Origin of the sequence: Cohnella thailandensis, from assembly GCF_014212135.1 — a bacterium.
Lineage (GTDB): Bacteria > Bacillota > Bacilli > Paenibacillales > Paenibacillaceae > Cohnella > Cohnella thailandensis.
In genome coordinates, this window is record NZ_JACJVQ010000014.1 from 1 (window position 1) to 230686 (window position 230686).

Below are 230686 nucleotides of genomic sequence, written 5' to 3' on the forward strand. Positions count from 1 at the left end.
GGGACTGCCGGATGTGAGAAAAAGGTAGTTTGAATGCGCACATCAGCATGGAAGAGTGTCGCTTGGCGGAAGAAGGTAACCAGACTGCCTACATGAGCGCAGGGGACTGGCGAATGTGAGAAGAAGGCAGTTTGAATGCGCCTATGATCAAACAACTAACAAACAAGTCAAGTCCCCCACTGGCTTCTAGAGGGGGGACTTGAATATCGATCAATAAGGATTCTTCTTCGAATTAAGAATCTCCGCCAGGAAGGTCAAGGTCAGGCCTTGGCCCCAGCCCTGGATGCGCTTGTCCGGGACGCCGCGGTAGCCGTCGGCGTTCTGCATGACGGCCGTGCCGGCGGAGACGCCGGTGACGGTGCCGTCCTCGGTGATGCGCGCGAGGATGCCGTCGATCGCCTTCTGCGAGTACTTGTTGTACAGGCGGCCCTTCGCGAGGACAGCGGTGGCGATGCCGGCGGAGCCGGACGTCTCGAGCGGCGAAGAAGGATCGTTCAGGATCGTGTGCCACAGGCCGGACTCCGGATCCTGCAGGCGGACGATCGAGCTGAGCTGGTCGCGCAGCGAGCACTCGATGATCATGAAGTTCGGCAGGTCGACCGGAACGAGGTCGAGCGCGCGGGTCATGGTCAGCGCGGCCCAAGAGTTGCCGCGGCACCAGTGGACGCCGGACATGTGGTTGCCGGCGATGTTGTCCCAACCGTGGTAATACAGGTTGTTCACCGGATCCTGCAGCACGTTCTCGTGGCCGTGGTACTGGCGCAAGCCGTCTTCAAAGTAATCCTTCCGTCCGAGCAGCGTGCCGATGCGAAGCAGGAAGTAGCCCGCCATGAACATCGTATCGACCCACGCTTGCTCCGGGAAGTTGTACGTCTCGGAGTTGACCGTGTGCTGGAAGATGCCGTCGCCGAAGCGAACCGCTTCGTGAGTCAGGTACTCGGCCATCTCCTTGGCCGTGTCCATATATTTTTCTTCCTTGTAGACTTCGTACAGAGTGAGCAAGGAGTGACCGATCGAAACCCCGTTAACCGACAGCTTAGGCAAGCCGTCCTCCATATTCTCGTCTACCCACGCTTTTACCTTTTCCAAATACTCGATCTTGCCCGTCGCCGCATAAGCCTCGCAAACCCCGTAGAACGCGACGCCGCCCGGCCAGTCCCAGCTGAAGTCCATGCGGAACGTGCGATCCACGACTCTATCGATGACTTTCTTAATCTCATTCTCGTCAAAAACCAATGCCGGCATATCGTCTGCCCCTTCCGGAATGTCTAGATTGTTGATTTGGTCCCTGTTTTCCATAAGCGTTATTTCAACCCGCTAGTCGCGATGCCTTCCACGATATAACGTTGGAAGAGGAAGAAGATGATGAACACCGGAAGCAAGCTCAGGATGGACATCGCGAACATGCCGCCCCAGTTGTTCAGGGATTCGCCGTCGAGGAACAGCTTCAGCGCCAGCGATACCGGGTACAGGTCCGGCTTGTTTAAGTACAGAAGCGGGTGGTAGAAGTCTTCCCAAGTCCAGTAGAAGGAGAAGATCGCCGCGGTCACGAGAGCCGGTACGCACAGAGGCAGGATGACCTTGAAGAAAATGCCGTACTTGGAGCAGCCGTCGATCTTCGCCGCCTCGTCCAGGTCGAGCGGAACGGTGCGGATGAACTGCATGATCAGGAAGATGAAGAACGGTACGCCGAAGAACTGCGGAACGATGATCGGCTTGAACGAAGACAGCCAGCCGAAGTCGGAGAACATGATGTATTGCGGGATGATCGTGACGTCGCGCGGCAGCATCATCGTCATCATCATGGCGCCGAACCAGAACGCGCGGCCGAAGAAGCTGATCCGGGTGAACGCGTAAGCGACGAGGCCGGAGCTGGCGACCGCTCCGATCGTGGAGAGGATCGCGATGATGAACGAGTTCTTGAAGAAATTCGCGAACGTGTTGCCGGCGAAGCCCGCCCAACCCGTCTTATAGTTCTCCCAAGCGATGCGGCTCGGGATGAGGCTATTGGCGGTAGTGAACACTTCCTGGCTGGGCTTGAAGGAGCTGACGAACAGCCAGATGAGTGGGTACAGCATCACGAGAGCGATACCGCCGATGAGGATATGGTAAACGAGGTTGCTCCAGCGTCTCTGAATCGCCATTTTAGTGGCCTCCTTTGTTCTCGTAATGGACCCAGTACTTCGAGGTTTGGAACAGGATCAAGGTCATGATGCCGATCACGATCAGCATGACCCATGCCATCGCGGACGCGTAGCCCATCTCGTAGTATTCGAACGCGCGCTTGTACAGGTTCAGCGAGTAGAGCAGCGTCGAATCCAGCGGACCGCCTTCGCCGCGGGAGATGATGTAGGCCGGCGTGAACGTCATGAACGAGGAGATCGTCTGGTTGATCAGGTTGAACAGGATGATCGGGCTGAGCATCGGGATCGTGATTTTGAAGAACTGGCGTACCTTGCCCGCGCCGTCGACGCCGGACGCCTCGTACATCTCCTTAGGGATGTTCTTCAGGCCCGCGAGGAAGATCAGCATCGAGGAACCGAACTGCCATACCGCCAAAGCGATGAGCGTCCAGATGGCCGTCTCCGGCGTTCCGATCCAGGACTTCGTGGACTCGATGCCGATCAGGCCGAGCGCCGAGTTGATGATGCCTTGGTCGCCGAACACTTGGGTCCAGAGAATCGAGACCGCGACGCTTCCGCCGATGAGCGACGGCAGGTAGTAAGCGGAACGGTAGAAGCCGACGCCCTTGATCGAGCGGTTGAGCAGCATCGCGACCCCGAGGGCGAACGCGAGGCGCAGAGGCACGCTGGCGAATACGTAAGTGAAGGTAACCCGAACGGATTTCCAGTACTTGTCGTCATCCGTGAACATGCGCGTGAAGTTGTCGAAGCCGATAAAGTTCGGTTTGGTCAGCATGTTATAGTCCGTGAACGAGTAGTAGAGGGAGGAGGCCATAGGGAACAAGATAAAGACCAGGAAGCCCAAAATAAACGGGGCGGAGAAAATATAACCGACAATATGGTCATTGTGGCGAAGCTTCTGCTTCATGACTTCAACTCCCTTGTATGAACGCGTTTTCTTTATGCTTTAATTATGCAATTTCAAGCGAACCTTCTGAAGGCAAAAAACCGTGGTTTTTGTTCAATTAGCCGACTTGAGGGTGCGGGTTGACGCGGATTTTTAAGGGGAAGCGAAACGCGGTTCGGGGGAAAAGGAGCACCTGATATCGAAAGGAGTAGTAACGCGGGCGGATAGGGATCGGTTATCGGAGGGGAGCCGGAATTGCGAGACTGCATGGGCGAGCGACGCGGCGAGAGCGGTCGAATCGGGATGGAGCGGCGCCCGCGCAACGAAAAGCCGCCCCGCGAGCATCGATCTGACGATCGAGGCGCGGGACGGCTTGGTTGACTCGAATATTCGCGTTAGTTTAAAGCTTACTTGCTCAGGATCTTGGTCGCTTGCTCGCGGAACTTCTTGGCCGCGTCTTCGACGGAGATCTTCTTGTACATGATCTGCTCGGCCGTTTCCTTCAGCAGCTTGTCGACTTCCGTCGCGCCGGCAGGGTTCGGAGGATCCATCTGCGTGCTGTTCTCTTCCGCCCATGCGACGTACTCGAACACCTTCGTTTGCTCAGGCGACAGGGAGTCCTTCAGAGCGTCCTTGACGGCGGAGGATACCGGCACGCCGCGTTCGCCCATGATGATCTTGTTCGCGTCGACGTTGTTCACCCAGAAGTCGATGAACTTGGCCGCTTCTTCCTTGACCTTGGAGTTCTCCGCGATCGAGAAGAACATGGAAGGCTTGAGGAACAGCGCGCCGTTCTGGTTCCAGCCCGGTACCGGCAGGATTTCGAGCGGACGGTTGGCGACTTGGGAGGACAGGATATATTGGTTCGACCAGTTCCACGTGCTGACCGCGTTGCCGAGCTCGAGCTCGCCGTCTTCCGGCGTTCCCTTCTTCTGAGCCAGCTTGTCGAGGGAGAGCAGGTAGCCGCTTTGGTACCAGTTGTTGTACATGTTGTAGAAATCGACGAAGTACTTGTCGTCGGTATAGCCGAGGCCCTTGCCGTCGGCCGCGTACATGTGCTGGCCTTGGCTTCTCAGGTAGAACGGGAAGAAGACGTCGTGGCGAAGGTCGCCGGCCAGCAGCTTGCCTTGGGACTTCAGCTTGTCGCCGAGAGCGGTGAAGTCGTCCCAAGTCCATTCTTGAGTCGGCATCGTCGCGCCGGCTTTCTCTACCATCGCTTTGTCGACCATGGCGAGGAGCGCGTTGTTGCCGAGGTTGAACGCGTACAGCTTGTCGTTCACCTTGCCGCCCGCGATCGCCGTTTCGCTGATGTTCGTCGTGTCGATCGCCTTGCTGTCGATGTACGAAGTCAGGTCGGCGATCTGGCCTTGGGTCGCGTATTGATTCAGGTAAGAGATATCCATCTGAATGACGTCGGGAAGGTTCTTCGCCGCCGCTTGCGGAGCGAGCTTCTTCCAGTAGTCGTCGAAGCTGGCGTATTCCGGCTCGATGGTGACGTTCGGATGCAGGGACTCGTACAATTCGATAACTTTAAGCGTATAATCGTGACGGGATTGGCCGCCCCACCAAGCGACGCGCAGAGTAACCGGTTCGTCGTTGCCCGTAGAGGCGGAGGCGGTTGCCGAGCTGGTGCCGGAAGCCGACGGGCTTGCGCTTGCATCGGAGCCGCTGTTGCCGTTATTGCTGTTTCCGCAGGCAGCGAGACCAAGAACCAGGGAACTCGCCAGCAGCGTAGTTAACGCTTTCTTCATTTCTTTTTCCTCCCCGTTTTGCATGTGCTTCGTCGTTATTTGTAACTGCTTACATTGTCTATTATCATGATTTCGACAGGAGAGGGTAAGGCAAAAATCCGATATGATTGTTCAAAAAGCAGAGTTCTCGGTTCCTTTCATATACTCCGACGGCGTGCAGCCGAACTGTTTTTTGAACACTTGGCTGAAATATTGCGGGTTGTCCCCGAAGCCGAGACGTTCGGCCAGCTCGAAGATCTTGATGTCGGGCTGCGCGGAGATGAGCTGGGTCGCGAGCTTCATTCGGGCTTTCATGACGTAGTTCGAGAATTTCTCCCCGGTCTCCTTCTTGAACAGCTTGCCGAGGTAGTCGGCGTTCATGTAGAGCATCTCGCCGGCCACGAAGTTGAGGGACAGATCGGGATTGCCGAGCTGATCGTCGATGATGTCGATGACCTTGCGGACGATGCTCGTATGCTTCACGACGTTCTGCTCGTAGTACCTCTCCGCGATCTCCCGGACCGTCGCCGACAGAAAATCCTGCATCGCCTGCAGGGTGTTCATCTCCAGAAGGAGCGGAAGCTTCTTGTAATTTTCGTTGATCCTTTGGGGATCGTCCAACCGGATCAAGGAGATAAACTGCTGGATCGCGTAGGTTTTGACCATGCCGATGTCGAGCTGCGCGCTCTTAAGAGGAGCAAATAGCTCGCTTAAAACCTCTTCGGCTTCCTGCAGGTGCCCGGAACGGACCGGGATCAGGATTCTCTCCTCGTCGAACTCGTAATCGTCCAGCGGCTGAGGAGACGGCGCCAGAATGTCTTTGGCGGTGATGATGCCCCCCTCGCCAAGATAGAAACGATAGTTCAGGCACTGCAGCGTCTCCTGATAAAGCGCCCTGGCGCGGATCATCTCGCCCAGGCTGCTGACGGCGATCGTCACGTCGTGCTTGTAGTATTGAAGGAAGGTGAGCCGGATGTCGGCGAGCTGCTCTTGTAGCGCTTCGGCGTCGCCCGGCTCTTCGATCAGGATAAGCACGTGATTGCCGATCGTCGTGCTGAGAAGCGTGGACTCGAGAATGTCCTCCGCGATGTTCTTGATAGCGAACAGATACTCGAACTCCGCGGGTCCCTCCAATTGGAAAAGCAGCAGCTGAACCGGACGGTCGAAGTCGTATTCGAATAAGCTGCGGTAGTAGTTCAGGTCTTGCGCGCCGTACGTTTTGTTCGTGACGAACTCCTTAAGCACCTGATCCTTGACGTGAGGGACCATCCTCTGGAACCGCTGCTTCATGTTCGCGATAAAAGCCTGCTGGTCCGAAGCGGCGTCCAGCTCGGCCACGATCTCGTCCAGCGCGGCGGCGATCTTGTTCTCGTTGGTCGGCTTCAGCAGGTAATGCTTCACGCCGTACTGCATGGCTTTGTTCGCGTATTCGAATTCGCTGAAGCCGGACAGGATAATAAAACGAATATGCGGATGCGATGCGTACGTCTTGGCGACCAGCCCGAGCCCGTCCAGGCCCGGCATGCGAATGTCCGTAATGACGATGTCCGGGGATTCAAGGACGATACGTTCGTAGGCGGCAATTCCGTTCTGCGCGGTGCCGATGAGCTCGGTGCGATGCCGCGGCCAGTCGACCATGCTCGATATGCCGTCCAGGATAATCCTCTCGTCGTCGACGAGCAGCGTTCTATACATGCCTTATCCCTCCAGTTCCTTCGGTATTCGGACGATGACCCGCGTGCCGTGACCGGGCCTGCTCTCGACCTGCACGCCATAGCTGTCGCCGAAACTCAGTTTGATCCGGTCGTCGATGTTGAGCAAGCCGATGCCCTTGCCGTTCGTTTGAAGCTCTCCGCTTCTCAGCTTGGCCAGCGTATCGGCCGGCATGCCGGGTCCGTCGTCCTCGACGGTCAGGTTCAGGCCGCTCTCCGTCTCATAGGAACGGATCGTAATCGTGCATACGCCGATAGACGGCTCCAAAGCATATTGTATCGCATTCTCGACAAGCGGCTGAAGAGTGAGCTTCGGAATGCTTAAGCTTCGGTAGCGCTCCGGAATCTCGAGAGAGAACGCCAGGCGCTCCTCGAAGCGGAATTTCTGGATCGTAATGTAGCTTTGCACGATTTCGATCTCGTCCGCCAGGGTGAGGATCGGGTCGCGTACGCTGACGGAATTGCGCAGCAGCATGCCGAGCGCTTCGACCATCTGCGAGATCTGGGTCTGCTTGTTCATCTTCGCGATCCAGTTGATCGATTCAAGCGTGTTATATAGAAAATGCGGGTTGATCTGAGCCTGGAGCGCCTTGAACTGGGTCTCCTTGATCAGCAGCTGGTTCGAGTAATTTTCGGTGATCAGGATGTTGATTCTCTCCACCATCAGGCGGAAGGTTCGCTGCAGCAGCCCGATCTCGTCCATGGTGACGTTGGCGTCGTCCGTCGCCGAGAGATTCGCTTCGACGAAATTCCCTTTCTCGGCGAGCTTCATCCGTCCGATCAGTTCTTCGATCGGACGCGTCAGGCTGCGGGCGAACCGGATTCCCCACAGAATCGCGATGGCGAAGATGCCTATGAATACGTAAACCACGATTTTCTTAATCAGAAGGATTCGCTCGAAAATCTGGTTGTACGGAGTCAGGTTCAGATAAGTCCATCCGCTCGAGGCCGAACGGTTATGCGAGATAAACATCGTTTCGTCGTTGATCTTCTGCGTGAAATAGCCCGTCCGGCTCGTCAGCTTGCCCGAGAGCTCGGTCGGGTTGAGCGAAGGCTTGCGCGGATAGATCACGTCCGTTCCGGATAGAATGTAAAGCTCTCCGTCCCCGACGGCCAGCTTGTGAACGATGGAATCGAGATCGATCCGGATGATCAGCGTTCCCAGGTAATCGAGATCGAATTTGGTATTCGAATAAGAGCGAATATCGCGCGCCAGGATAAGGGCGGAATCCTGCGCGTCCGGGTAGAACCAGACGACGCCGCCCCCGGCATCCCCGGCCCGCTGCATGATCCGGGCGCGTTTGCCGGAATCGATCGAGGCGGGATTGCCCGAATTCGTCTCGGCTCCCCGCGAGTCGATCAGTTGAATGGAACGCATGTAAGGCTCCGTTCCGCTGTAGCCGATCAGAAGATCGACCAGATCCTGGCGAAGGACGAGATCGTCGTAATCCGACGCGCTGCTGCGCAGCCGGCTAAGCACGTTCTGGAGCTGAACGTCCGCCACGATGTTGAAGGACGACTGCTCGATCTGCTTCAGCTGCGATTCGATCGCGGCCGAGCTTAGGTTCAGCACCTGCGAGGATTTGGAGTGAAGCTGCTTATCGTACTCCGAGAACGCGTACTGTTGGGCGATCAGGATGAAGGCGAAGGCGAAGATGACGATAAGCGCGATGACGATAGACAGCTTGTTTCTTATCTTCATATGACGGAACTTGCCTAACCACTTCTCCATGCTCACATCTCCAATATCGACGTTCGAAACGAATGGTCAAAACCGCTAAGATACTGAAAAGTATGTCACTTAGGTGGAAACGCTGTCAATGGAGAGGGGTGGAAGGCAGGAGCGAGCTTCAACATCGATCAAGTCAGGTTGACAATTATTTTTTGCTTGCCTAAAATTATTTTGTAAATATAACGTTCGATTCATCGCTCTTTTGCCAACAATAGAACCCAACCGCAGGATCGGATAATGGAATAATCCCATAAGGAGATCATTTAATGATTATCATTAAGCATGTAGACGAGTTTTTTGAAATGATGAAGCCGATGATCAGGCTGATTTCATCCGCTCTCGGGGCTAATTGCGAGGTCGTCCTGCACGACATGCGCAAGCCCGAGCACTCTATCGTGGGGATCGAGAACGGACATATCACCGGGCGAAAGGTGGGAGACTCCAGCACGAATCTGGGGCTGGAAGTCATTCGCAAACCGGAAGAGGAAGGCGATCTGCTTAATTATCTAACCTCCTCCAAAGACGGCAAGGTGCTTAAATCTTCTTCGCTTTATTTTTACGACGAGCAAGGCAAAGCGATTTCCTCCGTATGCATCAACTACAATATTACCGACTTCATGATGGCGGCGAACGTTCTTAACGAGTTCATCCGAACGGCCAAGAAGGTCGACGAGACGTTTACCGGCGACATCAACGACGTCATCGAGGGCTTGCTCGAGGAGGCCGTCGAGAAGGTCGGCAAGCCCGTGCCTTTCATGCAGAAGGAAGACAAGCTTAAGCTCCTTAAATATTTGGACGATAAGGGCGTATTCACGGTCAAACGTTCCATGGAACGGGTGGCCATGTTCTTGGATATTTCGAAATTCACCGTCTACAACTATTTGGAGGAAATTCGCGTAAAATCCAATTAATATTGATTTATTTTGGTTCAATCAATTTTTTTGTGTAATAAATATCAAATCATTTTTCAATGTTTACAATTAATTTAGAAGTATTTCATAGATGTCAACAATGTTTACAACCATAAATGTAACAAGAAGGTCGACTTCCGAAGTCGACCTTTCTTTGTTTTTATCAGTCTTTTCCAATGAAAACGATTCCCATTTCATGTAAACGCATTAATTATACGATGAAGTAAATATTTAAAAAAATTTTTTAATAGATTGACAAATATTTTTATGGATTATAAAATTATTTTGTAATTATCGGGTCAGAAAATATAACATCTAGATCTAGCTAAAAGGAGTGGGAATCTAATTTGTCTCGAATCGAGCAGAAGTTAATGGAGATGGGAATCGTACTGCCGGGCCCTATCGAGCCGAAATTCTCGTACGTGCCCGCCAAGACATTCGGGAATTTCGTTTACACCTCCGGTCAAGATTGCCGAATCAACGGGGTTCTGATGTACGAAGGCAAGGTAGGAGCGGAAGTTACTCTCGAGCAAGGACGCGAGGCGGCAAGGCAAACCGGGATCAATCTGCTGACGGTTCTAAAGCATCATCTCGGAGATCTGGACCGTATTAAGCAATTCGTGAAAGTGCTGGGCTGGGTCAATTCCGCAGAAGGGTTCTCGAATCAGCCCTTGGTCATTAACGGCTGCTCCGATTTCTTCGAGGAAGTCTTCGGAGAGAAAGGCAAGCATGCGCGTTCGGCGGTCTCGGCCAACGAACTGCCGTTTAATACGCCTGTCGAGATCGAAATCATCGTAGAAATCGAAGATTGACGATCGATTCTTGAGAGGGGGAATGTCTCCCAATAGCGGACGAGCTTGCTTGCAGTGTGAGGATTAGCTTTTTCGATCAAACCAAGGAGGGCACTTTAGATGAAGACAAAGAAAATCAAAGGTTTAGCATTCCTGCTCATCGTATCGCTTTTCGTATTTCTGGCAGCTTGCGGCAACTCGAACGGGAATGAAGGCTCCGGCGCCTCGCCGAGCGGCAGCGCTGCCGCGGACTCGGGAGACAAGCTTAAGCTTGGAGTCGTCGTTATCGATTTGACGAACTCCTTCTATGTAAGAATGAAGCAAGCCGGCGACGTGGCGGCAAAGGACTACGGCGTCGAAGCGGTCTGGCAGAGCGCGGACAGCTCGTTGGAGAAGCAAATCTCGATCGTCGAGAACTTCATCCAGCAGGGCGTCGATGCGATTCTGATCGATCCGATCGACGCGAACGGAATCGTTCCCGCGATCACGAAAGCGAAGGAAGCGGGCATCCCGGTCATCACGATGGGCAATAAGGTCGAAGGCGACTGGAACTACAACACGCTGTATCCGGACTACGAGAACATGGGCGCCGTAGCCCGCGCCATAGGCACCAAGCTGGGAGGAGAAGGCCAAGTCGCCTTGCTTACCGGAACGGCGGGGAACTACGTGTCCGATACTCGCGAGAAGGGCTTCACCGACGTCATGAAGGCGGAATTCCCGAATATCGAGATCGTGGGCGTGCAGCCGACAAACTTCGATTCGGCGGAAGCTCAACGCGTAACGGAAACTTGGCTGAACAACTATCCGGATCTGAACGCCATCGCCTTCATCAACGATCCGCTTGGCCTGTCCGCGATCTCGGCTGCCGAAGCGAAGGGCAAGAAGCTTTATTACGGCGGATATGACGGGGATGCGGAAATGTCGACGTTCCTGAACGACGGCTCGATGCTGATAGACGTTCTGACAGGAGCTGAGCGCGTGGGCTATTGGAACGTTGCCGCGGGCGCGCGTATCGCCAAGGGAGCGAAGTTCCCGACGGACCTGTTCATGCCGACGCACTTCGTATCCAGCGACGCTGTCGGACAAGAGCTGAAGGGGAACGGCTTCGACTACGAGTACATGACTCCGGAAGCGGCGGCGGAATTCTCCAAGAACTATACCGAAGAGATGGGACCGGATCAACCGGATGGAAGGATTAGTGGACAAGAATGACATCGGCGGGGACAAGCGTGAAGCAGCAACGATGGATGACCGGTCTTCTTAGAGACCGTTCTGGCAGAATTAATCTCACGCTGGTCGGAACCAATCTCCTGTTTATCCTCGGATTCGGTTTTATGCTGGATCACTTTCTGGCTTGGGGCAACTTCATCAACATGGGGCATCAAATGGCGATTACCGCGCTTATCGCTTTCGCGATGACGGCCGTCATTCTGACTAAAGGAATCGACCTATCGGTCGGTTCCGCCCTTGCTTTATCCGGCATTGTCGGCGCTCAAGCTTATGAAAGCGGCGTCCCTCCGATCCTTGCCTTGCTTATCGTCGTGTTGACGGGAGCGGCCGTTGGGGCGCTGAACGGGGTGTTGGTCACGACCTTCAAGATCAGCCCGTTTATCGCGACATTCGGAACGATGGCCATGTGCAAGGGGGCGGCGCTCAGCCTCTCCGATTCGAAGAGCATCCAGGTGACCGACCCGGTTATGACATGGCTGGGCTCCAAGTCGTTCGGATCGATTCCGGTGTCCATTTTTATCGTGTTTCTACTGCTGGCGATTTGGTGGGTGACTCTGAATCGAACCGTTCTCGGCCGTTATATCTATGCGACCGGGGGCAACGACGAGACGACTCGCGCGTCGGCGATCAGCAGCAGGAAGATTCAGTTCCTCGCGTATCTCCTGTCGGGAGCGTCAGCGGGTCTGGCGGCCATCCTTCTGATCGGCAGAGTGCAATCCGCTCAGCCGCTGGCCGGGAACAACCTGCAGTTCGACGTCATTACGGCCGTCGTCATTGGCGGTACCCTGCTCAGCGGTGGCGTCGGCAGCGTGATGGGCACTTTCTTAGGAGCCATTCTGGTAACGATTATCCGTACGGGCTTGTCCTTCTACGGTGCGAGTCAAGAAATTATCTATATGGTTACTGGCGGAATGATATTGCTCTCGGTCATTCTCTACCAGCCTAATATTCTTAAGAGTCTGAAGGTGTCCTTCCGGAAGTCTGCGGGAGTTTCACCCCCCGATTCTCGGACCGTCCCGATCGGCGGAGCCGCAACGGATTCGCGCGGGCGGCATACGCTTCGCCTTAACGGCATCGGCAAGCTGTACTCCGGCGTTCGCGCCTTGCAAAACGTGTCGTTCCATATTTCGTCGGGCGAGGTCGTTGCGCTCGTCGGGGAGAACGGAGCGGGCAAGTCGACCTTGGTCAAGATCATGACCGGCGTCATTACCCCGGAAGAAGGTACGCTCGAGCTTGACGGCAAGGAGATCCAGCTGCGTTCGCCGAAAGCCGCGAGAGAGGCGGGAATCGGGGTTATTCACCAGCATTACAGCTTGATTCCCGAGCTGTCCGTCTATGAGAACCTGTTTATCGGCCGGGAAGAAACGACGGGCGGCGTGCTGAACAAGTCAGAGATGAAGCGCGTCGCCAGGGAACTGCTTGACGAGTTCGAGATCCCTCTTCAGCCGGAGAGCAAGATCAGCACGCTGACGGTCGGCCAGATGCAACTGATCGAGGTGCTGAAGGCAACTTTGGGTAACCCGTGGCTTATAATCATGGACGAGCCGACGTCTTCCCTATCCAAGAGCGAAAGCGAGAAACTGTACGAGCTGATCGGCAAGCTTACCGCCAAAGGAGTGGCGATCTTCTTCATCTCGCACAAGATGGAGGAGCTGTACAAGCTCTGCAGCCGCGCGATCGTCATGCGGGACGGACAGCATGTCGGCGACGCAAGCTTGCCGGAGACCGGGGAGCAGGAGATCATCGCGATGATGGTCGGCCGCAACATCGACAGCATCTTCCCTTATCAAGAAGCGATCCCGAAGCAAATCGCGATCGAATTGGATGGCATTGGCGACGGAGAGAGGCTGAAGGACGCCACCTTGCGGGTGCGGGAAGGCGAGATCGTCGTGCTGGCCGGTCTGATGGGAGCGGGACGGAGCGAAGTCTTGAACGCTTTGTTCGGCATCACGAAGCTTCGCCAAGGATCGATCCGCGTCTTCGGGCAGAAGATCGAAAGGCCGAATCCCAAGAAGATGGCTGCCCTCGGACTCGCATACGTGCCGGAAGATCGGCATAAATCGGGCTTCGTTCCGATGTTCTCGGTACGCTATAACATGTCGCTGGCCTGGCTTCGGATGCAGAACCGGTTCGGCTTCGTTCCCCTGAAGGAAGAGAAGCAGTTGACCGACGACTTGATCCGCAAGCTTAACGTCCGCCCGGCGGATCCGAACAAGCATACGATCAACCTGTCGGGAGGCAACCAGCAGAAGGTCGTGCTCGGCAAGTGGCTCGCGGTCAATCCGAAGATTCTGCTTCTTGACGATCCGACCCGAGGAGTGGACGTCGGAGCGAAGTCGGAAATCCACCAGTTGATTGCCGGATTGAAAGCGCAAGGCGTGGCGATCCTTATCGTCTCGTCGGAGCTTCCTGAAGCGCTCGGCGTGGCGGATCGGATCGTCGTGATGCACGAAGGGCGTTCGGTGGCGGAGCTTGCGCACGGCGCTTCGGAGAAGGAAGTCATGCACTACGCTTTGGGCATGCATCTGTCTGCACGTTAACGGAGTACCGTGAAGAATGATTCCGTTCCTAAATAGAAGGGAGAACGCTCAAATGCAAAGATTAAAAATGGCCGTTGTCGGCGCAGGGGTTATGGGACAAACGCATGCCCGGACGATCGCGGAATGCGATTCCGCTGAGCTGGTTGCAATCGTGGACGTGAACGCGACGCTTGGGGCTCAGGTGGCGAACCAATTCGGAGCGAAATATATTTCCAGCATAGAGGAAGCGATGGAGGACGGCTCGATCGACGCGTTTACCGTAGCTCTCCCCGATCGGCTCCATGTTGACGCCGCTTCGAAGCTTCTATCCGGAGGCAAGGCCGTCCTTCTGGAGAAGCCGATGGCCGATACGTTGGAGGGCGCCAGGAAAATAGCGGAAGCGGCCAAGCAGGGCAACGCGCGATTGATGGTCGCCCAATTGCTCCGGTTCGACCCGCGTTACGCGACGGCCGCCGCCCGGGTTCGAAGCGGAGAGATCGGCGACGTCGTTCACGTGAACGCGAAGCGCTTCTCCTATCAGGACGTCGGCATTCGCATGAAGGGCTCGAGCTCGGTCATGTTCTATCTCGGGGTTCACGACGTCGACGCCATGCAATGGGTCACCGGCAAAAAGGTGAAGAGCGTGTTCGCGCGCGCCGTCTCGAAGATCATGCCTTTGAACGGAGTGAACTCCGAAGACGCGATCTTCGCGACGTGCCTGTACGAAGACGGCTCGATCGGCAATCTGAGCGTCTCCTGGGGCATTCCGTCCTATGCTCCTTCGGGCATCAACGCGGGACTTGAAATCGTCGGCACGAAGGGGATCATCAAGGTCGATACGGCCGATCACGGCATCAGCGTCATGAACAGCGACAAGATCGAGCTGCCGGACGCGCTTCATTGGCCGGAGGTGCACGGCCTAATCACGGGCGATTTGAAAGACGAGGTGCTGCACTTCGTAAGGGCGGTACGCGACAACAAGCCGTTCGTTATCTCGGTGGAGGAAGCGATGCAGGCGGTCGCCGTGAACGACGCGATCCTTAAGTCGGTGGAGACCGGCGGCATCGTCGAAGTCGAAGCGCTGTAACGCAAAGCCAGTGGACCCAAGGGAGGCTAACATCATGATCTACCCTATGCTTATCGATGGAGAATGGTATACCGGCAGCGAGAGCGCGCTTAAGGACGTCATCAACCCGGCTACGGGAGAGGTGCTCGGTCAGATCCCGCTCGGAACGAGGGAGGATGCGGGCAGGGCGGTCGAAGCTGCTCATCGCGCTTCCAAGCAGCTCGCGAGGATGACCGTCTTCGAGCGGGCGGAGCTGTGCGTTCGGATCGCCGATGCGGTCGAACGCAACCAGGAGAAGCTCGCCCGGCTGCTGGCGATGGAGAACGGGAAGACTTACTCGGACGCGTTAGGCGAAGTGAAGGGGGCGGTCGCGGGCAGTTTCCGCGAAGCCGCCGAACAGATCAAGTGGATGAACGACGCGATCATCCCGCTGCGGGACCGGAACATGAGGTCTTACACGTATCGCAAGCCTAGAGGCGTGTACGGCATTATCTCGCCGTGGAACTTCCCGCTAGGCAATCCTTCCGTTTATTATCTGGCTCCGGGACTGGCGGCGGGGAACGCGCTCGTCTGGGTGCCTGCCCTGACGAGCGCGGCGGTCGCGAGCGAGTTCATGCGCGTGCTGGAGGAAGCGGAGCTGCCGAAGGGCGCCTTGAACCTGGTGATCGGGGAAGGTCCGGTCGTCGGAGACGCCGTCGTCGTCCACGAGAGGACGAATGCGATCGGATTCACCGGAAGCACCCCGACCGGCAACACGATCGCGGCCCGGGCGAAAGGCAAGCCATGCCTGCTCGAGCTGGGCGGCAACGGCCCTACGATCGTGCTGGAGGACGCCGATCTCGATCTGGCGGCCGCGGCGCTCGTGCGCGCGAGCTTCGCCAATGCGGGCCAAGTGTGCACGTCCACCGAACGCGTGCTGGTTCACGACGGCATCGCGGACCGTCTCGTGAGCAAGATCGCCGAATTGACGGCAGAGGTGAAGCTTGGCGATCCGTTCGACGGCGCCACGACGATGGGCCCTGTCCATACGAGCCAAGTGGCGGATAAGGTGCTCAGCCAGACGAAAGACGCCATCGCCAAGGGCGCAAAGCTGATCGCCGGAGGCAAGGCTCAGGAAGGACGGCCGACCGGGCAGTATATCGAGCCGACCATCCTGGACCACGTGACGGTCGACGCCGACATCAACGTCGAAGAGACGTTCGGTCCGGTTCTTCCGATCCTGCGGTTCAATGACGAATCCGAGCTGCCGGCCTTGATCGCCTCGAGCCCGTTCCGTCTGGCCGCCGCCATCTTCAGCAAGAACATCGACAAGGCGATGATGATGGCCGAACAGATGGACTTCGGCTACATCAACATCAATGAAGGCAGCAATTATTGGGATACGATGATTCCGGCGGGAGGCGCTTCCGGAAGCGCCAGCGGAGTCGGGCGCAGCGGAGGCAAGTGGTCGATCGAAGAGATGACCGAATTGCGTACCGTCAACGTCCGCTTCTCGGGAGTATAAAGCGATGAAGAAGGCCAAAACAACCCAAGTGAGTCTCGCGCGGCTGCTCGATCTCGCTCCTCTGCTTTTGCTGATCGTGTTCCTCGTCGTATTCGGACTGATGGACAGCCGTATCGTGTCGGGCGCGAACCTGCTTCAGACGCTCGTGACCGCAGCGCCGATCGCGATCATGGGCATCGGAGCGATGATCGTGCTCATCTCGGGCGGTATCGACCTGTCCGCAGGTTATGGAGTAAGTCTATGCGCCGTCGTGGCGGGAGTCGTTCTCCGGGATTCCGGATCTCTGATCGTATCGGTCCTGGCTACTCTCCTCGTCGGCGCGCTGGTCGGAGTGTTCAACGGATTTTTCGTCGGCAAGCTTAAGTTGCAATCGTTTATCGTTACGCTGGGCTCCATGTCGGTTATCCAAGGGGTAACCTTGACGCTGGTGACGGGCGGAGTCATTCTGGTCACGGATCCGACTCTGAAGACGATCGGGATCAAAAGCACGTTCGGGATTCCGAACATTCTGATGATCGCCGTCGTTCTCGTCGTTCTGGCTTCCTTCCTGATCAAGCGGACGACGTTCGGGCTGCGCACGTACGGGATCGGAAGCAGCGAGGAATCGACCCGCATGTCCGGAGTGCCGATCGTCCGGCAGCAATATTTGATTTATATCTTCAGCGGAGTATGCACGGCGCTTGCGGCCCTGATGCTTATCTCCCGGGTTTCGATCGTTTCGCCGAACATCGGCGGCACCACGCTGCTTATGGATGCCATAACGGCTACGGTCATCGGAGGAACGAGTATCTTCGGCGGCAAAGGCTCCATAGCCGGCACTCTGGTCGGGGCGCTGATCATCAGCCTCATCTCGCAGGCGATGTCGACGTTCGGCGTCAGCGCGTCGAGCCTGGACTTCTTTAAGGGCTTGATTATCGTGCTTGCTCTTATCCTCGATATGGTAATTCGGGAATCCAAGGTGGTACTGAACAAACGCCGGTTGACGGCATAATTCAACTCGCAAGGTCGGGAAAGGCGTGGACATCTTATGAGCACTATGGAACCGAGCGGCCTTGCCGACCGCTTCGAGGAAGAGGAACTGCTTCGAATCGTCCGGGATTTGGTGAGAATCCGCACCGAGAATCCCCCGGGCGGCGAAGAAGCCGCCGCTTTGTACATTCAGAGGATTCTGAAAAAGGAAGGCATCGAGGCCCGGCTTCAGTCGGTAGCCCCGGGCCGGGCCAACGTAACGGCGGTTCTGGAAGGGATTAGGCCGGGGCCGACGCTTCTCTATAACGGCCATCTTGATGTCGTGCCGGCGGGCAACGCTTGGACCAAAGAGCCTTTCGAGGCGCTTATCCAGAACGGGAGATTATATGGAAGAGGGGCGTCCGACATGAAGTCGGGCGTTTCCGCCATGCTGTACGCCGCGATTCTGCTGAAGCGGATGGGCTGCCCGTTCGACGGCAAGCTGATTTTGTTCTTCAATGCGGACGAAGAAGTGAGCAACAAGGGCATGCTTCGCATGATGGAAGATCCGCTGAAAGCCGATTTTGCGGTCGTGAGCGAGCCCAGCGATCTCGATATCTGCGTTTGTCACAAGGGAGATGCCCGTATTCGCGTAACGACGACCGGCACGGCCGGCCATACGGCCGTCGTTCAGAACCCGGACAACGCGATTACGAAGATGATCCGGCTGGTTCAATCGCTGGAACGGCTGGGAAGCCGAATTCGGGAGCGCAAGCACGAGCTGTTGGGCACCGCATCGCTTACCGTCGCCCAATTTAACGGGGGCAGCGCGCCGAATATGGTTCCGTCCCGCGCGGTTATCGAGGTGGACCGGCGAATCGTCCCCGGAGAGAATCGGGAAGACGTTCTGGGCGAGATCGAGTCGGCGCTGTCAGACTCGGCGAATCAGGAAGACTTCGACTACGAGAGCGAGCTCTATTTGTACCTTCCTCCCCACGATATTCCGGTCCAGCATCGGCTGACGCAGACGGCTCTCCGCATCGCGAGCGAAACGACCGGCAAGGAGAAGCGAGCGAAGCCGTTCGCGGCGACGGCGGAATGCCCGTTTTTCTCCCAACGTCTCGGAATTCCGACGCTTATTCTCGGCCCGGGAAGCTTGCTTGAGGCTCATACGGCGGACGAATCGGTCGAAGTTTCGGAGATTGCGGATGCTACCAAAATATTCGTTCGGCTTGCGCTCGAGCTGCTTCGATCGGAGGAGGGAATAGCGTGAGCATTCATATGATGACGGGACTAAAGTGCGTTCGATGCGGCTCGGAGCATCCGCTATGCCCGATTTATTCCTGTCCGGCTTGCGGGGGCATTCTTGACGTTGTCTACGATTACGAGCGCATCGAGAGCAAGTGGCGCCGGGGAGAAGTCGAGGAAGACGATCTCCTCCCCTTGCCGGCGTCGGAGCGGGTGACGATCGGAGAAGGGAACACGCCGCTCGTCAAAGCGGATCGGCTGGCTCGCAGGCTCGGTCTTGAAACGCTTTATCTAAAATGCGAATTCGCCAACCCGACCGGTTCATTTAAGGACAGGCCGGTATCCATGGGCGTCTCGATGGGAGTCCGGTTTGGACAGAAGCGGATCATCGTCGCCTCGAGCGGCAACGGAGCCGCGGCGACTTCTGCTTATTCGGCGAGAGCCGGTCTTCAGGCCGTCGTCCTCGTTCCGGAGTCTACTCCCGCCGAGAAGGTGAAGCAGTCGCTCGCTTACGGAGCCAAGGTGATCCGGGTCGGGGGGCCTTACAGCAACTCGTTCGCATTGGCCAAGGAGGTCGGCGAGAAGTACGGCATGTTTAACGTGACTTCGACCTTCATTAATCCATATACGATGGAAGGCGATAAAAGCGTAGCCTTCGAGATGCATCGCCAATTGAACGGACGCGTTCCCGGTCTCGTCTACGTTCCGATCGGGGCAGGTCCGCTCCTCGTCGGCATTCATAAAGGATATGAAGAGCTGAAGAAGCTTGGGAGAGCATCCGCCGTGCCCCGAATGGCGGGCATTCAGGCCGAGGGCTGCAGTCCGATCGCGCGAGCTTTCCTTGAGAACCGATCCGAGGTGGAGTCCGATCCGAATCCCTCGACGATCGCAGGCGGCATAAGCGACGGGCTACATGGGTACGCGCAAGACGGCACGTACGTGTTGGAATGCATCCGTCGTTCAGGAGGCTACTCCGATTACGTGAACGACGACGCGATTCGGGAAGCGCAAGGGTGGCTGGCTCGGGACGAAGGCTTGTTCGTCGAGCCCTCGTCCGCGGTATGCATCGCGGAGCTGAAGCGCAGCCTGGAATCTGGTCGGGTATCGGCGTCAGAGACGGTAACGGCCATTCTGACGGGGCACGGGTTAAAGGATATGCAGCGGGTCGAGACGGGTGGCGAGGCTCCGCTTATTCCGAAAAGGGCGGAGTCTCTCGTTGATCTTTTGGAACAGGACTCGCGAGAATAGCCCCCCGGAAGTCATAAACGGAGCTTCCTTGGGCGGCGGTTCGCCGATTGCGCGTACCGACCGCCTTTTTGCCGCGCGCAGGCAGGTCGGCTCCTATTCCATTTTGAACGGAGAAAGGGGTTTCCCGTTGAACAACATCTCTTTAAAAGCCAAGCTGAGGTTGATTTTATATTTGCCTATCGTTCTATTCATCGGTACGACCTTGTATTTGTTATCGCAAAATATCGCCAACATCGATCGATTAAAAAATTCGTTGTACGAATCGTCTTACAAAATCACCTATCAACTGCTTACCGCCGAGCGCGACATGTATCAGGCGAACGCGAATTATCAGCGTCTGCAAGGCGGTTCGCTCGATGCGACGACCCGTTCCCGGGTATCCACGGATCTGGGCAACAAGATCAGTTCCGTGGAGAGCCGTACCGCCAGCCTTCTCGAGCTGATCAAGAAGAACCGGTTGGAAAATCTGGCGGATGCCCGTTCCGGAGAAACCGTTATCGAGATGTACGACTCTCTCGTTCGCAGCTTCGGCGAATGGTCTGCCCTGGCTCAAGGCAACGTACGTTCGGGATCCGGCGCGAACGGTTCCGCGGGAGCCTCATCCTCCGATCAGTCCTTATTCGATCAGGCGAGCTTGAACCTGAATTCCATGCGCACGCTGATCGAACAGTTTGCCATTCAGGAGATACAGGCCGTAGAGAATGAGAAGTCGAAAGCCATCTGGACGAGCGCGATCCTGCTCGCGGCCGAGGTGGCGATCCTGTTGGCTATCGGAATCGTTCTTACGGAGCGGATTCGCAGGACGATCAAGCGCGTTCTGGCTAAGCTCAAACAGGTGGCGGCAGGCGATCTTCAATATGCGCCCGCGGCGAAGTACGACAAGGACGAGCTCGGGCAGATCATCGAATCCACGGACCGGATGACGCTTAGGCTGCGCGAGCTGATCGGCGATATTACGGATCATTCCAGTACCGTATCGGAGTCGGCGGAAAGCTTATCCGCAAGCGCGAAAGAAGCGGCGGACGGTTCGGAGCACGTCGCCCGCGCGATCCAGGATGTCACCTCGCAGGCGGACACCCAGACGAGCATCGTGGAGGAGTCGGGCCGGGCGATGGCCGAGACGGCGATCGGCATTCAGCGCATAGCGGAGAATACGAGCGCCATAGCGGAATCCTCCCAGACGACTTCGGAACGAATCGATCGGGGAAGCGTTCGCGTCCGGCAGATGAACGATCAGCTGGGAGAAATCCTCGCCTCCGTTCACGAGCTTTCCCGCGTCGTCTCCTCCCTTCAGCTTAAATCGGAGCAGATCGGCAAGATCACCTCGGAGATCGGCGGGATCGCAAGCCGCACCAATATTTTGTCCCTTAACGCAACGATAGAGGCGGCAAGGGCCGGCGAAGGAGGCAGAGGCTTCGCGGTCGTCGCCGGAGAAATTCGAGCCCTTGCGGCCGGGTCGCTGGAATCGGCCGAAGCGATTCATTCTCTCATCCGGGAGACGCAGGAGGAGATCGTCAACGCTTCGACCTCCATGACGAATACGCTGGAACAAACGGACAAAGGCTCCCGGCTTATGAACGAGGTCGATAACGATTTCCAGGCTATCCGCAAGTCCGTCGAGCAAGTCTCCCAGCAGGTTCACGAAGCTTCGGCCGTTACCGAGCAGATCGCGGCGAGCTCCGAGCAGGTGGCCGCGGGCATGGATCAGACGGCCGCGGCGGCCCGAGAAGTTGCCGTTCAGGCGCAGTCCGTGGCCGCCGCGACGGAAGAGCAAGCGGCTCTGGCCGATAGCATTCGCGGCGCGACGGAACGACTTCAAGAGGTGGCGGAACGCCTCAATCGGCAAATCTCGCTGTTCAAACTTTAATTTCCCTAGGAAGCCGCTTTCGACCGGAAGCGGACGTTCCGTAAGGAGCTCATCTATGATATCTCAACTGGTGCAAGAACTATCCGAACATAAAATCGTCGCTATCCTGCGCGGCATTCGGAAGGAGGACGGGGATGCGACGGCGCACGCTTGAGGAAGGCGGCATCGTCTTCCTGGAAGTAACCCTGAATACGGATGGAGCCCTGAATATGATTTCTCGGTTTCGCGAGACCGGCGGAATTCATCTGGACAATATCCGCAACGTGCTCGATGCCGGAGCGGCGGCTGTCGGTCTCGGCGGCAACCTGGTGGACAAGGAGCGGATTCGGCAGGGCGACTTCGATTGGTTGACGCGCAGGGCGCAAGCTTTCCGGGAGAAAATCGGGGAGACGCCATGACGGATCGTATTAGACCCGCCGAAGTCGTCACCTTGGGGGAGAGCATGGTTCTTTTGCAGCCTCTTAACGAAGGGCCTCTGGCGTACGCTCCCCTGTTCGCCCGGTCTGTAGCGGGAGCCGAGTCCAACGTCGCGATCGGATTGTCGCGTCTCGGGCTTCGCGTTCGCTGGATCAGCCGACTCGGAGCCGATCCGTTCGGCGATCTGATCGTTTCGACTTTGGCGGGAGAAGGGGTTGACATCTCTTTTGCGACCCGAGATGAGACATCTCCGACGGCCGTTTATTTTAAAGAGTTCAAAGGTTACGGGGATCCGAACGTTTACTATTACCGGAGACACTCTGCCGCGAGCGGGTTGAAGCCCGAGCATATCGAAGATCGCTGGTTGGCCGATGCCCGGCATCTGCACGTAACCGGGATTACGCCGGCGTTGTCCAGGGGAGCGGCCGAGACGGTACGCGAGGTTATGCGGCGTGCGAGGGAAAAGGGAATGACGGTTTCGTTCGATCCCAATCTGCGCCGGAAGCTATGGAGCGAAGAGGAGGCGCGGGAAACCCTGCTGTCTCTCATTCCGCTCTGCGACGTGTTTATGCCAGGAATCGAGGAAGCCGAGTTTCTTGCGGGAGATAGGAGCGTCGAAGAATGCGGGAGCTATTTTCTCGGAATGGGTCCGCGGACCGTCGTCCTGAAACTGGGTGCGGACGGGGCGATCGGTTTCGACGCATCGTCTACGGTCAGAGCGGAGCCTTGCCGAGTCAGCCGGGTCGTCGACACGGTCGGAGCGGGAGATGCATTCGCGGCCGGGTTCCTGTCGTCCTGGCTGCCAGAAGGCTCGTCTGCTTTGTCATCCTCGCTAGCGAAGGGCAATCGAATGGGGGCTCTCGCCACTCAGTTCCGAGGCGATTGGGAAGGGCTGCCGAAGCTCAAGGAGCTCGAGCGACTGCTAGCCGGACAGAGGGAGACTACACGCTAATTATAGAGGGCCGATCCATAAGATGGCCTCGTTCGAGGTTGGGCTGTTTATATTGGAAATATCGGTTCACCGGATGTGCCCGCCGCGAACCCAAATGGGAGGCTGTCTGCTTTTGAGACAGCCTCTTTCTTAGTTGACAAGGGTTTAAAGCCGCCAGATATAGTTTACATAATTCCGCTTCACCGCCGGCCATCCGCGCGAGTTAGCTGGATAGTCTGTACAATTTCTCTTCCCTCAGAGCCGCTTACGGAGCCAATCGACACCCGTTAACCGTTGAGACGACGAAAAATCGCATATAAAAGCGCCGTTACAGGGGCTTTTTGGGTAAATATAGGAAAGGGAGGCTTTCAGCGCATTAGAGGCACTTGCTTTAGGGCCGATGAACGCCGTCACCATCGGCTAAGCCGGTGGTGACGGCACTTGAGGCTGAGATGCCGAGCTTATCGGGTCTCCATGTAGAGTCCGCCGCTTCTGCTGACTTACCTTATATACATCGCCAATGGCCAGAGCCCGATCCTGCGGATCTCCTCCACGACGAGTCCCGCGATTCGGATGGCGCCTTGCTCCTGGAAGTGCGTATTGTCCTCGATGCCGCCGGGGAAGTTGGCGAACTCGCCGCGGGCTCCCCACATGAAGAGCTGCTTCGAATCCTCGGGGCCAAGCTCCTCGAGAAGCGTCTTGGTGCGGGCGGCGAGGTCGATTAGCGGCGTTCCCGTCTCCTCGGCCAGCTCGCGAACGGCGTCCAGGTAGCTGCCGTGAGTATTCTGGAGCGTGCCGTCCTCGGCGAAGAAGCGGCGGTGGACGGAGGTTACCAGCACGGGGTGAGCCCCGCGTTCCCTGGCTCCGTCGATGTAGCGGCGAAGATATTCCTTATAAGTAGTCGAAGGCTCGGTATGCCTCTCCTCGTCAGGCTTCTGGTCGTTATGGCCGAATTGGATGAACAGGAAATCGTTCGGCTTGATCTCGTTCCAGATGACGTCAAGCCGGCCTTCTTCGATGAAGCTCTTCGAGCTTCGGCCCGAGGCCGCCTCGTTCGCGATGATGACGTCGTGCTTGAGCATCGAGGCCAGCATCTGTCCCCAGCCGGCATAGGGATACCCGTCCTCCGGCTGATCGGTGACGGTCGAATCCCCGGCCAAGAACAGGCTGAGCGCGTGAGGCGCCGCGTTTATCTCCAGGGCGTTGATCCTCGGAGCTTGTCCGGAGAATTGCAGGCGAATGTAGCCGCCGCGAGCCCGCACGGAGACCGTCTCCCGAACGAATTGTCCCGGAGAAGTTCGGAGCCCGTTTATGAGAAGCCTTCCTGGGGAAGCTTTAACAGTGGTGTGAGAAGGAAGGATCCAATCGCCGATCAGCAGGCTGAGCTGATAGCTGCCGTCGGGCACGTCGACGCGAAATTCCGCTTCCGCCGGAATGCACAAATCTTGCTTTAAGGGTTCCGGTTCGCGCCGATCCCTTGCGGCGACCGCGGACCCTTCGGCGAAGCCGAAGCCCGCGGACGGGTTGTATACGGTTGCGGGAGTCACCTTGGCGTAGCCTTCCGCGGCATCGCCCAGGCCGAAATCGAACCTCCACGAGGTAGAGGACATAGCGGGAGCACCTCCGATTGACGATTTTACCTTCCTTTAAGAATAGCTCGTTAACCCGTCTCCCGTACAGATAAATAACCGAGGTTCTTGTTGAAAAATCAGGCGGGACAAGGATTTTCGCGAATTATGTCGAATGGCGAGACGGTTATTGTCGTCCCGGTTGGGCCAAACTTTAAGGAAGGACTTGGCGAAGCTTAAGAAAAGCCCTATACCATGCGGACGAGCGCTGTGATAATATATGGAATGGGTTTGTCATGCAAATGTAAAAACAATGTTTGTCGAATGTAAAAAAGGCAAGTCGAAAACAAAGCAGGCAAGGCATCTTTATATTTGGGAAAGAAGGGCTATTGGTGTTCCGAAAAAAAGACATTTTCTTTAAGACCCTCGAGGAGCTGGCGGACCTGATCCAAGAGACGGTCGACAGATTCGCTGCCGCTGTAAACAGCGATCTGAACGATGTGACAGAATTCGCCAAAGAGATGAAGGTGTACGAGCACAAGGGAGATCAACTCGCGCATATGATCTTTACGGAATTGAATAAAACGTTCATCACCCCGATCGAACGGGAGGATATCCTAGAGCTCACCAAGCTTCTGGACGACGTGTTGGACGGTATCGAGGCATGCGCTTCCCGTTTCGATATGTACCACATCTCCAAACCCGACGCGATCATCCGCAAATTCGGCGACGTTCTCCGGCGTTCGGCCCTGGAGATCAAAGCCGCGATCTACCTGCTCACCCAGAAGAAGCTGCTTGCCATGCAAACCCACTGCGTCAAGCTGAACGAGCTGGAGAACGAAGGGGACGACCTGATGCGCGAAGGCATCAAGAACCTGTTCCAGAACGTGAAGGATCCGATCGAGCTCATCAAGTTCAAGGACATGTACGAGCGTCTCGAGGAAACGACCGACGCGTGCGAAGACGTCGCAAATACCTTGCAATCCATTATCATGCGCAACTCTTAATCGCGCGGAATAGGAAAGAGACGATACACGCATGGATCACATGACACTGATGGTTGCCTTAATCGTAGTCCTGGCGCTCGCCTTCGACTTTATCAACGGATTCCACGATACGGCCAATGCCATTGCCAGTTCCGTATCCACCCGGGCCCTGACGCCGAGAATGGCGATCATTCTAGCGGCGACGATGAACTTCGTGGGCGCCCTGATGTTCACCGGAGTAGCCAAGACGATCGGCGGCAAAGTAACCGACCCTTTCAAGCTCGAGCACGGCCTTACGGTCATATGCGCTACCCTGGTCGGAGCGATTATCTGGAACCTTATCACCTGGTGGCTGGGAATTCCGTCCTCCTCCTCCCACGCCCTGATCGGCGCTCTCGCCGGGGCGGCGATCGCTTCGGAAGGATGGGACGGCATCAACTACGGCGGCTTCTCCACCATACTTATCGGCCTTATCGCATCTCCGATAATCGCCTTCATTCTAGGCTATATCGTGATGTTCATACTTAAGCACCTGTTCGCCAACTCCAATCCGCGCTACGTGAACCGCATGTTCCGGACGGGCCAGATCATGACCGCCGCCCTGCAGGCGTTCACCCACGGAACGAACGACGCCCAGAAGGCGATGGGGATCATCACGATGGCGCTTGTCGCCGGAGAATTCCAGGATCATCTGGACGTGCCGCTCTGGGCCAAGATCGCGGCGGCGACGGCCATGGCTCTGGGAACCTCGATGGGCGGCTGGAAAATCATCAAGACGATGGGCACGAAGATCTTCAAGATCGAGCCGATCAACGGCTTCGCGGCCGACCTCAGCGGCGCGGCTGTCATCTTCTCGGCGACGCTGACCCATCTTCCCGTCAGCACGACCCACGCCATCACGTCCGCGATTCTCGGCGTCGGTTCCGCGAAGCGGTTCTCCAGCGTCCGCTGGAATACGGCGGGACGGATCGTCGTCTCCTGGATCGTCACCATCCCGATCTCCGCGGTTCTTGCGGCGATCCTGTACTGGATCTTCAGTATTTTTCAATAAATAGCAGGTCTTTCGCCTCTCACCATTTGACATCGGAACTTCTACAATAGGAATGAAGATAGTGGACGATGCCCGCATCGTCCGTACGAAGTTTGGGGGACCGTTATGCTGACATCTATCGGGCAAGCCAAGTCGTGCGCCGTCCTATTCGCAGAATTCAAGCAGACACGACCGGATCGCCGGGGAGTAAAGTTGATTTTCTCGGGCATCGGCGACCGGGATGTCTATAATATAACGGCACCGTTCCCGGACGACGGGGAGCTGGTCATCGCCGGCCGGGTGGAGGATCGTTCCAGCGAGCGTTCCCAGGTCATGTTCTTCGTGGAACGCGACGGACAATGGGTGCCTCGCCAGAACGCTCCCGTGTTCGAGCTGCAGGATCCGTTCTTTTCCTTTATTCATGGCGAGCTTATTTTCGGCGGGGTCGAGGTTTACTTCGATGGGGACGATCCCCATTATGTCACGTCTTGGAGAACCGTCTTCTATCGCGGATACCGGATTGCCGATCTGGAACCTTTCGCGAAGGGACCTCTGACGATGAAGGACGTCCGGCTGGTCGAGCTCGCCAGCGGCCGAATCGGAGTGTTCACCCGGCCGATGCCGGTTGGCGACGCGAGAGCGATGATCGGCTACACCGAGATCGGGGCGCTGGAAGAACTGACGGAAGAGCGAATGGAGAAAGCCGACGTCATTCCGGACCAGTTCCTGAAGGTGGAATGGGGAGGCGGCAACGAAGCTCACCTGCTGCCTAACGGCATCATCGGCGTGCTGGGCCATATCGCCCGCATGGACGACGGCAACATCCGCCATTACTACCCGATGGCGTTCGGCTTCGATCCGGAGAAACGGGAGGCGACGCCTCTCAAGATTATCGCCTCCCGCGACATGTTCCCGGACGGCCCGGCCAAGCGCCTGGATCTGGAGGATGTGCTCTTCAGCGGAGGAATCGTCCGGAACGGAGACGGCACGGCGACTCTCTATTCGGGAGTGAGCGACGCGGAAGCTCACCGCATCGTTATCGACGACCCTTTCCTTGAATACGAATCGCTCTAGAACGAAACGGCCTTGGATCCCGGTTTTCGCGGGAATGAGGCTGTTTTTTTTTGCTTTGCTTGCCAAGAGGGGGGAGACCTGACCAGCACCCCTTCGTCCCGGCTCACATAAACTACCTTGTACGATAAGACGAGCTGGAGGTACAAATGTGGAGCACACGAGCGAGCATATCCAATGGCATCCCTCCAAAATCGCCAGGCAGGATCGCCATCGGTTGAACGCCCATCGAAGCTGCGTGCTGTGGCTTACCGGATTGTCCGGATCGGGCAAATCTACCTTAGCCTACGAAACGGAGCGCAGGCTCCACGGAATGAAGATTCGAAGTTACGTGCTGGACGGCGACAACCTTCGCCATGGTCTGAACGGCGATTTGGGCTTCTCCGCCGAGCATCGCAAGGAGAACATCCGCCGGACGTCCGAGGTTGCCAGGCTGCTGGTAGACGCGGGAATCATTACGATAATCGCGTTGATTTCGCCTTATCGGGCCGACCGCGAGCTGGCCCGCAGTCTCTTCGGCGAAGGCGAGTTCATCGAGGCTTACGTGGACTGCCCCTTGCAGGTATGCGAGCAGCGGGATCCGAAAGGCTTATATAAGAAAGCGAGGGCGGGAATCATCCCCGGCTTCACCGGAATCTCAGCCCCCTATGAGGCTCCTCTGCACCCGGAGATCGTCATTCCGTCCGCCCGGCAGTCTCTCGCCGAGTCCGTCGATCAAATCATCGATTGCCTATTATCCCTTCGCATGTTTCCTAGCGGCATGACCCGTTAATCGTGACGCCGGCCCATGAACGCGGGACATCCGGCCGCATAATATGGTTATAAACCTACTCGCCAAGGAGAAAACGTCGTGGTTCTTGCGTTTGTCCTGAATGCTTCGAATGCGGCCGAAGCCGAAATGACAAGGTCGAATTTGGCTCGATATGCTCCCGAATGGGAGGTGGAGCTCATTCAACGCATGCCCGCCAAAGCCATGAATGAGCTTCTGGAGCCTTACGATCAGCCGTTCTTCCTTACTTTGCAGGCGGGCGACCGGCTTCGGCCCCCGTTCGTTGCCGAACTGGCGGACCGGCTCGCCGGTCTGCCCGCGAATGCGGCGGGACTTATCTATTATCGGGAACAAGGAAGCCCCCTTCACGAGAGCCCGATCCCGGAGCCGCCGCCTCATCCATTGGTTTGGAGAACGGATGCGGTTAAGCTTGGCGGGGAACCGTATTTGGCCGAGAGGGAGCTGCTGCCGTTCGAAGCATATGTACTTCATGACAAGATGTTCCGGCTTGGCGCCGGCTGGAATTGGCCGGTTGCCGGCAGCTCGATGTGGGAGCCCAGCCGAACTCGCAAGCCCGCTTGGCAGAGAGTCGAAGAGGAGTGGGAATGGGTATGCCCCACTCTCGAGGCGGGGAGAGGCCCTGCCGGTTCTCCCGGGCCAATCGAGCTTCTAAAGCCTCTTGAGTCGCCGCTTATCACGATCGTCATCTGTTCGTACAACAATGCCGAATACTTACTGTGGGCCATACGCAGCGTATGCTCCCAAACCGCGGACGTCTGGCAGCTGATCGTCGTGGACGATGCCTCTACGGACGACACTTGGACCAAGCTCCAAGCGCTTCCGCAATCTTCAAGAATCGCGTTGATCCGCAACCCGGTCAACAAGGGCAAGTCGCATTCCTTAAACGCCGCTTTGGAGGCATGCGGGACGCCTTGGCTGCTCGAGCTGGACGCGGACGATTGGCTGCCTCCCGACTGCTTGCAGAAGCTGCTTCCCTCTATTCGGAGCGCATCCCCGGATACGGCTTGCTTGTATGGGGACCACTGCCGCTGGACGGAGAGACCGCGCAAGGAGCTCGTGTATAACGGCCGGCATCCGGCTCTGGCAAGCTGGAATCCGGAATCCCTGTTGGAGGAGGCCGCCCCCCTAGCCCCTCGTTGTTACCGGACGGAGGCGTTGAGGAGGCTAGGAGGTTGGGCCGTTACGGCTCTCTACGACGGTCGTTTATACGAGGATTTCGAGATTCTCCTTCGATTGGCGAAGAGCTTCCGCGTCCGCCATGTTCCGGAGATGCTGTATCATCGACGAATCCGGTCCTCCAGCATAACGCGCCGAAATTCCGATAAATACGCGGCCTGGAAAAGGTGGATGCTGCGAAAGGCGTCCGTCGCGGGGACGGAAGAAGCTCCGGGATGAGTCCGGGTTCCGGGGCGGGCGCGCGAACAGGCTTAAGCGGCCAACACGCGAACGAACTGAACGCTATCGGCAATGACGGTTACGGTCATGGACGGACCGTAATAATAGGTATCGGAAGTCTGAAGAGTAAAATAGCATTCTTCCACTTCTTGCAGCTCGCCGATATAAACCTGATTGGCCAGAAAAACTTCTACCGTTCGTCCGATGTAACCTTCCAGCGCCTCATAGTAATTCATGTAAATTTCCCCCCTTAGCGTTGAAACGTGCCGCAGCCGTTTCATTAGATAACGGATTCGATGCTGTAAGCAGGGATCAGCAGGACATCGCCGTTGCTCTCCAGCAGTTGAACGTAGTCTTCGCCGACGTAGAGCAAGGTGCCGGTCTCCGTGCCGGCTGCCGTCGTGACGGTCACCGTCGTATTCAGGCGGCCTTCGAACGGTTCCAGGGGGCTGCAGGTCGGCGGTACAACCGATTGCCTGGTCAGCAAGTAATTCGTCACGTTCCCGTTCCCGCCGTATTCGATCAAAGTAAATCCGGCATCGATCATGCTTGCGACGACCGGCGCGGGGCGGGCTCCGACCACCAGGCCGGGAAAGGCGATATTGCTGTCGATCACGTGGATATAACTGGCGCGGGTCGAATAAGAAATCCCGGCCACTATGCTAACGATATCTGCCATCTCCTAGTCCTCCTTCGTTTAGTTGGCTTTGCGGCGAGCGAGCGGCCGCTTCAACTTGCGGAATCGGTTAACGGGCAACGAAGCCGATGATTTGACAGATGGAATAGTAGACGAGCGGCGTTCCTTCCGTCGTGCCTCCCCGTTCCGAACGAAGGGCGAAAGTGCCTCTTCCGACCGATTCGAGAACGCCCATCCGGTTCGGAGGCTCTCCGCCTCCGCCCGCGCCGCCGGACGTTATGACTTCGATCTCTCTGCCGATGTGATCCGACAATTGCTCGCGCATCTCGCGGCAGTTATCGTAATCGTGATCGTGATTGTGATTGTGATTGTGATCGTGTTCGTGATCGTCCTTATCTACATGAACGTTGACGACGGGAGCGGGAGTCGTTACGTTGACGACGGGAGCGGTGGCATCCACGTGAACGGTCGGAGGCGGCGGCGTTACGTTAACGGTCGGCGGGGGCGTGGAGACGTTGACGACGGGAGCGGTAGAGTCGACGTGCACCGACGGGGCGGAATGCCTGCGGATCGGTTTGCGTACCCGTTTTTTAAGCCTTCTGACAACGCGTTTTTTCTTCTTTCTCTTGCAGCTGGTCGCATGCTCGCCGCAATCGTCCGGACAGACGACGCGGATCGTTTTTTTGACGACGCAACGCTTCTTGACAACGCAACGCTTCTTGGTCATTGTCATGGTACACCTCCATAGATGTCTCGCTCTTACTCCAAACTATAGTACTCACCTATGGGTAACCTCGTCCTAGACAGTTACCTAAAAATGGCAATCTAATTGTTCAACCTTTCTGCACGAAACTCCGCACGGCTCGTTCGAAGGCGTCCGTGCTCCGTTCCCACGTCCACTTCTTCGCCTCTTCCTCTCCGGCCGCGGCCAGCTTCCTGCGCAGCTCGGGATTCTCGATTAAGCGAATGATATCCTGAGCAAGCCGGTTCTCGTACCGGTAGGACATCAGCCCGTTCTCTTCGTGCCGGCAATAATCGCTGTTGCCCCCGGCGTAAGTCGTGACGAGCGCCGCCCCGCATTTCATCGCCTCCAAGCCGGGGATAGAGGCCGTGTCGTAGGTCGACGAATTGACGAAAATATCCGTCTCGTTGTAGTGATAGCACAATTCTTTATCGTTGCCCGGGGTCAAATAGCGGAACGGGTGGCTTGCCTTGATGGCCTGAAGGCTTGGCGAATTCGCGAATTCGTGCGGCGGCGTGAACAGATTGATCTGCACGTTAGGGTATCGGGATTTGACCTGCAGCAGCTGATGGATTAAATAGGGCTGCTCCCGGTGCCAAGCCTGGCCTCCTTCCGTCCGGCGAAGGATGGCCGAGATCTGCAGAGGTCCCTCCGGCTTGCGAATGCGCATGTTGTAGAAGGCCGAACTGACCCCGACGGGCACGATATGGGCCTGGACTCCGTGATTCAGCCGAATGAGCTGCTGCTGCCAGTTCGATAGGACAAGCAGGTTCTTGGTGACGTGATACGTGGGAAAAGTAACATGGTTCTCGGGCAGGAAGGTAGGCTCGTAGCAGAGGCTGAGCCGGATGTGAGTCCCTTTGCCGTTCTGGCTGGCTTGCTCGGCTCCCGGAATAAGAGTGAAGTAGTTCGAAATAATGACATCGCCCTGCGGATAGTCGTGTTCTTGAATAAGGTACCTCGAGTCGGTCCGTACGATCCTCGCGTTCACGGGGTAATCCACGACTCCCGCCTGCGGCATCAGCACGGTAACCTCATGGCCTCTAGCGGCCATTCCGTTGACCATCTCGGCCAGCATGCGCTGCGCTCCGCCGATGCAGAGCGTGATGATCGGAAAAGTAATTCTCAGCTTCTCCCGCCGAACGATCTCGTCGAGCTTGCGGCGGTAAGTCTGCTGCACTTTGTGAATCTCCTTTGCGATGAAGGGTTCGAACTTCTTGGTGCCCATCTCCTCGTGAACGCGATAGTGGACAAGCGGCTCGTCCAAGTAGTAGAAATCGTGCTTCTGCAGAACGCGCATCCACAGGTCGTAGTCCTGCGTATACTTCAAGGCTTCGTTAAAGAGGCCGACTTCTTGGAACACGCTCATCTCCAGCATGACCGTACACCCGTTGATGAAACAGCCCCTCTGCATGGTCTTGACGAACTGCAGCTTATTCGGATAGCTGATGCCGATTTTCCCGCCGATCCGGTTATGATTCGAATCCATGGAGTAATATGCGCCGTAGCTGACCGTCGCGCCGTTCTTCCGCATAAAGGCGACTTGCTTCGCCACCTTCTCCCGGTCATATACGTCATCCGAGCTCAGCCATGTAAAATAATGCCCGGAAGCGTGCGCGATACCGGCGTTCAGCGCGCTTCCGGTTCCTCCGTTCGGTTTCTCCAGATAGACGATTCGCCCGAAATACGGACGGATCTTCTCCGCGTGGCGCGTCGATCCGTCATTGACGACGATGACTTCGACATTCGGATAGCTTTGGTTAAGCGCGCTCTCGATGGCATGCTGCACGTAAGCGCAGTTGTAAAACGGGATCACGATCGACACCAAGGGCAAGCCGCTCACGTGCGCTTCTCCTTTCCTGATTTCCGGACTATTTGGTTGAGATATATGGTTTCGAGCGCTTCGCCGATCCGCGTCTCGAAGTGCCGGGAGGTCATCGACGAGGCGCGCCGCAGGCCGGAAGCGATGAGTTTGTCGGACAACAGCCCGTCGTCCAGCAGGGCGCAGATCCCCTCGGCCAACGCCCGGGGGTTCTTGGGCTGCGTTATATAGGCATTCTCCATATGCTCGCAATAATCCAGCACGCCTCCCGAATTCGTCGTCACGACCGGCGTGCCGCAGGCCATCGCTTCCAAGGGGGGCAGGGAGAAGGCTTCGAACCAGGAGGAGGACACGAACACGTCGGCGTCGCGGTACAAGTCGGCCATCTCCCGCTCGCTCTTGGGGAAAAAAATCCGGTGCGGGATATCCGGAAGAGGAAGAGCGCGCTCGGGACAAATCAGATGAACGATAAACGGGCCGGACCATTCGTTCTTGATAATGTTCATGCACTGCTGAAAATCGCGGAAGCCTTTGAATTCATATCCGACATCGGGGTTGCGGGCGATGTACAGAATGACTTGAGGCTTCTCCCCCTTCCGCCGCTTGGGATTGGAACCCGAAGCGTTAAAGACGGCCGGATCGATTCCCAATGAGACGATTTCGCTTCTTCGGCCGGCATGCTCGTATATTCGATCGTCCAGCCAGCGGGAGATGCTGACGACGGGAACATCCTGCCGGTACGTCCATAAGGCGAGCTCTCGCTCGGGGGACCATAAGGGCTCGAAGCCCAGGCTGATGCGCACGCATCGGTCCGGCCACGCTTCGAAGGCGGGCCGGAACGTCGTATAGTAATTCGGCAGCACCAGGTCTCCGTAAGGAATCGTCGACTTCGTCAAAGCCGGAACGACGGTCAGCTTGCAGGGAAGCTCATAATGAACGGAGCTTCCCTCGGGCAAGACGATTTCGACGTCATGACCGCGAACGGTCATCGCCCTGGCGATATCGACCAATGCCTTGCATCCCCCGCCTTTATGCAAGTCCGCGGCCGGAATCACGACCTTCATACCATCTTCCCCCCTTTCCAGTGGAAAAGCTTAGTTATTTTATTGAGCGGAAACGGCGGACGTTCCTCCGGAGAGGACAAACGGGCTTGCGAAGCCCGCCGCAAAAATAGGTGATTGGCAGATGCTGCTCCCAAGCTTCGGTAATAAGATGGAGAACGATGATTTTGGGAGGAAGCCGATAATGACCGAATGGAACCAAGCGGATCCGTTGCCCCCGTTTCTCGTCACGTCCGTACCGAAGAGCGGAACCCACCTGATGCATCAGATCCTCACCGGAATGCCCGGTATCCGGCATGAGATCGCGAATTCGGAAGCCAAGTTTTTTATCGATCACCATACGACGAACATGGAGCTTTTCAAGGATCATATGTACCGGCTGGGCCAAATAAAGCCGAATCAATTCGGGCTTGGCCATGTTTTCTACTCGGAGACGTACGCCGGCATGATCGATCGCCTGCGGCTCAAGCATATCTTCGTGTACCGCGATCCGAGGGACGTGCTGGTGTCGCTTGCCTACTTTATCCCCAGCAAGTGGAACGAGCATCCGTTATTCGATTTGTTCCGGAACGAGATTACCGATACCAAAGGCCGAATGCTTGTCCTGCTGGAAGGAGTCGGCGAGCGCTGGCACGATTACGACGCCTGGAACCGGCCTTTCTATCATTGGATTCGCGACCGGAACACGCTGCCCGTGTCCTTCGAAGAACTAATGAGCTCCGAGAAATCGCGCAAAGAGGCGCTTCTATCCGTCGTCCGGTACCTATGGGATGGGCTAAAGCCGCCGGCGCCCCATTCCCGGATGGTCGAATTAATGGAAGCGAATATCGCGCCGACGGAGTCCCGTACGTTCCGGAGCGGGCGGATCGGGTCCTGGCGCGACGAATTCGACGAAGAGGTGACCCGCAAGTTCAAGGAGATAGCCGGGGGACTCTTGATCGACTTCGGCTATGAGAAGAACAACGATTGGACGTAACCGAGAGAAGAGAAAAACCATCCGGATGACCGCGGTCGTACAGAACGGTTTTTCTCCTATGCCGCTGCTAGACTAGGGCCGTACCGGACATGACGATCGGCCCCACGATCTCCGCATTGTTCAATAGAGGAAGAGAGCTCTCCGCCTCGACGGTGATCGAGTATCCGTAATAGCCTTGAGGGACGTTGACGTCGACCATATGGAAGGTGGTCGTGCCTTGTTCCAGAACGGCAACCGTCGATACTCTGGCGGAGTAGATGACGCCCGTCCCGCGGAAGATGCGGAACAAGAGAACCGGCGTGCCCAGAACGTTTCTCCATCCTACGGTTGCGGTAAGCGCGACGTCGGTATTCGGTTGAATGACGGCCAGTCCGAATGAAGCGAGCGTGATCGCCGCCGGCGAGGCCGGCACCGGCCTAACGACTCCGCCGCTGGCCGAAGTAGGAATGCTGCTGTTGAAATCCGTTATCATTACCAATCGGAACCCCTCCTTTCTTATGAGACAAGGTAGCATATGAGAGCGGGAGAGGCCGTGATTGGAGGAATTCCCCTGCCCCGAATAAACAGATGGTTGTCCCTTGGCGGAATGCCTAATTTATGCGTTCTTTAAGGGCGGTCCAAGAGCATGCGCGTGTATGGAATATAATGTAAACATCCGTAGAAAGGACGTGGTCAGCTTCATGTCTAGCGACAAACGGGTGCTTGTTACCGGTGCCGCGGGCTTTATCGGCAGCCACTTGGTTCATCGGCTCGTTCAAGACGGCTTCGGCGTTCGCGCTTTCGTCCGCTACAACTCCGCGGACTCCCGCGGGTTCCTCGACACGCTCCCCGCCGACGTTCAATCCGAGATCGAAGTCGTGAAGGGAGACCTGCGCGATCCTCATGCCGTCTACAACGCCGTCAAGAACACCGAAGCCGTCTATCATCTCGGCGCGCTTATCGCCATTCCCTATTCGTACCGGCATCCGACCGATGTCGTGCAGACGAACGCCATCGGGACGCTTCACGTGGCGCAAGCCGTATTGGAGCTGAACATTCCCCGGTTGATCCATACTTCGACCAGCGAAGTGTACGGCAGCGCCCGGTACGTTCCGATGGACGAGAGCCATCCGCTGCAGGGCCAGTCGCCTTATTCGGCAAGCAAGATCGCCGCGGACAAAATCGTGGAGAGCTTCCATTGCTCGTACGGACTGCCCGCCGTGACCGTTCGTCCGTTCAACGCTTACGGACCTCGCCAATCGATGCGCGCGGTCATTCCTACCATTATCAATCAAGCGCTGCACCGGTCCGAGATCGTGCTGGGCAACCTGACCGCTACGCGCGACTTCACGTTCGTGGAGGATACCGCGCGCGCCTTCATCCGCGCGGCGGGCAGCGAGGAGGCGATCGGGCAAGTCGTCAACGCCGGATCGGGCTTCGAGATTTCGATCGGAGAGCTGGCCGATACGATCAAGCGCCTGATCGGGCGGGACGTTCCGGTCCGCGTTGACGACGAACGCGTGCGGCCCGAGAAGAGCGAAGTGGATCGGCTGTTCTCGGACAGCGGCAAAGCCTCGAGGATGATCGGCTGGAAGCCTGCCGTATCCCTGGAGGAAGGACTGGCCAGAACGATCGAGTGGATCCGGGGCCATAAGGAATTGTACAGACCCGACGAATATGTCGTGTAACGAGGTGATCTACTAGCAAGCGAAAGGTGCGTGAAGTCGTTGGAAGCCGTAGTGATGACGGGCGGCAAAGGGATGCGAATGGCTCCTTATACGAAAGTGCTGCCCAAAGGACTGTTGCCGGTCGGCGAGCGGCCGATTCTCGAAATTATCGTCAAGCAGCTCCGATATTACGGATTCACCTCCATTACGATGGCCTGCGGCTATTTGGCTCCGCTGATCCAGACTTACTTCGCCGACGGCAGCCGCATGGGCGTTGCCATTCGTTACGAGGTGGAGAACGAACCGCTCGGCACGGCCGGACCGCTGCGAAGCCTTACCCATATCGCCGAGCCTTTCCTGTTGATCAACTGCGACGTGCTTACGACCCTGGATTTCCGGAGGTTTCGGGAATTCCATCTGGAAGGGGACAGCCTCCTGACGATCGCCTCGCAGAATAAGGCCGTCCCTATCGAGCTGGGCGTCATGGAGACGGAGGCCGAGTACGTGACGGGCTTCGTCGAGAAGCCGGCCCACTCCGCCCACGTAAGCATGGGCATCTATATGATGAGTCCGGATATCCTCCGGTACATTCCCGGCAATCGGGCATTCGATATCCCCGACGTCATTCAATCGCTGTTAAAGGCCAACCAGAAGATCCGGCATTACGAGAACAGCAGCTTCTGGCTCGACATCGGGCGCCCCAGCGACTATACGCGGGCCAACGAGGAATTTCAGCGCCTTAGGCCGATCCTGCTGCCGGACGACCCCGGATGACCGAAGCTCCGCTCGTTCTCGTAACGGGAGTGTCCGGCTTCGTGGGCAAGCATATGGCCGCTTATTTATTGGGGCTCGGCGCCCGCGTCGTCGGAATCGGCCGCAGGGCCGACTCCCCGCTCGCCCATCCGCTATTCCGGTACGGCCGCTGCGACCTCTTGAACCCCGAGGACGTTCGCCGGCTGCTGGAGCGGAATCCTGCGGATTATATCGTCCATCTGGCGGGGGAGAACGACGTCGGCTCGTCCTTCCTTCATCCCGTCACCGTCATGCAAGCCAACGCCATCGGAACGATGAATTTGCTGGAAGCGGCGCGCGTCGTCCGACCGGACGCGTTAAAGGCGTTCCTGGCCGTAGGCACCGCGTACGAATACAAGAGCAGCGCTTCGCCCATCAGGGAGAACAGCCGGATCGGGCCGAGGAGTCCATACGCTTGGAGCAAGCTGGTCATGACTTCCGTCGTGCAGATGTACGGGCAGCTATTCGACATGCCCGCGATCGTCGCGCGGACGTTTAATCTCATCGGACCCGGCGGGTCCGCGGGTGTCTGCGGGCAGCTCGTCCGGCAGGTCGTACGGATGGAACGGGGGCTGCTGCCGCCCAAGCTGACGATCGGCAACGCCGCGTCGAGAAGGGACTTCCTCGATGTCCGGGATGCCGTCAAGGCATACGGGGCTTTGCTCGGCATGCCCGCCATCCGGCCCGGGAGCGTCTATAACCTGTGCAGCGGCAGAGCCCGTTCCATCGCCGATATCGTGGCGTTGCTGAAGAAGCATGCCTCGATTCCTTTGGAGGTCGTCACGGATCAAGCACTCTTCCGCCAAGGAGAAGCTTCCGTCATGCGGGGAGATAATTCGAAGCTGCGACGGGATACCGGCTGGAGTCCCGGCATTCCGTTCGAGCAGTCTATCGTGGACGCCTTGAACGAGCAGCGCAGCCTGCGCGAGGAGGGAACCGACGAATGAAAATCATGACCGTTCTGGGCACGCGGCCCGAGATCATCCGGCTCAGCCTGATTATCCCGAAGCTGGACCGGTTCGCCGACTCGCACGTCCTGGTGCATTCCGGCCAGAATTACGACCGCAACCTTAGCGACATCTTCTTCGAGCAGATGGGAATTCGCAAGCCCGACGTTCATATCCGCCTGCACGCCCGCACGTTCGGGCAGCAGCTCGCCCAGATGTTCGCCCAAGTCGAGGAAGCGATCCTTCGGGAGAAGCCGGATCGGCTGCTGGTCCTCGGGGATACGAACAGCGCGCTGTGCGCGTTGATCGGAGAACGCATGGGCATCCCGGTCTATCACATGGAGGCCGGCAACCGTTGCTACGATCGGGCCGTTCCCGAGGAAATCAACCGCAGGGCCATTGACTCCGTCTCCTCCTGCAACATGCCCTACACGCCGGGCTCCCGGGAGAACCTGCTGCGCGAAGGCATGGATCCGCAGCGGGTGTGGATGACGGGGAACCCGATCTATGAGGTGCTGGAGCATTACAAGAAGCAAACGATGCAGAGCCGCATTCTGGATGAGCTCGAATTGCAAGAACAGAACTACGTGCTGGTGACCGCCCACCGGGCGGAGAACGTGGATAACGAACGGCGCCTTCGCCAGATTGTCCAAGGGCTTCACCTTGTCGCCGACCGGCTTCAGCAGCGAGTGATCTGCAGCATTCATCCCCGCACGAAGGACCGCCTCGGCCAATACGGCGTCACGCTGGCTCATCCGCTCGTGGAGTATCGGGAGCCGTTCGGCTTCTTCGACTTCGTGAAGCTGCAGCGCCACGCTTCCTGCGTCATTACCGACAGCGGAACCGTTCAGGAGGAGAGCTGCATCATGGGCGTTCCGGCCGTCACGATCCGGCAGAGCACGGAGCGGCCGGAGACGCTTGCCTGCGGCAGCAATCTGCTGTCGGGCCTGGAACCGGAGAGAATCGCGGCAAGCGTAAGCCTGATGCTTGGCAATCGGGGAGGCTGGGTATGTCCCGAGGGATATCTGGATTCGTTCGTGTCGACCAAGGTCGTCAATCTGGTGCTGGGAGGGCAAAGCTTTGTTTCATGACCAAACGATTCTCATTACCGGCGGGACCGGCTCGTGGGGACAGGAGCTGACGCGCAAGCTTCTCGAGTCCAAGCCGAAGCAGATCCGGATCTTCTCCCGCAACGAGTTCACTCAGGTGCAGATGCAGCGGGTCTTCCCTAACCACGAATCGCTCAAATTCATAATAGGCGACGTGCGGGATGAGCTGGCCGTCGACGCCGCTTGCCGCAACGTCGATTACGTGTTCCACTTGGCGGCGCTGAAGCACGTGCCGATCTGCGAATCGCAGCCGGAGGAAGCGCTCAAGACAAACGTGCAGGGAACGGAGAACGTCATTCGCGCCAGCATCCGGCATCGCGTGAAGAAAGTCATTGACGTGTCTACCGACAAAGCCGTGGATCCGATCAACTTCTACGGGATGACGAAGGCGTTCGGCGAGAAGCTCGTGCTGCGCGCCAACGACCTGAGCGATACGACGAGATTCGTCTGCATCCGGGGCGGCAACGTGCTGGGAACGAACGGAAGCGTGGTGCCTTTCTTCAAGAGCTGCGTTCTTCGCGGAGACGACCTGCCGATCACGTCCAAAGAGATGACGCGCTTCTTCCTGACGATATCGGAAGCGATCGACCTGCTGCTGAGCGCGGCGCGCGTCGCCATCGGCGGAGAGACGTTCGTGATGCAGATGAACGCGTGCCGCATCGTCGACGTGGCCAACGTGCTGATCAAGCGGCTGGCCAAGAAGGAGATTAAGCTTAAGGAAGTCGGCATCCGTCCCGGCGAGAAGCTGCACGAGGTTCTGGTCTCCGCTCACGAGAGTCCTTACACCTACCGCTATAGCGAGCAATATTTCGTTATTCTCCCATCGCATGCGTCCACGGAGCTGAATGACCGCTACTCCCATCTGCCGAAGACCGAGAGCGTCGAGTACGCATCCAACGATAAGCTGATGACCGACTCCGAGATCGAGGCCATGCTGGAAAAAGGAGGCTTCCTCTGTTGAAGCTGCTGATCATAGGCGGCGGAGGGATGGCCGGGCACATGCTGCGTCAATATATGGAGCTGCGAACGGATTGGGAGATTTGGACGACGGTTCGAGCCGGGGCGGCGGAGTCTGCCGCCGGCGGGACCGGCGTCCGCCAGCTGTCTCTGGATGCGAGGGACAGCGCGGCGTTGGAGCGGATCTTGACCGACATCGCGCCGGACGTCGTCGTCAACGCGGCAGGCCTGTTAAACGACAACGCGGCTAACAGAAGGGTGGACGCGATCGTCGTCAACAGCCTGCTTCCCCACTCGTTGGCGCAGCTTGGCGATCGGCTCGGCTTCCGGCTGATCCATATCAGCACGGATTGCGTATTCTCGGGCAAGCGGGGGGATTACGCGGAGAGCGATCCGTCCGATGGATGGACGGTCTATGCCATGACCAAAAGCTTGGGCGAGGTCGCCTACGCGCCGCATCTGACGATCCGAACCTCCATCATCGGCCCCGAGCTTAAGGACGACGGCATCGGCCTGTTCCATTGGTTCATGCGGCAGCGCGGCGAGATCGAGGGCTACAGCCGGGTGTTCTGGAACGGAGTCACGACGCTGGAGCTGGCCAAGGCCGTCGAATGGTGCGCGCTTCGTCCGGCCGTATCCGGTCTGGTCCATCTGGCCGCGCCCGGCAAAATATCCAAATTCGAGCTGCTGAAGCTCCTGCAAACCGCGTTCGCCAAGGAGGACGTGACGATTCGCGCCTCCGATGTATTCCATTCGGATAAGAGCCTGGTCTCCACCCGGTCGGACTTCCTTTATTCCGTCCCGACTTATCCTCTTATGCTGCGGGAGCTTAAGGAATGGATGGATTCCCGTTCGCCCGGAACCTATTCGTATAGCTAGGGAAAAGAGAACCCCGCCGCCTCTCCGGTCGAAGCCGGGAGGAACGGGGTTCTCTTCTCGCATGCGCTATCTGCGCCGTTTGGCGGAGGAGCGTCTTCTCCTGCGGCCGGAGCCGGTACGACGGGCCCCGTACCGGGAGGAGCCGCGGCGACGGCGGCGTCTCCGGCGCGGGCGGTACGGCGCGCCGGACGAAACGTCGTCGTCGTTAGAGCTCCCCTTCTTGCCCATGAACAGCTTGAGGAGCGGTGCCATCTGCTGAACGGTGCTCATGAATTTCTGCACCTTGCCCATATTGGAGATGAGTCCTTCGATTCCGCCCATCCGTTCGACAATGTTCTTGAGTTCGTTGATGTTGAAATTGCCCAGCAGGCCGCCGGCCTTGGCGGGAGCCGCGGCGGCGGGCGCCCCCGGGGGGATGACCTGCACCGGGCTGAACGCGGGGCTCGGCGGACCGGCAAGCTCGCTCGGGCTCGGGGAACCGACGAGCGCATTCGATGAGGCCGTCTCTCCGCCAAGGCCCGGAAACCCGCCCCCGGGACCGGCGCCAGGCCCGATTCCGCTCAGAGGCGAGTTCATCCAGCTGCGCACGGGCGGCTCTCTTCTTGATTGATCCATACCTTCGCCTTCCTCCTTCCGAATAAGGAGTCGGGCAATCGCTGCCTTCGACTCGATCCTCTTCGGACGCCATTGCAGACGTTTTGCTATAGGGTATGCGCGGAGGGGCGCTCGCGTATGGACGTTCGCCCGGTCGTCCTCCGAATTCAACCCTCTGCCGCGTGACCACTGTAAAGTTTGAAAAATCAAGAGAAACGAAGTACAATACAGGGGAATGAGCAATTTCGATATTGGCAAAGGTGGCCTAGCTATGCAGTTGAAGAAACTGAACGATAAATCCATCGACCAGCTCTTCGAAGCGATCCTGACCTTGAAGGATGTCGAGGAATGCTACGTCTTCTTCGACGATCTGTGCACGGTCAACGAGATTCAATCGCTGTCGCAGCGATTGGAAGTAGCTCGAATGCTGGGCAAGGGCAATACGTACAATCAGATTGAATCCGAGACGGGGGCGAGCACGGCGACGATCTCCCGCGTCAAGCGCTGCCTGAATTACGGCAACGACGGTTATAAACTCGCGCTTGAGAGACTCGGCCGGTTCGGAGCCGATATCGCGCCGGACAAGGGTTAACGCAAAGCGGTCTCATCTTCATTCACGATTCGATAAAGCTCCCCGCGGGGAGCTTTATTTAGTTATCCGCCTATTAATCTATTGCATAGGAATAAAAGCCTACGTTATGCTAGGAACGAATTGGAAGATGTCCCCAAGGGGGAGAGAAGATGGGTTTCTGGCAGTCGGTGCGATTCCGAATCGTATTCGGGTTTATTCTTATCATAGCTCCGCTCGTTCTGTTTCTTTTCTACAACAATCTGTACGCCATGGAGGTCGTCCGGGGCCAAATCTCCTCCCATTACAACAAGCTGCTGATGGCCAACGTCCAAGAGAACGACAAAATCCTGGAGGAATACAAGAGGTACCTCATCCGTCTGGAGCGCAACTCGGACATTCCGCTGCTTCAATCCCTGAAGCCTCTTGACAGCGATTACAATCTGGCGAAGATCCGGCTGAACAACCAATTCGTCCTGGACTCCGGCGGAATCTATTACAGCATGGATACGCTCTTCATCTATATTCGCGGCAACGACGACCTGTTCTTCGCCACCTCGGACAACACGAACAACACCGAGAAGCAAGAGATCCTGATGAAGTGGAGCCGGGAAAATCTGATGTCCTCCAAGCTGATCGATCCCGCCCTGGCGGAATCCAGCCGGTGGAGCTCGGTCGAGCTCGACGGGATGAACTATCTGCTGAGCACCTACGACCTGGGCTTGAACGTGTACGCGGGGGTATTGGTCCGGACTCCGTCCTTGCTCCGCGTTCTGGAGAACTTCTCCGTCGGCCCCGAGGGAGGGGCTTTCCTGATGAATTCGAAGGGCAACCTGCTCGCCGACAGCCCGTCGCCGCTCATTAAGGAACGGGAATTCCGGGACAAGATCGCGCAGACCTCCGGAACGTACGGGGAGATCCGCCAAGGCGGCAAGTCCTACCTGGTGCTGTCGCGGCCGTCGGCGAGGGCGGACGTCAACTACGTCATCGTCATGCCGGAGTCGTCTCTGCTGCAGAATCTGCCCTCCTTCCAGAAAATCCTCTACTACTGGATTCCTCTCATGGTGGCGGTGCTGCTGACCTTCTATTTGATTTTCCTGCAGAGGATTATCTTTAAGCCGCTCGTCAGCCTCATCCGAGGCATGCGCAAGCTGGGACAAGGCCGCTTCGACATCCGGTTGCCCGCCAACGCGAGCAACAATACGGAATTCGCCTTCCTGTCCCGCACGTTCAACCAGATGGCCGAGCAGATCGAGTCGCTGAAGATCGACGTTTACGAGGAGCAGCTGCGCGTGCAGCGGGCGGAGTACAAGCACCTGCAAATTCAGATCAATCCGCACTTCTATATGAACAGCTTAAACATTATTTATAATCTCGCGGCGCTGAAGGACTACAAGACGGTCCAGAAGCTGTCCCTTCATCTGGCCGACTACTTCCGGTTCCTCATGCAGAGCAACCGGACGGTCGTTCCGCTCGAGGAGGAGATCAAGCATATCCGGCATTATCTCGAGATTCAGAAGCTCCGTTACGTGAACAAGCTCGATTACGAGCTGGCTATCGACGCGAGGCATCAGGCCTGCCCGATCGCGCCGCTCATGATTCAGCCGTTCGTCGAGAACAGCGTGATCCACGGCTTCAACAAGCGGCCGCAGAACGGAACGCTGTTCAGGATCCGAATCGCGTCGCGCGAGGACGAGGAAGAGCCGGGCCGTTACGTCGTCCTGACGATAGAGGACAACGGCTCGGGCTTCCCGCGGGAGATGCTGGACGATCTGGAGAGCGGCCGTTACGTGTCGGAAGGCGGGGACCAGCATCTCGGCATCTGGAACATTCTTCGGCGATTCAAGATGCTCTACGGCGATAACGGGGGAATCCGGTTCTACAACCTGCCGGAAGGAGGAGCCGGGGTCGAGGTTCGGCTCCCGACGGACGCGCCGATTCGGCTGGATAACGAATAGGAGATTAGAGACATGGAGGAGGGAACGAAGCATGCTGACCATGCTCGTGGTGGACGACGAGATATATGCGCTCAAGGGGATCACGCAAGGAATCGACTGGTCGGATCTGCCGATCGGAACGATTCTGGAGGCGGAGAACGTAGACGAAGCGAAGAGATGCCTGAAGGAGCAGGCGGTCGATCTGGTGATCTCGGATATCGAGATGCCCGGGGCGAACGGCATCGAGCTGCTGAAGCATATTCGCGAAATGTCGCCGAATACTCTCACGATCTTCCTGACCGGGCACGCCCGGTTCGAGTACGCGCAGGAGGCGCTGCAGAACGGATGCTTCGACTACGTGCTCAAGCCGGTCGATCACGACGTGCTGAAGGAGATCGCGCGCCGGGGCGTGGCCGAGATCGTGCGGAGGAAGGAGCAGGCGAAGTTCGAGGATACGCTGGAATCGTACCGCCGGCAATGGGCGAGCCAGCTTCCGATTCTCGTCGAGCGCTTCTGGCAGGACGTGCTGGCCGGGCGCATCTCGATGACGAAGGAGCGCCTGGACCGCGAGCTCGCGCTTTACGGAATTCCGCTCGCGGCCGATCAGGAGCTGCTTCCGATCCTGCTGAGCATCGAGCACTGGGAGATGGAGATGGACGCCCGGGACGAGAGCATCATGGAATACGCCGTCCGGAAGGCGGCGGCGGAGATTCTCCTGGGCGAGCGGATGCAGGGGGCCGTGCTGCAGGATCGAGGCGACTTGAATCTGGTCCTCCTGTACATCGGAGCCGAAGACGGCGGGCTGGATCGGGAGGAGCTTCTCGCCCGCTGCCGGCGTTACGTGCAGGCCTGCCAGGACTACTTCCACTGCCGGGCGAGCTGCTATGTCGGGGAGAACGTGCCGATCGGCGGGCTGGCGGCCGCGCTGGAGAAGCTGTCCCAGCTCGAGCGGGCGAACCTCTCGGAGAGCCAATCCGTCATCGACATCGGCCGGAGAGGGACGGAGGCGGCCGCGGGGGCGGGAGCGGGAGCCGGGCCGACGATGCCGTCCTTCGTGGAGTGGGGCTTGCTGCTCGACCGGGGAGAGGTCGGCGAACTGGCCAAGGAGCTGGAGACGACGATGCAGCGATTCCAAAGCGAAGGGGCGAGCCGGGAGCATCTGGAGCTGTTCTACTTCGGCTTCGCGCACCTGCTGCTGCAAGCCTCTTCGCGCAAGGGGATGTCGATCTACGACGCCGTTACGGCGCAGGAGCTGGCGGAAGGCCAGACGGTCCGGAGCTGGGCGGCGATGCAGGCTTGGGCGCTTAAGCTGACGAACAAGCTCGGCGCGGCCTATCCCGACGGCGGCCGGGACACGTCGGCGATTATCGCCAAGGTCCATTCCTACATCCAAGAAAATCTGCATCAGGATCTGAGCCGCGACGACATCGCCCATTCCGTCTATCGGAATCCGGCGTACCTGTCGAGGCTTTTCCGCAAGGAGACGGGCCTCTCGCTCACCGATTACATCGCCCAGGTGAAGATCGAGAGGGCGAAGAAGCTGCTGACGGACACGAACGACAAGATCAGCAACATCGCGGAAGGGCTCGGCTACATGCACTTCTCCTACTTCGCGAAGCTGTTCCGCAAGGCGACCGGGCTGACTCCCCAGGAGTATCGTAAGAAGCATCAGACCATTTAGGGAAAACGTTTTATAAAAAGTCACCAAAGTGCTATGTCGGTCATCCCAGTAGATAGATGGGCCGCCTCAAGCCGCCGTACAATGAGATCACAAGCTAACCTTAGAGACAAAGGATTGTGATGGAGATGGAACAGGCGACCCAGGCGGCGATCCCCAGGGAGAAGCCGAAGAAGGCCAAGCAGGAGAAAACCCTGAACCAGAGCTATTGGTCCAAGTACGGCATTTTCTACCTGATGATGGCTCCGGCGCTTATCGTGCTTATTATCAATAACTATATCCCGATGGTTGGCGGTCTGATCGCCTTCAAGAACATGACGTACTCGTCCCCGAGCTTCTTCCAGAACTTCGCGGACAGCCCGTGGGTGGGCTGGGACAATTTCAAGTTCCTATTCCAGACGAGCGATGCCTGGCTGATCACGAGAAACACGCTTCTGTACAACGTCGTCTTCATCGTGATGAACCTGATCTTCGGCGTCGGCTTCGCCCTCCTGTTCAACTCGCTGCGAAGCAAGCGGCTGGCGAAGTTCCACCAGACGACGATGTTCCTGCCTTACTTCCTGTCGATGATCATCATGGCGTACCTGGTGTACGCGTTCCTGAATCCGGAGATCGGAATCGTCAACAAGGTCATCTTCCCTTGGTTCGGCTGGGAGCCGATCGATTGGTACACGGAGCCGAAGTGGTGGCCGGTCATCCTGCCGCTTATCAACATCTGGCGGAACGTCGGGTACTACGCGGTCATCTACCTGGCGGCGATCATCGGCATCGACCACGAATATTACGAGGCCGCCACGATCGACGGAGCCAGCAAGTGGAGACAGATCTGGAGCATCACGATCCCTCTTATCCGTCCCGTCATTATCACGATGACTCTTCTGCAGATCGGCCGGATTTTCTACGCGGACTTCGGCTTGTTCTTCCAAGTGACCCGCAACGCCGGGGCGCTGTACGACACGACGCTCGTTATCGATACTTACGTCTACCAAGGCTTCATGGTCATGGGGGATATCGGAATGTCCTCGGCCGCAGGGCTCTACCAAGCCGTCATAGGCTTCGTGCTGGTGCTGGCATCTAACCTCGTTGTCCGTCGAGTCAGCCGAGACGACGCCCTGTTCTAGACCAACCGAAGGAGGCCACATTCCATGACCACAACGACATTGAAGAGAAAGCGCGCCAAGGCTTTCTCGGTGAGCGAAGTATCCCGAGGCTCCAACCTCGCGATCAATATATTCTTCTGGTTCTACACTCTGCTCTGCGTTATCCCGCTGCTCCTGATCCTGGCGGTATCCTTCTCGGACGAACAGAGGGTTCAGCTTAACGGCTACAAGCTGTGGCCGGAGAAATTCAGCCTGGGGGCGTACGACTTCCTCGTCAAGGATTGGAAGCCGATCGTCGAATCGTACGGGGTGTCGCTCTTCGTGACCATCGTCGGCACGCTCGTCGCCCTCACGATCATGACGCTGTACGCGTATCCGATCTCCCGCCGGGACTTCAAGCATCGCGGAATCTTCACCTTCATCATGTTCTTCACGATTCTGTTCAACAGCGGACTCGTTCCCTTCTATCTGACGTATAAGCAAGGGCTTCACCTGCAAGACACGATGCTCGTCCTGATGATGCCGTTCTTCGTTCAAGCTTTCTTCGTTCTGTTGATCCGCACGTTCTTCCAGAACTCGATCCCGCCGGCCCTGATGGAATCGGCGAAGATCGACGGGGCGGGCGAGCTGAGGACGTTCTTCCAGATCGTTCTTCCGCTCTCGCTTCCGGTGCTGGCCTCTGTCGGCCTTCTCTGTACGATGAACCTGTGGAACGACTGGTTCAACAGCCTGCTGTTCATCACGCCGGACGGCCCGATGAGCATTCAGTTCCGGATGTACCGGGCGCTGCTCGACATCCAGTACCTGAGCTCGAACTCGCAGGCCTACTCGGCCATCATGCAGGCGAACCCGAACTTCCAGATGCCGAGCGAGACCGCGCGGATGGCGATGGCCGTCATCGGGATCGGACCGATCATCTTCGTCTACCCGTTCTTCCAGCGGTACTTCATTACGGGACTTACGGTCGGCGCCGTCAAGGGTTGATCGAATGGGAACAGGCTTCTACCGGTTACCGGCCGGTTGAGCATATAGTTATTCATTTTAGAAAAGGGAGGCAACACCACCATGCTCCAAACGAGCACAAAGATTAAGAAGTCATTCGCGTTATCGCTGACGGCAGTAACGGCCTTATCGCTTATCCTTGCTGGCTGCGGCGGCAATAACAACAACGAAGAGGCATCCTCCTCGCCGTCCGCGTCTCCGTCCGAGAGCGCATCCGCTCCGGCATCCGAGAGCGCTTCGCCTTCCCCGTCGGAATCGGCCGCGGCTCCGGAGCTCAAGGAGTACAAGCTGAGCTTCTTCCTTCCGGGAACTCCTCCCAAGGACGAAGTGAAGGTCGAAACCGAAATCAACAAGTACCTTAAGGAGAAGATCAACGCCACCCTGGACATCAACTTCGTCGACTGGGGACAATGGGATAACAAGATGAACCTGGCGATCGCTTCCCGCGACCCGATGGACATCATCTTCACGGCCTCCTGGAACGGCCACTCCGCCAACGTGGCGAAGGGCGCCTTCCTGCCGCTGAACGACGCGAGCGGCAAGTACGGCAACCTGCTGGAGCAGTACGGCCAAGACATTCTGTCCAGCCTGCCGGAAGCGTTCCTGAAGGGCGCGAAGATCAACGGCTTCAACTACGGCATTCCCGCGAACAAGGAGTTGGCCGAGCAAGGCGGGATCGTCTACCGTAAGGACGTCGCTGACGAGCTGGGCCTGACGGACAAGATCAACGCGGTCAAGACGATCGCGGACCTCGAGCCGATCCTGGCCGAAGTCAAGGCGAAGAAGCCGGACATGATTCCGATCTTCATGCGCGACGGCGAGAACTTCAACGCTCACTACTTCGCGAAGTACGATTACCTGGGCGACACGACGATCGACGGCGTTATCATGAAGGACGGCACGGATACGGTCGTCAAGTCCCGTTACGACCAGCCTCGTTACCTGGAGACGCTGAAGATCACCCGCGAATTCTTCGAGAAGGGCTATATCAATAAAGATGCGGCTACGACGCAGCTGGGCGTGAACGACGCGCTGAAGAAGGGCAACGTGTTCATGGTTCCTTCCCCGCTGAAGCCGGGCAAGGATGCCGAGCTTGCTTCCGCGACGGGTCTGTCCGGCAAGCTGGCTCAAGTCGCCATGACGGAACGCACGGTCGCGACGAGCGACACCGCCGGTTCGATGCTGGGCATTTCCACGACCTCCGGCGATCCGGCCCGCGCGATGATGCTCATCAACCTGCTGCACTCCGACAAGTACCTGAACAACCTGATCAACTTCGGCATCGAAGGCGATCACTATTCCCGCAACGGAGAGATCATCTCCCTGACGGACAATACGCCTAACTACAGCATCGGCGCCGCTTGGATGCTCGGCAACCAAATGATCAACTACGTCTGGGATACCGAAGCTCCGGACAAGTGGGACCAATTCAAGAAGTTCAACGAAGGCGCGCACAACTCTCCGGCTCTCGGCTTCACGTTCAACGCCGAGCCGGTGAAGTCGCAAGCTTCCGTCATGAACAACACCCGCCGCCAGTACGATCCGGGCCTGGACACGGGCTCCGTCGATCCGGCCAAGGCAGAAGAGTACTTCAAGAAGCTGAAGTCCAACGGCCTCGATGACGTCATCGCCGAGAAGCAAAAGCAGCTGGATGCGTTCCTCGCATCCAATAAGTAAAGGGAAGTGTGAGAACCGCCGGGCGCAGGTGCGCTTGGCGGTTCTTTTGTTCGCGGCCGATGAATCCTAATTCCTTCCAGCGCGTATAGTTTTTTTGAGGTGATCCGCATGAAAAAGTGGATTAAAAAGCGGTATGAGGATTTCTCTTTGGAAGCTGCTTTTGAAGTGACTTTGGAAGTCGCAGCGAGAGTCATTAAGACGATCCTTACTAAGTGAGAATACTTCTGTATTCGCGGGTCGCCGGGTTTGGGGAGGGAGCAGGCGCCGTTACGGCTAGGTCGCCTCTCCCTCTTGCTCAGGTTGCGCCGCATCTCCTATCTGCTCAGTGGATTCGCTCCTCTATGGGTGGCAGGCTGCACGGCTTTCCTTTTTTACATAGGCTATGTCTCTTCTCCCCTTCGCTCAGGGAAGTTAAAGATTTGATTAGGTCGGTTGGGTCACGTTGACATTGGGTTGGCGTTTCGATAGCATGAATGTATTAGCGTGAATCGGAGCGGATTGGGAGCGCAGGCGCGGAGGGGGAACGATCGTGAAACCGGGCATTCTGGTCATCAGCCACGGGTCGAGGGAAGAGATGTGGGTGACCTCGGTGGAAGAGACCGTCGCCGCCGTCAGGGAAGCTTTGAGTCCCGTTATCGTGGAGTCCGCGTATCTTGAATTGGTGGAAGGCCGCCTTATCCAAGACGGAATCGATAGGCTCGAGGCGGCGGGGGTGACGCACATTCTGGCGATCCCTCTGTTCGTGTCGGCCGGAAGCACGCATGTCGACGAGATCGGCTGGGCTCTCGGAGCGTACGAGGAGCCTCGCCGCCCTACGGATCTGGAACGGATGCGAGTGCGCGCGAAGCTTGCCTATGGGAAGCCGATCGCGGACGATCCGGAGATCGCGGACGTGCTCCGGGACCGGGTTGCCGCGTCGATGGCGGGAGATGGGCGTCGGGCGGACGAGATCTCGCTGCTGCTCATCGGCCATGGCAGCGAGGACGCTTGGTTCTACGAGGAATGGCATCGCGGGCTGGAAGGGCTGGCTGCTCTAATGAAGGAACGCGGCGGCTATGCGGATGCCAAGGTGGCGACGCTCCGGCCGGATGAGGTCGCGGGCCGTGTGAGTGAGCTTCGGGAGAGCAACCCCGGGAGCTTCGTCGCGGCGGTTCCGGTCATGATCAGCGAAGGGTATTTTACCTCGGCGGTCATTCCGCGCAGGCTGGAGGGGCTCGGCTGCGGCTACGCGGAGAGCTCGCTTCTTCCGCATCCCAAGCTGCAGGAATGGATACGAAGGCAGGCCGCGCAGTGGCTGCAAGAGTTGTTGGCGAAGGGCGAAGAGGGGGAGCAAGTTGGAGAAAATTAGAGCTCGGTTGATCTATAACCCGACATCCGGACGGGAGGAGATGCGGCGTCGGCTTCCATGGGTGCTTCAACGGTTGGAGCAAGGGGGAATCGAGACGTCCTGCCACGCCACGGAAGGCAAGGGAGATGCGGCTCATGCGGCGGCGGCGGCGGTGGAGCGGGGCTACGACCTGATCATCGCGGCCGGGGGAGACGGCACGCTGAACGAAGTCGTGAACGGCATGTCCAGGCACGAGAACAGGCCGATGCTCGGCGTCATGCCGATGGGAACGACGAACGACTTCGCCCGGGCGCACGGCATTCCGAGACGCTGGCAGGAAGCGGTCGACCTGATCGTCCGCCGGTATACGCGTCCAGTCGACGTTGGCTACGCGAGCAATGACAAATACTTCATTAATATCGCGGGCGGAGGCTTCCTCACCGATCTGTCGTACGAGGTGCCGAGCAAGCTGAAGACGATGATCGGCCAGCTCGCTTATTACGTCAAGGGCTTCGAGAAGGTCGTGAACGTCCATCCGACCAAGCTGAATATCACGGCCGAGGGCGTCGGGGATTTCGAGGACGAGTACATGCTCTTCCTCGTGGCGAATAGCCAGTCGGTAGGAGGCTTCGAGAAGCTGGCGCCGCAGGCGAACACGAACGACGGCCTGTTCGATGTCGTGCTGATGAGAAAATGCAACCTGGCGGAGATGATCCGGATCGCCACTCTCGCCATGAGAGGCGAGCATCTGAACGATTCTCATATCGTGCATTTTCAGACGTCGAAGCTGACCGTCACGACGGAGGACCGCGTGCAGCTGAACTTGGACGGCGAACTGGGCGGCGCCCTTCCGATCGAGCTGTCGGTGCTGAAGGGGCATCTGTCGGTTATCGTGGACGAGACGGGGATGACTTCTTATAAGTAAGAAGCGCGGAGAACTGGGAAAGAGCTTGAACAGCAATAGGCTAGGGCAAGGAAGGTTATGAGCTAGAGTAATGAAGGGCAAAGGGAAGAAATAGAAGAGCAGTTCAAGAAAATGGGGCGGGGGCGACGACGGCGAACGGAGGCTGTCGGATCGTCCTTCTGCGCTTTATGGAGCGGGGTAGGAATTGATGCAATCACGGAGAGGCTCTTCCGGTAAGCGGAATGCGGGACGGCAAGGCTCGAACGGGCGCGGGAAGGTTGGTGCCGAGAAGACTGTACGTGAAAAAGGCGGTCGCTTCGGCGGGGGACAATCGGGAGCGGGCGCGAGTAAGAGCGTAGAGGGATCCGGTGCGAGAAAGAGTATTGCGGGAGTCCCCGTCGAAGTAGGGCAGCAGGTGACGCTCGAGATTGTTGGGCTCACTCATGAGGGCGAAGGGGTTGGCCGGGTGGAAGGCTATACCCTTTTCGTGCGTGGGGCTCTTCCTGGTGACCGCGCTCAAGCGGAGGTCGTCAGCATCGGCAAATCGTTCGGCCGCGCTCGCATGACGGAGTTGCTCTCGCCAAGCGCCGACCGGATTGCCGCTCCATGCCCGATCTACGACTCGTGCGGCGGCTGCCAGCTCCAGCATTGGAGCTACGAGGCTCAACTGAGGTGGAAGCAGCAACATGTGATGGACAACCTGGCTCGGATCGGGAAGCTTCCGGTTGTTGCGGCTGGTTCCGTTAACTCTGATTCGCCTGCGTCGGAAGAATCGAATGAACGGCCTCCCGTTATCGTGCATCCCGTCATCGGCATGGAAGAGCCTTGGCGTTACCGCAACAAGGCGCAGGTTCCGATCGGTTTCGATTCGGAAGGCGGGCTTGTCGGCGGCTTCTTCGAGCAAGGCACCCATGACATCGTCGACATGGACGCCTGCCTCATCCAGCAAGAGCAAAACGAAGAGACCGTGCAGCTCGTGAAGCGCATTGCCCGGTCGCTTGGCTACAGCGCCTACGACCGCGAGACCGGGCGCGGCCTGCTGCGCCACGTCGTCGTCCGCCACGCGGAAGCGACCGGCGAGCGCATGGTCGTCCTCGTGACGAACGGCAAGGATTTGCCCCACGCGGACGAGCTCGTGGGGCTGATAAGGGACGGCGTTCCCGGCGTCAAAAGCATCTGCCAGAACGTAAACACGGACCGCTCGCCGGTCATCTTCGGCGAGGAAACCCGCGTCTTATGGGGGAGCGACGTCATCTACGACGATATCGGGGACATCCGCTTCGCCATCTCGGCTCGCTCCTTCTTCCAGGTCAACCCCGTGCAGACGGAGCGCTTATATCGCTCCGCCGTCAACTACGCCGCCCTCACCGGCGAGGAAACGGTGATCGACGCTTATTGCGGCATCGGAACGATCACCCTGTTCCTCACGAAGCACGCTCGCCGCGTCTATGGCGTCGAGATCGTTCCTGAGGCGATCGAGGATGCTAAGCGGAATGCGGCATTGAACGGAATTAAGAATGCTGAGTTTGAGGTTGGCGATGCAGGAGTTGTTATGCCTCGCTGGCAAGCCCAAGGAGTGTCTCCCGACGTTATTGTGGTGGATCCTCCTCGCAAGGGTTGCGATCCGGTGTTGCTGGAGACGATGCTCCAGCTTCGCCCGGAGAGGATCGTTTATGTGTCGTGTAATCCGAGCACCCTCGCGAGAGACTTGAGGGTGCTAGAGGATGGGGGCTACCGGGCGGTTGAAGTTCAGCCGGTGGATATGTTTCCTCATACGGGGCATGTGGAGTGCGTGGCCTTACTGGTTCGTGAATGAATCCCATAGAAACGACGAAAACCCTTGGTACACAAGGGTTTTTATCATCTTACTATGAAATTGTAATGACCAGGATACCCTTGGGATTTGCTATTGACCACGGATTGACCACATGGAAATCATGCTCTTTTGGTAGCTTTCGATTTCTTCATTATTCGCTCGAAATGGTCGACAGCTTCCTGTTGCATATCGATAGTAGCATGGGCGTAAACGTTGAGGGTCATTGCTGCGTTTGTATGTCCTAGGCGATCAGCGACAACCTTAACATTCTGCCCCATCCGCAACATAAGCGTTGCATGTGTATGTCTAGTATCATGGAATCGTATGATGGTACCCCAGCCAGCTTCATCATTCTTCTAAAGTGGCCTGTCAGACTCCGTGGATTGACTGGTTGTCCGTCTTCCCTGGCAATAACCAGATCAAAATCATCTTTGTAACTTTCTCCAAGAGCCAATCTGTGCTTGTTTTGTTCAATGCGATGTTTGTTAATCTCGCTAACGACAGATTCAGGAAGGGAGATCATCCGAATGGAGGATCGAGTTTTTGGAGTAAGGAAAGTGAAGCTTCCCTTAGCCCAATATAGGGACTGGCGAATGCTTAATTTTCCGTTCTCAAGATCACAATCTTTCCATCGAATCCCAAGGATTTAGCCTCTTCTCATTCCAGTAAACAGAGCTAATAGGTTTACTTGGAATGACTCCCATGGACGCAAGTAGTATTTTTGTTTCTACAGGTGGTTATACCACTTCAGCAAGATCGGTTGCACAACAGAATGGTGTGAAGCTATTAGATCTTGGAGAATTTACACAATTAGTATACACTTGGTATGAGAAGGTACCTATTGAGGCTCAACAACTAATCCCTTTGCAAAAGATTTATGTGCAATTAAATTAGTGATAAGAATTTACTTTCAGAAGCTACATGGTTTCTATATAAGGTACACTGTATGGAAGAGGTTATATGTCATGGCGATTTCTTCAAGGACCAGAAAAATGCTTTGGGGTAGAGCTGCAAACAGATGTGCAATCTGCAAGCTTGAAGTAGTAATGGATGAAACTGGAAATGATGATGAGTCTGTTGTTGGAGACGAGTGCCATATCGTTGCAAGAGAAGTGGAAGGTCCCAGGGGGTTATCCCCTTTAACACAAGAACAACGTGATAGGTATAATAACCTTATATTACTTTGTAAAATTCATCATAAACAGATAGACGATCAACCCAATCATTTTTCAGTTGAACGACTTCATGAAATTAAGACCGAACATGAGCAGTGGGTCAGAGGCTCACTTCAAATCGATGCAGAAAAACAACGTGATGATGAGCTTACTCTGACCATCATAGATAAATGGAGTGAGCTAGCTCAGATTGATGATTGGCTTTCATGGACTTCTTGGATTATGGGAAGCGGACAACCCCATATGGGTAAAGAAGTTGATGCTAAATTAAAAGAGCTGGTGGAATACCTTTTTTCACGAATATATCCACAGAGATACCCTGAAATAAGGCAGGCTTTAGAGAATTTCAGGTTAGTGCTCTCTGATTTTTTACGTGTGTTTCATAAACATAGTATAGTGCTTGGTGGCGACTCTTACACAACAGAGAAGTTCTATCGACATGCTCGTGGGTATGCAGAAGAACGTAAAAAGCTTGAATGGGAGTTTGATTTTCATGTAGACTTGGTTCAAGATTTACTTCTAGAGCTAACCAGAGCGGCGAATTACATATGTGATATGGTACGGGCCTATGTAATGCCATCATACAGGTTACATGACGGACTACTCATTGTTGAGTCAGGTCCTCATATGGACTTTACATTTCACAGGTACAGAACTGAGTACCGTGACGAACAAAGGACAGCTATCCCATACCCTGGGTTAACAGAGTTTCTAACGATTAGGAGTTTGAGGGATCATAAGTTTGGTGCAGGAGTGTCGATCGAAGATCCGTTGTTTATTGAAAGACAACGGGAGTTAAACAATTTTTGAACCTTAGACTACAATATTACTGAAAGTTTTAGGGGTGATCAAAGTGCTTGAACAATTCATAAGGCAAACAGTGGCATTGTTGAAATATTCAGATGTAAGACTTCGCCTTGTAGAGACTCGACAGGTGAGTTTTAATGATGAAGAAGAGGGGACAACAGTCTATATAAGTGGTTCTGATCATTTCGGTGGATCCAGACTCGAAGATAGTACAATTGTTCAAATAATGCTATTCTTTGGAATACTTGATGCAAAAGTTGATCTAAATTTCCCAATGCTTGAAGGAAAAAATTTTACGGAAAAATATCGTTCATTGCCTCTTAATACAGACGAAAAAATTATATTTAGCCAAGCTTATAGGATAATGAGAATATTAAGGAACAATGCCATTCACTCCATGTCTTCAACGAAGATCGAAAATGAGGTTATTATTAGTGACGGCAGAGATAAAATGGAGATAACTAAAACAGGGTATGAAATATTATACTCCTTAATATATCAATTGAGCGTTTGCTCAAGTAGCAATAAGAATATGTTCAATGGATTAATTAGGAGTTATTATGATGATCTCATTCATGAAATACGTCTCCTGGAGGATAAAGAACAAGCAGGGGGCTTAGTTAGCTTCTCAAATGGCATTCGATTAAAAAGGTTTGTTAGGTACGAGGTAATGAACGCTGAATATTTTGTTCAAGATAGTGAATTGATTCTTAAAAAACTATATGTATTGCCCGAGGAATTTTATAATTGGTGCGGTATAGATTATCAAATTGAGTTTAATGGAAGTAGATATTTAGTGCCTATCGAAGATATGCTAGATCGTTCAAAAGTTAAGATAGCAAAGTTAGAAGATTGGATAATTTAATTACGTTAGTGAATGATAGATTTTTTTGATAGTGAGTTCCAAAGATCTTACCTATCATTCCACCGAATACTTTTCCATTCTTACACTAAATACGAAAAGTGATTAGTGTCCGAAAACCCGCATCATTGCAGGTCTTCGGACACTTTCTTTTTTGATAAAAGTGACCAAAATTTGTACTATAATTTCTATGATCATCAATGATTCACTACTGTATAAACAGTGGAGCAAAAACGTGCTACTATGCATTTTTATTACCTGCCGTTTATGTTAGTCAACTGCTTTGGGAAAGGGTGTGTTTTTTTCTTATGGGAGGAAAAAGTAGGTATTTGGCGAAATATGTAAGGAACAAAAATGTGCGGAGGTAATGTTTATGGCAGCAATAAATTATATAGTTGATTGGGCATCTGAATCTAATTGGAAGAAACACTTAATAAATAAGATTTTTTTAAATGACTCTGATGACTTTGAAGATGAGACTCTTCTTAAAGAGATTATTGATCTGATTACCTCAAAAGAGGACGTGGAGTTGAAATTATTAAAACAAACCCAAGAGGAAAATGATCTGCGCCTTGTTATTAATGAAATAAAAAGACCTGTGAATATTAACGCATTATCTAGCGATACTGCTTTTAAACTTGGGGGGAAACTAAATGTTTTTTACGGAGAAAATGGTTCTGGAAAGTCTTCTTATGTGAGAGTGTTTCGTAAGTTAGCAAAGAACTATCATACATCCTCAAAGGATATTAGGTTATTACCTAATGTCTATTTAGTTGGGTCTCAAGGTAAGGGTACAACGCTAAAACAATCTATAGATGTATCCTATACCTGTAACGGTGCCATTAATCCGATCAATGAAGTTGATATTAATGAAGAACACTCTCACTTAATGCAAATGAATGTTTTTGATAGCGATTCTGTAGTGCCATTGTTGAACAGTAATTTGACCTTTTCTGTTCTTCCGCAAGGTTTTAAGTATTTTAATAAAATTGTTGCGATTTTAGACTCTTTAAGAACAAAAATGGATTCTAAGATTGCTAGTGTACGTACAGATCAGGGGAATATTTTCAGAGATTCGTCTTTTGAAATCATTAGGTCTGAAATAAAATATATAATTCAGAATGAAAAGCGATTTGACAAACTTAAGGAATTCATTAGTAAGACATATCCATTTAATGAGACCATGGAAACTGAAATAACCCAATTAGATTTTAAGATTAAGGAATCAGAAGGTAGTAACGTTAGTGATAAACTAAAAATACTTCGTTCACAAAAAGCAAAGCTAGAGAGTTTAGTTTCAGGAATCTCAAAATTATCGAATAAACTAAGTGGTGAGAATATAGAATTTGTTAATCAATTAATAGATGAATATGCTGGTAAGGTTCGAGAGGAAAGAAAGCAAAATGAGGATTTTTCCAAGGGCGTATCCTATTTAGAACACGTTAATGAAGAATGGTACTCAATAATCCGTAATACTAAAGAGTATTATCAGGCCCTTAAAAAAGACGGCCCAAAGGTTGGCGAATGCTGCGTATTATGCAGTCAAGAATTAACGCAAAGTGAAGTTGAAATTATAAACAGTAGTATTGTACATGTTTGTTCTGAACTACACTCGGAGAAAGCAAAACTTATAGAACATTTGGATAGGAATAAAATTACCGATGTTATTGATTTTAAGAAGGAAGACGAAGAAATATTTGAAAAGGAAATATTAGTTGAAAAGATTAGGGCAATAATTAGCTTATTACATACAAATATAGAATTATTTAATGAAAGCATTAGTAGTCGCAGGAGTCTTGGTCTGGATACAATGGTAGATTTTACCGATGTTACCAAGGAAATTGAAGCTGAATATCTCGATCTTGGCGAGAGAATCCAGTCCCTAAGCAAATCAACTAATGAGATGCAAGAACTATTAAAAACATATAAAACAAAAAAACAGAATTTGGTCAAGGCAAAGCTAATTAATGATTCACTCAGTATGTTCGAAAAATATTACTCGCTTGAAGACTACATACAAACTCTTGCATCCATTAAATCGGGGTTCGCTACAACAGCGATTACAAGAAAAGCAAAGGAAGCCTTCTCATCAATTGTAGAACAAACATATACAACAACCTTTAACAATTTTTGTGACGAGTTGAAAGTGAAAAAAGTAGATATCAAGCTTACACCTCAACGTGGACAGACGCATCGAAGTAAATATGTAATTAATGAGGGATACAAAGTAACAGATATTATGAGCGAAGGCGAACAAAAAGCAATTGCAATGGCTGAATTTGCAACAGATTTAACTATTAGACGGAACTTCAATACTGTTTTATTCGATGATCCTGTTACTTCACTTGATTATAAACGGTCTGAGCTTTTTGCAAGACTTATATATAATTTGTCTAAGGAGCGCCAAGTAATAGTATTTACTCATAATATTATGTTCTATTATTATTTATACAATGAATGTGCAACTGACAAGGATAAAGAAAACAAGTTCTTTATAGTTGATGAGTTTGACAAGGATAATAAAGGAATTGTATCAGAATCATTTAGTGGCAGGCTCGAGAATCTGAGTGAGGTAACAAAAAAAATAAAACAATATCATCAAAAAATAAATAGTAAATCATGTACTGGAGATGAATTGGAGGAATGTTTAAAGGCATCCTATTCTAATATTCGAACATGGTGCGAATTGATTGTCGAAGAGGGCTTTTTTAAAGATTTAATAAAACGATATGAACCTAATATCAGGTTCACAGTAATAAACAAAATAAACACTGAGTTTGTTGGTGAGTTAGAAACTGTAGCCAGCCTATTTGATAAAGCATGTAGATGGATGCTAGGACATAGTCAACCAACAGAGACACAGAATTCAAAAGCTACAAGACAAGATTTTAATGTCGATTATGAATATATTATTTCAATTACAGATAGGTTTAAAACAAAATAAAAGGTTGACTATCCAGAATACTTTAGGATTTATTAGTCTGGTAACAGCTTCTGTGGGTCTGTCAATAATTCTGTGTAAACTCATTTATAGAGAAATCTCCCCCGAGGGGGAGATCGGCCCTCATGGCAGGTGCTGGCCGATGCGCTCCGGAAAGAAAACGGAGAGCTGCAGCAACATTTGGCACCAGTTTTGGACACGGCCTGTCCATTTGCGAGTGACGTCCATCGTGACGAGATACAGCATCTTTAATAGTGCTTCGTCTGTTGAGAAGATGCTTTTTCCCTTGGTTACTTTGCGTAACTGACGATGGTAGCTTTCGATCATATTCGTGGTGTAGATGAGCTTGCGGATCTCCGGCGGATACTTGAAGAACGTCGCAAGTTCGTCCCAGTTGGAGCGCCAGGAGCGAATGATGAGAGGATACTTGGCTCCCCAAATCTCTTCGAAACGGTCTAGCTCCACAAGCGCCATCTCTTCCGTCGTGGCTTTGTAAATGGGCTTCAGATCCGCCGTCACCTTCTTGAGATCCTTATAAGACACGTAGCGCGTCGAATTGCGGATTTGGTGGATGATGCACTTCTGGATCTCGGTCTTCGGATAGCATGCAGAGATCGCTTGGGAGAAGCCTGTCAGGTTGTCGACACAGGTGATGAGGATGTCTTGAACGCCGCGGTTCTTGAGATCGTTCAGCACGCTCAGCCAGAACTTCGCAGACTCGTTCTCACCAATCCACATGCCCAGTACGTCCTTGTTGCCGTCTAGATCGATGCCGATAACCATGTAGGCCGCTTTGTTTACAATGGCGCCGTCCTGCTTCACTTTAAAGTGAATGGCATCCAGGAACACGACGGCATATACGGCTTGCAGTGGGCGATTCTGCCATTCCTTGATCAGCGGCACAATCTTGTTTGTCACGTTCGAGATCATAGTCGGCGAGACGTCAATGCCGTACAACTGATGAAGATGATCTTGAATTTCACGGGTGCTGACGCCCTTGGCATAGAGCGCGATAATCTGATCCTCAATACCGGTTACGTTTGATTGATGCTTCCGAACAACCAGCGGCTCGAACTCACCCTGCCGGTCCCTTGGAACTGCGATCTCCTGCTCACCGTACTCGCTCGTGATCTTCTTCTTACTTTTCCCGTTGCGGCTGTTGCTCGTCTGCTTGTTCTGCACGTCATGCTTCTCATAGCCTAGATGTTTATCCATCTCAGCCTCGAGCATCTCCTGCAACGTTTCAGCAAACAAGTCTTTCAATGCATTCTGAGCGTCCTGAGCGGTGACAAGGTTATTCTCCTTGATAAACGCTCGTAGCTGCTCCTTCGACCACAATCCCATGTGTGCTCCCAACCTTTCTAATAAACTCATTTTAGCAGGTTTGAGAGTTTACACATTTTATTTTACAGACTCGCTTCTGTTCAGCCTAATGAGGGGATGCTGATGGGGTCGCAGGCTTCTGATAGCGTCTCTCTTGGAGATCATGTGGGCTACAGTGAGCAGCACACTACAGGAACACTTCTGGCTTTGTAAACCAATTCATCAATGAGTGTGCGCAACACGGAATGAATGGATAAATAAGTATTGGCTTATGTATAGTCTCTAAGGAGGGATTTAATGAGCTATAACAGTATATATTATTCAAATAACTTTAACTCATTGGACGAATGGATAGAGCTTGTTGTCAGCGGGAAGGAGTCTGTTTATCCATTTTGTCGTATACCCTATGATGACTGGCTAAATGATTATATCGAAAACATTGCAGTTCAGCCTGTGAGTAAAGTGAAAGATTTGATTAGGGCGCTTTTGGTTCCCATTACTCGTCCTCTCGATATTTCGAATTATACGAACTTTGTTAAAATGAGGGAATCTGGTATTGATGAGTTTGTGGAGAGGGCTAGTGCTGTTTTGGAGAGTGAAGTTTATAGAAGAATTGAGAATGAGCAAGAAGCGTGGGAAGGGCTTACTTGGATATTAGAACTCCTTCCTTCAAAACCGTATAGAGCAATTCGTGCGCTTGAAAGTTATTTGCTAGCACAACCCAATTTGCCAGATGACAGAATTACTGGTATAGAACAATGTTGTGAGATAATTGAGGCTAAATTTATTTATTTTGAGAATCCAATAGACGAAATCATTCAACTAAAGCCAGTAGAGTTTGAGTGGTTAATTGAAGATCTTTATGAAAGAATGGGTTATGAAACAGAATGGACACCAGCCACACGTGATGGTGGAAAAGATATTATTGCCCGAGGAAAGCGACCAGATGGTGAAGAGTGTGTATACGTCGAGTGTAAGCTGTACAAAACAACCAAGTTAGAACCTGAGCAAGTTAAAGCGTTTGGTTATGTTTTGATGAAACAAGAAGTAAATCGAGGAGTTGTATTTTGTACTGGTTATGTAAATGAAAATCTTAAAAATTTAGATAAGAGAATACAAATATGGTCATATGAAGATATTAACTTTCTTCTTAATGCTCATTTGGGCAGTGATTGGGTGAAGGATTTACCTAAAATTATTTCCCACAAAAGAAGACAGTACAGGAATGAGTGAGCCAGCATCCTAAAAGCATCTCTAGCCCCACCGCTGCAGATGCTTTTTTCATTCCAATAAATACAACTAAAACATAAGAATACCTCGAAAAATTTCGTGAACCAAGTTAAGCTACATCAAACTTTTCAAGTTATTGGTATGTAAGTTTCCTGCGGATTATTGTTTAAACAAAGCTTGTATTTCTGTGGGGCGAGAAATGTTTTGGGAAAGACAACGCAATCTTGAATTAAGGAATTTTAAAATATATGGTAATAGTCCTAAAACGAGGTATGTATCGCGGTGCACTCAGTGTAATCTGTGTCTACTATTCAGTCTACCACTCAAATGTTTCTACGAGATACGTGAACCTAGGTGGTAACAGAGGTAGCCCTCGTCTAATTTTATCTTCAGTCTTCTCCCTTAGTAGGTGGAGACCTTGCTTATCAGGAAATAGACTATTGGAGCCACATTTACCTATAATGTATCAAGTTGAGCGCCTTTTGGCGCCTTTTCTTTTTCTCTAAGCAGCACGAGGACTCTGTAGTCATTTCGAGTAAGCTGTAGCGTTTAGTTAATTCTGTTGCGTAGCAACACACATTGACGGGTGTAAACAAGAGGTGTATGCTGTATTTGAAGCTTATGGAAGGTTTTGGTGATAACTATGGAGGGAAATCCGTTCAAGAGATTTTTAGCGAGGAACGTGTTACTTACCCATGAAGTTGCTGAAAAGTTAAATGTATCGCGTCAGCGCATTTCCGTTTTACATAAAGAAGGTGAGTTGGTACCTATCAAGAGTACAGCAAATGGTTCTGTATATCTTTGGCAGGATGTTTTGCAATTCATGGAGACAAAGGGGATGCTCCCTCGATATGAAAATCCGACTCCCCCAAAGTATGCTTGTGAGACTTCTGGTACTCATGAAAATGTGGCATACGCTAAGAAACATCTAGACCAGTTAAACTCAATTGAACGAGTATCGATTTATTTCGAGAACATTGATGCTGCTGTTGAGAACCACTTTCTCCCACTTGAGAAATACAGATACGGTGATCTGATAAGTTTATCAATTCCACACATGGTTATTAGTGATTCAGATGGTAATGAGATGTGGCTGCCAGGGTGCAATTGTGGTTATGGTGGAACTGGGCCTCATGGAAGTGAAGAGGTACTTCAATTAATAGGTGTACCTGAGGATTTAAGGAAAAAGGTGTTTTACCACCCTGTAGTAAAATATGTGAAGAATGAAAATGGTAATTGGGAAGTTAACGCTAGACAGAGTGATTTTGATTTTCGCTCAATATCTAGTTTTGATGACTTTAGAGATGCTCGAGCCAGTATGTATTGGCATCAAGGGAGATTAACGTTATTGCAAGATAAGCGATACAGTAGAAGCAAGCCTCAGCATGTACTAGAAAAATATTGGGCGTTTATTCCCCATCCTATTGAATACATCTTGTTTTCAAATGATGAGCAGGCGATTGATTATGGCTTCTTTGATCCATCTACTCAGTATGGACATAAGCATGGTGCATATAGGTTGATTATTCGAGATTACTCTGGAAGGCAGCTATGGCTAGACCCTTATATTGAGAAGAATAAGTCCCTAGTCAAACAACCCGAGTTGAAAGACATTCTTGAAGTTTGCGGTTTTGATATTGGAAAGGGAAGTTCAGATCAAACACTGTCTCGATGGTTGGGACTTTTATTAAAGAGGGTAGAGCCAAGTGAGCCAATGATCGGTCGAAGATCTCCTTTTTAAAGCAGCATTGTAATGTTAAATCGTAACGTCTTCTTTAGGCATCATAGGGCGATGATTGCAGAACTGTAGAGCTAACTGAGCAAATTACAAGGAGACAGCCCATGTCTATATTTAACTTTTTCAAAAAGAAGCGTCAGGTTGAAAGCAAACCAGCCGTAAAACCTATCCCGGAAGTTCCCTTTAAATTTGCCAAAACGAATGCTACACCAGTTATCACTGTATCAAGTGAAGTTCGCTCGGAGGCAGATGATGTCGTTCCTACAACGATAAGGGTAAAAACCGCTATTCCAAGTAAACATGGATTGTACCCGCACGAGTTACTAATGCTTGACTATGCTGCCTCGTTCTACACGGAAGATAATAATTTTCAAGGGTTCTGGTGGTACAGATATGGTGTAAGAAGCGTTGTGGACGGTCTGTATTCCCTGCTTGAGAGAGGCTTTTTGCAAATCGGTGATTTACAAAGCGCAGTCGAGAAAGAGTATGCCACTGTTCTAAAGGAAGAGTTGAAAAAACGCGGACTCAAAATAACCGGGAAAAAGACGGATCTGGTTAAACGTCTGTTGGAGGAAGTCTCGCATGAAGAACTTAATCGACGATTTACTAAAAGAACCTATCAGTTGACTGAACTCGGAAATCAGGCGCTTGCTGAGGGAAGTTATGTTCCGTACATTCATCGTCACCAGCATGAGGACTTGGATATATGGTCACTTAATAAGATTGTACATACCCCACCACAAATGTCGTATCGCGATAAAATCTGGGATCATCTAAATAAGCGCAGTATGGAGCATGCTGCAGCCAGAAACTTTGGACTATACAGGAACTGTCGTTATCATATGCATTTATTTCTGATGGAAGAAAAGCGCAGCAAGGATGCTCTTGCAATGTTGGCGGAAGTTGTATTTTACGATTTAAGCGGTCTTGGGAATGGGTATAACCCACAATATCTGCATATTACGGCTGACTATTTCTTTCCATACACGAAATCAATCGTAAAAACGGCTCCGGGCATAATCAGTGCCTTAATGATATGCCAAGAAGAGATTGGGCTTACTGATGAGGAATTTAGAGAAATGTTACTCGATCAAATGAGTAGGCTGAGTGCACCGTTACACCTCTTTACTCCCGAAGAGTGCGTAGATATTGTGTTTATGGAAGTTCGTCAGGACGAAGAAGCTCTAAATAAAATTTATACAAAAGCAGAACGACGATTCAAGCAGAAGCATAAAGCACATTTAAAGTAAGCCTAGGGAGGTGTCTGTATCCTTGAGGGGGATCGTATTACTAGATGAAATTAAAGCGTTGATCTGCTCTAACCGTGAAGATGATTATTGGGACTTTAAGGAGAAGCACCATTCTAATAAGGCCAACCTGTTACACGATATCATCTGCATGGCAAATAACCGAGTCGATAGGGACGCCTACATCATTTTCGGTATTGCGGACGGAACTTTCGAAGTGGTTGGGGTTGAGAATGACGAAAAACGAAGAAATCAACAGCAGATGATCGACTTCTTAAAATCCAAAAGATTTGTTTCTGGCATCCGGCCGCGAGTAGAGATGCGAACTTTAATGCTCATCGGTCACGAAGTAGATGTCTTGATCATCAAGAACAGCACTGATACGCCCTACTTTCTTACTGAGGACTTCTCTGACAACGGCAGAAAGGTTCGTGCGAACTATATCTACACCCGCGTTGGCGATACCAATACCGACATCGATAAAAGTGCAGACATCAATAATATCGAGTACCTCTGGAAGAAGCGCTTCCTACTGATTCGTTCCCCTTTTGAGCAGATCATCAAGCGCCTTGAGAACAAGGGCGAATGGAAAAGTGATGAATATGTCTACTACAATGTCTTTAATCCCGAGTTTACAATCACACTTGAAGATTACGATGAAGGACCAGAATTGATACCCGAGTTCTATGCGTATGCAATGAGCAACTCGGCAACCATGTATCAATTGTTAAGCATCAAATATTTTGGGACGCAACTATACGGTAAACAAATAGTGATTCTGGATAGCGGTAGATATACTACGCCTACTCCTGAATGGGAGTTCCTTTATTTTGGAGAGTACAGAGTCCATGCTGATTTTGCCTTGAAGTATTTTACGAAAGACAGCCCATCATACAAGTTGAATGAGTTTCTTTATAACGAGGATAATCAAGAACAGGGGTATGCCCGAAGGCGTTTCTTCGAGATCATTCTGTTGTTTGATAATACCCTTGAGAAGGATGCATTTCTTGAGTATATCCACTCTCATAAAGAAGACTTTCTGAATAGATTGTCAGCCCTTGATGGCGAGTGGTCATGGATTGAGTCTAATACCAAACGTCAGCAGGGGCAAGTTGTGATACGCTTGAAAACAGGGAAAGTATTGAATCAAATGCTTGAGGAATTTCGACAGAGTTGAATTAGGCGTTAAGGATGTGATTAGTCTTAGGAGGGGGATCATGCAGTTAAGAGCTTTAATCCGCTATGAAAGACAGGTTTTACAGGAGTCCATGCGGAATAATGAGGACATTCTTGATAATGCCGAACAGTTAATAGCTCTGCTTTCAGACACTATAGTCTCAGACGATAGGAGGTCGTTAAGCTTCCTCATATTAAGTAACCAAGTGAGAAATGATTTAACACTTTGTTTACTTTCATCGTTAAGATATCATGAGACCCAATCAAAGCTGATGAAGCGCCAAGCGATAGAAAAAGCCTGTTTGGCAACATATGCATTAATCGAACCTGATATAGAGAAGTTTCTTACACACGATGAAAATGGGTCAAAGCCTATTCAGAAAACATTAGAGCGCTCGTTCAAATATGTTGATAGAGAGTTTTCTAGCCATTCCCTCAGACTTAAGCAAGTGAAAGATATGATCAATAATTACTATGCCCACGGAAATATGTTCAACTCGTTAAGAAAAGAGGAACACCTCGGTTTTTTTGATAAGCAAGACGAACTTATGCAGAGAACGCTTATTTGGGAAATTGGCTATCTCTCAAGCGTAATCTTTGACTTATGGCATCATGCTGCCGATCAATGTTCTTTCGCCAAAAAGAATGAGCAGAGTTATCAAAGGTTTGTTCAAGCTGTCGTAATTAGCCAGGAGTTCCGAGAAGGTTTTGTCAGCCATGAACGATTCTCCAAGTTTAGGTCGTTGTCATAGTACTCATAGGCCTTCATTCTTCTGTTGAGGCTTAAAGCAGCAACATAAACGAGTGTTTAAATGCGTAGTATTTCGATAACGTTCTTGCATAACCCTCCCGTGCAAGGTAACATGCACCAAACATGTTTTTTTGGGAGGTACTTTACATGACGGTCGTTTCTCAGAATTGCTGTTAAACACTACATGCTACCCGCGTACGTTCTTTAATAAGTAATTGGAAATGGAATATAATGAGGAGGGTGTAGCCCAAGCGAAGGCGCGGGAGCGTCCTTTTTATTGAACTAACGGGCAGGATGCGTCAATGTATTCAGTTCCTTTTCCTGGACATACGGGGAAAGGGACTGACCCCCTAGTGTAATATAAAATATGCCAATGCAGCCTACTTTTCCTTGAAAGGAATAGTAGGCTGCATTTTTTAAATCCATGTTATATGTCCTTAGTTGAGCTAGTTCAATTATATGGGAATTGTGGGGAGCTTAATGTGCCAGTGTATGATGCTGCTACTCCCTTATCGAAAGCTGCTTTAGTATCCCAAATTTCATATTTAATATGCACATAGCCATCACTTGTATACCAAGAAGTTGTTTTATAATATTGCCCAGCTTTTAGCATAGGAAAAGTGTTAGCTAGGCCTGTAGAATTAGAAAATCCATCATAGAGAGACCAACCTAAATATGCTCTGCCAATCCATTTTAAAATTTTCGATCCTGGATTAAATTCAAATGCAAGGGCAGGAGCACCTACAATAAGTACATAAGCCGCACCAGCTTCCGTTGCAGTTACAGTGTGATAAGTTACAGTATTACCGGCTGGAAAGTTAAAGATAGTGCTTATTTTCTTTGCTTCTTGGTAAGAACCGGTTAGATTATAGTTAATTTCAAATGTAAGTTGGCCAATGTAGCTTGCTGGTTTTGGTATGTAGTAAGTATAAGTCCCCTTTTTTTTCGATAACTCTTGTGTACTTCCTGCGACGGGATATTTATTTGGCCAGTGGTACCCGAAAGTCATCTTTTCATAGCTTGGGTTAACAAAATCTTCTTTAATTGTATACGTGACTAGGAATCTGCCGTCTGACTGCTTTGATGCCGTAATACTTCCAAGATACTTATTAATTTGTGTGGTATCTGCGCTTGCTTTCTGACCCAAATCAGTGATAGTAGTTGTTGACACTAGAGAGAAGCAGAGCAGTAAAGATAGTAGAATCTTTTTCATTAGTAACCAATCCTCCTTCGAAATGTATTAACAGTGTAATATAATTAACCATATTAGGGAATTGTTGCATGTTGTTGATATTGTCGTTATAATTAATACAAATTATAGTAGAAAAGGTGATCATTATTAGTGCATCAATTAATCCAAATATAAGGGACATTGCTATGAAAATTGTTAAATCTATCGGTTCACTCAATTTTATAAATGGATCGTTCAATAAATGTGTTATATTGGTAACGGACGCGGATTTAAATGTATTATTTAATTACAACTCTTATCCATTATCTAACTCAGATTTATTCAGAGAAGGTTCTACCATCACCGAAGATCTTTATGGATTTAATGCTTTGCTCGCTGCTAGAGATACGAATGGTATTGCATTTGTGGATGAGGAGGAGCACATAGGAGTCCCACTAGTAGAAGAATTGTGTTCTTGTGCTGTTCCTTTGTTTGATTATGAGAATACTATTATTGGCTATATAGGGTTATTCTCTAGAAGTGGGGGATTATTGCCTTGGGGACTTTCTTTTGTAGACACTTTATCTAAACTTATAGCAGAAAGATTAAATAAAGGTAACAAACAAATAAACAAGTGGTATATGCACCTTTCATCAAGAGAAATTGAAGTGTTGAATCTGGTGGTTATTGGAATAACAGACGGAGAAATTGCGAAAGAAGTGAGCATAAGTAAGTCTACTGTTCGAAGCTATTTGACAAGTATATTTGAGAAACTAGGTGTGAAAAATCGTTTTGAATTGATGTTTAAATATTATCAAAATTGAAAAGGTGAATTTATGTTAAGTAAAAAATTTAAAATAGTAATTTCAATTCTTAGTTTATTGCTTATATTTGCTGGAATAGGTTATCCAATGGGGTATATTGAATCTAAAAATGTATTTTATACGTTAGTATTTTCTGGAATAATTCTGGGAGGGGTAGGTGAATTACTGAAGCAGAAGAAAAAATAGGTGACACTTGGCACAAGCGAAGAATTGAACTTGTACTCGTTTTTAAATTCCCTCGGTAAAATGTAATTTTCTCACGAATGTTCGCTTATTTGCAGAATTTGACCATAGGAGTAATTGCACTTTGAACAGTAGGGACCATATGCCGTCAACTCCGGTAACCAGAATGCATGCGGGAACAGAAGGGGCGAGATTTCGCTCCGAGTCTGTAAAATACTTTGTGTAAACTCTCAATCCTACTAAAATGGAATTACTAGAAAGGTTGGGAGCACACATGGGATTGTGGTCGAAGGAGCAGCTCAGATCGTTTATTAAGGAGAATAACCTGGTCACCGCTCAGGATGCACAGAATGCTTTGAAAGACTTGTTTGCAGAGACCTTGCAGGAGATGCTTGAAGCCGAGATGGACACCCATCTGGGCTACGAGAAGCATGACATGCAGAACAAAGAGACGAGCAACAGCCTATTATATCAGAGCTCACGCGAGAATATCGTGTGAGCTATTTTATTTTTGTCTAACTACTCAGAGGAATACCATTTTGATATAATTTACAATATTTCGGAATATTAAGGCTGGTAGGAATTTACGGGAGGCTGGGTATGTCCGCTGAGTTAAAGAATGTGCTGCAATATTTTATCCGGTATGAGGATTACTCCAGGTTCCTGAATTCGTCTCTGAGCTCCGTAAATGGAGACCATCTCCCGGAGTCAGCTTTCAACGACATGAATGTCATGAAAGACATGTTGACCCACAAACAGAAGAGTGCCATTCTCCAGAAGTTGTTAAGCTACCCGGACATTAAGAAAGCTCCAAAAGACGTCCAAGGCAAGTGGGGGCTGTGGATTGACGAGGTGCTATCTAGAGACGTAGACGTTGAGGAGTTTATTAATAAGCTGCCCTTCGATTATACGGAAAATCGTGACAATGCCAAGGTGTATGTTGAAAAACTATTGTCTGAGGAAGAGTTTACGGTCTGCTACCCTTTGTTGATGAAGGATCTGCCCAATGCCAAGAAGGAGAGAATCGTCAAACCGATTCTCACTTGCAAATGCAGGTTGACGGACAATGGGCTGCAAGTTGATTCTTTTGTCATGAATAGGGCTAGTCTAGAAATTATCCTAGCGGAAGCATTCGAATGTCCGGTTGAAGACGTGCGGATGATTGCCACTGAAGTCTACAATAATCTGTGCACCAAAATTGACAGCATCGAGTCACCACGGCTTCCGCTAATTATCGAACTGATTGACCAGTGCCTGCGCGAGGGAATTTCGGATTGGAAGCATTCAAGTCTGCTGGATTTTAAACAGTATCGCGGTTGGTTAATGTCAAGGCGACTGTTCGTAACCATAGAAAATTTGAATGAATTGCAGGAGTCCATTTTCCGAAGTGAACTTGAGCGTTTATTGTCGAGAAACGCACATTCCCCATCCACGCTACTAAGTCAGTATATTTTCGGCACCAAAGACGCTGTTGACTATTCATTGGAGATGACAGAGGCAGGTTACCATCTTGGGAGTTATACGGCCGATTATCCGGTTAATCCTAAGCAGTGGAGAATTATGCAGTCCTTCCCCAATGCGGCTTTACTTACAGTGAACGGCCCCCCAGGAACTGGAAAGACGACGTTGATTAAGGAAATCATTGCGGATTCGATGGTCAGGAAAGCCTGTTTGTTGCTGGAGGTGTGGGACCAACCTTGGAATCACGAGGATAAAGGGACGATCCGATCATACTATCGCTCCCCTCTAGCGGGAAACAATCCTTACTCCATGGTCATTACGAGCACGAATAATAAAGCGGTAGACAATATCGGGATCGAGTTGATGAATGAGGTTCAATTCTTGAATGCCGTGTTAGCCCTAGCCGACAGCAAAAAGTTAGAAGAAGCCTTAACGCTAGAGAGTGAAGAGAATATTGCAGCTGTAGTAGAGAATGAAGAGGAAAAATTTATAATCGGCCTAGAGGACGAAGGTTCAAATCCGACAGGTTTTATTAATGATGCACACCCAGCGATGGAGGCGATTAAACAAGGAGTCTTCTGCGCTCGGTTAGGAAATATGACGAATATGACCGAGTTTCGAAACCAGAAATTCGATGGAATCGTGAAGGGGTTGCGGCATGCAGATGTGCAAGCTCTGCAAAATACGGAGGTTCGGAATTCGTTTGCCGCCTGTTTATCCAGTCTTGACGAGATTCATCAACAAATAAATTTGTATTGGGAGCAGTTTCAGCTGTGCCTGGAGAGAAGAGATTTGGGCGATCAGAGAGACATTCCCGTTGCTATAGCAGGGCGGGAGAAGGAGATCGTGATCCTAGATGGCAGTATTAATCGTCAAACGCTTATCCAAGAAGAGTTAACTCTGAAAAAGCAGCAAATAGAGGGGGAAATAGACAAGCTGGAGAAGCTGATCCCTCAGTCGGAGTCAGAGCTGCAGAGCGGTGAAGTAAAGCTGCGTCAGGCGTTTGTGGATAAGGAATTGTTCGTGAAATGGAATAAGTTCCCTCAGAGCCTGCTTCAGTTTCTACCCGAGCGTAAACGATTTTTGAAAGACAATCCGTCATTGGCCTATATTCAGGAGATTCGTATCGAGAGGCTCAAACAAGAGACCCATAATATACGGATTAGATTACTTGAGGCTAAGGAGTTGCTCTCCCAGTACCGGACTGACTTGTCTTCCGTCATCGATCAACTTCATACGATTGACCATGAACTGCAGATGCTGGTAAGCAGCCGTGCAGAGCTTCAGCAGAGTTTACACCAATTGCAGGAGTTGCAAGAACGAGAAGCTGTTATAAAGAACGTGCTGCAAATTAAGGAGCCACTAACCGCAAGCTCCTATTACGATCTAGCCAACGCCCCTGTCATTGTTCGGTTGAGAAAACAGCTATTCGAACTGGCGCTTCTTGTGAACGAACAGTACGTGATTAAGTACCGCGTGGAAATTGCGCATAACCTGGAAAAATTGGGGGAGGGTCAGAAGTGGTTTAAAGCTTTTTACAGCGAGAACGGTAAAAGGTTAGATCAGTATCAGAACGGCATACGCGCCATCTGGGAGTCGTTCTTCCTGTGTTTTCCTGTGGCTACTACAACTCTGCACTCATTCTCAGAGCAGTTGTTCCAACCTCTCCTCAGCTTAATAGACACGTTATTCGTGGATGAAGCGGGGCAAATTATGCCTCATTACCTGTGCGCTCCGTTATATCGATCACAGAAAGCGGTTATTGTAGGCGATCCCGAGCAGCTCGAGCCGGTTCGTCCATTTACCCTGAACCTGATTGAAGAAAGTGATGTTCAGAAAGAACTTCATGACCGCATCTGTGTTCTGCAGAATAGTGCCCAAGAGTACGCTGACCGCGGAAGCGAGTTCTATGAGTTCATGGGAACAAAGAAGAAGGGGATTATTCTCACCGAACATCGTCGTTGCGAGGCCGGTATTATGCGGTTCTCCAACTTCCATGTATATGAGAATATGTTGGTTCTGAAAAAAGAGGACAATCCGAACAAACTCTTCGGCGCAAATCTAGTAGCTTTTGATATTCGCGGTGTGAAGGAGAAGGGCTCACATCACAACAATGCGGAAATCGCTGCCTGCAAAAAAGTGGTGAGTCTGCTCGTCGAGAGATATGGGAAGGAAGTGCTTCAAGACATCGGGATCATTACTCCCTTTTCTTCCCAAGCAAAGCAACTTGCTATGGCCATCAAGGGCGTTGAGGTGGGAACGGTTCATACTTTTCAAGGGAAAGAGAAGAGATTTATCCTCTTTAGTTCGGTCATTGATGGGGTTCATCCGAAGAACAAGGGCCTCTCCTATGTCATAGGTAATAAACCGAATTTACTCAATGTCGCATTCTCCAGGGCCAAGGAACAGTTCATCTGGGTGGGCAATATCGAAGCGGGACTGGCAAGCGGGAATTACGTGGAGAAAGCGATCCGTATCCTTCAGGAGCTTGGGGCCCTCTACAGTCTTTACAACGAAGAATATGAGAATCCAGAGTTTTCGGAGAAACGTCAAGAGGCGTATGCGGTTTATGAGGATAAACACAATTTGGGTGGAGTGGACGCTAGGTTCATTGGTTATATGAACGATCTCCTTCATGCCAATGTTCTTCTGAATCCTAAACGGCACCATTTGTTGATGTTGAAAGCGATGGAATACTGCCAAAACTCGCTTGGCATTGTATCTCCATGGGTGAATAGTAATGTCATGGATGAGAAGTTCTTCTCCCTATTAAGTATGGCAATGGATCGGAAAGTCGATATAAAAGTACGGATCGGCTATAACAGCTCCAAGCTGACTCTTCAAGAGATCGACAAAATTGTCGAGAGGGACAACTACAGTTTCAAGAACAAGGAGGCCATTAAAATAGCTCTCAAAGAGCTGCACAACCGGTTAGAATCCAATCTAGTCTACATGCCGCCGCTTCATACTAAAGTATTGTTAGTAGATGATAAGATTCTGTTCATCGGCTCGCACAATTGGCTATCCAATCACGGCAAGCTGGCTAGAGAGGAGATCAGCTATTTGATTACAAACAGTCAGACAATCGAGTATGTTAAAAAGAGGTTTGAGTTGTAAAGGGGATTTTTGGCACTCTAGTTTAGTGTGGGAACCTATCAAACATGAATGTCAGATCCAAGGCACCTGGACGGGTGTCTTTCGTCTTTAATTCCTGGTCGAGATTTATTTGAAAAGGAGAATAATGGATACACAACCCAAATTTAATATATAATTTTAATGTACCAGACTAGGAGGCTACCAATGAACGACGACATCGTCAGACAAGTCCTTAACTTCCGACAAAGCCGGAATTGGGAACAGTTCCACAACCCGAAGGATCTAGCTATTTCGCTAAGCATCGAAGCATCCGAACTCCTAGAGAATTTTCAATGGAAGACCTCCGAGGAAGCGCTGGACTTGAAGAAAGAGAATATTGCGGATGAGCTGGCGGATGTTCTTATTTATTCCATTTATCTGGCCGATGCTTTAGATTTAAATATAGAAGATGTCGTTTTGAACAAGCTGGCGAAGAATGAGAGGAAGTATCCGGTCGACAAGGCATTCGGCAGGAAGGACAAATACACAGACTTGTAGAGGTGCGGAACTTGATTATTTACAGCAGCAGCGCTCGTGAATTTCGGGAGAAAGTTGATAGCAATCTGCTTACGGTAACGATCGAAGAAGCCTTCGTGAGAAAAATGGGAATGCAGCCGGGCCTCGGGGAGATTCGGGCATGGAATAATTCGATGCAATTTATGGAGCGAGTCATTCGTAATTCCAAGATTGCGGACGACTGTGGAATCCTGATCGAATACAACATTCCGTCCACAAGCAAAAGAGTCGATTTTATCGTAACGGGGCAGGATGAGAAAGGTAATAACAATTTTATTATCGTGGAACTGAAGCAGTGGGATTCGGCCAAAGCGACGGATCGCGAGGATGTGGTCCTGGCCTGCGTGGGAAGCAGGGAGAGAGAAATGCCGCATCCTTCGTATCAAGCATGGTCTTATCGGCAGCACCTGGAGGATATGAACGAAGCGGTTCACTCTCATAAACTCCGCAGCTATTCCTGCGCCTATCTACATAATTACAGAGCTCGGCAGCCGGATCCGCTCCAGAGCGAACAATATCAACCCATTATCCAAAAAGCACCTTTATTCCTATCCGAAGATACGTTGAAACTCCAGGAATTCGTTCACAAGCATACCGGCCAGGGCAATGGAATCAATCTGCTCTACCTGATCGAGAACGGGAAGATACGCCCTTCCAAGAAGCTTATTGAACATATCGATGGGTTGTTTAAAGGCAACTCCGAATTCACGCTGTTGGATGAACAGAAAATTGCCTACGAATCCATTATGAGCGAAGCGAAGGACATCTCCAAGAAGAAGACGATCATCGTGAAGGGCGGCCCCGGAACCGGAAAATCGGTCATCTCGATGAATGCGCTAGGCGGCCTTCTTAAGAAGAAACTGAATGTGAAGTTCATCGCCCCCAATGCTTCTTTCCGATCGGCGATGGTAGAAACTTTGGTTAAACAACAATCCAAAAATAAAGCGAGGGCTCGAATTTTATTTGCTGGCTCTGGCCAATTTTATGATGCTCCTGCCGATTCCTTCGACGTTCTGATCGTGGATGAAGCCCATCGGCTCAAAGGCAAAGGAGCCTATATGTACCAGGGTCTAAATCAAATCGATGATATTATCAAAGCGTCCAAGGTTAACGTTTTCTTCATCGATGACTTCCAGCGAATTCGTCCAGACGATATAGGAAGCATCGAGGAAATCAAACGAATCGCACGCATGAACGGTTCAGAAGTCTTTGAATACGCTCTGTCCGCGCAATTCAGATGTTCGGGGGCGGAAGGGTTCCTGAACTGGATCGATCATATTTTTCAGATTCGAGAGACGGGAAACTTTAACGGTTGGGATCAAGATGCTTTTCAGTTCGTCCTCTTGGATAATCCCCATTCCGTTTATGGGCATATCAAGCAGAAAGTGAATGAGGGCTACAAAGCCCGCATGCTGGCTGGTTACGCGTGGAACTGGACCGACGCCAAAGACGGCAACCCTAATGGGGAAGTTGAGGATGTACTTATTTCTGAGCATCAGTTCAGCATGCCTTGGAATGGGCGAGCGCTATCCACCTGGGCGATCGACGAACGAGGAGTGGAACAGATCGGATGCGTGCACACTTCTCAAGGACTGGAGTTCGACTATGTGGGTGTCATCATCGGCAACGATCTGAAGTATGACCCGGATACGAAGCGGATTTACGCGGATTATGAGGAATATAAGGACAAGATGGGGAAAAGAGGCCTGAAAAACGATAACGAGCAGCTGACCAAGTTGATTAAAAACATATATAAAGTCCTGATCTCCAGAGGCATGAAAGGGTGCTTCCTCTATTGTCGTAACCCGGAGCTTCGGGATTATCTGAAGAATCAATTAAACCGGATCTTTTTGCTGGATGCAGCATCATCACAAGACATAGAAATGTAGGGAGTCACCCAATGAACACAAGTAAAAACAAATCCGCTTACAAGATAACAATTGAGTTCAATGAGGAAGAGAACAGAACTCTTTACTCCGGCGATGTTATTTATGACATGAATTCAAATCTTTTCGACCATGCTACGATCTCAGCGAACCGAATTGTTCTAGAATGTGTTCGAAACAGCAATGGACACATTGAGAGGGTCCTGACGGATTTGAACAGCACAATGAATAAACAGATAACGAAATGCATTGCTTTTCTTACAGCCACTAGAGGTAAAATCGGCAATATAACGAAAATCGAAATCGAAAAGCGCCGTGGAAGTAGTGTCAAAACCAAAACCTACAACGATTCGGAAATTAATAATCCAATCAACGTAGCAGGCCGTATCAACTTGATTATTCCGTCTTCGGATTTACAACCCTTGTTTACTTCGAAGAAGTCTGAAGTTTTAATGATAGCCTTAAGCTTCTGGTTGAGAGCCATGTCCGAGACGGAGGCCGGAGCCAAGTTCGAAGCTTTCTGGCGTAGTTACAATGCTTTGTATGGATATATTGCCAATAAGCCTAATGAAAATGAAAGATTAAGAGTCATGAGAGCGTTTATACTGGCCAATCCATCGAGCTTTCCGCAATCTTTATCGAAAGTATCGGTTTTAACAAAGGAACAATTGAGAAAGCTCCAATGGAGAAACATGATTCTAAACAATCATGATATAGAATCCAAAACGGAGCAATTCGCCGATTTTATCCTTAGAAATCATGATGAGAGATTGATTCAAATTTTCCAAGAAACTCTGGTTTATCGTGAGGAGTATTTAAAAAGAAACTATCGAAGAAGTGTAAATCCGCGTACGAACACCCTGTACCAAGAAGTAACTGCGCACATTGCGAATTGCCTGGCTGCCAAAGGGATTAGGGATGATGAAGTGCTGTCTTTCCTGATGAACAAATATATTTACTTCGTCAGAAATAAGCTGTTTCACGGAGAGAAAGTACATCCTACTTTTAAAGTTATTAAAGACTATGAGTCGGAAGAAATTCAAGAGTTGAACGATATCCTCTCCATCTTTATTTATGAGTTAATAAGAGCTAATCATCTTTACTAAAAGTGCTCTAGTTAAAGGATTCAAGGAACAATCTCAAAAACAGTACCTTGGTTTAACTCGGCCACTCTCATAGAGCCATAAACCCCTAAATATAGCCGGGTTTGATTCAGATTGGCTCCCAAACTTACATAATAAGCGGAATTCGACCCGAAATGATGATCAACTTCTATAATTTCGTAATCACTTGGTCTACAATCCGCTTTTACCTTGGCATAAGCTAAAACCCCCTTTACAGGAGTCGATTGAATCCGAGCAAGATCGGTAAACACGACGCTTCCCATTAAATCAGGGATTTCGTTCCCGCTATAGGCCTGAACTCCTGTGAGTGCGGTTCCTCTAAACTTGTTAGGGCGAGGATCTTCATGATAATAACTGGTCAGAGGCTGAAGTCGCAGCACTGAAGTTTTTACGGCTTCATCGAAGTAGGCAATGTTTTTCTCTTTCAATTCCGTATTTGCAGGGCAGTCTCTTGGTACAGCGGTGGGTAAATCACCCTCCCATCCTCGCCAGCCAAAGTTAATGAACCCTTCTTGGTCAGGGGCTGACGACATCCTAGAAGCTTGAATAAGCTGAGTAACCGGTATCGGTTTATATGGAATGAATGAGAAAATCGTTTCTACCAGCTCTTGTCCGACATTGCCTACGTACTTCCTATACCCATTATGAAACCTTTGGAAGGTAATGCCCGGAATATTGCGTACCCCTTTGGCGATGACCGTAAGCATAGACTGAACGGGTTCGGGCAGCTCATTGAAACGTGTGACTACGGGCGGATTTTCGATAAAAATATTCATTCCTACGTCTATTTCAATGATTTTACCCGCGATCTCCATCATATCCTGGCTTAAATTGAATGGGTCATAGGCGGATCCGCCATCTCCGGTCGTTAAAACAAGCCTTCCTGTTTCAGGCGAGAAGTTTAAGCTATTGACGCCGTTATGATTCAGAAAGGGCCTTCTTAGATTAAGCAAGGTACGCCGTTTTTGAAGCTGCCCGTTCGATTGCAGGATCCATTCTTCTACGGTATCGATATGATCGTATTTCGTTTCTCTATTTGTCCACTTCAGGTTTAAAGTTTGGGGGTCGCACGGGTTAGGGTTAAAAGATTCGGAGAAAGCAACCGGACCTTGGGTTCCGGCTACGGAATAATGGAGATAAAACAAACCGTTATAGTAAAATCCGGGGTGAAAAGCCAGCCCCAGCAGCCCTCGTTCATCGTATCCTCCACTGGAGCCGCCTATTTTTAAGATTCGTGCGCGAAGGTCTATAAATGTCCCTGCAGCTCCGTTCCTTATGCAGTAAATTTCCCCGAACTGTGTGGCAATAAAGAGGCTTTCGATGGTGTCGCCCGGAAGGATAGCTGTTTTTATAACGGTAGGTAAATTGATCCCGCTGATGAAAGGCCGAAGACGGACTTTAACTTTGTTCAACGAAATAACCCTCCTAGTTAACGTTATCTTTTTATAGAATATGAGCGGGAGTGTTTGTTAATACCAAATTGAGGTTTTTTTAGGGGTAGATGATATATTTAATTCGAAAGAGTCATCCTATAACTAGGAGGAAAAGAAGTGAAGAAGATTGTAGTATTGATTCTAATTTTAATCATTGCAGTTCCGTAGGCGCATCTGTTCAATATGATGCCAAGACGAAGATTATACAGTTAACAAAGTCCGACAAGTCTGTTGTAGTGGTCGTCGATAGCAAGACCATGAAGGTAAATAATGTTGCGTCTACGTTAAATGTAGCCCCAGTTGCCTATAAAGGAATTACTTATGTTCCCGTCAGAGTATTTTCATCAGGACTTGGTATTTCAGTCTCCTATGACTCTTCTTTAGATCGAATCAGTATCGAGATCTGACAATTTATGAAGCAGATCGAAGTCGAGAAGGAATCGATAGGAAGGACAGAAAGGAGTAGATCAATGAATTTCAATATGAAAGAAGCGATTGAGGTTCTGGAGCGTACGCCGCAATCACTGGACTATTTTTTATCCGGTTTATCCAACGGATGGTTACAATGCCATGAAGGCGAAGGAACATGGAATGTCTCCGAAGTGATCGAACATCTGATTGAGGGAGAGAAAAATAATTGGATACCCAGACTGGAGCTTATCCTTAAGGAAGGTGAAAGCGCCTCTTTCCCGCCATTTAATCGGTATGCTCACATAGAAGCAAAGACCGAACGGCCCATAGAACAAAGCTTGTTTGAGTTTAAAGAGATTCGATTCCAGAATATAAAAAAGCTTAAGGATCTGATTGATCCTGAATGGCATCTCGAGTTGACAGGAACGCATCCTGCGTTCGGGGTGGTCAAGGTAAAGGAATTGATCTCAGCGTGGGTGGTGCACGATTTAACACACATTGCGCAAATCGTACGGGTAATGTCCGAAAGATACAGAGCGGATGTTGGACCTTGGAAAGAGTATTTAGGTATCCTTAAAAAGTAATCGTCAATATGTTCTGCAACGAATCACGCTTCAGAGATTATCTCTGAGGCGTTTTTTATGTCTGGGGAGAATATTGTCGAATTTTCAGGGTTTGTTAAGGGGCTATTAGGTATAATGGCAGGGCAAGTTACCAGCTTAGAGAAGGAGATGCACAATTGAACGCTAAACGATGGAACCGATTACTACTTATGACGCTGATTGCGTCGCTGCTTGCCGGTATGGGATGGTTTCCGCAAGCCGCTCAGGCGGAGCCCGCGTACGAATTTACTAGTCCTTATGGCATAAGCGCCGATGAAGACGGATTCTTGTATGTTACGGATATTGGTAAACACGCCGTATTTATACTAGATTCAGACGGGAACCAGATTATGACGCTGGGGCAGCCGGGAGAACCCGGAAACGACAGTTCGTCTCTAAACTATCCCATGGGCGTTGCGGTCCAGAAGGTAGACGGGAATCACAAGCGGATTTACGTCCTGGATGCAGACAACAAGAGAATTCAAATTTTCGATGAAACGGGCGCCTACCTGGATACCTGGGCTATTCCGAATTCGGATGGCGGTGTCGAAGATATTAAGATTGGGAACGGGAAAGTTTATGTCGTTTCTCAAAATTACAATATTCATATTTTTAATTCCGCAGACGGAACGGCCGTAAGCAAGAGTATATATAGCCTTATGAGCGGGCGTCGTCCGGTCGGACTGGCTATCGGGGCAGACGGAAGATTGTACATTACGGGAGCCAAAATCAGTACGTCGACTTTGAATAGCGGGATCTATATTCTAGATAGTAACGCTAACAATATTGTGGAGACCATCGATATCGATAGCATGACGGACTCTTCGAGTCGATTGGACATAGACAAGGACGGGAAGTTCTATGTGACAGATATGTTCTCTTATGCCGTGAGAATATACGGAAGCGACGGCACGCCTCTGCTGACGCTAGGGACGCCGGGAACGAGCGGAACTGCCGATAATGCTTTTAAGCTTCCAAAGGATACGGCGGTCGATCAAGACGGCAAGATCTATGTGACGGATTGGTCGGCGCATAAGGTGAAGGTTTTCGCTGCGGACGGCACCTACATCACCTCCTATCCTCCTTCTCCGCAACCATCAGCGTTGCTGAATGCAACAGCCTCCCCGGGTTCGACTACGGGGACGACTGCTGTAACGATATCATCCCCATTGGGCACGAACAATCACTGGGTCGTGAACGTATCATCTTCCAGCCTTGCCACGCCAAACGTTGGAGACGCTGCGCCAACGGGAACGGGCGTCACGAATCCGTTCACGCCGGGAACGGATATCAGCGGAGTGGACGCAACGACGAACAAGTATGTCGGCGTGTATGAATTGGACTCGGACGATAAGATCGTGAGCTTCAAGCTGATTACGCTGACGGAAAATGATATCAAGAAAGAGGTTCCGGCGCCGGTATTGGATAGTGCGGTAAGCCCAGGCAGCACGGTCGGAACGACCAAGGTGACGGTAGATTCTCCTGCCGCTGGCTACACGTACGCCGTCGCCGTCTCGGATAGCCCGCTAGCCACGCCGAACGTTGGAAACGCTGCGCCAACGGGAGCGGGCGTCACGAATCCGTTCACGCCGGGAACGGATATCAGCGGAGTGGATGCAACGACGAACAAGTACGTCGGCGTGTATGAAGTGGACTCGAACGGTAAGATCGTAAGCTTCAAGCAGATCACGTTGACGGAAAATGACATCAAGCAAGAGGTTCCAGCGCCGGTGTTGGATGCCGAAGCAAGCCCCGGCAGCACGGTCGGCACGACCAAGGTGACGGTGGACTCTCCTGCCGCAGGCCACACGTACGCAATCGTCGTCTCGGATAGCCTGCTCTCCACGCCGAATGTCGGGGACGATGCGCCAACGGGAACAGGCGTCATGAATCCGTTCACGCCGGGAACGGATGTTAGCGGAGTGAACGCAACGACGAACAAGTACGTCGGCGTGTATGAATTGGGCTCCGACGATAAGATCGTGAGCTTCAAGCTGATTACGCTGTCGGAAAATGATATCAAACAAGAGGTTCCAGCGCCGGTATTGGATAGTGCGGTAGGCCCCGGCAACACGGTCGGCACGACCAAGGTGACGGTGAACTCGCCTGCCGCAGGCAGCACGTACGCAGTCGTCGTCTCGGACAACCCGCTCGCCACGCCGAACGTCGGGGAAGCTGCGCCAACGGGAACGGGTGTTACGAATCCGTACACGCCGGGAACGGATGTTAGCGGAGTGGACGCAACGACGAACAAGTACGTCGGCGTGTATGAATTGGACTCGGACAATAAGATCGTAAGCTTCAAGCTGATTACGCTGACGGAAAATGACATCAAGCAAGAGGTTCCAGCGCCGGTACTGGATAGTGCGGTAAGCCCCGGCAACGCAGTCGGCACGACCAAGGTGACGGTAGACTCTCCTGCCGCTGGCTACACGTACGCCGTCGCCGTCTCGGATAGCCCGCTAGCCACGCCGAACGTCGGAAACGCTGCGCCAACGGGAACGGGCGTCACGAATCCGTACACACCGGGAACGGATGTTAGCGGAGTGGACGCAACGACGAACAAGTACGTCGGCGTATATGAAGTGGACTCGAACGGTAAGGTCGTAAGCTTCAAGCTGATCACGTTGACGGTAAGCGACATCAAGGAAGAGGTTGTTATTCCTCCGGTTGCAGCCCCGGCATTGGATGCTGAAGTAAGCCCCGGCAGTACGGTCGGCACGACCAAGGTGACGGTGGACTCTCCTGCCGCTGGCAGCACGTACGCAGTCGCTGTCTCGGACAGCCCGCTCTCCACGCCGAACGTCGGAGACGCCGCGCCGACGGGAACGGGCGTCATGAATCCGTTCACGCCGGGAACGGATGTTAGCGGAGTGGATGCAACGACGAACAAGTACGTCGGCGTGTATGAATTGGACTCGGACGATAAGATCATGAGCTTCAAGCTGATCACGCTTACGGAAAGCGACATCAAACAAGAGGTTGCACCTTCATGGCCAACGACTACGCCAAGCAGTATTCCGGTAAACCTTTCTATCAAGAATGCGGATAGCCCACTGCTCACTCAACTGAACAGCAAGCTGGGTTCTTCCGTCAAGATAGAAGGCGAGCTGTTAACGGCCGATGGCAAGACCATTCCCGGATCAAGCATTAAATTCGACCAAAATGGTGCAATCACCATGACTTCGGTTGAACCTGGCGTGTACAAAGTCGTGTTAAGCACCGTTGCTCCCGACGGCCGGAAGCTTGTCGGCAATACTGCAACGATCACCGTCGACGCCAACGGCAACGCCAGAATGGAATCGGATCTGGTCGATCCCTTCGGTGTCGCATCGGACCCGATAACCGGCGAGCCGATTGACGGTATGCGTATGACCTTGTACTGGGCGGATACCGAATTGAACAGAAGCAAAGGCAGAGCTCCCGGCACGGTCGTGAATTTGCCGCTGCTGCCCGATATGTCGCCAAACCAGAACAACAATCCGCAGGTAACGAGGGATGGCGGTCAATATGGCTGGATGGTATACGCGGAGGGAGATTATTATTTCACTGCCGAGAAGGACGGCTATGTAACGTACGATAGTCGCAACGACAAACGGAACGAGCTTCATGGCGACACGAGTTACATTCGCGATGGCATCATCCATGTCGGTCAATCCATCGTGCGAGTAGATTTCGGCGCAGACGCTGCAGTCGTAGGAACGGGGGTTCATACGCCTTACTTGTATGGATATCCCGATAAGCAGTTTAAGCCTGAACTCCTGATAACCCGGGCGGAAGTGGCAGCCATTCTTGCACGAATATTGCCGCAAGTTGATGCGTCTGCTATCATCCAGCCATACTCCGATGTATCGGACAAGCATTGGGCCTACAAAGACATTGCCTATATTCGCCAGCTTGGCATCATGAACGGAACGCCGGGAAATCGGTTTATGTCCAACCAATCGATAACTCGTGCGGAGTTCGCCCAAATCTTATTCAAATTAAATCCATCCCTTATCGCCAAAGGTAACGTTTATTCGGATACTGGAGAGCATTGGGCGAGAGAGGCCATCGATCGGGTAACCGGCGCTGGACTCATGCAAGGTTTCGGAGATGGAACCTTCAAACCGAATGCACAGGTGACACGGGCAGAAGCGGCAACGATCATCAACCGATATTTGCAACGCAAGCCGCTGAACGCGGATACGTCGATATGGCCCGATGTCCCCCAAGGGCATTGGGCAGCCTCCGACATCGCGGAAGCATCGTTGTCCCATTCGTACTCCTTGTTGTCTAACGGTTGGGAAGTATGGGAACTGGAATAGGGTAACATTAACTGAATGGTGTTGAAAATAAAGCAACGCGGCGCTTACGCCGGCGTTGCTTTATTTCGTAGCGAGGGATTTTTGGATTCGCTTAAATCTTTAAGGTTGATTAAAGTTTTCTGCATTAGGATTTAAATAGGAATTGAGGCGATAACGTCATCTGATAAACAAGCCAAGGTTTATACCTTACTATTCGAGGAGTGTTCATTTATGAAACGAAAACAATTGAAAACCATAAGCACCCTTACGCTAGCCCTATTACTCAGCGCATCCGTTGTGGGATGCTCGAACGCACAAGACGGCAGCGAGGAGGCAGCCACTCAACCGGCAACCGCCCAAGCATCGCCCTCGCCACTTGCAAGTACACCTGCAGCAAGCGAGACGGAGTCATCTAGCGCTGCGACAACAACGGAAGCTTCCGTGCAAGACACATCGGAATTGTTCAGCGATCGAGACTTGGAACAAACGGCCGATCTTACATCGGCTACGCAAATTCAATTGGCAAGCGGTCAAGACGTGACGCTGAATACCGAAGGCGTCTATGTCTTAAGCGGAGAGGCAAGCAACGTGACGGTTGTGGTGGAAGCGCCTGAGGATGCGAAGGTTCAAATCGTTCTTGACGGCGTCAGCATAACTAATGTAGATTCGCCTGCGATCTATGTGAAAGAGGCGGATAAAGTGTTCGTTACCTCCACGGACAGCGAGAACTCTATGGAGGTCACCGGAACCTATGTGGCGGATGGCGATACCAACTTGGACGCGGTTATTTTCTCCAGGGCTGACTTGACCTTGAGCGGAACCGGAAGTCTGGACATCGTATCGGCTCAAGGCAACGGGATCTCTTCGAAGGATGATCTTAAGATCACCGGAGGCGTGTATAACATCCAATCCTCCTTGGATGCCTTAGAGGCCAATGATGCGATCCTTATCAACGACGGAACGATGACGATCGATGCGGGCAAGGATGCCTTGCATAGCGAGAACGAGGAGGATGCTACTCTTGGATATATCTATATTGAAGGCGGCGACTTAAAGATCAACGCGGCCGAAGATGCCATCCAAGGCAACCGCTTCGTTCAAATCGATGGCGGCACCATTAACATCGAATCCTCCCAAGAAGGCATCGAGGCGACTTCGGTCAAGATTAATGACGGTCAGATCACGTTATATGCGAGCGACGATGGCATTAACGCCGCTCAGAAGGTCGATGGGAATGTGGCTATTGAAGTGAATGGCGGCACCATAAACGTAACGATGGGCAGCGGAGATACGGACGCGTTCGACTCGAACGGCGATATCTCCATTAATGGAGGAACCATAACGGTAGAAGCGCAGTCCGCCTTCGACGCGGATGGCACCGCTCAGCTTAATGGCGGCGATGTCACGGTAAATGGGGAGAAAATCACGGAAATTACCGTGTCTCGCGGAGGACCAGGCGGAGGCGGCGGAGGTTTTGGCGGCGGTGGCGGCAGAGGAATGGGCCGTCAATAGTTTATAATCGAATCGTCTCTTCTACTACATGTAGGGAGGCGATTTTTGTATTTATATTGTATTATTCCGTCAGAAAATATCACGAAAAATACTTTCTTCCACTTTGCATAAAAGCTATAATCTGATAGGATAGATAGAAATACGATGGATTTAGTGAGGATTATAAGGAGGCCGCCTTTCCATGCAAGAATTAACGCATCTGGATCAACTTGAGGCTGAAGCGATTTATATTATCCGAGAAGTAGCGGCGGAATGCGAGAACCCCGTGATGCTGTATTCGATCGGGAAGGACAGCTCGGTCATGCTGCATCTGGCGCTCAAGGCGTTCTACCCCGAGAAGCCGCCTTTTCCGTTCATGCATATCGATACGACGTGGAAGTTCAAGGAAATGATCGAATTCCGCGACCGCAAGGCCAAGGAGTTCGGCATCGAGATGATCGTTCATTCGAATGAGGAAGGCATCCGGCAAGGGATCAACCCATTCGATCATGGCTCCGCGTACACCGACATCATGAAAACCCAAGCTTTGAAGCAGGGATTGGACAAGTATGGATTCACGGTTGCGTTCGGCGGCGGAAGACGGGACGAGGAGAAGTCGCGGGCCAAGGAGCGGATTTTCTCCTTCCGGAATAAGAATCACGCGTGGGACCCGAAGAACCAACGTCCGGAGATGTGGAAGCTGTTCAACACGAGAATCAACAAGGGCGAGAGCATTCGCGTCTTCCCGTTGTCCAACTGGACCGAGAAGGACATCTGGCAATACATTCGCCGGGAAAATATCGATATTGTCCCTCTCTACTCCGCAGCCGTCAGACCTATTGTCAATCGCGACGGGCATATCATCATGGTGGACGACGAACGGATGAAGCTCGAACCGGGCGAGAAGATCGAGATGAAGAAGATCCGCTTCCGCACCTTAGGATGCTACCCGCTTACCGGCGGGGTTGAGTCGGATGCCGTAACGCTGGATGAGATTATCGAAGAGACGCTGGGCGCGGTATCCTCCGAGCGGACTAGCCGGGTTATCGACCAAGAAGCGGCCGGCAGCATGGAACGACGCAAACGGGAGGGCTATTTCTAAGATGAAGAGTCTGCTTAAATTCATTACTTGCGGAAGCGTAGACGACGGCAAATCCACCCTGATCGGACATATGCTTTATGATGCCAAGCTCCTGTTCGCCGACCAAGAAAGAGCGCTGGAGCTCGATAGCAAGCTCGGTAGCCGCGGCGGCAAAATCGACTATTCGCTGCTTCTGGACGGACTCTTGGCCGAACGCGAGCAAGGGATCACGATCGACGTAGCTTATCGTTATTTTACGACGTCTCATCGTTCCTTCATCGTGGCGGACACGCCGGGACACGAAGAATATACGCGCAACATGGCCGTAGGCGCCTCGTTCGCGGATCTGGCCGTCATTCTGGTGGACGCGACCAAAGGCGTCATTACCCAAACCAAGCGCCATGCCCGGATTTGCGCTCTGATGGGGATTAAGCATTTGGTATTAGCCGTGAACAAGATGGACCTGGTGGACTTCGACCGGAAGAAGTTCGAGGCCATTAAGGAAGAGTTCTTCCAAACGACGGCCGAATTCCAAATCCAGAGCATCCAGGTCATCCCCGTGTCCGCTACGGAAGGGGACAACATCACGACTAAATCCCCGAATACCCCATGGTACGAAGGACTTGCCTTGCTGCCGTATTTGGAAAACGTGGATGTGCATACGTCTAACGACTCGAAGGCGTTCATGATGCCCGTTCAGCGCGTGTGCCGGCCGGACCACACGTTCCGCGGGTTCCAAGGCCAGATCGAAGCGGGGAAAATCTCGGTCGGAGACGAGCTCACGACTCTGCCGAGCCGGGAGAAAGCGAAGGTCAAACGGATCCTCGTGACCGACCAAGATCGGGATACGGCTTATGCCGGTCAACCGGTGACCATTCAATTGGACCGCGAAGTCGACGTATCTCGGGGCAACGTGCTCACGACGGATAACGAAATTCAAGAAGCCGACAGCTTCGCCTCCACGATCCTGTGGATGGACGATTCCGTCCTGACTCCCGGCAAGCATTATTGGGTGAAGGTAGGAACGAAGACCCTCCCAGGTACCGTGACGGCGATTACCCATAAGATCGACATCAATACGGGCAACACGGTTCCGGCCGATCGGATCGTTAAGAATGAATTGGCCAAGTGCGAATTTTCTTTGTCGGATAGCATCGTTTTCGATTCCTTTGAGGAAAATAAGAGCATCGGCGGCTTTATTCTGATCGATCGCGTCACCAACATGACCTCCGCTTGCGGAGTCATCGATCATGCGCTGCAAAGCTCGAACCGATTCGCGGCGCTGGATACGGAGATTACGAGGGAAGTTCGCGCCCAGCAGAAGGGACAGACTCCGCTCACCGTCTGGTTCTCCGGTTCGCAATCGGATCAATCGGCTCTTGCGAAGGAAGTCGAGAAACGGCTGGTCTCCTCCGGATACCATACGATGCTTCTCGAGAACAGCCAAGGAGAATCGTTGCGCCGAGTGGCCGAGATTGCCAAGGTGTTGAACGATGCGGGACTTATTGCCTTGGTATCGTATGATTCCTCCAACGCAAGCGACCTTGAAGCCGCAAGAGAGATCATTGGCAAAGAATATATCGAAGTGAACGCGGACGATGCAAGCCGCTCTTCCCTCGAAGAAGCCGCGAATGCCGTGGTCAAACGAGTCGTCAAAGACGTGATCGCTCAATATCCGAATTCGGTCTCCTACGATATTTAATTGCTAGCTTCCCGCAAATGACGAAAGGCGCAAACCAAGTTCCTACATTCTTTGGATGTAGGGACTTGTGCGTTTTCAGGGTAATAGCCTATTTTCCGGACCTTATTTGACTATCTCAACAATAAAAGTTTATACTTTGTATATACTTTATTGTGGGGTGATTCTATGTTTCAGGTTCAGAAATGGGGGAACAGCTTGGGCATTCGCATCCCGAAGTCCCTTGCCTTGAAAGTCGGGCTTGAGGAAGGCTCCGAGGTCGATCTTGACGTAGAAGATGGCCATCTCGTCATAAAACCCAAGAAGGCAAAACTGGATGAGCTCCTTGCCAGGGTCACTCCGGAAAACCTTCATAAAGAGGTATCGACCAGTGAACCGCAAGGGCGGGAATCATGGTGATCCATAACTATGTACCGGAACGCGGCGACTTAGTGTGGTTACAATTCAACCCCCAATCAGGTCATGAACAAGCTGGAAAGCGTCCTGCCTTAGTCGTTTCACCTGTCGCTTATAACGGTAAGGTCGGGTTGGCTTTGCTTTGTCCGGTATCCTCTAAGGTAAAGGGTTATCCATTTGAGGTTATCATTCCGAAGGATTCCCCCATAGAGGGGGTAATTCTATCCGACCAGGTGAAAAGTCTCGACTGGCAATCCCGACAGGCAACTTTCATCTGTAAAGTTCCTGATGAGACGATAGCTGAGGTGATTTCTAAGATTGAGTTACTGATTCGATAAGGTAGCGGTTGCCCAAGTGGCAGCCGCTTTTTTGCGCTTAAGTTCCATTAAAGGTTTCCCTTTTAAGATAGGGACATGGGAACGAGAAAGGAGGTGATTGCAGTGAAACGATCTACCCTTCTCATCGGCATCGCGATCGTTTCGGTCTCTATTTTCGCTTTAATTTTACTGGCCCATATTTGGGGACACTCGGTCCACGAAGCCGCCGGCCATCGCCAGTCTTGGCATGATTTCGCAAGACAAGCCCAACAAAGGTATCCGCAATTCTTGGAATCGAGCAACAGCGAGGCGACCGGAGCAAACTCCACTTGGCTAGGCCTGCTTCGACTGGCCGTTCTAACAGGAGGCGCGCTTCTCTTCTTAAAGGCCGGCGGCTTGCTCCGATGGATCGGCGCCGTATTCGCCGCTCTGGGAACCTGGAGCTTGCTCGGTCCTGTCTGGGGCTCGCTCGTCCTGATCGCCGTTTTCTTGTTCTACAAGCGAATGAATACCAACTCACCGTATACAGCCCCTCAGGCAGCCGGCGTCTACTCTTCGCAGCCGGACGTCCATGTCAGCCGAGGTCAATTTTTAGATGAATGGGAACGCAGACAACATAAGGAGGAATAACCATGGGAATCTTCACGAGAATCAAGGATATTGCGGCCGCCGACGTACACCGTCTTCTGGATCGGGTGGAGGACCCGGTCGGCATGGCCCGGCATTACATCAGGCAGCTAGAGGACCAGATGGACAATGCCCGCTCGGCGCTGGAGATTCAGATCGCTGCGGAACAGCATTATGACGTACTTATCGCGAGGAATGGCCAGTTCATCGACAAGCGAGTCCGCCAAGCGGAGCTGGCCGTGGACCGCAATCAAGACGAGATCGCCGCCATGGCATTGCAGGAGAAGCTGCATCATTCGAAGCTTCAGGAGACTTATCTGGAACAGCGAGAAGTGATTCGGCGACAGACGCAAGCGCTTCGCGACGAGATCGGCCGGTTGCAGGAGCTTCACAAGGACCTGAGCGACAAGCTGACCTTCCTCTTGGCACGTACGAACGCTGCGGCCGCGTTGAAGGCGACGGCAGCCGTCTCTTCCCCGGGCGATACCGGCAGGATTTCGCGAGGGTTCGAGCGGATGGAGCAGAAGATCTTTCGGTTCGAAGCGGGAACGAAGGCATACGGGGCAATCGGCTCCGAAGCCTCGCGCCTGAGCAACTGGTCGGATCAGCACGAGGTGCAGTCGGAGCTGGAGAAGCTCAAGGCCGCCCGCCGAAGCTCCTGAATGGATTCTATTATCGAGAATTGCGGCCTATCGGAGTTAGCCGCCGAGGTGGAAGCCGCCCGGGCGGAAATGATGAAGCATGCGGCTGCGTTTCTCGCGCCCGGAGGCAAACCGAGCGAGGAGCTTATCGCCGTCTCGCAAAGGCTGGACAAGCTTGTCCTGCAGTATATGACCATGAGATTCTCGGCGGACCTTCGGCACCCATACTCTCGATAACATGGCGCTATGACCGCGAAACCGAATCGATGCCCGATTAAAGGACACACGAAGCCGAAAAAAAGGAATCACCAGGCCAGTCTTAAGAAACCTCTCCTTTCGGGGAGGTTTCTTTGTTAGGGGATTATCGAGCTAAGAAGGAGGGCTTCCCTCTTTACTTTAAAGCACCCGACGAGCCGTTACGTAATGATTGGACCAATAGCCGGAAGAAAGCGAGCTGATCGCGAGCCCGTCCACCGAAGGCGTATCGTGGATGAACTGGCCGCCGCCCATGTAGATCCCGACGTGATTGATGACTTTGTTGTTGCTGCCGATCGTATCGAAGAAGACGAGATCTCCTTTTTTGAGATTGCTCTTGCTGACATAAGAGCCCGCGCTCTTCTGGTACTTCGTGCCCCATTTCAGATCGACGCCGACCTTGGCGAACACGAACTCGGTGAACGAAGAGCAGTCGAAGATGAGCTTGGACGGGTTGCGCGTGTTGAAGTCGTAGCTGACGCGGCCCATGTAGCTTTTGGCGATTTGAATGACGCGGTCGGCCTTGGAGCTCGTGCTTCCCGAAGAGGAAGAAGAATCGCCGTAGGTCGTATATTTATCGCCAGCGGATACGTATCCGGTATTGCCCTTCTTATCCTTAACCTTCAGCCAATAGCTGTTTACCTTGCTGATGACATGGATCGACTCTCCGGTCGGAATCAGCCGAATCACTTTCCCGCTCGTGCTCGCGCTGGCGCGCAGGTTCACGCCGTATGTGACTTTAGTTTCGTAGGCGGTCGCGGCGGACGCCTTCGAGATCGTCGAGGCTTGTCCCATATTCAAGGCTCCCAGTCCGATAGCGGAGCATAAGCCGACGGCCATCATCTGACGGAAGATGGATTTGGTTGCAGACATGTGAATCCCTCCGGTAAATAAAATAATGATCGGTACCGGATTTCACGTTAGCATACATGGAGAGGCCTAAACTTTTCCACGAAGAAAAAATGGACCGCCGTGACAGGCTATAATTCGCATTATTAGAAAAGAATGAAAATTTTCTAATCCTTAGAACGGGCGTCCATGAATGGAATAACTTGCGTTTCGAGGGAAGATACTACGTCATACAGAATGGATGGAAGGGGGATAAGCATGTCATCTCGGAAACCCGAAGTAAAACCAACCAATATCGAGCTAAGCTGCACGGAAATCGGGGGACTGTGGGGCATTTACCTCCAAGAGAGCATGACGGTTTGTTTCTTAACCTACTTTCGGCACCATCTCCAAGACGGGCAGATCGTTCCGCTGGCGGACGAAGCCTTTCAAATAGCGAAGAACCGGATGGACAAGATAAAGAAGTTTTTCCAGGCGGAGAATTTCCCGATCCCCGCGGCGTTCTCGGAAGGGGACGTGAATTTAACGGCTCCTCCGCTGTTCCACGATACGTTTACCCTAAGCTTCCTCTACATGATGAACCGGCTGGGGATGATCAACTACGCGTTTACCGCATCCAATAACGTTCGGCTCGACGTGCTGGATTTTTTCAACGAATGCATCCATACGACGACCGAGATGTTCGGCAAAGCGGTGCGAATGATGCTGGAGAAAGGAATATACGACCGCCCGCCGAAAATGAATTATCCGGAAAAGGTGGAGTTCGTGGAGAAAACGTCCTTCCTGGACGGTTTACTCGGCGCGAAGCGGCCTCTCAATGCCATCGAGTTATCCGAGATTTTCTTCAATATCGAACGCAATTACTTCTCCGTGATCGTTATGCTGGGATTCGCGCAAGTCATGGAAGACAAGAAATTGAAGGAACACATCCTCAGAGGGAAAAAAATCAGCGAAAGCCAGATCAATCTCTTCAACAATCTGCTGATGCAGGAGGATCTGCTCGGAACGGTGCCTATAAGCATGGAAGTGACGGGTTCGACGGTGTCGCCGTTCTCGGATAAGTTAATCCTATCCATGATCAATATTCTGAACTCGGTGGACATCATGCTGATTTCGCATGCGCTGTCTTTATCGATGCGGCTCGACCTCACGGCTCATTACACCAAAATCATCGCTAAGGTGATGTCATACTCCAAAGATACGTTCGATATCATGGTGGAACATAGATGGCTCGAACAGCCGCCGCTTACGATCGATCGCAAGCAGCTGCTTCAATCCTAAGAAGAGGAATCCCGCAGGCCGCGTGACGGCGCGCCTTGCAGGATTCTTTTTTTATGGCCGCCGGCGGGGCGCAATGTTCGGAATGGAGATTGAATGTTAAGAATATGGAGTTAATCCTATAATTTGTTAGGTTTTTGTGTATGCGCTTACAATCTATAATCTAGCTGGAAGGAGGTGGAAGGGGTTTTCTCGGAAAAGGACGCGATGTTTCGTTTTGTTCCGCAACGAGAATCAACCGGCCGCAGCATGCATTCGAGCACTCCCAATCTATCCATTCTGAGGAGGTATGATGATGTTGAAGTTTAAGAAGAAGGTTCTGCCGGCCATTCTTGCAACCGCAATGGGGTTAAGCTTGTTCGCGGCGACGTCGAGCGCGGCCACGGACTATTGGCAGAATTGGACCGACGGCGGCGGCACGGTCAATGCCGTCAACGGTTCGGGCGGGAATTACAGCGTGAACTGGTACAACACCGGCAACTTCGTGGTCGGCAAGGGCTGGAACACAGGATCGCCGAACCGGACGATCAATTACAACGCCGGCGTCTGGGCGCCGTCCGGCAACGGGTATCTGACCCTCTACGGATGGACGAGAAATTCGCTCATCGAATATTACGTAGTCGACAGCTGGGGCACTTATCGGCCTACCGGAACGTATAAAGGCTCCGTGACGAGCGACGGAGGCACGTACGACATTTATACGACCATGCGCTACAACGCGCCTTCCATCGACGGAACGCAGACGTTCCAGCAGTTCTGGAGCGTCCGCCAGTCGAAGAGACCGACCGGAAGCAACGTCTCGATCACGTTCAGCAACCACGTCAATGCGTGGAAGAGCAAAGGGATGAACCTGGGCAGCAGCTGGTCCTATCAAGTGCTCGCGACGGAAGGCTACCAAAGCAGCGGAAGCTCCAACGTAACGGTGTGGTAATTCGCCGAGGGCTGCCGGCCGCAAGGCCGGCGGCTTTCTTCTACAAAGGAGGCCTAATGATGAGAAAGCCGGTGGCTGTCCTTCTGCTCGCGGCAACGGTCTTGATGGGGGCTTGTTCTCATGCAGAGACAGGTAAGAAAGCGCAGGCCGCCGAGGCCGAGAAGCACGAACCAAGCGATAGCCTTGTCTTCGTCCAAGGCGGAAGCTTCGTCCACCCCAAGTCGAACTACTCGGGCAGCAACGTTACCCTAAAGGATTTTTATATCGGCCGATACGAGGTCACTCAGCAAGAATGGATGGAGGTCATGGGCAGCAATCCTTCGGCTTTTCAAGGCGATAACCTGCCGGTCGAGATGGTAAGCTGGTACGACGCGGTCGAGTACTGCAATAGGAGGAGCCTGCTAGAGGGCTTAACCCCCTATTACCGTATAGACAAGAGCAAGCAAGACCCGAATAACAAAAGCGAATACGACACGGTCAAATGGACGGTTACGATCGACGAGGAAGCGAACGGGTACCGGCTGCCGACGGAAGAGGAGTGGGAATATGCGGCCGGCGGGGGCCAACTGAGCAAGAGTTATCTTTATAGCGGCAGCGACGAAGCGGACGAGGTCGCCTGGTATTGGAGAAACTCCGGGAAGGAGTACTTAACCGGAGACTGGACCTGGCCGGCCATCGAGAACAACCGCAACCGCACCCAAGCCATCGGCAACAAGAAAGCGAACGAGCTCGGACTCTACGACATGTCGGGCAACGTGAGAGAGTGGACCTGGGACTGGTACGGGGAAAATGCGGGCAGCGTCGCCGGCTCCGGCTCCTGGCGTGTCGTGAAGGGCGGCGGCTGGATGGGAGACGTCAGCAACAACGAGGTTTCTTTTCGGGGGAAGTTCGAGGCGAACGGCTTCGGCCCCGACCAAGGGTTTCGCGTGAGCCGCGGGGAATGACGATAGGGTCACCGCTGCCCGACGATGGATCGCATTGCCGGGGCGCATTCAAGAGGTTAGGGAGTCCGATGCCAGGGCATTAAACGGCAAGTGGACCGTGAATACCGTGCTTATATTCGGAACGCTCCGCACGGTAATCCGCCCGCCATGCCGAAGCGCGATTTCTTTGCACAGGGAAAGCCCGATGCCCATCCCGTTGCTCTGCCTGCCTTTGTCGACCCGATAAAACCGATCAAAAATGCGCCCTAGCTCATCCGGCGGTATTCCTTTTCCCCTATCCTCGACTTCAATCCGCACTTCGTCGGGGTCCACGAATAACCGAATTCCCAAATATTTGCCGTCTCTCCCATGCAGAATGGCGTTGTCGATCAAGTTGCGCAGCGCTTGCGCTATAGATTCGCGGTCGTAATCCAAATAGACGATCGTTTCCGGCAAGTCCGCCTCCCATTTAAAACCGTAATCCTCCAACAAAAGCACGTACTCCGAAACGATCGACTGCAAGAGATAATGGGTGGAACTTCTCTCCGCATGGAACGAGATCGACGGATCGTCGATCTCGGCAAGCCGGAACAACCGGTCCAGCAATCCGTTCATATATTCCGATTTCTGCAAAATAATCGTCGCATGCCGAACCCGGATTTCAGGAACATGGCTCGAGCCCCGCTGCAACGTTTCCGCATAACCATGGATGATCGAAAGGGGCGTCCGCAAATCGTGGGATAAGTTGGAGATCAGCTTGGCGCGTGCCTGTTCGATTCGTTGGGTATGCAGGTACTGCCTGTACAGCTTGTCGGACATTTCGTTAAATAATCGGGTTAGCGCTCCTATTTCGTCTCCGGAACGATCCTGCAATCGCACAGGCTCCTTCCGCAAATCGGCATGCCGCATCGCCCCATTCAATCGGTCTAATCGCCGCGTGACAAACAGGATGAAGAATACCGCAATCAAGGAAGGCAGAGCGATGATCAAGATCAGAGGGGCAAGCAGAAACGGCAAGGCGGAATACTGGTTTAAATAGAGGAATAACTGGACTTGCTGAAACGCATTCCCTTGCACGTCGAAGACGACAAAAAAGCGTTCGCCGTTGGCGTCTATATCAAAAAGGAAGGCCGAATCCTGACCTTGAAACATACGGCCGGGCTGATCGGTGAAACGCGCCATTATCTCCGGAAGAGTGTACGGCCGGCTTCGGTTCGCGGATGAATACAGAAGCGTTCCGGCGCTGTCGAATAACTCCATTCCAACCCCCTCGTATTGTCTGCCGAACTTTTGCAGAACTTGGGCGAAGGGTTCTTCGTTCCTCGCCATCGCCTGTTCGAGTCGACCGGCAAGCCGTTCGCTCATTTCCTGAAGCCTGGCATGATTGTACCCGGACACGAACCAGGAGTTGAATCCGACAATCATGGTCGTCATCAAAATCAGCGTGAGCAGGACGGAGCACGCGATGATCCACGCCATCTTGGCCATCAGTTTCATTCCGCTTCCCCCGTCAACAGATATCCGAGACCCCACACCGTTTGGATGTAACGGGGTTGCCTGGGATCATCCTCGATTTTTTTCCTCAGAAAATTCATATAGACGTTAATCGAGTTCTCGTCGTAATTCGAATGGCCCCATACTTCCTCGAACAATTGGATTTTAGGAACCGTTTGGTTGGGGCGCTTCATCAAGGCGAGCAGCATCTTGGTTTCCGTTGCGGAGAGCGGAATGGCTTGATTGTTTTTATATAACATTTGCGCCGCCGGGTTAAGCCTCATATTCCCATACGAGTACGAAATCATTTGTTCGATCGAAGCCGTTTTATGGGTGCGGCGCAGATGCGCCTGCACTCGGGCGACCAGCTCGGAGGGGCTGAACGGTTTGGTGACGTAATCGTCCGCTCCTAGCCCAAATCCGCGTATTTTGCTGTCCACTTCGTGTTTGGCGCTGAGCAGAATGACCGGCATCTCCATCGCGCCGTTGCGTATCCGCTCCAGCACCGAGAATCCGTCCATTCCGTCCATCATGATGTCCAGAATGACAAGGTCGAAAGTCTGCTCGTTTAGATGCTTCAACGCCTCGAGTCCGGAAATCGCGCAGGTAGCGCGCAGATCGGCTTGCGCCAGATTATAATCGACAAGCTCCAGCAATTCCGGCTCGTTATCTACAACAAGTATGTGATGGAACATGGAAGCAACCCTTTCCCCGGCTTGCGTTCGATTTCGGATTCAGTATACGCGAAAATAGTCAATTTTTGTATGATTTTAAGAATGCTTTAAGAGAATTCCGCGATTCTCTTTGCTACTATGAAGAAAACGATATGCCGCGAGAATGGAGATTGATGTTCATGTTGCTTAAAGGGCGAAAGTTCGTTCACCTCGTATTGTCCTTGGCACTATTGCAGGGCATTGTCATTCCTTACGGCTCTCGGCCGGCGGATGCTGCGGAGACGAGAATGGGAAGCGAAGCGGAGCAAATTGCCGCGGGAGTCGGCCATTCGCTCGCGCTCAAAGACGATGGCTCCGTCGTTGCCTGGGGTCATAATTTATATGGCCAATCGACCGTCCCGGAAGACGCTCAAAGCGAAGTCGTCTCGATCGCCGCGGGCGGGTTCCATACGCTGGCCCTCATGGAAGACGGATCCGTCAGGACTTGGGGCAGCGATAACCAGGTAATCGCCCCGGAACGGGAAGATGCCCCCTTCGTCGCCGTCGCAGGCGGTTACTTCCATTCGCTGGCGCTGACGAGCAACGGCTCTGTCGTTGCTTGGGGAGATGACACGTACGGCGAAACGATCGTTCCTGCAGACGCCGAGAGCGGAGTCGTCGCCATCGCGGCGGGGTGGAACCGGTCGATGGTGCTCAAAGACGATGGCTCCGTCGTTGCTTGGGGATTCTCTTCCTCAACCTTGCCTGTAGACGCCAAAAGCGGGGTCGTCGGCATCGCTGCCGGATTTACCCATTCGCTGGCGCTCAAAGACGATGGCACCGTGGTTGCCTGGGGAAGCAACGCCAATGGTCAAACGGACGTGCCGGCAGATCTTAACGATGCGATTGCAATCGCTGCAGGATGGAACTTCTCGCTGGCGCTCAAAGACGACGGCTCCGTCGTCGCTTGGGGAGACGATTCGTATGGTCAAACGGACGTGCCGCCGGAAGCTCAAAGCGGAGTCATCGCCATCGCTGCGGGACCGGATCATGCGCTGGCGCTCAAGAACGATGGCGCTGTCATCGGTTGGGGAAACAACATTCATGGCCAGATTAACGTACCCGGCAATGACAACCTCGGCGATCTGAAAATGGATGAGGGGGAGTTTGCCGAGCCTTTCTCTTCTTCCAACACGTCTTATACGTCCTATATCGGCCCGTCGGTATCGAGCGTGCATGTAACGGCGACGCTGGCGGACACGACTTACGCGTCGCTATATGTCAACAATCAGCCGCAAGCAAGCGGCAGCGTCGCGACGGTCGGCGTTTCGGGCCCGTCTGCCGTTATTCCGGTTCAAGTAGAACCCTATTTGAAAGCAGTCAAACGATATACGATTACGGTGATCAGGGACTCGACACCGCCCGAAGTTCGGTTCGACCTGAACGGCAATGCGCTTCCGGCCAAGACGGCAACAAGCAAGGTAACCGTGACGGATACGGAGAGCGGTCTCGTCGCAGGTTCGCTGCAATATGCGTGGACGCAAAGCACGGCAGCGCCGACCGGCGGATGGACGGCATTCACGAACGGCGACAGCTTGGGACGGACAAGCGGAGACGGCGACTGGTACCTGCATATTCGGGCTTCGGACAGGATCGGCAATGTCGTCGACGCGGTTTCGAACGCGTTCGTGCTGGATAACGCAGCTCCGGACATTGCGCTCGCCGGCAGCAACCCGATGTACGTCCCGCAAGGGGGAATCTATGCGGAACCGGGGGCGACCGCAACGGATGCGATTGACGGGAATATCCCGGCATCGTCGATCGGGATTTCGGGCACGGTCGATACCGCCAGCTTCGGGACCTATCCGATCCGATATTCGGTTGCGGATCGCGCAGGGAATACCGCAACGGTGACCCGTAACGTGTATGTATACGACGGAGATGCGCCGACAATCTATCTGAATGGAACGAATCCGATTACGGTAGAGGCGAACGGGGTATTTACAGATCCCGGCGCAACGGCGCAAGACGCGCAGGACGGCGACTTGTCTGCCTCCATCGTTGTAACCGGAACGGTGGATACGCGCGTTCTCGGAACGTATAGGCTCGACTACGACGTCTCCGATTCCGCCGGCAACGCGGCGCATACCGTGACGCGCAGCGTCTACGTGCAAGATACGCAGCCTCCCGTCCTCGAATTGCTGGGAGATCCCGTGATGAGCGTGCAGCTGGGAGAGACGTTTACCGATCCCGGAGCGAAAGCGACGGATGCGTATTACGGCGATATCTCCAGTCGCATTGTCGTGACGGGAACCGTGAATATGCGGCAGCCGGGCGATTATACGCTTCGTTACAACGTTGTGGATCCTTCTGGCAATGAGGCTTCGGAAGTGAGCCGCACGGTGCGCGTTATAGGGACGACGATCGTTCCGACAAGCGGTCCGGTGCAAGATACAAGGCCGTACATCGACCTGAACGGCAATCGGTTCGATCCCTCCCAGATCGACGCCACGAAGCAGTCGATCACGCTGAACGTGATGCCGAACGATGCCGGATCGGCGTATGCCAGCATCCCGGCTTCCGTCCTGGCCGATATTGCGGACATTAACGATGCCTTCACAATCGAGATTAAAGCCCCTTACGGAAGCTATCGGGTGCCCGTCGATCTGGCCTCTATCATTATTGGATTAGAAGACAAGCTGGCAGCGTTAAAATCGAAAGCCGAGGATATCGGCTTCAAGATCAAACTGACCGACTTGTCCGGCAGTAAGGAGATGCAAGAGGCGGTTGCAAACCATTTGCCTAATAGCGAAGTCCAAGGAGCCATTGTCGATTTTGAAGTGGATATCGTTGACGCCAATACAGGGAAGGAGTTCGCATCTGCTGACCGGTTCTCCCGAATGGTTGAACGAGTAATCTCGCTTCCAGACCCTTTAACGGAATATTATGGAGCATTTCTCATCAATCCTAGCGCTGCATCGTTTGTCCCCGCCCGGGTAGGGGGACTCCATCTTGAACCGGCCGTGACGATTCAATCCTATTCGAACAGCGTGTACGTCGTCGTTGAGAATGCCTTAGAGTTTGCCGATGTGGACAATCATTGGAGCAAATCGTACGTGGAGCTTGCCGCAGCGAAGGGCTTGGCCGAGGGAATGGGCAACGGCAAATTCGATCCCGACAAAACGGTGACGAGAGCGGAGTTTACCGCTATGCTGGTTCGTGCGTTGGGACGCGGTGCCTACGCAGGCAGCGCTGCTCGTTATGACGATGTAAAGCCTGATGCGTGGTATTACGGCGCGGTGACGCATGCGAAGGAACTCGGCCTGTTGGACTTTGCCCGCGGCACGCACTTCGCTCCCGAAAAGCCGATCTCCCGAGAGGAAATGGCGAGCATGCTCGCGGCCGCCATTTCCATCGAAAAGCCGCCTGTCCCCGAGGTGCCGGCTCGTTTGGATACCTATAGGGATATGGACAAAATGGACACGGCTTATCGAGAGGATATTCGGTTGATGGCCGGACTGAACATCATGACGGGTACTGCAGTCGATACGTTTGGCCCGAAAAGCGAAACGACGCGCGCGCAAGCGGCGGTCGTTCTAATCCGAATGCTACGAACGCTAGAGTGGATAAACTAATGGTCTGGTAGATTTCGCTTAAAGCGGCAGAGATGCCGCTTTTTGTACACGTGAGCCCGGTGACGATCCGTCGTCATCGGGCTGCTTGGCGTTTTCCCCCAATCCGCCTTCGCTCCTTGAGAAGCTTCGAGGACAAAAATATATAAATAGATGAAAATCTCACACGGCTGACCCAAGAAATAAGAGAGTTCATGAACTATACTGGTAAGGACTGCCCCTGAACGCGAGATAAAGGAGAGCGAAGAATGAATCTATCCGCGGAAACTTTAATGTATTTCGAAGAGCCGGCAAACGACTGGAATTCGGCGTTGCCCGTAGGGAACGGCCGATTAGGCGGCATGGTCTTCGGAACGGTTGAGGAAGAATTGATTCAATTCAATGAAGATACCGTCTGGTACGGAGGGCCGAGAAACCGGGTCAATCCCGACGCCTTGGCCCATCTTCCCGAAGTGCGGAGATTGGTGTTCGAAGGCAAGCTCAAGGAGGCTCACCGGCTGGCCGAGGCGGCTCTATCCGCTACGCCGCGAAGCGAGCGGCATTATTTGACGGCGGGCAATCTTGTCCTCTGCTTCGATCATCCCGAAGACGAGGTCTCGCATTATCGCAGAGAGCTCGATCTGGAGAAAGCCATCGCGTCGGCTGCTTACGAAATCGGCGGCGTGAAGTATCGCAGGGAAGTCTTCTGCAGCTTTCCGGATCAAGCGATGGTCATCCGCCTGGAAGCGGACCGTCCCGGCGCTTTATCGTTCAATGCTCGTTTCGAGCGGAATAAAGGGAGATATATGGACCGGTCCTCTAGGGAGGGGACGGATACGATCCTGATGAGCAACGACTGCGGCGGGAGAGACGGGCTTGCCTATACGGCCGCCGTCAAAGCGATTCCAACCGGAGGCAGCGCAAAGGTCATCGGAGAACATCTCTTCGTGGAGTCGGCGGACGCCGTTACGCTCATCCTTGCCGTCGCGACTACGTTTCGCTTCGAAGAGCCCGAACGTCAATGCTTGGATATCTTGAATCGTGCCGCGGGTCAGCCGTTCGAAGGGCTAAGGAAGAGACACCTTGAGGATTATGCGCCTTTGTTCCGAAGAGTAAAGCTTGAACTGGCATCGGCAACGGGATCGGAGAACGAACGATCCGTTGCGCGGCGTCTAGAGAAGGTGATGCAGGGGGCGGAGGATGCCGGGCTGGTCACGCTGTATTTTCACTTCGGAAGATATTTGCTCCTCTCCAGCAGCAGGCCGGGCTCGCTTCCGGCGAATCTGCAGGGCATCTGGAACGACTCCATGACGCCGCCTTGGGACAGCAAGTATACGATCAACATCAATACGCAAATGAATTACTGGCCGGCGGAGACCTGCAACCTGGCGGAGTGCCACGAGCCTTTATTCGAGCTGATCGAACGCATGAGGGTTACCGGAAGGGCGACGGCTCAAGAGATGTACGGCTGCCGGGGTTTCGTGGCGCATCATAATACGGACATCTGGGCGGATACCGCTCCGCAGGATATCTATGGTCCCGCGACGCAGTGGGTCATGGGAGCAGCCTGGCTTACCTTGCATATGTGGGAGCATTATCTGTTTAATCCGGATGAACGGTTCCTGCGGCGCGCTTACGACACGATGAAGGAAGCGGCATTGTTCTTCTTGGACTTCCTGGTCGAGAGTCCCGAAGGGTATCTCGTCACGAATCCGTCCGTCTCGCCGGAGAATGTCTATCGCCTTCCGAACGGGGAATCCGGAACGCTGTGCTACGGACCCGCGATGGATACGCAGATCATCACGGAGCTGCTGAACGCCTGCATTCGATCCAGCCTGATTCTGGATACGGACGAGGAAGAACGCAGCCAGTGGGAAGAGACGTTGGCTCGCCTTCCCAAGATGCGGGTAGGCAAGCACGGCCAGCTGCAAGAGTGGCTGGAAGATTACGAGGAGATGGAACCGGGTCATCGGCATATCTCCCACTTGTTCGCCTTGCATCCGGGCACCGCGATCAGCCCTGACGCGACTCCGGAGCTCGCGCAAGCGGCCAAGGAGACTCTCGTGCAGAGATTGGCCAACGGCGGGGGGCATACGGGGTGGAGCCGAGCCTGGATCATTAACTTCTGGGCGCGTCTTCTTGACGGCGATCAGGCCTACGACCACACGATGGCGCTGCTGAGCAAGTCGACGCTGCCTAACCTGTTCGACAATCATCCGCCGTTTCAGATCGACGGCAACTTCGGCGGCATTGCCGGCATAGCCGAGATGCTGCTCCAAAGCCATCTGGACCATATCCATCTGCTTCCGGCTTTGCCGAAGGCTTGGCCGAGCGGACGGGTTTCCGGACTTCGCGCGCGAGGCGGCTTCGAAATCGATTTGGAATGGAGCGAGGGCTGTCTGGCACGGGCGCGGGTAACGTCGACTAACGGTCATACGCTTCGCCTGCAGGCGAGCATTCCCGTGCGAGCGGTTCGAGAGGACGGGAGTCCGATTCCAGCGATTCGGAGCGACAACGGAAGGATCGAGCTTCCTACTAGCGCAGGAGAGATTTTCCTCATTCTGCCGAACTGAAAAAACGCTCGTTCCGGGTTATCCCGGAGCGAGCGTTTTTTTGGCTTGCTTATTCAGCTTTGCTGGCGTACCAAGCGGAGAACTGCTTCTGATATTCGGCGATGTACTTGTCGAGACCGGCTTCCTTCAGCTTCTGGAGCGTCTTAGGGAAGTGGGTGTCGTAATCGACGAAGCCGCTGGCGATCGGCGCGACCAATTCCGTGAAGACGCCGTTGAGCTTGGACTCTTCGTTCTTGACCGCGGTGTTGTCGAAGTTGAAGCCGGCGGTCTTGGACAGGATCGCGTCGTCGTCCCAATGCTTGTACTGCTCGATGAAGTCGTCCGGCACGCTCTTCTCGAAGCGCATGAATTTATCGTTCATCATCATCCAGTCGTCGAAGAACAAGTCGGAGGTCAGCTTCGTGACGCGCCCGTTCTCGTCCAGCGTATAGTCCTTGTCCTTGATGCCGTAAGTGAAGAAATCGTACAGCTCTTGGTTCTTCTGCAGCAGGTTGAAGAAAGCGACGTACCGCTCGGGGTGCTTGGCGTTGGCCGATACGAAGTAGGCGGTGTTATACGTGCCGCGGCTGATCTTCGGACGGTCGTTCTTGCTCAGGAAGTAGTTCTGAAGCTTGGCCGTCGGAACCGCCTTCGTAATCCCCGCGATGCCTTCGATCGGACGGGTGGCGGTCCCGGTGAAGAACATGGCCTTGCCCGCGTTCCAGTCGGACATCAGCTGCGGCTGGTTCGTGACCGCGTACTTCGGAATGATCCCCTTCTTGTACCAGCCGTTCATTAGATCGGCGTATTTCTTGAACTCGGGCGATTCGTACCAGCTGATCAGCTTATCGTCTTGGTCGGCTTCGTTCACTGCGATAAAGTTGTTGATCCAATTCAAGTTCTTGTCGGTGTATTCGTACATCAGCATGTAGGTGGCGTCCGCCGACGCGAAGCCGATCATGTCCGGGTACTTGGCATGGACTTTGTCGTAGTATTGCTCCAAGTCCGCAAGCGAGCCGATCGACGTCATGCCGACTTCCTCGAGCAGGTCCTGGCGAACCATCACGCTGTAGAAGGCGGCCGAGCTCGCCCGGTTGCCGACCGGAATCGCGTATTGCTTGCCGTTCAGCTTGAAGGCGTCGAACGAAGCGGCCGCGACGTTGCTCTTCAAATCCGGCGCGTAGGCGTCGACGTACGGCGTCAGATCCGCGTACAGGCCTTTGGACACGGACTTCGATAGGTAATTGATGTCCGTGTAAGCCGCGAACTCTTCGCCGGAGGAGAGCATGAGATCGGTCTTGCCGCCGCCGTATTCGGACCAAGGCAGGTACACGAATTCCAGCTCGGCATTGATCTCCTTCTTGACGAGATCCTTCAGCTCGTTGCCGGCCAGCTCCGCCATCCGCTTGGATTGGCCGGTGTAGAACACGAGCTTCAATTTAACCGGCTCGGAGAAGTCGGCCTGGGTCGGATCGCCGGGCGTTGGCGATGCCTCCGAGGAAGACGAGCCTGAGGGAGAACCAGAGCCTGCCGAACCTCCGTCATTCGAATTCGAGCTGCACGCGGACAGGAAGAGAACGAGGGCGAGCAGCGAGAACCAGGTAATGCGACGTGCCATAATGCATGACCTCCTAAGTTTTATTTGTTCTGGGAAAGCGATTTCAGAATACGCTTTCAGCCGTGCGATCGCTATCTCAAGAATCTTAAAAACATTAAAAAACAAGGGATCTGCGGCCTTAAAAAACCTGAAAACGCTTAGGTTTTATTGAAAGAAGACGCAATGCTCAGCCTTTGACGGAACCGACGATAATGCCCCTGACGAAATAGCGCTGCAGGAACGGGTACAGGATCGCGATCGGCAGCACGGTCAGGCAGGTCATGGCGAGCTTGGCCGTTTCCAGCGGCGGAGCGATGATGGCTCCGCTGATTCGGGATGCGGCGCCGGAAGCGAGGAACTGAATGTTCGCCATCATATAGTACATCATATATTGGATCGTAAATAGCTTCTCGTCCGTTACCAGCATAAGAGGCAGGAAGAAGTCGTTCCAGAACTGCAACGCGTAGAAAAGCGAGATGGTGACGAGCCCGACCTGGCCGAGAGGCAGCATGATGCGGAAGAAGATCAAGTAATGCCCCGCGCCGTCGATCTGGGCCGACTCGACGACTTCATGGGGAATGCTCTTGAAGTAGTTGGCCTGCAAGTACATCAGGAAGACGTTGAGCAAGTACGGAACGAAGAGTCCCGCCAGCGTATTGTCCAAGTGATAATATTTCGTCGCCAGAATGTACCACGGCAGCGTTCCTCCGCTGAACAGCATCGTAAAGTAAGCGAAGAAAGCGAACACGTTGCGGTGACGAAATCCCTTGGCGGTAATGACGTAGGCGTAAGCGGACGTCACGATCACGGCGGATGCGGTGCCCATTGCCGTTATCATGACCGAGTTCAAGTATCCGCGAACGATCTCCTCCGACTTAGAGCCGAACATGAACTTGTAGGTGTCGAACGTGAAGCCTTGCGGGAGAAAAGAGTAACCGTTCGCCGCAATCTCAGTCTCGGTCGAGAGCGAGCCCGACACCGCGAGGACGAACGGAACCAAGCAGACGAGAGCGAACAGACCGATGAAGACGTAGAAGATGATCAGCAGCGTTTTATTTTCCCGGATCGCCATGTTGCACTCCTCCTAGAATAGTTTGCTGTCCCGGTCGTACCAGCCGGCCAGCTTGTTGGCGATCAGCACGAGCAGGAAGCCAAAGACGGATTGATAGAGCGTTATCGCCGAAGCGAAGCCGAACTCGCCGGAACGGATAGCCGTCCGGTACACGAAGACGTCGATGATGTCGGTGGTCGGCAGAAGCAGCGGATTGAGGAAGGTCACGCCCATGATCATGCTGAGGTCGCCCTTGAGCATCCCGCCGATGCCGAGCAAGGTCAGCAATATAATAGAGGGAATCAGCATCGGAAGCGTAATCCGGGTAATCAACTGCCACCGGGATGCGCCGTCGATCCGAGCCGCCTCGTAATAGGACGTATCGATCCCCTGCAGCACCGCGTAGTAAATGATGGCTCCGTGCCCCGCGCTTTTCCAGATATTCGCAAGGACGAGAATGACGACGAACAGCCAGGGATGCGCGTACCAGTCGACGGCCTGCAGCCCGATCGCTTCCAGCAGCTTATTGACGATCCCCTTCTCGAAGTCGAGCAGCGAGAACAGGATGGCGCCGATGACGATCCAGGAGATAAAGTAAGGGAAAAACATGACGCTTTGCGTAACCTTGATAAAGCCTTTGCTTCTCAGCTCGTTAAGGGCGATGGCCAGTGCGACCGAGAAAAAAGTGCCGGTGAGCATGTACAGCACGTTCAGCATGACCGTGTTGCGCGTCGCCCGCAGGGCGCTGTCCATGCTGGAGAAGAAGAAGTCGAAGTTATCGAAGCCCGCCCAGGGGCTCCCGAAGATCCCGCCGTTGTAATTGTAATTCTTGAACACGAGGATGAGGCCGCTCATCGGCAGATAAGCGAACAGGATCAGCGCGATCACGCCGGGCAGGGCCAGCAGGTAAAGCGAGCTGTCGTTGCGAAGCGTTCGAAGCCATTTGGACTTGGCGCGGCCTTTCGTTCCGGACAGGCGATAAGCTTCTTCCGACATCGAGATTCACTCCTTATTCGTTAAGTTGGTTGATAGCGCGGAAGCCGCTTCGCATCGATGCGGGGCCGAAAGCGCTGTGCTGCATCAAGCTTATTGAACTCGCCGTGGAAGCGCCATCATAAAGAAATGAAATCGCTTAAAAAATCAAGCGGGAGCCGACCTTCAAAAAACTGAAAAGGCTTAAAAAAGCAAAATGGCCCCGAGTCCGCTGACTCGGGGCACGTCTTATTCACCGTGCTGCACGATATGATTGAGTCTCCACTTCGTCGGCGTCATGCCGTACCGTTTCTTGAACAAGGTCGTAAAGTACGTGCTGCTGCCATAGCCCGACTTCTCGGCGATCGCCCGGATGTCCATCTCGAGCTCCGACACGAGCAGCTCGCGCGCATGCTCCAGCCGGACCAAATTGACGAAGTCGGGGAAGCTGCTGCCGGTGGATTCCGTAATCAATCGGCTTAGGTAAGGCGGGCTGATCGCGAGCTTGTCCGCGAGCAGGTTAAGGGAGAGCGTCGGGTCGGCGAAGTGCTTACGAATGTAGGCGATGGCTTCCCCGGCGACGTCACGGGTCTGCACGGCGTTCCGCGCCTTCAGCATCTCGTATGCCCGGAAGCAGAGCTGCTCGAACCAAGCCCTCAGCTCCTCGTAGCTGGAGAAGCTCCAGATTCGCTGATAATGCTCCAGGAAATCCGCGTGTCTCGAGTGGCCGCCGGCCACTCCGCTCTCCGCGATGGCGGAGAGATCCGAAGCGAGGCGGGACAGCGCGACCGTCGCCTTCTCCGCGCGGTAGCCGCCGGCTTCCGCGAGAACGCGTTCCACCGCGCGAGGGATCATCTCGTGCTTCTGATCGCGAACGACTTGAAGGACTTTCTCCAGCGCGTCGTCCGGCATGGCCTCATCCGATAGAAGCGCGGCTTCTTCCGCGTAGACGATAGGGGTCCCGTATTGGAACTTCAGGTACTGCATGCCGTCGCGGGCTTCCTCGTACATCGCCTTCAATTGGGAAGGATCGTCGGACAGCCGGCTGATGGCGATATGGCATCGCGTCCCCGGCCATGCCCGGACGGACTGCTCCAATTGCTCCCATCGTTCGCGAGAGATGCCTTGATCTCCGAAGCTGCCTTCCCTCGCTTCGCTGACGATCAGAACGGCGGTTCCCGGGTTGGGGAAGAAGCCCCGGCATGCGCAAGTTCCTTCGAACAGCCCTTCGATTACCCGAGGAAGGCCTTTAAGCCCGTCTAACCGATCCGCCGCGTCCGAGCTCGTTCCGCCATCGCCGTAAGCGGCTTCCAACTGCAGCACCGCGACGAAGAAGGCGGCATGGCCGGAAGAGTTCTTAAGGAGCGGAAGCGCGGACGGCAGCTCCTCGCCGGAACGGTAAGGCGTAGTAAGCCATGAGAGCAGCGCGCTGTCCTCGTTCTCGCGCTTCAGCTCGCCGAACCGGCCGGCGATCCGCTCCAGCTCCCGGTTCGCTTCCTCGAAGCCGCCAGCGCTCGTTAGAGAGAGGCGCTCGCCGGACAAGCTCCGAATATGGCCGAACAAGGTGCCGATCGGCTTGTACATGCGATGCGAGACAAAGGCGGCTACGCCGGAAGCGACGGCGGCCAGACCGACGCACAGCGCGATCATGAGCGTCATGGCATTGGAGATATCGCGGACGCTGTTCCGGTAAGAGGTCTCCGAGAGGAACCAGAGATTCTGTCCCGGGGACAATCGATACGTGATCAATTCCTTGCGGCCGTCATCGGTTTTCCAGATCAGGGTCCCGGATGGACGGCTCCCGCGGACGATCCGCTGCAGCAGCTCATCCTCGTATTCGGCGCCGAAAGGATTGCTCTGCATCAGAACGCCCCCTTCCGAGCTTAGGACGGCATAACGCGTGTCTCCTCCCGCGACGTTCGTGAAGATATTTTCCTGCAGCTTGCCCAGATTGGTCATGATCGCGATGGCGCCGGTATATTCGCTGTCGGCGTACACCTTGTCGTTGTAATACGTCATCATGACGGTAACCGGAGCGCCGTTGTTGAGGGTAGCGTTCCAGACGAACGGAGACTCCTTGATCAGGCCGTCCCGGACCCGCTCGAACAGCTCGCGTTTCGAGGCTTCGCTGAGCGGACTGTTCTCGAACATCATGACCGGTCCGTCTTTTCCCATAATATAAGCGTTTTCAAGATAAGGGTTGACGGTAAGAGTTCCTTTGATTTGGCTAAGCGCGCTGAACAGCTGGTCGCTCCAGCTGCTGTCGCCGCTCTGCATGACGGAGTTGATGTTCGGATGACGATAGAAAGCCAACGTATAGTTCTGGACGGACTCCATGTATTTCGCGAATACCGTCTCCGTGTTCAGCAATACGCTGTCGTTGGCTTTGTTGACGTAATCGACGGTTTTCCCGCGGAACCAGAAAAAAAGAGCGGTAGCCAGCACGAGCACCGAACAGATCGAGATTAACGTCAAGCTCATGAAAAACCGGATTTTTAACCGTCTTTCCCCATTCATGACCATCGCTCCTTTGTAGATTTACTATACATGGAGACTCGGAGAAAGTTAACTGTAAATTGAGAGGGAAAGAGAGTGAATCGGACATATAAATATAAAAAAACGAAAAATGGGCATAGAAGTGTCAGCATTTTAGCGTTTTCATGAACTATACTTAAGCTGCTTCTTTACATCAGGCAATGGAGGCGGCAGCATGCGAACGTTCCGAAATCCCATACTTAGCGGATTTTATCCGGATCCTTCGGCCATCAGAGTCGGAGAAGACTACTATCTGGTTACCTCGAGCTTCGAGTATTTTCCGGGGGTGCCGATCTTCCACAGCAAGGATCTCGTCAACTGGCGCCAAATCGGCCATGTGCTGGACCGGCCCTCTCAGCTGGATCTGGACGGCATCCATCCCTCCAGAGGCATCTGGGCGCCCACGCTTCGTTATCATGACGGCGTGTTCTATATGATCACTACGTTCGTAACCAATGAGACGGAGTGCCGCAATTTCTACGTCACGGCGACCGATCCCGCGGGCCGTTGGTCCGACCCGGTGTGGCTGGAAGACGCGCCCGGCATCGATCCGTCGCTGCTGTTCGACGAGGACGGCAAGGTCTACTACACGGGCAACCGGGTGCCGCCGGAAGGCCAGCTTTATCCGAAGGAGATGGACATCTGGCTTCAGGAGCTGGACCTGGCGAGCGGCAGGCTGGTCGGGCCGAAGACGAGCCTCTGGCGCGGGGCGCTGAAGGTCGCCCATGCCCAGGAAGGGCCGCATTTGTACCGAATCGGCGACTATTATTACCTAATGATCGCGGAGGGAGGCACGGGCCATACGCACGCGATTACCATCGCGCGCAGCGCTTCGCCGACCGGACCTTACGAGGCCTATAAAGGCAACCCGATTCTGACCCACCGCCATCTCGGCCGGGGCTATCCTATCGTCAATATCGGCCATGGCGAGTTGATAGAAACGCAGAAAGGCGACTGGTGGATGGTGTGCCTCGGGTCTAGACCCTACGGCGGCTATTATCGCAATTTAGGACGGGAAACGTTCCTGGTGCCGGTCGCTTGGGAGGACGGATGGCCCGTCGTCAATCCGGGCCAAGGAAGGGTGGAGCTCGAAGGAGAGGCGCCCGATCTGCCGGAGACGCCGTGGCCGCAGCCGGCGGCACGGGACGACTTCGACGAGTCGGAGCTCGCGCCGTGCTGGAACTTCATCCGGACGCCGCGCGGCGACTTCTGGTCGCTCTCGGACAACCCGGGTTCGCTAAGGCTGCGGCTGAAGCCGGAATCCATCGCGAAGAACGAGAATCCGTCCTTCGTGGGCCGCAGGCAGCAGCACATGAGCTTCCGCGCCGAAACCGGCATGCGCTTCGCGCCGGCAAAGGACGGGGATCAGGCCGGTCTCGTCCTGCTGCAGAACGCCGATTTTCAGCTTCGGATGACGTATGGACTTTACGACGGCATATCGGAAGTCCGATTGACGGAGCGGAAGCGGGGAGAAGAGAAGGTGCTGGCGTCATCCGCCTTCGAAGGTGACGAGCTGGAGCTGAGAGCGGAGGCGCATGGCCAATCTTACTCCTTCTTCTGGAAGGAGCGGGGCGCGCCGCAGTGGCGGGCCTTGTACGAGGGCGCGGACGGCACCCTGCTGAGCACCGATGCGGCGGGCGGTTTTACCGGAGCCTACATCGGAATGTACGCGACAGGCCGGGAAGCGGGGAATGGCCGTCACGCGGATTTCGGTTGGTTCGCCTACGAGCCGGCGGAAGCGTAAGGGAGGGGAGAAACCGATGACCAAGACGAACGAAACCGCGTATCCGACACCGATGCTGCCGGACATTCCGGACAGAAGCTTCTCTCTATCCGATTATGTGAACGAACCCGATCCGTTCGCTCTCTGCACGGACGCTATCCAGAGGGCTATCGACGATTGCGCCGAGGCGGGAGGGGGACGGGTCGTCATTCCGCCGGGCCTATGGCGCACGGGTTCGATCCGGCTTCGCAGCCGTCTGGAGCTGCATGCCGAGGAGGGCGCGATCGTGCGCTTCGAAGCGAATCCGGTCCTCTATCCGCTGATCGCTTCCCAATTCGAAGGACAAGCGGCCGTCCGCTGCCAATCTCCGCTCGACGGACAAGAGCTCGAGGATATCGCGTTCACGGGCAAAGGCGTATTCGACGGTTGCGGAGAAGGCTGGAGGCCGGTTAAGCGCTTCAAGATGACGGACGACCAGTGGCGGAAGCTGACGCAGTCCGGCGGCGCGTTGAGCAGCGACGGAGAGATGTGGTGGCCTTCCTCGGAGGCTATGGAGGGGGAAAATCTCGTACGGAGCTTGCGGGAGCAAGGAGTGACGGATCCCGAGGCTTACGAACCGGCGAAAGCATATTTGCGCCCGGCCATGCTCAGCCTGCGAAGCTGCAAGCGCGTCCGCCTCGAAGGACCGACGTTCCAGAACTCCCCGGCTTGGTGCCTCCACTTGATGGACTGCGAGCAAGTGACGGTTCGGGACCTCCGCGTGCTGAATCCTTGGTACTCGCAGAACGGGGACGGATTGGACCTGGAATCCTGCCGGCATTCGCTCGTCGAGGGCTGCACGTTCGACGTCGGCGACGACGCGATCTGCCTGAAGTCGGGCAAGGACGAGGAGGGTCGGCGGCGCGGCTTGCCTTGCGAATATGTCACGGTCCGGGGCTGCACGGTCTATCACGGGCACGGGGGCGTCGTCATCGGAAGCGAGATGTCGGGAGGAGTCCGGGCGGTCCGCGTGTCGGACTGCCGGTTTATGAATACGGACATCGGCATCCGCTTCAAAAGCGCGCGAGGCCGCGGCGGAGTCGTGGAGGATATCGTCATCGAGCGGATCCTCATGTCCGGCATCCCTCTCGAAGCGGTATCCTTCCATCTGTTCTACGCGGGCAAGGAAGGCTCCGAGGGGCATGACGATCGGCCGCAAGAGGTATCGGAGGCGACGCCGATCTTCCGCGACATCACGCTGCGCGAAATCGCCTGCATCGGCGCGCAGACCGCGCTGCTGATCAACGGGCTGCCGGAGATGCCGCTCAGCAACCTGACCGTGGAGGATTTCGCGGCGGAATCGGTTAACGGCGTAATCGCGCGCCATGCCGACAAGCTGACGCTTAGAGGGGTACGGCTCCGCGTCGAGACCGAACCGGACATCCGGCTCCATGCCTGCACGGATACGGAGCTTCGCTAGATATCGGTTTGGCCGCTTGGCTCCGATTTCGCCTTCTTGCGGTACTGCATGGGCGTCAAGCCGCATGCCTGCTTAAACGCTTTGTTGAAGTGGGACAGATGCTCGAAGCCCACGTCCAGCGAGACGTCCGATATTCTCTTGCGGGAATGGGCCAGCAGACGCTGCGCCTCCCGGATGCGCAGATGGAGAATGTACTCGCGAAAATGAAACCCGGTCAGCCGATGAAACACCCTGCTCAGGTAGGAGCTGCTTAAGTAAAAGTGCTTGGCCGTATCGGCCAAAGTCAACGATTCCCGGTAATGCAGTTGCAGGTATTCGGCGATCTCCGATACTTTGGCGTGCAGGGAATCGCGGGGAGAGCTGGCCGCCGCCCGGTCGGAACGCCCGAGCAGAATGGCCAGCTCCGCGAGCAGCGACAAGCAGCACGGCTCGTAATAGGGCTTCGCGAGCGCGCATTCCTCCAGCATCCTTCGAAGCAGCCGCTCCGCTTCCTCGCGTTCGCGAAGGTTGAGCGCGAATACGCGAAACGGCTCGCCGTCTTCGAACAGCTTTAACCCTTGAAGAGATTCGGGGAGGGCCGACAGGTCGCAATGGATCAGCACCCGTTCGAATTCGGCGATCTCGGAGCTTGCCGTCGAATGAATGACGTTCTCGGCGATCGCGATCAGCTCGCCCTTGCGCAGGGTGATCACCTTTCCGTCCACGAAGTACACCCGTTCGCCGTCCAGCAAGTAGTACAGCTCGACGGACTCGTGGCTGTGCGGCCGCGGCATCGCCGTCGCTCCGCGGCGCTTGATGCGCTGGAGGCTGATCCTTCCGCCGTCGAGGTAATATTTAGGGGGCTCTTGGTCGTCCAATATAGAAGACATGTCGTACCTCCGAATCCGGCCACTTGGTCTTGATCCTAGATTATAATGAATACCGTTCGTATTGGGAAGGAGAGCAGCCGTGTTGATCACCGTATCCGTTCAAGGAGATGCCGATTTTAGCCGCTTGCAGGACGCCGTCGACTCGATTGCGAAGGAAGGAGGCGCCCCGGCAACGATCCGAATCAAGCCCGGCGTCTATGAAGAGAAAGTCACGATTCCGGCAACGGCCCCGCCGATTCTGCTTCTGGGGGAAGACCGGGACCGGACGATCCTGACCTGGTCGGATAACGCCCATACGCTGGGCGCGGACGGTCAGCCGCTCGGAACGTTCCGCTCCGGCACGCTGAACGTATTCGCCGAGTCGTTCACGGCCGAGAATCTGACGATCCGCAACGCGTCCGGACCGGGCACCGGCCAGGCCGTGGCGGCCTTCGTCGATGCCGGCAGAGCGGTCTTCCGCCGGGTCGCGCTGCTGGGCGATCAGGATACGCTTTATACGGGCAAGGGCATGCAGTACTACAACGATTGCTACATCGAAGGGGACGTCGATTATATTTTCGGCGCCGCGACGGCGGTGTTCGACCGGTGCAGGCTGCACAACAAGCGCTCCCGCGGTTATATTACCGCCGCATCGACGCCGGAAGGAACGGCGTTCGGCTACGTGTTTCTCGATTGCGAGATTACGAGCGGAGAAGGCGTGCGGGACGTCTACTTGGGCAGGCCGTGGAGGCCCTATGCGCACGTGGCGTTTATCCGGACGCGCATGGACCGGTCCGTCGCGCAAGAAGGCTGGCACAACTGGGGGCAGCCGGACCGCGAGGAGACCAGCCGGTACGAAGAGTATGCCAGTGCCGGTCCGGGCGCCGACGCGAAGAGCCGCGTCCCCTGGTCGAGGCAGCTGTCCGACGAAGAAGCGGCAGCCTATCGGATCATCGAAATCTTCGGCGGCTGGCACCCGGAAGGGTATTGAGCGCCTAGACGCTATAGGAAGGAGAGGCGAATCGCAATGAAGCTGGAGAATTACCTGGACGAGTTGAAGCGGCAGGCGGCGGAAACGAGACAAACTCGCGGCCTGCCGGTTACGGAGGAAGCAAGAAGCAGGCTGACCGCCGCCTTCGGCCGTCTGCTCGGAAGCTTCCCGGAAGCCGCGAGCGATCCGGAGCCGCAATTGCTGGAACGGAAAGCTTGCGAAGGGTACACCCGCGAGCTCGTGGAGATCGGGACGGTCGAAGGGCTTCGGATGCGCGTCTACGTTCTGATACCGGCGAAGGGCGAGGCTGAAGGTCCGGCACCGGCCGTAATCGCGCTTCACGGACACGGCTACGGAGCCCGCGAGATCGTCGGCCTGGAGCCGGACGGGACGGAGCGGGCGGGAGAGCCCGGGCTGCACAAGGACTTCGCCGTATCGCTGGCGCGGGAAGGCTTCGTCGCGATCGCGCCGGAGCTGATCGGCTTCGGGGACCGAAGGCTGGAGGAGGATATCCGGCAGGGGCCGGGCCAATCCTCGTGCTTCCGGCTGGCGGTTCATCTGCTGATGACCGGAAGAACGATCGCCGGCTTGCGGGTGCGCGAGACGTCGGCCGCCGTCGGTTACGCGCTTAACAGGCCCGAAGTAGACCCCGACCGAATCGGGATCATGGGCATTTCCGGCGGCGGCCTCGTGGCCGGCTTCGCGGCGGCGCTCGATCCGAGAATCCGCTGCGCCGTCGTCAGCGGGTACGCGAGCCTGTTCGAGGAGAGCATCCTGGATCGCAACCACTGCCTCGACAACTACGTTCCCGGCATTCTGCCGGAGGCGGAGATGCCCGAGCTGTTGGGACTGATCTCGCCCAGAGGATTGTTCCTGGAATCGGGAGACAAGGACCGCGTATTCCCGCGCGAGCCTGCCGTCAAAGCGCTCGAGCAGCTGAAGCGGATTTATGCCGAGGCGGGAGCTCCTGACGCGGTTCGAGCGGACTTCTTCGAGGGCGGGCACGAAATCAACGGGGGGCCGGCTTACGCCTGGCTTCGGGAGCAGTTGGCGGCGCCTTCAGACACGACAAGAGGAGAATAAGGATGGGAGCGGAAAAGATGACGAAGCAAGCGGCAAAGTTATCGACGAGAATAGCGGACACGATCATGAGGCAGTGCCGGGAAGACGGCTACCATCCCTATCCGCTCGAAAGATGGGCTTATGTTCCGGGGATGCTGCTGATGGCGATGGCGCGGGCGGGCGCGCAGCTCGGCGACGACCGCTATTTCGATTTTATGCGCCTGCACATGGATTACTATATTGCCGAAGACGGCACGATCGGCACCTATTCGCTGGAGGAATACAATCTCGATCAAATCAATCAAGGCAAAAACCTGTTCATGCTTCTGGAACGCGGCGGAGACGCACGCTACGCCAAGGCGGCCGATACGCTGGCCGCCCAGTTGATCGGCCAGCCCCGCACCTCGGAGGGCGGCTTCTGGCACAAGAAAATATACCCCTTCCAGATGTGGCTGGACGGACTGTACATGGCCTCCCCGTTCCTGGCGGAGTACGCGAAGACGTTCGGACGGCCGGAGCTTACCGACGAGGTCGCCCATCAGCTGCTGCTGATCGAGCGCCGGGCCCGCGATAAACGGACCGGTCTCCTCTATCACGGCTGGGACGAGTCGCGCGAGCAGGAATGGGCGGATTCGACCACGGGCTTGTCCAAGAACTTCTGGAGCCGGGCCATGGGCTGGTACGCGATGGCGGTCGTCGATTGCCTGGACCATATCCCGGTCGCTCATCCGAAGCGCGGCACGATCATCGGCATCTTCGAGCGAATGTGCCACGCGCTTGTCCGCGTCCAGGATCCGGCCAGCGGCTTGTGGTACCAAGTCCTCGATCAAGGGGACCGCAAAGGCAATTATTTGGAAGCCTCCGGCTCCGTCATGTTCGTCTACGCGATGGCCAAGGCGCTTCGCCTAGGTTATCTGAGCGGAGGTTTCCGCGAGGCCGTGCTGAAGGGGTGGAACGGGATTCTGGAGCGGCTTGTCACGGAGGACGCCGACGGCGTTCATCTCCATCATATCTGCAACGGAGCGGGACTAAGCAAGGATCGGAACGGCACCTTCGATTACTACATCTCCGAGGCCGTCGTCTCCGATCATTACATGGGAATCGCTCCATTGTTACTGTGTTCCCTCGAGATGGAGCGCCTTCTGGAGACTCCCCAAGGAGAATTCGCATGACGCGGCATCCGTGGGTTCCCGACCAGGGCGACGGCACTTACCTCAATCCGATCGTGCACGCGGATTATTCGGATCCGGACGTCATTCGGGTCGGTTCCGACTTCTATATGACGGCATCCAGCTTCGGCCACTTGCCCGGCTTGCCCATCCTGCACTCCCGGGACCTGGTCAACTGGAAGCTGATCAATCATGCCGTTCCCCGCATGCCGCTGGACGGGTACGACCTGCCCCGGCACGGGAACGGGATCTGGGCACCGAGCCTGCGCTACCATGCCGGGAAGTATTGGATCTACTACGGCGATCCCGACGTCGGAATCCTGATGACGACGGCCGACGATCCTGCCGGAGAATGGTCGCCCTTGCATCTCGTGAAGCCGGGCAAGGGGCTGATCGACGTCTGCCCGTTCTGGGACGAGGACGGCCGGGCTTATCTCATTCACGCCTATGCTCACAGCCGGAGCGGCATCAAGCACAAGCTGAACCTGTGCAGCATGTCGGCCGACGGCAAACGGCTTCTGGATGAAGGCCGGATCGTCTTCAACGGCACGGAGAACCACCCGACGCTCGAAGGTCCCAAGCTGTACAAGCGCAACGGTTATTATTATATCTTCGCGCCTGCCGGCGGCGTAGCGACCGGCTGGCAGACCGTGTTCCGCTCGACGAGCATCTGGGGTCCTTACGAAGACAAAATCGTGCTTCATCAAGGCCAAACGCCGGTTAACGGTCCGCACCAAGGCGGGTGGGTCGAGCTGGAATCGGGCGAATCCTGGTTCGTTCATTTTCAGGACAAGGGACCTTACGGTCGGGTCGTTCACCTTCAACCCATGCATTGGGACAACGACTGGCCGGTGATGGGAGAGAGGCGACAAGGAGAAGCGATCGGAGAGCCCGTGCTCCATTGCCGCAAGCCCGACGTAGGACGCATTTACCCGGTAGAGGTACCCGTGGCCTCCGACGAATTCGACTCGCCGAAGCTCGGTCTGCAATGGCAATGGCAGGCGAATCCGCGGGAGAGCTGGTACAGCCTCTCGGAGCGTCCGGGCCGCATTCGGCTGTATGCCGTGCCGGCGCCGGCGGAAGCAAGCGGCCTATACCTGTCGCCGAACCTGCTGCTTCAGAAGTTCCCGGCTCCCGAATTCCAAGCGGAATGCGAGGTGGACCCCGCCGGCTTGAATGCCGGGGACAGCGGCGGCTTGATCGTATTCGGCTACCGATACTGCCGTCTGGCCGTTCGCCGATCGACCGGCGGCGATGCGAACGGACCGCTTACCCTGTTTCTCGCGGAAGGAGACAAGACGGGAGAAAAGGAAATCTGGTCTTCGAGCCTGCGCGCGACCGAATCCCTTCGCCTCCGGGTCGAGGTACGTTCGGATGCGAGCTGCTCGTTCGGCTACGGCTTGGACGGCGGCTCCTGCGCCGCGATTCCCGTATCGGCCTTCCCGGCTTCGGAGGGCCATTGGGTCGGCGCCAAGCTTGGGCTGTTCGCGACCGGAGCCGGCGGCGGCTATATGGAGTCCGACTGGTTCCGCCTCTCGAAGCGGACCGGCACAACGGAATAAGGAGGCGCCCGAGCATGACGGAGCTTCCCTGCAATGGGGTTGATTCGCTCGGAGAAGGGAATCGCCCGGGGCAGGATGATGAACGGCTCGGAGTTCGAGCCCAAGCTCGCCGTGACCCGAGCGAAAGCGTCCAAGGCGCTGTACTTCATGTGGGTTCTCGGGCAGAACGTACAGGAAGAAAACCACGTTTCCCTAATTGGATAGGTCCGCCCGCTTGAGGATTCCCGTTCGCTTCGGGAGTTCTCTTTTTTTCCTCCGGGAACGAAAGGATTTCGGGGAATGAACATCCAATTATTAATGGTAAAGTCAATTCCCTCATATAAAAGTAAAGCCGACGGTTTTTCCATGAAGATTTAATTAAGGCTATTGCTTTAAATTAAGATTGAGTATATATATTAGATTGTAGTCATTTTAATTAACTATTAATTTTAAAATGTTGGGAGAGGTAGCAATGGACGCTTTGGTAAGCGGCAACGCGGGAAAGTGCCCGGTTATGCATGGAAGCGCTACAAGTCACAAGTCGAGCGGTACGTCGAACAAAGACTGGTGGCCAAACCAACTGAATTTGAACATTCTTCATCAACACGACCGCAAGTCGAACCCGATGGGAGAAGATTTCGATTACGCCGAGGAGTTCCAGAAGCTGGACTTCCAAGCGCTTAAGCAGGATCTTCGCGATCTGATGACCGACAGCCAGGATTGGTGGCCGGCCGATTACGGACATTACGGTCCGCTCTTTATCCGTATGGCTTGGCACTCGGCGGGTACATACCGCACGTTCGACGGACGCGGCGGGGCCGGATCCGGCTCGCAGCGCTTCGCGCCCCTGAACAGCTGGCCGGACAACGGCAACCTGGATAAAGCCCGCCGATTGCTGTGGCCGATCAAGCAAAAGTACGGCAATAAGATCTCCTGGGCCGACTTGTTCATCCTTACGGGCAACGTCGCGATCGAATCGATGGGAGGCAAGACCTTCGGCTTCGGCGGCGGGCGCGAGGACGTCTGGCACCCGGAAGAAGACATCTATTGGGGCGCGGAGAAGGAATGGCTCGGAGATAACCGTTATACCGGGGAACGCCAGTTGGAAAATCCGCTTGCCGCCGTTCAGATGGGCCTTATCTACGTAAACCCGGAAGGTCCGAACGGCAAGCCGGATCCGCTCGCGAGCGCGTTCGACATCCGCGACACGTTCAAGCGGATGGGAATGAACGACGAAGAAACCGTCGCTCTCGTGGCCGGCGGCCACACGTTCGGCAAGGCGCACGGAGCGGGAGACGCCTCGCTGGTCGGAGCGGAACCGGAAGGGGCGCCGATCGAAGCGCAAGGCTTGGGCTGGATCAGCTCGCACGGCTCCGGCAAGGGTCGCGACGCCATCACCAGCGGCGTGGAAGGCGCTTGGACCGCGAATCCGACCCAGTGGGACAACGGCTATTTCGATCTGCTGTTCGGCTATGAATGGGAGCTCTCGAAGAGCCCGGCGGGCGCCCATCAGTGGGCTCCGGTCAATCCGGCTCCGGAGCATCTCGCGCCGGACGCGGAGGATGCGTCCATTCGCGTTCCGACGATGATGACGACCGCGGATATGGCGCTGCGCATGGATCCGGAATACGAGAAGATCTCGCGCCGTTTCCATGCGAATCCCGAAGAGTTCGCGGATGCGTTCGCTCGCGCTTGGTTTAAGCTGACGCACCGCGACATGGGCCCTCGCGCGAGATACCTCGGACCGGAAGTACCTTCGGAAGAGCTGATCTGGCAAGACCCTATTCCTGCCGCCGGCTACGAATTAACGGATTCGGAAGTCGAAGAGATCAAAGCGAAGATTCTGGAATCGGGCCTCACGATCGGCGAATTGGTCACGACGGCTTGGGCTTCGGCGAGCACCTTCCGCGGCTCCGACAAGCGCGGCGGCGCGAACGGCGCCCGCATCCGTCTGGCTCCTCAGAAGGACTGGGAGGTCAACCAGCCGGAGCAGCTCGCCAAGGTGCTTCCGATCCTGGAAGCGATCCAAAGCGATCTGGACAAGAAAGTCAGCTTGGCCGATCTGATCGTCCTCGGCGGCAGCGCCGCGGTAGAGAAAGCGGCCCGGGACGCGGGCTTCGACGTCTCCGTTCCGTTCGCACCGGGACGCGGCGACGCGACCCAAGAACAGACGGATCCGGAAAGCTTCGCCGTTCTCGAGCCGATATCCGACGGGTTCCGCAACTACCAGAAGAAGCACTACGGCGTCAATCCGGCAGAGCTTCTCGTGGACAAAGCGCAGCTTCTAGGCCTTACCGCTCCGGAGATGACCGCGCTTGTCGGAGGCATGCGCGTTCTGGGCACGAACTTCGGCGGCACCAAGCACGGCGTGTTCACCGACCGCGTAGGCACGCTGACGAACGACTTCTTCGTTAACTTGCTGGACATGGGAGTGCAGTGGAAGCCTGCGGAGGGCGGCGTATACGAAGGACGCGATCGTAAGACGGGCGAGGTCGTCCGCACGGCGACGATTTTCGATCTCGTGTTCGGTTCGAATTCCGTTCTGCGCTCCATCGCGGAAGTTTACGCCCAACACGACAATCGGGAGAAGTTCGTTCGCGACTTTATCTCGGCTTGGGTGAAGGTCATGAACGCGGATCGCTTCGATCTGAAATAACATAAAGACTAGTCAAGCGAAGAGCGGTATTTTTGCATCATTGGAAAATACTGCTCTTAGTCATCGAAAGAAGGGGACGGGTTGAGCAAGGAGACGGTATTGGGCAGGATGAAAGAAGAAGGTTTGCGCCTTACTCCCCAGCGCGTTCATATCGTTGAGCTGCTATTCGAATTGTCCCACCCGACCGCGGACCGGATTTATGGCAGGCTGGCCGAGAAGTTCCCCTTTGTCAGCCCGGCAACCGTGTACAACACGCTCAACAAGTTGAAGGAGATCGGCATCGTGAGAGGGATCGCGAACGGCGACAAGTCCGTTTACTTCGAATGGGCCGGTTCGGATCATTGGCATTTCACTTGTCAGGCATGCGGCACGATCTACGATTTGGAACCGAATGGCGCGGAGTCGATGCTAGCCGTCGGCACCAACCGCGGCGCGTTCCGGGTCCATAGCTATCAGGTCGAGTTTCATGGCGTCTGCTCTGCGTGCAGCGATAAATTGTAAGCGTTTAACCTCTTGGCAGCCCGGGGACGATTCGTCTGCGGGCTATTTGCGGTATCCGCGCGCTACTCTACGTTAATCAAGTCATTCCACCTTTTCGCGATTTTCCCCCAATCTCCTTCCCTCTGATCGTTAGCTTGCAGCAGCTCTTGAAGTTTCTCATTAACGGCAGGGTCGAGAACGGATTCCCGTTGGATTCGGAGATCGAGGGCAACGAGCAGGAGCTTGGCCAGATCCAACTCCGCTAACCGGATCGACGCGAGATCGGAAGGGAAAAACTTCTCCAGCATCCGTTGCGCGGAATGGAGATCTTCCTTCGAATACAACAGATCGTAGAGGGTCTCGAAGCGTTCGGCATATTCCTCGCTCTCGATCGTCCGGTAGAAGACAGGATCGGCCAGCTTGGAGCACGGGGTCCCGATGAAGAGCGTGTTGCCTCCCGTATCCGTAAGGATGAATCTTCGGTCGTCCGCGAGGTCCTTGATTTTGGAGATTCGGGGAATGCCGGTGCGGGGGATTCTTCCGGAAGCCTCTTTTACTCCGTTAATAAAGGCTTCATAAACGCGGTCCACGTCCGCCGCTCCGATATAGCACATTTGGGGATTCTCGTTCGGAACGGTTTTTTTGCTCCCATAGAAGTGAATCTCGATTGGACCGTAACGCACGACCGCATAGGGATTCGGGCGACTGTACACGCTGACCGTTTGAAATCCCAAACTCTCGTAGAAGGCAATCTGGTCCTTGATGGACGGACACGGCAAAATAGGGATGATTCGATTCAAGCTTCTACCACTCCCTTCGGTTATACTCAAACTATACAACATTCATGCAAATGCTAAGGTTGAATGAAAGGAATCGGTGCAAGGCTTGAGCTTTTCGCTATAAAGTCGTCATGTAGATTAACACTAATTTGTAGAGTTGGCGGCGGTGGAGACAAGATGAACGGAATTGAAATTGCCCGAAAATTAAACGTCAGCACTAGCGCGTTAAGGCATTACGAGGCGTGGGGACTTGTGCCCGAGGTCGAGAGATCGGCCAACGGATACCGGATTTACGGGAAGAAGCACGAGGCGTATTTTCAATGCATTCGCGCACTGCTCCCCGGTTTCGGAATGGGCTTGGTCCGCCAAGTCATGCCGCTTGTCGTTAAAGGAGAGAAGCTCGAGGCTCTATGGATCGTCAATAAGGCGCAGGTCGATCTCCGGGCCGAAAGGGACACGGCTCTTAGAGCCATGGAACTGATGGAACGGCTGGGAGAAGCCGAGCTTCCGCCGTATCTCGACAAGAACGCGTTTACGATCGGAGAGGCGGCCAAGCTGGCTAACGTATCCGCTTCGGCCATTCGGTACTGGGAGAAGGAAGGGCTGATCGAGCCCGAGCGGCACGGGGAGAGCGGCTTTCGCCTGTATACGCAATCGGACATCCGCAGCCTTCTGATCATCCGCACCGTTCAGAGGGCGGCTTATTCCTTGGATATCGTCCGGGAAGTGCTGTCGGGGCTTCGGCGCAATCATGTCGCTCAGGCGAAAGATATGGCTCGACAATCCCTCCAATACATCGATCAAGCCTTGATCGAACAGGTAAAAGGGATCGCTTCTTTGCAAAATCTATTTGACTTGTAGACTTTAATCCTGAAGACCATCTTGTCAGGATTAAAGTCGTAAGATAAATACCGGATGAGCCGATCGTTCATCGACCGAGGAGAGATGCCTGTGAGACTGGACCGATTGCTCGGCATTACGCTGGAGCTGATGGCCAAGAGAAGAGTGACCGCCACGGAGCTGGCCGCCAAGTTCGAAGTATCGGCGCGCACCGTCTATCGCGACGTCGACCTGATCAATCAGGCCGGCATCCCGGTCGCGTCCTTTAGCGGCGCCGACGGAGGCTTCGAGCTGATGGGCGGTTTTTTCCTGACGCGGCAGCAATTCTCGGTCGACGACTTTACGGTGATCTATACGCTATTGAAGGCGATGGAAGGGACGATAGGAAGCGCGGCAGCTTCCCCGATGCGGAAGCTGGCGAGCCTGCATCCCGCTCTGGCGAACGATGGAAGCCGGGAAAACCTCATTCTTGACATGAGCGCTCCGGAACGGGAACGGGAGCTCGTGCAGGAGCTTTATCGGGCGATCCGGCAATCTCGCGTCGTGCGTCTGGCTTACGCCAGCGCGAACGGCACGTTCTCAGAACGCAGCGTGGAGCCGTTAAATCTGCTGTGGGAGAAGGGTGCCTGGTACCTGGAAGGCGACTGCAGATCGCGCAAGGCGAGGCGGTACTTCCGCTTATCGAGGATCGCCCGAGCCGAGGCGACGGAGGAGACGTTCGTCCCGCGACGCCTTCCGGAACAGGCGGATCCGCCGGAAGCGCAAGGGATTCGAGCCCATCTTCGCTTCGATCCGTCGGTGCGCACGCGAGTGCTCGAACAGTTCCCGGGCGAATGCGAATACTTAGGCGAACGCATCGAAGTGCGTACGGTCTTTTATACGAAAGAGTACGCGCTGTCGCTTATCGCGAGCTACGGAACGAAGGTCGACATCCTGGCGCCGGACGAGCTGCGGGACGATGTGATCGCCCATATCGAAGCCATCCGCCAACATTATGCGAGTAAACGAGAAGGAGATTCGACATGACGATTTTGGTGACAGGTGCAACGGGAACGGTAGGACGGCATGTGACGGAGCTGCTCGTGCAGCGGGGAGCTTCCGTGCGAGCCTTAACGCGAGATCCGGAGCGGGCGAGAGAGATACTGCCGCAAGGCGTGCAGATCGCGAAGGGCGATCTGATGAAGCCGGAATCGTTAAGGGAGGCATTGGAAGGCACGGAAGCGATGTTCCTGATCATCTCCAGCGATGAGCCTCAAGCGGATCTCAACACGGATCCCCAAGCGGTGGCGCTGGCCGAAGCGGCCGGCGTGAAGCGGGTCGTCGTGCTTGTCGGCTATGAGGAGGGGCCGGTCGAAGCGGCGCTTCGGGCAAGCGGCATGCGGTGGACGCTGGTGAAGCCGGCCGAATTCATGGCCAATGCGCTGGCGGATTGGAGGGATTCGATCCGCGAGAACGGCATCGTGCGGGAATTTAACGGGGATGCGCCGAGCGCGAGAGTGCACGAAGGCGATATTGCCGCCGTAGCCGCAGAGGCGTTGTTGGGCGACGGTCATCATGGCCGAAGCTACCCGCTGACGGGGCCCGAAGCGCTTACTCGCAAGGAAGCGGTGGCCGCGATCTCGGCGGCAATTGGCAAGGATATCCGGTTCGTCGAGCTGACCGAAGAAGAAGCACGGCAGCAATGGCGGGACCAGGGGTATGACGAGGACGGCGTCGAGTTTTTCGTGCAGATGGGGATGCATCCGCCGGAGGCCGGCTATACGGTGCTGTCGACGGTCGAGGAAGTGCTCGGGCGGCCGCCCCGCACGTTCGCCGATTGGGCGATCGAGCATAAGCGGGAGTTTCTGTAAGCGGAGAAGGGGGAGCGAGGATGGCCTACGTCATTGAAGCGCATGATTTGCGCAAATCGTTTCGGGGGCAGGAGGCGGTGCGCGGGGTGGATCTGGCCGTTCGGCGCGGAGAAATCTTCGCCCTGCTCGGGCCGAACGGCGCCGGCAAAACGACGACGATCCGTATGCTGGCAACGCTGCTGCGGCCGGATGCGGGAGCGGCGCGCGTCTGCGGATGCGACGTCGCGGCGGACGCGGACGGCGTGCGAAGCCGTATCAGCGTCACGGGCCAATATGCGGCGCTGGACGAATCGCTGACAGGCCGGCAGAACGCGACGCTGTTCGCCAGACTCCACGGCTACTCCCGCAGAGAAGCCCAAGCCCAAGCAGCAGAGCTGCTCGAAGCGTTCGGCCTGGCGGATGCGGGAGGGCGTACGGTCGCGACGTATTCCGGCGGCATGCGCAGAAGGCTCGACCTCGCCGTCGGCATCCTCTCGCGTCCCGAGGCGATGTTCCTCGACGAGCCGACGACCGGGCTCGACCCGCAGAGCCGTCGAGAGCTGTGGGAAGCGGTGCGCCGATTGGCGAAGGCCGGGACGACCATCCTGTTGACCACGCAATACTTGGAGGAAGCAGATCAGTTGGCGGATCGCATCGGCTTTATCGCGTAAGGAAGGATGGTCGCCGTCGGCACGCCGGATCAGCTCAAAGCAACGAGCGGAGGCAAGACGCTGACGATTTGGCTGGCAGCGGGGACCGATCCGTCGGAAGTCTGCCGCTTGCTCGCCCGCGAACACGGGCTGGAGGGCCAGGCGGATGCGGACGGGCGGGTCGTAAAGGCGGCGGTGCGGGAAGCCGCGCAAGCTCACGCCGCCGTCGGCACGCTGCTGGACAGCGGTGCGTCCATCGAAGACTTCGCGCTGAGCGAGCCTAGCCTTGAAGACGTGTTCTTCGCGTTAACCTCCGCAAGCGGCAAGGAGGCGGCAATATGAACTTGTCTTTATTGTCAGAGGAGCGGAAGCCGGCAATGCGAAGGCCGGGGAGCCTGACCGCAACGGCGCTGTTCGCGCAAAGAACGCTGTATCATATGAGGAACAACGGCTTTGGCCTAGCCATTGAGGCGGTTGTATCGCCGATCGTTTTGCTTCTTATCTTCACCTTCCTGTTCGGAGGGGCGATCGAGGGCTCCGTCAGCGGGTACATTCAATATCTTCTGCCGGGAATTCTCGTGCTGACGGTCGTCCCGATGTCGGTATACAGCGGCACGACGTTGTGCAACGATCTCGCCAAAGGCGTTTATGCCCGATTCCGCACGATGCCGTTCTGGCAGCCCGCCGCGGTCTTCGGCTCGGTCGTCGCCGAGGGCTTGCGCTATGCGGCGGCGCTGCTTGTCGTTCTGACGGCGGGACTCGCGCTTGGGTTCCGTCCGGACGACGGCATCGCGGGCGCCGCGCTTTCAGGGCTGTACGTTCTGTTTTTTGCTTATGGCGCCAGTTGGGTGTTCGCCTTCATCGGGACTGCGGCCAAGAGGCCGGAGACGGTATCGGGCACGAGCATGATGATCGTCTACCCGCTGCTGTTCGCCAGCAACGTGCTCGTCGACACGTCGACGATGCCCGGATGGCTGCAGGCGGCGATCGACGCGAATCCGATCAGCATTGCCGTCGAACTTACGAGGGGATTGATTCACGGAACGGCGGATGCGCTGGATATAGCGGCGGGCCTCGGCGTCGGCTTGTTGCCGATAGCCGTCTTCGCTCCGTGGACGGTGCATGCTTATCTGACAAAGGGATTGCGTTAGGCGGGGCTGGATATCCTCTTCTGATCGATAATCGGATCCGCCCGTGAATCTATTTGGAGAGGGTAATCTTTCGGGTTATAATGAAAGGACTCTGTTTACCAACCGCGCCCCCACTAAATCCACTCTTGAAGGAAGTGCGTGCCAATGAATCTAGAGACCGTCATGCAGGAGCTAGAAGCGCTAGGCAAGGAAAGACTCAAGAAAATGTACATGTCCAACGGCGCTCATGAGCCGCTGTTCGGCGTGGCGACGGGCGAGATGAAGCCTATTGCCAAGAAAATCAAGAACGATCAGGCCTTGGCCGATCAGCTCTATGCCACGGGGAACTACGACGCCATGTATTTCGCCGGAGTCATCGCGGATCCGAAGGCGATGACCGAGACGGACTTCGAGCGTTGGATCGATGCGGCTTATTTCTACATGATCACCGACTATGTCGTTGCCGTGACTCTGTCCGAGACGGATATCGCGCAAGAGGTTGCCGATAAATGGATCGCCAGCGGCGATGAGCTGCGCATGTCGGCGGGTTGGAGCTGCTATTGCTGGCTTCTCGGCAGCCGCAAGGACGCCGAGTTCGACAAGGACAAGCTGTCGGGCATGCTCGACTTGGCGAGAACGACGATCCACGATGCTCCCGAACGGGCCAAATACGCGATGAACATGTTCATTTACACCGTCGCCGTTTCATATGTTCCGCTGCACGACAAGGCGGTTGAGACTGCCCAAGCCGTTGGCTCGGTAGAGGTCGACAAAGATAAAAAGAAAAGCAAGTTCATAAGCGCCTCTACGAATATTCAAAAGGCCTTGGACAAAGGTCAAATCGGATTTAAGCGCAAGTATGTGAGGTGTTAGTAGCATTCCGATAACTAAGTCTGCTACAATATACACAATATTCCAGAGGTGAAGCACACCCTGGCTCTCGTCTATTAAGGACGCGGAGCCGGGGTTTTTGTTTTTCCTAGGGAACCGAATTGGAGGGAGAAAACGAATGGGAGCGGTTCGTTTGTACGACAAGCCGGAACAGTTCGCGGAGATGATGGCACGCCAGCTTAGCGAGAGCATGGGATTGAAGGTTCGATCGAAGCGCGGGGAGCCTCTCCTGCTGGAGATTCTGCTTGACGATTCCGATCGGCAGGACGGCAAGGTGGAGATCAGCCTTCATCAAACTTACGACACGTACATGGCAGGAGGAGACTTGAATACGGCGGTCGATTATATGAACGATATTGCCCGGATGACGGTTCATATGCGCACGGAGAACGAGATGAAGAAGATCGATCTCGCGGGGGTTTATCCGGCCGTTCGGGACGAGCGGTACGTGAAGGAAGCGGGCAAGGAGTCGCCGATGGTATCGGATCCGTTCCTGCCCGGCTTGCGGATCGTTTACTTGGAGGTTCATGAGGACTTCTGCAAAATCATCACCCGCCAGTTGTTGAACGAGAATCCGGAGCTGGACGAAGAGAAAGTCAAGAATCAGGCTTACGCCAACCTGAAGGCTTCCGGTTGGGTAGAGCCGACTATGCGCCTTCCCGATCCGAACCGTCCTACGTGCGTGCTTCAGGTGTTCGCCGAACCTCCTCATCCGATCGATTGTCAGTTTCTTCTGCCGGAATGGACCTCGCGCTATTTGCCATCCCAATACCTGATCGCTTATACGAATCGCAAGACCGTCCTGCTCCTGCAGACCGGCGAACAGATGGACTCGGCGCATAAGGCAAGGGACGTGGCCGTGAAGAGCGCATTCAAGGAGATGGTAGAACGAAGCCACCGATTGATGCCGAGTCCGGTGTCCGACCGCATCTATTGGGTGAAGGACGGGAAGGCAAAGCTGCTTTAAGGTAGAGACAGGTTCCGCAATTCTTATGCTATAATGGTAAAAAATGTTCGTTGTCGGGAGGGATCGCGGTGGCGGATGATTCGTCGAAAAGAAATCCTCGTTTCCTCATCGACGAGAGATACGAGATTATAGGCGGAATTAGATACGATTTTCTATCCTCCCCGAAGTACGTTCATCAGCAGATTCTAGGAGACTTGCATTTGGCCTTTCGCGATTCATGCGGAGCGGAAGGGAAAATCTTGCTGGCCCCATTGGACGTGCATTTCGACGAGGATAACGTATTACAGCCGGACATTATTTATATCGCGAAGGATAACGTAGGAATCATCAGGGACGGGTATATTTACGGCGCTCCGGACCTCGTCGTCGAGATCCTATCCGACGCGACCGGCCGACGGGACAAAACGATCAAGAAAGAGACCTATGAGAGGTTCGGAGTACGGGAATATTGGCTGGTCGATCCTGTCTATCGGGTCGTGGAGCAGTTCGTGCTCATTGACGGGAAGTACTCCCTTGCGGCGACGCTTACGGAGTCCGATCGGGTCGTCTCGCCTACGATCCCATGTCTTGGCATCGAGCTGAGAGATATTTTCTCGGTGGAGGACCTCTAACCAAGCAAAGAAGCCTGCGGTCGGCACCACCAAACCGATCGATGGCAGATTAAAGGACGCACGAAGCCGAAAAAAGGAATCACCACGCCTTCAAACGAGTCAACGGACATGGAAAACCCTTAGAACGGTAAAAGCGCCTTTTCATGGTCATATTCGAACGCTAAAGGACTGTATGTCCGTAACATTTCCAATGAGCGATAAATCAGCGTTTAAGAGTCGTCGGTGTTCGTTAGCCGATACCGGGCATGAAATCGCCGTATGACTTTCTCAACAATCTTAAGCCTGCTTCTCACGCTTCTTTCTTACGCATCGGCGGAAGTCTCGTTTAATGGAACGTAATCGTATAGGACACCGACGGATACGCGGTTGTCGTTCCCGGTACCCGCTCCACGACCGTAACCAGGGTGCCGGGGCTGTCATAGCTGACGATAGGGGGATTCGCCGAAGCGGTAAGGCTGTACAGTAGAGAGGCGGCCAGTATCACGACAAACAAAGCGCTAATACCTTGCAAGACCGATTTCGCTATATCCGCGTTCCTAACGGGCACCATACGGAAGAACCCCCAACGCCGGCAGCGGCGCGGGGGTTCTTCCCATTCTTATGAATAAGCATGATTCTCCCGCTGCCTGAGCTCGATGCGGCGGATCTTACCCGAGTTGGTCTTCGGCAAGTCGCTTACGAATTCGATCCGGCGAGGATATTTGTAGGGAGCCGTAAGAGCTTTGACGTGGTCTTGGAGCTCCTTCGCCAGAGCGGGGGACCCGGCGGCGCCGTCCTTCAGCACGATGAACGCTTTGACGACGTGGCCGCGGATCTCGTCCGGACTGGCGACGGCCGCGCATTCCTTGACGGACGGATGACGGAGCAGCGCTTCCTCCACCTCGAACGGGCCGATCGTGTAGCCGGCGCTGATGATAATATCGTCTCCGCGTCCCTCGAACCAGAGGTAGCCGTCCTCGTCCTTGCTCGCCCGATCTCCGGTAATGAAGTAGGAGCCGATCATGCTGGCGCCTTTGCGTTCCGGGGCTCGATAGTACTCGCGGAACAAAGCCGGCATCTCGCCGTGCACGGCGATGTCCCCGACTTCTCCGGGAGGCAGCGGCCGTCCGGCTTCGTCGATGATCTCGACCAGTCCGGGCGCGATGGACTTGCCCATCGAACCGAGCTTGATCGGAGCGTCCTTCAGGTTGCCGATCAGGAGCGTGCTCTCCGTCTGCCCGTAGCCGTCGCGAATGGTGAAGGAGAACAGATCTTGGAACTGTCGGATTACCGCTTGATTAAGCGGTTCCCCCGCGGATACCGCGCTTCGTATAGAGGCCAAGTCGTAATCGGCCAACGAATCGGATTTGGCCATGATTCGATACTCGGTAGGCGTGCAGCATAGGACGTCGATCCGGTTCGTTTGGATGAGCTCCAGATACTTCTCCGCCCGGAAGGAGCCGTGATAGATGAAGCCGGTCGCCCCGTTGCCGAGCACGGACAGGAACGGGGTCCAGATCCATTTCTGCCAGCCGGGAGCCGCCGTCGCCCAGACCAGATCCGAAGGGCGGATATCCAGCCACGAGGAAGTGATTCGCAGATGCGCGAATCCCCAGCCGTGGCTATGGGCGACGCCCTTCGGATTGCCCGTCGTCCCGGAGGTGTAGGCCAGCAGCGCCAGGTCGTCGCGGCGGGTCGGCGTCGCTTCGCGTGTCTCGGGTTGACCTTCCATTAGCGAGCCAAGGGAAATCCAGCGCGAGGTTCCTTCTGCTTGTCCGCTCGCGTCGATCAAATACTTCAGGGCGGGCAGCTCATCGGAGATCCGATCTACCTCCGCAGCCCCTTCGCTCCAAGCGATGACGGCACGAGCCTCGGAATGGGCAAGCCGGTACGAGATGTCCTTCGCCCGGAGCATCTCCGAGGAAGGGATGATGACAAGCCCCAGCTTGAGGCATGCGACGTAAATGAAATAAGCCTCGATCGTTCTCGGCACCATGACCAGAACGCGGTCTCCCTTGACGAGTCCCAGGCTATCCAATCCGCCGGCCAGTCGATCGACTTGCTTAAGAAGCTCGGCGTAGGTTATTTGGGCGGTACGGCCCTGCTCGTCCTGCCAGCGCAGGGCGATCTTATCCGAGCGGTGACGCTCGATCTCCGAGCTCATGTTGTAGTGTTCCGGGGCGATCCATTGCTGAAAATTCAAGCTAACTTCTCCTTTAACATTGCGTCACTTCTTGTTGTAAGGACAAGTATAGCATAGCCTGGCAAAATGAAAGAAACCCCGCCGCATAAGCGGGGGGGTTCCATGGCGCTGTACCGTATTTTGCGGAATCAGAACGCCCAATTACCCTTGCGGAATACCGGTTCCGCTCGGCCGTCCTTCGTGATGCCGTCGATGTCCATCTCGGCCGAGCCGACCATGAAGTCGACGTGCAGGAAGCTCTGGTTCAGGCCGGCCTGCTCCAGCTCCTCGCGGGACATCGTCGTGCCTCCTTCCACGCAGGTCGGGTACGCGTTGCCCAAGGCCAGGTGGTTCGAGGCATTCTCGTCGTAAAGCGTGTTGAAGAAAATGATGTTCGATTCCGAGATCGGCGATTGATGCGGAACGAGCGCGACTTCCCCGAGGTAGCGGGAGGTGGCGTCCAGATCGAGCATCTCCTTCAGGGAGTCGTAGCCCTTCTCGGCTTGGAAGTCCACGACTCGGCCGTTCTCGAAGGTGAGGCTGAAGTTCTCGATCAGGTTGCCCTGATAGCTCAGCGGCTTGGTACTGCGGACCACGCCGCTGGTCCCCAAGCGATGCGGCGCCGTGTATACCTCTTCGGTCGGAATGTTCGGGTTGAAGGTGCCGCCGCGCTCGTTCTTCGAGATGCCACCGTTCCAGAGGTGATTCTCCGGCAGCTCGATGATAAGGTCCGTGCCCGGAGCCCGGTAGTGAAGCTTCTTATATTGCTTTGCATCCAGATAAGCGCGCTTGGAGAGCAAGGTGTTGTTATGCTCCTCCCAAGCGGCGACGGGATCGTCCCGGTCGACGCGAACGGCGCGGAAGATCGCCTGCCATAGCGCTTCGACGGCGGCTTCCGTATCCAGTTCAGGGAAGACCAGCTTCGCCCAGTTGTCCGACGGAGCGGCCGCGATCGACCAGGACACTCTCTTCGAAGACGTGTAATTCCGCCAATTGACGAGGGCGGCCGAGGAGACGCGGGAGTAGTCCGCGATCCGCTTCGGATTGATTCCCTTCAGGAGCTCGGGATCGTCGGACTTGATCAGCAGATAGGCTCCGCCCTTCTCCGCCAATTCGTCCATGGCCTGCACCCGCCAAGCCGGATAGCTCTCGAACGCTTCGTCCGGGGCGAGACCGTAGGTCAGCTTGCTGATATGTTCATCCCGCCATTCGACGTGAACGTTCTTCGCTCCGACTTCGTAAGCCCGCTTGACGACAAGGCGCGCGAGCTCCGGCTGGTGGATGGGGGCATTGATCCACAGATCTTGTCCCTTCTGGATGTTAACGGCCGTCCGTACGATAAGGTCGGCATATTTCTCTAACTCTGTTGTTGTAGGCATAGGGTCATTCCTCCTGTTCGATGTAAGTTTACCATTTACCGATTACTTAATCTAATCGCGGCTTGGGCCTTCTTATACCTTGAACTTGCCGACTAGCGATTGCAAGGATTCCGACATGCCGTTCAGCTTCAGCGCGGCTTGGCGCATCTCTTCGCTCGTCGCGGTCTGCTCTTCGGTCATGGCGGCTACTTCTTCCGAGAAGGAGGCGGTCTCTTCCGTGATCTTGGCGATCTCCTGGATGGCGGCTTCGACGGACTTGCTTCCGGCCGACATCTGCTCGATAGTCGAAGCGACGTCTGTCACTTGAGCGCTCAGGCTGTCGATCTCCTCCATGATCGTACGGAAGGACTTGCCCGCGCTCCACATTGCCTCGACGCCGTTCTTCACGTCCGCGCCGCTCTCCCGAACCTTCTTGGCGAGCCCGGAGATGCCGCCGAGCATGACTTCGATCGTGTCCGCGATCTCGGTCGTGGAGCGAGCGGCTTGGTCCGACAGCTTGCGGATCTCGTCCGCGACGACGGCAAAGCCCTTGCCATGCTCTCCGGCGCGGGCCGCTTCGATCGCCGCGTTCAGGGAGAGCAGATTGGTCTGTTTGGAGATATCTTTGATGCGGTCGACGACTTCTCCCACTTGCCCGGACAATCTCGACAGCTCGGTCGCCGAAGCGTGGATATCGGAGAAGGTCGACTCGATTCGCCTGATGTTGTCTACGTTCTGCTTCAGCTCATTAGCGCTCTCGAACGCGACGGACTGCGTTCGTTGGGCGAGGAGGGACACTCCGCTCGTCGTAGCCGCCACTTGCTCCAAGCCGGATACCGTCTCTTCGATGATCGCGGAGATTTGCTGCGTCTGGGAGACCTGCTGCTCCGTGCCTTGGGCAACTCGTCCGACGGATTGGGCAATTTGATCCGACGCGCGCGAGCTCTCTTCCGACCCGTTCCGCAGCAACGCCGAGGACCGTTCGAGCTCCTTGGTGCTCGCTTGAATATCGGAGATCATGCCTTGCAGGCTGGAGAGCAGCAAATTCGCCTGATCGGCCAAGTCCTTCGTCTCATCCTTCGTCCTTAACCGGATTCGTTTGGTCAGATCGCCTCCGGATGAAGCGATCTCGGCGATGGCGGCGCCGACCTTGCGTACGTTGCGGACGGTGATGTACCCGGTCAGATACCCGGAGACGGCAGAGACGGCAACGACAATCGCAAGAGCGACGTACAATTGGACGCGAAGCCGGTCGTTCTTCTTCTTTAACTCCTCCACTCTCGCCGCCGATTGCTTCTCTTCCGCGTCTTTAAAATTCGAAAGAAGAACGCGGATGGCGGACTCGTACTTTTTCCCCGGATCGTCATGGACGTATTTGGCTAGACCTTCGGAATCGTTCGCTTGCTTAAGCGCGATGGCGACCTCTCCTGCATCCTTCACCCAGCCTTCCACGTTCTCCTGAATGACCTGCAGTTTTTTGACAGGGTCGGGATTGTCCGCGATAAGCTGGGTTAAGGCGGCATAATTCGTTTTCCAGCTCATCTGCCCGTATGTATAGGGATCCAAGGAATCCTTCTCGCCGGAAACGACGTACGCGAGAATCCCTTGCTGCATGTCGACGATATCTTTCTCCAAGGACTGGGCCAGGCTGCGAACTTTCATATCATGATTCGTAATATAATCGGTCTCTCTCTGGAACTTCGATAATTGGTCGGTCACCAGCAGGATCACGATTATAAAACAGAGGATAACGATCAGAAAACCTAGCGCGATCTTGTTCTGGATACGATTCAGTCGGATTGCGGGGAGCTTCATTTCATTCTCTCCTTGTGTAAGCTATTCTTACAATCCAACATTATCCTATGTCGCAGGCTAGATTTCAACACAAAAGTAAAAAAGGGAATGAAAAAATGTTTAAGTGGATTCGATTTTGCCGGAATCGAACGTTAAAGCGAGAGCGATCGCTTCCGCCAGACGTCTTATAGCCGTCCGGGTATGCCGATAAAACGTCGTTCTGCTCATATAGAAGGCGCCGGCGAGCTCTTCCTTGTTTCGGGCTTTCTGCACGTAAAGCTCCCTTAAAATAAGCTGATCCTTCGTCGTCAACGGAGGCATGGGAAGCTCGGCGGTTAGCAGTTCCAGCACCTTGCTCCGCACGGGGTCTTCCGATTCGAACAAATGCTCCAGGATGCGCTTCATCGCGACGAAGTCGATCTTCGGGACGCTCTCGCTCGCATGAGGATAGATCGTGGCGGCTGCCGTTTCACCCGTTTGCCGAATGATTCGCTTCACCCATTCGTCAAACGAAGATTGCCGGAAATCGAGCTCCCATACCGTCAACTTATCCGCGAAGGGATCGACGGAGCCCCGCTCCTTGAACCCGAGCGCCGGCAGAAGGGACTTGAGATTCGGATCCGCCGTCACCGTGATTCCGCGCAAACCGCTCGTCATCATGATCAGCCATTGCTGCATCAGAAGAGCGCCCAGCTCTTCCGGACGGTAGATGGACTGCCGGACGTCGACCGCGGCGAGAAGGATGCATAACGTATCCGCGGTCTCCGGGGATAGAGAGGGCGAACGGTCCGAGTCTTCGTTCAGGATCGGGAGGAACCCGGGCGCGTATCGCTCGAGAATCGGCAACGTCATGCCGTTCAGCCACACGCCGGCACAGAAGGCCAGCGGCACCCCGAGCTCGTCCCGCACGACGCAGATTCCTTCCGGGCAGCTTTCGGCTATGCTGGCGAGAAGCGATGGATAATCCTCCGCCCGAGCCAGCTCCGTCTGCCAATCCGTCGGCGCGGCAGCCGCCAGGAACCGTTGCAGATGGGGCAGGTCCTCCGGTCGATAAGGCCGATATTCTCCCGGTCTCAGATTGGAAGAGAAGTTGGCGTAAGCATTGGCGATAGGCAGGAATTCGCGATACAGCTCCAGGATATGGGCGGCGTAACGCATTTGCAGCCTCTTGTCCGCGGCATGGAATTGTTCGGTCAGCAGACGAATGATCCTCTGCCGGAGATCCTGGAAGAGCAAGGGGGACTTCGCCGCGTATTCTTCCCGAAGGAGACGGGACGCCACGTGATGCATGGACAAGCCATAGGGAGTCGCGCGGATGAACGATAAGGTTCCGAGATCCTTATAACCGGCAGGATCGAGAGGGATCTCCAGAAAACGGTTCAGAAGCGCGTGGTCGGCGGCCGGGAGCAGCGACAGTACCGTCAATGCGGGATACAGAGCCGGGGAAACGACTTCCCGGAGCAGCTCGGCGCTTAGAATGGCGGGGATTTCGAGAAGCGCTCTTCGTTCCTCTCCCTGCCGGGATTTAAGCCAATCGACCGTCAAAGCAAGAAGCAGGGGATGGCCGTCCGTTCGCTGTGCGACTTCGATTTGCAGCTCCGTGCTAAGTCCGCTATCCCGCAAGTAGGCAACGACTTCCTCGCGCGTAAACAGCCGCAGATGCAACGAGCTGAAGCGGGGGCCCCAGTACGGGTTCGTACGCCATTTGACCGACAATTCGTTCCGGGAAGCGACGACGATGAGCACGCTTGCGGACTCGAGCTTCGGCAGAAAGCTGGAGAGAAGCCAGCCCTCCAATCTATCGAGGCTTTCGCCATTGTCGATGAGCAAAACCGTTCGCTGCCGGGACAATTCCGACACGACAAACGTCAGCAGAGGCGTGTCCGGCGACCGTACCCGTCCGTATTCGCTAGCAAGACTAGCTTCCAGACCGGAGAGAAAGGAGACGGACGTCAACAGCTCGCTTTGTCCGTCCAACCAGAGCGTAGGCAGGGACGATTCCCTGGTCTTGCGGGCCATCTCCGTCAGAAGCGTTGTTTTGCCGATGCCTCCGATCCCCGATACGGACAACAGCCGCGTCCCGGCGCCGGGCTCGGCCATCCACTTGGCCAAAGCCTCCAGTTCGTTATCCAAGCCGATTACGCGGGAACCGAGGCCGTTCCCGATCCCATTACCGTTAAGAGTTAGCCGTTCCATCTGTCACTCTTCTTTCCCGATAATCAAATATGAAACAAAAACGAAACGTTGATAGAGTAGTTTTTATTTTACACTATAAAATAAACTCTCTTAAACTCATTGTTTTTAGCGACGGAGGTTTCTTGACATGAAACGCATCTCGACTATTATGATTTGGACCTTGGCCATCCTTCTGATGCTCCCTTCGGGGTTCGGCGCTAAGGCCGCGTTCGCGGACTCGAGCGAGGCGCCGCCCGTGATCGACGGTTGGGTTCAAGTCTCGACGGCAGAGCAGCTGCTGTACATCGATCGGAATCAAGAGCTCTATTTATCGGAAAATATTCGGTTGGCGAACGACATCGATTTATCGGGAAACGAATGGGTGCCGCTCGGAGGCAACGGGCTGGCCGCCTATAGCGGCACTTTCGACGGAAGAGGGCATGTCGTCTCCGGGATCGAAGTAACGAGCGACACTCTTGAAGTTGCCGGCTTCTTCGGTCAGTCATCCGGCATCATACGGAATCTGGGGGTGGAGGTCGAGATCGATGGCGGGATTCGAGCGGGAGGGATAACGGGTTCCCAGTCCGCGGGCCGCATCGAGCATTCGTATTCGCTCGGAAGCGTGTCCGGGCGCGCGCCCGTGAATCTGTACTATTCTTCGGCCGGCGGGCTCGCGGGAGAATCGACTAACGCCGTCGTAACGGAGTCTTATTCCGAAGCGTCCGTCTCTGTCTCTCCTTCGGCGAATCAGTACGCGGGGGGATTGGTGGGATCGGGCAACGGTTCCATCCGCGATTCTTATGCGAGGGGCCCGATCTCCAATCAACCGGTCACCGGCATAGGTTATGACTTGAGAAACGGCGGCTTGACTTCCTTTCTGATTAATGGCTCTATCGAGCGCACCTATGCAACCGGACGCGTCGATACCTCGAACGATGCGGGCGCTTTCTTCGCGTATTATGGAGGGCTTATGACCGACTTGTCAGGAAGCGCCGCCGTTGTCTCCTCTTACTTCGATACTCAAACGACGGAACAGGCGTCAGGTATCGCTCCCAGACAGAATTCGAGCGGAATCGTCGGCTTGACGACAGCGAAGATGAAAGATTCGTCTTCCTACGTAGGGTGGGACTTCGACGGGACTTGGGCCATTAGCCCGGCCGTTAACGATGGCTATCCCTATCTGCGTCCGGTTATTTTGACGACCATCTTGACGGACGGAGTTAAGGATGAAGCTTACCCGCCGCTCCGGCTGGAAGCATGGGACGGGGCAAGGGGAGGCATCGCTTGGAGCGCGTCGGGCCTTCCGGACGGCATGACGATGGACGCTTCCGGGCTTCTGCGCGGAACGCCCGCGGAATCCGGCACGTTCGTCGTCGAAGTCGCGGGAACGGATGCCGGGGGCGCGGTCGCGTCGGAGGCCCTGCGGCTAACCGTGGCGGAACGGGCGCCGGATACTGCCGATATCGATATCGGGCCGGGTGCCGCATTCGGAACGACGCGCGTAACGGCGGAGCCCGCGGACTCGGCGCATACCTTCGCCTATACGCTTGGCGATGCTGCGGCGGAGCGTCCTCTGGCCGGGAGTCCGCTTCCGGCAGACGCGGTCGATTATACGCCCGGCGATGATATTGCGGGCGCGAGCGCGGGTCAATATTTAACCGTCTACGAGGTCGATGCCTCTTCGAGGATTCAGGCATGGGGCGTTATTCAGCTGTTTGACGCCCATTTTCAAACGAAGATCTCGGTTACGGGAGTGAGCCTCGACAAGGCGGAACTGACGCTGACGGTCGGGGATCCTGCTGAGCGGTTGATTGCAACCGTCGCGCCTGCGGACGCGACGAACAAAGCGGTGGCTTGGAGCTCGAACAACGCTAACGTGGCTATAGTCGATCCGACGGGCGAAGTGACGGCGGTCGGCGAGGGAATGGCGACGATCGTGGTAACAACGCAGGACGGAGGGTTTTATGCGAGCGCGGTCGTAACGGTGCTGCCCGCGCTGCCGGTTATCGTGCCGGTTACGGGAGTGAGCCTCGACAAGGCGGAGCTGACGCTGACGGTCGGGGATCCTGCTGAGCGGTTGATTGCAACCGTCGCGCCTGCGGACGCGACGAACAAAGCGGTGGCGTGGAGCTCGAGCAACGCTAACGTTGCTATAGTCGATCCGACGGGCAAAGTGACGGCGGTCGGCGAGGGAACGGCGACGATCGTGGTAACAACGCAGGACGGAGGGTTCTATGCGAGCGCAGTCGTGACGGTGCTGCCAGCTTCGCCGGTTATCGTGCCGGTCACGGGAGTGGCTCTCGACAAGACGGAGCTGACGCTGACGGTTGGGGATCCTGCTGAGCGGTTGATTGCAACCGTCGCGCCTGCGGACGCGACGAACCAAGCAGTGGCGTGGAGCTCGAGCGACGCCGATGTTGCGACGGTGAGTGCGACAGGCGAAGTGACGGCGGTCGATGAGGGAACGGCGACGATCACGGCGACGACGCAGGACGGAGGGTTCTATGCGAGCGCAGTCGTGACTGTGCTGCCGGCGCCGCCGGTTATCGTGCCGGTGACGGGAGTGACCCTCGACAAGGCGGAACTGACGCTGACGGTCGGGGATCCCGCACAGCGGTTGACGGCAACCGTCGCGCCTGCGGATGCGACGAACAAGGCGGTGACGTGGAGCTCAAGCGATGCCAATGTTGTGACGGTGAGTGCGACAGGCGAAGTGACGGCGGTCGATGAGGGAACGGCGACGATCACGGTAACGACGCAGGACGGGGGCTTTTATGCGAACGCGGTCGTGACGGTGCTGCCTGCGCCGCCGGTTATCGTGCCGGTGACGGGAGTGACCCTCGACAAGGCGGAACTGACGCTGACAGTCGGAGATCCCGCGCAGCGGCTGACGGCGACTATCGCACCTGCGGATGCGACGAACCAAGCGGTAACCTGGAACTCGAGCGACACCGACGTCGCAACGGTAACCCCAACGGGCGAAGTGACGGCAATCGGCGAAGGAACGGCAACGATTACGATAACGACGCAAGACGGCGGGTTTGAAGCGAGCGCGGTCGTGACCGTGCTGCCCACGCCTCAAGTTCCTACCGTCGGATCGATTGCCGGAACGGTATACGGAACCGGAGGCGAACCTCTTAATGGCGCGACGGTCACGGTAGGCGAGCATACCGCTGCTACGGATGACCAGGGTTCTTTTACGTTGGAGAATATCGAGCCGGGCAGTCAAACGATCACAATCACGGCCTCCGGATACCAAGCTAAAGAAATAACCGCAACCGTCCTTCCGGGGGATACGGTCGACGTTGGCCGAATCGATCTCATTGCCGAAACCACGACCATTCCTGGGACACCGGTACCGATTCCGGACCCCATCTTCAAAATGACCGTCAAAATCAACGGGCACGATATTGACCTTACCGTCGTCAAAGAACGGACAAGCGACGGAAGGGCCGTTACGCGGTTGATCGCGGAAGCTTCGCAGCTTCAAGCCTTATTTGACGCGAATCGGATCGTGGAAGTGGACGTAGGCGATTCCGATCCGGTCGTCAAACTCGATTTGCCTGCGAACGCTATAAAGGAGATTTTAAACGCGCAACCGGACGCCGCAATCCGGCTTAAGGCGAACGGCGCAAGCTTCAGCCTGCCGCTGGCCGTATGGAGAAACATCGACGGAAGTTCGGTCATTACGATAGCCATCGGGATGGAAACGGAAACGAGCGGCCAGAGGTGGAGAACCGAACTGGGTGAACAGGGTCTTGCGCTGCTCTCGACACCTACCGACTTCTCCATCTACATCGACGGCCGAGAGATGACTTCCTTTGGCAACGTTTATACGGAACGGACGATAACCCTCGATCAAGAAGTTAACCCTGCGCTGTCTACGGTCGTTTGGCTGGACGCGGACCGCGTGCCTCATTTTGTTCCATCGGTGTTCCAGTCGGCAGACAACGCGACGCAAGCGACTTTCTACGCGCCGCATAACAGCTTGTACGCCGTCGTTCAATCCGGGCATTCTTTCGACGACGTGCAGGGACACTGGGCTCAAAAAGACATCGAGCTGCTCGCAAACAAGCTTATCGTGAATGGAACCGGAAGAGGGACATTCGCTCCGAACGAACGCGTAACCCGCGCCTCGTTCGCCGCCATGCTCGTACGCGCTCTCGGGTTGACGGAGGCATCCGGCGTGTCGCTCCTCTCGGACATTCGCCCGTACGACTGGTTTGCGGGGGCGGTGGCGACCGCCTACGATGCGGGGCTGATCCTGGGAGACGAGACCGGAGCGTTCCGGCCGAACGATCCCGTCACCCGCGAGCAGATGGCCGCCATGATCGCAAGGGCAATCGCGTTCGCCGGGCTAACGCCGGAGACGAGCCGATCGGCCTTGGATCGCCTCTCCGATAAACAAGAATTGGCCGTCTGGGCTAACGAACCGATCGCTATATTGCTGCAGACGGGAGTGATGGAAGGGAATGCTCAAGGTACCTTCGCACCTAGAGCGCCCGCTACGCGCGCGGAGTGCGCGGCCGTTCTCAGCCGCCTGCTTCAATATCTGCAATGGATGAACTAATTCGAAATTCGAAACGAACGAAACGAGGCCCCCTTCTTCCGGAGAAGGGGGCCTTGCGTCGGTTTAGCTTAATTGCGCGATGAGGGCGCGGCTGACCGCCAAGGTCGATTGCGGGTTCTGGCCGGTAATCAGGTTGCCGTCGACCTCGTGATGGGCCGTCCAGTTCGGGGCGGCGACGTAGATCGCGCCGAGGTCGCGAAGCCTGCTCTCCAAGGTGAACGGGAGATGCCGATCCAGCGAGGTCTCCGCTTCTTCCCGGTCCGTGAACGCGCTGACTCTCTTGCCCGCCACCAGAGGCGCCCCGTTGGACAGTCTAGCGCCGACTAGCCCCGCGGGTCCGTGGCACACGGCCGCCACGATTTTGCCGGCTTCGTAGAAGTCCCGAAGCAGCTCCTGAAGCTTCCGGCTGTCCGGAAGATCGTACATCGTGCCATGACCGCCCGGCAGGAAAATCGCATCGAACGCGTCCGCGCCGACCTCATCCAGCTTCACGGTATTCTCCAAGTGCTTCCGGGTGTCCAACAGGGATTGGGGCGTATTGGAATCGAAGCTTCCGGGGTCGATCGGGGCGCTGCCGCCGAGGGGGCTCGCGACCGTCACTTCGTACCCTTGGCCGATAAATTCCACGTATGCTTCCGCGAATTCCGTAAGCCAGATTCCCGTCCGCCTGCCTTCATGAATCTCCGAGCGGTTCGTTACGACGATCAATACTTTCTTCTTGGTCATTCCAGATCAACTCCTTAATGGGATTGAGCTCAGTTTAAGGTCGATCCGGATATAAAACAAATTATGAAATAGCGAAGAAACTATAAATAAATTTATATCGGTTCCGACCCGGGGAGCGTGCTTGGCCGATCCATTCCGCGCAGGAGGCGGACGATCTCATGGATTTCGGGCAGATGTTTGTGCTTCGAGGGATAGGCCGCGAACAGCTCGTTGGCGACTTTAAGGTTCTCGAAGATCGTTCTCGAGCGACCGTCGCTTCGATTCAACAGATATGTAGGCACCAGGCTGATGCCGGCCCCGTTCCCGACGGCTTCGAGAATCATGTGAAGGTTAGGGATGACATGAACCGGCCTGATCAGCGGGCGCTTCCGGAAGTGTTCCCGCCATAGCCTCCTAATGATCGGCAGCTCCAAGCCGTAGCTGATCCAGTTCTGCTCGGCAAGCCATTTCTCGATGGCGGGGAGCCGATCGGTTTCCGGAATCTCCATGGATGCCGGAGCGACGATCGCGAATTCCTCCCGGTACAGCTTGTCGTATTCGATTCCGGGCGCGGCGACTTTCTTCGAAGTCACGATAAGGTCGGCCCGATCGTCCTTCAGCAGCTCCAGCAGCTCGTTCGCCGTTCCGAAGACGTTGACGGTGCGCATCCCTATCCGGTTTAAGTTCGGAAGGACGTTCTCGCGAAAAAACTCAAGGGCGGAGCCGATCCGGACGACTTTAAGTGTAGGAAGAGACGCGGCCTTCAAATTCAGGGTGGCGGTCTCCAGATGCTCGATCAAGGGGGCGAGCTCCGAATAAAGCTCCTTGCCTCTCTCGGTAGGAATCAGCTTTCTGGGGGTCCGGACGAACAGCGGCTCACCGGCCTCGGCCTCCAGGGCGGACAAATGCTGGCTCATGGCCGGCTGCGTCATCATTCTCGTTCTGGCCGCTTCCGACAAGGAGCAATGTTTATAGATGGCCATAAAGCTTCGGTACCATTCAAAGTCGACCATATCTCAGCCTCGCTCCCGAGAAACCATCGGTTGAATGCTCTCCAGAAGCGAAGCCGTCGGACGACCCAGAAGCCGCTCGAGATCGCCGGAGACGGAGGACGTATCGATTCGGCTCAAGAACCCGTAAATCCAACTCTGTACTTCGGGATCCCGGCGCAGGGTAATCGGCTTGCCGGCAATCTCGGCGAGTGCGTCGGCCAAGTCTTCGAATGTCCAGGTCCGGGATGCCGTAAGCTCGTAGCTTCGATTCAGATGAGCTTCCGAATTGGCGAGAACGGCCGCGGCGGCTTCCGCCAAGTCCGGCCGGATCACGGTGTTGAACGTCCAATCCCCCGCGCGAACGACAAGCTCTCCTTGGGCGATCGCGCCCGGAAGCCCGAGAGCCCCGACGATATCGGTGTACAGAGCATTCCGGAGAAAAGTATAAGGAATTCCCGAAGCGAGAATGGCTTGCTCCGTCGCCAAGTGGAGATGCGCAAGAGGAACGGATCCGTTGTCCGCGTAGGCGAAGCTCGTGTAGAGGAGATGCCCGACTTTCGCTTTCTTGGCGGCTTCGATGACATGGGCGTGCTGGCGCAGCCGGACCGTGTCGTCTTGGTGGGAGCTTGAGATGAGCAGCAGCCGGGAGACGCCGGCAAACGCTTGTTCCAATGCGTCCGGTTGATCGTAATCGCACGGCCGGACGGAGACTCCCCGTTCCTCGAACCATCCGGAGGCATCCGGCCGCCGCACGCACGCAAGGATCCATTCGGCAGGAATCCGGCGCAGGAGCCCCTCGACGATCAGATGTCCCAATTGACCGCTGGCCCCCGTTATTGCGATTGACATGAAGTCCACCCTTTCGGTTTTATTTTCCCCGCAACTTCGTTAATAGCTTGAGCAGAAGCCTCAGTTCGTCTTCTTCCAACGCTTGCATTCTCTCCGCGATACCCTGGCGGTTCTCGGGCAGATGCCTCAGAAGCAAACGCTGTCCTTCGCCCGTAATCGATACAACGGACTTTCTGCCGTCCTCCGGATGGGGCTCTCTCCGAATCCACCCGTCCTTCTCCAGAGGGCTGAGGAGCAGGCTGACGTTCGCCTTCGTCACTCCGATTTTACGAGCGAGAGCGGATGGCAGAATCGTGCCGCCTTCTTTCATGATTTCGACGAGGATGCGGACGCGGGCGCCGTTCATCCCTTTGGACTGCCAATATTTCTCCGACACGTCTACTAAACTTGCCGTCGTCTCTACAAGAGCGAAGAAAACGGAAACCGGAAGAGGTAGGTCCCTCACGTATTGCTGCAATTCTCCCATGAATATCTCCTGGCCTATATTCTATATAGTTAAGCTCTTAACTAAATGGAATGGTACCAGAAAATGGAGCGGTCGTCTACCTAAGCTTAAGAGAATGAATTGACTTTGCCTCTTCGTCGGTATATCCTATTATTGGAATGTTAGTGATCACTAACTATCTTCTAGAAGAAGCAGGACGGAGTGCGTTGCCGTGGATAGCAGAACCAAACTTATGCTCGCGGCCATCGATCGGATGGCGGAGCGCGGCTACAAAGGCGTGTCGACGAAGGAGATCGCGGCGGCGGCGGGGGTTAGCGAGATGACGTTGTTCCGTCAGTTCGGCAGCAAGATGAATTTGCTGGAGAAGGCGATCGAGCGCTATCATTACGCGGCGGAGATGACGCAGGTTTTCGAAGAGAGGTTGACCTGGAACCTGAGAGAGGACCTGCTCCTGATCGGCCGGATGTACCACGAGACGATGGATCGCAACCGCAAGCTGTTCCTGATCGTGCTCGGCGACAACGAGCTGGCCGGTCTTCGCGAGCAAGCGCAGAAGCATCCGCGGAAGCTGTTGGAGCTTCTGACCGGGTATTTCACGGAGATGCGCAGCCGGGGCAAGCTGATCGAGACCGATGCGGAGGCGCAGGCGATCGCGTTCATGTGGCTCCATTACGGGGCGTTTCTCTCCCGGCTGTTCGCTCCGTCTTCGATTACGAGCTTGCCGTTCTCCGAGGTCATGGAATCCAGCGTCGAGCTGTTCGCCAGAGGATTGACCCCGTGAGCGTATATGAAGAATAAGAGGAGGGAAAGCGATGAACAAGCATGGCAGGCAGGTCGGTCAGACGGCCGCGACGGGCTTTCAGATCGGCGTTCGGAGAACGCTCCCGATCTCTGCGGAAGCGGCCTGGGCTTATCTGGTCTCGCCAGAAGGGCTTGAACTGTGGCTGGGGAACGTGCCGAATCTCTCGATTCGAGAGGGAGAAGCCTTCGGTTCGCCGGAGGGCATCTCGGGCGAGCTCAGAGTCGTGAAGCCGGAATCTCAGCTCCGCCTGAGGTGGAAGAAGAACGGTTGGGAGAAGCCCTCTACTTTGCAGATCCGGCTTCTTCCGGGCAAGGCGGGGCAGACGACGATCAGCTTCCATCAAGAGAACCTGGATCATCCGAACACGCGGGAGCTTATGAAGATGAGATGGGAGAGCGTCCTGAACGAAATTCGACACCGGACAAGCTCCGCCAATAACCATGCAGAGGAGAGGATTAACCCATGAATCGATTCGGCCATATCGACCTTCGGGTAAACGACCTGGAGCGGGATCTGCCCTTCTACGAGAAGCTGCTTCCCGAGTTGGGGTTCACCCGGACTTTTCACAGCGCGAATTGGAAGGTGTTCGCCGCGGACGGTGAGCTTCCGAGCGCCGCTTATTTCGCCATCACGGAAGATCGGGAGCATCGGCCGAACGCCAATCTGATCGGATTCTGGGCGCAGGACCGGGAAGAAGTCGATCGGCTCGCGAAGCTTATCGTCGAGATCGGAGGCGCTGTTAACGACGGGCCGAGGCTTTTTCCCATCAGCCCCACCTACTACGCCGTTTACTTCGAAGATCCTTGCGGCAATAAATACGAACTGCTTCATCGTCTGAATTAGTCGAATAGTTGTGGGGATGTCGACAAGAATCGATTAGGAATTACAGAAGCGAAAGCTCTCGGCCCAATTGGACAAGCTGAACCCGCCTGCCACCGTACGCAGATCAACAAGCTCACCGAGCTGTTCGGGAGATGGAAGAGTAAGGGACGGGCTTCGAAAGTGAGCTCATTATGCATGAAAAATCATCTACAATCATCCAATTTTCCGAAATGAAGCGGATTCTAGATGATTTTTCATCTATAATTCCCGATTTTGTCCCTCTGGCGAAAAATGAACATGAAATTTCATGCACATTCGCTTTCGCTTATTCAAGCTTCATCCCTTTGTTCGAGTCATTTGTCCGCGAATGCAGCCTTCCGTTAATTACTACAAAAAATATAATTCGTTACAATAATATTGATATAAATAGCGCTTTCCAGTAGAATACTTTCAAGTAGAATGATTGTAATAAAAAGGAATGACGAAAGGAGACGTACGAGCATGCTCGAGCTTAGCTTTCAGGATCCGGATAGGCTGGTCGCCGTCGCGCACGCTCTGTCCACTCGTGCCCGCGTCGATATGCTTCAGCTACTTAGCACGAGAAACATGAACGTCATGGAGATCGCGGAAGCGCTCAAGCTGCCCGTGTCGACGGTGGCGAACAACGTCAAGGTGCTGGAGGCGGCGAAGCTGATCAGCACGGAGCTGGTTCCGGCTTCGCGCGGGGCGATGAAGGTATGCACCCGGAATTACGACGATATCCGCATCGCGTTTAATGTCGAGAAGACGGTTCCCAGGGGAAGGCTCAGCACCTACGAGATGGAGATGCCGGTCGGCCATTACAGCGACTGCGAGGTTCATCCGACCTGCGGGATGGCTAACGTCGAAGGCATGATCGTGAAGGAGGACGAGCCGGCCAGCTTCTATCATCCTAAGCATATCGGAGCCCAGATGATCTGGCTGCGCAAAGGGTATCTGGAGTATCTTCTTCCCCTTGAGATTCCGGCCAATGCCCGCATCGACGCGCTGGAGATTTCCATGGAGCTGTGCTCCGAAGCGCCGAACTACGACAACAACTGGCCGTCCGATATTACGCTATGGATTAACGGAGTGGAGATCGGCACTTGGACGAGCCCGGGGGATTTCGGAGATCGCCGCGGCAGGCTGAACCCGGCCTGGCTGCCGGACTGGTCGACGCAATACGGATTGCTTAAGACGTGGCGAATCGACCGCCACCTGACAACGCTCGACATGGAGAAGGTGTCCGAAGTGAGGGTCGACGACCTGAAGCTGATCCATCGGCCGAACATCCGGCTGCGAATAGGGGTGAAGCCGGACGCGGTCCACCAGGGCGGATTGAATCTGTTCGGCAAGCAATTCGGGGATTATGAACAGGACATCAACGTTAAAGTTTATTATGCTACCGAATAATGATGTCGAAAGGCCTATGGTTACAAGGAATTTGTAACTATAGGCCTTTTCCAACTATTTAACTACATAAATATTGTATGAAAGCGTTGACAGACATCAAAATCTGGAATAATATTGCCTCAAAGGTACAATAAACTTGAAATAAAACAATAGTTTGGTGCCTTGAGTAGAGATTTCATTACATGGGGAGGCAAATATGAGAAAAAACATTGGTTTGACTCTGGCAACCCTGATGTCGGCATCTCTGGTATTAAGCGCATGCGGCGGGAACAACGGGGGCGGCAACGCGAGTCCGGAACCTGCGGACAGCTCCAGCCCCTCTGCGGAAGCAAGCTCTAGCGCGCCTGCTTCCGATTCCGGAAGCGGCAAGCAAGTTTCGCTGTCCTTCTGGACGCTCTTCAGCGGCGGCGACGGCGACAACATGCAAGCCATGATCGACGAATTCAACAAGACCCACCCGGACATTCAAGTCAAGAACACGAAGCTGGAATGGGGAGAATATTACACCAAGCTGATCACGGCGGTCGGCAACGGCAACGGACCCGACGTCGGAATCTCCCATACGTCCCGTCTTCCGGATCTGATTAACCAAGGCGTCGTCAGCGAGCTGGACGACGTGGCGGAAGGGGCCGGCGTCGATTGGGGAACGTACAACTCCAACCTTCTGAACGCGACCGTGGTGGACGGCAAGCATTACGCGGCTCCGCTCGATACGCATCCGTTCATCATGTTCTATAACAAGAAGCTGCTGAGCGACGCCGGACTTCTCGGCGAAGACGGCAAGCCGGTCATGGAGCAATCCGCGGACGGGTTTGTCGCTTTCCTTGACGCGCTCAAACAGAAGCTTCCGGAGAAAGTAACTCCTTTCGCCCTGTCCAACTCGAACGACGACCCGTTCCGCTTGTGGTGGGCGCTGTACCATCAGCTCGGAGCGAGCGACGTCATCTCCGACGATCTCGGAAGCGCGGCCGTCGATGCCGATAAGGGAGCGAAGGCGGCCGACTACATCCAGAAGCTGTATACGAACGGCTACATCAAGAAGAACGATCCGGACTTCTACAAGAACTTCCAGAGCGGTACCGCGGCCATCATGATGACCGGCGTCTGGGCGACCGGAACGTGGGAAGCGACGAAGGACTTCGAATTCGGCGCGATGCCGATTCCGCAGATCTTCGATCAGCCGGCCACATGGGGAGATTCCCATACGGTCATCCTTCCGGTAACGAAGAAGGAGGATCCGGATAAGCGCAAGGCGGCGATGATCTTCGCCGACTGGCTGGCCAGTAACGGCCAGATCTGGGCCAAGGCGGGACACATTCCTTCCAAGCCGTCCGTTCTCGAGAACGCGGACTACAAGGCCATGCCTTACCGCAGCGACTACGCTTCCGTCGCCGATACGGTCAAGTTCAGCAAGCCTTCCACGAAGAATTGGCAAATCCGCGACAACGCCTTGTTCAAGTATTTGAACGAAGTGTGGGCCGCCAAGATGACGCCGGCCGACGCGATGACGAAGATCCAAGCCGAAGTCGAGAAGATCTTAAAAGAATAGCGCCGAATGAGAGGAAGCCGGCAAGCCCCGAGGCCTCGGCCGCAGGCTTGCCGCGCTGTCCGGCGAGGGGTGCGTGCATATGAGAATCAGCAAATGGAGAGCGGACTTGCTGGCGCTGTTGTTCCTGCTGCCTTTTGTCCTCATCTACGTTCTGTATACGATCTGGCCGATGATCAAAGGCGTCGAGATGACGTTCTACAAATGGACCTTGATCAAGAAAATGTCCTACGTCGGTTGGGACAACTATAACAAAATGTTCCACGACCGGGAAGTATGGGAGGCGATCTGGCACTCGACGCTGTTCGTCATCCTGACCACGCCGACGATGGTCGTGCTGGCCATCGTTCTCGCTCTCATCGCCAACCGCAAATCGCGGCTGCGCAAGCTGTACCGGACCGTGTTCTTCATCCCGAGCGTTCTGTCCGTCGCCGTCGCGTCCTTCCTCGGCCTGTTTATTTTCCAACCGTATATGGGCTTCGTGAACACGTTCCTGCACTTGATTCGCATTCTTCCCGAGAATAGCGAGATATTCTGGCTGACGGAGGTCGGCTTGTCCTGGATCGCGGTTTCCGCCATCACCCTGTGGTGGACGGTCGGCTTCAACTTCATTCTCTACCTGTCGGCGATGCAGGAAATCCCGGACGAGATCGTCGAGGCGGCCCGGCTGGACGGAGCGAATAACTGGAACGTTTTCTGGAACGTTACTTTGCCGCATTTAAGCCCGATCACCAAGACGATCACGATGCTCCAGATCATCGCTTCCTTCAAGGTGTTCCTGCAGATTTACATCATCACGGGCGGAGGTCCGCTCGACAAGACCCGGCCGATTATCCAACTGATCTATCAGACGGGCTTCCGCGAGAACGATCTCGGGTACGCGGCTACCATGTCTTACGTGGTGTTCGTCATCTTGCTCGTTCTCTCGGCGATCCAATACTGGCTTAACAACCGGAAGGAGGCGCGCGCCTGATGAAGTGGGTATATCGGATCCTCTCGCTGATCGCGGCATTCTTCTTCCTGGCCCCGCTCGTGTGGATGCTGATCGTCTCCATCAAGCAGGAAGGCATGAAAATCGTGACGCTCGTCGACTGGTTCACGCCGCCTTATTCCTTCGCCGTGTATGACGAGATCCTGAGCACGACCAAGCTCATGAACTGGACGTTCAACAGCTTCTTCGTGGCGGTGTGCGTCACGATCCTGACGGTGGCGGTCGCGGCCATGGCCAGCTTCGCCATCTCGAAGATCCCGTTCCGTTACCGCACGGCCATGTTCTTCTTCGTCCTGGCGGGACTGCTCATTCCGGGCGAAGCGGTCATCATTCCCCTGTACCAGGTCGCCAAGGACATGAACATTCTCAACAGCTACCAGGGCCTGATCCTGCCTGCGCTGGCCTCTCCGGTCGCGGTCATCGTGCTCAAAAGCTTTTTCGACGGCGTGCCGAACGAGCTGGTCGAGAGCGTGCAGATCGACGGAGCCGGGGTATGGCGGATCTTCTGGTCCATCATGCTCCCGTTGACGCGGCCGGCTCTCGCATCGATGGCGATTCTGACGTTCATCGGCTCTTGGAACAACTTCCTGTGGCCGTTCCTGTCCGTGACCGACGATAACCTGTTTACGCTGCCGATGGGGATTCCGACCTTGATGAACCAGTACTCGGAGGATTACGTCAAGCCGATGGTCATCAATACGCTTTCTTCCCTGCCGATTCTGCTGCTGTTCATCGTCTTCGAACGCCAGATCGTGAAGGGCATCAGCCTGACGGGGATCAAGGGATGAGCGCGGCGCCGGCCGCGGCTCCTGCGCGGGAGAGGGCGATCGACCTCTTCAAGGGGCTGCTCGTCATCGGGATGGTTTACTGCCACGCGCTTCAGTTCTTCAGCGATCCGCTGGTATACCCGGACGGGCAGCGCTTTATCGACGTCATCAACCTGATCACGTTCTCCGGATTCGTCTTCAGCTTCGGGTACGTCTCGCAGCTGGCCTACTACTCGAAGCCGTTCCGCCGGGCGGCTCCCCGGATGGGGCTGGCCGCGCTCAAGACGCTGATCGCTTTCTACGTATCGGGGACGGCCTTCCGGATTTTTATCGACGGACGTCCGCTCGATTGGAGCACGATTCGCCCGATTCTGCTTATTCGGGATATGCCGGGCTGGTCGGAGTTTCTGATCTCTTTTACTTACCTGATGGTTGTCGGGCTTGCGTTGTTCAAGCCGCTGCGGTGGCTGGCCGAACGCCAATGGCTTGGCTTCGCGGCAGCCCTCGCGCTGCTTGCCGCCACGTTCCTCCCCTACGGTTCCGTCCACGTTCCCGAGCTTGGGCCGCTGATCGGAACGCGCGACTTCGCGTCGTTCCCCGTCCTTCAGTATTTGCCTTATTATTTGGTCGGCGTTTTGTTCGCCAAGCATCGGATCGCATGGGACTTGCGGGCGCTTGCTGCGGCCGCCGTCGCGTCGGGGGCCTTCCTCTGGAGGTGGCTCTCCGCGGATGACCAAGCTTTGCCCGAACGGTTCCCGCCTTCCGTCTGGTGGATCGTCGGTCCCGCCCTGATCCTCTACGGCTATTATTCGCTCTCTCGCCTGATGGAACGTTATCCGGCGCCGTTCGCGCCGCTGGAAGCGATGGGGAGAAACGTGCTGTGGTATTTGGTTCTGACCAACGTGCTGATCTTTGCCCTGGAGAGCAAGCAGCCGAGTCTGATGCTAAGCGAGCGGGACAGCTTCGGCCTAGCCCTCGTTCTGCTCGGCATCGCGGCTTTCGGCTCGTGGATCGTCACGAAGCCGCCGAGGACAAGCGGAACGGCGTCCCGGTCCGACAGCAAGCGCGGTTTAAGGCCATTAGATGCGGAAGGGATCGATGTTAAAGCAAGATAGGCGGCCGAAGATTCCGCCAATGACCGGCAAGCAGATCATCCGAGGCGAATAGACAGGCCGGAATCGCGCCGCTTCCATATCCCCAAGGAGAGAGGAGATCGCCATGATAAAAAAATCGGTCAGTTTCTTACTGGCTCTTATTCTGATTCTATCGATCGGGGCCCAGGCTTTCGCGGAAGGAGGGCCGGCGACGGTTCAAAGCGAGGTGACGGTTCATAACCAGCCTACGTTCACTGACGCCGGCACGGACGCGAGAGGCTTCTCGCCCGGCACGTACGGCTCCGAATACGGGCGCATGCTGAAGCTGGCTAACGGCAATTGGCTCGCCGTTTATACGATCTACGACAACAATGGGTATACGCGCGTCTCGACCGGCGGCACGAAGCTGCAGGTAGCCCGAAGCACGGATAACGCCCGGACTTGGACGGTTCTGAACACGATCGCCGATCCGGGACGAGACTTGGACAACGGGCAGATGATCCAACTGGAGAACGGCGACGTCCTGCTCGCGGCCCGCTCCGTGCGCTGGCAGGAATCGTATACCTTGCCGGTCTATAAAAGCACGGACGGGGGCTCGTCGTGGACGTTCCTCAGCACCATCGACAGCAACATCGGAACTCCGGGAAGCCTGGGCAGTCCGGATCGGGGCATTTACGAACCGCACATGGGCTTGCTTGGCGACGGGCGGCTCGCCGTCTTTTACGCCAACGAGAAATACGCCCTGAGCTCCCCGGCCTACAGCCAAATCATCTCGATGAAAGTGTCGACGAACGGCGGCTCGTCGTGGGACAGCGAGATCTTCGCGGCGTGGGACCCGGCGAATTCCGCTTCCCGACCCGGCATGCCGGTGTGGACGAAGATGACTAACGGCAAGTATTTCTTGACCTACGAGGTGTGCGGTACGGCCGGCTGCAACGTCTATTATAAAATCTCGAACGATGGCGTCACCTGGTCCAGCGGCATCGGAACCCCGATTCCGGGCCAGAACGGAGCGCCGTACGTGCTGTCCTTAAGCGACGGGCGGCTGGCCGTGACGAGCAACGGCAGCGCGCTGTCCTTCAGCAACGATTACGGCGCGACCTGGTACGCCAACGACCAGGCGTTATGGCCCGGCGCCTTCCCGGATTATTACTGGGGGAGCCTATATCAGACGGGAACGAACGAGATTGCCGCGATGACGTCCGCCAAGCGCACGGTCGGAGGCCACAACGTCAAGATCAAGTTCTTGACGCTGCCGACGGGCTTCTCGGACGGTTTCTCCGGAACCGACTCGAACTGGACCAAGTACGAAGGTACGTGGACCGTCTCTGGCGGAGCTTACAACGTAAGCTCGACGAGCGCGGCCAAGGCGATCGCGAATCCGTACGTCTCGCTGGTCAATTACGCCGCCGAAGCCGACATCACCCTGACAAGCGCCGGCCAGGCGAGCCTGATCTTCGACGTGACGAGTCCGGGGAACGGTACCGACGCGTTCAAGGGCTACGGGGCGGGCATCGATTCCGGCGGCGTTCTCTGGCTCGGCCGCTTCAACAATAATTACACGCAGCTGGCTAGCGCATCCGTCGCCATCTCGATGAACGTGGCTTACAAGCTCAAGGTCGTCAAGAATTTCGGAAGAATCCAGGTGTTCCTGGACAATGTCCTAAAGATCGACTACACGGATACGACGTATAACCGCGGCACGATCGGCCTTCGGGGAGGCTTCGGCAACACCGCCAGGTTCGACAACGTGACGGTTACGCCTCACACGTACTCGAACGGCTTCGACAGCAATACCGACAGCGAATGGACGCGCTACGGAGGGACTTGGTCGCTTTCGGGCGGCGTCTACACGGTCGCTTCGCCGACCGCGTTCGCCAAGTCCGTTCTGAATCAGAGGACGACCGGAGAGAAGTACACGCTCGAAGGCCAAATTCGGCTTAACGACAGCGGGGAAGGCAGCCTCATTTGGAACGTGCAGAATCCGGCCGTCGGAACGGACTCGTTCCAAGGCTACGGAGCGGGCATTTTCGCAAGCGGCAGCGTATGGCTGGGCAAGTTCAACAACAATTTTACAAGCCTGGGCAACGCGACCCTCCCCATCTCTCCGGGAACGTGGTACACGCTCAAAATCGTCGTCGCCGGCTATCGCATTCAGGTTTACGTGAACAACACGCTGTACATCGACAGGACGGACTCTTCCTACACGAACGGTTCCGTCGGCGTTCGGGCCGGCTATAACAACAACGTCAGCTTCGACAGTATCAAGATCTATTAACTCGAACAAGAATGACGCAAAGGATGATGAAGATGAGCATTCGCAGCTATCGTAAAGAATACCCGAGGCCGCAATTCGTCCGCGCCGAGTGGCAGAATTTGAACGGGGAGTGGGACTTCCGCTTCGACGACGGCAACGTCGGGGAGAACGAGCGCTGGTACGAGAATCTCGAGACGGACGTTCGAATTCAAGTTCCATTCGTTTATGAGACGAAAGCAAGCGGCATCGGGGAATCCAAGTTCCATCCGTACGTCTGGTATCAGAGAAGCTTCTCCGTTCCCGCGGATGCTCTGGGCAAGAGAATTCTATTAAACTTCCAAGCCGTCGATTACGCGGCCAAGGTGTGGGTGAACGGCGAATTCGTCGGGACTCATGAAGGCGGTTATGCGGCGTTCTCGTTCGACATTACCCGGTTCGTAAGCGCGGAGGGCGAGAACCGTATCGTCGTTAAAGCGGAAGACAGCGACGACGTTACGCAGCCTAGAGGCAAACAGCGTTGGAGAACCGACAACTTCGGCTGCTGGTACGTGCAGACGACGGGGATCTGGCAGACGGTATGGCTGGAATACGTAAGCGATCGTCACCTTCAGTCGGTCAAGATGACTCCCGACCTCGATACGAGCTCGGTTAAGTTCGATTACCGGCTCGGCGGCGGGGGCGCGTTCGACGGTGTCACCCTCACGACGAAAATCACGCTGGACGGCGAGCCGATCAAGCAGACCAGCATCGCGGTCGACCGTTCGAGCTTGAGCGCAACCGTGGAGCTGATCAGCGATAAGCGAGTATGGAGAGTGGAGGCCTGGAGGCCGGCGAATCCGAAGCTTTACGAAGTGGAGTTCGTCCTTGCGGATTCGTCGGGCGCGGTCCTTGACGAGGTTCAATCCTACTTCGGCCTTCGCAAAGTGTCGATCCAGAAGGGCAAGGTTCTGCTGAACAACGAGCCGATCTATCAGCGCCTGATCTTGGATCAGGGCTATTGGACCGACAGCCATCTGACGCCTCCTTCCGAGGAAGCGATCCTCGAGGACATCGACCGAATCCTGGAGATGGGCTATAACGGAGTCCGCAAGCACCAGAAGATCGAAGACCCGCGGTTCCTGTATTGGTGCGACGTGAAGGGGCTGCTCGTCTGGTCGGAGATGGCCGCGGCTTACGAGTTCAACGACCGGGCCGTCGACCGGTTTACGAGAGAATGGCTGGATATCGTCCGGCAGCAGTACAATCACCCGAGCATCGTCACTTGGGTTCCGTTTAACGAGTCTTGGGGCATCGCCAACGTCTTCGCCGACCGGAGGCAGCAGCAGTTCACCGAATCCATCTACCATCTGACGAAGGCGATCGACCCGAACCGGCCGGTTATCGTCAACGACGGTTGGGAGCATACGGTCTCGGACATTCTTACCCTGCACGATTACGAGGAATCGGGCGAGCGGTTCTTGAAGCGATATGCCGACAAGGACGCCATCACAAGCAACGAAATCCCGCATTCGAACTTCAAGTACGCGATGGCCCAAGGCTATGCCTACCGCGGCCAGCCGATTATCATCAGCGAATTCGGCGGCATCGCGTTCAAGTCCGAAGAGGGATGGGGCTACGGCAACCAGGTCGATTCGGAGGAGGCATTCCTGGATCGGTTCGCGCGAATCACGCAGGCGATCAAGGACACGGATTATATCTGCGGCTATTGCTACACGCAGGTTACCGACGTTCAGCAAGAGGTCAACGGCCTGCTCGGCGAAGACCGGCAGCCTAAGGTTCCGCTCGACCGGATCCGGGCGATTAATATGGCATGATAGAGCAAGCGGATGAACTCAAGCTCCTTAGGGGCTTGAGTTTTTTTGTTGGACGAATTGGATAAAATTGCGACTTAAGAAACAGGAGTTTGGCGGAAAGTGTCGAAGCCCATTAGGACAAGGAGATCGAACGATATGAGCCTGTTAAAAGATTTTCTGCTGCAGCTGGCGCTAATAGCCGTTATCACGCTCTCTTATCAATTGTTCTCCACGGAGAGAGCGGATCGGACGAGGCACGCCAAGCAAGTCGTCACCTTCCTGTTCGGACTGGCCGTTCTGCTGTGCATGACGTTTCCCGCGCACTTGAGCCCCGATGTCCGCATAGATATACGGGTCGTTCCCTTGCTGCTCGGAACGCTCTATGGAGGGACGACCACGGGGATATTTTTGTCCGCGCTCATTATGGTGTACCGGCTTTATCTCGGAGTCGATCCCGGCCTCCTTACGACGGCATTGACGCTGCTAATCAGCATGCCGGTCATTTTATACTGCCGAACGCTCTTCCTAAAGGCGAATAAGCCGAAAAAAGTCGTTATAGCGGTATCGCTATCTCTTTTCTATTGTCAGGTGGGCTTCATTCTCTTGTCCATCGTCCGGGATATGACCGTTTCCCTGTTGCAGACGAATCTGCTTTATGCGCTCGTTGCCTCGGCATCGATGCTGCTGTTTACCTCCTTGAACGAGTCGATCCGCGAGATGCTTGCTAGAAATAGCAAACTCCAGGAGGAAGCCAAGGAGGCGGAGATCGCCTTCTTGCGTTCCCAGATCAATCCCCACTTCTTGTACAACACGCTGAATTCGATCGCCATTCTATGCCTGAAGGATCCGCGCAGAGCGGAAGAGCTGACGTTGGAATTCTCGCGTTACTTAAGAAGAAGCTTCGACTTCAAGCCGATCGGCTCGCCGACGACTCTCGAGCACGAGCTGGAGTTGATACAAGCATACCTGACGATAGAGAAGGCTCGTTTCGGATCCCGGCTGAACGTGGAGTACGAGGTGGATGCGGCGCCCGGCACCCGGGTTCCCCCGCTCGTTCTCCAACCCTTGGTGGAAAATGCCGTTCGGCACGGCCTGATGTCCAATCTGAGAGGCGGTACCGTCAAGATTACTATTCGGGAAGAGGAAGATGCCTCCATCCGGTTCGTCGTGGAAGACAATGGCCGCGGAATGGACCGGTTCCAGCTGGAATCCGTTCTTGTTCCCGGCGAATCCAGGAAAGGCATCGGACTCGCGAACATCGGCCAACGGATCATGCTTTTATACGGCAACAGCCTGCAGATCGAAAGCGAAGAAGGGCGCGGCACGAGGGTCAGCTTTCGCATTCCTGCGGATCGGACATTTTAGAGGGGGAGAATGGATGCTTAGAGCCATGATCGTAGACGATGAGGAGCTGGCGATCGAGCGGCTGGAGATGATTCTCTCGGAGGTCGGCGGAGTCGAGATCGGATATTCTACTCTCGATCCGAGAGAGGCCTGCGAATATGCGAGAACGAACCCGGTCCAGATCGCCTTTCTGGACATCTCCATGCCGGAGATCGACGGAATGAGCCTGTCGGACCATCTGCGCAAGCTGGATTCGTCCATCGACGTGGTGTTCGTGACCGGCTATGACTCCTACGCGGTTCAGGCCTTCGAGGTTAACGCCTCGGACTACTTGTTGAAGCCTGTGAGCTTGGAACGGATGGCCAAGACGCTGGAGCGGATCCGCGAGAGGCGGCGAAGCGCGGAACCCGAATCGAAGGTGCTTCCGGAGCTAAAGACTATCTTGACCGAACAGGAAGCGAGGGTCGTCGGCCTCATCGCGGAAGGGCTGCCGAACAAAGAGATCGCGAGCCGCCTGAACATCACGGCCGAGACGGTCAAGACTCATCTCAAGAACTGCTTCCGCAAGCTCGAGGTTAACAATCGGGTGCAGCTGCTTCGGCGGGCTCACGAGTTGAAAATAAGGATATAGCGGTTGAATTTCCCCCGTATGGGGGATTTTTTTATGCCATTTTTAAGATTAGAATATTCGACATTAAGGGACAGGAAGATCAGCTTCGGGAGGAGAAAAAAAGGATGTTGGCAATGAGGATTTTGAAGAGGAAAACGGGCTGGTTGGCGGCGCTGCTGCTCTTGCTGCTTGGGCTAAGCGGGTGCATATCGACTTCGGAAAGCGTAACCATCAATATTAAGGATGAGGACACGCTGGAAGCCAATGAGCAAATCTATCTTCTTTTTAACGATGGGACAACCGCGACAACGGCCGGGCAGGAGGGCCTGTCGTCGATTACGATCAACAACCCTGACGTCAAAACAATCGTGGGCGCTTGGGTGTACGATTCCGTTGCCGGAGTAAGCTGGGTTCCGGATTATTATTATGGCAACAGCACCATTGATGACTTTAATAGTGTTTACATTTCGAACATAAGCGGTACCAAGCCTCAAATTCCTGCGGCCTATGCCGTTTTACAGGGGGAACCTAAGCTCTTTACGTCGACCGATGGTAAGGTATTTTACGACGTGACGTTTGCTCTGTACGGGGCAGGCGAGAACGCTCCTTTGGTTGACGGCCGCACCGGGGTATTCGCTCAGACGACGGATCAGGTAACCTTCATGGATTTAGATCCTCAGAATACTCAGAATCAGGGAAGTACGGTGACGGAAGGACTCGCTTCTTTTACGCAGAACGGTCTTGTAACTTTCCGGGTGAAATCGGCTGCTTTCGATCCGAACGATCCGCAGATCTCCTCGATTCCGTTTGCGCTGAAGACGGCCTCCGGGTTTATTCCTATCTACACGCAAGCGGACCTTTCCGGTTTGACATTATCGGAAGGGGAATTGAGTCCAAGCTTCGACCGTTCCGTCACTTCTTATACGGCTAACGTAGCGAACGATGTCGAGAGTCTTATGGTCACTGCTTCCGTCTACGACAGCGTGTCCACGATTATCGTTAACGGTGAAGTCGCCGACAACGGAACGGCCAGCGGAGCGATCGATTTGACGGTCGGTGCTAATCCGATTGAAATTGACGTTACCGCGGAGGACGGTACGAAGAAGACGTACACGGTAACGGTAACCCGCGAGCCGTACGTGCCAAGCAGCGATGCGACGCTGTCCGGCCTTAGCGTGTCGGAAGGGACGCTGACTCCGGGCTTCGACGGCGAGGTTGCGGCGTATAGCGTCGATGTGGCGAGCGACGTGGAGAGCCTGACGGTGACGCCGACCGCTACGGACAGCAAGGCGATGATCATCGTGGGCGAAGAAGAAGTCGACAGCGGAACGGCGAGCGGAGCGATCGATCTTGCAGTCGGAGCCAACAAGGTCGAGATCGTCGTGACCGCGGAGGACGGCACGAAGAAGACCTACACGGTAACGGTAACCCGCGCGGAGCCGTACGTGCCAAGCGGCGATGCGACGCTGTCCGGCTTGAGCTTGTCGGAAGGGATGCTGACTCCGAGCTTCGATGCCGAGGTGACGGCATACAGCGTCAATGTGGCGAGCGACGTCGAGAGCCTGACGGTGACGCCGACCGCTACGGACAGCAAGGCAAAGATCATTGTGGGCGAAGAAAAAGTCGACAGTGGCGAGGCTAGCGGAGCGATCGATCTTGCGGTCGGAGCTAACCCGATCAAAATCGTCGTGACCGCGGAGAACGGAACGAAGAAGTCGTACACGGTAACGGTAGTCCGTGCGGAGCCGTACGTGCCAAGCGGCGATGCGACGCTGTCCGGCTTGAGCTTGTCGGAAGGGATGCTGACTCCGAGCTTCGATGCCGAGGTGACGGCATACAGCGTCAATGTGGCGAGCGACGTCGAGAGCCTGACGGTGACGCCGACCGCTACGGACAGCAAGGCAAAGATCATTGTGGGCGAAGAAAAAGTCGACAGTGGCGAGGCTAGCGGAGCGATCGATCTTGCAGTCGGAGCCAACAAGGTCGAGATCGTCGTGACCGCGGAGAACGGAACGAAGAAGTCGTACACGGTAACGGTAGTCCGTGCGGAGCCGTACGTGCCAAGCAGCGATGCGAAGCTGTCCGGCTTGAGCTTGTCGGAAGGGACACTGACTCCGAGCTTCGATGCCGAGGTTGCTTCGTATAGCGTCGATGTGGCGAGCGACGTCGAGAGCCTGACGGTGACGCCGACCGCTACGGACAGCAAGGCAAAGATCATTGTGGGCGAAGAAAAAGTCGACAGCGGCACGGCTAGCGGAGCGATCGAGCTGGCGATCGGCGCCAACGAGATCGAGATCGTCGTGATGGCGGAGAACGGTACGAAAAAGACCTACACGGTAACGGTAACCCGCGCGGAGCCGTACGTGCCAAGCGGCGATGCGACGCTGTCCGGCTTGAGCTTGTCGGAAGGGATGCTGACTCCGAGCTTCGATGCCGAGGTGACGGCATACAGCGTCAATGTGGCGAGCGACGTCGAGAGCCTGACGGTGACGCCGACCGCTACGGACAGCAAGGCAAAGATCATTGTGGGCGAAGAAAAAGTCGACAGCGGCACGGTTAGCGGAGCGATCGATCTTGCGGTCGGCGCGAACCCGATCAAGATCGTCGTGACCGCAGAAGACGGCACGAAGAAGACGTACGCGGTAACGGTAGTCCGTGCACAGCCGTATGTGCCAAGCGGCGATGCGACCTTGTCCGGCTTGAGCGTATCGGAAGGGAAGCTGACTCCGAGCTTCGACGCTTCGGTTACGTCCTACGCGGTTGACGTAGCCAATAGCGTTACGAGCCTGTCGGTCACGTCAGCCGTCTATGACAATACGGCATCGATCTCCGTGAACGATGTGGTCGTCGACAGCGGCACGGCCAGCGGAGCGATCGATCTTGCGGTCGGCGCGAACCCGATCAAGATCGTCGTGACCGCAGAGAATGGCACGGAGAAGACGTACACGGTAACGGTAACCCGCGCGGAGCCGTACGTGCCAAGCGGCGATGCGACTCTCTCCGGCCTTAGCGTGTCGGAAGGGACGTTGACTCCGAGCTACGATGCCGAGGTTGCGACGTATAGCGTCGACGTGGAGAGCGGCGTTGAGAGTCTGACGGTGACACCGACCGTCTCGGACGGCAAGGCGACGGTAACCGTTGACGACGAAGAAGTCGACAGCGGCACGGCCAGCGGAGCGATCGATCTTGCGGTCGGCGCCAACAAGGTCAAGATCGTCGTGACCGCAGAAGACGGCACGAAGAAGACGTACACGGTAACGGTAGTCCGTGCACAGCCGTATGTGCCAAGCGGCGATGCGACCTTGTCCGGCTTGAGCGTATCGGAAGGGAAGCTGACTCCGAGCTTCGACGCTTCGGTTACGTCCTACGCGGTTGACCTAGCCAATAGCGTTGCGAGCCTGTCGGTCACTGCAGTTGTCTATGACAATACGGCATCGATCTCCGTGAACGATGTGGTTGTTGCAAGCGGCACGGCTAGCGGAGCGATTGATTTGAACGTAGGTGCAAACGTGATACGGGTGGTCGTGACCGCCGAGGATAGCTCGACGAAGACCTATACCGTCACCGTCACGCGAGCTGCCGGCGGAGGAAGCGGAATCGTTGTGACAGTGCCCAGCACGGAAATAATCAGCTCTGCGAATGGTAGCTTAACCCTTCCAGCAGGGAGAGTAGGCCAAGTTAGCTTGGATGAGACAATTACGATCCAGATTCCCGCCAACGCGACGAACCGCGAACTGAAGCTGATCATCGAGAAGGTCGCGGAAACGCAACCGCTATTTACGAATAAAGAAGTTCTGGCCAGCTCGGTCTATGAGATTCTGAAGAACTTCCCCGAGAACTTCGCGAACCCGGTAACGCTGACCTTCGTCTTCGACCCTTCGAGCTTAGAAGAAGGACAAAAACCGTCCGTCTTCTACTTCGACGAGACCAAGAAGGAATGGGTGGAAGTCGGTGGCAAGGCGGAGGGAAATCGGATCTCGGTCGAGGTCGATCACTTTACGAAGTACGCGGTTCTGGCCGTCGGAGGCACTGGCGAGACTGAAGCACCAGAAGTCTCCTTCGGAGATATCTCCGGTCATTGGGCCGTAGCGCAAATCAAGCAAGCAACAAGCCTCGGCATCGTCAGCGGCTATGAGGACGGAACGTTTAAGCCTGCCGCGACCGTAACCCGCGCGGAATTCGCAGTTATGCTGATGAACGCGCTGAAGCTGGATAGCGCAGCTGCGGAACTTTCTTTCTCTGACGCCGCCAAGGTCGGAGCCTGGGCGCGAACGGCCGTCTCTCAAGCCGTTCAGGCCGGAGTCATTACCGGCTACGCAGACGGAACCTTCCGTCCGGATGCCAAGATAACCCGCGCCGAGATGGCGGCAATGATCGCTAAGGCGCTGAAGGCAAGCTTCGAATCGAACGCCTCGACCGGATTCAAGGATGACGGCAGCATTCCGGCATGGGCTAGATCGGCTGTGTCGGCAATCGAGAAGCTTGGCCTGATAAAAGGCAACAATGATGGGCAATTCCTCTCGAATGCCCAGACGACAAGAGCGGAAGCCGTAACGGTTCTGCTGAGGATGTTGGAGCTATCGACTAAGTAGAGGGAAGATTTAAAGGTTGCCTTGGGGGGCGGATTGCCGCTGCCGGGGCAGCCTTTTTATTAACGATACGGAATGAATAAGTTACACGCTCCCCTTATCTGTACCACCTCCGCAAAGCTTATCCGGCATCCAAGGATCGCCGGAGGCGTTTTTTTCTTATGTTTAGACACCTGGAAGTAGGGAATCCAGTATGTAGCGAGAAGAAGGAAGAGCGTCGGCTTGCGCCCAATCAAATAACGCAAAGGAGTGTTCGGCGAATGGCTAAACTAACCCCCTATTTTTATTCCGAGGACGCCAGAACGCAAGCGCAGTTCTACGTGAATGCACTCGGAGGGGAAATCCAGCACCAGATGACTTACGGACAAGCGCCGGGCACGGAAGAGGAGATGAAGGATAAGATCATTCACATGATCTTCACCGCTGCGGGAGTGACCTTCTATATGGCCGATACGATGCATCGCGAGCCCCTTGGCCGAAGCAACAACGGGTTCGACCTAAGCCTGGAGTTCGCTACGGAAGAGGAAGCCTGGGAAGCCTTCTCCAAGCTGTCCGAAGGCGGCAGGGTAATCATGCCCCTAGAGAAGCAATTCTGGGGCAGCCTGTTCGGCCGGATCGAAGACAAGTTCGGCATCAAGTGGCAGGTGACGACTCCCCAGGCTTAAGCGCGCCAATTCAGTAGAAAGCCCCTCCGATCATCGATTAGATGAGAAGAGGGGCATTGGCTTTTTTAGACTTACGGAGTTTGAACGGGCTGTTGGCTTTGAGGCATCGCGTGCTGCCCCTGCTGCATGGAGTACGGCACCTCGAGATAATGCTTCTGGCAGATCATGTTGGAGATCCTCGGGATCGAAACGACTTCTCCGGCATTCAATTGCGAGGGATTCAGGTGCGGGTTGGCCTCTTCCAGAATGGAATGAGGGATGTTGTACCGGTGGCATACCGAGGCGAAAGTGTCGCCCGGCTTCACTTGATGCTTCGCGAACACGGCCTCTTCCGCTTGCTCTTCTCTCACGAACGGGAAGAAGAACGGGGAGAAGAAGAAGAACGGGAACAAGAACCGGTTAGGGAAGAACGGGTGGGGAAATGGACGGAAAAAGGGGCGGCCGAATCCTCCTCCGAAGCCGGCGCCGGGGAAAAAACCACGCTGCATTTCAATACCTCCATATCGAATAGTCATTCGTCTATTCAGGATATTTCCCCGGCGGCGTTTGGTGACAGTTTTTTGCTGCCGTCCGTCCGGTTATTGCCCGGTACGGGCGTAACGGTTAGCCGGAACCGGAAGACCGAGATGCTCTCTTAGAGTGGATCCTTCGTAGTCCGTACGGAACAAGCCTCGTTGTTGCAAAATAGGAACCACGCGATCGACGAAGTCTTCCAATCCGTCCGGCAAGGAAGGAGCCATCAGCATGAAGCCGTCCGCGGCTCGACCCTTGAACCAGCGCTCCAGAGTGTCCGCGATCCGCTCCGGCGTGCCGACCAGATCGTCGCCGCTGAACGATCCGGTGAGCAGGGAATACACCTCTCGCAGAGTCGGGTTCTCCCGGGCGATAACCGGCCGATGCTTCAAGTAATCGGTCTTCGGCATCTCCAGCCGGTCAAGCCCGGCGTCGCGTGCCCGGTCGTCCAGCGTAACGCCGGCGAAGTCGACGTATCCCCGGAAGTAATCGGATAGGAACTCAACGCCCGTCTCCTCGGGGATGAGCGCCTCCAGCCGGTTTCTCTTGTCTCTGGCTTCTTGTTCGGTCGATCCGATAATCGGCATGATTCCTTGAAGAACGTGAACCTGTTCCGGGTTCCGTCCCGCGGCCGCTACCTTGACCTTATAGGAATCGTAGAAAGCCTTCGCCTCCTCGAAATCGTACTTGATCGAGAAGATCACTTCCCCTACCTTCGACGAGAAATCCTGTCCCGATTCGGATACGCCCGCCTGAACGAGAACCGGCCTTCCTTGCGGAGAACGGGCGATATTCAGCGGACCCTCGACCGAGAAGAACTCCCCTTGATGATGGAGCCGATGAAGCTTGCCGCGATCGAAAAAGACGCCGCTCTCCTTGTCGCGAACGAAGGCGTCATCCTCCCAGCTATCCCATAACCCCAATACGACTTCGACGAACTCGTTCGCTCTCCGGTACCTGTAACCGTGCTCGAGGTGCTCTTCCGCGCCGAAATTCCTTGCCGTATTGCCGGACAGATCTCGGGTCGTTACGATGTTCCACCCGACCCTTCCTTTGCTGATATGATCGACGGACATGAGCAAACGGGCCATGTTGAAGGGCTCGATATAAGAGGTGGATGCCGTGGCGACGATGCCGATCCGCTCCGTGGCTCCGGCCAGCGCGGCGATGAGCGTGATCGGCTCGTAGCGGTTCAGAATGTTCGGGTGAGAGAATTCGTTGATGGCGAGGCTGTCCGCTAGAAAAGCGATGTCGAACTTGCCCCGTTCGGCCGTCCGGGCAAGCTGCTTATAGTAGTCGATGTCGATGCTGGCCGCGGCGTGCGCCTGCGGCAGTCTCCATGAAGCGACGTGCATGCCCGTGCCGACGAGGTAAGCCGATAGTTTCATTTGGCGGGAATCGATACTCATTCCAATCCTCCTAAATATAAGAATGTCTATTGGAAAAGTATTATAATTTACCGATTATGTTTTGGGAAGACATTGACAGCGCCGAGGAAATCGATTAAATTAATTAAAGTCAATCGGAATTATATGAATTAAATACGCGTCACTAAGTTGACCAGTCCACTGGAAACTAAGCGCTTGTCCCGGAACGAAGGGCGAGAGACTTAGTTTTTTTTGTTTTGGTCCTGGGAGAAGGGGGCGATAGCTTGATAGTCGTCGAGCAATTGACCAAGACCTATCAGACGACGAAAGGCAGCGTCTTGGCTTTGGATCGCATCGACCTGCAGGTACGCAAAGGGGAAATCTTCGGCGTCATCGGATTCAGCGGAGCTGGCAAATCCACGCTGATTCGATGCTTGAACCGGCTGGAGGAGCCGGATTCGGGACGGATCCGGATCGGGGGCGACGACATTACCGGGCTGAGCGGAAGAAGGCTCCGGCAGGCAAGGCAGAAGATCGGCATGATCTTTCAGCACTTCAATCTGCTGGATGGGAAGACGGTGTATCACAACGTCGCGTTTCCGCTAGCGGTCGCCGGGCACCCCAGAGACCGGATCGGACGGCGGGTAAGGGAGATTCTCGATCTGGTCGGCTTGGCCGACAAGGAGGGGGCATACCCGGCGCAATTAAGCGGGGGGCAGAAGCAGAGAGTAGGAATCGCGAGAGCTCTCGCGAACGATCCGGACGTGCTTCTTAGCGACGAGGCGACCTCGGCGCTCGATCCGCAGACGACCTATTCCATTCTGGAGCTGCTGAGGGACATCAATCGCAAGCTGAAGCTGACGATCGTGCTCATCACCCACGAGCTGGAGGTTCTTCAGCACATCTGCGACAGCATGGCCGTCATCGAGAACGGGAGAATCGTAGAGACCGGTCCGGTGGAGAAGCTGTTCCTGAATCCGGAGAGCGACACGGCGCGCAAGTTCGTCGGCGTCCTGGAGCAGTACCGGGCCAAGCGGGACTTGATCGAAGGGATGGGAGCGGGAATATGAGAGACGATCTGTTCGATCTGCTCTGGGAAGCCCTTCGCGAGACCCTTTATATGATAGCTTGGTCGTCCTTCTTCTCCCTTCTGCTAGGGCTGACGCTAGGAATTCTCTTGGTCGTTACCGACAAAGGGCATATCCTGCAAGCTTTGCCCGTCCAGAAGACGATAAGCCTGCTAATAAACGGCGTACGATCGATTCCGTTCATCATCCTGATCGTGATTCTGCTTCCCTTGTCCCGTCTGATCGTCGGAACCTCGCTCGGACCGACGGCGGCCATCGTCGCGCTCTCGATCGGCACGGCTCCGTTCCTGGGACGGATAATCGAGAATTCGCTCAAGGAGGTAAGCGGGGGCAAAATCGAAGCGGCGATCGCGATGGGGGCTTCTCCGCTCGCGATCATCTTCCGGGTGCTGATTCCCGAAGCGCTTCCGGCGCTCGTGCGCGGCGTCACGATCGCGATCATCGGCATCACCGAGTGCACGGCGGTCGCCGGGGCGATCGGAGCCGGAGGTCTCGGAAGCCTGGCGATCCGCTTCGGCTACCAGCGCTTCCGGGAGGACATCATGATCGCCACCGTCCTCGTGATCGTCCTTCTGGTCCAGGCGATTCAGTTGACCGGGGATTTCATCGCCAAGAGCATTCATAACAGACGCTTCAAGATCGAATAAGGGTTCCATGCATCACCACATATAAAAAAGGAAAGCGGGAGAGAACATGTCCAAGAAAAATCTGATCGTCGTTGCCGCACTGCTATTCGTATTGAGTCTGGTAACGGCCGCTTGCGGTTCGAACAACAATGCTTCTTCCGGTTCAAGCCCGTCCGCATCCGCCGCAAGCCCGAGCGAGAGCGCAAGCCCAAGTCCGAGCCCGAGCGAAAGCCCGTCGCCGTCGGCCTCCGAGCCGGCGCAGGAAGTCACGCTCAAGGTCGGCGCCGCCCCCGTGCCGCATGCCGAGATTCTGGAGTTCGTCAAGCCGAAGCTTAAGGAAGAAGGGGTCAACCTGGAGGTCGTCATTCTCGACGACGAAGGACAGCTCAATCCGGCGCTGCAGGAGAAGCAGATCGACGCCAACTACTTCCAGCACGTGCCGTACCTGGATTCCGTCAAAGGCGAGAAGGGCTACGACTTCGCCGTGACGACGAAGGTGCACGTCGAGCCGATCGGCTTCTATTCCGACAAGCTGAAGTCCAAGGACGAGATCAAGGAAGGCGCCACGATCGGCATTCCGAACAACCCGTCCAACGAATACCGCGCTCTCGTTCTATTGCAGCAGCAAGGGCTGATCAAGCTGAAGGACGGGCTTACGACTTATGAAGCGACGCCGAAGGACATCGTCGAGAACCCGAAGAAGCTTAAGTTCATCGAAGCGGACTCGGCTACGCTGCCTAGATCCCTGCCGGATCTGGACGGAGCGGTCATCAACACGAACCTGGTCCTGGAAGCCAAGATCGATCCGCAGAGCGCGCTGTTCCGAGAAGACGCGAACTCCCCGTACGCGAACGTTATCGTCGTAAGAAGCGGGGACGAGAATCGGGAGGAGATCAAGAAGCTGGATGCCGCGTTAACGTCGCCGGACGTGAAGAAGTTCATCGAGGAGAAATACGGAGTCGCGGTCGTGCCCGCCTTCTGACGAAGCCATACGCGAAAGCGCCCTTCAACCGGATAACGGTTCAAGGGCGCTTTCGCTCTATTTTGGCCGGTCTCAGTCGTTCTCCAATAGCTCGAGAATGAGCTTCAGAGGGCCTTCCGTATCCATATACGCATATCGGCCGCCTTCGTACTCGCCTTTCTGAAGCAGCGCCATTCCCTTGCCTTCGAGCACGGCAATCTTCTCTTTCATTCCTTTAATGACGAAAGCGATGTGGTGGAAGCCTTCGCCGTTCCGGTCGAGCGACTCGCGCCACGTGCTCGGGTGATGGTCCGGCTCGATCAGCTCGAGCTGAAGAGAGCCCATGTCCATGAAGGCAAGCTTAGCCCGGGCTTCGGAAGGGGAGCCGCGATATTCCGTCTGCGCCTTCTCCGGGACGTCGGTCCAGAACCAGTTCGGCTTCTCGATGCCGAAGAAGTCCGCGTATGCCCGGGAGGTTCGTTCGATGTCGTTGACGAGCAATCCGATCTGGGTGATGACGTTGTTGCCGAGCAAGCCGTGATCCATAAGGCATTCCTCCTCATTGTAAACACGCGTTCACAACGAGAGCATAGCACGGGTTTGAAAGCGTTGTCAACAAGAAAAGACCGATCGTGCAGTTTTCTACAGATCGGCGAATTTACGGGAGCGGCTTTGCATGCCTACGATAGAAGGCAAGGCGATCAAACGGGACTTGCGCCCGGAAACGAGAGGAAGAGATCAAGATGTGCGCGAACAAAAAAGAAACCGAATGTTCTCCAGCCTCGATAACGACAATGGATGACGGATGGCCGGACGAGGTGCTGCGGAACGCCAACATGCCGTTCCGTCCGGCGGACGGCCTCGCGACGACGCAGAATCCGCCGGACTTCAGCTGGCCGTATCTTCCGGACGCGTCGGAATATCATCTTCAGCTGGGAAGGACCGCCTCCATGGACGGCGAGCGGGTGGAGGTCGAAGGGCTGAGGACGAACTACTATAATTTCGACCGGACGCTGGACGAGGGGGCCTGGTTCTGGCGGGTCCGCTATCGCCTGTCGCCGGCGGAAGGCTGGTCGACGTGGAGCTCGGTCCGCCGGTTCCGGATCGCGGAGGAGAACGTGCCGTTCCCCGTGCCGCCGATCGACGACATGATGGCGCGCATGGAGAAAGGCCATCCTCGGGTATGGACGAATCCCGGCGATCTCGAGGCGTTCCGAAGCCGCCGGCTGTCCGGCAGCGGCAAGGCGGTGTTCGATCGGGTCTATGCGTCCGTTCAGGCCGATCTGGGACAGCCGCTGCCTCCCGATCCTCCTTTTCCGTACATGGACTTGAACATTTCTTCGGTCTCCCCCGAGTTCGTCAAGGCGCTGCAGGAGCTGCGGGCTTATGCCGACAAGACGCTCGATCGGCTGCTGAACGCGGCGTTCGTCTATCTGTTGACCGGAGAGGAGAGGATCGGCGCGTTTGCCAAGGCCCATCTGATGAATGTCGCGGCCTGGGATCCTTCCGGCTCGACCCAGTTCGGCATCAACGACCAGGTGCACCGCGCCGTCGCCTACCGCTCCGCGATCGCGTACGACTGGCTGTACGATCTGCTGTCGCCCGACGAAAGGAAGGCCGTGCAGGAGATGATCAAGACGCGAGTCGCCGATCTGATCGACAAGTACCTCGTCAGCCAGCCGATTTACCAATATCCGTTCGATTCCCACGGCTGGACCATCATCGGCTATATCGGTCTCATGGGGACCGTGCTACTGCACGATATTCCCGAAGCGGAGCAGTGGATACGCCGGTCCGTTCCCGCCTTTATCAATCTGCTTCCTCCATGGGGAGGCGAGGACGGCTCCTGGTCGCAGGGAACCGGCTACTGGCAGTGGTCCTCCGGCTCCAACAAGGAGCTGATGGACATTCTGCTCAGCGCGGGAGCCATTAATTTGTACGAGAAGGCCTTCTCGCGTCACGAGGGCTTGTACCCGATTTACATGTTCCCTCACGGCAGCCCGACCGGCGTCTTCGGCAACGACAGCCATTACACGCCTAGCGCCTATAGCACTCGCCTTCTGAACCGGATGGCTCAGGCGTACCGCGATCCCCGGCTGAAGTGGGCGGCCGAAGCGATCGGGGACATGCCCCGGGCCGCGCTGCAGGATTATTTCTACCGGGACGACGACTTGCCCGCGATTCCGCCGGCGGACCTGCCGGAGGGCCGATGGTTCCCCGTGACGGGACTGGTCGCGATGCATTCCGATCTTCTTGATAGGGAGCGTATCTCCCTCTACTTCAAGTCGAGCCCATATGGCAGCTACAGCCACAGCCAGGCGGACCAGAACGGCTTCATTCTTCATGCATTCGGGGAGGCGCTCGCGATCAAGAGCGGCGTCTACGACTACTACAACAGCGTGCATCATCGCGGCTTTACGAAGCGTACTTACTCGGCGAACGCGATTACGTACGACGGAAGAGAGGGGCAGCCGATCGACGACTTCGACGCGAAGGGACAGGTGCTCGGCTTCGTCCATCACCCGATCTTCGACGCGGTCAGCGGCGACGCGACAGCCGCTTACATGGGGGGATTGACACGGGCGGTACGGCACATCGTGTATGTCCGGCCGTCGATGTACGTCGTGATCGACGAGCTGGCGGCGGACCGTCCGGGCGGCTCCGAGTTCGAGTGGAACCTGCATGCCGACGACAAGCTCGAGTTCGACGCGGACGGACTCGGCGCGACGATCGAGAAGGGCGGGGCCGGCCTGCGGGTACGCCTTCGCGGCAGGCAGGCTCATGATGGGCGGACGGTTCTCGAGAAGGCCTATCTGGACCCGGAGGGAGCGGAAGTGCCGCCGGTCGCGGGCTTCGTAGGCAAGCGGCAGGTTCACGCCGCGTTCGTGACGCCGAAGGCGAACGCCGCCGTCATCGCGGCGACGCTGGCGCCCTATCGGCTTGGCGGCGACATCCCGCAGGCGATGGAGGAGGAGTTCGAAGGCGTCCTGAAGCTGACGTTCGGCCAGGGAGCATCGCTTTATGTCCGCACGGCAGCCGGCGGAACGGCGGAAGGCGCAGCGTCGTCGGCGGCAGTGCCGGATGACGCAGCATCCGTAGCCGGGGCGGATGGCGCAACGCCGGTAACCGGGCCGGACGGAATCCGGTTCGCCGGCGCGGCGGCCGCGGTGAAGGGAGACACTTTCCTGCTGGTGAGCGGAACCTTGCTGGAGAAGGATGGAGTCGCGCTCGCGCGGTGCGACGTCCCGTCGACGATCGTCCTGGGAGATGGTATGCTATCCATATCCGCCCAGGGCGACGCTCGAGTCGTTCTTGATGCGCCGAAGCCGATCCTTCTGTTCGACGCGGACGGCGGCAAGGCGATTCAGCCCGGCGGAGAGGCCGAGGAGAACATGAACCGGCGCGGAGTCCACTGGACGCAATCGGCCGGCCGGCTGACGATCCGCACGGAGCGCGGCCAGCGCACGTTCCTTATCGCCGATATGCCGGACGGGGAGCAGGCTTAAGCGCCGCCGCGGCAACATAGACCCTTGGCTTCCTATGGGAGTCGGGGGTTTTTTGGCCGTTAGCGGCTGTTACGGCGGTTGATTGACCCTCTGTATCCCTTCGGAATCTTTTGAACGGCTAACGGACATGAAAGACGCTTAAACCGTGATTTTTCTCGATCTGAAGATGTAACGGACACACTGTCCGTTAGCGGCCGGAACGGGCTCGAGATGGACGTTTTTACCCTTCTAAGGGTCTCCTACGTCCATTAGAAATTCCAAAATGTCGGTTTTAACGGTTTACCGGACTGTATGTCCGTAAGAGCGAGAGCTCCCATCTCGAAGCGGATAAACGCAACACAGTCGCTGGAATCCTCGCATTTAGGGTTTAGGGAACAGTCGACAAGCGAAAATGGGTCCGATAACGATAGAATCATCGACGGGAGGCGGTTCGGTTGGCCAAATGGCATGGAAGCGGAGCATCTGTACAAGATAGAAAGCGGGCAAGCAAGCGTTCGGCGTTAGCGGCAAGAGCCTCGACCGGAGCTACGACCCGGCGGATTCTGCTCGCGGCTTTCGGCATGCTGACGGCGGCCGTCCTCGGAGGATGCTCCTCGGCGCTGTTCGGCTCGGATATGGAGGAGTCGGGGGAGCCCGGCACGGCGAAGCCGGTCGAGCTGGTCTGGTATTATCCCGAATATGAGGCCAACGCCGATCTGGAACAAGTGAACGAGGCGGTCAACCGAATCGTCAAAGCGAAGCTCAACGCGACCGTCCGGTTGATGCCGATCGAGTTCGGAAGCTATGAGCAGAAGATGAACACGTTGGCCGCATCGAACGAGCCGGCCGACATCATCTGGACCTCCAATTGGCTGTTCTCTTGGACCGACAATGCCAAGAGGGGCGTCTTCCGGCCGGTGCAGGAGCTGCTGCCCGAATTCGCCCCGCGGCTGCTGGCTTCGCTGCCCGACCGATTCTGGAACGACGGCAAGCTAAACGGCAACCAGTACGGGATTCCGAGCTACCAGATCGCCGCCATGAGGCCGAGTCTCGTCATCCAGAAGCGGTTCGCCGACAAGTACGGGCTCGACGCCGGTTCCATTCGCAAGATCGAGGATATCGAGCCGTTCCTGAAGCTCATCAAGGAAGGGGAGCCCGGCATCGTTCCCTTCGGAACGACTCGCGGCTTCTATATGAACACGCTGTACGGCATCGATTGGCGCGTTCCGGTTTACCTGGACGATCCTTCCCATACGGTTCTCCCTGACGTGACCGAGGAGATGAAGAGCAATTTCGAGCTGGTTCGATCCTGGTACGTCAAGGGATATATCAATGAGGATGCCGCTACTCTGCGCGAGGCCTCGGATGCCTACTCCAAAGGAAATGCGGCGGTATGGTTCGATCCGACGGGCAAGCCCGGATCGGAAGCGGAGTTCAAGACGATGGGCGGAGGCTATGACGTACAGCTGGTGCCATTGGTTGCCCCGTATTTTACGGGAGCGGTCAGCTCGATGAACGCCATCTCCCGCACGTCGAAGAACCCGGAGAGGGCGCTGATGTTCCTGGAGCTCGTCAATACCGACAAGGAGCTGTACAACCTGCTCGTATACGGCATCGAGGGCAAGCATTACGTGAAGACGGTCGGCAACTTTATCCGCCTCGATCCGGATGCCGGCTATTACACGAATACCGATTGGGTGTTCGGCGATATCCGGAACGAGTACTTGCCGGAAGGATCGCCCGCCGACAAGCTCGAGCAGACCGTACGGATCAACGAAGAGGCCAGGCTGTCCTCCTACGCCGGCTTCGAATTCGACGGAGAATCCGTCAAGGCGGAGCTGGCCAACGTCCGGGCCGTGAACGAGGAATATTACGGCGCGCTCGCGACCGGAACGGTCGATCCGGACGAATATCTTCCTATTTACGAGGAACAGCTGAAGAAAGCCGGCAGCGACGTCATCGTTGCCGAGAAGCAGCGCCAATTGAACGAGTGGCTGGCCTCCCAAGGGCTGAAATAGCCTCGAACGGCATCCAATCACAACCGAAAGCAGCTTGAAACTCGGCATCCGAAAGCCGGGAAGAGAGGGGATCCATCCCCGATCTTCCCGGCTTTTTTGGCGTGTAGGCGAACCGAATCCGAATTCTGCACTTAAATGCTCATCGAACAACGCAGGAGTGGAGTAAAGTACGGTTTTTGCACTTTATCCGCTCCCGCATGGGCCGTTATCGTGAATGGCAAGGCACCGCAACCCACTTTACCGGCAAGGAGGAATGGAGCATCGTGAGGCGAAACCAAGTATCCCGATTCATCGGCAGAAACATCGAACTCTTCACCTTTTCGCTTCCCGCTGTCATCTACATTTTTGTCATGGCGTACGTCCCCATGTTCGGGGCCGTCATCGCCTTCAAGAATTACGAGTACGACAAAGGCATACTGGGAAGCGACTGGGTGGGGTTCCAGAACTTCGAATTTCTATTCAAAAGCGAGAACGCCTTCCGAATCACCCGCAACACCATCCTGTATAACGTCAGCTACATGCTGATGACCACGATCTTCGCGCTGCTCGTCGCCATTCTGCTGCACGAAATATCGAAGAAATGGCTGAAGCTGTACCAGACCGCGATGATTCTGCCGTTCTTCCTGTCCTGGGTCGTCGTGAGCTACATCACGATGGCGTTCCTCGACCATCAGAACGGCTTCCTGAACGGCTGGCTGACCGCGCTCGGCTTCGAGAAGGTGCAGTGGTACTTCGACGCCCACGTCTGGCCTTATATTCTGAACGTCGTCCACCTCTGGAAAAGCATCGGCTTCTCGGCGCTCGTGTACTTCGCCGGCATTCTCGGGATCGACGCCGAGCTGTACGAGGCGGCCCGGATCGACGGCGCCCGCAGGTGGCAGATGATTTGGAACGTCACGATTCCCCAGTTGACGCCTTTGATCATCATCCTGCTGATCCTCAGCATAGGGAACATGTTCCGCGGCGACTTCGGGCTTCACTACTTTATCCCGAACAACAACGGCATGACGTATTCCACGACCGACATCATCGACACGTACATTTACCGGGCGCTGAGCACTCTCGGAGATGTCAGCATGGCTTCGGCCGTCGGCCTGTACCAGTCCTTCGTCGGCTTCGTTCTCGTCGTCGCGGCTAACTTCACGGTTCGCAAGATCAACGAGGAGAACTCGCTCTTCTAGAAAGGAGAAGATTCCATGCCCGCGCAAAAAGGGTTCCGATGGTCGACGCTGTTCATTCACCTGTTCTTCGTGTGCCTGACGCTGTCGATGCTGATCCCGCTGGCCCTGATCATTATCGTCTCGCTGACGGATGAGCAGTCGATCCTGCACCACGGCTTCCGGGTCATCCCGGACAAGTTGTCGACCACCGCCTATCATTATTTTCTCAAGACACCGGATACTCTTCTCCGCGCCTACGGAGTGACGATTCTGGTCAGCGTCATCGGCACGACTCTCAGCCTGATCCTCACCTCCACGATGGGCTACACGTTATCCAGACGGGATTACGGCCTGAACCGGGTGACGTCGTTCTACGTGTTCTTCACCATGCTGTTCAACGGCGGACTGGTTCCGTTCTACATCCTGATGACCCGGGGCTTGCAGGTAAAAGACACCCTGTGGGCGATGATCATCCCCGGCCTGCTCAGTCCGTTCTACGTGCTCATCATGAAGGGCTTCATGTCCAAAATCCCGTACGAGATCATCGAATCGGCCAAGGTGGAGGGAGCTCGCGAATGGCGGATCTACGCCCAGCTTATTCTCCCGCTGTCGAAGCCGGCGCTGGCGACGCTGGGGCTGTTCATCATGTTCAACTTCTGGAACGAATGGTTCAACGCGCTGTTGTTCATCGACAACCAGAAGCTGGTTCCGCTGCAGCTGCTCTTGGTGCGGACGATGAACTCGCTTGACTTCATTACCTCGCGGCCCGAATTCTCGGCGGCGATGGTCAGCTTCGACATGTCGAAGTTCCCGAGCACTTCCGCCAAGTTCGCGATCGCGATCATGTCGGCGGGGCCGATGCTGCTGGTGTTCCCGTTCTTCCAGCGGTTCTTCGTCAAGGGGCTGACGGTAGGGGCGATCAAGGGTTAATCCGGAAAAGAGAGCTTTAGGCGCGACGAGGAGAGGAGGTGACGGGGAGAGACGATCCGAGCGCTTGCCCATATAGGAAGTCGCGGTTCCAACCATCATTCAGGGAGGGTTTTTACCATGGAGAAAACAGAGAACAAGAGAAACGGTTTACGCTTCGCGATGGCGCTGGCCTTAGGTTCCGCGCTTGCCCTGACATCCGCCTGCGGCAACGACAACTCGAACTCGAACGCTTCCCCGAGCCCGTCCGGCACGCCGTCCGGCGCCTCGGCCTCCGCGAGCGGGTCGGCCTCCGCCTCTTCCGGGACCGAGCTGAAGCCGGTCGAGCTGACCTGGTATTACCCGCAGAATGCCGAGAATCCCGACCTGAAGCTCGTGAACGACGAGGTCAACAAAATCACGCAAGCCAAAATCAACGCTACGATCAAGCTGAAGCCGATCGACTTCGGCAACTACGAGCAGAAGATGAACACGATCGTCGCTTCCGGAGAGGCGTTCGACCTCATCTGGACGTCGAACTGGCTGTTCAAGTTCGACACCAACCAGAAGAAGGGCGTCTTCGCTCCGCTTGACGATCTCTTGAACACGGTCGGCAAGGATCTGTACGCGACGATGCAGGAGAAGTTCTGGAACGATGCCGAGCAGGAGGGCAGCATCTATGCCGTTCCGAATTTCCAGATCTCCGCAAGCCGGCCCAGCTTCGTCCTTCAGAAGCGGTTCGTGGACAAGTACAACTTCGATACCCATTCGATCAAGAAGGTCGAGGATCTCGAGCCGTTCCTGAAGACGATCAAGGAGAACGAGCCGGGCATTACGCCGTTCGGCACGACCCGCGGCTTCTACAGCGGCCTGCTCTACGGCATCGACACCAAGGTGCCGGTCTATTACGACGACAAGACCTATACCGTCCTGCCCGACATAACCGACGAGCTGAGGGAGTACTACAAGCTGGTGCGGTCGTGGTATACCAAGGGGTACATCAACGAGGACGCGGCCACGCTGAAGAGCGCCGCGGACGCCTACAACAAGGGAACGACGGCGGCCTGGTTCGACGTGACCGGCAAGCCGGGCTCCGAGGTCGAGTTCAAGGCGGCGGACGGAGGCTACGACGTCGTGCTGGTTCCGCTGGCGCAACCGGTCTTCACCGGCGCGGCGAGCACGATGAACGCGATCAGCCGTACCTCCAAGAACCCCGAGCGGGCGATGATGTTCCTTCAGCTCGTCAATACCGACAAGGAGCTGTACAACCTGCTCGTCTACGGCATCGAAGGCAAGCATTATACGAAGATCGACGATACCTACATCAAGATCGACCAGAATGCGGGCTACTTCACGAACTCCGACTGGGTATTCGGCAACGTGACGAACGGCTACCTGCCGGAAGGAGCGCCGGCCGACAAGTTCGAGCAGACGCTCAAGGTCAACGATGAAGCGCGCGTCTCGCCGTTCAGCGGATTCTCGTTCAATTCGGAGCCGGTCAAGACGGAGATCGCCAATATGCAGGCGGTCCGGGACGAATACCAGGCCTCGCTCGGCACGGGAACGCTCGATCCCGAGAAGTACCTGCCCATCTACGAAGAGAAGCTGAAGAAGGCCGGCAGCGACGTCGTCGTCGCCGAAACGCAGAAGCAGCTGGACGAATGGCTTAAGCAAAAAGGCATGAAGTAACATCGAATTCGGCCGAAATAACCGCCCAAGCCGAGAATAGACCGGGTTCGCCCGGCTATTTTCGGCTTGGACGCGGGTTGCCAGAGAGAGAGGAGGAATCGGATATGGCGAAGCCCGTCACGATCAGCTGCCTGGGGCCGCGCCCGCTGGCGATCGCGTCCGGAACGCCCGCGACGGAAGCGACGGACCGAATGATCCGGCATTGGCGGGATCAACTGGAGAAGGTCCTGCCGGATCGGCCGGATCTGATCGTCCTGCCGGAGGCGTGCGACCGGCCGGACCCGCTCGGGTTCCCCTTGGAGGAGCAGCTGCCGTATTACCGCGCGCGCGGCAATCGGGTTCGCGACTTCTTGGCCGACGTCGCCAAGCGGCATCGCTGCTACATCGCCTATCCGGCCCTATCGGAGGCGGCGGACGGCGGCTGGCTTAACGAGATGCAGCTGATCGACCGCGAGGGCCGAGTCATGGGAACGTACCGCAAGAACTACCCGACGCCGGACGAGTCCGGCAGGCGGAACGTTCGCTCCGGCACGGAAGCGCCGATCTTCGAGTGCGACTTCGGCCGGGTGGCGGCGGCGATCTGCTTCGACTTGAACTTCGAGGAATTGCTCCGTCGTTACTCCGCTTCGAAGCCGGATCTGATCGTCTTTCCCTCGATGTACCACGGGGGACTGATGCAGAGCCACTGGGCTTATTCCTGCCGAGCCCATTTCGCCGGGGCGGTGGCCGGAGGTCCTTGCACGATCCTGACGCCGCTCGGGACGGTGGCCGCCAGCAGCACGAACTACTATTCCTACGTCACGGCCACGGTCAATCTGGATTGCGCCGTTCTGCACATCGACGGGAACGAGGCTCATTGGCCCGCGATCAAGTGGAAATACGGCCGCGAGGTGACGATTTGGGAGCCCGGGTATTTGGGGTGCGTGCTGCTGACATCCGAGTCGGAGACCTTCGGGGTGGACGAAATCATCGACGAATTCGGGCTGGAGCGGGTCGACGACTATTTTGACAGAACAAGGAATTCGAGGATAGAAGAGGGTTATGCGGGAAAATAGAAGGGCCGATCCGGGCCTGAATCCATCGCTATAATGGAGAAAAGTGCAGTTATTGCACTTTTTTTTGTTTTCTATTCTTGCTATGTTAGCTTATAGGACACGATCCGAATCCCATCCGGTCTCCGTTATCGGAAAGTGAGGGTGTTATGAATAAATACCTTCGCAAGTACAGAGAACGCAAGTACCTGTTCCGCATCATGCTCTCGATCAACATGCTGATCGTGGCCGTCATGCTGGCTTCGCTGGTGTCGGCTTATTGGTACTCGAAGAAAATCAGCCTCTCCTCCCAGCGGGAAGCCAACGAAAAGGTGCTTTCCCAAATCAATTACAACATCAGCTACATGAACGAAACGGTGAAAAACTTCGCGATCTCCCTTTTCTACGACAACGATATGGCCCATCTCCTATTCAGCAGGGAAGAGGACCGCTTCGAGGACACGACGCGCATCAACAAGCTGAACAAGACGATCGCCTACAACTCGTATATCCATTCGATCGTCTTCTACAACAGCAAACGCCAGCAATACTTTACGGGCGGGGACTCCGACATCGTAAGCGAAGGCAGCAATCTGATGCCGCTGATGGAGGACTATCTGTCCGGCAAGCATCCCATCTACAAAATGCAGCTAATGCCCGTCGAGTTCATTCCGGATTCGAGGCACCCGGAACGGACGGAGGAGGTATTCTCCCTGTTCTTGTACGACTCCCTGGACTCCTACTCCAAATCGGAGAGCGTGCTGATCGTCAACATCCAGCCGGAGTGGCTGTTCGAGAAGCTGGACCTTCTGAGCAGCCGAACGGACGGTTCGTCCAATCGGATCTTCATCCTCGATCAGAACAGGGAAATGTACAGTCCGTCCGGCGCAGAGAGCGCCGAGCTTGCCGCCATCCGGAACGAGGTCTATCGGCAGTTGGACTCGTCGCAGCGCGAGGTCGCGCAGTTCACGTACAGCTACCGGGGCAACAAGCAGATCGTCAACTATATGGTCAATCCCTCCATCAACTGGGTGATCGTCGACGTCGAGCCTTACGCGCACGTCATGGGCTCCGTCGAGCAATTGAAGGCCGTGTTCTTCACGGTGGCGGTCGTCTGCTTCGTCCTTGCCGCGTTCGCCTCCTTGTTTATCACGAAGCGGCTGTATTCCCCGATCAACGTCCTGCTCGAGCAGACGCAGCGGCTGCCGGGAGACGGCGAAGGGGCGGATCCGCTGCCCGAAGAGAAGGACGAACTCGGCTATATCTCCCGCATATACAACCAAATGATCGAACGGATCATCGGGGACAAAATCCGGCAGGAGGACAACGAGAACATTCTCAAGTCCTATTATCTCCGGAAGCTCATTACGGCCAGCTCTTCGTTTACGCCCGAGGATTGGCAAGAATGCGTCCGCGGATCGTACGTGTTGCCGGATTTGACCCGGGAGAGCGTGATCGGGGTGCTCAAAATCGACCAGTACGACAAGCACAAAGCGAGAATGAGCGTTTCCGATCTGCAGCTGCTGCAATACGCGATCTCCAATATCGCGCTCGAGATCCTGTCGGAGGAGCTGCGCGCGGACGTCGTCAACTTGCGCGGAGAGCATCTTATCCTGCTGGCCGAGACGGGCGAGCTCGGAGACGGCATCTATCCGCGCCTAACGTCGCTGCTGAACAGGGCGCAGAAGGCCGTCAGGGAGTATTACGGAATCACGTTCTCGGCCTCCCTGAGCGATCGGGTCCCCGGGTATGGCGAGCTGACCCTTCACTACGAGCGGGCTCTCGATTATCTGCTGTACAAGATGAACTTCGGCTTCGAGTCGGTCATTACCCCGCGGATGGTGCAGCGGATATTGGACAACGGCGAATCCCAGATCCCTCCCGCGCTGGAGAGGAAATTCATCGAGGCCGTTCGGTCGAACAAGCGGGAGCAGGTGCTGCGGGAGCTGGACCGCATTCGCGAGGCAGTCGCGGGGATGAGCTACGACGCGGTCGTCCAGGCGGTCATCCACCTTGGCGTTCTCATCAAGCAGACGGTTCGCGAGATCAACCAGAACAAGCTGTCGCCCGTTCTGGTCGACCTGCGCCAGATCGACCGGCTGGTGTTCGAGAACGAGACGCTGGACGAGATCTTCGGGGCCTACGGGACGATACTGGGCGCGCTCTTCGTCGATCAGAAGCAGCTGGCGGAGAACAAGTTCCAAGTCATTCTGGATACGATCAAGGAGGTCGTCCAAGCCAATTATTCGAACCCGAACCTGAGCCTGCAGGAGATCGCCGATCTGCTGAAGATGTCTCCGGTCTACGTGGGGAGAATCTTCAAGAAGTACGAGACGATCTCCGTCGCGGACTACATTAACGAGGTTCGGATGCTGAACGCGGTCGTCCTGCTGGAGAACGACAAGCTGCAAGTGTACGAAATCTCGGAAAAGGTGGGCTTCAGCTCGCAAAGCTATTTTTTCAAACTGTTCAAGAAACGGTTCGGCACGACTCCCAAGGATTACCGGATCAAGAAATCGGTAGGCTCTTGATGGCCAAACTTCAGAAATGTTCGCATTGTGGAGCGCCGTAATCGGGTAAAGTATCGATTTTGCACTTTCGGTTCGAAGCCTTCCTGATAGAGTTAATAGTGTGGCTAAGCCCACTATTCCCTTAAAGGAGGTATTAGCTTGTACAAGAAGCCGAAATGGATGTTGAGTCTCGCCGTTGCCGTGGCATTGCTATTGCTTGCCGGTCTGCCTCCGGCGCCGTCCGCCTACGCGGAAGGCACCACCTATCATGTCGCGACGACGGGGAGCAACTCCGCGGACGGATCTGCAAGCGCCCCTTTTCAAACCATCAACCATTGCGCGCAGGTCGCGCGGCCGGGCGACACCTGCCTGATCGAGTCGGGCACCTACCGGGAGACGGTCAAGCCGGCGCGCAGCGGCACCGACGGACTGCCGATTACGTTCGCGGCCGCGCCGGGCGCGGACGTCACGGTCAGCGGCATGGAGCCGATCGGCGGCTGGACTCCGTATTCCGGTTCGATCTACGTCGCCGATCTGAGCTGGGATCTGAAGGAGCAGAATCAATTGCTCGTGAACGGAAGCGGCGGCATCGAGCCGCTGTGGGAAGCCCGCTGGCCCAATATCGGAGCTCACAGCCTGCAAGCGCTGCAGCAAGGGGTGGCGACGGCGACCGGCGGCTCGGCGACGACGCTCGTCAGCACGGCCCTGACGGAGCCCAGCGGGTATTGGACGGGCGCCACGCTCTGGGAGCGGGGAGGAGATGCCTACGTCGCGCAGACGACCAAGGTCACCGGCTACGACCAGGCGACCCATACGCTGACGTTTAACCCGATTCCGAACAGCTACGATTACATGGATCCCGAAGCGGGAACGACCTTCTACTTGAGCGGAATTTTCGGCGAGCTGGACGCCCCGAACGAATGGTACGTCGACGGCGAAGCGGGGAAGGTTTATCTCTGGGCTCCGGGAGGCGGCGTTCCGACCGGCATCGAAGCGAAGAAACGTCTGACCGTCTTCGACCTGAGCGGCTTGTCGTATATCCATCTCACCGGGCTTAGGACCGTCGGCGGGAGCATCCATATCGACAACGGAGCCAGCCACAACGTCCTCGACCGGATGGAGGCGCTGTATCTGTACACCTCGACCGAGTCTCACGGCACCTCCGTTCAGCATCAATTGACGAACGGCATCAACATCTCGGGCAGCAATAACGAGATCAAGAACAGCGAGATCGCTTACTCCTCCGGCACCCTGATCAATATCGACGGCTCCGGCAACCGGATCGTCAACAATATCGTCCACGACGGCAGCTATATGGCTTCCTACGATCCGCTTATCAAGCTGTCGTACGGCTCGGAAAATCTGATCAGCCACAACGACATTTACAACTCCGGACGGTACAACATCTATTGGAGAACCGGAAGCGCCAAGATCCAGTACAACGACATCTACGACGGCATGTGGCTGTCGCGGGACGGCGCCCTGATCTACAGCTGGGGCACGGACATGGGCAACAGCGAGATCGCTCGCAACCTGATCCACGACAGCAGGGGCACGGACATGAGCGTCGGCCTGTACTTCGACAACTTCGCCAACAACGCTATCGTGCATCACAACGTCATCTACAACAACAACGTCGGCATTCAGTTGAACACGCCGGGCAATTACCGCTTGATCTACAACAACACGGTCGCGAACAACGATCTGACCAGCGTCGGCTATTGGGGGAACGCTCCGTACAGTCAAGAGCTGTACGGGACGCGGGTCTACAACAACATCTTCACGGGCAGCGTCTCGCTCACGAGCGACGCGGAGAGCGGCTTCAATATTTTGTCGGGCTCCGGCGTGGGCTTCGCGAACGCGGTCGGCGGAGATTACCGGCTGACGGCCGGTTCTACGGCCATCAACGCGGGAGCCGTCATTCCCGGAATCGCCGACGATTATGCCGGATCCGCCCCGGATGCCGGCGCGTACGAATACGGCGGCGCGGACTGGACGGCCGGGGCGGACCTGAACAATCCGCCGAATCCGCAGTACACAGCGGTTAATACGCCTTATATGAACATGGTCAAGAACAACGGGTTCGAGAGCGGCGGCACCGGATGGCTATTATGGTCGACCAGCGCCTCCGCGAACACGTTCGGCGACGTTCCGAATTCTCCCGCCGACCAGTTCAGAGGGAAGAACAGACGTCTGGTGCTGGGACCGGGAGGCGGCATCGAGCAGAAGGTGACGGGGCTTAAGCCGGATACGGATTACGTGTTCGTAGCGTGGGTCATGAACGCTCCGAACTCGACGAACGAGAGAATCATCGGCGGCGTCCTGAACTACGGCGGCACGACAACCGATATCCAGACGACCAGCACGACCTATACGAGGCTTGAAATCCCGTTCCGCACGGGAGCGACGAACACGGACGCCCGCATTCGCCTCTACAAGCCGAGCAATGCCCAAGGCGTCTCGTACGCGGACGATACCGGCGTCATCGAGACGACGGAGTTCGATCCCGGCGTCGACTTGTCCACGTTAAAGGAAGTGCGGATCGAGGCGCCTAATCCGGTCTATACGGAAGGAGATCAAGGAACGCTTCCCTTGACCGGGGTTCTGCAGAACGACCAAGCAGCCGACCTGTCCGCCGCGGACATCCAGTATACTTCGAGCGACGACGGCGTGCTGCGCATCGACGGCGTCGCCGATTCCGCCGCCTCGTTCACGGCTCTCGCTCCGGGGCAGGTTACGGTAACCGCCGCGGCGACGCTCGGCGGAGTCGTCAAGGCCGCTTCGCAGGTCGTGACCGTCTTCCCGCAAGGGACTCCGCAGGAAGCGAACGGTTGGTCCGTGCGAACGTACGGCGCGAACGGACGCGGCTTCGCCACCGAGAATAACGGCACGATATCCCTCGTCGGCAAGGGCGATAACGTATGGAATACGTCCGACGACTTCGTCTACCTCAGCCGAAGCTACTCGCTCAACAACCCCAACGCGAAGGTGACGCTGACCGCGACCATCGACTCGCTTGGCGCGGGCGATCCCGCCTCGGTCGGGCTGATGCTGAGGGCGCAGGATACCGCCGATTCCAAGCACGTGCACTTCCGCACGGACGGCACCGGCAAGGTGCTTCGGTTCGTATTCCGCAACGAGGAGAGCATCCTCGACGCTCAGAAGCCGCCCGCCCAGCAGAAGTACTGGGGATCGGCGACGGGACTGGCGCTGGACTACGCCGGCAAGAGCATCGAGGCTCCTTTCCGAATGAAGCTCGTCAAGGAAGGCAACTCGGTCACCGGCTACTACGATAAGGACGGGCAATGGCTGACGATCGGATCGACGACCGTCGAGTTTAACGGCGGCGGCTTCCTCGCGGGCATCGGCCTGTTCTCCGGCGCGGGCAAGCTTCCGGTCAAGGCCGTCATCTCCGGCCTGGACGTGCAGATCGAAGGCGAGACGGCGGATGCCGAGCCGCCGTCCACGACTGCGGATGCGGCGTTGCCGGCATCGGGCGGCTGGGCCGCGTCGGACGTGGCGGTGACGCTGACCGCGATCGATTCGGATTCCGGCGTGGAGCGCACGGAATACCGGCTGAACGGCAGCGGGGACTGGCTGCCCTACGCCGGGCCGGTGCTGCTTGATCGGGAAGGCGGCAACCTGCTGGAATACCGCTCCTTCGACAAAGCGGGCAACGAGGAGCCCATCCGCTCCTTCGAAGTCTCGATCGACAAGACCAAGCCGACGCTGAGCGTGCAGCTGGACCGGACCGAAATCTGGCCGGCTAACCACAAGATGGCGAAGGTGAACGCGACCGTCGACGCGAGCGACGGGGGAGGCTCGGGGCTCGCTTCCATTGTCTTGACCTCTGTCGCCAGCAGCGAGCCGGGGACGGAGGGAGACATCGACGCGCAGATCGGCACCGACGCGCGATCGTTCTCCCTGAAAGCCGAGAAGGACCGGACCTATACGGTCACGTACACGGCCGCGGACCATGCGGGCAACCGGACGACCGGCACCGCGACGGTTACCGTTCCACATGATCAATCCGGGAAGTAAAGGTAACGAGCGTTCTAAAAGAGCGATTCAGTAGGGCAGGCCCTTCTTCAACATGGCGTATCGGTGATACAATTGCTTGTCGGAACAAGCAATCACCGTCGCCTAGGGGGCTTGCCCTCTTTTGGCATGGAGAGAATTCGCGCACGAGGATGGAGCTCAAATGAAATACAGAATAAAGGCGCTCAAATACGGCAATATCCCGCATTACGAGTGGGACGCCCAGGAAGTGAAGACGACCGGCGACTACGTGCTCGTGAAAAGCGAGCGGGGCCGCGCGTTGACGCACCATACGAAGAAAAAAACGTTCGTCATGAACCACAGCTCGCTGGAGCTGTTTTCCTTGACGCATGGATTTACCGTATCCTTCGAGATTAGGGAAGGGAGAATGGCCTCCGTTTATTGCAACGTGGCGCTTCCATCCGTCTTGATTGGGGGAGAGCTGTCCTTCGTCGACCTGGACCTGGATCTGCTGTTCGACGGAGAGCGCTGGTTTGTCGTCGACGAGGAGGAGTTCGAAGAGAACCGGCGGAAGTATGCGTATCCGGATTCGCTGGTCGAGTACGCGATCGAGGCGCTTCGGGAGCTTCGGCAGAGAGTCGAGGAGTGCCGGTTCCCCTTTAACGGAGAGCTGGACGACTATATCCGCGAGCTGATTCAGGAGAGCTTAAACGAGAGCCGGTGAGGAAGCGAGCTGAGAATGAGGGCTGTAAGAACACTACAATTGCTTAATAGCGAACAGTCGGGGCAACGTGCGAAAGTATGGTATGGAGTACCTTAGATTGGCGAACAGTCGGGCAACGTGCGAAAGTATGGTATGGAGTACCTTAGATTGGCGGACAGTCGGGGCAACGTGCGAAAGTGTGGTATGGAGTACCATAGATCGGCGGGCAGACGGGGTAACGTGCGAAAGTATGGTATGGAGTACCATAGATTGGCAGATAGTCGGGGTAACGTGCGAAAGTATGGTATGGAGTACCATAGATCGGCGGGCAGTCGGGGCAACGTGCGAAAGTATGGTATGGAGTACCATAGATCGGCAGATAGTCGGGGTAACGTGCGAAAGTGTGGTATGAAGTCCTATAGATTGGCGAGCAGTCGGGGGAACGTGCGATAGAGTAGTCCTCCAGGTTCTAAGCAAGGCTTTTGCTGTAAGCCGACATTGTCGGCTTACAGAGCAGACAAGCCTTCGAATGAATGCTGTAAGCCGACAATATCGGCTTACAGAGCGAGCCAGCCTTCGAATGAATGCTGTAAGCCGACAATATCGGCTTACAGAGGAGACAAGCCTTCGAATGAATGCTGTAAGCCGACAATGTCGGCTTACAGAGCAGACGAGCCGCCGAATGAAGGCTCCCGCCAAAGTTACGCCATATCGCCGGCAATTCTTTTCCGAGTTACCTCTAGCGCCCTGATCTTAAGCTCCCCGATCTCCTGCGTTAAGGCCGATACCTTCTGCTCAAACGAGCGCTTCCGCTCCTCATCCTTGAACGAGGCCAGGTTGATCTCGACGGTCAACAAGGCGGACTGGGCCGCCGCCTCGAACAGGATGACTCCGATGCCGAGGTCGGAGATGACGTTCTTGTTGCACTCCTCCGCGATGGAGGCGGCCTCCGCTAGTCCGTCCCGGCACGATTCCATCAGACGAAGCGGAACCTCGATCGCATGAAGGGCGGCCTCGTGAAGAGCCGCGCGGCGAAGCGTTTTCTCCTCCTCCGTGTTCTTGGGAAGCTTTAGGGCTTCCAAATACGCGTTAAAGGAGGAGATATCCGCGTGAAGCAGCTGCTCGTACTCGCCGGTCAAGCGGTTCATGCGGCCGATGATTTCGGCGATTCGCTCATGAATGGCGGCGAACTTATCTCCTTGGGAGAGATTCCCGACCATGGAGGTCATGGATGCGCCTAACGCGGCGACGATGGCGGCGACGCTCCCGCCGCCCGGAGTCGGAGAGGAGCTCCCCGCTTGCTGCAAAAACAATCGGATCGAGTTGTCCCAGGAAACCGCGTTGTTCGCCCTATCGATGTTCTTCGGGTTTTCCGCGCTATTGTCATGGCTCATCCTTTATCCGCCTCCCCGAATTGGATTTCGATAGCCTTCAATAAATTCTCGTACAGGATGGCCGTCGTTAGCGTGCCGACGCCGCCCGGCACCGGAGAGATCGCTTGAACCTTCGCTTCCGCGGCGACGTCCGCCGAGACGTCCCCGACGATTCTGCCGCCCTCGGTCTCGTTGATCCCGGCATCGACGATCGCGAGTCCTTCGTGAACCATGTCCGGCGTCACCGTCCCCGGCCGGCCGACGGCCACGAACGCGATCTCGGCAAGGGCCAGATGCGAGGCCAGATCCGGCGTGCGGGAATGGCACACGGTGACGGTGGCATTCTCCCGCTGCAGCAAGTGGAAGAGAGGCAGCCCGACCGTCTGGCCTCTGCCGACCAAAGTGACATTCTTGCCTTCCAGCGTATAGCCGTAATGCTTCAGCAGCTTGATGCAGGCTTGCGGAGTGGCGGGATACAGGCCGCGCTCTCCGGTTACCGTAGCCAGCTTGTTGCTCGGGGTCACTCCGTCGACATCCTTCTCCGGCGAGATGGCCTTCTCGATCTCGCCGGCGGACAGATGCTTCGGCAAGGGCAGCTCCAGCATGATGCCATGAACGGAAGTATCCCCATTCAACCGTTTAATCAATCCAAGGATTTCCTCCTGCGAGACGCCGGCCCGGAACGAATGAAGGTCGAACTCGACCCCGAGCTTCCCGGCGATCTTCCGTTTGGCCTGAGCATAATAGGCGGAAGCGGGATCCCCCTCGACCAAGATCGTCGCGATTCGAGGGAGGACCCCCTTTCGCTTCCAATTCTCCGCCTTCGCCGCAATCTCCTCGTACACCCGTTCCGCCGCCTCTTTGGCTTTCATGAGCACCGACATTCTTTTTCCTCCGCATCCCTTAGGGTCTTAGAACGAAAAAAAGCATCCGCGAGAGCGCGCCGAAAACGACGTGATCGCAGATACTTTTCCCAGGCGAACGGTCCGTTCCTCCCGCATGCTCCCTCGTGGTTCATTCCACTTAGCTTCGCCAGTCACATGCGGGGTTTATTTCCTCCATCTTAGCAGAGAATCGCTTATCGTCCAACCCCATCTTTGCCCGCTGCGCTAGACGATAATCTCCCTACGCCGGACATTTCTATCCCTCCTGCCTTCCCGGGCTTCCGATATGATGAGAGTGAAGTTGACAGAACAGGGCTCGCCGGGAGGGGTAAACCGTGTACAAAGTCATTATCGTGGACGACGAATCGGTGGTCAGGGAAGGACTTCGCCGGACGATTCCGTGGAACGGGCACGGCTTCGAGCTGATCGGGGACTACGAGAACGGGCGGGACGCTTGGGAAGCGATCGAGGCCTCCAAGCCGGACCTCATCATATCCGACATCAGCATGCCCTTCATGGACGGACTGGAGCTGGCAAGGCTTGTATCGACCAACTATCCGTATATGAAAATGATCATCCTGACCGGGTACGATCAGTTCGAATACGCCCAGCAAGCGATCCGGCTCAAGGTGACGGACTTCATCCTGAAGCCGATCACAGCCAGGGAGATGAGGGAGCTGCTCGATAAGGTCCGTCTCGAGATGGACGAAGAGACGAGACGACGCGAGGATCTCGGACGATTGCGCCATCAGCTCCATCAGAGCTTGCCGCTTCTAAGGGAGAGATTCCTGGAGCGGCTCGTCGTTCTTGGGCTTGGACGGCCGGAGATCGAGGATCGCTTTTCCTTTTTCGGCCTGTCCGCTCTGACCCCGCCTTTCCTTGTGATGCTGGCGGACATCGATGACTTCGGCGAGCGCGAGGAGTGGATGGACGACGTCCACGATGCGGAGTTTTTTCGTTTCGCCGCTTTTAATATTTTCGAAGAGGTGGCGCGGGGGCGATCGGACGCTCTCTTGTTTCGCACCCGCGAGGAGCGTCTCGTCGTCGTCCTCCACGGAGCGGAGGAAGAGGACGAGCTTTACGTTCGGGCGTACGGCATGGCGGAGGAAGCGAGGCACCATGTCGAGAAATATTTGCGGTTCACGGTGACGATCGGCATCGGAAGGGCCTGCTCCTCGCCGGAGCGGCTTCCCTCCTCCTACAAGAGCGCCCAGTCCGCGCTCGACTATCGCTTCCAGCTCGGCAAAAACCGGATTCTGAGCATCAACGATCTGGAAGGAAGCCAAGTCGCGAGTCCGCCGATCGCGCTTCACGCCGATTGGGATCGCAAGCTGTCGAGCTCCGTGAAGACGGGGGCGGCGGAGGAAGCGAACCGGCAGATCGAGCGTCTGATAGAAGAATTCAAGCGCTCGCGGCTGCCGACGGAGGCGCTCGTCCTCCATGTGCAGAAAATCGCGCTCGCCCTCATGAACGCCATGCAAGAACTCGGAGGGCATGATGCGGAGGAGCTGAAGAGGCGGCAGCTATGGCTGACCGAGGTATCTCGCTTCAAGACGCTGGACGAGATCGGCGACTGGCTGAAGGGAATCGCGAGCGAGCTCGCGGCGTCCGCCCAAGCCAACCGCAATCTCGTCTCGAAGGTTCAGATCGCCAAGGCGACCGACTATATCGAAGAGCACTATGCCGAGGAGAAGCTGTCGCTGCAAGACCTGTGCCGGCACACGCTGATGAGTGCGAGCTATTTCAGCCTTTTTTTCAAACAAACGACCGGAGAGACCTTCATCGAATACTTGACCCGCGTCCGGCTGGAGAAAGCGAAGGAGCTGCTCCTGACAACCTCCCTCAAGTTCTACGAGATTGCCGCTCGGGTCGGATATGCGGATCCGAATTACTTCAGCATCCTGTTCAAGAAGCATACGGGCTCGTCTCCTCGGGATTACCGGGAGAAGCAGGCAAAGGAGAGCGCGCGCTGACATGCTGGAACGGTTCCGAGATCGCCGGGCGTTTTTTCCGATTTTCCCCCTGAAGAGCATCCAATCGAGCATCGCTTTCGCGTTCTCCGTGCTGATCCTGCTGACGGTCGCGGCGACGAGCTTGATCGCCTACCGGCTCTCCGTCAGCGCCGTCGAGAGGAATTCGAAGGGCTACATCCGGGAAGTCATCAACCAGGTGAACACCAACATCCAGTCCTACGTCGACAACATGGAGAACATCTCGCTGCTCGCGATGACGAATAAGGACGTCAAGTACTACATCTCCGGCAACAGCTTCGTCGGGAACGGGAACGAAGAGCGCCGGCCCTACGAGAAGCGGATCTCCGACCTGTTCCAAGCCATTCTCTATACCCGCAAGGACATCGCTTCCATCATGGTGTTCGGCTACAACGGCAGGTTTGTATCCGATCGGAGGATCACGACCCTGAATCCGAACGCGAAGGCGGAGGAGCAAGCCTGGTACAAGGATGCCCGGAGGGCAAGCGGCAAGTCGGTCATCTCCGCGCCCCACGTTCAGAACATCCTGCAGGACGAATACCGCTGGGTCGTCTCGCTAAGCCGGGAGCTGAAGAACTCGGACGGGCTGACGGCGGACGGGATTTTCCTCGTGGATTTGAATTTAAGCGTCATTAACGACTTGCTCAGTCAAATCAACCTTGGCAAAAAAGGCTACGTCTTCATCGTCGACCGGAGCGGCAACATCGTCTACCATCCGCAGCAGCAGCTCATTTACAGCGGCCTTCGTTCCGAGAAAATCGCCGAGGTCGGCTCCGCGCCAAGCGGAACCGCGTTCAAGGTGGAGGATGACGAGGGCAAGCGGTTCTATTCGGTTCAGGACACGAGCTTCGGGTGGAAAATCGTCGGGGTCGCCTACGCGGGGGACCTGATCGGGTACCGGAGCACGCTGATCAACTTCCTGCTCATTACGCTCGGGGGAGTGGCCGTCTCTCTCGTCATCTCCGTGCTGCTGTCCCATCGCCTATCCCGTCCGATCCGGAACCTTCAGCGGAACATGCGGAAGGTGGAGAAGGGCAACTTCGACGTTCAGGCAGAGGTTGCGCAGATGAACGAGATCGGCCAGCTGGCGCGAACGTTCAACATGATGGTCGGGCAAATCAAGAACCTGATGCAAGAGATCGTCGTCACGCACGAGAACAAGCGGAAAAGCGAGCTGCAGCTGCTGCAGGCGCAAATCAATCCCCATTTTCTCTACAATACGCTGGATTCCATCGTCTGGATGGCGGAGACGAAGCAGCACGAGGAAGTCGTTCTGATGACCTCCGCTTTGGCCAAGCTGTTCCGGGCGAGCATTACGAAGGAGCAGGAGCTCGTCCCGGTCCGGATCGAGGTCGAGCATATTACCAATTACCTTCTGATTCAGAAAATGAGGTACAGCAGCAAGCTGGACTACCGGCTCGAGATTCCCGACTCGATCCTGGAGTACGGGACGCTCAAGATCCTGCTCCAGCCGTTCGTCGAGAACGCGATCTATCACGGGATCCGGAACAAGCCGGGCATCGGGACGATCGTCGTTCGCGGGATGGAGACGGGAGAGGGGATCGTTTTCGAAGTGGAGGACGACGGGCTCGGCATGACCGAGGAGCAGCTCGAGAAGATCTGGCACGCGCCGGATGGCGAGCGGCGAAGCGGGGGCATCGGCATCCGCAACGTGAACGAGAGAATCCAGCTATACTTCGGGCGATCCTACGGCATCGCGATCCGCAGCGAGCTTGCGGAAGGCACCGTCGTGACGATCCGGATCCCGAAGACCAAGGGAACGGGGGAGCCGGACGATGCGGGGCAGAGAGCCGAAGGGAGTGCGAGCTGATGCGAGTGAAGGGAGCGCGAGTTGAAACGGGGCAAAAGGCGGAGAGCGGCGGATCGAGCAACTTCGTTTCTAGGAGAGCGACCGAAGGAGAGGCGGGCTAATGCGGGTGCAGAAGGTGGAGAGCGGCGGATCGAGCAACTTCGCCTCTAGGAGAGCGACCGAATGAGAGGCGGACTGATGCGGAGCAAAAGGCGGAGAGCGGCGAATCCGGTCGCCTTCTTCTAGGAGAACGATCGAAGGAGGGGCGGGCTAATGCGAGTGCAGAGGTTTACGGTTGGGCTGGGGGTGCTGCTCGTTGTGGCCGTTCTGTTCACCGCGTTCTACTTTCAATTGTACCGGGTCGGAACTTCGAACGACCGCGCGATCGCGGTCATGCTGAAGTCGAGCAACGTCCGGTCGGATTTCTGGCAGACGGTCCGGGACGGCGCGGAAGCCGCGGCGAAGGGGAGCGGCGTTCGGCTCGAGATCATGGGCTCGCTGCAGGATACGGACGCGGCGACCCAGGTCCGGCTACTGGAGGATGTCTTGATACGGCGGCCGGAGGCGCTTGTCGTGGCGCCGATCGAGGATGCCGGCGTGGCGGCGATGCTGGACCGCATTCGCGAAGCGGGCATCAAGCTGGTCGTGATGGACACTCCGATGCAGCTGGATTTCGATGCGGTAACGGTGTCCAGCGACCATACGGAAGCGGGCCGTCAGGCGGGAGGGGTCGCCGTTAAGGAGGCTGCCGATGCTCCGCGCGTGGCGGTTCTGAGCGACTTCGCATCCTCCGGCGTGTCGGCCGAGAGAGTGAAGGGCATTCGCGAGGCTATCGAGCCGTATGGGGATAGCTACGCGGGAACGTTCTACGGCGAGAATTCGGAGGATAAGGCATATGCGGCGGCGGAGCGATTGGTATCGAACGAGCCCGGGGTGAATGCGATCATCGCTCTGAACGAATCCGCGGCGCTTGGGGCCGCCAAGGCGTTGGAGGAGACGGGCAAGCGAAATTCGGTGAAGCTGATCGCCTTCGACAGCTCGCTCTACGAGATCAAGCTGCTGGAGGAAGGCAGCCTGGGCGCGATGATCGTCCAGCGGCCTTTTAACATGGGATATCTCGGGGTGCGAGCCGCGCTGAAGCTGATCGACGGGAGGGAAGTTTCCAGGCTGACGTACATCGATTCCATCGTCGTGACGAGGGACAACATGTACTCTCCGGAGAATCAGAAGCTGCTGTTCCCGTTTAGGTGAGGCGGCGGCCCTGGGTTCGCGCGGGATTTGCTCCTCTGCGATGCCGGCTGGTTATGGTTTAGTTTACTTGGGACTTAGGAGGGACGGGAATGAAGCGAAGCGCCGGTTGCGCGTTGTGGCTAGGGGTGATGTTGTCGGCGGCGACGCTGGTCGGGGCGTGCTCGAACGACGAGGCGGAGCCGATCGTCCCCGAGGAGGAGAAACAAACGGTCATCCGCTTCGTCGCCGCGGAATACAGCACCGAGAGCAAGCCGTTCCTGGAGAAGCTCGTCCGGGAGTTCGAGATGAGGAATCCGGAGATTATCGTCGATCTTCAGGTCGCGAATTGGAACGTGCTGGACGGCATTTACACCTCGATGCTGAGCAAGAACCAGCCGCCCGACCTGCTCATCACGAACGTATACGCCCACTTCGCCAAGGCTGGGAAGCTGAACGATCTGAACGGGATCATCTCCCCGGAGCTCAAAGGCAAGCTGTATCCGAATCTCATGCAGATGGACCGGATCGGAGACAAGCAGTACGCTCTTCCGTACGTGTCTTCGATTCGGAACTTGTATTATAACGAAGCTTTGTTCGAAGGGGCGGGGATTGAAGAGCCGCCGAAGACGTGGAGCGAACTCATGGAGGACGCGCGCCGAATCAAGGAGACGAGCACGGCGCACGGCTTCGGCGTCGACCTCACCGACGACGAGATTCAGGCGTACTTGTCGTATTTCTTCTTCGGCTCCGGAGGCGGTTGGATCAAGAACGGCAAGTGGACCATCAACTCGCCGGAGAACGTGCGGGGACTGACTTATCTGAAGGAGCTGTACGATCAAGGGCTGACCGACTCGGAGCCGACCGTCACGACCCGCGACGAGAAGCAGCGGATCATGGGCGACGGCAAGCTCGGCATGATGATCTCGGGCAACTATTTCGCCTCCGTCGTCCCTCGAGAGTCGCCAGGCCTCGCGTGGGGAAGCGGCCCGATCCCGGTAAGGGACGGCACCCAGCCGATCTCCTTCGGCGTGCAGGACGTGCTCGTCTCGTTCCAGACCGACCACACGGACAGGGCGGCGCTGTCGAAGTTCTTGGACTTCCTTTACGAAGACAAGAACTACGAGGACATGGTGACGCGGGAAGGGTTCATTCCGGTCACGTCCACCGTCGGCGGCAAGCTGTCCCGGTCCGACCCGACGATGAGGAGGTACCTGGAGGAGCTCGGTACCGCGAAGTTCTACCCGATCCAGGAGCCGGCCTGGCAAGCCGTCATGGACACGAGCCGCAAGATGGGCGACGCCGTTCTCTACGACAACCTGTCCCCTCGGGAAGCGCTCGATCAGCTGCAGAAATTCGCGGAGACCCGGAGCGGGCGGTAGGCAGCGGACTTCGGGCAACTGCGCGCGGATATCTAGGATGGCTGCCGGGAGGGTGTGAGCGGGTGAGATAGTCGAAAAAATCGACTAACGGCGGGCTCCGGAAGGTGTGAGCGGGTGAGATAGTCGAAAAAATCGACTAACGTCGGGCTCCGGAGGGTGCGAGCAGGTGAGATAGTCGAAAAAATCGACTAACGGCGGGCTCCGGAGGGTGTGAGCAGGCGAGATAGTCGAAAAAATCGACTAACGGCGGTCTCCGGAGGGAGCGAGCGGGTGAGATAGTCGAAAAAATCGACTAACGGCGGTCTCCGGAGGGTGTAAGCGGGTGAGATAGTCGAAAAAATCGACTAACGGTGGTCTCCGGAGGGTGTTTGAAGGCGAGATGCACGGAAAAACCGTGCAACGGCGCCCGAATGGGGCCGAATCCGAGGGAGATGCACGGAAAAACCGTGCAACGGCGCCCGAATGGGGCCGAATCCGAGGGAGATGCACGGTTTTTCCGTGCAACGGCGCCCGCATGAGGCCGAATCCGAAGGAGATGCACGGAAAAACCGTGCAACGGCGCCCGCATGAGGCCGAATCCGAAGGAGATGCACGGAAAAACCGTGCAACGGCGCTCGCATGGGGCCGAATCCGAAGGAGATGCACGGAAAAACCGTGCAACATAAGAGAATACTAAAGATTGTTTGGAAGATATTCGATAGAGACGCGAAGCCCTCCCCACTATGATGGTTACAGGCGCCGGACAACGGCGTGAACCAGCATAAAACGGGGAGGGTTTTGCATTATGGCGTTTAACAAGAAGATGGCTGCGCTCGGCTTGGCGGCCGCGATGACCATCGTTCCGCTGGCAGGCTGCGGCTCGAACGACAATAACGAAGGCGCGTCCGAATCTCCTGGCGCGAGCTCGGCCAGCCCGTCCGCATCCGCGAGCGCTCCGGCCGGCGAATCCGCAAGCCCGAGCCCGAGCGAGTCGGCGGTCAAGCTCACCGGCGACTTCGAGATCCAGTACTTCGTCGGCGGCTACGGCGACAAGTGGTGGAAGAAGGTGATCGCCGACTTCGCGGCGGCGAACCCGGACCTGAACGTCAAGGAGAGCGGCGGCCCGAAGATCAACGAGCAGAACAAGCCGCGCTGGATCGGGGGCAACCCGCCGGACTTCGTCTACATCGACGGCCCGAACCTGAACGACCGCCAGATGGTCGAGGACGGCCAGCTCGAAGACCTGACCGACTGGCTGAAAGACGCCAAGAACGTCGACGGCGACAAGATTCTCGACATCCTGGCTCAACAGCCGCAGCAGTATGACGGCAAGATCTACAACATCCCGCTCGTCCTGAATTCGTGGGGCGTGTTCTGGGACAAGGCTCTCTTCAAGGAGAAGGGCTATGCGGAGCCGACCGACTTCCAATCGTTTCTCGACGTAAGCGAGAAGATCAAGGCCGACGGCATCACGCCGTACATCCATACCGGCAAATACCCGTATTACATCAACGGCTCGATCCTGTACCCGGCTATCGTCTCGAACAATAACGACGACTTCACCATCCTTCAGGACATGGCGGCCAACAAGGTCGAAGCATACCAAAGCCCGGCCGTCCTCGCGGCTCTGAACCAAATCGTCGAGATGCGCGACAAGGGCCTTATCGACAAGGCCTCCATCCAAATCAACCATACCGACTCGCAAATGATGTTCCTTCAGCATAAGGACGCGTTTATCTCCAACGGCCTCTGGCTGCCGAACGAGATGGCGAAGGACGTGCCGGAAGGCTTCGACTTCGGCTTCATTCCGTCGATCACGCAGAAGCCTGGCGGCAAGGTCGTCGCGAACACCTCGACCGCAACAGTCGCCGTCGCGAAGAACGGCAAAAACAAGGAAGCGGCCAAGGCGTTCCTGCAGTTCATCTTCTCCAAGGCACAAGCTTCGCAATGGGCCGAGCTGAGCGGCGCTCCTTCCAACATCAAGGGAGACATCAGCAGCTCCAACGCGCCTAACTTCGTTAAGGACGCCGCAAGGTTCCTCACGGATCCGAACACGGTCGTCATCCCGACGATTACGTTCAACGCGGACGTCGATACCGAGATGCAGAACGCGACCGACGCCTTGACGATCGGCAAGATCACTCCGGAGGAGTGGGTCAAGCGCGTCACCGACGTCGTGGCCAAGGTGAAGTAACCCTTTTCCCTACCGATTCGCCATTTCGCCAAGCGGAGGAGGATCTCGGGGCAAGAGCCCGGGGTCCCCTCCGCGAATTTACTTAATAGAAAGGGGAGGGTCGCATGAGGTCGGTATCGGAAAAGCGGCAGCGTTATCTGTTCATCGCCGCGTTCATCGTTCCCACGCTCGTCTTTTTCTGCGTTTTCACCATTTATCCGGTCATCCAGGCGCTCTACTATTCGTTCTTCGATTGGTCGGGCATGTCGGATACCAAGGAATTTATCGGAATCGACAACTTCAAGGAGATGTGGAACGACCCGATCGTTCTCAGGGCCGTCGGCAACGACTACTTCCTTGTCGCGGGCAAGATTGTCGGCATCATGATTCTGGCCACGTTCTTCGCCGTCGCGCTTACTCGCTTTAACTTTAAGCTGGCGGGCTTCTTCCGCTCGATCTTCTTTATCCCGAACGTGATCTCGGTCGTCGTTATCGGCGTCCTGTGGAACTTTATCTACAACCCTCAGATCGGCTTCCTGAACGCGTTCCTGTCTCTGTTCACGGAGGAGAAAGTGACCATCACCTGGCTCGGATTCACCTCGCATACGATCTGGATGCTGCTTCCCCCGGCCATCTGGGCGGGAATCGGCTTCTATATGATTCTGTTGATCGCGGCGATTCAGAATATACCGGAGTCCTACTACGAGGCGGCCGAGCTGGAAGGCGCGGGCCAGTGGACGCAGTTCCGGAGCATTACCGTCCCTCTTATCTGGGAGCAGATGAAGGTGTCCATCATCAACATCATGATGACGACGCTGAACGGCTCGTTCGTCATCGTCTGGATCATGACCGAAGGCGGGCCGGACAACTCCACGCAGGTCATGGGCTCGTACTTGTATCAGATGGCGTTCCGGCAATACCACTTCGGCTTCGCGGCGTCCATCGGGGTGCTCATTCTCGTTCTGTCTCTGGTCACGACGGTCGTCATGCAGCGGCTGCTCCGTCATGAAGCCGTCGAACTGAGCTAGCGGATGTCAAAGGGGGACAACGGAATGAACTTCGGAATCAAAAACCCGGTCGTCAAATTCATCTTTTACGCGATTCTTCTCTTATGGAGCGTCTCGGTGCTGTACCCGCTGCTGTGGACGCTGCTCGACGCTTTGAAGGACAACGAGCAGTTCTTTTTCCGCGCGCCTTGGGCTCTGCCGGACTTCCCGCTGCTATGGTCGAATTTCTCTTACGTATGGGACAAATACCACTTCGACTCTTATTTCCTCAACTCGATCGTCGTGACCGGCGGCTCTACGCTGCTCGGGCTGCTGCTGTCCGCTTCGACCGCGTACGTGCTGGCCCGGTACAAGTTCAAAGGCAGCAATGTGCTTTATCTGCTTTATATCTCGTCGATGATGGTACCGTTCATCCTGGCTCTAATCCCGCTTTTTTTCCTGATGAACTCGATGAATCTGATCAATACCAAGATCGGCCTGATCTTCGTTTATGCGTCCAGCGTCATCGCCTTCGGCGTGTTCGTGCTGGTCGGCTTCTTCAAGTCGCTGCCGAAGGAGCTGGAGGAGGCTTCGATTATGGACGGCGCGTCGTATTACGGAACGTTCTTCCGCGTGATGCTGCCGCTGTCGCAACCGGGTCTGATCACCGTCGGCATCGTTAACGTCCTGAACATCTGGAACGAATACATCGTCGGCACCATTCTGATCAACGATCCGGCGCAATACACGCTGCCCGTCGAGATCGGGGTCATGCAGGCGGAGATGCAGTACCGTACGGAATGGGGACCGCTGTTCGCCGCGCTTCTTATGACCATCGTTCCGGTGCTTATCGTCTATATTATTTTCCAGAGGAAAATAGCCAGCGGAATCACGGCAGGAGCGGTTAAGTAACCGAGAAGTATCGGGGAGCGACAAAAATCGGTATACTGGCAGAGAGAGAGAACGGGAGGGATGCGGAGATGGAAGGGTCCCCAATCGGGTTCGCTTCGGTAGACGAATACATCGCTGGTTTTGCCCCCGAGATTCAAGAGCTGCTGCAGAAGGTGAGACGGACGATCCGGGAGGCGGCGCCGGAAGCGAAGGAGAAAATCAGCTACCAGCTGCCGACGTTCGACCTGCACGGCAATTTGGTGCATTTCGCCGCGTTCAAGAATCATATCGGCTTCTATCCCGGAGCGAGCGGCGTGGCGGCGTTCCAGCAAGAGCTGTCGGCGTATAAGGGAGCCAAAGGATCGGTTCAGTTCCCGTTAGGCCAGCCGATTCCGTATGAACTGATTACCCGGATCGTGAAGTTCAGAGCCCGGGAGAACCTGGAGAAGGCGGCGAAAAAAAGCAAGAAGACGGTCGAGAAAACGGGTAATCGCACGGGCAATCCGTAAATCGAATAGGCCGAACGAGAAGGGGGCAGCCGATGCCTCCTTTTTGCCGTTAGCCGCTTGGCCGCAAGAATGATATACTAGCAAGAAACGATTCCTACGTTATTTACTTTTCATTAGGAGGGAAGGCTCGAATGCAGCCCATAGACACAGCTGACGTCCAGCGCAGAATCCATGAATTCATCGATCAGGATATTTATGTTCATATGGAAATGACGACGGGAGCCTATACGTCCCATCACGATACGACGAAGCATCCGGCGGCGAACTTCATCAGCAATGCCGTCATCCGGTTCTCGCTCGGCTCGATCTCCGGAATCGGCCCTTATCGGGTCGGGTTAAAAATGGGGAAGGGTTGGATTTACACGGAAGGCTTGACCCATTACGACGCGGCGGAAGAAGACCGGCTTCTGATGTCGGGCCATGACGGCACGGGCAAGCTGGTCGTCGCCTTGCAGCTCAGCCGGGAGCCTTTCTAAGAGAGGAGAGATTCGCATGTACCAATCCATCCTAGTCATACTGCCGCATCCGGACGACGAGTGCTTCGGCCTGTCCGGGACTCTGGCTAAATATATCAGTCAAGGCGCCAAGGTGACCTACGGCTGTCTGACGCTCGGCCAAATGGGGCGCAACATGGGCTCCGCTCCTTACAACAGCCGGGTCGCTCTGCCTTCCGTTCGCAAGAAGGAACTGGAGGAATCGTGCCGGGCGATCGGCATCCAGGATTTAAGGCTCATGGGCTTCCATGACAAAACGATCGAGTTCGAGGATCGCGAGCTGCTGGACGGAGCCATCGAGGACCTTATTCGCGAAGTAAAGCCCGATGTCATCTACACCTTCTACCCCGATTACGCGGTTCATCCGGATCACGACGCGACCGGGGCGGCGGTTGTCCGGGTCGTCGAAAGAATGCCGAAGGGGGAGCGGCCGCCCGTGCTCTGCATGGCATTCGCGAGGGATCTCGAGAGCTCGATCGGCAACCCCGACGTGTTCGAGGACGTGAAGGACTTCCTGAAGCCGAAGATCGCCTCCATTCTGTCGCATCGCACGCAATTCCAGGTTCCGGGACTCGACGGCGCGAATTCGCATAAGTCCAAGGAGCTTCAAGAGAGGTTCGGCACCGAGCGGTTCTGGACGTACCCGTTCGGCGGATAATACAAGAGAAGACGAGAAGAGGGCGGCAGTCAGCCGCCCTCTTTCCGTTTTATGGCATGTTGGGTTACGACTCCGCCGGTACCGCCCGAACCGAATACCCCGCCGTCCGGTACACCTCCAGCTCGTCCTCGTCCAAGCCGTCGTCGGTAATGATCTCGTCGAAGGAGTCGAGGCTGGCGAAGATCGCCAGGGAGTTGTAGCTGAATTTAGTCGAGTCGGCCAAGAGAATATTGACTCCGGCCGCGTTCATGGCGGTTTGCCTTGCGCCCACCAGCACGGGGGACCAGGCCATCGCTCCTTTGGCATGGGACACGGCTTCGCACGTGAGGAAAGTGACGTCTACGGTTAGCGAGCTTAGCATCTTCTCCGCATAAATTCCGTCCAAGCTGTACGCCCACTTGCTCAGCCGGCCTCCCGTGCAATACACGTCGAAGCTGCCGAAGCGCTCTTCGTTCGAGAGAAGCAGCGCCGTGTGCAGATCGCGCGTGATGATCTTCAGCCCCTTGAACTTCTCCAGCTCGTCGACCATCGCCGCGACGGTCGTGCCCGCATCGAGAATGATGCTCATGCCGTCCTGGATATGCTTGGCCGCTTCCTTGGCGATGGCGAGCTTCTCCGCTTTATTCTCGCTGGCCCGCTGATCGTAATTGGATCCCATGAATCTCTTCACCTTGACGGCTCCGCCATGAGACCTCTGGATTTTCCCCTCGGATTGCAATTGATCGAGATCCCTGCGAATCGTCATCTGCGAGACGTTGAATTTCTCCGCCAATTCCCCTATCGTCATCTGCTGGTTGAGCTCCAGCAGCTTCAGGATTTCGTGCTGACGCGTACCCATGAGCATGCGAGAAGTCCTCCTTGATTCGGCTGTTCCGATAATTCCCGTTCACGTTATGGTAGACATTATATCGTTAGCCGGACATCGTTGTCAGCAAAAAAATGGGTGGATATGTTCATTTCGTGTGAAAAATGTCTTTTCAAAGTTTCGTTTGTGTGATATAAATGTGACAAGAATGTTATTATTGTGTGAAAATAGTTAACTGAAAATTTTGAAAAGTTGAGCATTTACGAGCGTGTTCGTCCCTTTTAGCACCGTTTTCCGTTTATTATGTTATGAATAATGACATAAAATTCAATCGAACGAGGTGAGCGCATGGGATTCCGATATTCGGGCAACGCATACAACCGTCGTTTTCTCCCGAGCCTGACCACGAAGGAAATCGAGGCTCTGCCGAAAGAAGATGTCTTGATCGTTCTTCCCGTCGGAGCGATCGAGCAGCACGGACCCCACATGCCGGTCTATACCGACACTCTCATCGGCGAGGCTTTGATGGCGGAAGCGTTCGAGCATCTGCCCGACGACGCTCCGATCTGGCTGCTGCCCTCCCTTGCCTACGGCAAGAGCACCGAGCATCTCGAATTCCCCGGCACCCTCACTTTATCCGCCCAAACTCTCATGATGGTTCTGCAAGACATCTCGGCTTCGCTTGCGCGCAGCGGCTTCAAGAAGCTCCTTCTCTTCAACACCCACGGAGGCAACGCCGATCTTCTCGGCATGATGGCCAGGGAGATTCGCATCTCGACCGGACTTCAGGTTTACCGCCTCGATCCCGGAGCGGTCGGCTACAGCGAATCGTTCACGGACGACGCGGAGAAAGCGAGCGGCATTCACGCCGGCGACGTCGAGACCTCTCTCGTGATGGCGATTTGCCCGGAATGGGTTCGCCCGGAGCTTGCGGTTCGCGAGATGCCGAGGTTCCCGCAGGCTCCCTTCTTCTCCTTCCGGTCCAAGTCGTTCGCTTGGGTCACCGACGATATCTCCGAGAGCGGAATCGCGGGCGACGCGACGAAAGCCGCGCCGGAGAGGGGCGAGGCGATGCTGAAGAAAGCCGGCCCTCTTCTGGCGGAAGCCCTTCTCTATATCGCCTCGTTTCGGATGGAGTCGCTTAAGGAATAAGACCAAAGGAGGTACGAACATCCATGGAAGCAACGGCAAGCACCAAAGAATGGGTTCGCATGGAGCGCTTGTCCAAGGTGTACCCGAACGGGACCGTCGCCGTGCAGGACGTGAATCTCTCGATCCGCGAAGGGGAGTTCCTCTGCTTCGTCGGACCGTCGGGTTGCGGCAAGTCGACGATCTTCAAGATGATAACCGGATTATCCGGCCCGACGGGAGGAAGCTTGGAGGTCATGGGCACCTCTCCCAAGCAAGCCCGCAAGCAGAGCGATACCGCGTTCGTTTTCCAGGATCATACGCTTCTGCCCTGGAGCTCGGTTATCGACAACGTGGCGCTGCCTCTGGCTATTCGAGGAGTGTCCCGCCGAGAGCGCAAGGAAGAGGCCGAACGCGCGCTGGAGCTTGTAGGCTTGAAGGATTATGCGAAAGCGATGCCGAGACAGCTGTCCGGGGGCATGAAGATGCGGGCCTCGATCGCCCGGGCTCTCGTATCCAGACCTAAGCTGCTGCTGATGGATGAACCGTTCGGAGCCCTGGACGAGATCACGAGACAGACGCTGCAGCTCGAGCTTCTCGACATCTGGAACCGCAACAAAGAGATGACGGTGCTGTTTGTCACTCATAATGTTTTCGAAGCCGTCTTCCTCTCCACCCGCATTGTCGTGATGACGCCCAGACCCGGCAAGGTCGCCGCCATGATCGACGTTCCCGTTCCTTTTCCCCGCGATGAATCGTTCCGCACCACCCCCGAGTTCGGACAGATCGTTCGTTCCGTATCGGATGCCCTTAAGCATTGACGACCCAAACGAAATCAGAGAGAAGAGTGGAGGAGATGGGCCTATGAATGCAGCTTGGCAGAAAGAACTGGCGGATGTCGTCGGCGAAGAGGGACTGCTTCTCGGCGACGAGCAGAGGGAGAAGCTGTCCAAGGATTATTACTGGTATTCCCCCGTGCTGGAACCGCTGCTTAGGGACAAACGAGCCGACGGAATCGTCGTCCCGGAATCGGAAGAGCAAGTAGCCGAGGTGCTCGCCTTCGCTTACAGGAATAGCATTCCGGTGACGACACGCGGGGCGGGCACGGGCAATTACGGCCAGGCGGTTCCGCTGGAAGGAGGAATCGTGCTCGATATGAGCCGACTGGACGCCGTGCTGGAGGTAACGGACGGATACGCGAAAGTGCAAGCGGGAGTTCGGCTCGGCGCTCTGGAGAAGCGGCTCCGGGAAGAAGGCAAGGAGCTGCGTATCTATCCGAGTACTTACATGAAAGCGACGGTCGGCGGCTTCGTCTGCGGCGGATCGGGCGGAATCGGCTCCATCACGTGGGGCAACCTGTGGGACGGCAACGTGCTGGAAGCGGTCGTTCTTACAATGGAAGAGAAGCCCAAGCGGCTTGTCGTCAGCGGTTCCGAGCTCCTTGCTTATATTCATAATTACGGCACGAACGGGGTTCTGACGGAACTGACGATTCCGGTCTCTCCCAAGGTCGAATGGCGTCAGACGGTCGTCCAATTCGACGACATCGAATCCGCCTGCCTGTTCTCCCATTCGGTAGCGATGGACGATTCCATCCGCAAGCGTCTGGTCACTCCGGTCGAATGGCCGATTCCTTCTTATTTTAAGCCGATCGTCAAACGCCTCGAGGAAGGGGCGAGCGCCTGCCTTCTCGAGACGGAGGACGGCACCGAAGAGAAGCTGGCCGAACATGCGGCCGCGCATGGAGGTCGAATCGGCTATACGATTCCCCCTTCCCAATACCACCGTACCGTCGGCTTGTCCGATTTTGCCTGGAATCACACCACTCTCTGGGCGCTCAAGACGGATCCGACCCTTACCTATCTGCAAGCCGGCTTTCACCCTGCGGAATTCATGTCGCAGATCAAGCAAATCAAAGACAGGTTCGGCGACGAAGTGCTGATCCATCTGGAGTTCATGCGCTCGGCGGGCGTTGTCGTTCCGGCATCGCTGCCCATCGTCCGGTACACCGCCCACGAGCGGCTCTATGAAATTATCGCGTTCTTCCGCTCCATCGGCGTCGGCATCAACGACCCGCATACGTGGACGCTGGAGATGGGGGGAAGAGGACAGCTCGAGGCGATGCTGGCGGCGAAGCGAGCGAACGATCCGCGGGCTCTCCTGAATCCGGGCAAGCTAAGCGTTCCGGTGGGGGAAGCGGCGGCTAGGGGGAATGAGAGATGAGCGAGAAGGCATTATCGGAGCTGTCTGCGGGACCCGGGATGACTACCAGAACGGATAACGCTAAACCGGTCGTCACGGGCGGGAAAAAACGGGAGGGAATTCGAGTCGGCAGGGCGCTGCCTCCGGTCGTGGCGTTTATCCTCTTCATCGGCGGATGGGAGCTGTTCTGCGAGCTGGCGGACATGAAGCCGTATTTGCTGCCCGCGCCGTCCGATATCGTCAGGGCCGCGACGGAGAACGCTTCTAACCTGTGGGTGTCGGTGTATACGACGATCTCGGAAGCGGTGCTGGGGTTCCTGCTCAGCATCGTTCTCGGAGTCGGCCTCGCGATCGTTCTCGCCAGCTCCAAGCTGGTGGAGAGAAGCGTTTATCCTTACGCGATCATCATGCAAACCATCCCGATCGTCGCCGTCGCCCCGATCATCGTCATCTGGTTCGGCGCCGGGATGAACGCGATCGTCATCATCGCTTTTCTCATCGGATTTTTCCCCATGCTCTCCAACACGCTTATCGGCCTCAACTCCACCGACCACAACATGAAGAACCTGTTCTATCTTTATAATGCGTCTCCGATCCAAACCATGTTCCGCCTTCGCCTGCCCGCCGCTCTGCCCTACATCGTTGCCGGTCTGAAGATCTCCTGCACGCTCGCGGTCATCGGGGCCATCGTCGGGGAATACATCGCCGGGATCGGAGGAGGCAAGGGAGGACTTGGCTACGCGATTACGGTTGCCGCTTCGCGCCTGCATACCGCCTATTTGTTCGCTTGCGGATTGTCGGCTTCTTTGCTGGGCATCGCCTTCTTCCTGCTCGTCAACGCGTTCTCCAAGTGGATGCTCAGTTCCTGGCACGAATCCGAGATGAATTCGTCGGAGGGATAGGAACCATTCAAAAAAGGAAGGTGGAGCCATGAAGAACGCTTCGGTCGAAGTCGAGGCCGTGAATGCGAGATTGCCTTTATCCGGAGACGACAGGCTGTACACGTTGCGAATCGCGAACGGCGAGTGGATCGGAATCGAACCTCAAGAAAGCGCCGTGTCCGCGGAGGGCCATGTCCCAATAGCCGAGCTCGGTCTGCAAGAGCTGGCTGAATCTCCCCTTCTCGATCTTCAAGGACGAGTCGTACTGCCGGGCTTCGTCGACGCCCACATGCACCTGGACAAAGCCTACACCGTCTCCAAGGTGAGAAACGTATCGGGGACGCTGCCGGAAGCGATCGAGAACTACCGCTCCTTCGCTCCGACCTTCTCCAAGGAGAATATCCGCGAAAGAATCGTCCGAGCCGCCCTCAGCGCCGCATCCTATGGCACCTTGACCTTGCGCAGCCATCTCGACGTCGCCTTCCATCTGGGGAGGGACGTAGCGATGCGCACGGTAGAAGCGGCGCTGGAGGCTCGCGAGCGGGTAAAGTCCTTCGTGGACATCCAATACTTCCCGATGTTCTTCTACGATCCCGCGAACGAGCAAGCGCTGACCGAGTTCGCGGAGGAGACGCTGCGCATGGGAATCGACGGGGTCGGAGGGGCGCCTCATCTCACTCCGGATCCCGCCAAGAACATCGATTGGGCGTTCCGGCTGGCAACGAAGTTCAATCGTCCGATCGACCTGCACGCCGACGAGACCGACGATCCGAACATGAAGACGATCGACGTCATCTGCGATTACGTGCTTCGCCATCGCTATCGGGGCAGGGCGACGGCCGGCCATCTCTGCTCCTTATCGGCCATGGAGCAGGAAGAGGCGGACCGGCTGATCGCCAAGATGGCCGAAGCGGGGATCGGAGCGGTCACCTTGCCGCCGGTCAATCTCTACCTTCAAGGCCGCGGCGACAAGGGCAACGTGAGGCGCGGCGTGACGCGGGTGAGAGAACTGGCGACGGCCGGGGTGCCGATCGCGGCCGCCTCCGACAACATCCAAGACCCCTTCCATCCTTTCGGTCGGGGAGACCTGCTGCAGATCGGGCTGGTGACCGCCTATGCGGCCCATCTGGCGAAGGAGGAAGACATTCCGACCCTCCTCCGCATGCTGACGTCGCTTCCCGCGCAAATAACCGGCACCCGTCCTTACGGCATCGAGCCGAATCATCCCGCCGGCTTCGTCGTCTTCGACACCCAATCCGGAGAGGAACTGTTCCAAGAGCTTCCCGCGACGAGATGGGTATACAACAGGTCGAGATGGATCCATGCCTCCAGGTTGAATAGGCAGTGGGCGCAAGCTGGGCAGCCTCTCGGCATGGAGCCGATCGGGTGAGGTGCCTATCCGCGCAAAGCGGGTACACATAGAGATTTAAATCGAACAAGGGAGGAAAACAAACATGAACGCAGAGAGAGTGGAGAGAGCGGCTGGCAAGAAGATCAGGCACGGAGCAATGGCATTCCTAATGGCGGGCGTAATGGCTTTATCCGCATGCGGCTCGAACGACAATGAAGAGGGAGCTTCGCCCTCGACCGGCACGCCAGCAAGCGAATCCCCATCGAATTCTTCTTCGGCTTCCCCATCGGCATCCCCTTCGGATTCGCCGTCCCCGGCCGCTTCGGAGGTCAAGCTGACCAAGGTGTCGCAGGTGACGAACTGGTTCGCGGAGCCGGAGCACGGCGGACAGTACGCGGCGCTCTCCAAAGGCTTCTACGAGGAAGCGGGTCTCGACATGACGATCCAGTCCGGCGGCCCGGGCATCTCCTCCACGCAGATCGTCGCCTCCGGCAAAGCCGAGTTCGGCATGGGGCAAGCGGACGAGATTCTGCTGGCCCGCGAGAGCGGCATCCCTCTCGTTGCGGTCGCGGCCATTTTCCAGAAGAATCCCCAAGGCATCATGTATCACAAAGGCAAATACAAGGACATCTCCGAGCTGAATGGGCACAAGGTTTACGTCGGCAGCGGCGTTGCCTACTGGGAATATCTGAAGAAAGCCTACAAGCTCGATAAGGTCGAGGAGATGAAGTACACGGGCTCGCTCGCGAACTTCGTCGCGGATCCCGAAGCCGCCACCCAAATCTACGTGACGTCCGAGCCGTTCACGATGCAGCAGGAAGGAGTCGACGTCGAATATTTCCTGAATTACGACCTCGGCTACAAGCAATACGGCAACATTCTGTACACGACCGAGGATTACCTCGAGAAGCACCCGGACATCGTGAAAGCGTACGTCGAAGCTTCCATTAAAGGTTGGAACTACTACAAGGACAACTCCGAAGAGATCAACAAGGTCATGCAGGAGAAAAACCCGGACCTGAAGCTGGAAGCGATGGCATACGGGGCGCAGGCCCAGGAGCCTCTAATCTACGGCGGCGACGCGGAGGCGAACGGAGTCGGCTACATGAGCAAAGAGATCTGGGAAGGCCTTCAGAAGCAGCTCGTCGATATCGGAATCCTTAAGTCGGCCGAACCGATCGATCAGGCGTTTACCAACGAGTTTTTGCCGGCCAAATAAGCTAAGAAACGGGGCGCAGGAGGGTCGTTAACGCAGCATCGGCACGGCCCTCGCTCCATCCGAACTCAAGGAGGGAAGAACGGGATGGCGAAGCTGCTCGTCGCGTACTTTAGCGCGTACGGTCATATCTTCCGGATGGCGGAAGCGGCGGGGAAGGGGGCGAGCGACGAAGGGCACGAAGCCCGGCTCGTCCGCATCCCGGAGTTCCGCTCCCCCGACAATATTACGGCGCTGCTGGACCATCCGAGCCGAAGACGCCATCGGGACGAGGAAGGGCTGTCCGGCACTTTCCGGGTCGGGGCGCGCTGGGAGAAGTACGAAGCCGCGTTGGCCAAGCAAAAGCACGTCCCCGAAGCGACGGCGGACGACTTAAGGTGGGCGGACGGGATCGTGTGGGGCTATCCGACTTACTTCGGCTCCATGCCCGCGCAGGTCAAGTCGTTCCTCGATATGTCGGGAGGCTTATGCGCGAGCGGGGAGCTGGAGGGCAAGCCGACGGGAGTCATGACGAGCGCGGGCTCGATTCATACGGGGCACGAGGCGACGATACTGACCTCGATCGTTCCGCTTCTGCATTTCGGATTGATCTATGTCGGCCTTCCTTATTCCCAGAACCCGGAATACCTGACGGGCGATGCGATCGGCGGTTCGCCGTACGGTCCTTCCACGCTTGCGGGACCGGACAGCTCGAGAAGTCCGGACGAGCGGGAGTTGGTTATGGCAGGAAGGCTCGGCGCTCGGGTAGCGCGGTTCGCCGAAGCGACCAAAGGCATCAAATGACGGGCGGAGGATTGCGATGACCATTCCGTATGATCTGATCGTAAAAAATGCTCGTCTTGCGGGCAGCGGCGAGAAAAAGGATATCGGCATTAAAGAGGGCAAGATCGCCGGAATCGGAATGCCGCCTGGCAGCGCGTCGACACGGACGTTCGATGCCGAGGGAAGGCTGCTCACGGCGCCGTTCGTCGAGGCGCATGTTCATCTGGATACGGCGCTGACGGCGGGCAACCCCGTCTGGAACGAGAGCGGAACGCTGACGGAAGGAATCGGAATCTGGGCTTCGCGCAAGCAGGCTCTCACGAGAGAGGACGTTCTCGACCGGGCGGAGCGGACGCTTCGGCTCTTGATCGGCTACGGCGTTCTGTACCTGCGGACGATGGTCGATATCGGCGATCCCAAGCTAACCGCGTTAAAGGCGATTTTGGAGCTTAAGGAGCGATATCGCGACAAGCTGGATATGCAAGTCATCGCTTTCCCCCAAGACGGAATCGTCTCCTGCCCGGCGAACGCGGAGAGGATGAAGGAGGCGCTGAAGCTGGGTGCGGACGGGGTATCCGCGGTGCCTCATTTGGAGCGGACCCGGGAGGACGGAACGCGGTCGCTGCAAATCGCGTTCGACATGGCTAAGAGCGGCGGGGCGTTCGTCCACGTGTTCTGCGACGAGACCGACGACGGGTCCTCGCGTTTCCTGGAGGTGTGCGCGTCTCTTGCGATCGAGACGGGACTGAAGGGCAGGGCAGCGGCGGCTCACGCGAACGCGGCGGCATACTATAACGAACCGTATTTTAGGAAAATCGCGGCTCTCGTCAAGGAAGCGGAGCTTTCCATCGTGGCTTGTCCGCTTATTAACAGCGTGATGCAGGGACGCTACGACGCTTACCCGAAGGGCAGGGGAATTACGCGCATCAAGGAATTCCGCGACGCCGGAGTCAACGTCGCCCTGGCCCATGACGATATTCTGAGCCCTTTCTATCCGCTCGGAACGGGCAATCCGCTCGATGCGGCCCATATGGCCGCTCATCTCGCCCATATGAGCGGGCGCGCCGAGCTCTCGGCGCTTCTTGGAATGATAACGGAGGGCGGAGCGTCGGCGATGAACTTGGGAGAGCGATATAGCGGCAAGGACGGGGATCTCCGGCCGGGAGCGCCGGCTTCCTTCCTGCTGTTCGACGCCCGGGACGCGCAGGAAATGATCCGTTTGAGAGCGGCTCCGCGATTCGTGTTCCGTAACGGACGGATCGTCGCGGAGACCTCTCCCGTCCGAACGCTGCTTCCGGCGGGCAACGAGGTTCCTCTTCATTAAGAAGGGTTGCTCATCGTTAAGCGAATGCCCCGGATCGCCCGATCCGGGGCTATTCCTTTTTCCTTGATGCGGAAATTCTCGGATTTTGTCATAATGCTTTTGAGAGAGTTTTGGGAGCGGCTTCGGGTAAGCTGTCGGAGCGGAATCAATCCGGGAGAAGGGCGAGTAGAGAAGGATGGGCGAAAGGTCTGCGCAGATGGGCATCACGGGCGGTTCAAAGTGGTGGAGACGGGGATACCGGGCGATCGGGATAATGCTGATTCCGATCCTGTCGTTCGCGTTGCTCGCCGCCATCAACGAATACACGGTGCCGGACAAGTCGGCCCCGGCGGCCAAGCGGGGAGTCGTCGACCTGAGCGGCTGGCCGTTCGGCCCGATGAGAACCGTTCTGCTGGACGGCGAGTGGAGCTTCTATCCGAAGAAGCTGTACGAGCCGGCCGACTTCGAAGCGGGACGGGTTCCGGCTCCGTCCGGGCCGTATGCCTCCATTCCGAACGCCTGGTACGGAGGAAGCCCGGCGGACGAAGCGAGCGGCACCGCCTACGGCACGTATCGGCTGACCGTGAAGGTGAAGGAAGAGGACGTCGGCTACGGCATCCGCCTTCCGAACGTAAACGGGGCGCACAAGCTGTACGTGAACGGCCATCTCGTCGGCGGTCAAGGAGTCGTGGCCGATAACGGACGGGATTACGTGAAGGATAACAAGCCGTATCTCACGTTCGTCAGGCCGGAGGGCGGACGCCTCGACATCGTGCTGCAGTCGGCCAATCTGGAGGAGCCGATGCTCTGGGGAGGCTTCGAGGACGTGCAGCTCGGGCTCCAGACGGACATGCTGCTGATCGAGAGAATTCACTTCGCGATCGAATTCTCCGGCGTGTTCATTCTGCTCCTGTTCGCCGGATACCACATGACGATTTACGTGCTGCGTACGAAAGACAGGGCTTATCTGTACAGCTCGCTTTATTTTCTGACGATGCTGATCCTGATGGCAACGGGCGGGGAAAAGCTGACGCTGCAGCTCTTGCCGGGGTTGTCCTACGGAACGTTGACCAAGCTGTACGATCTCGGAGGGTTTCTCAATATCGTCCTGCTCGGGGGTTTTCTCCATACGCTGGACGGGAAGCTTCTCAGCCGCAAGCAGCTGCTTATCGGCGTTTCGCCTATTCTTGTCTATCTGACGGCGGTCGTCCTTCTCCCTTATCCGGACTATCGTTTGCTGGGCAATATGCCTTGGTATTACGCCACCTTCCTTGTCGCTTTCTACTTATGCCGCGCCATTCGGTTGTTCGCGAAGCGAGACGGAAGGCTTCTCCGCCAGGAGTCCTTGCTGCTTGTCGGGGTTCTCGTCTCGATCGCGCTGATTCTGCTGTTCGGAATGCTGTACTCGCTTAGCTTAGTGCAGACGGAGATCGGGCGCCGGATTTCGTTCCTCTCGGTGCTGGCGTTCATGAACGCCTTGCTCGCCCTGCGGCTGGCGAACGCGACGGACCGGACCGAGCAGCTGACCGAGCAGCTCGTGAAGAGGGACAAGCTGAAGGACGAGTTCCTCGCGAACACGTCGCATGAGCTGAAGACGCCGCTTCACGGCATTCAGAACATCTCCTCCTTCTTGCTGGAAGAGAAAGCCGGCACGCTGACGGAACGGCAGCGGAGCGAGCTGTCGCTCATTCAGGACACCTCGACGAAGCTGTCGGCGCTCGTGAACGACCTTCTGGACGTCGTCCGGCTGAAGCATGGCGACCTGCGCCTTCAAGAAATGGCGCTCGATGCCCGGGTGGCCGCCCAGACGGCGTTCCAGGTGCTGGAGTTCGAGCTTGCCGGCAAGGACGTGCGGTGGGAGAACGAGATCCCGCCGGACACGTTCGTGCTGGCGGACGAGAACCGGCTGCGGCAGATTCTGTATAACCTGATCCACAACGCGATCAAGCATACGAAATCGGGCCGGATCTCGGCAGGCGCGGCGACGGCGGGAGCTCAAACGACTCTGTGGATCGAGGACACGGGAGTCGGGATTCCGGAGGAGAGCCACGAAGCTATATTCGGCTATTTCGAGCAAGCGGACCGGGAAATCCCGCAGGACGGATACACGGGCATGGGTCTCGGTCTTTACATAAGCCGGCAGCTGGCGGAGAGGATGGGCGGCCGAATCCGGGTGGACCGGTCGGCGCCCGGCCAAGGAACCCGAATCGCGTTCACGCTTCCTTCCGCGGAGCCTGCCGGTTGGATGTCCGCGGAGCCGTACGTCGCGGCCGCCTCGGAGAACGGCAGCCGGAGCCGGGCGACGGAGCTGGAAGCCGTCGGCGAAGGCCGCCCGCACACGGTCCTCGTCGTCGACGACGAGGCGTCGAACGTGCGCATCCTGCTTAATCTGCTGGGAGACGAGTACAACGTGCTGACGGCGTTCTCCGCGAAGGAAGCCCTTCGCAAGCTGGAGCTGGATCCGCGGATCGACCTGCTTATTCTCGACGTCATGATGCCGGAGATGTCCGGCATCGATCTCTGCCGGGCCGTCCGGGAGCAGCGTTCGGTGCTGGAGCTGCCGATCCTGTTCGCGACGGCGAAGGATTCGCTGCACGACATCGAGCTCTGCTTCCGCGCGGGAGGCAACGACTTCATCGCGAAGCCGTTCGACCAGAAGACGCTTGCCGCTCGGGTTCGCACGCTGCTCGCCATGAAGACCTCGATGGACCAAGCGGTCGAGAACGAGATGGCTTTCCTGCAGGCGCAGATCAAGCCGCATTTTATTTACAACGCGATCAGCAGCATCGTCTCCTTCTGCTATACCGATTCGGATCGGGCCGCTTATCTGCTGACGATGCTCAGCCGCTACCTGCGGATGGTGTTCGATCGCGACGGCCGGACGCCGCAGGTACCGCTGAGGCAAGAGCTCGACTTGATTAGGGCGTACGTGGAGATCGAGAAAGCCCGGTTCGGCGACCGGCTCGTGTATCGGCTGCAAGCGGAGCCGGAGCTTGAGGACTACTACGTTCCTTCTTTGGCGATTCAACCGTTCGTGGAGAACGCGATCCGGCATGGGCTTTTCGAGAAAGAGGGGATCGGCACCGTCACGCTGACGGTATCGGACGGAGACGGCTATCTCCGGATCGATATCGACGACGACGGAGTCGGCATGCCGGACGACTTGCTGTACCGGCTTCGTTCCGGGGAACGACCGGAGAAGGCGGGCATCGGAATGACGAACGCTCGCAAGAGGCTCTCCGCGCTGCCCGGGGCGAGCATCGCCATCGAGTCCGAGCTCGAGCGGGGAACGAAGATCGTTATCTACCTGCCTAAGCTGGGCGGATAAAGGGCAAGGCAGGGGAGAGGAGGAACGACATGCTACGCGCGATGATCGTTGAAGACGAGCTTCCGACCTTGGAGCTCATGGAGAGACTGATCGGCAGGCATCCGGCGTTCGAGGTGGCGGGGGCTTTCGCGAATCCGCTCGAGGCGCTGGACCGTTTCGGGGAATTGAAGCCCGATGTGGCTTTTCTCGACGTCGAGATGCCCAAGATGGGAGGTCTCGCTTTGGCGGATAAGCTTATGGAGCTGGACGACGGGCTTCAGGTGGTGTTCACGACGGCGTACCCCGGCTATGCGGTAGACGCTTTTCGGGTGAACGCGGCGGATTATTTGGTGAAGCCCGTGCTGCTGGAGGATCTGGAGAGGGTCGTGCCCCGGGTCGTCCGGAACCGCAGCCTGCATGCCGCCTTGCGCCAGCCCGCCGAGGCCGGGGAACCGCCCGTGCGATGCTTGGGAACGTTCGAGACGCGAACGGCGGAAGGCAGCCTCGTCAATTGGCCGACCCGGAAGACGGAGGAGCTGTTCGGCTACCTGCTGGCCCACCCGAACCGACTGACGGGCAAGTGGCAGTTGGCCGACCTGCTGTGGCCGGACGTGGAGGAGAGCCGCTCTCTGCACAACCTGCACAATACGATCTACCGGCTTAAGAAAACGCTCAAGGATGCGGGGCTCAAAGCGGAGCTCACCCATACGAACGAAGGCTATCTCTTCGCGATGCCCCCCTCCGATTCGGATCTGGGCAGGCTTCGGGTTTGCCTGTCGGGCGTCTCCAAGCTGGACGGAACGAACGTCTCGGAGGCGGAGGAACGGTTCCGTTCCGTCAAGGGAGCTTTGTTCGGCGGCAAGGATTATGCCTGGTGCGCGGGGGCCTCCGCGGAGGTCTCCTCTCTCTATAGGACGCTTGCGCGAATGCTGACCGATTGGCACCGGGAGCGTGGGGATGCCGCTTCGGCGAAGGAGCTCCTTAGAGCGTACCTGGAACAAGCGCCGCTGGACGAGGAGATGCACAAGGAGCTGCTTCGTCTCTATGCGGAGGATGGGGAAACGGGGCTGTTCCGGCGGCAATACGAATCCTATGAGCGGATTTTGGAGGACGAGCTCGGTATCGAGCCTCCGGAGGAAATACGGCAGTTGGCGCAAAGGATGAAGCGAGAGAGGGAGAGAGACGGAGAATGAGGACGAACGAGTACTATTTGCCGACGGAATGGCGAGTGAAAGGCAGCATAAGGGAGATCTACGAGATCTGTTCGGACTTTTACGACTACCAGCGGTGGTGGCCGGAAGTCTATCTGAACATCCGCAAGGAACGCATCGACGAGGAAACGGGCAACCAAGTTTACGCTCTTCTCACGAGAGGCAAGCTTCCCTATAAGCTGAGATGGAATTCCTGCAAGACGTCGGAGGACGCTCCCCGTTCGGTGTCGCTGAAGGCTTCCGGCGACCTCGCCGGACGCGGCACGTGGTCCTTCGAGCAGGACGGCGAATACGTGAAAATCCGCTTCGACTGGTACGTGAATGCCGAGAAGCCGGTCCTGAAATACCTGTCTTGGCTGATGAAGCCGATTTTCCGCTCGAATCATTATTGGGCCATGGGCAAGGGGCTGGACAGCTTGGAGCGGGAGCTGGAACGGCGACGCGCTGCGGCGTTGAATCAAGGATGAGCTTTACCTGTGCAAATACAATCGATTGGTTGGAGCGCCTGATTTCGGGTGCTCTTCTTTTTTTGCGGCAGCGGATTTGGGAGAGATTTGAGAGAAGGGCTTGCTATTCTTCGACATAGGAAAATCAGGATGCCGAAGGAGAGTCGAGCGATGAACGGAATGGGCAAAAATCGATACGCGAGGAGGCTGCGTCGGAGACGAACGCTGCTGATCGCATTGGCTTGGGTCATGGCGGCGACGCTAGCGGCATATGCGGGGCCGAGCAGGGCGAGCGCCGCGGTGGGCAATGCTACTTTCGTCAGCTCCACCCCGGCGGACGGGGCTTACGTGAATCAATTTTCCAGGTTGGAAGCTGCTTGGTCGGACCCTCTGGGGGACGAGTTCCATAATGGCGGATACTTGTTGCGCCGTGTCAATGATGGAAAATATATGCAATTCAGCACCGATCCGAACGAGGTATGGAACGGCAACGCGGATTCATGGCTCACTCTGCGGATCGACACCGGAGGAAGGTACCACTTGGATTTGGAACCGTGGCAGCACGAGCCTCTGCAGCAGGACGGGGCTTACGAGATCACCTTTTTCGCCAACGATTACGACGGGATCACTGAGAACTCGAATTTTCATACGATCCGGTTCACCTTGGATAGGATTGCGCCCGGCCTATCGAATGCGGTCATTAACAAGGAATACTTGACTTTCGATTTGTCGGAACAGCCTGACGGCAAGAGCTGGCAGACGACGGACTTCGACGTTCGCGTGAACGACGTTTCGGTTCCGCTTGAATACGTGGCACCGGACTCGAATTCGAATTCGGACATGATCTCAATAAAATTGATCACAGCCGTAACGAAGGAGGATGCGGTCACGGTCGCTTATGCGGGATCTTCTTTCGCGGATGCCGCGGGGAATTCCGTGATAACGGATCCCGTCTCCGCGAGCAATGTGACGCCCGGCAGCTTTCAGGAGCCGCCGGCCATGCCATTTCGGATGCAGGCGGGCTATACCCTGAAGGCTGGAGAGCCTATCGTGCGGTTCACGCCTTCGTCGAGCGGAGCGACCGAGATTCTGTTTACGCCGCCGAACGAGCCCGGCAACCCCCCGACGGTGAATACGGCCGCTATTAGAAAAACGGACTTCGTCCTTAGGGATCTCGTCAGCGAGGAGGCATTTATTCCGGCAACAGCGTGGGGAACGAACGATGCGGAAATTAACGTTTATCGGATTTATTGGGGGCTGCCTTTGGGCGTCACTTTACAAAAGGGGCATACGTACGAATTAGCCTTCTCGGACACGGCTGGAGGCAACGAATTGACGCTGCCTCTTAACCCGACGACCGAGGCAAGCGCTTATTTCTCCTTGGAGCATTCGGCGGTGCTCATGGACGAGTATTCTTTTGCGGATCTGGGGATTCCGGCCGCTCCTCCTGTCGACAAGTCGAGATTGACCGATACTGTCAACGACGCCCAAGCGGAACATGACGCGGCCGAGGAAGGCGAAGCGCACGGTCAATATACGGCCGACTCGAAGGCTGCGCTGCAAACGGCGATCGACGAGGCGGCAGCGATTTTGGACGATGGGGGCGCAACGCAGGAGGAAGTGGACGCGGCGGCTGCGGAGCTGGAGGAAGCGCTGGAAGAGTTCTTCTCCAAAATGGTGGTCGTGGATACGTCCTCGCTTGAGGAGGCGATCGATGAAGCCCAAGCTTTGTACGATGCGGCGGTAGAAGGACCCGGGGACGGGCATTTCCCGGAAGGGGCGAAGGAAGAGCTTCAAACGGCGATCTTGGCGGCATGGGGGGTACTGGATAGCCGGGAATCGACGCAAGCGCAGGTGGATGCGGCTTCCTCGGATTTAGGATTAGCCATCGCCGCTTTTGAATCGCAAAGGATCGTTGTAGATAAGACTCAACTGACGAACGCGATCAATGAAGCGCAAGACGAACACGATGCTGCCGTAGAAGGCGAGGCGAACGGCCAGTACGCGGCAGGTGCGAAGGCTGCGCTGCAAGAGGTTATCAACGCGGCGAGAGTGGCGTTCAACTATGCGGGTTCGACGCAAGCGGAAGTAGACGAAGCTCTGGCGGATTTGGAGGACGCGCTGGCCGAGTTCTATTCCAAGCGGGTAATCGTGGACTTCTCGGAGTTGCGAACATGGATCGGTACCGCGCAAGCGAAATATGCTGCGGCAGTCGAAGGCGAGGCGAACGGCCAATATGCGGCAGGGGCGAAGGCTGACCTGCAAGCGGCGATCAACGCTGCTCAAGATGTGTTGGACGATACGGGAGCGACTCAAGCAGAAGTGAATGCTGCTCTAACCGCATTGGAAGAAGCCATCGCCGCATTCGAAGCAAAAAAGGTCGCCGTGAATCTGACAGAGCTGACGAACGCAATCCGTGAAGCACAAGACGAACACGACGCGGCCGAGGAAGGCGAAGCGAATGGCCAGTACGCAGTCGGTGCTAGGGCTGATTTGCGAGCGGCGATCGACGCTGCTCAAGATGTGTTGGATGATGCAGGAGCAACTCAGGCGGAGGTAGACGAAGCGCTGTCGGCTCTGGAAGCTGCGCTGGTCGAGTTTTACTCCCGAGTAGTAGTCGTGAATACATCGACGCTCGAGGAGGCGGTTGAAGAAGCGCAATCGTTGTTCGATGCAGCGGTAGAAGGATCCGGGAACGGACAATTTCCTGAAGGAACGAAGGAAGAGCTTCGGGCGGCGATCTTAGCGGCATGGGCTGTATTGGACAGCCGGGAATCGACCCAAGCGCAAGTGGATGCGGCGGTCACGGATTTGCGGTTAGCCATCGCCGCTTTTGAATCGAAGCAGATCGTCGTAGAGAAAAATCAACTGACGAACGCAATCCGTGAAGCACAAGACGAACACGATGCAGCTGTAGAAGGCGAAGCGAACGGCCAATACGCGACAGGTGCAAAGGCTGCGCTGCAAGAGGCGATCGACGCTGCTCAAGATGTGTTGGACGACGCAGGAGCAACTCAAGCGAAGGTAGACGAAGCGGTGTCGGCTCTGGAGGCTGCGTTGGCCGAGTTCTATTCCAAGCAGGTGTTCGTGGATACATCTTCGCTCGAGGACAAGGTTGAAGAAGCGCAATCTTTGTTCGATGCAGCGGTAGAAGGAACAGGGAACGGCCAATTTCCTGAAGGAACGAAGGAAGAGCTTCGAGCAGCGATCTTGGCCGCATGGGCTGTTCTGGATCGCAGGGATTCGACGCAAGCGCAGGTGGATGCGGCTGTCACGGATTTGAGGTTAGCCATCGCCGCTTTTGAATCGAAGCAGATCGTCGTAGAGAAGTATCAACTGACGAACGCAATCCGTGAAGCACAAGACGAACACGATGCGGCCGAGGAAGGCGAAGCGAACGGCCAATACGCAGTCGGTGCTAAGGCTGATTTGCAAGCGGCGATCAACGCTGCCCAAGATGTGTTGGACGATACGGGGGCGACTCAAGCGAAGGTAGACGAAGCGGTGTCGGCTCTGGAGGCTGCTCTCGACGAGTTTTACTCCCGAGTAATAGTCGTGAATACATCGACGCTCGAGGCGGCGGTTGAAGAAGCGCAATCTTTGTTCGATGCAGCTGTAGAAGGATCCGGGAACGGCCAGTACCCGGAGGAAGCGAAGAGAGAACTGCATACGGCGATCTTGGCCGCATGGGCTGTATTGGACAGCCGGGAATCGACGCAAGCGCAAGTGAATGCGGCTGTTTCGAATCTGGAGCAAGCGGTCGCTCTGTTCGAATCGAAACGGGTTGTCGTAGACCTGACCGCGCTGACGAATGCCGCACATGAAGCCCAAGCGGAACATGACGCCGCAGTGGAAGGCGAAGCGAACGGCCAGTACACTGCAGGCGCTAAAGCCGCGTTGCAAGCTTCGATCGACAAAGCGGCGGCCCTCTTGGACGATCCGGGAGCGACACAAGCGGAAGTAGACGAAGCCGTAACGATCCTTCAAGAAGCATTAACGGCATTTCACGCTAAGAAAGTGAACGTGGACTTCTTCGAGCTTCGGACTTTGATCGAATCCGCGCAAGCGAAGCATGACGCGGCGCTCGAAGGGACGGCGAACGGTCAATACGAAGCCGGTGCTAAAGCTGCGTTGCAAGCGGCAATCGATGACGCGGCAACCGTCAAGGATCGAGCCGACTCAACGCAAGCGCAAGCGGCTGCCGCAGTCGCCGCATTGAAGGCTGCGCTCGACGCCTTCGAGGCGAAGAAAGTGACCGTCAGCGTTACTCCCGGCGGAGGCGGTGGGGGCGTCAGCATTCCAGCTAGCTCGGCGACTTATACCTTGGAGGTGTCCCTAGGCCAAGGAGTAATGGGGCAGTTGCTCGTTAAACAAACGAAAAACTCCGACGGCAGCATCAAAGACTCGCTCGAGCTGACGGACAACTTTATCGAACTTGCGGCCAAACGGTTGCAAGAAGCAGGACAGCAACGTTTAACGATCGAACTGACCGATAAGCTGACGGCAGCAAGCGATTACGCATTCCAATTATCTTCCCAAGCATCGGCTTGGTTGGAGGCGGCAGGAATCGCGCTGGATATTCGTACGCCGGCGGCGAACGTGCTTGTCCCTTCTGCATCGGTTCCAGGATCGAATGCTCCTCTGACGATAGAGATCTCTACCGTTCAAGACCTTTCCGATCAAGCGGCTATTGAGCAGCGGGCGGAACGTTCGGCTGAAGTGCGGAACAAGGCCGGAAATGGCGAAGTGTCGCTGATCGGAAGACCGGTTCGGATCGTTACGAATCTGAAAGGGATCCCTCTTACGATCGGGATGCCGCTTACAGGGCAGACGGGTACGGACGACATTGGCCTTTACATGGAGTTAGAGGACGGGACGGTACAGCTTGTTCAAGGACTTGGGTCGGAACTCCTTCCGTCTGCTTCCGGCACGTTCGCGATCGTCAACATCGCGGGATGGTCGGATATCGGCAAAGCGCAAGAAGCGGAATGGACGCTGCAAAGCCTTCCTTATATGTCCGGCTATGCGGGAGGTCTGTTTAAGCCGAACGCGAACGTGACCCGAGCGGAGATGGCGGCGATTTTATCCCGAATTATTACCGGAAAAGCGGCAAGCGAGACGTTCTCCTTCACGGACGTTCCGGCTTGGGCGAGCGATGCGATCCGATTGGTGGCCGGTCTAGGGATCATGAGCGGCTCGCCGAATGGGAATTTCCGTTCGGACAAGCCGATCACGCGAGCGGAGATGGCGACGATTCTGTCCAGGCTGCTGCCGTACGCGGCTGTCGATAACGAACCGGCATCGGCTTCGGCAGGCTTCACCGATACGGCGGGCCATTGGGCGGAGGCTTTGATCCGACAGGCTCAAGCGGCTGGCTTCATGAAAGGTTTCGCGGACGGCTCCTTTAAGCCGAATCAAGCGCTTAGCCGCGCGGAAACGGTCGCCATTCTGAACAAGCTGATCGGTCTAACGGCCGGAAGCGGCGAAGCGCCTCTGTATACGGATGTGCCGCAGGCCCATTGGGCATATAAGGATATCCAGGCTGCTGCCAGAAGCTAATTTTTCTATATTAAGAGACCGTTCCTGTGATCGTAGGACGGTCTCTTATCATGTAACGGAAATGAGAGACCTTATTTGGAGCAAATCTGCCTCTTCTGAATTCTAACGGAAGTGGCAGCCCTTATTTTGGGAAGAATGACCACAATCGAGGCTTATAATCAGGAATAGCGTCTCTCATTTCCGTTACAATTCAAAGAAGCTCTTTTTTGACTAAATAACGGCACTCATTTCCGTTAGCTGTAGTTGCGGACCAAATTCCTGAGCTTACGACCTCCGCGTTGCCATAAGCCATTATATGACGGTCGACGGATCGGATTCCGGAGATCGATAATATATATAGGTAGAAACTCGACAGAAATCCGCTGAGCCTTAATGCTCGGCGGATGATTCTTTTCCGGGGGATCCGCTGTATCTCCATTACCACTATTTACCGATCGATCTAGGCTAAGAGACAGAGATCCAAAGTATGTGCCATTCCCGAGCGATACCCGGATGACCGCGTTTTCCTCTCATTTTTCTCATGCATGTCAGGTTTGGCTTCTCATTTTCGAGAATGGGCTGAGGAATCCCTCAGAATGTAAGCGCTTCGAAAACCGATTTCTTCGATGGGATTTCTAAAATCTTAATAAAACTCATCGATCTCGCCGGCGGTGCTTCTGAGACATAGGTCCCATACAGATATCTTCTATATAGGAAGAAACGCGAAAATTGGAACGGATGGATACTCCTCCTTTTTGTACGGAATTATGACATCCGGCAGGACTGAGATGGATAAAGTTGGGAAAATTTACTGAAAACCCAAGTTGTTGCCATGACCAAGGACTCAACTGCTCTTATCTAAGTACCACTCGTTAAATCGGTACTCCCGGAGTATGGGCATGTCGATTTCGGCAGGGTATGTTGAAAATAGCCACCATTTTCAGAAATGAGGGAAAATGAGGAGTAGATTGGAGTATTCTCATAATTTGCGCGGGAAGGGTGATGAACGGAATGGCTATTCAGGGTGAGTTGCAGTTCGAACCTTATGTTCTCTTTGAGGAGCGAAACCGAATCGCAGAAGAACTTCATGACCGAATTTGTCCGCATCTGTTCGGAATCGCCTGTGCGGTTCATTCCGTCGAGCAGGAATGGAGCGCTTTGTCGGAAGAGCAGAAGCTGGAGCAGCTGCGGGAGATCCAAGCCGCCGCCGCGACGGCTTCCCGCGAGATGCGGGCCACGATATACGATCTGAGCGCCCAGGAGCACGGGGGCTCGTCTTGGCTTCGCAGCATGGAATCGCTATTGACCAGCTTGTCCAAGCTTAACGGCGTCCGGATTCCGTTCCGCGGTCCCGATTCCGACTGCCGCTTGTCTGTTCATCATCGGAAAGCCCTATACAGAATCACCGCCGAGGCGGTCGGCAACGCGATACGCCATGGCGCCAGCAGCGAGGTGGACGTCAAGCTGACGATCCTGCGCTCTTCCGTTATGCTTCGAATCTCGGACAACGGGAAGGGCTTCGATGCCTGCTCTCGTAAGCCCGGACGCAAGGATTCCGGTTTCGGGCTGCGCAACATGAAGCTGCTGGCTTCTTCGCTTGGAGGAACCCTGCAGATCTTCAGCCAACCGGAGAGCGGCACGCGCATAGTCGTTCGTCTTCCTCTGGCCGGCCGGCAAGAGGATCAAGGCCAAACTTTAAAGAACGGGTGATTGCATGAGAATCGTCATCGTGGATGACCATCCTCTGGTTCGTAACGGACTCAGAGCCATACTCGACAAAGAAGAGGGAATGGAGCTGATCGGCGAAGCCGAGTCGATGCGCGAGGCGGTATCGTTGATCGAGAAGACGAAGCCGGACGTGGCCGTCGTCGATATTAAGCTGGGCGGAGAGTCCGGTTATGATCTGGTGAAGAGACTGCGGCACCTGCCATGCGCGTTCATGATGCTGACCTCTTCGGCATTGGAGAACGATATTCGCATGGCGCAGGAGAGCGGAGCGTCCGGTTACGTGCTCAAGGAAGCTCCGCCGGAGGAGCTGCTTCTGGCGATCAAGATGATCGGCAAGGGACGCAGCTACTTCGACCAGAGTCTCTTGGGCAACCTGCTGCGCAAAGACCCGGACGATCCGATCGAGAAGCTGACTCCGAAGGAGAGAGAGGTACTCAGCGCTCTTGGGGAAGGCTTGTCGAACGGAGCCATGGCGCGCAAGCTCGTGATCAGCGAGTTTACGGTCAAGAAGCATGTCAGCCGTATTTTCCAGAAGCTGAATTTGAACGATCGCACGCAGGCCGCCCTGTTCGCGCAGGCGCAGGGGATCGGCAGCTATTCGCTGCCGGATAAGCAAGAGGATGGTTCCGGCGTCTCGTATGGCACTAAAGTAGAATAGCGATACCTCCAACGCGGCAGGGTGATGGCTTCTGAAGAAGAAGCAAAATCATCCTGCCGCGTAATAGTTTTGCGACGCTTTGTCGCTTTAGAATTTAATTAACGGAGCCGACGCGGCAAACGTTAAGCGGATTTTCTGTAATTAATCAGAATATTGCGACGGGAATTAGCCATTGCGAAAAACGAATTCAGCATCGGAGGAAACGGTTTGGAGATTCAAAGGTATTGGAGCGTAGTCCGGAAGAGACTATGGCTGATCGCCTTGCTCGCGATCATCGGTTGTACGTCGGTCGGCTATTACACCAGTCACCATGTCAGACCCGATTATCAAGCCGTAACGAAGCTGATGGTGTACCAGAAAGAAGCCTCGAGCGATGCTCCGTCGGTTCTCGACCCTGGCGCGATCAATTCCAGCATCCAGTTGATCAAAACCTACAAGCAGCTGATCCTCACCCCGCGGGTTCTGAACCAAGTCGCCGCGCAATACCCCGAGCTTCGCACGACGGCCGGAGAACTCGCCGCCAAGCTCGGCATCTCCTCCGTAAGCGAGACCCAGATCATGACCGTCATCGTGTCGGACGAATCCTACCCGCGAGCGGCCCAGATGGCCAACGCCGTATCCAAGGTGTTCCAAGAGCAGGTGCGCGAGCTGATGAATCTCGACAACGTGTCCGTTATCGATTGGGCCGACCCCTCGGAGACCAGGCAGCCGCCTTCGCCGCCGACCGTCAAGAACGTCGCGATCGTATTCGTGCTCATGACGATGATCGGCATCGGACTTGCCTTCCTGCTGGAGCATCTCGACGATTCGGTCAAGAGCGAGCGGGACGTTCGGGAGAGATTGGACATGCCGCTGCTCGCGGATGTTCCGAGAATCGAGCGGAGGGATCTAAGGAGCCGGGACAATCGCTCCCACACGACGATGACGCCAAGGAGGAACCCAAATGTCACGATGGATGCGTAACCGAGGGCTGATCACGAGCCGCAATCCGAAATCCAAAGCTGCCGAGAGCTATCGCAGGCTGCGGACCAACATCGAGATTCTGGGAAGGGACGGAGCCCTGAAGACCATCGCGGTCGTCTCCGCGGAGTCGGGCGAAGGGAGAAGCACCACCTCCGCCAACATCGCGGTCGCCTATTCGCAGGCCAATCGCAAGGTTCTGCTGCTGGACTCGGACTTGCGGTCGCCGACGCTGCACCAAATCTTCGAGCTTCGCAACGACAAGGGATTGAGCTCCGTGCTGGCGGGCCAAAGCGGGATTCGCGAGGTTGCCCAGAAGACGGAGATCGACAATCTCGAAGTGGTGTGCGCGGGACCCGTGCCTTCGAATCCTTCGGAGCTGCTCGAATCCGAAGCGATGACCGCGCTGCTGGAATCCGCGAAGAAGGATTTCGACATCGTCATCCTCGATACGGCCGCCATGAGGAGCACGTCGGACGCGCTCATCGTAGCCGATAAATGCGACGGCGCCGTGCTCGTCATCCGCCGGGGCAAAACGAAATTGGAGGCGGCCGCCAAGGCGAAGGATACGCTGAAGGCGAGCCGGACCCGAATGGTCGGAGCGATCTTCAATCAGATCGGCCGCTAAGGCTTAACGACTCCCGAACGGGAAGGAAATGTCTCCTGCTCCTTTATCACCGGAGGCACTCGGCCATGCTGTGGGTCCTTAGGGCCTTAGACGTTCATCGTCAAGGGTGTGGCGAGAGGTTGGGTTCGATGCCCATTTTTTTGAATGGTCATGAATGGGTTTTAACAGACACAGATGGGGTGAGAGCGAATGAAAAAAGTGAGAAAAGCCATTATTCCCGCGGCCGGACTCGGTACCCGGTTCTTGCCGGCGACCAAGGCCATGCCGAAGGAAATGCTGCCGATCGTCGACAAGCCGACGATCCAGTACATCGTGGAGGAAGCGATCGAGTCCGGAATCGAGGACATCATCGTCGTTACGGGCAAGGGCAAACGGGCGATCGAAGATCACTTTGACATCGCCTTCGAGCTCGAGCAGACGCTGGAGGAGAAGGGCAAGCTCGACATTCTGGACAAGGTGCGCAAGTCGTCCAACGTCGAGATCCACTACATCCGGCAGAAGGAAGCCAAAGGGCTTGGCCACGCCGTATGGTGCGCCCGCAACTTTATCGGCAACGAGCCGTTCGCCGTGCTGCTGGGCGACGACATCGTTCAGTCCGACACTCCTTGCACCGGCCAGCTGATCAAGCAATACGAGAATACCGGCAAGTCGGTCATCGGCGTTCAAGCGGTCGGAACGGATCAGACGAGCCGCTACGGCATCCTCGATCCGTACGAGAAGAGCGGCCGTCTCTACAAGGTCCGCCGCTTCGTGGAGAAGCCGCCGCAAGGGCAGGCTCCGTCCAATCTGGCCATCATGGGCCGCTACGTGCTGGCGCCCGAGATCTTCGAATTCCTCGGCAGGCACGAGATCGGGGCGGGCGGCGAGATTCAGCTGACCGACGCGATCCAGAAGCTGAACGAGGAGATGGGCGTCTACGCTTACGACTTCGAGGGAATGCGCTACGATGTCGGCGAGAAGCTCGGCTATATCATGACGACGGTCGATTTCGCTCTGCGCAACGAAGAGCTTAAGTATAAGCTCATGACCCAGCTGGAAGAGCTGCTCTGGCGAGAGAAGGTGAGTGAGAGCCATGGCCCTGCGGTATGATCGCGAAATCGTCGCGAGGATGACGGAGTTCGAGAGGAAACGGATTGCCGAGCGCAACGGGGACAACATGGCGTTCTACATGGCCGCGAAACGGGCGATCGACGTCGCCGGCGCCTCGGCCGGAATCCTGCTTCTCTCCCCCGTCCTCGCCGCCGTCGCTCTCCTGATCAAGCTGGACGATCCGAAATCCCCCGTGCTGTTCGGGCAGACCCGGATCGGGAAGAACGGAGTCCCGTTCCGAATCTTCAAGTTCCGCACGATGGTGCCGGACGCGGAGAAGAAGCTCGCGGAGCTTATCTCCCGGAACGAGGTCGAAGGCGCGATGTTCAAGATGAAGGACGATCCCCGCGTCACGCGCGTCGGCAAGTTCCTTCGCAAAACGAGCCTCGACGAGCTCCCGCAGCTGTTTAACGTCCTGAGAGGGGAAATGTCGCTGGTCGGTCCCCGGCCGCCGGTGCCGAGGGAGGTGGAGGAGTACACGGAATACGACAAGCTTCGCCTGACCGTCGTTCAAGGCTGCACGGGCTTGTGGCAGGTGAACGGCCGCAGCAACCTCAGCTTCGAGCAGATGGTGGAGCTAGACCTGCAATACATTCGGCAAAGAAGCATTCGGGGGGATCTGAAGATTATTTTCCGTACCTTCAAGCTGCTGCTTGGAGCCAAGGACGCATATTAACCGAAGGGGTGGCGAAGGATGAACAAAATCGTCTTTATAACGAATCGGCTCCCCTTCCCCGGAACGGACGGCCGCAAAAACATGCTGCTCCAGTACATCCGGGAAATGAAGGAAATCCATCCGGACAGCGAGATTATCAATCTCTCCTTCGTGGATGATCCGAAGTATCTTAAGCGGCAGCCGCCGGAGCTAAGCCGAGTGGTGGAGCTCAAGCTGCCGGGCATGGCGGAGAAGCTGTACAACGTGATCGTTCATTCCATTCTCCGCCGGAAATGGCCGATTCAAGTATCCGCCTACTACAGCAGGAAGACGCACCGGCAGATCCGCGAGTTCATGAAGGAGGAGAAGCCGGACTTCGTCCTGTACGATATGGTCCGGGTGGCCGAATACTTGTCGGAAGGGACGGGGCGCCAGGTGCTCAGCTACGACGACCTGCTCTCTCTGCGATATCGTCGCCAGCTCGACTGGTTCCACTACATTCCTTCCGTGCTAGGAGGCTTCGCGGACAAGCTGCCGGGAGCCTTGAAACGGTTCGCCGATCTGAAGTTCGTCCAGAAATGGCTCATCTCCTACGAGAGCAAGCTGCTCGCCTCCTACGAGAAAACAGTAGCTCCCCGCTTCGATCATCTGATCTTTACGTCCCCCGCCGAGGCCCAGCTTTTCCGCCAAGAAACCCGCCACGAATCGTGCCACGGAATTCCGATGAAGGTCGAGCCCGAATCCCAGACGAGAGGCTCCAGGCAGTACGACAACAACAAGCTTGTCTTCGTGGGCAAGATGGACATTCCGCACAACTGCTCCGCCGCCGTCTACTTCTGCGAGAAGGTCTGGCCGCGAATCAAGCGCCAGATGCCGACCGCCGTCTTCTACATCGTCGGCAAAAATCCGACCGCCGAGGTGCGGCGCCTGCAGGACAACTATCCGGGCGTTATCGTCACCGGAGAGGTGGACGACGTGAAGCAGGTCGTCGGGGATTCCGCCGTGATGGTCGCGCCGCTGCTGTTCGGCACGGGCATCAAGACGAAAATCCTGGAGGCGATGGCATGGGGCGTTCCGGTCGTGACGAACCGGATCGGCAGCGAAGGACTTGACGCGAACCATGGGGAGGAGCTCTTCGTCTGCGAGTCGGAGGACGAGATGGTGAAGGACGTGCTGCTTCTGATGGGCGACAGGGAGATGAACGACAGCATGTCGGGCAATTCGATCCGCTACGTGACGCGCCGCTTCAGCGGCTCCGCCACCCGCAGCAACATGGAGCTGATCTTATCGTAACGACCGAACGCGCAGAGCGAAGGGACGCCGTCCGTTGGATGATCGTCGCTCTGTTCCTGTTCTCGCTGGCGGTCATCACTTACGATAGCCTGCCCTACATCCCGTTCTCGGTGTACCGTCCCCTGGCCATGTTCCCGATGCTCGCCGCGTCCGCGCTGCTTCTGCTGACCGATTTTCGGTTCAAGCCGGCGGACATGCTGCTTACGATCTTCGCCGCATACAGCGTCGGACATTCCCTGCTCGTCTCCATAACGGGCGGGGATACGGGAAGCAGCGTCAAGCATGCGATCACTCTGGTCTTCGGGCTGTCCATGTACAGAGTGTCCGTTTATATCGCGGGGGAGGCGAAGCGGGATCCCGTCCTGCGCAAGCAAATCGCCATCGCGCTGACGATCGGCATGGGACTTCCGCTGGCGATCGGCCTTCTGCAGACGCTGGACGCGTACCTGGTACGCAGCGGCTTCTCGATGACCATCACCGGCTTGTTCTCGGAGAAGGTGTACAAAGGACGGATCCAGATGCTGTCGGGAGAACCGTCCTGGGCGGGCATTCATCTCCTGAGCTGCGGGCTGCTGATGCTGTTCCTGTACAAGGAAGGGTTCAAAAAGCTGATGCTTGTCCCGCTTATCGGCTGCGTGCTGCTGCTCGTGCTGTCGTTCTCCGCGTACGCCTACAGCGTGCTCTTTACCGCTTTGCTGATTTACGTGCTGATTGCGAACAAGTATCGCGGGCGGATGCTGCTCGCACTCGCCGCGATTGCGGCGATTATCGGAGTCGGGGTTCCTTTCTTGCTGGAGACGCTCAAGGTAAGCGGCTACTTTACGGATCGGTTCCAATTCGATTTCGCTCATTTGTTGAAGGCGGACAATTCCTTCTTCGTCCGGGTCGTATTCCCGGCAATCGGGTTTATGGAGTTCGGGCAGCATCCGATCTTCGGCGTCGGCGGCGGTTTTTATTACAAAGAGTTCGCGGACTTATTGCTTAAGCATTTCGATTACGGCATGAAGTTCACCGAGGTGAAGCTCCTCGTGGAGCAGAATCCCGATATGGCTACCTCCCGCAACCTGTGGGCGAAGCTGTTCGCGGAAGAAGGCCTGATCGGCGCATTCCTGTTTATAGGGTTCATGGTCGCGGCGCTGCGCAGCTCGCGCAGCAATCCCTACGCCCAGTTCGCGTTCGCGTTATGCGTGTCGCTGGTCATGAACTTCGATTCCTATTCGTTTGTGAACTTCTGGCTGTTGATCGGCTGGATCCGGGGCGGATTCTTCGAAGATCGGCTGGCTGTCCAAGCGGCAGAATGGGATAAGCCAAACGAGAAGGAGTTGAAACGTACCGCATGAGAGTCGTCCTCATCAACAGTCTCTATACGCCGCATATCATCGGCGGAGCGGAGATCTCGACGCAGATTCTGGCGGAAGCGCTGGCGGAAGCGGCCGAGGTCCATGTCCTGACCCTTGGCGGACAGCAAAGGAGGGAGGGCATTACGAGAGAGAAGATCCGAGGCGTTACCGTCCATCGGCTTCCGCACAACAGCCTGTATTGGATCGGCCAGGCGAAGCGCCGTTCGGTGCTTGCCCGCACCGCCCGCAGGCTGACCGATCTGTACAATCCGCTGCAAATCAAGGCGGTGAAGGAGCGGCTCGAGGCCATTCGACCGGACCTGATTCATACGCAGAACCTGTCCGGCTTCGGAGCCGCCGTCTGGACGGCGAACGCCTCGCTCGGCGTGCCGATCGTGCATACGCTGAGGGATTATTCGCTGCTGTCGCCGGTGAGCTCGCCGATCGGAAACCCGGCTCTGGCGCGGCTGTATGCCATGACCTCCTCGGGCTTCAGCCGCAAGGTATCGGCGGTCGTCGGCATCTCTTCGCACATCCTGAAGCGGCATACGGATGCCGGACTGTTCGCGGATGCCGCGGGCCTTGTCATCCCGAACGCGGTGGAAGGAGAGATCTCCGCCGCGGAGCGGGACTTCGAGCGCAAGCCGCTGCGAATCGGCTATTTCGGCCGGATCGAGCCGGAGAAGGGAGTCCGCGAGCTGGTGGAGGCGGCTCTTCCGCTTCCTCCAGCCGTCGTCGAGCGCATCGTCGTTTGCGGGGAAGGCAGCCTGAAGCAAGAGCTGCAGGACCTCTGCCGCGACGATCCTCGATTCGTCTTCCCGGGCAAGGTCAAGCCGGCCGAAGCGAGGAGCCTGATGGCCCGGACGGACGCGAACTTCGTTCCTTCGATTTGGGAGGAGCCGTTCGGCCGGGTCATCATCGAATCCTACCAGGTCGGCACTCCGGTTTACGCTTCCGCGGTGGGAGGCATTCCCGACGCCGTCTGGAACCCGGATGAATTCCTGTTCAAGCCGGGAAGCGCCGCCGCCATCCGGGCCAAGATCCTGGACTTCCACGATCTGTCCGGCGAGGAGAAGCGAAGGATCCAGCAGCAATGCGTTCGGCATTGCCGGAAGTTCACCCAGGCTTCGCTTCTGGAGAAGCATCTGGACCTGTACGGCCGGATGCTGTCCGGCAACCGCGAATTCGCGGCCAGGGCCGTCTACGGGCAGGTGAACTAGATGAGCGAGACCATCGTTTATATGGGTCCGAAGAAGAGCCCTCACAACAAGTATTCGGAGCTGCTGTCCGAATCGATCGAGCGCCGGGGATTGCGCGTCGAGCATTACGACCGCAGGGCGATGTTCAAGCCGAGAAAGGGCGACATCGTCCATTTTCATTGGCCGAGCAATTCGTATACGGCCTCCTCGTTCCCGATGACGGTCGTAAAGTCGATGCTGTTTCTGCTGCTGCTGCTTGCCTATAAGGGCATGGGCGTAAGGCTTTACTGGACGGTCCACAACATCTGGCCCCATACGGGCAAGTCGCGGTGGGACGCGTTCATGCGCAAGCGGATCCTGCGCCTGTGCGACTCGGCGTTCGCGCTGAGCGAATCGGTCCGGCAAGAGGCGGCTTCGGCGTTCGGGATCGGCCAGGACAAGCTGGTGGTCACGCCGCACGGCCATTACGCGGGCGCCTATCCCGTCCAAGGGACGAATATCCGGAAGCGTTTCGGCATCGCGGAGGACCGCTTCCTGTTCCTGTTCGTCGGGAGAATCAATCCCTACAAGGGAGTGGAGCAGCTCGTTGCCGCCTATCGGTCGCTGGGCGCCGAACGCTGCGCCCTGCTGATCGCGGGGCTGCCCGACAAGGGCTACAGCCTCGACTTTATCGACGAGGCGAACGACGGCACGATCAAGGTCCATCCGAGCTTCGTGGACGACGGCGAGCTGGCCGATTACCTTCGGGCCGCCGACGCGGTCGTTCTGCCCTATCGGCAGATCACGACTTCGGGCAGCGCGATTCTGGCTTTGTCCTACAAGCGACCGGTCGTCGCGCCGAGAATCGGCTCGCTCGGAGAATACGTGTCCGAGGGCTGCGGGGTCCTGTACGACCCGGACGATCCGGACGGGCTCCGGCAGGCGCTGCTCGGCTCCATGAGGCTGGATAGGAGAGCAACGGAGGAACGGATGACGGACAAGCTCGGGGAGCTGGATTGGGATCGCATCGCGGAACGGATGGTTCGCGTGTATTCCGGCAAGGCAAGGCAAGAACGCCAAGAGGTGAACGCATGAGAGCGACGGTAGCCATATGCACGCACAATCGGGCTTCAGACCTGCAGGAAGCGCTGCTCAGCCTTCTGCACCAACGCTTCGGCGAACCCTTCGAGGTTCTCGTCGTCGATAACGGCTCCACCGATCGGACCGAGCAGACCGTGCTCGATTTTCAGCGGTCGGTAAGCTTCCCGGTACGGTATCTATACGAGGAACGGCTCGGTCTCTCCGTCGCCCGGAACCGGGCGATCCGCGAGGCGAAAGGCGAGTATATCCTGTTCCTGGACGACGACGCGGTCGCGTCGGGCGATTGGATCGGCGGGATCGTCTCCGTGTTCGACGGCAATCCGAGAATCGGCTGCGTCGGCGGCAAGATCGAGCCCGCTTGGGACGGAGAGGCGCCGTCTTGGCTGCCCCCGGAGAACCGGTCGCTGTACACCATACTCGACTACTCCGACGACATCCGGGAGATGCGCGGCGCGATTCCGTTCGGGGCCAACGTCGCTTTTCGCAGGTCGCTGTTCGACTCCATGGCGATGTTCCGGGAGGACCTCGGCCGGGTGGGCAGCAACCTTCTCTCGAGCGAGGAATCGGAGCTGATCGAACGCATTCGCGCCGAGTTTCTGGTGTATTACACGCCGCACGCTTCGGTTCTGCATAAGATTCACCGAAGCCGGATGAGCCGGAAATGGCTGCTGCGCCGCATTTATTGGCAGGGCGTGAGCAAGGCGGTCAGCTCGAAGAGCAAATCGCGCCTGTTCGCGGAATCGCTTCTGAAGGTGCCGACTTTCGTCCTGCTGTCGATCCCGGTGCTGTACGACAGGCGGCGCCTGTTCCGCAACGTCAGCCGGATCGCCTACAACAACGGCCTGATCAGCGGCATTCTGAAAACCTACCAGTAAAGGAATTAACTCCATGATAAGAACCGTAATCAAGCCGATAGCGCGGGGGCGGGCCCTGAGCGGCAGAGGAGCCCTCTCCGCGATCATGAGAACGAGCGCCGC

The 230686-nt window shown here is 55.8% G+C and carries 184 protein-coding genes, 1 pseudogene and 1 riboswitch (1 of these 186 cut by a window edge); of the genes and pseudogenes, 143 read left to right on the forward strand and 42 right to left on the reverse strand.

Annotated features, from left to right (window positions below):
* Positions 1 to 210: 210 nt before the first annotated feature.
* The 6 genes from H7B67_RS16065 to H7B67_RS16090 form a co-directional block, all read right to left on the reverse strand.
* Positions 211 to 1245, reverse strand: a complete 1035-nt coding sequence (locus H7B67_RS16065; protein WP_185120877.1) for a glycoside hydrolase family 88/105 protein — start codon at positions 1243 to 1245, stop codon at positions 211 to 213.
* 59 nt (positions 1246 to 1304) lie between these two features.
* On the reverse strand, positions 1305 to 2144 hold the full coding sequence (locus tag H7B67_RS16070; protein ID WP_185120878.1) for a carbohydrate ABC transporter permease: 840 nt from the start codon (positions 2142 to 2144) through the stop codon (positions 1305 to 1307).
* 1 nt (position 2145) lies between these two features.
* Positions 2146 to 3051 carry a carbohydrate ABC transporter permease gene (locus tag H7B67_RS16075; protein ID WP_185120879.1) on the reverse strand — a complete coding sequence of 302 codons (906 nt, stop codon included), beginning with the start codon at positions 3049 to 3051 and terminating at the stop codon, positions 2146 to 2148.
* Between the two features lie 386 nt (positions 3052 to 3437).
* Positions 3438 to 4781 (reverse strand): ABC transporter substrate-binding protein, encoded by a 1344-nt coding sequence (locus H7B67_RS16080; protein ID WP_185120880.1) that lies wholly within the window; start codon positions 4779 to 4781, stop codon positions 3438 to 3440.
* Positions 4782 to 4892: 111 nt separating this feature from the next.
* Complete coding sequence (locus H7B67_RS16085; protein WP_185120881.1) at positions 4893 to 6455, reverse strand: response regulator; 1563 nt, start codon at positions 6453 to 6455, stop codon at positions 4893 to 4895.
* Between the two features lie 3 nt (positions 6456 to 6458).
* Positions 6459 to 8204: a cache domain-containing sensor histidine kinase gene (locus H7B67_RS16090; RefSeq protein ID WP_185120882.1), complete on the reverse strand. Its 1746-nt coding sequence runs from the start codon at positions 8202 to 8204 to the stop codon at positions 6459 to 6461.
* 266 nt (positions 8205 to 8470) lie between these two features.
* On the opposite strand from H7B67_RS16090, the gene H7B67_RS16095 reads away from it, so the two are divergent.
* The 12 genes from H7B67_RS16095 to H7B67_RS16150 all read left to right on the forward strand — a co-directional run bounded on the left by H7B67_RS16095 (position 8471) and on the right by H7B67_RS16150 (position 22905).
* Positions 8471 to 9115 (forward strand): helix-turn-helix transcriptional regulator, encoded by a 645-nt coding sequence (locus tag H7B67_RS16095; RefSeq protein ID WP_185120883.1) that lies wholly within the window; start codon positions 8471 to 8473, stop codon positions 9113 to 9115.
* Between the two features lie 347 nt (positions 9116 to 9462).
* The gene (locus H7B67_RS16100; protein WP_185120884.1) at positions 9463 to 9927 is read left to right on the forward strand and encodes a RidA family protein; all 465 of its coding nucleotides are present in this window, start codon (positions 9463 to 9465) and stop codon (positions 9925 to 9927) included.
* Between the two features lie 99 nt (positions 9928 to 10026).
* Positions 10027 to 11118, forward strand: a complete 1092-nt coding sequence (locus H7B67_RS16105; RefSeq protein ID WP_185120885.1) for a sugar ABC transporter substrate-binding protein — start codon at positions 10027 to 10029, stop codon at positions 11116 to 11118.
* Positions 11119 to 11135: 17 nt separating this feature from the next.
* Entirely contained in the window at positions 11136 to 13676 is a 2541-nt protein-coding gene (locus H7B67_RS16110; protein WP_185120886.1) for an ATP-binding cassette domain-containing protein, read from the forward strand.
* A gap of 52 nt (positions 13677 to 13728) precedes the next feature.
* The gene (locus H7B67_RS16115) at positions 13729 to 14742 is read left to right on the forward strand and encodes a Gfo/Idh/MocA family protein (protein ID WP_185120887.1); all 1014 of its coding nucleotides are present in this window, start codon (positions 13729 to 13731) and stop codon (positions 14740 to 14742) included.
* 34 nt (positions 14743 to 14776) lie between these two features.
* Positions 14777 to 16225 (forward strand): aldehyde dehydrogenase family protein, encoded by a 1449-nt coding sequence (locus tag H7B67_RS16120; protein WP_185120888.1) that lies wholly within the window; start codon positions 14777 to 14779, stop codon positions 16223 to 16225.
* Between the two features lie 4 nt (positions 16226 to 16229).
* The gene (locus tag H7B67_RS16125) at positions 16230 to 17216 is read left to right on the forward strand and encodes an ABC transporter permease (RefSeq protein WP_185120889.1); all 987 of its coding nucleotides are present in this window, start codon (positions 16230 to 16232) and stop codon (positions 17214 to 17216) included.
* A 36-nt stretch (positions 17217 to 17252) separates the two neighbouring features.
* The gene (locus tag H7B67_RS16130; protein WP_185120890.1) at positions 17253 to 18446 is read left to right on the forward strand and encodes a M20 family metallopeptidase; all 1194 of its coding nucleotides are present in this window, start codon (positions 17253 to 17255) and stop codon (positions 18444 to 18446) included.
* Entirely contained in the window at positions 18443 to 19669 is a 1227-nt protein-coding gene (gene thrC / locus H7B67_RS16135; protein WP_185120891.1) for a threonine synthase, read from the forward strand. The genes H7B67_RS16130 and thrC overlap by 4 nt, the downstream gene beginning before the upstream one ends.
* A gap of 127 nt (positions 19670 to 19796) precedes the next feature.
* Positions 19797 to 21536: a methyl-accepting chemotaxis protein gene (locus tag H7B67_RS16140; RefSeq protein WP_185120892.1), complete on the forward strand. Its 1740-nt coding sequence runs from the start codon at positions 19797 to 19799 to the stop codon at positions 21534 to 21536.
* A 134-nt stretch (positions 21537 to 21670) separates the two neighbouring features.
* Entirely contained in the window at positions 21671 to 21934 is a 264-nt protein-coding gene (locus H7B67_RS16145) for a beta/alpha barrel domain-containing protein (RefSeq protein ID WP_185120893.1), read from the forward strand.
* Positions 21931 to 22905, forward strand: a complete 975-nt coding sequence (locus H7B67_RS16150; RefSeq protein WP_185120894.1) for a sugar kinase — start codon at positions 21931 to 21933, stop codon at positions 22903 to 22905. Before H7B67_RS16145 ends, H7B67_RS16150 begins: the two co-directional genes overlap by 4 nt.
* Before the next feature lie 479 nt (positions 22906 to 23384).
* Here the strand turns inward: H7B67_RS16150 and H7B67_RS16155 are convergent, their stop codons facing one another.
* On the reverse strand, positions 23385 to 24494 hold the full coding sequence (locus H7B67_RS16155; RefSeq protein WP_185120895.1) for a rhamnogalacturonan acetylesterase: 1110 nt from the start codon (positions 24492 to 24494) through the stop codon (positions 23385 to 23387).
* Positions 24495 to 24841: 347 nt separating this feature from the next.
* Between H7B67_RS16155 and H7B67_RS16160 the strand changes: the two genes are divergently transcribed.
* The 5 genes from H7B67_RS16160 to H7B67_RS16180 all read left to right on the forward strand — a co-directional run bounded on the left by H7B67_RS16160 (position 24842) and on the right by H7B67_RS16180 (position 29724).
* On the forward strand, positions 24842 to 25459 hold the full coding sequence (locus H7B67_RS16160) for a DUF47 domain-containing protein (RefSeq protein ID WP_185120896.1): 618 nt from the start codon (positions 24842 to 24844) through the stop codon (positions 25457 to 25459).
* A 31-nt stretch (positions 25460 to 25490) separates the two neighbouring features.
* Positions 25491 to 26489 carry an inorganic phosphate transporter gene (locus tag H7B67_RS16165; protein WP_185120897.1) on the forward strand — a complete coding sequence of 333 codons (999 nt, stop codon included), beginning with the start codon at positions 25491 to 25493 and terminating at the stop codon, positions 26487 to 26489.
* A gap of 105 nt (positions 26490 to 26594) precedes the next feature.
* On the forward strand, positions 26595 to 27542 hold the full coding sequence (locus H7B67_RS16170; protein WP_185120898.1) for a DUF1861 family protein: 948 nt from the start codon (positions 26595 to 26597) through the stop codon (positions 27540 to 27542).
* Between the two features lie 148 nt (positions 27543 to 27690).
* The gene (cysC, locus tag H7B67_RS16175) at positions 27691 to 28311 is read left to right on the forward strand and encodes an adenylyl-sulfate kinase (RefSeq protein ID WP_185120899.1); all 621 of its coding nucleotides are present in this window, start codon (positions 27691 to 27693) and stop codon (positions 28309 to 28311) included.
* Positions 28312 to 28389: 78 nt separating this feature from the next.
* On the forward strand, positions 28390 to 29724 hold the full coding sequence (locus H7B67_RS16180) for a glycosyltransferase (RefSeq protein WP_185120900.1): 1335 nt from the start codon (positions 28390 to 28392) through the stop codon (positions 29722 to 29724).
* A gap of 32 nt (positions 29725 to 29756) precedes the next feature.
* Here H7B67_RS16180 and H7B67_RS16185 read toward each other — a convergent pair whose 3' ends face one another.
* From H7B67_RS16185 to H7B67_RS16210, 5 genes are all read right to left on the reverse strand, one after another.
* Positions 29757 to 29960: a hypothetical protein gene (locus H7B67_RS16185; protein ID WP_185120901.1), complete on the reverse strand. Its 204-nt coding sequence runs from the start codon at positions 29958 to 29960 to the stop codon at positions 29757 to 29759.
* A gap of 44 nt (positions 29961 to 30004) precedes the next feature.
* Positions 30005 to 30403 carry a hypothetical protein gene (locus H7B67_RS16190; protein ID WP_185120902.1) on the reverse strand — a complete coding sequence of 133 codons (399 nt, stop codon included), beginning with the start codon at positions 30401 to 30403 and terminating at the stop codon, positions 30005 to 30007.
* A 67-nt stretch (positions 30404 to 30470) separates the two neighbouring features.
* Positions 30471 to 31094: a hypothetical protein gene (locus H7B67_RS16195; RefSeq protein WP_185120903.1), complete on the reverse strand. Its 624-nt coding sequence runs from the start codon at positions 31092 to 31094 to the stop codon at positions 30471 to 30473.
* 100 nt (positions 31095 to 31194) lie between these two features.
* Positions 31195 to 32946, reverse strand: a complete 1752-nt coding sequence (locus H7B67_RS30890) for a glycosyltransferase (RefSeq protein ID WP_342592594.1) — start codon at positions 32944 to 32946, stop codon at positions 31195 to 31197.
* Positions 32943 to 33989 carry a glycosyltransferase family 4 protein gene (locus tag H7B67_RS16210; RefSeq protein ID WP_185120904.1) on the reverse strand — a complete coding sequence of 349 codons (1047 nt, stop codon included), beginning with the start codon at positions 33987 to 33989 and terminating at the stop codon, positions 32943 to 32945. The genes H7B67_RS30890 and H7B67_RS16210 overlap by 4 nt, the downstream gene beginning before the upstream one ends.
* A 181-nt stretch (positions 33990 to 34170) precedes the next feature.
* Here H7B67_RS16210 and H7B67_RS16215 point away from each other — a divergent pair, with 181 nt between their 5' ends.
* A complete protein-coding gene (locus tag H7B67_RS16215) occupies positions 34171 to 34962 on the forward strand; it encodes a sulfotransferase domain-containing protein (protein WP_185120905.1) in 792 nt (263 codons plus the stop codon).
* 67 nt (positions 34963 to 35029) lie between these two features.
* Here H7B67_RS16215 and H7B67_RS16220 read toward each other — a convergent pair whose 3' ends face one another.
* A complete protein-coding gene (locus tag H7B67_RS16220) occupies positions 35030 to 35440 on the reverse strand; it encodes a hypothetical protein (protein ID WP_185120906.1) in 411 nt (136 codons plus the stop codon).
* A 202-nt stretch (positions 35441 to 35642) separates the two neighbouring features.
* Between H7B67_RS16220 and H7B67_RS16225 the strand changes: the two genes are divergently transcribed.
* From H7B67_RS16225 to H7B67_RS16250, 6 genes are read left to right on the forward strand one after another with little or no spacing between them, the layout of a single operon-like run.
* On the forward strand, positions 35643 to 36629 hold the full coding sequence (locus H7B67_RS16225; protein ID WP_185120907.1) for an SDR family NAD(P)-dependent oxidoreductase: 987 nt from the start codon (positions 35643 to 35645) through the stop codon (positions 36627 to 36629).
* Between the two features lie 39 nt (positions 36630 to 36668).
* The gene (locus H7B67_RS16230) at positions 36669 to 37382 is read left to right on the forward strand and encodes a sugar phosphate nucleotidyltransferase (RefSeq protein ID WP_185120908.1); all 714 of its coding nucleotides are present in this window, start codon (positions 36669 to 36671) and stop codon (positions 37380 to 37382) included.
* Positions 37379 to 38347 carry a GDP-mannose 4,6-dehydratase gene (locus tag H7B67_RS16235; protein WP_185120909.1) on the forward strand — a complete coding sequence of 323 codons (969 nt, stop codon included), beginning with the start codon at positions 37379 to 37381 and terminating at the stop codon, positions 38345 to 38347. The genes H7B67_RS16230 and H7B67_RS16235 overlap by 4 nt, the downstream gene beginning before the upstream one ends.
* Positions 38344 to 39438 (forward strand): non-hydrolyzing UDP-N-acetylglucosamine 2-epimerase, encoded by a 1095-nt coding sequence (gene wecB / locus H7B67_RS16240; RefSeq protein ID WP_185120910.1) that lies wholly within the window; start codon positions 38344 to 38346, stop codon positions 39436 to 39438. Before H7B67_RS16235 ends, wecB begins: the two co-directional genes overlap by 4 nt.
* Entirely contained in the window at positions 39428 to 40417 is a 990-nt protein-coding gene (locus tag H7B67_RS16245; RefSeq protein WP_185120911.1) for a polysaccharide biosynthesis protein, read from the forward strand. The genes wecB and H7B67_RS16245 overlap by 11 nt, the downstream gene beginning before the upstream one ends.
* Entirely contained in the window at positions 40414 to 41292 is an 879-nt protein-coding gene (locus tag H7B67_RS16250) for a dTDP-4-dehydrorhamnose reductase family protein (RefSeq protein ID WP_185120912.1), read from the forward strand. Before H7B67_RS16245 ends, H7B67_RS16250 begins: the two co-directional genes overlap by 4 nt.
* Positions 41293 to 41358: 66 nt before the next feature.
* On the opposite strand, the gene H7B67_RS16255 is transcribed toward H7B67_RS16250, so the two are convergent.
* Complete coding sequence (locus H7B67_RS16255) at positions 41359 to 41907, reverse strand: aminotransferase (protein WP_185120913.1); 549 nt, start codon at positions 41905 to 41907, stop codon at positions 41359 to 41361.
* 250 nt (positions 41908 to 42157) lie between these two features.
* Between H7B67_RS16255 and H7B67_RS16260 the strand changes: the two genes are divergently transcribed.
* From H7B67_RS16260 to rlmD, 9 genes are all read left to right on the forward strand, one after another.
* Complete coding sequence (locus tag H7B67_RS16260) at positions 42158 to 42478, forward strand: YerC/YecD family TrpR-related protein (protein WP_126962189.1); 321 nt, start codon at positions 42158 to 42160, stop codon at positions 42476 to 42478.
* A gap of 149 nt (positions 42479 to 42627) precedes the next feature.
* A complete protein-coding gene (locus H7B67_RS16265) occupies positions 42628 to 44412 on the forward strand; it encodes a histidine kinase (protein ID WP_185120914.1) in 1785 nt (594 codons plus the stop codon).
* Between the two features lie 31 nt (positions 44413 to 44443).
* Positions 44444 to 46072 carry a response regulator transcription factor gene (locus H7B67_RS16270; protein ID WP_185120915.1) on the forward strand — a complete coding sequence of 543 codons (1629 nt, stop codon included), beginning with the start codon at positions 44444 to 44446 and terminating at the stop codon, positions 46070 to 46072.
* Between the two features lie 125 nt (positions 46073 to 46197).
* On the forward strand, positions 46198 to 47190 hold the full coding sequence (locus H7B67_RS16275) for an ABC transporter permease (protein WP_185120916.1): 993 nt from the start codon (positions 46198 to 46200) through the stop codon (positions 47188 to 47190).
* A gap of 24 nt (positions 47191 to 47214) precedes the next feature.
* The gene (locus H7B67_RS16280; RefSeq protein ID WP_185120917.1) at positions 47215 to 48153 is read left to right on the forward strand and encodes a carbohydrate ABC transporter permease; all 939 of its coding nucleotides are present in this window, start codon (positions 47215 to 47217) and stop codon (positions 48151 to 48153) included.
* Positions 48154 to 48234: 81 nt separating this feature from the next.
* Positions 48235 to 49848 carry an ABC transporter substrate-binding protein gene (locus tag H7B67_RS16285; protein WP_185120918.1) on the forward strand — a complete coding sequence of 538 codons (1614 nt, stop codon included), beginning with the start codon at positions 48235 to 48237 and terminating at the stop codon, positions 49846 to 49848.
* 529 nt (positions 49849 to 50377) lie between these two features.
* The gene (locus tag H7B67_RS16290; RefSeq protein ID WP_185120919.1) at positions 50378 to 51196 is read left to right on the forward strand and encodes a CbiX/SirB N-terminal domain-containing protein; all 819 of its coding nucleotides are present in this window, start codon (positions 50378 to 50380) and stop codon (positions 51194 to 51196) included.
* A 40-nt stretch (positions 51197 to 51236) separates the two neighbouring features.
* The gene (locus tag H7B67_RS16295; RefSeq protein ID WP_245363911.1) at positions 51237 to 52100 is read left to right on the forward strand and encodes a YegS/Rv2252/BmrU family lipid kinase; all 864 of its coding nucleotides are present in this window, start codon (positions 51237 to 51239) and stop codon (positions 52098 to 52100) included.
* Between the two features lie 187 nt (positions 52101 to 52287).
* On the forward strand, positions 52288 to 53895 hold the full coding sequence (gene rlmD / locus H7B67_RS16300; RefSeq protein ID WP_185120921.1) for a 23S rRNA (uracil(1939)-C(5))-methyltransferase RlmD: 1608 nt from the start codon (positions 52288 to 52290) through the stop codon (positions 53893 to 53895).
* A 119-nt stretch (positions 53896 to 54014) separates the two neighbouring features.
* On the opposite strand, the gene H7B67_RS31480 is transcribed toward rlmD, so the two are convergent.
* On the reverse strand, positions 54015 to 54224 hold the full coding sequence (locus H7B67_RS31480; RefSeq protein ID WP_425353914.1) for a tyrosine-type recombinase/integrase: 210 nt from the start codon (positions 54222 to 54224) through the stop codon (positions 54015 to 54017).
* A gap of 373 nt (positions 54225 to 54597) precedes the next feature.
* Between H7B67_RS31480 and H7B67_RS31485 the strand changes: the two genes are divergently transcribed.
* The 4 genes from H7B67_RS31485 (at position 54598) to H7B67_RS16325 (ending at position 59683) form a co-directional block, all read left to right on the forward strand.
* Complete coding sequence (locus H7B67_RS31485; protein WP_185120922.1) at positions 54598 to 54789, forward strand: restriction endonuclease; 192 nt, start codon at positions 54598 to 54600, stop codon at positions 54787 to 54789.
* A gap of 71 nt (positions 54790 to 54860) precedes the next feature.
* Positions 54861 to 55880, forward strand: coding sequence for an HNH endonuclease (locus H7B67_RS16315; RefSeq protein WP_185120923.1), 1020 nt, complete (start codon positions 54861 to 54863; stop codon positions 55878 to 55880).
* 43 nt (positions 55881 to 55923) lie between these two features.
* Complete coding sequence (locus tag H7B67_RS16320) at positions 55924 to 56742, forward strand: hypothetical protein (protein WP_185120924.1); 819 nt, start codon at positions 55924 to 55926, stop codon at positions 56740 to 56742.
* Positions 56743 to 57112: 370 nt separating this feature from the next.
* Positions 57113 to 59683, forward strand: a complete 2571-nt coding sequence (locus H7B67_RS16325; protein ID WP_185120925.1) for an AAA family ATPase — start codon at positions 57113 to 57115, stop codon at positions 59681 to 59683.
* A 120-nt stretch (positions 59684 to 59803) separates the two neighbouring features.
* Here H7B67_RS16325 and H7B67_RS16330 read toward each other — a convergent pair whose 3' ends face one another.
* A complete protein-coding gene (locus H7B67_RS16330; protein ID WP_185120926.1) occupies positions 59804 to 61024 on the reverse strand; it encodes an IS256 family transposase in 1221 nt (406 codons plus the stop codon).
* Positions 61025 to 61300: 276 nt separating this feature from the next.
* On the opposite strand from H7B67_RS16330, the gene H7B67_RS16335 reads away from it, so the two are divergent.
* From H7B67_RS16335 to H7B67_RS16355, 5 genes are all read left to right on the forward strand, one after another.
* Positions 61301 to 62236, forward strand: a complete 936-nt coding sequence (locus tag H7B67_RS16335; protein WP_185120927.1) for a restriction endonuclease — start codon at positions 61301 to 61303, stop codon at positions 62234 to 62236.
* A 631-nt stretch (positions 62237 to 62867) separates the two neighbouring features.
* The gene (locus H7B67_RS16340; RefSeq protein ID WP_185120928.1) at positions 62868 to 63974 is read left to right on the forward strand and encodes a hypothetical protein; all 1107 of its coding nucleotides are present in this window, start codon (positions 62868 to 62870) and stop codon (positions 63972 to 63974) included.
* Between the two features lie 101 nt (positions 63975 to 64075).
* A complete protein-coding gene (locus H7B67_RS16345) occupies positions 64076 to 65221 on the forward strand; it encodes an SAP domain-containing protein (RefSeq protein ID WP_185120929.1) in 1146 nt (381 codons plus the stop codon).
* Between the two features lie 22 nt (positions 65222 to 65243).
* Positions 65244 to 66395, forward strand: a complete 1152-nt coding sequence (locus H7B67_RS16350; RefSeq protein ID WP_185120930.1) for an ATP-binding protein — start codon at positions 65244 to 65246, stop codon at positions 66393 to 66395.
* A 40-nt stretch (positions 66396 to 66435) separates the two neighbouring features.
* A complete protein-coding gene (locus tag H7B67_RS16355) occupies positions 66436 to 67146 on the forward strand; it encodes a hypothetical protein (protein WP_185120931.1) in 711 nt (236 codons plus the stop codon).
* A 450-nt stretch (positions 67147 to 67596) separates the two neighbouring features.
* On the opposite strand, the gene H7B67_RS16360 is transcribed toward H7B67_RS16355, so the two are convergent.
* Positions 67597 to 68358, reverse strand: coding sequence for a hypothetical protein (locus H7B67_RS16360; protein WP_185120932.1), 762 nt, complete (start codon positions 68356 to 68358; stop codon positions 67597 to 67599).
* Between the two features lie 164 nt (positions 68359 to 68522).
* Here H7B67_RS16360 and H7B67_RS16365 point away from each other — a divergent pair, with 164 nt between their 5' ends.
* The 6 genes and pseudogenes from H7B67_RS16365 (at position 68523) to H7B67_RS16390 (ending at position 77427) form a co-directional block, all read left to right on the forward strand.
* Complete coding sequence (locus H7B67_RS16365) at positions 68523 to 69140, forward strand: LuxR family transcriptional regulator (protein ID WP_185120933.1); 618 nt, start codon at positions 68523 to 68525, stop codon at positions 69138 to 69140.
* Between the two features lie 457 nt (positions 69141 to 69597).
* Positions 69598 to 69786: pseudogene (locus H7B67_RS16370) on the forward strand (IS256 family transposase); the annotation flags it as partial.
* 137 nt (positions 69787 to 69923) lie between these two features.
* Positions 69924 to 73901, forward strand: a complete 3978-nt coding sequence (locus H7B67_RS16375; protein ID WP_185120934.1) for an AAA domain-containing protein — start codon at positions 69924 to 69926, stop codon at positions 73899 to 73901.
* A 183-nt stretch (positions 73902 to 74084) separates the two neighbouring features.
* Positions 74085 to 74417: a nucleotide pyrophosphohydrolase gene (locus tag H7B67_RS16380; RefSeq protein WP_185120935.1), complete on the forward strand. Its 333-nt coding sequence runs from the start codon at positions 74085 to 74087 to the stop codon at positions 74415 to 74417.
* A gap of 11 nt (positions 74418 to 74428) precedes the next feature.
* The gene (locus H7B67_RS16385) at positions 74429 to 76324 is read left to right on the forward strand and encodes a DUF2075 domain-containing protein (RefSeq protein WP_185120936.1); all 1896 of its coding nucleotides are present in this window, start codon (positions 74429 to 74431) and stop codon (positions 76322 to 76324) included.
* A gap of 11 nt (positions 76325 to 76335) precedes the next feature.
* Complete coding sequence (locus tag H7B67_RS16390; RefSeq protein WP_185120937.1) at positions 76336 to 77427, forward strand: hypothetical protein; 1092 nt, start codon at positions 76336 to 76338, stop codon at positions 77425 to 77427.
* 20 nt (positions 77428 to 77447) lie between these two features.
* Here the strand turns inward: H7B67_RS16390 and H7B67_RS16395 are convergent, their stop codons facing one another.
* Positions 77448 to 78857 (reverse strand): PQQ-dependent sugar dehydrogenase, encoded by a 1410-nt coding sequence (locus tag H7B67_RS16395; RefSeq protein WP_185120938.1) that lies wholly within the window; start codon positions 78855 to 78857, stop codon positions 77448 to 77450.
* 89 nt (positions 78858 to 78946) lie between these two features.
* On the opposite strand from H7B67_RS16395, the gene H7B67_RS31490 reads away from it, so the two are divergent.
* The 11 genes from H7B67_RS31490 (at position 78947) to H7B67_RS16450 (ending at position 90666) form a co-directional block, all read left to right on the forward strand.
* Positions 78947 to 79285: a copper amine oxidase N-terminal domain-containing protein gene (locus H7B67_RS31490; protein WP_185120939.1), complete on the forward strand. Its 339-nt coding sequence runs from the start codon at positions 78947 to 78949 to the stop codon at positions 79283 to 79285.
* 63 nt (positions 79286 to 79348) lie between these two features.
* A complete protein-coding gene (locus H7B67_RS16405; protein ID WP_185120940.1) occupies positions 79349 to 79873 on the forward strand; it encodes a DinB family protein in 525 nt (174 codons plus the stop codon).
* Positions 79874 to 80298: 425 nt separating this feature from the next.
* A complete protein-coding gene (locus tag H7B67_RS16410; RefSeq protein ID WP_245363913.1) occupies positions 80299 to 84198 on the forward strand; it encodes an S-layer homology domain-containing protein in 3900 nt (1299 codons plus the stop codon).
* 420 nt (positions 84199 to 84618) lie between these two features.
* Positions 84619 to 85689, forward strand: a complete 1071-nt coding sequence (locus tag H7B67_RS16415; protein WP_185120942.1) for a carbohydrate-binding domain-containing protein — start codon at positions 84619 to 84621, stop codon at positions 85687 to 85689.
* Positions 85690 to 85870: 181 nt separating this feature from the next.
* Positions 85871 to 86770, forward strand: coding sequence for a sulfate adenylyltransferase subunit CysD (gene cysD / locus H7B67_RS16420; RefSeq protein ID WP_185120943.1), 900 nt, complete (start codon positions 85871 to 85873; stop codon positions 86768 to 86770).
* Between the two features lies 1 nt (position 86771).
* Positions 86772 to 88451, forward strand: a complete 1680-nt coding sequence (locus tag H7B67_RS16425) for a GTP-binding protein (RefSeq protein ID WP_185120944.1) — start codon at positions 86772 to 86774, stop codon at positions 88449 to 88451.
* Between the two features lie 165 nt (positions 88452 to 88616).
* Positions 88617 to 88847, forward strand: a complete 231-nt coding sequence (locus H7B67_RS16430; protein WP_185120945.1) for an AbrB/MazE/SpoVT family DNA-binding domain-containing protein — start codon at positions 88617 to 88619, stop codon at positions 88845 to 88847.
* A complete protein-coding gene (gene mazF / locus H7B67_RS16435) occupies positions 88841 to 89182 on the forward strand; it encodes an endoribonuclease MazF (protein WP_185120946.1) in 342 nt (113 codons plus the stop codon). The genes H7B67_RS16430 and mazF overlap by 7 nt, the downstream gene beginning before the upstream one ends.
* A gap of 102 nt (positions 89183 to 89284) precedes the next feature.
* Positions 89285 to 89791: a hypothetical protein gene (locus H7B67_RS16440; protein ID WP_185120947.1), complete on the forward strand. Its 507-nt coding sequence runs from the start codon at positions 89285 to 89287 to the stop codon at positions 89789 to 89791.
* 2 nt (positions 89792 to 89793) lie between these two features.
* A complete protein-coding gene (locus H7B67_RS16445) occupies positions 89794 to 90450 on the forward strand; it encodes a PspA/IM30 family protein (RefSeq protein ID WP_185120948.1) in 657 nt (218 codons plus the stop codon).
* The gene (locus tag H7B67_RS16450; RefSeq protein WP_185120949.1) at positions 90451 to 90666 is read left to right on the forward strand and encodes an aspartyl-phosphate phosphatase Spo0E family protein; all 216 of its coding nucleotides are present in this window, start codon (positions 90451 to 90453) and stop codon (positions 90664 to 90666) included.
* A gap of 159 nt (positions 90667 to 90825) precedes the next feature.
* On the opposite strand, the gene H7B67_RS16455 is transcribed toward H7B67_RS16450, so the two are convergent.
* On the reverse strand, positions 90826 to 91557 hold the full coding sequence (locus H7B67_RS16455; protein ID WP_185120950.1) for a C40 family peptidase: 732 nt from the start codon (positions 91555 to 91557) through the stop codon (positions 90826 to 90828).
* A gap of 234 nt (positions 91558 to 91791) precedes the next feature.
* Here H7B67_RS16455 and H7B67_RS16460 point away from each other — a divergent pair, with 234 nt between their 5' ends.
* From H7B67_RS16460 to H7B67_RS16470, 3 genes are all read left to right on the forward strand, one after another.
* Positions 91792 to 92814 carry a DUF3231 family protein gene (locus H7B67_RS16460; protein WP_185120951.1) on the forward strand — a complete coding sequence of 341 codons (1023 nt, stop codon included), beginning with the start codon at positions 91792 to 91794 and terminating at the stop codon, positions 92812 to 92814.
* 292 nt (positions 92815 to 93106) lie between these two features.
* Entirely contained in the window at positions 93107 to 93742 is a 636-nt protein-coding gene (locus tag H7B67_RS16465; RefSeq protein WP_185120952.1) for a glycoside hydrolase family 11 protein, read from the forward strand.
* 59 nt (positions 93743 to 93801) lie between these two features.
* Positions 93802 to 94686 carry a formylglycine-generating enzyme family protein gene (locus tag H7B67_RS16470; protein ID WP_185120953.1) on the forward strand — a complete coding sequence of 295 codons (885 nt, stop codon included), beginning with the start codon at positions 93802 to 93804 and terminating at the stop codon, positions 94684 to 94686.
* A 48-nt stretch (positions 94687 to 94734) separates the two neighbouring features.
* Here H7B67_RS16470 and H7B67_RS16475 read toward each other — a convergent pair whose 3' ends face one another.
* Positions 94735 to 96162 (reverse strand): sensor histidine kinase, encoded by a 1428-nt coding sequence (locus tag H7B67_RS16475; RefSeq protein ID WP_185120954.1) that lies wholly within the window; start codon positions 96160 to 96162, stop codon positions 94735 to 94737.
* Positions 96159 to 96854 carry a response regulator transcription factor gene (locus tag H7B67_RS16480; RefSeq protein ID WP_185120955.1) on the reverse strand — a complete coding sequence of 232 codons (696 nt, stop codon included), beginning with the start codon at positions 96852 to 96854 and terminating at the stop codon, positions 96159 to 96161. Before H7B67_RS16480 ends, H7B67_RS16475 begins: the two co-directional genes overlap by 4 nt.
* Before the next feature lie 158 nt (positions 96855 to 97012).
* On the opposite strand from H7B67_RS16480, the gene H7B67_RS16485 reads away from it, so the two are divergent.
* Positions 97013 to 100447, forward strand: coding sequence for an immunoglobulin-like domain-containing protein (locus tag H7B67_RS16485; RefSeq protein ID WP_185120956.1), 3435 nt, complete (start codon positions 97013 to 97015; stop codon positions 100445 to 100447).
* Between the two features lie 245 nt (positions 100448 to 100692).
* Complete coding sequence (locus tag H7B67_RS16490; RefSeq protein ID WP_185120957.1) at positions 100693 to 102996, forward strand: glycoside hydrolase family 95 protein; 2304 nt, start codon at positions 100693 to 100695, stop codon at positions 102994 to 102996.
* A gap of 49 nt (positions 102997 to 103045) precedes the next feature.
* Here the strand turns inward: H7B67_RS16490 and H7B67_RS16495 are convergent, their stop codons facing one another.
* From H7B67_RS16495 to H7B67_RS16510, 4 genes are all read right to left on the reverse strand, one after another.
* A complete protein-coding gene (locus tag H7B67_RS16495) occupies positions 103046 to 104593 on the reverse strand; it encodes a DUF3502 domain-containing protein (protein WP_185120958.1) in 1548 nt (515 codons plus the stop codon).
* Between the two features lie 166 nt (positions 104594 to 104759).
* A complete protein-coding gene (locus H7B67_RS16500) occupies positions 104760 to 105644 on the reverse strand; it encodes a carbohydrate ABC transporter permease (protein ID WP_185120959.1) in 885 nt (294 codons plus the stop codon).
* A 12-nt stretch (positions 105645 to 105656) separates the two neighbouring features.
* Entirely contained in the window at positions 105657 to 106619 is a 963-nt protein-coding gene (locus H7B67_RS16505) for an ABC transporter permease (protein ID WP_185120960.1), read from the reverse strand.
* A 225-nt stretch (positions 106620 to 106844) separates the two neighbouring features.
* Positions 106845 to 109112 carry an AraC family transcriptional regulator gene (locus H7B67_RS16510; protein WP_185120961.1) on the reverse strand — a complete coding sequence of 756 codons (2268 nt, stop codon included), beginning with the start codon at positions 109110 to 109112 and terminating at the stop codon, positions 106845 to 106847.
* Positions 109113 to 109305: 193 nt separating this feature from the next.
* Here H7B67_RS16510 and H7B67_RS16515 point away from each other — a divergent pair, with 193 nt between their 5' ends.
* Together H7B67_RS16515 and H7B67_RS16520 are read left to right on the forward strand one after the other, a co-directional pair.
* On the forward strand, positions 109306 to 110874 hold the full coding sequence (locus H7B67_RS16515) for a glycoside hydrolase family 43 protein (protein WP_185120962.1): 1569 nt from the start codon (positions 109306 to 109308) through the stop codon (positions 110872 to 110874).
* A 16-nt stretch (positions 110875 to 110890) separates the two neighbouring features.
* Positions 110891 to 112312, forward strand: a complete 1422-nt coding sequence (locus H7B67_RS16520; protein WP_185120963.1) for a glycoside hydrolase family 28 protein — start codon at positions 110891 to 110893, stop codon at positions 112310 to 112312.
* Here H7B67_RS16520 and H7B67_RS16525 read toward each other — a convergent pair.
* Positions 112309 to 113181 (reverse strand): helix-turn-helix domain-containing protein, encoded by an 873-nt coding sequence (locus H7B67_RS16525; protein WP_185120964.1) that lies wholly within the window; start codon positions 113179 to 113181, stop codon positions 112309 to 112311. The genes H7B67_RS16520 and H7B67_RS16525 overlap by 4 nt on opposite strands.
* A 79-nt stretch (positions 113182 to 113260) precedes the next feature.
* Here H7B67_RS16525 and H7B67_RS16530 point away from each other — a divergent pair, with 79 nt between their 5' ends.
* The 7 genes from H7B67_RS16530 (at position 113261) to H7B67_RS16560 (ending at position 121080) form a co-directional block, all read left to right on the forward strand.
* A complete protein-coding gene (locus tag H7B67_RS16530; protein WP_342592595.1) occupies positions 113261 to 114151 on the forward strand; it encodes a pectinesterase family protein in 891 nt (296 codons plus the stop codon).
* Positions 114152 to 114187: 36 nt separating this feature from the next.
* Positions 114188 to 115234: a dienelactone hydrolase family protein gene (locus H7B67_RS16535; protein ID WP_185120966.1), complete on the forward strand. Its 1047-nt coding sequence runs from the start codon at positions 114188 to 114190 to the stop codon at positions 115232 to 115234.
* A 2-nt stretch (positions 115235 to 115236) separates the two neighbouring features.
* Positions 115237 to 116385 carry a glycoside hydrolase family 88/105 protein gene (locus H7B67_RS16540; RefSeq protein WP_245363902.1) on the forward strand — a complete coding sequence of 383 codons (1149 nt, stop codon included), beginning with the start codon at positions 115237 to 115239 and terminating at the stop codon, positions 116383 to 116385.
* Positions 116382 to 117944 (forward strand): glycoside hydrolase family 43 protein, encoded by a 1563-nt coding sequence (locus tag H7B67_RS16545; protein ID WP_185120967.1) that lies wholly within the window; start codon positions 116382 to 116384, stop codon positions 117942 to 117944. The genes H7B67_RS16540 and H7B67_RS16545 overlap by 4 nt, the downstream gene beginning before the upstream one ends.
* A 33-nt stretch (positions 117945 to 117977) precedes the next feature.
* The gene (locus H7B67_RS16550; RefSeq protein WP_185120968.1) at positions 117978 to 118148 is read left to right on the forward strand and encodes a hypothetical protein; all 171 of its coding nucleotides are present in this window, start codon (positions 117978 to 117980) and stop codon (positions 118146 to 118148) included.
* A 247-nt stretch (positions 118149 to 118395) separates the two neighbouring features.
* Positions 118396 to 120579 carry a catalase/peroxidase HPI gene (gene katG / locus H7B67_RS16555; RefSeq protein ID WP_185120969.1) on the forward strand — a complete coding sequence of 728 codons (2184 nt, stop codon included), beginning with the start codon at positions 118396 to 118398 and terminating at the stop codon, positions 120577 to 120579.
* A gap of 81 nt (positions 120580 to 120660) precedes the next feature.
* Positions 120661 to 121080 (forward strand): Fur family transcriptional regulator, encoded by a 420-nt coding sequence (locus tag H7B67_RS16560; RefSeq protein WP_185120970.1) that lies wholly within the window; start codon positions 120661 to 120663, stop codon positions 121078 to 121080.
* 62 nt (positions 121081 to 121142) lie between these two features.
* Here H7B67_RS16560 and H7B67_RS16565 read toward each other — a convergent pair whose 3' ends face one another.
* A complete protein-coding gene (locus H7B67_RS16565; RefSeq protein WP_185120971.1) occupies positions 121143 to 121859 on the reverse strand; it encodes a VOC family protein in 717 nt (238 codons plus the stop codon).
* A 156-nt stretch (positions 121860 to 122015) separates the two neighbouring features.
* On the opposite strand from H7B67_RS16565, the gene H7B67_RS16570 reads away from it, so the two are divergent.
* The 9 genes from H7B67_RS16570 (at position 122016) to H7B67_RS16605 (ending at position 128756) form a co-directional block, all read left to right on the forward strand.
* Entirely contained in the window at positions 122016 to 122699 is a 684-nt protein-coding gene (locus tag H7B67_RS16570; RefSeq protein WP_185120972.1) for a MerR family DNA-binding transcriptional regulator, read from the forward strand.
* A gap of 84 nt (positions 122700 to 122783) precedes the next feature.
* The gene (locus tag H7B67_RS16575; protein ID WP_221468799.1) at positions 122784 to 123704 is read left to right on the forward strand and encodes a helix-turn-helix transcriptional regulator; all 921 of its coding nucleotides are present in this window, start codon (positions 122784 to 122786) and stop codon (positions 123702 to 123704) included.
* Positions 123701 to 124528, forward strand: a complete 828-nt coding sequence (locus H7B67_RS16580; protein ID WP_185120974.1) for an NAD(P)H-binding protein — start codon at positions 123701 to 123703, stop codon at positions 124526 to 124528. The genes H7B67_RS16575 and H7B67_RS16580 overlap by 4 nt, the downstream gene beginning before the upstream one ends.
* Positions 124529 to 124548: 20 nt before the next feature.
* Positions 124549 to 125178: an ABC transporter ATP-binding protein gene (locus tag H7B67_RS16585; protein ID WP_342592596.1), complete on the forward strand. Its 630-nt coding sequence runs from the start codon at positions 124549 to 124551 to the stop codon at positions 125176 to 125178.
* Between the two features lie 6 nt (positions 125179 to 125184).
* Positions 125185 to 125499 (forward strand): ATP-binding protein DrrA1-3 family domain-containing protein, encoded by a 315-nt coding sequence (locus tag H7B67_RS31300; RefSeq protein WP_342592597.1) that lies wholly within the window; start codon positions 125185 to 125187, stop codon positions 125497 to 125499.
* Positions 125496 to 126308, forward strand: a complete 813-nt coding sequence (locus tag H7B67_RS16590; RefSeq protein WP_185120975.1) for an ABC transporter permease — start codon at positions 125496 to 125498, stop codon at positions 126306 to 126308. Before H7B67_RS31300 ends, H7B67_RS16590 begins: the two co-directional genes overlap by 4 nt.
* Positions 126309 to 126452: 144 nt before the next feature.
* Complete coding sequence (locus tag H7B67_RS16595; RefSeq protein WP_185120976.1) at positions 126453 to 127160, forward strand: DNA alkylation repair protein; 708 nt, start codon at positions 126453 to 126455, stop codon at positions 127158 to 127160.
* A 136-nt stretch (positions 127161 to 127296) separates the two neighbouring features.
* Positions 127297 to 128145 (forward strand): DUF1444 domain-containing protein, encoded by an 849-nt coding sequence (locus H7B67_RS16600; RefSeq protein WP_185120977.1) that lies wholly within the window; start codon positions 127297 to 127299, stop codon positions 128143 to 128145.
* A 68-nt stretch (positions 128146 to 128213) separates the two neighbouring features.
* Entirely contained in the window at positions 128214 to 128756 is a 543-nt protein-coding gene (locus tag H7B67_RS16605; protein WP_185120978.1) for a Uma2 family endonuclease, read from the forward strand.
* Between the two features lie 325 nt (positions 128757 to 129081).
* Here the strand turns inward: H7B67_RS16605 and H7B67_RS16610 are convergent, their stop codons facing one another.
* The 5 genes from H7B67_RS16610 to H7B67_RS16630 all read right to left on the reverse strand — a co-directional run bounded on the left by H7B67_RS16610 (position 129082) and on the right by H7B67_RS16630 (position 136265).
* Positions 129082 to 129249 carry a hypothetical protein gene (locus tag H7B67_RS16610; protein WP_185120979.1) on the reverse strand — a complete coding sequence of 56 codons (168 nt, stop codon included), beginning with the start codon at positions 129247 to 129249 and terminating at the stop codon, positions 129082 to 129084.
* A gap of 105 nt (positions 129250 to 129354) precedes the next feature.
* Positions 129355 to 130899, reverse strand: a complete 1545-nt coding sequence (locus H7B67_RS16615; RefSeq protein ID WP_185121072.1) for an acetate--CoA ligase — start codon at positions 130897 to 130899, stop codon at positions 129355 to 129357.
* A 167-nt stretch (positions 130900 to 131066) separates the two neighbouring features.
* Positions 131067 to 132296 carry an aminopeptidase gene (locus tag H7B67_RS16620; RefSeq protein ID WP_185120980.1) on the reverse strand — a complete coding sequence of 410 codons (1230 nt, stop codon included), beginning with the start codon at positions 132294 to 132296 and terminating at the stop codon, positions 131067 to 131069.
* A gap of 72 nt (positions 132297 to 132368) precedes the next feature.
* Complete coding sequence (locus H7B67_RS16625) at positions 132369 to 134090, reverse strand: methyl-accepting chemotaxis protein (protein ID WP_185120981.1); 1722 nt, start codon at positions 134088 to 134090, stop codon at positions 132369 to 132371.
* Between the two features lie 99 nt (positions 134091 to 134189).
* The gene (locus tag H7B67_RS16630; RefSeq protein ID WP_185120982.1) at positions 134190 to 136265 is read right to left on the reverse strand and encodes a MalT transcriptional regulator family protein; all 2076 of its coding nucleotides are present in this window, start codon (positions 136263 to 136265) and stop codon (positions 134190 to 134192) included.
* A 127-nt stretch (positions 136266 to 136392) separates the two neighbouring features.
* On the opposite strand from H7B67_RS16630, the gene H7B67_RS16635 reads away from it, so the two are divergent.
* Entirely contained in the window at positions 136393 to 140814 is a 4422-nt protein-coding gene (locus H7B67_RS16635) for an Ig-like domain-containing protein (RefSeq protein ID WP_185120983.1), read from the forward strand.
* 63 nt (positions 140815 to 140877) lie between these two features.
* On the opposite strand, the gene H7B67_RS16640 is transcribed toward H7B67_RS16635, so the two are convergent.
* The 4 genes from H7B67_RS16640 to H7B67_RS16655 all read right to left on the reverse strand — a co-directional run bounded on the left by H7B67_RS16640 (position 140878) and on the right by H7B67_RS16655 (position 143826).
* Positions 140878 to 141540, reverse strand: a complete 663-nt coding sequence (locus H7B67_RS16640) for a type 1 glutamine amidotransferase domain-containing protein (RefSeq protein WP_185120984.1) — start codon at positions 141538 to 141540, stop codon at positions 140878 to 140880.
* A gap of 92 nt (positions 141541 to 141632) precedes the next feature.
* Complete coding sequence (locus H7B67_RS16645; protein ID WP_185120985.1) at positions 141633 to 142532, reverse strand: LysR family transcriptional regulator; 900 nt, start codon at positions 142530 to 142532, stop codon at positions 141633 to 141635.
* A gap of 3 nt (positions 142533 to 142535) precedes the next feature.
* A complete protein-coding gene (locus tag H7B67_RS16650; RefSeq protein WP_185120986.1) occupies positions 142536 to 143360 on the reverse strand; it encodes an NAD(P)H-binding protein in 825 nt (274 codons plus the stop codon).
* Positions 143361 to 143379: 19 nt separating this feature from the next.
* Positions 143380 to 143826, reverse strand: coding sequence for a MarR family winged helix-turn-helix transcriptional regulator (locus tag H7B67_RS16655; protein WP_185120987.1), 447 nt, complete (start codon positions 143824 to 143826; stop codon positions 143380 to 143382).
* A 211-nt stretch (positions 143827 to 144037) separates the two neighbouring features.
* On the opposite strand from H7B67_RS16655, the gene H7B67_RS16660 reads away from it, so the two are divergent.
* From H7B67_RS16660 to H7B67_RS16725, 14 genes are all read left to right on the forward strand, one after another.
* The gene (locus tag H7B67_RS16660; RefSeq protein WP_185121073.1) at positions 144038 to 144586 is read left to right on the forward strand and encodes a TetR/AcrR family transcriptional regulator; all 549 of its coding nucleotides are present in this window, start codon (positions 144038 to 144040) and stop codon (positions 144584 to 144586) included.
* Positions 144587 to 144617: 31 nt separating this feature from the next.
* Positions 144618 to 145073, forward strand: coding sequence for an SRPBCC family protein (locus H7B67_RS16665; RefSeq protein WP_185120988.1), 456 nt, complete (start codon positions 144618 to 144620; stop codon positions 145071 to 145073).
* Complete coding sequence (locus H7B67_RS16670; protein ID WP_185120989.1) at positions 145070 to 145450, forward strand: VOC family protein; 381 nt, start codon at positions 145070 to 145072, stop codon at positions 145448 to 145450. Before H7B67_RS16665 ends, H7B67_RS16670 begins: the two co-directional genes overlap by 4 nt.
* Before the next feature lie 480 nt (positions 145451 to 145930).
* Positions 145931 to 146860 carry an ArsR/SmtB family transcription factor gene (locus H7B67_RS16675; RefSeq protein ID WP_185120990.1) on the forward strand — a complete coding sequence of 310 codons (930 nt, stop codon included), beginning with the start codon at positions 145931 to 145933 and terminating at the stop codon, positions 146858 to 146860.
* Positions 146861 to 147056: 196 nt separating this feature from the next.
* Entirely contained in the window at positions 147057 to 148409 is a 1353-nt protein-coding gene (locus H7B67_RS16680; RefSeq protein WP_185120991.1) for an ABC transporter substrate-binding protein, read from the forward strand.
* 79 nt (positions 148410 to 148488) lie between these two features.
* Complete coding sequence (locus tag H7B67_RS16685) at positions 148489 to 149379, forward strand: carbohydrate ABC transporter permease (RefSeq protein WP_185120992.1); 891 nt, start codon at positions 148489 to 148491, stop codon at positions 149377 to 149379.
* Positions 149379 to 150185, forward strand: coding sequence for a carbohydrate ABC transporter permease (locus tag H7B67_RS16690; protein ID WP_185120993.1), 807 nt, complete (start codon positions 149379 to 149381; stop codon positions 150183 to 150185). The genes H7B67_RS16685 and H7B67_RS16690 overlap by 1 nt, the downstream gene beginning before the upstream one ends.
* Complete coding sequence (locus H7B67_RS16695) at positions 150182 to 151279, forward strand: hypothetical protein (protein ID WP_185120994.1); 1098 nt, start codon at positions 150182 to 150184, stop codon at positions 151277 to 151279. Before H7B67_RS16690 ends, H7B67_RS16695 begins: the two co-directional genes overlap by 4 nt.
* 103 nt (positions 151280 to 151382) lie before the next feature.
* Positions 151383 to 153536, forward strand: a complete 2154-nt coding sequence (locus tag H7B67_RS16700; protein WP_221468797.1) for a 3-keto-alpha-glucoside-1,2-lyase-like domain-containing protein — start codon at positions 151383 to 151385, stop codon at positions 153534 to 153536.
* 32 nt (positions 153537 to 153568) lie between these two features.
* Positions 153569 to 155329 (forward strand): glycoside hydrolase family 2 protein, encoded by a 1761-nt coding sequence (locus H7B67_RS16705; RefSeq protein ID WP_185120995.1) that lies wholly within the window; start codon positions 153569 to 153571, stop codon positions 155327 to 155329.
* A 135-nt stretch (positions 155330 to 155464) separates the two neighbouring features.
* Positions 155465 to 156673 (forward strand): sensor histidine kinase, encoded by a 1209-nt coding sequence (locus H7B67_RS16710; RefSeq protein WP_185120996.1) that lies wholly within the window; start codon positions 155465 to 155467, stop codon positions 156671 to 156673.
* Positions 156674 to 156686: 13 nt separating this feature from the next.
* Positions 156687 to 157283 carry a response regulator gene (locus tag H7B67_RS16715; RefSeq protein WP_185120997.1) on the forward strand — a complete coding sequence of 199 codons (597 nt, stop codon included), beginning with the start codon at positions 156687 to 156689 and terminating at the stop codon, positions 157281 to 157283.
* 104 nt (positions 157284 to 157387) lie between these two features.
* Positions 157388 to 161854 (forward strand): cadherin-like beta sandwich domain-containing protein, encoded by a 4467-nt coding sequence (locus tag H7B67_RS16720; protein WP_185120998.1) that lies wholly within the window; start codon positions 157388 to 157390, stop codon positions 161852 to 161854.
* Between the two features lie 257 nt (positions 161855 to 162111).
* A complete protein-coding gene (locus H7B67_RS16725) occupies positions 162112 to 162516 on the forward strand; it encodes a VOC family protein (RefSeq protein ID WP_185120999.1) in 405 nt (134 codons plus the stop codon).
* A gap of 71 nt (positions 162517 to 162587) precedes the next feature.
* Here H7B67_RS16725 and H7B67_RS16730 read toward each other — a convergent pair whose 3' ends face one another.
* Together H7B67_RS16730 and H7B67_RS16735 are read right to left on the reverse strand one after the other, a co-directional pair.
* Positions 162588 to 163004, reverse strand: a complete 417-nt coding sequence (locus tag H7B67_RS16730; protein WP_185121000.1) for a LysM peptidoglycan-binding domain-containing protein — start codon at positions 163002 to 163004, stop codon at positions 162588 to 162590.
* Positions 163005 to 163094: 90 nt separating this feature from the next.
* On the reverse strand, positions 163095 to 164438 hold the full coding sequence (locus tag H7B67_RS16735) for an LLM class flavin-dependent oxidoreductase (RefSeq protein WP_185121001.1): 1344 nt from the start codon (positions 164436 to 164438) through the stop codon (positions 163095 to 163097).
* A gap of 242 nt (positions 164439 to 164680) precedes the next feature.
* Between H7B67_RS16735 and H7B67_RS16740 the strand changes: the two genes are divergently transcribed.
* From H7B67_RS16740 to H7B67_RS16750, 3 genes are read left to right on the forward strand one after another with little or no spacing between them, the layout of a single operon-like run.
* A complete protein-coding gene (locus tag H7B67_RS16740; protein ID WP_185121002.1) occupies positions 164681 to 165466 on the forward strand; it encodes a methionine ABC transporter ATP-binding protein in 786 nt (261 codons plus the stop codon).
* Complete coding sequence (locus H7B67_RS16745; RefSeq protein ID WP_185121003.1) at positions 165463 to 166131, forward strand: methionine ABC transporter permease; 669 nt, start codon at positions 165463 to 165465, stop codon at positions 166129 to 166131. The genes H7B67_RS16740 and H7B67_RS16745 overlap by 4 nt, the downstream gene beginning before the upstream one ends.
* A 46-nt stretch (positions 166132 to 166177) precedes the next feature.
* Positions 166178 to 167092 (forward strand): MetQ/NlpA family ABC transporter substrate-binding protein, encoded by a 915-nt coding sequence (locus H7B67_RS16750; RefSeq protein WP_185121004.1) that lies wholly within the window; start codon positions 166178 to 166180, stop codon positions 167090 to 167092.
* A gap of 72 nt (positions 167093 to 167164) precedes the next feature.
* Here H7B67_RS16750 and H7B67_RS16755 read toward each other — a convergent pair whose 3' ends face one another.
* Positions 167165 to 167617, reverse strand: a complete 453-nt coding sequence (locus H7B67_RS16755) for a VOC family protein (RefSeq protein ID WP_185121005.1) — start codon at positions 167615 to 167617, stop codon at positions 167165 to 167167.
* A 197-nt stretch (positions 167618 to 167814) separates the two neighbouring features.
* On the opposite strand from H7B67_RS16755, the gene H7B67_RS16760 reads away from it, so the two are divergent.
* The 9 genes from H7B67_RS16760 (at position 167815) to H7B67_RS16800 (ending at position 184593) form a co-directional block, all read left to right on the forward strand.
* On the forward strand, positions 167815 to 170577 hold the full coding sequence (locus H7B67_RS16760; RefSeq protein WP_185121006.1) for a DUF4962 domain-containing protein: 2763 nt from the start codon (positions 167815 to 167817) through the stop codon (positions 170575 to 170577).
* A gap of 434 nt (positions 170578 to 171011) precedes the next feature.
* A complete protein-coding gene (locus tag H7B67_RS16765; protein ID WP_185121007.1) occupies positions 171012 to 172574 on the forward strand; it encodes an ABC transporter substrate-binding protein in 1563 nt (520 codons plus the stop codon).
* A 263-nt stretch (positions 172575 to 172837) separates the two neighbouring features.
* Positions 172838 to 173755: an ABC transporter permease gene (locus H7B67_RS16770; RefSeq protein WP_342592598.1), complete on the forward strand. Its 918-nt coding sequence runs from the start codon at positions 172838 to 172840 to the stop codon at positions 173753 to 173755.
* Positions 173756 to 173770: 15 nt separating this feature from the next.
* Positions 173771 to 174664 (forward strand): carbohydrate ABC transporter permease, encoded by an 894-nt coding sequence (locus H7B67_RS16775; protein WP_185121008.1) that lies wholly within the window; start codon positions 173771 to 173773, stop codon positions 174662 to 174664.
* A gap of 117 nt (positions 174665 to 174781) precedes the next feature.
* Positions 174782 to 176329 (forward strand): ABC transporter substrate-binding protein, encoded by a 1548-nt coding sequence (locus H7B67_RS16780; RefSeq protein WP_185121009.1) that lies wholly within the window; start codon positions 174782 to 174784, stop codon positions 176327 to 176329.
* 104 nt (positions 176330 to 176433) lie between these two features.
* Complete coding sequence (locus H7B67_RS16785) at positions 176434 to 177384, forward strand: carbon-nitrogen hydrolase family protein (protein WP_185121010.1); 951 nt, start codon at positions 176434 to 176436, stop codon at positions 177382 to 177384.
* Positions 177385 to 177530: 146 nt separating this feature from the next.
* Positions 177531 to 179891 (forward strand): helix-turn-helix domain-containing protein, encoded by a 2361-nt coding sequence (locus H7B67_RS16790; protein WP_185121011.1) that lies wholly within the window; start codon positions 177531 to 177533, stop codon positions 179889 to 179891.
* 138 nt (positions 179892 to 180029) lie between these two features.
* The gene (locus H7B67_RS16795; protein ID WP_185121012.1) at positions 180030 to 183911 is read left to right on the forward strand and encodes an OmpL47-type beta-barrel domain-containing protein; all 3882 of its coding nucleotides are present in this window, start codon (positions 180030 to 180032) and stop codon (positions 183909 to 183911) included.
* 160 nt (positions 183912 to 184071) lie between these two features.
* Positions 184072 to 184593 carry a DUF402 domain-containing protein gene (locus tag H7B67_RS16800; RefSeq protein ID WP_185121013.1) on the forward strand — a complete coding sequence of 174 codons (522 nt, stop codon included), beginning with the start codon at positions 184072 to 184074 and terminating at the stop codon, positions 184591 to 184593.
* A gap of 680 nt (positions 184594 to 185273) precedes the next feature.
* Here H7B67_RS16800 and H7B67_RS16805 read toward each other — a convergent pair.
* Both H7B67_RS16805 and H7B67_RS16810 read right to left on the reverse strand, forming a co-directional pair.
* On the reverse strand, positions 185274 to 185966 hold the full coding sequence (locus H7B67_RS16805; protein WP_185121014.1) for a cyclodeaminase/cyclohydrolase family protein: 693 nt from the start codon (positions 185964 to 185966) through the stop codon (positions 185274 to 185276).
* Complete coding sequence (locus H7B67_RS16810) at positions 185963 to 186829, reverse strand: bifunctional 5,10-methylenetetrahydrofolate dehydrogenase/5,10-methenyltetrahydrofolate cyclohydrolase (RefSeq protein ID WP_185121015.1); 867 nt, start codon at positions 186827 to 186829, stop codon at positions 185963 to 185965. The genes H7B67_RS16805 and H7B67_RS16810 overlap by 4 nt, the downstream gene beginning before the upstream one ends.
* An 80-nt stretch (positions 186830 to 186909) precedes the next feature.
* Positions 186910 to 186995, reverse strand: a riboswitch (ZMP/ZTP riboswitch).
* Positions 186996 to 187164: 169 nt separating this feature from the next.
* Here H7B67_RS16810 and H7B67_RS31305 point away from each other — a divergent pair.
* The 10 genes from H7B67_RS31305 to bshB2 all read left to right on the forward strand — a co-directional run bounded on the left by H7B67_RS31305 (position 187165) and on the right by bshB2 (position 198929).
* Entirely contained in the window at positions 187165 to 188802 is a 1638-nt protein-coding gene (locus H7B67_RS31305; protein ID WP_185121016.1) for a response regulator, read from the forward strand.
* A gap of 1 nt (position 188803) precedes the next feature.
* Positions 188804 to 190651, forward strand: coding sequence for a cache domain-containing sensor histidine kinase (locus H7B67_RS16820; protein WP_185121017.1), 1848 nt, complete (start codon positions 188804 to 188806; stop codon positions 190649 to 190651).
* A 252-nt stretch (positions 190652 to 190903) separates the two neighbouring features.
* Positions 190904 to 191881, forward strand: coding sequence for a substrate-binding domain-containing protein (locus tag H7B67_RS16825; protein WP_185121018.1), 978 nt, complete (start codon positions 190904 to 190906; stop codon positions 191879 to 191881).
* 89 nt (positions 191882 to 191970) lie between these two features.
* Positions 191971 to 193239, forward strand: coding sequence for an ABC transporter substrate-binding protein (locus tag H7B67_RS16830; protein WP_185121019.1), 1269 nt, complete (start codon positions 191971 to 191973; stop codon positions 193237 to 193239).
* A 784-nt stretch (positions 193240 to 194023) separates the two neighbouring features.
* Positions 194024 to 195412 carry an ABC transporter substrate-binding protein gene (locus tag H7B67_RS16835; protein ID WP_185121020.1) on the forward strand — a complete coding sequence of 463 codons (1389 nt, stop codon included), beginning with the start codon at positions 194024 to 194026 and terminating at the stop codon, positions 195410 to 195412.
* Positions 195413 to 195516: 104 nt separating this feature from the next.
* A complete protein-coding gene (locus tag H7B67_RS16840) occupies positions 195517 to 196419 on the forward strand; it encodes a carbohydrate ABC transporter permease (RefSeq protein WP_185121021.1) in 903 nt (300 codons plus the stop codon).
* 24 nt (positions 196420 to 196443) lie between these two features.
* Positions 196444 to 197289 carry a carbohydrate ABC transporter permease gene (locus tag H7B67_RS16845; RefSeq protein WP_185121022.1) on the forward strand — a complete coding sequence of 282 codons (846 nt, stop codon included), beginning with the start codon at positions 196444 to 196446 and terminating at the stop codon, positions 197287 to 197289.
* A gap of 68 nt (positions 197290 to 197357) precedes the next feature.
* Positions 197358 to 197777 carry an iron chaperone gene (locus tag H7B67_RS16850; protein ID WP_185121023.1) on the forward strand — a complete coding sequence of 140 codons (420 nt, stop codon included), beginning with the start codon at positions 197358 to 197360 and terminating at the stop codon, positions 197775 to 197777.
* Between the two features lie 131 nt (positions 197778 to 197908).
* Positions 197909 to 198253, forward strand: a complete 345-nt coding sequence (locus tag H7B67_RS16855; RefSeq protein ID WP_185121024.1) for a YojF family protein — start codon at positions 197909 to 197911, stop codon at positions 198251 to 198253.
* Between the two features lie 16 nt (positions 198254 to 198269).
* The gene (gene bshB2 / locus H7B67_RS16860) at positions 198270 to 198929 is read left to right on the forward strand and encodes a bacillithiol biosynthesis deacetylase BshB2 (protein WP_185121025.1); all 660 of its coding nucleotides are present in this window, start codon (positions 198270 to 198272) and stop codon (positions 198927 to 198929) included.
* Between the two features lie 64 nt (positions 198930 to 198993).
* Here bshB2 and H7B67_RS16865 read toward each other — a convergent pair whose 3' ends face one another.
* Positions 198994 to 199773 (reverse strand): DeoR/GlpR family DNA-binding transcription regulator, encoded by a 780-nt coding sequence (locus tag H7B67_RS16865; protein WP_185121026.1) that lies wholly within the window; start codon positions 199771 to 199773, stop codon positions 198994 to 198996.
* Between the two features lie 309 nt (positions 199774 to 200082).
* Here H7B67_RS16865 and H7B67_RS16870 point away from each other — a divergent pair, with 309 nt between their 5' ends.
* The 24 genes from H7B67_RS16870 to H7B67_RS16985 all read left to right on the forward strand — a co-directional run.
* Positions 200083 to 200886, forward strand: a complete 804-nt coding sequence (locus H7B67_RS16870; protein WP_185121027.1) for a creatininase family protein — start codon at positions 200083 to 200085, stop codon at positions 200884 to 200886.
* 23 nt (positions 200887 to 200909) lie between these two features.
* Positions 200910 to 201683, forward strand: a complete 774-nt coding sequence (locus H7B67_RS16875; RefSeq protein WP_185121028.1) for an ABC transporter ATP-binding protein — start codon at positions 200910 to 200912, stop codon at positions 201681 to 201683.
* 43 nt (positions 201684 to 201726) lie between these two features.
* Positions 201727 to 203085, forward strand: coding sequence for an FAD-binding oxidoreductase (locus tag H7B67_RS16880; protein WP_185121029.1), 1359 nt, complete (start codon positions 201727 to 201729; stop codon positions 203083 to 203085).
* Positions 203082 to 203966: an ABC transporter permease gene (locus H7B67_RS16885; protein WP_185121030.1), complete on the forward strand. Its 885-nt coding sequence runs from the start codon at positions 203082 to 203084 to the stop codon at positions 203964 to 203966. The genes H7B67_RS16880 and H7B67_RS16885 overlap by 4 nt, the downstream gene beginning before the upstream one ends.
* Positions 203967 to 203994: 28 nt before the next feature.
* Positions 203995 to 205335 carry an amidohydrolase family protein gene (locus H7B67_RS16890; RefSeq protein WP_185121031.1) on the forward strand — a complete coding sequence of 447 codons (1341 nt, stop codon included), beginning with the start codon at positions 203995 to 203997 and terminating at the stop codon, positions 205333 to 205335.
* A gap of 64 nt (positions 205336 to 205399) precedes the next feature.
* Positions 205400 to 206515: an ABC transporter substrate-binding protein gene (locus H7B67_RS16895; protein ID WP_245363904.1), complete on the forward strand. Its 1116-nt coding sequence runs from the start codon at positions 205400 to 205402 to the stop codon at positions 206513 to 206515.
* Positions 206516 to 206599: 84 nt separating this feature from the next.
* Positions 206600 to 207295 carry an NAD(P)H-dependent oxidoreductase gene (locus H7B67_RS16900; protein WP_185121032.1) on the forward strand — a complete coding sequence of 232 codons (696 nt, stop codon included), beginning with the start codon at positions 206600 to 206602 and terminating at the stop codon, positions 207293 to 207295.
* A 16-nt stretch (positions 207296 to 207311) separates the two neighbouring features.
* The gene (locus H7B67_RS16905) at positions 207312 to 208598 is read left to right on the forward strand and encodes an amidohydrolase family protein (protein ID WP_185121033.1); all 1287 of its coding nucleotides are present in this window, start codon (positions 207312 to 207314) and stop codon (positions 208596 to 208598) included.
* Positions 208599 to 208773: 175 nt separating this feature from the next.
* The gene (locus tag H7B67_RS16910; protein ID WP_185121034.1) at positions 208774 to 211905 is read left to right on the forward strand and encodes an ATP-binding protein; all 3132 of its coding nucleotides are present in this window, start codon (positions 208774 to 208776) and stop codon (positions 211903 to 211905) included.
* Between the two features lie 29 nt (positions 211906 to 211934).
* Entirely contained in the window at positions 211935 to 213077 is a 1143-nt protein-coding gene (locus tag H7B67_RS16915) for a response regulator (protein ID WP_185121035.1), read from the forward strand.
* Positions 213074 to 213562 (forward strand): SRPBCC family protein, encoded by a 489-nt coding sequence (locus H7B67_RS16920; RefSeq protein ID WP_185121036.1) that lies wholly within the window; start codon positions 213074 to 213076, stop codon positions 213560 to 213562. The genes H7B67_RS16915 and H7B67_RS16920 overlap by 4 nt, the downstream gene beginning before the upstream one ends.
* Positions 213563 to 213712: 150 nt before the next feature.
* Positions 213713 to 219100 carry an S-layer homology domain-containing protein gene (locus H7B67_RS16925; protein ID WP_185121037.1) on the forward strand — a complete coding sequence of 1796 codons (5388 nt, stop codon included), beginning with the start codon at positions 213713 to 213715 and terminating at the stop codon, positions 219098 to 219100.
* Between the two features lie 990 nt (positions 219101 to 220090).
* Complete coding sequence (locus H7B67_RS16930; RefSeq protein WP_185121038.1) at positions 220091 to 220789, forward strand: sensor histidine kinase; 699 nt, start codon at positions 220091 to 220093, stop codon at positions 220787 to 220789.
* Between the two features lie 4 nt (positions 220790 to 220793).
* On the forward strand, positions 220794 to 221465 hold the full coding sequence (locus H7B67_RS16935; RefSeq protein WP_185121039.1) for a response regulator: 672 nt from the start codon (positions 220794 to 220796) through the stop codon (positions 221463 to 221465).
* 207 nt (positions 221466 to 221672) lie between these two features.
* Positions 221673 to 222428, forward strand: coding sequence for a YveK family protein (locus tag H7B67_RS16940; RefSeq protein WP_185121040.1), 756 nt, complete (start codon positions 221673 to 221675; stop codon positions 222426 to 222428).
* The gene (locus H7B67_RS16945; RefSeq protein WP_185121041.1) at positions 222409 to 223053 is read left to right on the forward strand and encodes a CpsD/CapB family tyrosine-protein kinase; all 645 of its coding nucleotides are present in this window, start codon (positions 222409 to 222411) and stop codon (positions 223051 to 223053) included. The genes H7B67_RS16940 and H7B67_RS16945 overlap by 20 nt, the downstream gene beginning before the upstream one ends.
* A gap of 189 nt (positions 223054 to 223242) precedes the next feature.
* Positions 223243 to 224142: a UTP--glucose-1-phosphate uridylyltransferase GalU gene (gene galU, locus H7B67_RS16950; protein WP_185121042.1), complete on the forward strand. Its 900-nt coding sequence runs from the start codon at positions 223243 to 223245 to the stop codon at positions 224140 to 224142.
* 19 nt (positions 224143 to 224161) lie between these two features.
* A complete protein-coding gene (locus H7B67_RS16955) occupies positions 224162 to 224818 on the forward strand; it encodes a sugar transferase (RefSeq protein WP_185121077.1) in 657 nt (218 codons plus the stop codon).
* 18 nt (positions 224819 to 224836) lie between these two features.
* Positions 224837 to 226090 carry a glycosyltransferase gene (locus H7B67_RS16960; protein ID WP_185121043.1) on the forward strand — a complete coding sequence of 418 codons (1254 nt, stop codon included), beginning with the start codon at positions 224837 to 224839 and terminating at the stop codon, positions 226088 to 226090.
* Between the two features lie 38 nt (positions 226091 to 226128).
* Positions 226129 to 227430: an O-antigen ligase family protein gene (locus H7B67_RS16965; RefSeq protein ID WP_185121044.1), complete on the forward strand. Its 1302-nt coding sequence runs from the start codon at positions 226129 to 226131 to the stop codon at positions 227428 to 227430.
* Complete coding sequence (locus H7B67_RS16970) at positions 227427 to 228650, forward strand: glycosyltransferase family 4 protein (RefSeq protein WP_185121045.1); 1224 nt, start codon at positions 227427 to 227429, stop codon at positions 228648 to 228650. Before H7B67_RS16965 ends, H7B67_RS16970 begins: the two co-directional genes overlap by 4 nt.
* On the forward strand, positions 228651 to 229703 hold the full coding sequence (locus tag H7B67_RS16975; protein WP_185121046.1) for a glycosyltransferase family 4 protein: 1053 nt from the start codon (positions 228651 to 228653) through the stop codon (positions 229701 to 229703). It begins immediately after the preceding gene.
* Positions 229700 to 230584, forward strand: a complete 885-nt coding sequence (locus H7B67_RS16980; protein WP_185121047.1) for a glycosyltransferase — start codon at positions 229700 to 229702, stop codon at positions 230582 to 230584. Before H7B67_RS16975 ends, H7B67_RS16980 begins: the two co-directional genes overlap by 4 nt.
* Before the next feature lie 13 nt (positions 230585 to 230597).
* A protein-coding gene (locus H7B67_RS16985; protein ID WP_185121048.1) for a lipopolysaccharide biosynthesis protein crosses the window boundary here: on the forward strand, positions 230598 to 230686 show its beginning. 1261 nt of this gene lie beyond the right edge of the window; the window shows 89 of its 1350 coding nt (coding positions 1–89); its start codon is at positions 230598 to 230600; its stop codon lies off the right edge, out of view.

What these genes read in the sequence shown, in the direction of transcription:
- H7B67_RS16065 (WP_185120877.1), bottom strand. Translation starts at nt 1,245, where the DNA reads ATGCCGGCATTGGTTTTTGACGAGAATGAGATTAAGAAAGTCATCGAT.
- H7B67_RS16070 (WP_185120878.1), bottom strand. Translation starts at nt 2,144, where the DNA reads ATGGCGATTCAGAGACGCTGGAGCAACCTCGTTTACCATATCCTCATC.
- H7B67_RS16075 (WP_185120879.1), bottom strand. Translation starts at nt 3,051, where the DNA reads ATGAAGCAGAAGCTTCGCCACAATGACCATATTGTCGGTTATATTTTC.
- H7B67_RS16080 (WP_185120880.1), bottom strand. Translation starts at nt 4,781, where the DNA reads ATGAAGAAAGCGTTAACTACGCTGCTGGCGAGTTCCCTGGTTCTTGGT.
- H7B67_RS16085 (WP_185120881.1), bottom strand. Translation starts at nt 6,455, where the DNA reads ATGTATAGAACGCTGCTCGTCGACGACGAGAGGATTATCCTGGACGGC.
- H7B67_RS16090 (WP_185120882.1), bottom strand. Translation starts at nt 8,204, where the DNA reads ATGGAGAAGTGGTTAGGCAAGTTCCGTCATATGAAGATAAGAAACAAG.
- H7B67_RS16095 (WP_185120883.1), top strand. Translation starts at nt 8,471, where the DNA reads ATGATTATCATTAAGCATGTAGACGAGTTTTTTGAAATGATGAAGCCG.
- H7B67_RS16105 (WP_185120885.1), top strand. Translation starts at nt 10,027, where the DNA reads ATGAAGACAAAGAAAATCAAAGGTTTAGCATTCCTGCTCATCGTATCG.
- H7B67_RS16115 (WP_185120887.1), top strand. Translation starts at nt 13,729, where the DNA reads ATGCAAAGATTAAAAATGGCCGTTGTCGGCGCAGGGGTTATGGGACAA.
- H7B67_RS16120 (WP_185120888.1), top strand. Translation starts at nt 14,777, where the DNA reads ATGATCTACCCTATGCTTATCGATGGAGAATGGTATACCGGCAGCGAG.
- H7B67_RS16125 (WP_185120889.1), top strand. Translation starts at nt 16,230, where the DNA reads ATGAAGAAGGCCAAAACAACCCAAGTGAGTCTCGCGCGGCTGCTCGAT.
- H7B67_RS16130 (WP_185120890.1), top strand. Translation starts at nt 17,253, where the DNA reads ATGAGCACTATGGAACCGAGCGGCCTTGCCGACCGCTTCGAGGAAGAG.
- H7B67_RS16145 (WP_185120893.1), top strand. Translation starts at nt 21,671, where the DNA reads ATGCGACGGCGCACGCTTGAGGAAGGCGGCATCGTCTTCCTGGAAGTA.
- H7B67_RS16150 (WP_185120894.1), top strand. Translation starts at nt 21,931, where the DNA reads ATGACGGATCGTATTAGACCCGCCGAAGTCGTCACCTTGGGGGAGAGC.
- H7B67_RS16155 (WP_185120895.1), bottom strand. Translation starts at nt 24,494, where the DNA reads ATGTCCTCTACCTCGTGGAGGTTCGATTTCGGCCTGGGCGATGCCGCG.
- H7B67_RS16165 (WP_185120897.1), top strand. Translation starts at nt 25,491, where the DNA reads ATGGATCACATGACACTGATGGTTGCCTTAATCGTAGTCCTGGCGCTC.
- H7B67_RS16170 (WP_185120898.1), top strand. Translation starts at nt 26,595, where the DNA reads ATGCTGACATCTATCGGGCAAGCCAAGTCGTGCGCCGTCCTATTCGCA.
- H7B67_RS16185 (WP_185120901.1), bottom strand. Translation starts at nt 29,960, where the DNA reads ATGAATTACTATGAGGCGCTGGAAGGTTACATCGGACGAACGGTAGAA.
- H7B67_RS16190 (WP_185120902.1), bottom strand. Translation starts at nt 30,403, where the DNA reads ATGGCAGATATCGTTAGCATAGTGGCCGGGATTTCTTATTCGACCCGC.
- H7B67_RS16195 (WP_185120903.1), bottom strand. Translation starts at nt 31,094, where the DNA reads ATGACAATGACCAAGAAGCGTTGCGTTGTCAAGAAGCGTTGCGTCGTC.
- H7B67_RS16210 (WP_185120904.1), bottom strand. Translation starts at nt 33,989, where the DNA reads ATGAAGGTCGTGATTCCGGCCGCGGACTTGCATAAAGGCGGGGGATGC.
- H7B67_RS16215 (WP_185120905.1), top strand. Translation starts at nt 34,171, where the DNA reads ATGACCGAATGGAACCAAGCGGATCCGTTGCCCCCGTTTCTCGTCACG.
- H7B67_RS16225 (WP_185120907.1), top strand. Translation starts at nt 35,643, where the DNA reads ATGTCTAGCGACAAACGGGTGCTTGTTACCGGTGCCGCGGGCTTTATC.
- H7B67_RS16235 (WP_185120909.1), top strand. Translation starts at nt 37,379, where the DNA reads ATGACCGAAGCTCCGCTCGTTCTCGTAACGGGAGTGTCCGGCTTCGTG.
- wecB (WP_185120910.1), top strand. Translation starts at nt 38,344, where the DNA reads ATGAAAATCATGACCGTTCTGGGCACGCGGCCCGAGATCATCCGGCTC.
- H7B67_RS16255 (WP_185120913.1), bottom strand. Translation starts at nt 41,907, where the DNA reads ATGGATCAATCAAGAAGAGAGCCGCCCGTGCGCAGCTGGATGAACTCG.
- H7B67_RS16260 (WP_126962189.1), top strand. Translation starts at nt 42,158, where the DNA reads ATGCAGTTGAAGAAACTGAACGATAAATCCATCGACCAGCTCTTCGAA.
- H7B67_RS16265 (WP_185120914.1), top strand. Translation starts at nt 42,628, where the DNA reads ATGGGTTTCTGGCAGTCGGTGCGATTCCGAATCGTATTCGGGTTTATT.
- H7B67_RS16270 (WP_185120915.1), top strand. Translation starts at nt 44,444, where the DNA reads ATGCTGACCATGCTCGTGGTGGACGACGAGATATATGCGCTCAAGGGG.
- H7B67_RS16275 (WP_185120916.1), top strand. Translation starts at nt 46,198, where the DNA reads ATGGAACAGGCGACCCAGGCGGCGATCCCCAGGGAGAAGCCGAAGAAG.
- H7B67_RS16280 (WP_185120917.1), top strand. Translation starts at nt 47,215, where the DNA reads ATGACCACAACGACATTGAAGAGAAAGCGCGCCAAGGCTTTCTCGGTG.
- H7B67_RS16285 (WP_185120918.1), top strand. Translation starts at nt 48,235, where the DNA reads ATGCTCCAAACGAGCACAAAGATTAAGAAGTCATTCGCGTTATCGCTG.
- H7B67_RS16295 (WP_245363911.1), top strand. Translation starts at nt 51,237, where the DNA reads ATGCGGCGTCGGCTTCCATGGGTGCTTCAACGGTTGGAGCAAGGGGGA.
- rlmD (WP_185120921.1), top strand. Translation starts at nt 52,288, where the DNA reads ATGCAATCACGGAGAGGCTCTTCCGGTAAGCGGAATGCGGGACGGCAA.
- H7B67_RS31485 (WP_185120922.1), top strand. Translation starts at nt 54,598, where the DNA reads ATGGACGCAAGTAGTATTTTTGTTTCTACAGGTGGTTATACCACTTCA.
- H7B67_RS16315 (WP_185120923.1), top strand. Translation starts at nt 54,861, where the DNA reads ATGGCGATTTCTTCAAGGACCAGAAAAATGCTTTGGGGTAGAGCTGCA.
- H7B67_RS16325 (WP_185120925.1), top strand. Translation starts at nt 57,113, where the DNA reads ATGGCAGCAATAAATTATATAGTTGATTGGGCATCTGAATCTAATTGG.
- H7B67_RS16330 (WP_185120926.1), bottom strand. Translation starts at nt 61,024, where the DNA reads ATGGGATTGTGGTCGAAGGAGCAGCTACGAGCGTTTATCAAGGAGAAT.
- H7B67_RS16335 (WP_185120927.1), top strand. Translation starts at nt 61,301, where the DNA reads ATGAGCTATAACAGTATATATTATTCAAATAACTTTAACTCATTGGAC.
- H7B67_RS16345 (WP_185120929.1), top strand. Translation starts at nt 64,076, where the DNA reads ATGTCTATATTTAACTTTTTCAAAAAGAAGCGTCAGGTTGAAAGCAAA.
- H7B67_RS16355 (WP_185120931.1), top strand. Translation starts at nt 66,436, where the DNA reads ATGCAGTTAAGAGCTTTAATCCGCTATGAAAGACAGGTTTTACAGGAG.
- H7B67_RS16360 (WP_185120932.1), bottom strand. Translation starts at nt 68,358, where the DNA reads ATGAAAAAGATTCTACTATCTTTACTGCTCTGCTTCTCTCTAGTGTCA.
- H7B67_RS16365 (WP_185120933.1), top strand. Translation starts at nt 68,523, where the DNA reads ATGAAAATTGTTAAATCTATCGGTTCACTCAATTTTATAAATGGATCG.
- H7B67_RS16375 (WP_185120934.1), top strand. Translation starts at nt 69,924, where the DNA reads ATGTCCGCTGAGTTAAAGAATGTGCTGCAATATTTTATCCGGTATGAG.
- H7B67_RS16380 (WP_185120935.1), top strand. Translation starts at nt 74,085, where the DNA reads ATGAACGACGACATCGTCAGACAAGTCCTTAACTTCCGACAAAGCCGG.
- H7B67_RS16390 (WP_185120937.1), top strand. Translation starts at nt 76,336, where the DNA reads ATGAACACAAGTAAAAACAAATCCGCTTACAAGATAACAATTGAGTTC.
- H7B67_RS31490 (WP_185120939.1), top strand. Translation starts at nt 78,947, where the DNA reads ATGATATATTTAATTCGAAAGAGTCATCCTATAACTAGGAGGAAAAGA.
- H7B67_RS16405 (WP_185120940.1), top strand. Translation starts at nt 79,349, where the DNA reads ATGAATTTCAATATGAAAGAAGCGATTGAGGTTCTGGAGCGTACGCCG.
- H7B67_RS16410 (WP_245363913.1), top strand. Translation starts at nt 80,299, where the DNA reads ATGGGCGTTGCGGTCCAGAAGGTAGACGGGAATCACAAGCGGATTTAC.
- cysD (WP_185120943.1), top strand. Translation starts at nt 85,871, where the DNA reads ATGCAAGAATTAACGCATCTGGATCAACTTGAGGCTGAAGCGATTTAT.
- H7B67_RS16425 (WP_185120944.1), top strand. Translation starts at nt 86,772, where the DNA reads ATGAAGAGTCTGCTTAAATTCATTACTTGCGGAAGCGTAGACGACGGC.
- H7B67_RS16430 (WP_185120945.1), top strand. Translation starts at nt 88,617, where the DNA reads ATGTTTCAGGTTCAGAAATGGGGGAACAGCTTGGGCATTCGCATCCCG.
- mazF (WP_185120946.1), top strand. Translation starts at nt 88,841, where the DNA reads ATGGTGATCCATAACTATGTACCGGAACGCGGCGACTTAGTGTGGTTA.
- H7B67_RS16445 (WP_185120948.1), top strand. Translation starts at nt 89,794, where the DNA reads ATGGGAATCTTCACGAGAATCAAGGATATTGCGGCCGCCGACGTACAC.
- H7B67_RS16450 (WP_185120949.1), top strand. Translation starts at nt 90,451, where the DNA reads ATGGATTCTATTATCGAGAATTGCGGCCTATCGGAGTTAGCCGCCGAG.
- H7B67_RS16455 (WP_185120950.1), bottom strand. Translation starts at nt 91,557, where the DNA reads ATGTCTGCAACCAAATCCATCTTCCGTCAGATGATGGCCGTCGGCTTA.
- H7B67_RS16460 (WP_185120951.1), top strand. Translation starts at nt 91,792, where the DNA reads ATGTCATCTCGGAAACCCGAAGTAAAACCAACCAATATCGAGCTAAGC.
- H7B67_RS16465 (WP_185120952.1), top strand. Translation starts at nt 93,107, where the DNA reads ATGTTGAAGTTTAAGAAGAAGGTTCTGCCGGCCATTCTTGCAACCGCA.
- H7B67_RS16470 (WP_185120953.1), top strand. Translation starts at nt 93,802, where the DNA reads ATGAGAAAGCCGGTGGCTGTCCTTCTGCTCGCGGCAACGGTCTTGATG.
- H7B67_RS16475 (WP_185120954.1), bottom strand. Translation starts at nt 96,162, where the DNA reads ATGAAACTGATGGCCAAGATGGCGTGGATCATCGCGTGCTCCGTCCTG.
- H7B67_RS16480 (WP_185120955.1), bottom strand. Translation starts at nt 96,854, where the DNA reads ATGTTCCATCACATACTTGTTGTAGATAACGAGCCGGAATTGCTGGAG.
- H7B67_RS16485 (WP_185120956.1), top strand. Translation starts at nt 97,013, where the DNA reads ATGTTGCTTAAAGGGCGAAAGTTCGTTCACCTCGTATTGTCCTTGGCA.
- H7B67_RS16490 (WP_185120957.1), top strand. Translation starts at nt 100,693, where the DNA reads ATGAATCTATCCGCGGAAACTTTAATGTATTTCGAAGAGCCGGCAAAC.
- H7B67_RS16495 (WP_185120958.1), bottom strand. Translation starts at nt 104,593, where the DNA reads ATGGCACGTCGCATTACCTGGTTCTCGCTGCTCGCCCTCGTTCTCTTC.
- H7B67_RS16500 (WP_185120959.1), bottom strand. Translation starts at nt 105,644, where the DNA reads ATGGCGATCCGGGAAAATAAAACGCTGCTGATCATCTTCTACGTCTTC.
- H7B67_RS16505 (WP_185120960.1), bottom strand. Translation starts at nt 106,619, where the DNA reads ATGTCGGAAGAAGCTTATCGCCTGTCCGGAACGAAAGGCCGCGCCAAG.
- H7B67_RS16510 (WP_185120961.1), bottom strand. Translation starts at nt 109,112, where the DNA reads ATGAATGGGGAAAGACGGTTAAAAATCCGGTTTTTCATGAGCTTGACG.
- H7B67_RS16515 (WP_185120962.1), top strand. Translation starts at nt 109,306, where the DNA reads ATGCGAACGTTCCGAAATCCCATACTTAGCGGATTTTATCCGGATCCT.
- H7B67_RS16520 (WP_185120963.1), top strand. Translation starts at nt 110,891, where the DNA reads ATGACCAAGACGAACGAAACCGCGTATCCGACACCGATGCTGCCGGAC.
- H7B67_RS16525 (WP_185120964.1), bottom strand. Translation starts at nt 113,181, where the DNA reads ATGTCTTCTATATTGGACGACCAAGAGCCCCCTAAATATTACCTCGAC.
- H7B67_RS16535 (WP_185120966.1), top strand. Translation starts at nt 114,188, where the DNA reads ATGAAGCTGGAGAATTACCTGGACGAGTTGAAGCGGCAGGCGGCGGAA.
- H7B67_RS16540 (WP_245363902.1), top strand. Translation starts at nt 115,237, where the DNA reads ATGGGAGCGGAAAAGATGACGAAGCAAGCGGCAAAGTTATCGACGAGA.
- H7B67_RS16545 (WP_185120967.1), top strand. Translation starts at nt 116,382, where the DNA reads ATGACGCGGCATCCGTGGGTTCCCGACCAGGGCGACGGCACTTACCTC.
- H7B67_RS16550 (WP_185120968.1), top strand. Translation starts at nt 117,978, where the DNA reads ATGGGGTTGATTCGCTCGGAGAAGGGAATCGCCCGGGGCAGGATGATG.
- katG (WP_185120969.1), top strand. Translation starts at nt 118,396, where the DNA reads ATGGACGCTTTGGTAAGCGGCAACGCGGGAAAGTGCCCGGTTATGCAT.
- H7B67_RS16570 (WP_185120972.1), top strand. Translation starts at nt 122,016, where the DNA reads ATGAACGGAATTGAAATTGCCCGAAAATTAAACGTCAGCACTAGCGCG.
- H7B67_RS16575 (WP_221468799.1), top strand. Translation starts at nt 122,784, where the DNA reads ATGCCTGTGAGACTGGACCGATTGCTCGGCATTACGCTGGAGCTGATG.
- H7B67_RS16580 (WP_185120974.1), top strand. Translation starts at nt 123,701, where the DNA reads ATGACGATTTTGGTGACAGGTGCAACGGGAACGGTAGGACGGCATGTG.
- H7B67_RS16585 (WP_342592596.1), top strand. Translation starts at nt 124,549, where the DNA reads ATGGCCTACGTCATTGAAGCGCATGATTTGCGCAAATCGTTTCGGGGG.
- H7B67_RS31300 (WP_342592597.1), top strand. Translation starts at nt 125,185, where the DNA reads ATGGTCGCCGTCGGCACGCCGGATCAGCTCAAAGCAACGAGCGGAGGC.
- H7B67_RS16590 (WP_185120975.1), top strand. Translation starts at nt 125,496, where the DNA reads ATGAACTTGTCTTTATTGTCAGAGGAGCGGAAGCCGGCAATGCGAAGG.
- H7B67_RS16595 (WP_185120976.1), top strand. Translation starts at nt 126,453, where the DNA reads ATGAATCTAGAGACCGTCATGCAGGAGCTAGAAGCGCTAGGCAAGGAA.
- H7B67_RS16600 (WP_185120977.1), top strand. Translation starts at nt 127,297, where the DNA reads ATGGGAGCGGTTCGTTTGTACGACAAGCCGGAACAGTTCGCGGAGATG.
- H7B67_RS16615 (WP_185121072.1), bottom strand. Translation starts at nt 130,899, where the DNA reads ATGAGCTCGGAGATCGAGCGTCACCGCTCGGATAAGATCGCCCTGCGC.
- H7B67_RS16620 (WP_185120980.1), bottom strand. Translation starts at nt 132,296, where the DNA reads ATGCCTACAACAACAGAGTTAGAGAAATATGCCGACCTTATCGTACGG.
- H7B67_RS16625 (WP_185120981.1), bottom strand. Translation starts at nt 134,090, where the DNA reads ATGAAGCTCCCCGCAATCCGACTGAATCGTATCCAGAACAAGATCGCG.
- H7B67_RS16630 (WP_185120982.1), bottom strand. Translation starts at nt 136,265, where the DNA reads ATGGAACGGCTAACTCTTAACGGTAATGGGATCGGGAACGGCCTCGGT.
- H7B67_RS16635 (WP_185120983.1), top strand. Translation starts at nt 136,393, where the DNA reads ATGAAACGCATCTCGACTATTATGATTTGGACCTTGGCCATCCTTCTG.
- H7B67_RS16640 (WP_185120984.1), bottom strand. Translation starts at nt 141,540, where the DNA reads ATGACCAAGAAGAAAGTATTGATCGTCGTAACGAACCGCTCGGAGATT.
- H7B67_RS16645 (WP_185120985.1), bottom strand. Translation starts at nt 142,532, where the DNA reads ATGGTCGACTTTGAATGGTACCGAAGCTTTATGGCCATCTATAAACAT.
- H7B67_RS16650 (WP_185120986.1), bottom strand. Translation starts at nt 143,360, where the DNA reads ATGTCAATCGCAATAACGGGGGCCAGCGGTCAATTGGGACATCTGATC.
- H7B67_RS16655 (WP_185120987.1), bottom strand. Translation starts at nt 143,826, where the DNA reads ATGGGAGAATTGCAGCAATACGTGAGGGACCTACCTCTTCCGGTTTCC.
- H7B67_RS16660 (WP_185121073.1), top strand. Translation starts at nt 144,038, where the DNA reads ATGCTCGCGGCCATCGATCGGATGGCGGAGCGCGGCTACAAAGGCGTG.
- H7B67_RS16665 (WP_185120988.1), top strand. Translation starts at nt 144,618, where the DNA reads ATGAACAAGCATGGCAGGCAGGTCGGTCAGACGGCCGCGACGGGCTTT.
- H7B67_RS16670 (WP_185120989.1), top strand. Translation starts at nt 145,070, where the DNA reads ATGAATCGATTCGGCCATATCGACCTTCGGGTAAACGACCTGGAGCGG.
- H7B67_RS16675 (WP_185120990.1), top strand. Translation starts at nt 145,931, where the DNA reads ATGCTCGAGCTTAGCTTTCAGGATCCGGATAGGCTGGTCGCCGTCGCG.
- H7B67_RS16680 (WP_185120991.1), top strand. Translation starts at nt 147,057, where the DNA reads ATGAGAAAAAACATTGGTTTGACTCTGGCAACCCTGATGTCGGCATCT.
- H7B67_RS16685 (WP_185120992.1), top strand. Translation starts at nt 148,489, where the DNA reads ATGAGAATCAGCAAATGGAGAGCGGACTTGCTGGCGCTGTTGTTCCTG.
- H7B67_RS16690 (WP_185120993.1), top strand. Translation starts at nt 149,379, where the DNA reads ATGAAGTGGGTATATCGGATCCTCTCGCTGATCGCGGCATTCTTCTTC.
- H7B67_RS16695 (WP_185120994.1), top strand. Translation starts at nt 150,182, where the DNA reads ATGAGCGCGGCGCCGGCCGCGGCTCCTGCGCGGGAGAGGGCGATCGAC.
- H7B67_RS16700 (WP_221468797.1), top strand. Translation starts at nt 151,383, where the DNA reads ATGATAAAAAAATCGGTCAGTTTCTTACTGGCTCTTATTCTGATTCTA.
- H7B67_RS16705 (WP_185120995.1), top strand. Translation starts at nt 153,569, where the DNA reads ATGAGCATTCGCAGCTATCGTAAAGAATACCCGAGGCCGCAATTCGTC.
- H7B67_RS16710 (WP_185120996.1), top strand. Translation starts at nt 155,465, where the DNA reads ATGAGCCTGTTAAAAGATTTTCTGCTGCAGCTGGCGCTAATAGCCGTT.
- H7B67_RS16715 (WP_185120997.1), top strand. Translation starts at nt 156,687, where the DNA reads ATGCTTAGAGCCATGATCGTAGACGATGAGGAGCTGGCGATCGAGCGG.
- H7B67_RS16720 (WP_185120998.1), top strand. Translation starts at nt 157,388, where the DNA reads ATGTTGGCAATGAGGATTTTGAAGAGGAAAACGGGCTGGTTGGCGGCG.
- H7B67_RS16725 (WP_185120999.1), top strand. Translation starts at nt 162,112, where the DNA reads ATGGCTAAACTAACCCCCTATTTTTATTCCGAGGACGCCAGAACGCAA.
- H7B67_RS16730 (WP_185121000.1), bottom strand. Translation starts at nt 163,004, where the DNA reads ATGCAGCGTGGTTTTTTCCCCGGCGCCGGCTTCGGAGGAGGATTCGGC.
- H7B67_RS16735 (WP_185121001.1), bottom strand. Translation starts at nt 164,438, where the DNA reads ATGAGTATCGATTCCCGCCAAATGAAACTATCGGCTTACCTCGTCGGC.
- H7B67_RS16745 (WP_185121003.1), top strand. Translation starts at nt 165,463, where the DNA reads ATGAGAGACGATCTGTTCGATCTGCTCTGGGAAGCCCTTCGCGAGACC.
- H7B67_RS16750 (WP_185121004.1), top strand. Translation starts at nt 166,178, where the DNA reads ATGTCCAAGAAAAATCTGATCGTCGTTGCCGCACTGCTATTCGTATTG.
- H7B67_RS16755 (WP_185121005.1), bottom strand. Translation starts at nt 167,617, where the DNA reads ATGGATCACGGCTTGCTCGGCAACAACGTCATCACCCAGATCGGATTG.
- H7B67_RS16760 (WP_185121006.1), top strand. Translation starts at nt 167,815, where the DNA reads ATGTGCGCGAACAAAAAAGAAACCGAATGTTCTCCAGCCTCGATAACG.
- H7B67_RS16775 (WP_185121008.1), top strand. Translation starts at nt 173,771, where the DNA reads ATGCCCGCGCAAAAAGGGTTCCGATGGTCGACGCTGTTCATTCACCTG.
- H7B67_RS16780 (WP_185121009.1), top strand. Translation starts at nt 174,782, where the DNA reads ATGGAGAAAACAGAGAACAAGAGAAACGGTTTACGCTTCGCGATGGCG.
- H7B67_RS16785 (WP_185121010.1), top strand. Translation starts at nt 176,434, where the DNA reads ATGGCGAAGCCCGTCACGATCAGCTGCCTGGGGCCGCGCCCGCTGGCG.
- H7B67_RS16790 (WP_185121011.1), top strand. Translation starts at nt 177,531, where the DNA reads ATGAATAAATACCTTCGCAAGTACAGAGAACGCAAGTACCTGTTCCGC.
- H7B67_RS16800 (WP_185121013.1), top strand. Translation starts at nt 184,072, where the DNA reads ATGAAATACAGAATAAAGGCGCTCAAATACGGCAATATCCCGCATTAC.
- H7B67_RS16805 (WP_185121014.1), bottom strand. Translation starts at nt 185,966, where the DNA reads ATGAGCCATGACAATAGCGCGGAAAACCCGAAGAACATCGATAGGGCG.
- H7B67_RS16810 (WP_185121015.1), bottom strand. Translation starts at nt 186,829, where the DNA reads ATGTCGGTGCTCATGAAAGCCAAAGAGGCGGCGGAACGGGTGTACGAG.
- H7B67_RS16820 (WP_185121017.1), top strand. Translation starts at nt 188,804, where the DNA reads ATGCTGGAACGGTTCCGAGATCGCCGGGCGTTTTTTCCGATTTTCCCC.
- H7B67_RS16825 (WP_185121018.1), top strand. Translation starts at nt 190,904, where the DNA reads ATGCGAGTGCAGAGGTTTACGGTTGGGCTGGGGGTGCTGCTCGTTGTG.
- H7B67_RS16830 (WP_185121019.1), top strand. Translation starts at nt 191,971, where the DNA reads ATGAAGCGAAGCGCCGGTTGCGCGTTGTGGCTAGGGGTGATGTTGTCG.
- H7B67_RS16835 (WP_185121020.1), top strand. Translation starts at nt 194,024, where the DNA reads ATGGCGTTTAACAAGAAGATGGCTGCGCTCGGCTTGGCGGCCGCGATG.
- H7B67_RS16840 (WP_185121021.1), top strand. Translation starts at nt 195,517, where the DNA reads ATGAGGTCGGTATCGGAAAAGCGGCAGCGTTATCTGTTCATCGCCGCG.
- H7B67_RS16845 (WP_185121022.1), top strand. Translation starts at nt 196,444, where the DNA reads ATGAACTTCGGAATCAAAAACCCGGTCGTCAAATTCATCTTTTACGCG.
- H7B67_RS16850 (WP_185121023.1), top strand. Translation starts at nt 197,358, where the DNA reads ATGGAAGGGTCCCCAATCGGGTTCGCTTCGGTAGACGAATACATCGCT.
- H7B67_RS16855 (WP_185121024.1), top strand. Translation starts at nt 197,909, where the DNA reads ATGCAGCCCATAGACACAGCTGACGTCCAGCGCAGAATCCATGAATTC.
- bshB2 (WP_185121025.1), top strand. Translation starts at nt 198,270, where the DNA reads ATGTACCAATCCATCCTAGTCATACTGCCGCATCCGGACGACGAGTGC.
- H7B67_RS16865 (WP_185121026.1), bottom strand. Translation starts at nt 199,773, where the DNA reads ATGCTCATGGGTACGCGTCAGCACGAAATCCTGAAGCTGCTGGAGCTC.
- H7B67_RS16870 (WP_185121027.1), top strand. Translation starts at nt 200,083, where the DNA reads ATGGGATTCCGATATTCGGGCAACGCATACAACCGTCGTTTTCTCCCG.
- H7B67_RS16875 (WP_185121028.1), top strand. Translation starts at nt 200,910, where the DNA reads ATGGAAGCAACGGCAAGCACCAAAGAATGGGTTCGCATGGAGCGCTTG.
- H7B67_RS16880 (WP_185121029.1), top strand. Translation starts at nt 201,727, where the DNA reads ATGAATGCAGCTTGGCAGAAAGAACTGGCGGATGTCGTCGGCGAAGAG.
- H7B67_RS16885 (WP_185121030.1), top strand. Translation starts at nt 203,082, where the DNA reads ATGAGCGAGAAGGCATTATCGGAGCTGTCTGCGGGACCCGGGATGACT.
- H7B67_RS16890 (WP_185121031.1), top strand. Translation starts at nt 203,995, where the DNA reads ATGAAGAACGCTTCGGTCGAAGTCGAGGCCGTGAATGCGAGATTGCCT.
- H7B67_RS16895 (WP_245363904.1), top strand. Translation starts at nt 205,400, where the DNA reads ATGAACGCAGAGAGAGTGGAGAGAGCGGCTGGCAAGAAGATCAGGCAC.
- H7B67_RS16900 (WP_185121032.1), top strand. Translation starts at nt 206,600, where the DNA reads ATGGCGAAGCTGCTCGTCGCGTACTTTAGCGCGTACGGTCATATCTTC.
- H7B67_RS16905 (WP_185121033.1), top strand. Translation starts at nt 207,312, where the DNA reads ATGACCATTCCGTATGATCTGATCGTAAAAAATGCTCGTCTTGCGGGC.
- H7B67_RS16910 (WP_185121034.1), top strand. Translation starts at nt 208,774, where the DNA reads ATGGGCGAAAGGTCTGCGCAGATGGGCATCACGGGCGGTTCAAAGTGG.
- H7B67_RS16915 (WP_185121035.1), top strand. Translation starts at nt 211,935, where the DNA reads ATGCTACGCGCGATGATCGTTGAAGACGAGCTTCCGACCTTGGAGCTC.
- H7B67_RS16920 (WP_185121036.1), top strand. Translation starts at nt 213,074, where the DNA reads ATGAGGACGAACGAGTACTATTTGCCGACGGAATGGCGAGTGAAAGGC.
- H7B67_RS16925 (WP_185121037.1), top strand. Translation starts at nt 213,713, where the DNA reads ATGAACGGAATGGGCAAAAATCGATACGCGAGGAGGCTGCGTCGGAGA.
- H7B67_RS16930 (WP_185121038.1), top strand. Translation starts at nt 220,091, where the DNA reads ATGGCTATTCAGGGTGAGTTGCAGTTCGAACCTTATGTTCTCTTTGAG.
- H7B67_RS16935 (WP_185121039.1), top strand. Translation starts at nt 220,794, where the DNA reads ATGAGAATCGTCATCGTGGATGACCATCCTCTGGTTCGTAACGGACTC.
- H7B67_RS16945 (WP_185121041.1), top strand. Translation starts at nt 222,409, where the DNA reads ATGTCACGATGGATGCGTAACCGAGGGCTGATCACGAGCCGCAATCCG.
- galU (WP_185121042.1), top strand. Translation starts at nt 223,243, where the DNA reads ATGAAAAAAGTGAGAAAAGCCATTATTCCCGCGGCCGGACTCGGTACC.
- H7B67_RS16955 (WP_185121077.1), top strand. Translation starts at nt 224,162, where the DNA reads ATGACGGAGTTCGAGAGGAAACGGATTGCCGAGCGCAACGGGGACAAC.
- H7B67_RS16960 (WP_185121043.1), top strand. Translation starts at nt 224,837, where the DNA reads ATGAACAAAATCGTCTTTATAACGAATCGGCTCCCCTTCCCCGGAACG.
- H7B67_RS16965 (WP_185121044.1), top strand. Translation starts at nt 226,129, where the DNA reads ATGATCGTCGCTCTGTTCCTGTTCTCGCTGGCGGTCATCACTTACGAT.
- H7B67_RS16970 (WP_185121045.1), top strand. Translation starts at nt 227,427, where the DNA reads ATGAGAGTCGTCCTCATCAACAGTCTCTATACGCCGCATATCATCGGC.
- H7B67_RS16975 (WP_185121046.1), top strand. Translation starts at nt 228,651, where the DNA reads ATGAGCGAGACCATCGTTTATATGGGTCCGAAGAAGAGCCCTCACAAC.
- H7B67_RS16980 (WP_185121047.1), top strand. Translation starts at nt 229,700, where the DNA reads ATGAGAGCGACGGTAGCCATATGCACGCACAATCGGGCTTCAGACCTG.